Origin of the sequence: Vibrio floridensis (assembly GCF_021852965.1) — a bacterium.
GTDB classification, from domain to species: domain Bacteria; phylum Pseudomonadota; class Gammaproteobacteria; order Enterobacterales; family Vibrionaceae; genus Vibrio; species Vibrio floridensis.
This window is the reverse complement of record NZ_JAKGCY010000006.1, coordinates 57672-243412: the sequence shown is the minus strand read 5'-3', so window position 1 is coordinate 243412 and position 185741 is coordinate 57672. Positions and strand designations below refer to the sequence as shown.

The following is a 185741-nucleotide window of genomic DNA, read 5'->3' as shown; positions in this document are numbered from 1 at the left end:
GCGAAATTGGTAGACGCACCAGATTTAGGTTCTGGCGCCGCGAGGTGTGAGAGTTCGAGTCTCTCCTTCCGCACCATCATTGAACAAACCCAGCTTAGGCTGGGTTTTGTTTTATCTGACGTTCTTATCTTCATTGCATTGTTCATTGTTTGTGAAAACAAAAAAAAGCGAACTCGATGAGTCCGCTTTCCTTTCCTGATACAAACGCTCGTTTATGAGCCCTATCCCAATGCCGTCACATTCCTAGCGCATATTTCAACACTTGATGTTTGATAGGCCCAGAATGCTCAGCCAACTTGAGGGCAGCATTACGAACCAACTTTAATGGGGTGATATCGTTGCTAAAGCCTTTGTAGAACAGATCCATCCCCGTTTGCATTAGCAAGTTGTCCGCATAACGTGCTTTCTGATAGGCCGCTTGTTGAGCCACTGTCAGAGGGTGGTTTTCCGTTACCTTAAGTAACGCTTCAACGTCTTTAAAACCAAGATTGACCCCTTGACCCGCTAATGGATTTATCGTGTGGGCCGCATCGCCAACCAACAAACAATTTTGTTGATAATACGCTTGTGCATGTCGTCGGGTTAATGGGAAAGAATCCCAGTACAGCACGTCAAACTCTCCCAATTCATCAGGGAAATGACGAATAATTTCCTGTTTCAGCTTTTCAGCGCTCATGGCTGACAACTCACGAATACGCTTGGGTGAATCGTACCAAACCAAAGAACCTTGCTGGCCTTTCAATGGCAAAAAAGATCGTGGGCCAGTTGGGGTAAATTGCTGCCAAGTGATCGCCTGTTGCGCAGATTCCGTCGCAATATTGATCAACATACAATGTTGGCGATAATCCCATGCGGTAATGCCAATGCCAGCCAACTCACGCACCTGAGAGTTGGCACCATCTGCGCCAATGACCCAAGAGGCTTCAATTTCTAAACCACTCTCAAGCGTCAACGTGTTGATCTCATCGAACTCAAGACGCTTCAGTTTATCTGGGCATTGCAGAGTCAAATTCGGGTACTGAGCAAACTCTTGCCACAACCCCAATTGAATTAGACGGTTCTCCACAATGTAACCTAGCTGTTCCAAATTGAGTTCATCGCTGTGAAAACGTGTACGACATTCTGGGTGCTCCCAGGTTTCTAAGCGTTTGTAGGGACAAACTCGAGTTGCTTGAATATGTTGCCAGGCCCCTAGCGATTCCAGCAAACGCACGGAGTTATGGGAAATGGCGGACACTCGGATGTCCATCGGTTGGCTTGCTTCAAACGCTTTCGGCTCAAACCCTTCAACCACGATGACTTTTCTGCCTTGTTTGGCAAATCCGATGGCCACAGCCGCACCTACCATGCCGCCACCGACGACGGCAATGTCGTATTTATTCATCTTGTACTCTTGATCAACTTGATTCAAAGACGGTTTTGCATTGTACGTTTTACTGGCAAGTTTGCGAAACACTTTGTCCCTATCAAGCGGCTTAGGTCACTCAGTTTCCATCGACAAAAACCTTAAAAAACCAAGGCGAAATACCTGACAAGACCCTAGATAAAATCAGGCTTTGCGAAGAATTCACCAGATCACTAGTCAGTAGGTTTTTAAAGCAGTACAATACGCCGCTTACCGCCGTGATGGCGGCTATACTTTGAACAATTTGTTCAACGAATTTTTAGTATTAACACGAGCGAAAGTGAGATGAGTAAGAAACTGCTAATTAAAACCTGGGGTTGCCAGATGAACGAATACGATTCATCGAAAATGGCGGATCTGCTGAACGCAGCAAATGGCTACGAATTGACAGAAGAACCAGAAGAAGCAGATGTTCTATTACTTAACACCTGTTCGATCCGTGAAAAGGCGCAAGAAAAAGTGTTCCACCAGCTTGGCCGTTGGAAAACACTCAAAGATAAAAAGCCAGGCGTCGTGATCGGTGTTGGTGGTTGTGTAGCAACACAGGAAGGCGATCACATTCGTGAACGTGCACCTTTTGTTGACGTTATCTTTGGTCCTCAAACCTTGCACCGTCTTCCTGAAATGATCAAACAATCACAAAGTGAAGATGCACCAGTGATGGACATTTCATTCCCAGAAATCGAGAAGTTCGACAGTCTGCCAGAACCGCGTGCAGAAGGCGCAACCGCATTCGTTTCTATCATGGAAGGCTGTTCTAAGTACTGTACTTACTGCGTAGTGCCTTACACTCGTGGTGAAGAAGTCAGCCGTCCAATGGACGATGTGCTTTACGAAATCGCGCAACTTGCCGAGCAAGGCGTTCGTGAAGTGAATCTGCTAGGCCAAAACGTAAACGCATACCGTGGCCCAATGCACGATGGTGAAATCTGTTCTTTTGCAGAACTGCTTCGCCTTGTTGCGTCTATCGATGGTATCGACCGTATTCGCTTTACCACCAGCCACCCACTTGAGTTCACCGATGATATCATCGCTGTCTACGAAGATACGCCAGAGCTGGTGAGCTTCCTTCATCTACCAGTACAAAGTGGTAGCGATCGCATTCTGACGATGATGAAACGTCCTCACACTGGCATCGAATACAAGTCGATCATCCGTAAACTGCGTAAAGCGCGTCCTGATATCCAAATCAGTTCTGACTTTATTGTTGGCTTCCCAGGTGAAAGCGACAAAGATTTCCAAGACACCATGAAGCTGATCAAAGATGTCGACTTTGACATGAGCTTCAGCTTCATCTTCTCTCCTCGCCCAGGTACTCCTGCGGCAGATTACCCATGTGATCTTTCAGAAGAGACGAAGAAAGAGCGCTTGTACGAACTGCAACAACAAATCAACGCACAAGCCATGCGTTACTCTCGCCTCATGCTAGGCACAGAACAGCGTGTACTGGTTGAAGGCCCTTCTAAAAAGAACTTGATGGAGCTACGTGCTCGTACAGAAAACAACCGTGTAGTAAACTTTGAAGGTAGCGCAGATCTGATTGGTCAGTTCGTTGATGTGAAAATTACCGATGTATTTGCGAACTCACTGCGTGGTGAGATTGTACGTACTGAAAAAGACATGGACCTACGTAGCGTGATTTCGCCGACACAAATGATGGCCAAAACACGCCGCGAAGATGAGCTAGGTGTAGCGACATTTACGCCATAAGCTCGTATTAATCGCCATTGAGAGCCTGGTTGTTATCAGGCTCTCGTTAAGTGGCAGACAATGAGAGGCAACATTGAGCAATAAAATCGTCACTCTAGAGATTAACCTAGAACCCTCCGATAACCGCCGTCTTGCAAGCTTGTGCGGTCCTTTTGATGACAATATCAAACACTTAGAACGTCGACTCGGCGTTGAAATCAGTTACCGTGGCAACTTCTTTACCATCGTTGGTAAACCTCATACTTCCGCTGCCGCGCTCGATATCATTAAAACACTTTACGTTGAAACCGCGACGGTTCGTGGTCAAATTAAAGATGTTGAACCTGAAGATATCCACCTTGCGATCAAAGAATCTGGTGTGCTTGAACAGAACCAAGAGTCAGCCATCGCACATGGTAAAGAAGTGTTTGTCAAAACCAAGAAAGGGGTGATCAAACCTCGCACGCCGAATCAGGCGCAATACTTGGTCAATATGGTCACGCACGACATCACTTTCGGCATTGGTCCTGCTGGTACGGGTAAAACCTACCTTGCGGTTGCTGCAGCTGTCGATGCGCTAGAGCGTCAAGAGATCCGCCGCATTCTACTCACTCGTCCTGCGGTTGAAGCGGGTGAAAAGCTTGGTTTTCTACCGGGTGATTTGAGTCAGAAAGTCGATCCTTATTTACGCCCGCTTTACGATGCATTGTTTGAAATGCTCGGTTTTGAACGGGTTGAAAAGCTGATTGAGCGTAACGTCATCGAAGTGGCACCACTGGCATACATGCGTGGTCGCACACTCAACGATGCCTTCATCATTCTCGATGAGAGCCAAAACACCACCGTAGAACAGATGAAAATGTTCCTGACCCGTATCGGCTTTAACTCTCGCGCCGTGATCACGGGGGATGTCACGCAGATTGACTTACCTCGTGGTGCAAAATCTGGCCTTCGTCATGCCATCGAAGTGCTCAATGAAGTGGAAGAGATCAGCTTTAACTTCTTCCAATCCGATGACGTCGTTCGCCACCCAGTCGTCGCGCGCATCGTCAATGCCTACGAGAAGTGGGAAGCACAAGACCAAAAAGAGCGTAAAGAGTTTGAACAACGTCGCCGAGAAGAGCGCGATGCCAAACTGCTTGAAGCCGCCAAAGCCGAGCTTTCTGCACAAATCAGCGCGGATAAGGAAACCACACATGGCAATTGAACTGGATCTGCAACTTGCGGTCGAAGATCAAAGCGGCCTACCCAGTGTGCAAGATTTCCAAACCTGGCTGGACAAGACCATCACCTCTTTCCAGCCACAAGCTGAAGTGACCATTCGTATCGTGGATGCTAAAGAAAGCCACCAGCTAAATAATGAGTACCGTGGCAAAGATAAGCCCACTAACGTGCTTTCTTTTCCGTTTGAAGCGCCCCCTGGAATGGAAATGGATTTGTTGGGTGATTTGGTTATTTGTCGCCAAGTGGTTGAACAAGAAGCCATAGAGCAAGACAAACCCCTGATGGCACATTGGGCGCATATGGTTGTACATGGTAGCTTGCATCTGTTAGGTTATGACCATATTGAGGACGACGAAGCTGAAGAGATGGAGTCCCTCGAAACTGAAATCATGCAGGGTATGGGATTTACTGACCCATACTTAGCGGAGAAAGAGTGAGCATTCGATACGCACTAGCGCATTGAATGCCAAACGTGAGCTATCACACTTCTGATAGCGTTACTTATTAGAGAAACAATGAACGACGACAATTCTCAAAATTCCGACGGTCCGAGTAGAAAGTCCTTCTTCGGACGCCTAGGTCAATTATTTCAGGGTGAGCCTAAAGATCGCCAAGAGTTAGTGGATGTTATCCGAGATTCTGAAGTAAATGACCTGATTGACCATGACACTCGCGACATGCTCGAAGGTGTGATGGAAATTGCTGAAATGCGCGTTAGGGACATCATGATCCCTCGCTCGCAAATGGTCACCATCGAGAGAAAAGACAATCTCGATTCACTTATCGCACTGATCACCGATGCGCAGCACTCGCGCTACCCAGTTATCAGTGAAGATAAAGACCATGTAGAAGGCATCCTACTTGCGAAGGACTTACTCAAATACTTAGGCTCAGACAGTGCTCCATTTGATATCGAAGAGGTTATCCGCCCAGCGGTCGTGGTTCCTGAAAGTAAGCGAGTCGATCGCCTACTGAAAGAATTCCGCCAAGAACGTTATCACATGGCCATTGTTGTTGATGAATTTGGTGGCGTCTCCGGCCTTGTCACCATCGAAGATATTCTTGAAGAAATTGTTGGGGATATCGAAGATGAGTTCGACGAAGAGGAAGATGCCGATATTCGTAAACTCAGCAAGCATACTTATGCGGTCAAAGCATTGACCACCATTGAAGAGTTTAACGAAACCTTTGGCAGTCGTTTTAGCGATGAAGAAGTGGATACAGTGGGTGGTTTGGTGATGACAGCCTTTGGTCACTTACCAACTCGTGGCGAGATCGTAGAAATTGATGGTTTCAATTTCAAAGTGACCGCCGCCGATAACCGTCGTGTTATCCAGTTACAAGTCACCGTACCTGACTCGGTTTCTGTTGCAGAAACCACTCCAGAGTAACGATAACCGCCTCTGCAAAGAGGAATATCAGACGAACGATAGATGAAAAATACCCTATTTCATCGCCTCAAGCGGCCCATTGCGGCCGCTTTTGTTGGCGCTCTCACTACGCTTGCCTTTGCACCTTACCAAATTTGGTTAGTTGCGCTTATTACACCCGCCCTGTTACTGATCCTTATCCATGGTCAATCACGTCGCCAAGCCTTGTGGACGGGTTACGCATGGGGATTAGGGCAGTTTGCCTCCGGCATTAGCTGGGTCTACGTCAGTATCGCTGGCTTTGGTGGCATGCCTCTGGCAGCTAACCTCTTTTTGATGGGGGCACTCATCGCCTATCTGGCCATCTACCCTGCACTCTTCACTTGGAGCTATCAACGCTTTTTTGCCAAAGCTACCTTGCTCAACTTGTTGCTTGCGGCGCCAGCCCTTTGGTTGATAGCCGACTGGCTGCGTGGTTGGGTGATGACGGGCTTCCCTTGGCTGTGGCTCGGTTACAGTCAAATCGATTCACCTCTGGCGAGTTTCGCTCCGATTGGTGGTGTTGAGCTGCTTACGCTACTGCTTCTGGTCGGAGCCGGAGCGATCGCCTATGCGGTGATTCACAAACGTTGGTCGATGCTACTCATCCCCACGGTGTTACTCAGCACGGGTTATGGCTTATCACGCTGGGACTGGGTCACACCGCAACCGGACAAAGCCACCAAAGTGGCGCTTATCCAAGGCAATGTCGACCAAAACTTAAAATGGTTACCAAGCCAACGCTGGCCAACCATTATGAAGTACACCGATTTAAGCCGTGAAAACTGGGACGCCGATATTATTATTTGGCCAGAAGCCGCTATTCCAGCGTTTGAAGTCGAGTTGCCCTCCTATCTGAGTAATTTGGACAGTGCGGCAAAAATGAATCAAAGCGCGATCATCAGTGGCATTGTCAATCAAGCCGAAGATGGTCAGTTTTACAACAGCATTCTTGCTGTTGGCCTGACGCCTTATGGGGATTACTCTTTTGATCTCACTGAGCGTTATCATAAGCATCACCTGCTGCCGTTCGGTGAGTTTGTCCCGTTTGAGAGCATTTTACGTCCTTTAGCACCGTTTTTTAATTTGCCCATGTCATCATTTAGTCGTGGGGATTTTGTGCAGCCTAATATCGTGGCAAATGGCCATCCAATGGCGCCAGCGCTGTGTTACGAAATCATCTTTAACGAGCAAGTGAGACAAAACGTTACCGACGACACCGATTTCCTTTTGACCCTATCAAACGACGCTTGGTTTGGTCGTTCCATTGGTCCCTTGCAACACATGGAAATCGCGCGAATGCGTGCTCTAGAACTGGGCAAACCGCTGATTCGTTCCACCAATAATGGTTTAACGGCCGTTACTGACCATAGAGGTAAAATTATCGCCTCTATTCCACAGTTTGAAACGGCGGTACTGCGGGCAGAGCTTACGCCAACCCAAGGACAAACGCCCTATCATCAACTGGGCAGTTGGCCACTCTACATTTGGGTTGCCTTGTCACTTGCTCTCGCATGGTGGCGAAAACGCCGCACGAGTGCTTAGCGGCAAAAGCAATGGAGAAAACCCATTGCGAAAAGCGCAAGCACAGATGGGCAAAAAACAAAAGGTACGCAATGCGTACCTTTTCTGTTTCTCACGTGAGCAAAAAGAGCGTGATTACGGTTTCAACGCTTGGCGGCTAAAGCCCTTATGACCACATTTGATACAAGGAATGATCACGGTTGGATGATTGTAGGAGGTTTTATGGCCACATTCATCACACACCAACACACCAAGCCCTATCACCTCTCCCGCTTCGTAAAGGCCTTGATGTTCAAGATCTTCAAACAGTTCAACCCATTCCACTTTGGTTCTGTCAGTAATTTCGAGCAAACCTTGCCAAATAGAATCGGCAATGGTGAGGTAAAATGGTCCACTTTTGCTCTCCTCATAGTTGTCGGCAAACTCTTTTAAGTCCGCTTTTACGTACGCAGAGATCAACGCCAACTCATCTTTAGTCATATCATTCGCCGCTGATATCACCTTGCCAGACGTTTCTAGGACGTTGTTCACTTCATCTGGGCTATGTTTGAGTGTCTCGATGACATCTTCCAACATTTCTTCATAACCGGATTTACGTTTCGGCATGGCAGTCCTCCATCTGTAAAGATTGGCTATTGTTGTGCACGGTACCTTTAGGTATTCTATGACGATCTATTTCAATCTGTTCTAACCGAACTCACAAATTCCAAGATAACCGGATACCATCGATGCAAGAACAATATAATCCACAAGATATTGAACAGAAAGTTCAACAGCACTGGGACAACAACAAAACATTTGTTGTGACTGAAGATCCAACCAAAGAGAAGTTCTACTGCCTCTCTATGTTCCCATACCCAAGTGGTCGACTGCACATGGGTCACGTGCGTAACTACACCATCGGTGACGTAGTATCTCGTTTCCAACGCCTACAAGGCAAAAACGTCATGCAGCCAATCGGCTGGGACGCATTCGGTCTACCTGCAGAAAACGCAGCGGTGAAAAACAACACCGCGCCTGCGCCTTGGACTTACGAAAACATCGAATACATGAAGAACCAACTTAAGCTTCTTGGCTTTGGTTATGACTGGAACCGCGAATTCGCCACTTGTACGCCTGAGTACTACCGTTGGGAACAAGAGTTCTTCACTAAGCTTTACCAGAAAGGTCTGGTTTACAAGAAGACGTCTTCTGTTAACTGGTGTCCAAACGACCAAACGGTTCTTGCGAACGAGCAGGTTGAAGACGGCTGCTGCTGGCGTTGTGATACGCCTGTAGAGCAAAAAGAAATTCCTCAGTGGTTTATCAAGATCACCGAGTACGCTCAAGAACTGCTTGATGATCTAGACACACTTGAAGGCTGGCCAGAAATGGTGAAAACCATGCAACGCAACTGGATTGGTCGTTCTGAAGGTGTTGAGCTCAAGTTTGAAGTGAAAGGTCAACAAGACCTAGAAGTGTACACCACTCGTCCAGACACACTAATGGGTGTGACTTATGTCGGTATCGCAGCAGGTCACCCTCTAGCGAAAATTGCCGCTGAGAATAACCCAGAGCTTGCTGCGTTCATCGACGAATGTAAGAACACCAAAGTTGCTGAAGCTGAGCTTGCGACCATGGAGAAGAAAGGTATGGCGACGGGCCTTACTGCTATTCATCCATTAAACGGCCGTGAAGTGCCAGTGTACGTCGCTAACTTCGTATTGATGGACTACGGTACAGGCGCTGTTATGGCAGTACCGGCACACGACCAACGTGACTTCGAGTTCGCCACTAAGTACGGCCTAGACATCATTCCGGTAATCAAGCCAATTGATGGCAGCGAGCTAGACATCTCAGAAGCGGCCTACACAGAGAAAGGCGTGCTGTTCGATTCAGGTGAGTTCGATGGCCTAGAATTCCAAGCAGCGTTCGATGCCATCGCAGCGAAGCTAGAAGCAGAAGGCAAAGGCACTAAGACGGTTAACTTCCGTCTACGTGACTGGGGTGTATCTCGTCAACGTTACTGGGGTGCACCAATCCCAATGGTCACCACTGAAGATGGCCAAGTTCACCCAGTACCCGCAGACCAACTACCCGTGATTCTTCCTGAAGACGTGGTAATGGACGGCGTAACGAGCCCAATCAAAGCCGACAAAGAGTGGGCGAAGACAACCTTCAACGGTGAGCCAGCTCTGCGTGAGACAGATACGTTCGATACCTTTATGGAATCTTCTTGGTACTACGCACGTTACTGTTCACCACAAGCTGACGACATCCTAGATCCAGAAAAAGCCAACTACTGGCTGCCTGTAGACCAATACATCGGTGGTATCGAGCACGCGTGTATGCACCTACTGTACTCTCGCTTCTTCCACAAACTGCTGCGTGATGCGGGCTACGTGACGTCTGACGAGCCGTTCAAGCAACTACTGTGTCAAGGCATGGTACTGGCAGATGCTTTCTACTACACCAACGATAAAGGTGGCAAAGAGTGGGTATCACCAACAGAAGTGAAAGTTGAACGCGATGGCAAAGGTCGCATCACTTCGGCTGTCGACAACGAAGGTCGTAGCGTAGAACACTCAGGCATGATCAAAATGTCTAAGTCGAAAAACAACGGTATCGACCCACAAGAGATGGTCGACAAATACGGCGCAGACACAGTACGTCTATTCATGATGTTTGCTTCTCCAGCAGACATGACACTTGAGTGGCAAGAGTCTGGCGTAGAAGGGGCTAACCGCTTCCTGAAACGTGTTTGGAAACTCGTAAACGAGCACACATCAAAAGGCGCAGCAGAAGCAGTAGATGCAGCCGCACTGTCTGGTGATCAAAAAGCACTGCGTCGTGACGTTCACAAAACCATCGCCAAAGTAACCGATGACGTTGCGCGTCGTCAGACGTTCAACACCGCGATCGCGGCGGTCATGGAGTTGATGAACAAGCTGGCGAAAGCGCCACAAGAATCTGCACAAGATCGTGCGATCCTTGACGAAGCGCTAAAAGCGGTCGTTGCGATGCTGTACCCCATCACTCCGCATATCTGTTTCGAAATGTGGACGGCACTTGGCCAGCAAGACATCGACAACGCATCTTGGCCAACTTACGATGAGCAGGCTCTGGTTGAAGACGAAAAACTGATTGTTGTTCAGGTCAACGGCAAAGTCCGCGGTAAAATCACCGTTGCTGCAGACGCCACGAAAGAGCAAGTTGAACAAATCGGTCTTAACGAAGAAAACGTCTCTAAACACCTAGACGGCGTGACTATCCGTAAAGTGATTTACGTACCAGGCAAACTATTGAGCATCGTGGCGAACTGATCACGATATCAAGAGTGAAAAACCACCAAATGAGGCGAACCAACTCGCCTCATTTGGGTCCAAGTAGGGGTAAGCATTTTACCCTACTTATCTAAAATCATGGCTTGTCCGTGGTTTTAGATAAGTCTAATCATCGGGCCATTACTAACCGACTTTTGTAAATAAAGAAGAGCATCTCCATGCGTTTTACGTCTGTGTTTAAAATCTCGTTCATTCTCGCCTTCTCCACCATGCTATCGGCATGTGGTTTCCATCTCCGAGGTGAATACTCTGTTCCAGAAGAGCTGAGTACGCTCTCTTTTACCAGTTATGATGAATACAGCCCGTTAGCACGCGCAGTCCGCTCACAACTGCTTTTAAATAAAGTCAATCTCGTCGCTCCAGCCGAAACGGTTCCAAACCTATATTTGATTGGCGAGAGCATTGAAGAGCGTACGTTATCGCTCTATCAAAACAGCCGCGCAGCGGAAAAAGAGCTGACTTATGTGGTGAACTACCGCGTTACCGTGCCAGACTTGGGCAGCAAAGACTTTAAAACTCGCGTCAATCGCAACTACCTTGATAACCCACTTACCGCACTGGCTAAGTCGGTGGAACGTGAAGTGATCGAAGATGAAATGCGCAAACAAGCGGCCAGTCAAATGATGCGCCAGATGGGGCGTCTGCGCGCAGAATACGAGAATGAAGACCAACCATCGGCTAATCAGTAATTATGCGAATTTTTGCCGATAACCTTGCTCAGCAACTGACGAAAGACCTAAAACCCGTTTACTTAATCTTTGGCAACGAGCCCTTGTTAATACAAGAAAGCCGAACCGCGATCCAAAAAGCGGCCTTTCAACAAGGTTTCGAAGAGCGTCATCGCTTTGCCGTTGATACAAGCTTGAACTGGAATGAGGTTTACGACTGTTGCCAAGCTCTGAGTCTGTTTTCCAGCCGACAACTGATTGAACTTGAACTGCCAGAAAGCGGCGTCAATGCATCTATCGCCAATGAGCTGCTTTCTGTCGCTCAGATGCTGCATACCGATATTATGTTAGTTATCATTGGTAGCAAACTCACCAAAGCGCAAGAAAACGCAAAATGGTTCAAAACATTGAGCCAGCAAGGTCACTGGATCAGTTGTCTAACACCCGACAATCAACGCCTGCCACAGTTTGTATTAAATCGCTGCCGTCTACTGAATTTAAAACCAGACCAACAAGCGGTACAAATGCTCGCGCAATGGCATGAAGGAAATCTTTTTGCCCTTTCTCAAAGCCTGGAGAAATTGGCACTGCTCTATCCAGACGGCGAACTCAATTTGATTCGTTTGGAGGAATCCCTCAGTCGACATAATCACTTTACTGTTTTTCACTGGATTGACGCACTATTAGAAGGGAAAGCCAACCGCTGCCAAAAAATCTTGCGCCAACTTGAAGCAGAAGAGATTGAAGCAATTATTTTGTTGCGCTCATTGCAAAAAGAGCTGCTATTGCTATTACAAATGCAGCAACAACTGCAGCAAAGCTCTATGATGCAAGTGTTCGAAAAGCACCGAATTTGGCAAAACAAGAAACCGCTCTACACTGCGGCTTTAACTCGACTCAAGAGCACTAAGCTAAGACAACTACTCACATTGCTTGCGAAGGCAGAGATTCTGGCCAAAACGCAGTATGAGCAACCAGTATGGCCAATTCTGCAGCAACTAAGCATCGAGATGTCTCTCCCTGACGTAGAGTTAGCTTTTAAAAGTTAAAAGCGTGCTATATTGCGCGCGCATGTAAAACAGAGAACAACACCGAGGAAATATTCGTGCTTCGCGAAGAACTAAAAGACTTTTTGGCTGATAAAGCCGACGATATGAAAGCAGAAAATATTGTCATTCTTAACGTAGAAGGCAAATCCAGTGTCACTGATTACATGATTATCTGCACTGGCACATCGAAACGTCATGTTGCATCAATTGCTGATCACGTTGCTGATGAAGTAAAAAAAATAGGCCTTCAGCCACTGGGCATGGAAGGTGAAAACGAAGGTGAGTGGGTCGTACTGGATATGGGTGATGCGATGCTACATGTAATGCAAGACGAACACCGCCAGCTATACCAACTCGAAAAACTTTGGGGTTAATGGTTTGAAAATTCAGTTGATCGCCGTTGGCACAAAAATGCCAAAGTGGGTTGAAGAAGGTTTTCAAGAATATCGCCGTCGTTTCCCACACGATATGCCACTAGAGCTCATCGAAATCACGGCCGGTAAACGAGGCAAAAACGCAGATATCGCACGCATTTTGCAAAAAGAAGGCGAAGCGATGTTAGCCGCCATTCCCAAAGGCAATCGCATTGTCACACTCGATATCCCAGGAAAGAAATGGGATACCCCAGAGTTGGCGCAACAGCTTGAAGCGTGGAAACTGGATGGTCGAGATGTCTCGATCTTGATTGGTGGCCCAGAAGGATTAGCACCCGCATGCAAAGCCGCTGCGGAACAAAGTTGGTCTCTTTCAGCGCTCACCTTACCTCACCCGTTAGTGCGCATTGTGATGGCCGAGAGTTTATATCGTGCGTGGAGTATCACCACAAATCACCCTTATCACCGAGAATAAGTTCAGCCCAATGAGTGAGACGCTGCGTTAATGATGAGAAAACGCCGAACCACGATACGAGATTACCAAGCCGAAGCACGGTTGTTTGCCAATCGTGCTCTTGTGGCTTTTTTCGGTATCGTCGCCTTAATGGGCGTTCTGGTGACCAACTTATACAACATTCAGGTCAACCAGTATCAAGATTACAAAACCCGCTCGAATGACAACCGCATTAAAGTGGTGCCCATCGCACCAAATCGTGGCTTGATTTATGATCGCAACGGCGTGTTATTAGCGGAAAACAGACCGGTTTTTGACTTGGAAATCACACCGGAAAAAGTCAAAAACATGGATGCGACAATTGCTCAGTTGCAAACCCTGTTTGAAATCACGCCAGAACAAATCGAACGTTTCCATCGCGAGCGAAAACGCACGCGTCGCTTCAAATCGGTCCCGATTCTCAGTCAACTCACAGAAAAACAAGTCGCGGTATTCTCCGTGAACCAATACCGTTTTCCTGGCGTCGAAGTGTCTGGCACATTGAAACGCTACTACCCTTATGGCGAAATTCTCACTCATGTGATTGGCTACGTATCACGCATCAACGACCGAGACATGCAACGGCTGAGTGATGAAGGTAAAGAAGCCAACTATCAAGCAACACGCGACATCGGCAAGCTTGGCATTGAGAAGTTTTACGAAGACATGCTCCACGGAACGGCAGGCTACCAAGAAGTCGAGGTCAACAGCCGTGGGCGAGTCATCCGCACCCTCAAATTTGTTCCGCCAGTGCCTGGCAAAGATATTGTGTTGAACATTGATATCAAACTGCAAACCTATGTTCATCAACTGCTCGACGGTAGACGAGGCAGTGCGATCGTACTGGATCCGAAAGACAATGGCATTTTGGCCATGGTATCCAGCCCAAGTTATGACCCCAATGCGTTCGTCCACGGTATTTCAGGCAAAGGTTACAGCGATCTTCTTAACGACAAAAACCGCCCGTTGGTAAACCGTTCGACGCTGGGAATTTACCCCCCCGCTTCGACCGTCAAACCCTTTATCGCCGTCTCTGCATTGCAAGAAGGTGTGGTAACACCAAACACAACCAGAAACGATCCTGGTTATTGGCGCATCCCCAACTCCGATACACGTCCCTTCCGTGACTGGCTGCGTTGGGGACATGGTCGAGTGAACTTGGTGCAATCCATTGAAGAATCGGTTGATACCTTTTTCTACCAAATCGCTTACGACTTAGGCATTGATCGTCTTTCCAATTGGATGAGTATGTTTGGTTTTGGTGACTACACTGGCATCGATATCTTTGAAGAAAGCAAGGCCAATATGCCAACACGCGATTGGAAAATGTCTCGTCATAAAACACCTTGGTACAAAGGCGACACCATTCCCGTTGGTATTGGCCAAGGTTACTGGACAGCAACACCAATGCAACTTGCGAAAGCCACTTCTGTATTAGTTAACGAAGGAAACGTGACCGCACCGCACTTATTGCGTGCGACGATTGAAAACGGTGAAGCGTTTGACAGCCGAAAGCTCTCTGATTACGTCACTTATCCCCCCATTCAAAACGTACCAGACAAATACTGGAACCTCGCCAAAGAAGGGATGCGCTTGGTTAACCATGGCAAGAAAGGCACCGCGCGACGCTCATTTACCGGTATGCCTTACATGACCGCAGGTAAATCAGGCACAGCGCAGGTTTTTGGCTTAGCAGAAGACCAAGAATACAACGCCGATGAGCTGGCCGAGCACTTACGCGACCACGCTCTCTTTACTGGCTTCGCGCCATTTGACGATCCTAAAATCATCGTCACTATAGTGTTAGAAAACGCGGGCGGCGGCTCCTCCAATGGTGCTCCTGTCGCAAGACGTATTTTTGATAAAGTGTTACTCGATAAAGACAGTGACGAGGCCAAACACTGATGAAACTCGATCCAGCAACCGGAAAGAATCGCGCTCTGTTTGAGCGATTTCATATCGACCTGCCACTTCTTCTAGGCATTTTGGCCCTGATGGGGTTTGGCTTAGTTGTGATGTACAGTGCCAGCGGGCAAAGCTTGGCGATGATGGATCGCCAAGCAATGCGCATGGCACTCTCTATCGTGGTGATGCTCGTGTTAGCGCAAATTTCACCACGCACCTACGAATCGTTAGCCCCTTTAATGTTTGTTGGCGGCGTAATCCTTCTTCTTGGCGTACTCTTTTTCGGTGAAGCGTCAAAAGGAGCTCAACGCTGGTTGAATCTTGGTTTCGTCCGCTTTCAGCCCTCAGAGCTGCTTAAACTGGCGGTACCATTAATGGTGGCGCGCTTCATTGGTAAACGGCCGCTGCCTCCCACCTTCCAAACCTTGTGTATCGCATTGGTGATGGTGTTCATTCCGACCATTTTGATCGCCAAACAACCTGACCTCGGCACTTCGATTCTGATTGCGGCCTCGGGTATTTTCGTTATCTTCTTAGCGGGGATCAGCTGGCGCATTATTGGTGCGGCAGCGGTGGCGTTAGCCGCATTTATCCCAATTTTGTGGTTCTTCTTGATGCGCGAGTATCAGAAAGTGCGTGTCAGAACCCTTTTTAATCCTGAGTCAGATCCTCTTGGTGCGGGCTATCATATTATTCAGAGTAAAATCGCCATCGGTTCTGGCGGCATATCTGGTAAGGGCTGGCTGCAAGGGACACAGTCTCAACTCGAATTTCTTCCTGAGCGACATACCGACTTCATCTTTGCGGTGATCGCCGAAGAATGGGGCATGATTGGCTTCTTACTGCTGCTTTCGCTGTACCTATTCATCATCGGTCGTGGGCTTTACTTAGCGTCTCAAGCACAAACGGCGTTTGGCCGTATGATGGCAGGCAGTGTTGTGTTGAGCTTTTTCGTTTACATCTTTGTTAACATCGGCATGGTCAGCGGTATCTTGCCCGTTGTGGGGGTACCACTGCCACTCATCAGTTATGGCGGTACTTCCATGGTGACCTTGATGGCGGGCTTCGGTATTCTGATGTCTATCCATACTCACCGTAAAGCATTCTCAAAGGCAAATTAATGAATAAATCGATTGTTATCTTCAGTTTACTTTGCGGCGTGTCGCTTTTAGCGGGCTGTAGCTCTAAACCTGAGGGGCGCTATAGCCTAGAGTCAGATGTTGCTCCTGACCAACCGATTTCCGTCGAGCATATCGAAGATGCCCACCCACGTTATGAGCCATACAGCTTAGGTGGAAACAAAGATTACACTTTGCGCGGTCAAGACTACAAAATTGTGCGCGATGTAAAAGGGTTTAAAGAGTCTGGCATTGCCTCTTGGTACGGTAAAAAATTCCAAGGCCATCTCACCTCAAATGGTGAAATCTACGATATGTACTCGATGACCGCAGCACATAAAACCTTGCCATTGCCAAGTTACGTGAAGGTGACCAACAAAGACAATGGCAAAAGCACCATTGTGCGGGTGAACGATCGTGGTCCTTTCCACGAAGGACGTATCATTGACCTGAGCTACGCCGCCGCTTACAAGTTGGATGTACTAAAAACGGGCACCGCCAACGTGGAAATTGAAGTATTGAACTTTGAACCGCCAACCGATGCCAAAGCGCTGGAAAATCATCCCAAATATCTCATTCAAGTATTAAGTTCAAAATCTGCCGAACGAGCGAGAACTTTAGGACAAGATCTTGGTCAAAGCCTGAATGTAGACTCTTTCTTAGAAAGCACCGACGATACACATCGTCTCATGTTGGGGCCATTTACTGACTTTACGCTGACGCAACAGATCTTGGATCAGGTTAAGTTGGCGGGTCATGAAAGCGCCTTCATCAGAAAGCGCGCCATAACTCGTTGACAACTGACACGACACTTTCTAGTGTTAGACGCTCTGACTTACAGTGCGAATCTGTTAAGATATGGACAATTAACCAAAAAAATTGAATTACCATGAACAAAACAACAAAAATTGTGAAATCCACTCTCGTTTCTTCCCTTGCACTTTCTGCAACGCTGGCTTACTCAGTTTCTGCTGCTCCAGTTGTGGTGCCTGACGCGCCACAAATCGCAGCTAAAGGTTTTGTTCTAATGGACTACCATTCAGGCAAAGTATTGGCAGAGAAAGAGATGAACACTAAGCTCTCTCCAGCCAGCTTGACCAAAATGATGACCAGCTACGTGATTGGCCAAGAGTTAGAGCGCGGTAACATCGGCCTAGAAGATGACGTTGTTATTAGTAAGAATGCGTGGGCAAAAAATTTCCCAGACTCTTCAAAGATGTTTATCGAAGTGGGCACCACGGTAAAAGTGAAAGATCTTAACCGCGGTATTATCGTTCAGTCAGGTAACGACGCTTGTGTGGCCATGGCTGAACACATTGCGGGGTCAGAAGATGCGTTTGTTGATCTCATGAACGCATGGGCAAGTTCTATTGGCATGACCAACACGCATTTTGCCAACGTACATGGTTTGGATAACGCCAACCTATACTCAACGCCGTACGACATGGCGCTCCTTGGTCAAGCATTGATCCGTGATGTGCCGGATGAATACCGTATCTACTCAGAGCAAAAATTTACTTACAACGGCATTACTCAGTACAACCGTAACGGTCTACTGTGGGATAAAAGCATGAATGTGGATGGCATCAAAACGGGCCACACAAGCAATGCAGGTTACAGCCTAGTGAGCTCTGCTACTGAAGGTAAAATGCGTCTTATCGCTGTCGTCATGGGCACCAAAGACATGAACGCACGTAAGTCAGAAAGCAAGAAACTTCTGAGTTACGGCTTCCGCTTCTTCGAAACCGTTGCGCCGCACAAAGCCGGTGAAACTTTCGTCGAAGAAAAAATCTGGATGGGTAACAAAGACACCCTAGCACTGGGTGTTAACGAAGACACTTACGTCACACTACCTCGTGGTCAAGCGAAAAACCTCACCGCCAGCTTTGTACTTGAAAAAGAGCTTCAAGCACCAATTAAGAAAGGCGATGTGGTAGGCAAACTTTACTACCAAGTCGATGGTGAAGATGTAGCGCAATACCCATTACTGGCTCTTGAATCTGTTGATGAAGGCAGCCTATTCAGCCGTCTTTGGGATTACCTCGTACTGCTATTTAAGAGCCTGTTCTAATTTCAAAACAGACTGTTAGCCCAAAGCCGCCGATTCGGCGGCTTTGTTGTACTTGAGTTCGCATAAAACAGACGTTACTATTGCGCCCCGCATAACCGAATATCTAACTGGAGTTATCCTCAATGCTCAACATCAACTCTGATGCCAAACTGAAAGATCTTCTTGAGTTCCCTTGTTCATTTACATACAAGGTGATGGGTTACGCAAAACCTGAACTACCAGAGAAAGTGCTGGCAGTCATTCAGCGCCATGCTCCTGGAGACTACAGCCCAGCGGTCAAACCAAGTGCCAAAGGTAACTATCACTCGGTTTCTATCAACATCACTGCCACCTCTATCGAGCAGGTTGAAACGCTGTACAAAGAGCTCGGCGAAATTGACATTGTACGCATGGTTCTATGATTTTTTGATAAATTAAATTTTTTTTGAAAGCAGCTTATGGCTGCTTTCTTTATATTTATCAGATAGATAAAAACCTAAGCACGACCCAACGCGTTAAATAGTTGTGAAACAAATATAGTTCCCAACCGTGAACAGGTTTATAATGCAAAAACTTTACTAAGCGATAACAGGAAATATCATGCAAAACCAATTAGTTGTAAAACGACTTGGCCGTCGAGATTACCTGCCAGTATGGCAAGCAATGCATGAATTTACTGATACACGCAACGAGGAAACACCGGATGAAGTGTGGTTGGTTGAACACAACCCCGTTTTTACCCAAGGCCAAGCGGGTAAAGCAGAACACCTACTCAATACCGGTGATATTCCTGTTGTGCAAAGCGATCGTGGAGGGCAAGTGACTTATCATGGACCCGGTCAACTGGTAGCTTACTTCCTCATCAACCTACGTCGCAAAAAATTGGGTGTGCGAGATCTCGTCACGACGATAGAGAACCTCGTAATCAATACGCTTAAAGCATACAATATCGACTCCGCAGCCAGACCGGATGCACCCGGCGTTTACGTCGAGGGTAGCAAGATATGTTCGTTAGGTCTGCGCATCCGTAAAGGATGTTCTTTCCACGGGCTCGCACTCAACGTAAATATGGACCTTTCCCCTTTCTTGAGAATTAACCCATGTGGTTATCAAGGCATGGAGATGGTTCAGGTGAGTGAGCTTGGTGGCCCCACGGACATCGCTCTCGTAGAGCAACAATTAGTCAAAGAACTGGTAAATTTGCTTGGTTATGAGCAAGTTGAATTCAGCACAGAAGCAGAAGTAAGAGAAGCATGAGTAAACCAATCCAGATGGAAAAAGGCGTTAAATACCGTGACGCCGACAAAATGGCTCTGATTCCCGTCAAGAACATGCCGACAGAGCAAAAAGAGGTCCTACGCAAGCCTGATTGGATGAAGATCAAGTTGCCTGCAGATAGCCAACGCATTCAAGATATTAAATCCGCTATGCGTAAAAATAATCTGCACTCGGTTTGCGAAGAGGCTTCTTGTCCAAACTTGGCGGAGTGCTTTAACCACGGTACGGCAACCTTTATGATTCTAGGTGCTATCTGTACTCGCCGTTGCCCATTCTGTGATGTTGCCCATGGCCGACCACTTCCACCGGAAGCGGAAGAACCGACTAAGCTAGCAAAAACCATTGCCGACATGAAGCTCAAGTACGTGGTGATTACTTCTGTGGACCGTGACGATCTGCGTGATGGAGGGGCAAAACATTTTGCCGATTGTAACCGCGAAATTCGCGCTCAAAGCCCACATATTCGTATCGAAACATTGGTTCCTGACTTCCGTGGTCGTATGGATGTGGCGCTAGAAGCACTAAAAGATAACCCGCCAGACGTGTTCAACCACAACTTGGAAACGGCACCACGCCTGTACCGTAAGGTACGTCCAGGGGCAAACTACCAATGGTCATTGGATCTTCTGAAGAAATTCAAAGAGCAACATCCTGACGTCCCAACCAAATCGGGTCTTATGATGGGCTTAGGTGAAACCAAAGAAGAGATCGTTGAAGTGCTCAAAGATCTTCGTGCGCATGGTGTAACCATGCTGACACTCGGCCAATACCTTGCGCCAAGTCGCCACCATCTTCCAGTAGAGCGTTACGTTCCACCAGCAGAATTTGATGAGCTTAAAGAGATTGCGCTGGAACTTGGTTTCACTCATGCCGCATGTGGCCCATTTGTACGTTCGTCTTATCATGCCGATATGCAGGCGCAAGGCTTAGAAGTCAAATAAGCCAAAATCACAGTTCGCCTCGAAAAACAAAAGCTGGTGTTGATAACCAGCTTTTTATTTGTCTTAAATCTTTGTCGACCCTGCCTTCAGGACATGAATTGCTTGTCATCCATAGGTCAATTCTATAGGCTTGATGCAAACGTATATCCATCGCATTGCGTATGGCATTCTTAATTTTCAAAAAGTAGGATTGATTAGATGAACAAATTAGGTTTTATCGCCCTATTCGCATCGGCTCTTTTGGCAGGTTGTGCCCAACAAAACACTGCACAAGATAACTACCGCGAAGCATCCTTTGAACTCTGCAATACCGAAGTAAAACTTTACTCAGTTAGTAAAGACGGGCGTGTCCGCATCGTATGCGCTGATGGTGCGAAGTTTGCGCTAAACAGTGAAGAGACATTGAATGTGATGCGTGATATCAATATCGATTACTGTGATGGCGAAGGCTTAGGCAAGTTTAGCGAAACCAGCAGCTATTACTCATTTCAATGTAAATCAGGTTCGCTATTAAGCATTTCTAAAGACAAGTAATAGCTACCGCCACTCAAACACTCTTGGTTGAATGGTGACTTTTCTTATTCCATTTGCTGTTTCGACTAAGAAATATAAGAAATGAAAAGGCTTCCATCCGGAAGCCTTTTTGATGATCAAATAGCAAAAATCTTATGCGTAAACAGGTAGACGCTTACAAATTTCTAGGACTTTCTGTTTCGTCGCTTCGATAACCGCTTCATTGCCGATGTTGTCTAGTACGTCACACATCCAGTTTGCTAGCTCTTTCGCGTCCGCTTCAGTAAAGCCACGGCGAGTGATCGCAGGCGTACCAACACGAATACCCGAAGTGACAAATGGGCTACGAGGGTCGTTTGGTACTGAGTTCTTGTTTACCGTGATGTTTGCTGCGCCTAGTGCCGCATCCGCATCTTTACCCGTAATGTCTTTGTCGATAAGGTCAACAAGGAACAGGTGGTTTTCTGTACCGTTAGATACGATTTTGTAACCGCGCTCTTGGAACTGAGCCACCATCGCTTTTGCATTTTTCACTACGCGCGCTTGGTAAGCTTTAAACTCAGGTTCCATCGCTTCTTTGAACGCTACTGCTTTACCCGCGATAACGTGCATCAGAGGACCACCTTGACCGCCAGGGAAAACGGCTGAGTTCAGTTTCTTGTACATGTCTTCGCCAGCGTTTGACAGGATAAGACCACCACGTGGACCTGCTAGCGTTTTGTGCGTCGTTGTCGTTACTACGTGTGCGTGTGGCACAGGTGTTGGGTATTCACCTGCTGCGATAAGACCCGCAACGTGCGCCATATCGACAAATAGGTAAGCGTCAACTTTATCCGCGATTTCACGCATGCGCTTCCAATCAACGATTTGAGAGTAAGCTGAGAAACCACCGATGATCATCTTAGGCTTGTGCTCTAGCGCAAGTGCTTCCATCTCGTCGTAGTTAATTTGGCCAGCTTCATCGATACCGTAAGGGATAACGTTGTAGTGCTTACCAGAGAAGTTTACAGGAGAACCGTGAGTCAGGTGACCACCGTGCGCTAGGCTCATACCTAGAACTGTATCGCCTGGGTTAAGCAGTGCCATGTAAACCGCGCTGTTAGCTTGAGAGCCAGAGTGTGGCTGAACGTTCGCGTACTCACAACCAAACAGTTTACATGCACGATCAATCGCGAGCGATTCCGCTTTATCAACGTACTCACAACCACCGTAGTAACGCTTGCCTGGGTAGCCTTCAGCATACTTATTGGTTAGCTGAGAGCCTTGAGCTTCCATTACACGTGGACTTGTGTAGTTTTCTGAAGCGATCAGCTCGATGTGTTCTTCCTGGCGAAGAGTTTCTTCCTGGATAGCTGCGAATAGCTCCGCATCGTAATCAGCGATATTCATATCACGCTTAAGCATCTGTATCTCCTGACTCAGATTTGACTGAAAGTTGCAAAAAAACTGGTTAATGACCCAACGCAAACGTTTTCGTCACCATAATGGCGCGCATTCTACATAATTTGATCCAGGTCATAAAGAGAAAATTCACTTTTCTCTATGCAGTTTCTTCATGATGACATGTGAAAGATTTCATCTTGGCTTTATCCTTAAGCGAAAATGCAATCTAAAGTGTCAATTTTGCGTTTCACACCTGTAAAACAACAATTACATAGGTTTACCCTAATTTTAACCCGCTAGCTACCAAAAAGATCAGCTTTTTACTACTATGCACGCCCTTAATCGCAAATGAAATTTAACCACTGATGGAAAAACACTCACGTAGAGAAGACTGGATCGCCATATTGACCGGCACCTTCCTCGTCGCCCAAGGCGTCTTTTTTCTGCAATCAGCCAATCTACTGACGGGCGGGACAACTGGGCTTGCTCTATTAGTGACTCAGTTTACTCCATTCACTTTTGGAATGTTGTATTTTTTGGCAAATTGCCCTTTCTATTTATTGGCTTGGAAACGCTATGGCCGTCGCTTTGCTTTTAATAGTGCCATTTCTGGTGGTTTAGTCTCGATTTTTGCCGATAACCTATATTTAGTAATCTCTGTTGAGCATATCAATGAAGTTTACTGCGCGATTGCGGGTGGGCTGTTAATGGGTCTCGGAATGCTTATCCTATTTCGTCATCGTTCCAGCTTGGGGGGCTTTAACGTGCTTTGCCTCTACATCCAAGATAAGTTTGGTGTTTCAGTGGGCAAATCGCAGATGGCAATTGATGCAACCATCCTATTTGCTTCCTTTTTCTTTGTCAGCCCGACCACGATCGCACTGTCGATTCTTGGCGCTTTTGCGTTGAATCTAGTACTCGCGATGAATCATAAGCCGCATCGATACTCGGTTCGTTATCAGTAATCTGTTTTACCCCTGCAACAAAAAAAAAAGGCTTTGGATCCTCCAAAGCCTTTGAACGTATTAGGGGCGTGCCGTTAGCGTTCTTTATAACGAACAACAAACTTAACGTTCAATCAAGAGAATACGAGTCTCGTAAGGTTTGAGCACTTGGTGATGCGAAGCCATGGCACTCGGTTGATTTTGGTAGTTAGACAGCAAACATTTCGCTTTACGCATGTCGAGATCCAATGGCAATACACACTCCACATCTTCCCCGTAGTAGTTATTGATGCACACCAGTTGCTGAGCCGAACTGGTCCGCGTATAGGCAAACACACTCTGATGCTCGGGTAATAAGTCTTGATAATCACCTTGGGTGATCACTGGCACTTCTTTACGAAGTTCAATCAATCGCTTATAGAAATAGAACACCGAATTGAGATCCGCCACCGCCGCTTCCGCGTTGATCTTCGGGTAGTTACTCGCCACCGCTAACCACGGTTCTCCTTGCGTAAATCCTGCGTGTTTTTCTTCTGACCACTGCATTGGGGTGCGTGAATTATCACGAGACTTTTGTGCCAAAATCGCCATCATTTCGTCATGGTCAATTCCTTGCTGCTCAACCATGATCTGATACATGTTGGTGCTTTCAACATCACGATACTGTTCAATCGCTGTATACCCTGGGTTGGTCATGCCAATTTCTTCGCCTTGATAAACATAAGGCGTGCCTTGCATCATATGAACCGAGGCAGCCAACATTTTTGCCGATTCAACACGATACGCTTGATCGTTGCCCAAACGGCTCACGATACGTGGCTGATCATGGTTACACCAAAAGAGCGCTCCCCACCCTTTCCCATTCAGGCCAGTTTGCCAATGATTAAAAATCTGTTTGAGCTGGAGAAAGTCAAATGGTGCCTTAGTCCATTTTTCACCATTTGGATAATCCACTTTCAGGTGATGGAAATTGAACACCATGGAAAGCTCTTTACCATCAAGTGAGGAGTACTGCTGACAATGCTCTAAGGTTGTCGATGACATCTCACCCACTGTCACACTGCCATACTTTTGGAAAACGGCTTGACTGATCTCTTGGAGATAGTCGTGCACACGCGGTCCATCAGTATAGAAACGACGCCCATCGCCTATCTCATCGTCGCAAAAATCTTGTTGCTTCGAAATCAGATTGATGACGTCCAGGCGAAATCCGTCGACGCCTTTTTCCGCCCAAAAACGAATAACATTTTTCACTTCCTCACGAACCGTGGGATTTTCCCAATTGAGATCGGCCTGCTCTTTGGCGAAAAGGTGCAGATAATATTGGCCCGTTTGTTCATCCAGCGCCCAAGCGCTGCCACCAAACTTAGACTGCCAATTATTGGGCACCTTTCCTTCGACCGGGTCTTTCCAGATGTAGTAATCCCGATATGGACTGTTTTTGTTACCCAGTGCCGATTGAAACCAAGCGTGTTCGGTCGAGGTGTGGTTCACCACAATGTCCATGATAAGACGGATTCCGAGCTGATGCGCTTTCTCGAGCAATTCATCAAAATCCGCCATCGTGCCAAACTGAGGGTTAATTCGGTAGTAATCCGAAATGTCGTATCCATTATCGACCATCGGCGATTGGTAAACCGGCGTCAGCCAGATTGCATCAATACCGAGATGCTTCAAATATTCCAACTTAGAGATGATGCCTTGAATATCACCCGTCCCCTTTGCCCCGCTGTCGCAAAAACTTTTTGGGTAGATTTGATAGATAGTGGCGGTTTTCCACCAATAAGCATCTGTGTTACGTGTTGTCATGGAAAAGACTCACTTACCGAAGAGAAACAAAGCGGAGTGACCATTCGCCACTCCAAATCGATGAAATTATGCGTTTACCGGTTCGAGTTCGCCTTTGGCTTCTGCTCGCTTATAAAACACTAAAGTGAGGGCTGCTGGCAGCACAATGGCGGTTAACATCGCCAGTGCGTAAATTCCCCAAAATTGTGGTTGAATTGAGAGAATGCCAGGTAGGCCGCCCACCCCGATGCCATTTGCCATCACACCAGCACCACCACAAATTGCGGCCGCGACAGCACTACCAATCATCGCGCTCAGCATAGGGAACTTGTACTTGAGGTTGATGCCGTACATGGCAGGCTCAGTCACACCTAAATAGGCTGAAATCGCAGCGGGCACAGAGATGTCACGCTCGCCATGTTTTTTACTGATAATGATGATGCCAACAACGGCAGACGCCTGTGCAATATTTGACAACGCAATCAGCGGCCAAATTGGCGTACCACCCATCTCTTGCATCAACTGCAAATCCACAGCGTTGGTTGTATGGTGAATACCGGTGATCACAAGTGGTGCGTACAAGAAGCCAAAGATCATTGACCCTAACACTGCAAAGTCGCCCGTCATGGCCGCTTTTGCCGCAAATGCCACGCCATCACCCAGCACACGGCCAAACGGGCCAATCAAAGAATGAGCAAGAATAACGGATAGGATGATCGAGACAAACGGCACCACTACGAGGTAGAGGTAAGAAGGGACGATACGTTTTAGGTTAGTTTCAATGAAAGCCAACGCGACACCGGCCAACATAGCTGGGATCACCTGCGCTTGATAGCCGACCTTTTCAATCACAAACAGGCCAAAGTCCCACACTTCTGGGGCTTGTTTACCTATTAAGTAGGCGTTCATGAGCTGCGGTGAAACCAGTGTGACACCGAGTGTAATGCCCAAAATCGGTGTCCCGCCGAGTTTCTTCACGGTAGACCAGCACACCCCTACCGGTAGGAAGAAGAAAATCGCTTCGCCAATCAACCATAAAAAGGAGTGAACCGTTGCCCAAAACTGGCTAATCTCCGTCAATGTCTGGCCATCAAACATCTTGATGTCACCAATCACATTACGGAAACCAAGGATTAAACCACCAGTGATGATCGCAGGGAGCAGAGGGACAAAAATTTCAGCAAGATGGGAGATTCCGCGCTCAATGATGTTCATGTTTTGACGAGCCGCCAATTTCGCATCGTCTTTGCTCGCTTCCGATTTACCTGAAATCTCGAGCAACACTTTATAGACAGCATCAACTTCCGTGCCAATCACCACTTGAAATTGACCCGCGTTGGTAAAGCATCCTTTGACCATCGACAATGTTTCGATTTGCTTAACATCGGCGGCCGACGTGTCGTTCAACACAAAGCGAAGGCGTGTCAAACAGTGGCTGACACTGGCGATGTTGTCGCTTCCTCCGACTAGCTCGATGAGACGTTCAACGTCCTTGCGCGCTATCTTACTCATAACTCTGTCCACCCTATTCTGATCTACTCAATTATAGTTTTTAGACAATGGGAACATTCCCATTTCTTGATTTAATATTGCCAGTTTTTATAAATAAACAAAATGGGAACAGTCCCATTAATTGAAAGTGATCACAGTCTAGATCGGAAAAACAAGAAAAATGAAAGGGTTAGTTTTGGATCGGTGCCTGAGTGATATGCGAGATAGCTTCCTCACCATTCATCTGAGAAATCAGCATCTTAGCGGCCTTTTCTCCCGCTTGCTTGTAACCGGGATCGACACTGAACACCTTTGGAAAAAGAAAAGAGAGCAACTCATTGCCACCCACACCGGTGACACAAACCTCTTCGCGCCCCAGTTCTTGAAGTCGCTTGATGACGCCCAAAGCCAAGGTATCGCTCGCACAGACAATCGCTTGAGTGTTTTCCGCTAACACCTCATCAACTAAGTGATAAGCACTCTCATGGTTGAGTTTGCCAGTTTGATAACGAGCTTCAACATCGTGTTTTTGGCACCACGACAAGTAGGCATTTAAACGCGACCAGCCCGTGGTTTTATCTTCTTTATTCACACCGATATAAGCGATATGGCTCAGCGATAAAGATTGCAAGTGTTCTAACGCCAGCTCAATCACACGCTGATTATCGTAGTTAATCGAAGACACCTCTTCCGCAGGCGTGGCAATCACCACGGCTCGATCTTGCCAACTGGCTAAGGTTTGTAGATCGATATCGGTAAAGCCAAACACAATGACGCCATCGACATTGCGACGACGCAGCACTTCTAAGTGCTCGTTGGTTTTCTCGCGATCGAACTGACTCTCCATGATCACCGCATCGTATCCCGCTTGATACAGCACATTAAGCATACTACCGACAGCACGATTTTCTGAGGGAGAGTCGAGACGCGAGATAATTACCCCAACCACCTTCTGGCTACCGCCACGCATCGATTGAGCGGATTTAGAAGGCACATAACCGGAATCTTGTATCACCTGTTCTACCTTCGCTCGGGTTTCAGGTTTTACCTTGGGATCATTGGTCAGCACGCGCGAGACGGTCGATTTACCGACCCCAGACAAACGGGCAATATCGAGAATAGTCAGCTTTTTGCTCATAATAGGCCAAGAAAGACGTTCAATAATAAAAAGGCCGCTTAGCGACCTTTTACTTGTTCTTTTACATAAAGTGGCACATCACGGATGCTATCGAGCACCACGGTTGCCAGTTGCTCACCCTGCTGTGTAACAGGTTTGCCAGTGCGTACCAAAATCTTCGTTGCAACCCCTGCCGCTTCGGCAGCCATCATATCTTCGGCTTTGTCACCCACCATCACTGAGCGAGCCATATCGATTTTGAGGAAATCACGCGCTGAGATAAACATCCCAGGTTTTGGTTTGCGACAATCACAATCTTGTTTGTAATCCCCCACACCGTGTTCTGCATGGTGCGGACAGTAATAAATGCCGTCAAACTCAACGCCGTTGTCCGCAAAATTCCAATCCATCCATTGGGTCAGAGAAAGGAAGCGATCTTCGCTAAATTTGCCGCGGGCAATCCCCGACTGATTGGTGACCAACACCAAAAGATACCCCATATCCTTGAGGGCCTTCGTCGCCTCAAACACCCCTTCAATGTATTCAAAGTCGTGCTCGTCATGAACGTAACCATGATCAACGTTAATCACGCCATCACGATCCAAAAAAACAGCTGGTTTTGCCAAAGTATCTGTCTCTGTCACAAAGGAATATAAGCCGAGATTATACCTTAAAAGCGCTACATTGCGAGTTTCCAAGCCGTGAGGTACATCGTCAAAACACCCTCTATATACGAATATCAACTAACTCATAGCAAATCCGTTAGCCTCAAACGAACGTTTAGACGTCTAGACGTAAAAATATCTATTGACTTAAAAACACGAAAGCCATAGCATCATCTGAAAAGTGAGCTAGAGCTCAAAATATTATTCTGTTGTCCCTGCACAGGTTGAGAAATGATTGAAATTAACCAAGTAAATAAAGTGTTCTATCAAGGCAGTAAGGAAATCCATGCCTTGAAAGACATTAACTTACACATCGCAGAAGGCACCATTTTTGGTGTGATCGGGTCATCGGGTGCAGGGAAAAGCACGCTGATCCGCTGCGTGAATATGTTAGAAGCACCAACCAGTGGTTCCATTGTGGTGGATGGCGTTGATTTAACAAAACTGAGTAAAAAGCAACTCAGCGAAACTCGCCGCAATATCGGCATGATTTTCCAGCACTTCAACTTGCTCTCTTCTCGCACTGTGTTTGACAACGTTGCACTACCATTAGAGTTGGCTGGAAAAGACAAAGAGCAAATCCAAAGCAAAGTGACGGAACTTCTGAAGCTGGTTGGTTTGGCCGACAAGCACGAAAGCTATCCAGCCAACTTAAGTGGTGGTCAAAAGCAACGTGTGGCGATTGCACGAGCATTGGCCAGCGATCCCAAAGTACTGCTGTGTGATGAAGCCACCAGCGCGCTGGATCCTGCGACCACTCAATCCATTTTGGAGTTGCTCAAAGAGATCAACCGCAAGCTGAAAATCACCATTTTGCTCATCACTCATGAAATGGATGTCGTGAAAAGCATCTGTCACGAAGTAGCAATCATTGGTGGCGGTGAATTGGTTGAGAAAGGCACCGTCGGTGAAATTTTTGCCCATCCTAAAACGGAATTGGCGCATGATTTTATCCGCTCAACACTGGATCTTTCTATTCCTGAAGATTACCAAGCGCGTTTGCAAGCAACGCGTGTTGAAGGCAGCTATCCTCTAGTGCGTTTGGAATTTACCGGCGCGACGGTTGATGCGCCTTTGGTGTCGCAGATTTCTCGTAAATACAACATCGACATCAGCATTCTCAGTTCCGATCTCGACTACGCCGGCGGAGTGAAGTTTGGCATGATGGTCGCTGAACTGTTTGGTAACGAAGAAGACGATAACGCAGCGATTGAATACCTGCGCGAGCACAACGTAAAAGTGGAGGTTCTGGGTTATGTCCTTTAATGACCTATCTCAATGGCTCAGTTTGAACACTGACCTGCTGCTGGGCGCGACTTGGCAAACGCTTTACATGGTTGCGGTTGCCGGCGTCGTTGGTTTTGCGATTGGTATTCCTTTGGGCGTGATTCTGCACACCACCAAAAAAGGTGGCTTGCTTGAAAACACCAAACTGAACAGCGTACTTGGCGCCATTGTCAATATTGGCCGCTCGGTGCCATTTTTGGTTTTGATGGTGGCGATCATTCCCGTCACCAAACTGTTAGTGGGTACTTTCATCGGCACTACAGCAGCGATTGTTCCACTCACCATTGGGGCGATTCCATTTGTTGCGCGCCTGATTGAAGGAGCGTTACTTGAAGTTCCAACTGGCCTGATTGAAGCGGCACAGTCGATGGGTGCAACACCACTACAAATCATCACTAAGGTACTGCTTCCTGAAGCATTGCCGACCATTGTTAACTCCGTCACTATTACGTTGGTAACCTTGGTGAGCTACTCTGCCATGGCGGGCACCGTTGGTGGCGGCGGTCTCGGTGACGTAGCGATTCGCTACGGTTTTCATCGCTACGATGTCACTATCATGGCGGTCACTGTCGTGATGTTGATTGTGTTGGTACAAATTATTCAGTCTATCGGTGACACCATCGTGCGCCGTGTAGACCACAGATAAGCATTGAAAGATTCAAATTATAAGGAGATTTACTATGAAATTTAGCCTCAAAGGTTTACTGACCATTATCGCTGCTGCCTCAACATTGGTATTGGCAGGTTGTGGCGAAAAAGTGGCAGACGCGAGCAAAGTAAAAGTTGGCGTTATGGCGGGTGCCGAAGCACAAGTTGCCGAAGTAGCAGCAAAAATTGCAAAAGAAAAATACGGCCTTGACGTGGAATTGGTCACCTTCACTGACTACGTGACACCAAACGCGGCATTGGATGACGGTTCTATCGATATCAACGCGTTCCAACACAAACCATACCTAGATCGTCAAGTTGCTGACCGTGGCTATAAACTGACCATCGCTGGTAACACTTTTGTTTACCCAATCGCGGGTTACTCAAAACAAGTGAAATCGGTTGAAGAGTTGGCTGACGGCGTACGTATTGCGGTACCAAACGATCCAACCAACCTTGGCCGTTCTCTGCTGCTTCTTGAGCAACAAGGTTTGATCAAACTACGTCCAGAAGTGGGCCTACTTGCGACCGTTCGTGACATCGTTGAGAATCCAAAGAACATCACTATCGTCGAGCTCGATGCTGCTCAGCTTCCACGCTCACTTGACGACGTGGCTCTGTCTATCATCAACACCACTTACGCGAGCTCTATCAACCTAACTCCGGAAAAAGACGGCGTATTTGTTGAAGACAAAGAGTCTCCATACGTGAACCTGATTGTGGCTCGCCAAGACAACGTTCAAAACGAAAACGTACAGAACTTTGTTAAAGCTTACCAAACTGAAGAAGTCTACACTGCTGCAAAAGAAATCTTCAAAGGCGGCGTTGTAAAAGGCTGGTAATTTCGATAGCAAAAGTCGAAGTTCATCAAAACAAAAAAGGGTTGGCGTGAGAGCGCCAACCCTTTTTGCATGTTGAGATGCCACTTGTTACTTCAAATGATCCCAAGAGATGTTTGAGACGATACGGCAGTCGTCGCATTTGAAATGGAAGATATCGTGCAGCGGCTCATCGAGTAGCCATTCACCACCACATTTCGGGCACTTGCGCGCTTGCTCTTCGGCTAGAGAATGGCCGCCAACACGGTATTGGTAATAGTAGGTCGGTACTTTCGTGATGTATTCAATACGACCACGAAGATCCCAACCTCGCTTGAACAAGACACTGTCTACGTCGCACATCTCATGCAGTGCGGCATGCTCGGCGCGACACGCCCCGGCCATCTGCAGTTCATCACACGCTTGCCATTCGGTTTGCCACTTAATCACCGCTTTGTGATCGCCATTTAACGTCGGGCCATTGCGATACAAAGGGATTGGCAGCAAAGTTTCACCACTTCTCAACGGCGAGCAGGTGTGCACATAAGTGGTGTATAACACTTGCCAACTTGGTGTCTCTTCTTCGGCCGCTTCTTCAGAGTTGATGTCTCGTCCCAGCAAGCGCATTTTGGGTGCCAGCAACGCCGCATCAGAAAGACGATTGAGACATACGCGCACATAATCCGAATGATGGCGTGGATGCAAACTCTCTTTTTCCGGGCAAACCGCACGAACAAAAAACTCCCCATCGCCCATCACAATCGGAAACTCACGCCCCAGCACTTGGCCGTTATAACGCAACGCATCCATTAAGCCATTAATCGCTTTATCGACCGCGCTGATGGTGGTGTTGTCGAAACACTCAAACTGCAATTCAACGACGTACATCGACTACACCATAGGTTGGAGTTTAGTGAGAAACTCGGTGACGTTTTCCGCCAAGACATCTCGCTGAGAAGTACCCAATCGCTCAAGCACAACATTCCCCGTGATATTGCAAATCGACAGAACATCTAACTCAGCATCGGTTGCGGCAATAAACACCGTTGGTTTGAGTTTTAGACGTCGTTGCGTCACTAAATGACCCAAAATGTTCTCCTGCAGGCGAGTAAAATCATCGTCATTCCACACTTGCAACAGCGTAAGCTCATTACCCTCCCACGTGGCTGTCATATCGGCACTCAATTGACTGCCATAAAAGGCTTTGATGTCGTCATGCAGTGTTAACTCAATCGCCTTCTCAACATTGGCGAAGTCCGCAGGCGCAGACAAGCTCACTGAGCGCCAGAGCACTTCATCTCCTTTTGACTCCACCACGCAAGGAGAAGGCAAATCCGCCAACTCTTCACTGCTAGGCAATGCGTTGTGCTGTGCTTGCCACGCTGCTTGAAAACGTTGACTAAAGTCAGCAAGTGCCAGTGAAACTGGAGATGACATGAATAACTCCTTCTATACCTTGTGAGCCAACAAGATGGCTTTTAAACGATGGATTCAGTAAAATTCCCGCCATTCTAATCGAAAATGACCGCAAAGTATGAGCAAATATTCTGACGCGAAAGAGCTTGCTGGCCTAACGCTGGGTAAGAAAACCGACTACGCCAACCAATACGATCCTAGCTTGCTACAGCCTGTACCACGTAGCCTCAACCGTGACGATCTTCAGTTGGGTGACGAGCTGCCATTTATCGGCCACGACATCTGGACGTTATATGAGCTCTCTTGGCTCAACAGCAAAGGGCTGCCTCAGGTTGCGGTCGGTGAAGTCTACATCCCTGCCACCAGCGCCAACCTGATTGAATCGAAGTCATTCAAACTCTACCTCAACAGCTACAACCAAACCCGTTTTGATAGCTGGGAAGAGGTTCGTCAACGTTTGATTACCGATCTTTCTCATTGCGCAGGCGAAGCGGTGGAAGTGGAGGTGAATTCGGTCACTCACTACACCCAGCAACCTATCGTGACGATGAAAGGGGAATGCATCGACGAACAAGACATCGACATATCCAGTTACGATTTTGATGACCGCTTGCTCGAAGGCGCTGCGGGCGAAGAGTGGGTGACAGAAACGCTGCACAGCCATCTGCTCAAATCGAACTGTTTGATCACCAATCAACCGGACTGGGGCAGCGTCGAAATTCGCTACCAAGGCCACAAGATTGATCGCGAAAAACTGTTGCGCTACCTTGTGTCATTCCGCGAACACAATGAGTTCCATGAACAGTGCGTAGAGCGCATCTTCACCGATCTCATGAAATATTGTCAGCCAGAAAAACTGACGGTGTTTGCTCGTTATACTCGTCGCGGTGGATTAGACATCAATCCATACCGTTCAACCGAGCAAGCGAAGCCAGATCATAATCATCGAATGGCTCGTCAGTAACACGTCTGTCAAAAAGGAATTCACTATGCGTTGGCAACGGTTTTTCGCTGTTTTATTTTTGCTGGTATGTTGGCAAGTGTCTGCCAGCCCACTCTCTTCCGTTTTGCTCACAGAAGCAGAACAACTGATCGAGATTGAGCCAGAGCAAGCGAAAAGAATTGTCCAAAACTACCTAACCCAACGCGAGTTGACCGACAATCAAGAAAAAAGTCCGTCGGCGATTTCTCGTGAAGACGCCGACCGCACTTTGCGCACCCCAAGTGGCAGCGTTGAAGCCTACAAAATCTTAGCTCAAGCAGAATTTGCTTTAGGCAATCAACGCTCCGCTTTAATGCAATTGGAAACCGCATCTCAGCTCAGCCAGACTTTTCACCTCCCCTATTTAGAGATGGAAATCAAGCTGATGCAAACTAAGTTGCAATGGCAATACAGCAAAGATTACGCAAAAGCCGAAGCCGAACTGGCTCAGATTAGTGAGCAACTCAAACAATCGAGTAATTCGCTGCACATGAGCGATAGCGTACAATATCGTCTACTGATGCAACAGGCCTTACTTGCATCACAACAAAATCAGCTCACGGAAGCTGAGCAGTATTACGCACAAGCTAAGGAGCTGATCAAAAACACCCGCTCTGAAAACACCATTATTGACTATCACATTGCCGTAGGGGAATTTTACCTTAACCACCAAAAGTACAATTTGGCGCTGTCTGAATTGCTGTTTGGTTATTGGCAAGCAGTGGAAGGCAACAAGAGCGCTCGGTTGGCCAAAGTGAACCGCCTTTTGGCGCAACTGTTTGAAGAACGACGTGTACTTGATAAAGCCCTTGAATACTTATCGCAAGCTGCGGATTTTTACGACAGCTACCCCAACTCCCCTATCCTTGCGCAAGTAATGGAGCAAATGGGCGATATCTACTTCCGCCAAGGTAAGTACAACTTAGCGTTAGTGCACTATTTCAATGTACTTGATCATGACAGCTCGGCACGCAACATCAAACAGGTGATAGGCATTCGTCTCAACCTCGCGGCCACCTATCTTCAGCTCTATAACTACCCACTGGCAGAGCAATACTTGGAACGCGCCCAAGATGTATTGGAATTTGCTGACATCCCTAAACTCAAAGCAGAAGCGGCACTGATGAAAGCAGGGTTGGCTTTTTATCAAAACGACAGTCAAGCGGTGATCGACAATGCCAACAAAGCACTTGAGATCGTCACTGGACTTGCCGAAGAGCACTTAAATATTAAGCAACACGCTTATCAACTCCTTTCGCTTGGGTATGAACAGTCGGCACAATACGCGTTATCGTTACAAAATCTGCGCCGCTACAATAATTTGGTCAGTATTGAGCAAAAAGAACTGAATCAAATCAGTGAAGATGCTTTCCGCCAACAAAAAGAATTTGCCGAACAAACCATTCACTACATTGGCCAAGCACAACAACTGGAAAAAATTACCCTAGAGCATTCTAAGTTCCAAAAAATCGCCTTTGCACTGTTTGTGCTTTCCTTGGCGCTCTTTTTGTTGCTGATGAGACGCGGAGTTCTGCTGCAAAGGCAGTCAGCTCAGTTGGAGCGGCTCACCAGCGATCTCTATACGCATTCGCGCTCGAAACTACGCAACCTACGTATGCTCAACGTCAAGCTTTCCAACTCACTGCGCAAAGCGAATGAAACTTTTGAACAGTGGCAGTTAGGGGAGTTAATTAATGAACCACTTAATGATCGTTTGCGTTTTGTCATGCTCGATCTCCCCTTTTTACGCAGCATGTACGTGCAACATGGTTACAAAGCGGGTTTGGAACTAGAACGTGCCTTTGGAGCCTTTATGAGTGAGAAAGTCCAAAAGCCCGCGCGTCTCTACCATTTTTCGGATGCCAATTTGCTCTACATCGAGCCCAATGCCGATCGTAATTACTCCGCTGAAGAAGTCTTTAGCAAAATGCAAGCTTGGGTTGACGAGTTTGCTGCAGAACATGCGATCAACCGGACCGTTCGAATGGGTATGGCCGATTACCCATTTTTGCCTCGAGCTTACACCGCGATTAATGACCAAGAACTACTGGACTTGTTGCTATTGGCGACTCACTTAGCACGCGAAGTCAGCCTAACCGACAAGTGCAGCCATTATGTCTACTTGAAGGCCATAGATAATGCACCGGCTGCCAGCCTTGCAACCGGTAACATAAGGGTCGCATGCCAACAAGCGATACATCAGGGGCTAATTAAAATACACTCTTCGCATCATAATGAGGACAACCTCAAAAAATTATTAAAAAGTGAATAATTCTCAAGCATTCAAACCCGAAGAGAGGTGACGCTATAATGTTTTTTGTTATTATCAGCTAATTCGTTAGTCGTACATGGACAGTGTTGTAGTTCTTAATGGGCATTCTGGAATCCGATATTCAATCGCAGCTGCATCAGTTAAGTTGTCAGTTAGACCAACTTCGATTGACACATCGCGACTCGTCACTCAAATTCAAGCGTGAGCAGCAAGTTCTCAAACGCATCGTTACGTCTTTGAGCGCCGCTTGTCAGGGTGGAGATCCGACATTGACGCAAAGCCTCAAGGCGATTCAACAAGAACTTGAACAACCGAAAGACGTAAGTAATCTCATCCCGCGCCTCGCCGTGTTGGAGAGACGGCTAAGGCAGCAAACAGTGACTATGGATAAAAAGAACGGATTTCTTGATCAACAGGTCAAACACAGTGGCGAAACGCTACAGCGATTAGCAGGCTTACCTCCGCAACTCAAACGAGAGTTGCGTTGTTTAATGACCTCTAGTGAAGTTAACCAATCGGATAATGTCGATAAAGCTGTTCGTTTATTGAACATCTACGAGCGTTCTCTCAAGATCATCACCTCCAATTCTCGTTTGAACTTCAGTGACCTGAAAGATTCCACTGACCGATCGCTACTAGACACTCTGTCTATAGAATTACAGCATGTGATTACTGAACTGGATTTTGAAGGAGAGTCAGGTGACTTACTGCTCGATATCCGTACCAAGTTGCTGCTAGGTGTTTCCACCGAATCTCTACTCGAACTGACACTCCAAGTACTCAAACTGGTCATTGACGGAACCAAGTTCGAACGTAAATCTTCAGAGCAATTTCTCGACCAGCTTAATCGTTCTCTAGCCACGAACCTGAAAACTTCACATATCAATGTCGATCAAAGCCAAACTTACTTTGAACACCGACAAGAATTGAACAAAGAGTTTGGGGAACTCATCTCAAAGAGCCAAACGACTTTGACCAACGCTAATGAGCTAGAACAACTGAAAAGCGCCATCTCCCCGCTCTTAGCGCAAATGGCATCGCTGTCTCAACGTCTTGTTTTGGCAGAAGAGAAAGAGCAGACACTGCAAGAAAGGTTGCAGTACAACAAAAACCAGTTGGAAGCGGTGTTTGAAATTACCCAAGACTATCGTAAACGCTTGGAAGATCAGGCACAGCGCATGCTGCTAGACCCACTGACAAAAGTGTACAACCGCACCGCCTTTAATGATCGTCTGGAGCTTGAATATCGTCGCTGGATCCGCGCACAACACAATCTTCGTGTCGTGTTGCTCGACATTGATGGTTTTAAAGCGATCAACGACAGCTATGGCTACACTGCCGGTGACAAAGCACTAAAGATCATCGCACGAACCATTCGCAAAGCAGCAGCCGATACCGATACCGTGGCGCGCTTTAGCGGTGAAGAGTTTATCTTGCTCATTCCAGAGCAAAGTGAAGAGTACACGCTAGAGCTGATTAAGCACATTCAAGCAGAAGTCAGCAAGCTGCCATTTAAATTCCGCGAGCAGCAAATCACCATAACGTTAAGCGCGGCTTCAGCGGCGTTTAAAGAGTCCGACAACCCTGAATACGTGATTGATCGTTTGGGCATGATGCTCGCAGAGTGCAAACGACGCGGGAAAAGACAGCTAGAGTGGCGCTAATTTCAGGTCACTTAACGAACGATTGAGTAAAAAAACATCACTCCATATAGCATTTTCAATTAGTTATCACATTTCTTTTGGTTCATACTTTGCTAAGCTAACAACACTTATAACGTGTTTAGCCTAGATTCACGCTAGGCAACAAACAGAATCTGCTTCTCCTAATCTGGTTCTATAACAATAATCATTTTTCCCAGCAGATTTCTGACCTTTAATAACAATGCTAAGCAAGGAGGCCATATGATTACTCATATCAGCCCAGCAGGAAGTATGGATCTGCTCTCTCAACTTGAAGTTGAGCGTCTGAAAAAAACCGCCTCTAGTGAGCTTTACCAACTCTACCGCAACTGTACGTTAGCGGTGTTAAACTCAGGTAGCCACACGGATAACTCCAAAGAGCTGCTCGACAAATATCAATCTTTTGATGTCAACGTAGTGCGCCGTGAGCGTGGCATTAAGTTAGAGCTCACCAATCCACCTGAGCACGCTTTTGTCGATGGCGAGATCATCAAAGGTATCCAAGAACATTTGTTTTCTGTGCTGCGTGATATTGTTTACGTCAACATGCATCTTGCGGATAACCAACGCCTTAACCTCACGAATGCCACCCACATTACTAACCTTGTTTTTGGTATTTTGCGTAATGCTGGCGCTTTGATTCCCGGTATTGAGCCAAATCTGGTGGTGTGTTGGGGCGGTCACTCCATCAACCCTGTTGAGTACCAATACACACGCGAAGTGGGGAACGAGCTCGGTCTGCGTGAATTGAACATTTGTACTGGCTGTGGGCCGGGCGCAATGGAAGGGCCAATGAAAGGCGCCGCAATTGGTCATGCCAAACAGCGCTACAGTACGCAACGTTACTTGGGCTTAACCGAGCCTTCAATTATAGCCGCTGAGCCGCCAAACCCGATCGTCAATGAATTGGTGATCATGCCTGATATCGAGAAACGCTTAGAAGCATTTGTCCGCATGGGGCATGGCATCATCATTTTCCCAGGTGGTGCAGGTACTGCTGAAGAGCTGCTTTACATACTGGGCATTATGATGCATCCAGAAAACGCCGATCAGCCGATGCCCATCGTCTTGACCGGCCCTAAAGAGAGCGAGGCTTACTTCCGCTCACTGGACGCGTTTATTGGTGCCACTTTGGGGGAAGAAGGTCAGAAGCACTACCAAATCATCATTGATGACCCAGCTCAGGTTGCCCGTGTGATGAAACAAGCGATGCCACTAGTACGTCAGCACCGTAAAGACAAAGGCGATGCTTACAGCTACAACTGGTCTTTAAAGATTGAGCCAGAGTTCCAGTTGCCGTTTGAACCCACACACGACTCAATGGCAAGTTTGGATCTGCATCTCAATCAGAAACCTCAAGTACTGGCCGCTAACTTACGCCGTGCCTTCTCAGGTATTGTGGCGGGTAACGTAAAAGCCGAAGGCATTCGCGAGATCGAACGCAAAGGGCCATTCATTATTGATGGGGACCCTGCACTGATGAAGAAAATGGACAAACTGCTGCGCGATTTCGTCGCCCAGCACCGTATGAAACTGCCCGGTGGCAGTGCATATGAACCTTGCTATAAGATCGCATCAGCGGAAAATGGCGGTCGATAGTCCATACGATTTACGTTACACTCAGGGGCCTTAGGCCCCTTTTCAATACTGTAATTTTCTATGGCTATTCATCTTGTTATCATCGATGCACTCAATCTGATCCGCCGTGTCCACTCGGCTCAACCGGATCCGACGGACATAGCCAACACCATCCAAAACACCTGTCGTACCTTACAGCGAATCATTAGTGAGAGTCATCCTACGCATATCGTCGCGGTGTTTGATCACCTTGGTAGCGACCGAGGATGGCGCGCTGAAATCCTTCCAGAATACAAACAAGGGCGAAAGCCGATGCCAGAACCTTTGCTCAATGGTTTGGAGAAGATCCAAGAGGCATGGTGGCAGTTGGGTATTGATTCGCTGCTTTCTGAAGGTGATGAAGCCGATGACTTAGTGGCCACCCTAGCGTGCAAAGTCGCGCAACACGGTGAGAAGGTCACCATCATTTCAACCGATAAAGGCTACTGCCAACTCCTTTCTCCCACTCTGCAGATTCGCGATTACTTCCAACACCGTTGGTTAGATCAGCCGTTTATTGAACAAGAGTTTGGCGTAAAACCTCAACAGCTTTCTGACTATTGGGGCCTGACGGGCATCAGTTCCAGTCAAGTGACCGGCATTCCCGGCATTGGCCCAAAAGCAGCCAAAGAGATCCTCAGCCAATTTGACGATATCGAACAGGCTTTTCTCTCGCCGGATCTACCAAAGAAATATCGCACTAAGTTCGATCAACATATCGAGTTAGCTCGCCGTTGCAAACGAGTCTCGGCACTAAAAACCGATATTGAACTCGGTTTTAACCTGCAAGATCTGCGTTTTACCGCTAATGAGACCCATTAATTTCCATGAACAACGCCTTGCCAGTCAGAACACATTGACCGTGCAAATCCCACCAAGTGCATAACAAAACACCATCAATAAATGTTAAACGTTATTGTTGTGTAATGGGTTACATTCACAACAATAACAACAAATTAATCAATACCTTACTGAGTATTGATTAATTTATTATCAACATCACAGCATTGATGAGCATTTACTCTATTTTCACCACTCTCTAACAAGGAGTAATGAAAATGAAAAACCTCATCCTACTATCACTATTATTTGCTTTACCTGCAGCTGCTGAAATTTGTGGCCAACACCTCGACAAAGGCATGCCCTCCACACAACCGGATCAAGTGCTTTGCCGCGATGGCTACGCGGTAGGTTACAACTACAACACCAAAAACGCCGATTGGGTGGCCTACCATATTACGGCAGAGAGTGTGAATGCTTCCTATAAGCGCAGCAACAGCTTTAAAGAAGATGCCGAGCTGCCCGACTATGCTCGCTCCACCTTGGCGGATTACAGCAACTCAGGTTACGACAGAGGCCATCTTGCCCCGTCAGCGGCGATGGATTTCAGTCAGCAATCAATGCAACAAAGCTTCCTGATGAGCAACATGTCACCGCAGTTACCGGGCTTTAATCGCGTGGGTTGGCGTTTGCTGGAAGAGCATGTTCGTGATCTTGCCAATGAATATAACGAGCTTTACGTCGTCACTGGGCCCATTTACCAAGGTGGCGAAAACGCGATTGGTAACGGAGTGGTCATTCCTAGCGCCTTTTTCAAAGTCATTCTTGACCCTGCCTTTAATGACGCGATTGCGTTTATCGTTCCACACCGAGATGTCTCTGGCAGTGAGCTAGCGAATTTCATCACCACGATTGACGAGGTGGAAAGATTGACCCAACTTGACTTCTTCTCCACCGTCGATGACAGCACAGAAGCGAGCATGGAAGCACAAGTGTGGGAAATGTGGCCAACGTCGAACTAACACAAACAAAAACGCTCCTCATGTCGAGGAGCGTTTTTTAGCGAACCGTTTCTTCAACTCATCTTAGTGCGGAGAAATGTTCGATAGCACCTGAATGTGTACGGTGATCTCTTCGCGATCGTGATAAAGGTGTTTCGCTTGCAGCTTAAACTTCACCTTGTTCTCAATCAGGAAGGTCTTAAGATTTTCAATGTCTTGTAAAACCTCGTCATAACGACCTTTCATCGGCAACTTGAGGTTAAAGATGGTTTCTTTCGCCCACCCTTTAATGAGCCATTCGCCCATCAGATGCGCCACGCGAGCTGGCTTTTCCACCATGTCACACACTAACCAAGTCACGTTCTTACGGTCTGGCTCAAATTTAAAGCCATCCACCATGTGATGCTTGATCTGGCCTGTTTCCATCAAGCTGTCTGCCATCATGCCGTTGTCCACACAGTGAACGAACATAGAGCGCTGCACTAGCTGATAGGTCCATCCACCAGGACACGCGCCTAAATCCACCGCCCACATGCCCGAAGACAAACGCGTATCCCACTCTTCACGCGGAATAAACACATGAAAAGCCTCTTCCAACTTCAACGTTGAGCGGCTTGGCGCATCGGCCGGGAATTTTAAACGTGGAATGCCCATAAAGAAGCGCGAGTTATTGTGCGAATATGAGTAACCGGCAAAACAGTGCCCTGGCGCGACAAAACACAAGTGGAACACAGGCTTCTTGGCATGTTCTTTCGCCAGCAATAAACCTTTACCACGCAATGCTTGGCGCATTGGGACGGTAAACTTACGGCAGAACTTCAACAGCTCTTTTGCTTCGTTGGTGTCGGGTGTTTCAATACGTAGCTCACCACACATTGGAAAGGCATCCATCTCACCCAGCTCCGAAAGGATTGGGCTAATGCGATCTTCACTCGGCAGTTCGGTGAACTCTGCTGCAACCGCAAACATTTGACGCGCAAAAATCAGCGCGTTGAAGTCCAGTTCGCGTGCCAGTTTATCGGCATCCCCATCTTGGTAACATTCGAACAGAACATACCCTGCGTTTTTGAACACACGTGGAAAACCATAAACCTCTAACTGAGTCGCTTTGTCCTGAATTTCACCAGCACACTCTTTTTCAAAGCCCTGACGACAATAGAGCATTAATTGTTTCACTGAGATACCTCGTTCGTTTTTAAAGCTGCCAACATCAACATTATCCAACCAATAATAAACAGCAAGCCTCCCATAGGAGTTATGGGGCCAAACCATTTTATGCCAGTTAATGCGAGGGCGTATAAGCTGCCGCTAAAGCAAAAGATGCCGATGATAAAACAAATTGCCGCGCGGAAAAAATATTTTTGCGCTTTCTCTCCAGTCGGCAAAGACAGCAGAACGGCGCACAGGGCAATGGCGAGAGTATGCCAGAACTGGTACATCACGCCCGTTTCAAACACACCTAACAAATATGGCGACAATTGGCCTTTGAGTCCGTGAGCAGCAAACGCGCCAAGTGCGACCGCCGATGCGCCTGAGAAACCAACAAAAGTGAGTAGCCACTTACTTTTCATCGTCAACCCCTTTAATAAAAGCGCACAGCTGCTCAATCGCCAACTGCACATTGCCGGCTTCTGTATAGCCAGAACTTTTTCTCGGTTTAAAACTATGATCGCCGTCAGGCAAAAACGCCAAACGCACCATTGAGGAAAACTCAAATTGCTGACAGTCAGTTTGAGTGCCAAACGTGTCTCGCTCACCTTGCAAAATCAACGTCGGTTTACTCAATGTTTGTAAGTGCTCACCTTTGAACTTTTCAGGCTTACCGGGGGGATGAAAAGGAAAACCTAAACAGGCAATCCCTTTCACGAGGGGGTGCTCCGACAACAAAGTCGCCATGCGTCCGCCCATCGACTTCCCCCCAATGATCACGGGGTCATCGGTCACGGATGCTATCACTTCGGAGAAGGCTTCCAGCAATTTCGGCGCGCGATCCGGTGGGCGTTTTTTGCCATCTTCAGCTCGTTTGGCCATATAAGGGAAATTGAAACGCACCACGCGAATCCCTTCCTTTGCCAATCCTTGAGCCACTGCGGTCATAAAAGCATGCTCCATCGGAGCCCCAGCGCCGTGAGCAAAAATAAACAGCGGTCCGTTGTCTGGTCCATCAATAATGCATGGCAGATTCATCTAACACCTCTTCTTGTTCTTTGCGCGCCGTAACCAGCATCCAATCTCTGAAGCGTGCAATACGCCCCATATCGGCTTGTTGTTCATGGCAGACGACGTAAAACGAATTCTTCGACAACAATATTTCATCAAAGGGTGCTATCAGACGGCCCGCTTCCATTTCTGGTTTAGCCAACACATTGTTGCCCAAGGCCACCCCTTGCCCGTGGGCCGCCGCTTGCAGAACCATGGTCGAGTGGCTAAAAATCGGGCCTTGGTTGACATTGACCTCATCCAGACCGTTTTCCTTAGCAAATTGTTTCCAATCTTTTCTGGATGTGTCATGAAGTAACGTATGTCGTTTTAAATCCTGCAAAGATTCTAATGGTTTGTTACCTAAAAGTAATGAAGGTGAACAAAGTGGGATCAAATATTCTTGGTACAATTTATCGGCACGTAACCCCGGCCAATTGCCACGACCGTAATAAATCGCCACATCTACATCGTCCGTCAAAGAACCTTCGTCCATGTCCACCGCTTTGATTCGCACATCAATATCCGGCTCTTTAGCATTGAAATCCGCCAATCTTGGTACCAACCATTGAATCGCAAAACTCGGCGGCAAGCTGATGGTCAATGCCCCTTTTTCACTACGTTCCAATACCTTATCGGTCGCTTCGGCAAGTGCTGAGAAGATATCTTTGATGTCTAAAAAGTAACTTTGCCCCTCTTCAGTGAGGAGTAAAGAGCGGTTACGACGGCGGAACAATTTCAATGAAAGAAACTCTTCCAGCGCTTTGATCTGATGACTCACTGCCGCTTGAGTAACAAAGAGCTCTTCTGCGGCTCGGGTGAAGCTAAGGTGTCGGGCGGCGGCTTCGAATACACGAAGGGAATTCAATGGGGGCAATCTTCGGGACATACGGCTCTCTAACCATTAGTTTTTTTTATCTGAAACATTATAATTTGTCCGTTGTAGAACAGCCAGATAAATTCTATATTTCACCCCGCAACGCTAGCCTGAACGGCTTGATTTCTTTGTAAATCAATTGGCTTAGTTGTTGCGATGTTGTGTTTGCAAACTCGTATTTCGAGTTAGGTAGATTTCTACCGTAGTGTTTTGTCCAACTCCCTGTGACAAAACCTATACTTCCTGTATTTATTTTTGACCTGTCTGTCAAATTTGTTACACCGCCTATATAGGCGGTGTTTTTTTATCTTTGAACACTGCCTTTCTGACCGTTATCGCCTCCGATCGTCTCTTTTCCCTTGCACAATCTCATTCCTTTTTTGAGCGAAAATGAAACAAAAAACGCAACCCCATTGCTGAGATTGCGCTTGTCATTTTCCTCATGCGGCACTGTTATTCAGAGAGCAACACGAGTTTGTGATTACGGGCGGTAAACCTTAACGTTCTTAAACCCTTGCTCTTGTAGGTAGAGAGCTTGCAAACGGCTCATCACACCGCGAGCACAGTAAAGCAGATACGTTTTCGACTGGTCTAAGTCACCAAACTGAGTACTGAGCTTGTAAAACGGAATGTGTTTTACCTCAACACCATCGATCTCTAGCGGACTGTCGTCTTCTTCATCTGGGCTACGAATATCCAGCACCACAGCGTGCTCTTCAATCGCTTGAACTTGCTCCACTTCTGGCGCGGCTTGCGCCGACTCTTTCGCGATATCACGAATGTCCATTTGACGAGCATTGCGTACCACTTGTTCCAAGATGTCGAAATTGAAGTTGGCTTCTTCCGCTTCTAGCTTCTCTTTGACTGCTTTCACGGTTGGCTTCTTCGAAATCACGCCACAGTATTCTGGCATGGTTTTGGCGAAATCTTCGGTGCCGATGTCACGTGCAACTTTAATGATCTCGTCTTTATCCCAGTTGATTAGGGGACGGAGAATCAAACGATCGGTCACCACATCGATGTGGCGTAAGTTAGTCAAGGTTTGGCTTGATACTTGGCCGAGGGCTTCACCGGTTACCAAAGCTTGAATATCAAACTTCTCCGCAACCATGCCGGCAGCGCGCATAAACATGCGTTTTAGCACAACGCCCATTTGACCGTCTTCTACCTTCTCTAAGATCTCCGCAACCACAGGTTCAAAGTCAACAGAGATGAAGCGCACTTTGGCCGATGAGCCATATTTATTCCACAAGAAGTGAGCCACTTGTTTAACGCCAATTTCATGCGCAGGGCCACCCAGATTGAAGAAACAGTAATGCACTTTAGAGCCACGCTTGATGTGCAGATAGCTCGAAACACCCGAATCAAAACCACCAGAGATCAGGCTCAGCAGATCTTCTTGCGTGCCCAGTGGGAAACCGCCAAGACCTTTGTGATGGGCCAAAATCTGGTTCAGTTTGTCATCCACCACTTCAATTTTGATGGTAATGTCTGGGTTGTGCAGTTTGACCGAGGCGCTCTCGACCGATTGATTTAAGCCACCACCGACGTAACGCTCCAGCTCAATTGAGGTAAAGTCATGCTTACCACGGCGCTTAGCACGCACCACAAAGGTTTTGTTTTCGATGCGCTCGCGGCTGAGCTCCAACACTTGCTCATAGATGTCGTGCAGATCTTTAAAGCCAGATTGCTTCACTTCCAACACTTGCTGAATGCCTGGTGTCGTCGTCAAGATTTCGAGCACTTGTTGGTAATATTGATGGCTGTTCGCCGACACTTCGATGTGATCGCGACGGTTAAAGACAGCCACAGATTCAGTGCGATTCTGAATAATGATGCGGATGTTGCTCTCAAGAATCTTGGTAAAGCGCTTACGTACCGACTCACTCTTTACAAAAATTTCTGGATGGGGCTTTACAATAAATTTCATAGTTCAATTCGCAGTCTGTTGGCTATCAATTCACACCGGAGCTTGCACTAAGGTGTGGGACTTAGGGCGCAAGATTATACACGAATTATAACCATAAAAAAGACGAGCATTTCTGCTCGTCTTCTATGCGACTCACTCAGCCATTACTGGTTTTGAGGAATGGCTGGAATTTCATCACTATAGAGCGGTTCGCCTTGCATAATGCTGATTTCCACCCGACGGTTTCTCGCACGATTTTCATCAGTATCATTCTCTGCTAACGGATCCGTATCGGCCATGCCTCGCACCCGTAAGCGTTGATGAGAAAATCCGCGCACTTTCTCCATCTCTTGCGCCACCGAAACGGCACGCTGCGCAGAGAGATCCCAGTTAGAACGATAAAGCTCCGAATCAAGACGCTGATTGTCCGTATGACCAGAAATTCGCACAATACCGGGGACATCTTTTACCAACTCGGCAATTTGTCGCACTAGCGGGCGGAATTTAGGCTGCAAGAACGCAGAGCCTTCTGGGAAGGCGCCCTTCTCTCGCATGCGAATCACAATTTGCTGGCCTAGGTTTTCCACTTCAATCGCCCCTTGCTCTATTTCACGCTCAAGGGCCTTCTTGATGCTTTCCATCAGCGTTTCCATCTCTTTCGACATGGCTTCCGATTGCTGCTGTTGCTGTTGTTGTTCGGTATTTTGGTTGGTCTGGGTCGAGGTTTCAGGCGACTGCCCGCCCGTCATTTTGCCTTGGTCACGCTGGGTACCACCCGCGCGATCCGACTCTCCCTCATGAAACTCTAAGGTTTGCTGGGTGATATCAATGGTTTGCTGCATGATCACGTCAATCGGTGTCGGCTCTGGACGCCCCGGACGAAATTCTTGAGCGATGATGCTGGTGCCTTTGGGGATGTCTTTCACCTCAAGGCGGTTTTGCACACCAAAGGCAAATTTCATTGAGCCTGCGATCTGTTTGAACTTCAGTACATCCATTTCCGAAAACGAAAGCAGCAGTACGAAGAAACACATCAACAGTGACATCAAGTCAGCGAAGGTACCCATCCACAGAGGTAATCCGGGAGGGGGACAATCACATTTGCTATCGTCATCCATCACATACTCCCGTGATTAATCGTTGATATCGAGGGCACGCTTGCTCTCGTTGAGGTAGTTTTTCAAGTAGCTGTCGATAACACGTGGGTTCTGACCATCTTGGATCGCCAACACGCCGTCCATGATCAGACGACGATTGAGGGTCTCTTGGTCGCGACGAAGCGCCAATTTATCCGCTATCGGGAAGAACACCATGTTCGACAAAATCGCGCCGTAGAGCGTAGTCAAAAGCGCGACCGCCATCGCAGGGCCGATGGATTTCGGGTCATCCATGTTGGACAACATCGCCACCAGACCGACAAGGGTACCGATCATCCCCATCGCAGGCGCAACGTCACCAAAGGCGCGAAACACGCCCGTTCCTTGCGTGTGACGTTCATCGGTCAAAGCAATGTCTTTCTGTAGTGCTGCGCGCACCACATCGGCATCGTGGCCATCGACCAACAAATCAATGCCTTTTTGCATGAAGCTGTTGGAGATCTCCATCTCTTCCAAGGCCAAGAAACCGCCTTTACGTGCCGCGTCCGCCATTTCGACGATCTTTGCGATCAAATCTTCTGGTTCATCGGCTTTAAACATGAAGGCTTTGCCCGCGATTTTCGCTGCGCCAAAAAACTGCCCCATGGTAAATTTCATCAATACAACAAAGATAGAGCCACCGACCACGATAAGCACAGAGGTGACATCGACGAACATCATGATACTACCACCAAGAATCATCGCCATCACTACGAAAGCCAGGCCACCTATCAAACCTAAAAGGGTTGCTAAATCCACAAAGCACTCCTCATGCTATTTTCCGATTTACCACTATACAAAGAGATTAATTTCTTTATCGACAAAGAGTAGCGATCTTTTAGCAAAAACTTGGCCAACAAGTCACAAAATTGCCGCAAAGTGCCAAAAGTAAAGCGCCATTGCCCCGTCACACTGAATATCGCGGCAAAAAATGAAGTCACTTTTTAAGGGTATGAACACGTTATAGCAAGTTTACTGCCATTTTAGCGCTTGTGGGCAACCTTTTTATTACTAGGTCGTCTATCTCTTCTTGGTTAACCTCATTTTCAGACAAATTTGCCTGCTTAAATTTGACCAAGCCAGCGTGCTAAGGTAACTTGCGAGCATTCTTTTAGAGGCAGAATAGATATGGCAACCAAGAAACCAGAAAACATGTCCTTCGAAGCAACCATCGAAGAATTGGACAATTTGGTGGATCAACTGGAAAACGGTGATTTGGCTTTAGATGACGCACTGAAAAAATTTGAGCGTGGGATCGCACTAGCCAGAGCCAGCCAAGCTAAACTAACAGAAGCAGAACAAAGAGTTAGCATTCTTCTTAGTAACAGTGATGATGCACCTCTCAGCGATTTCTCCACAGTGGCAGAGTAAAGTGATAAATGGGTAACTCTATGATTGGCGTACTTACGTCTTTTCAGCAGCGCAATAATCAGCAACTCAATCTATGGTTAGACAGACTACCGCATCAAAGTCATTCCTTGGTTCAAGCGATGCGATACGGTTTGGTATTGGGTGGAAAACGTGCTCGTCCATTTCTTGTCTATGCAACCGGTGAGATGCTTGGTTGCCCCTTAGAGCAACTTGATACACCCGCTTCTGCCATTGAATGCATCCACGCTTATTCGTTGATTCATGATGATCTTCCTGCGATGGATGACGATGAACTGCGTCGTGGTCAGCCAACTTGCCATATCCAGTTTGATGAAGCCACTGCGATTCTCACTGGTGATGCCCTGCAAACCTTAGCATTTACGATACTTGCAGAAGGCCCCCTTTCTGCTGAAGGAGAAACACAACGCGTTGCCATGATCCAAGCATTGGCGCAAGCCTCTGGAGCACAAGGCATGTGTATTGGTCAGGCATTGGATTTGGCCGCGGAAAACCGCGCAGTCACGCTGGAAGAGTTAGAAGAGATTCACCGTAACAAAACCGGCGCTTTGATCCGTTGTGCGGTACGCTTAGGTGCCTTAGCAGCAGGCGAAAAAGGTTTGGCTATTTTGCCTCAGTTGGAGAAGTACTCCACTGCGATTGGGTTAGCATTTCAGGTGCAAGATGACATTTTGGATATCATTAGCGATACCGAAACGCTCGGGAAGCCACAAGGTTCTGACCAAGAACTCAACAAGAGTACTTACCCATCGCTGCTGGGTTTAGAAGGCGCAATGGAGAAAGCTCACACTCTGTTACATGAAGCACTTCAAGCTTTGGAAGCAATCCCATACAATACCCAACACTTAGAAGAGTTCGCCCGATACGTTGTCGAGCGCAAGAACTAACACAATAAGCGCGCATACCTATGACTCTTGATATTTCAAAGTACCCGACACTGGCACTAGCAGATACACCCGATGAGCTGCGTCTCCTACCAAAAGAGACGTTGCCAGCACTGTGCGATGAATTACGCACTTACTTACTGAACTCCGTCAGTCAATCAAGCGGTCACCTAGCCTCTGGTCTTGGCACCGTTGAGCTTACGGTTGCCCTTCACTACGTTTACAACACGCCTTTTGATCAACTAATTTGGGATGTCGGCCACCAAGCCTACCCACACAAAATCTTGACTGGCCGTCGTGAACAAATGCCGACTATCCGTCAAAAAGGCGGTTTACACCCTTTTCCATGGCGTGAAGAAAGTGAGTACGACACCCTGTCTGTTGGCCACTCTTCGACCTCGATCAGTGCAGCACTTGGTATGGCCATTTGCGCAGAAAAAGAAGGCCAAAACCGCAAAGTCGTCAGTGTGATTGGTGATGGCGCGATCACGGCAGGCATGGCGTTTGAAGCGATGAACCATGCTGGCGATGTACACAGCGATATGCTCGTGATCCTCAATGACAACGAAATGTCGATCTCTGAAAACGTGGGGGCGCTTAACAATCATCTCGCTCGTGTACTTTCTGGCAATCTTTATACTTCGATTCGCGAAGGTGGCAAGAAAGTCCTCTCAGGCGTACCGCCGATTAAAGAGCTGGTTCGTCGTACCGAAGAGCATCTTAAAGGCATGGTGGTCCCTGGCACCCTTTTCGAAGAACTGGGTTTTAACTATATTGGCCCAGTTGATGGCCATGATGTGGTGGAGCTGGTCAAAACCCTGAAGAACATGCGTGAGCTAAAAGGTCCGCAGTTCCTGCACATCATGACCAAAAAAGGCAAAGGTTATGAGCCTGCCGAAAAAGATCCGATCGGTTATCACGGCGTACCTAAGTTCGATCCAGCGCACAATAGCCTGCCGAAAAGCAGTGGTGGCAAGCCAAGTTTTTCCAATATTTTTGGCGATTTCCTTTGTGACATGGCGGCGCAAGATCCGAAACTGATGGCGATCACCCCAGCCATGCGTGAGGGTTCCGGCATGGTGCGTTTCTCTAAAGAATACCCAGCGCAATATTTCGATGTAGCGATTGCAGAGCAGCATGCAGTGACACTGGCGACCGGGATGGCCATTGGCGGATACAACCCGATTGTGGCGATTTACTCGACGTTCTTGCAACGCGGCTATGACCAACTGATCCACGATGTGGCGATCATGAACCTCCCAGTGATGTTCGCGATTGACCGTGCTGGTTTGGTGGGCGCAGATGGTCAAACTCACCAAGGTGCGTTCGATTTAAGCTACATGCGCTGTATTCCAAACATGGTGATCATGGCACCAAGCGATGAGAACGAATGCCGCCAAATGCTCTATACCGGCCACAAACATCAAGGACCGAGCGCGGTTCGTTATCCTCGTGGCAATGGCATGGGCACACCTATCGATTCTGAATTTACCGCGCTTGAGATTGGTAAAGGCCGCTTGGTTCGCCAAGGCGAAAAGGTGGCCATTCTGAGTTTCGGCACCTTCTTAGCCAATGCACTTGAAGCGGCAGAGGCATTGAATGCGACTGTTGCAGACATGCGTTTTGTTAAACCTCTTGATGAAGCACTTATTCGTCAATTGACCAACGAGCATGATGTGCTTATCACGATTGAAGAAAACGCCATTGCCGGTGGTGCTGGTGCGGGGGTGATCGAGTTTATGATGCAAGAAAAGATCATGAAACCAGTCTTGAACCTTGGTCTGCCGGATAAGTTCATCCATCAAGGTACTCAAGAAGAATTGCATGAAGAACTCGGCTTAGATGCCAAAGGCATTGAACAAGCAATTCGTCACTATTTATCGAAGTAACATTGATCAAAGTGACAGAACAAACAAAGGGCGCGAAAATCGCGCCCTTTGTGTATACATGATAGCTAAGTAAGATTAAGCGCGATTTTGCGCGTAAGCCGCTAGCTCATCCATCGACGTTTGTGCAACCACTTCACCATCAATGTAGTAAGTCACGAACTCACCTTCACGAATACCTGTCAGCGTCGCTTTTTCACCGTTGTTGTAAGTGATATCCATCTGTACCGTATTTTCATCGATTTGCTGCATCGTGCCTTGCTCAATCGTACGGTTATTTGTTAATGGAGCGATTGGCGCTGTTTTTAGCGATTCATCCAATTGGCTGTTGACATCGATGTAGGTGTCCATCTTTGTATCAAAGATATGTGGTTTGCCATTTAGAGGGTTTTTGCCCGTCCAAAATTCCAGTGAGTTAAACACAATGTAGTCTGCTGCAATCGCCACACCGTATACTGGCGCCAACAACATGTTCAGACCACCACGAGCGTAACGGTTGTCAACGGCTTTCAAGTTAAAGCCCATAACATAGCCCGTTACTGCATTGCTACCTACACAACCAGACAATGCCATTGCTGCGACTGATAACGCTACGACTTTAGTGATCGTCTTTTTCATATTTACCTCGAATGTAATTTGGAGAACAGGAATTGGGGGCGCATATTAGCGCAGATAAAAACCTTCTTCAAAGTAAGAACATTCCATCTTGCCAGCGCAGTCTCAAAAACAAGAATCATTACATAACAATGAGATATGACATTAATAAAAACATTTATTGATTAAATCTAAACCAGTACAAGTTAACCTTAACTCAACAAAAGTCAGGAGAAAGTAAATGAACGATTAGCGATTTTTATCGTAATATTAATAAGGTTGAATGGCTTGATATCCGTTGCATTGCTAGAGTGGGCGGAACAGCAAATACAGGAAGTAGTATGGTTCGCATTAAAAAAAACAAAGTGTTCGAGATCTTGGGACACAAAATTCAGCCAGCGCAACGACTAGAGATCGAGCTTGACGCCGCACAGCTTTATACTCACTCGCCTCTTTCCATTCCCATAGAAATTATTAATGGTCGCAATGCAGGGCCAGTTCTAATGGTCAATGCCGCAATACACGGTGATGAACTCAACGGGGTTGAAATTGTCAGGCAGCTAATTAACGGCCTCGATCCTAACCAAGTCAAAGGTACGGTCATTGCCGTTCCAATTGTCAATGTCTTCGGTTTCATCCACAAATCTCGCTACCTGCCTGATCGTCGTGACCTCAACCGTTGTTTTCCAGGCAGTGAAAAAGGGGCATTAGCCTCTCGCATGGCACACACCTTTTTCAATAATGTCGCATTGAAGGCAGATTATATCCTCGATCTTCATACTGGCGCGATTCATCGCACTAACTTACCGCAGATCCGAGCTAATCTGAGTAATCCAGAAACGCTGCGTATCGCCAAAGCCTTTGGTGCCCCCGTCATTATCGATTCAGCACTAAGGGATGGCTCTATCCGCTCCGAGGCAGAAAAATGCGATATACCCGTGCTCACTTATGAAGCGGGTGAAGCACTTCGTTTTGATCCTCTCTCGATCAGCGCTGGGGTATTGGGGATTAAACGCGTGATGCAATCCATCGGCATGCTGCGCGCCAGTCGAAAAAAATTGCCTCAGCCAGTCATTGCAAAATCGACCAGTTGGGTAAGAGCATCGGGAAATGGCATTCTCCGCACCGTTGTCAACCTTGGTGCCAAAGTGGAAAAAGGAGAAACCTTAGCCTATATCAGCTCACCTTTGGGGCATGATGAAGTAGAGCTCAAAGCTCCGAAAGGGGGGATTGTGATTGGTCAACAAACCTTGCCGTTAGTCAATGAAGGCGATGCCATTTTCAATGTCGCCTACTTCCGCCAAGACGATGAAGTTGTCGAACAAGTCGTAGAAAGCTACATCGAAGAACTGGTTGAAAGTGATATTGATTTGATCACCACAGGACAAATTCCACTGTAACCGAACATGGGCAGGCTGTGCTGAAATGAAAACTAAAAAGCCCCGACGACTCACTCATCGGGGCTTTTCTAAATGGAATTGAGTTGTAAATTACTCGTCTTCGTCCACTTCATCGTCTGCTTGTGCATCACGAGCGCGACGTTGTTCCGCTTTACGTAGTTTTGCGCTCAACGCTTCAGCATCGCGCTCTTTGCGTTGCTGAGCTTTACGCTCGTTGCGCTCGGCTTGGTTTTTAACAAAACCAGCGAGTTCAGCTTCTGCCCACGCTTGAGCAGCCGCTTCAGAGTCAAAACCCATTTGACGCTTTGAAACAACAGTTTTACGAGAGGTTACTTGACGAGTAATCTCAGCCGCCCAACCTTCACGTTTCTCAGTCACGCGGATGGCAAATTTTTGGTTTTTAGACATGTCAGATGTTCCTAAGGGATTGTAAAGGGATTCAAGCCATCCCTTGGCAAGCGGCGTATTAGACCACAATTATTTGCGATTGGCTATTGGCTCACTGAGAAAAAAACCGCCAGAGAAACTCTCTAGCGGTTTATTCAGTATCACATTATTTCAATCGGATTAGCCTAGATTTTTGCGTGCGTTTTGGAACATACGCATCCACGCGCCATTTTCACCCCAACCTTCTGGTGCCCATGAGTTTGCTACGGTGCGGAATACACGCTCTGGGTGCGGCATCATGATGGTTACGCGACCATCTTTTGTCGTCAAACCGGTAATCGCATTTGGTGAACCGTTCGGGTTGTTCGGGTATTGTTGTGTTGGATTTCCTAGGTTATCAACAAAGCGGACCGCAACGGTGCCCGATGCTTCAATCGCAGCGAGATGTTGAGCATCGCGTACTTCCACACGACCTTCGCCGTGCGAAACAGCGATAGGCATACGAGAGCCTGCCATGCCATCAAAGAAGACGGAATCCGATTTCTGTACTTCGACTAGGCTAAAGCGTGCTTCAAAACGCTCTGATTCGTTGCGAACGAAACGTGGCCACAAGTCGGCACCTGGGATCAATTCTTTCAAGTTTGAAAGCATCTGACAGCCGTTACATACACCCAGTGAGAAGGTGTTTTCACGATTAAAGAAGGCTTGGAACTGCTCACGTGCTTGCGCATTAAAGAGCACAGATTTCGCCCAACCTTCACCCGCGCCTAATACATCACCGTACGAGAACCCCCCACAAGCCACTAGACCATGGTACTCATCCAGCACCGCTTGACCCGTTAGAATGTCACTCATGTGAATGTCAGTCGCTTCAAAGCCAGCACGGTCAAACGCTGCTGCCATTTCAACGTGAGAGTTAACCCCCTGCTCACGCAGAATCGCCATCTTAGGTTTCGCGCCTTTTGCAATGTAAGGTGCTGCAATGTCTTCGTTAACATCATAGCTGAGCGATACATTCAGACCTGGATCAGCGTTGTCTTTCTTCGCTTCAAACTCTTGGTCTGCACACGCAGGGTTGTCACGCAGTGCCTGCATCTTATGCGTCGTTTCCGCCCAGATAACACGCAAATCTGTGCGTGAACGTTCCAGTATCACAGCATCACCAGAGCGAATCACAAAGTTGTCTGAAGCATCAATTGCACCAATTACGTGTGAACACGCTTCTAGACCATTTGCCGCCAACGTCGACAGCACGGAATCCAATTCGTCGTTCTTAACTTGAACAACCGCACCGAGCTCTTCGTTAAATAACGCCGCCAGAACATCATCACCCAGCGCAGCGATATTCGCGTTGACACCACAGTGACCAGCAAAGGCCATCTCTGCAAGTGTCACCAATAGGCCGCCATCACCTTTATCGTGGTACGCAAGCAATTTGTCTTGACGAACCAGAGCTTGCATCGCATCGAAGAAGCCTTTCAACTGTTCTGCGTTGTCGACGTCAGCCGGTTTATCACCCAATTGCTTGTAAACCTGAGCCAGCGCCGTAGCACCTAGGCGGTTCTTACCGTTGCCAAGGTCAACAAGAACCAGTGAAGTCTCGCCTTTGTCGGTACGCAGCTGAGGAGTAATGGTTTTACGTACATCTTCAACACGAGCAAACGCGGTGATGATCAGAGACAGTGGAGATGTCACTTCTTTCTCTTCACCGTTCTCATTCCACTTGGTCTTCATTGACATTGAGTCTTTACCAACAGGGATAGTAAGACCTAATGCTGGGCACAGTTCTTCACCCACCGCTTTCACCGCTTCGTAAAGACCCGCGTCTTCACCTGGGTGACCTGCTGGTGACATCCAGTTTGCCGACAGCTTAATGCGCTTGATATCGCCGATGTCAGTCGCTGCGATGTTAGTGAGAGACTCACCAACGGCTAGACGTGCTGACGCGCCAAAGTCAAGGAGCGCAACAGGCGTACGTTCACCCATAGACATCGCTTCACCGTGGTACGTATCGTAGCTGGCAGCGGTTACCGCACAGTTTGCAACTGGCACCTGCCACGGACCGACCATTTGGTCACGCGCCACTAGGCCTGTAACGGTACGGTCACCAATGGTGATCAAGAAGGTTTTTTCAGCCACGGTTGGAAGACGAAGTACGCGATCCACCGCTTCGTTAAGTTCGATACCATCACGCGTCATCGCTGGGCTGTCTACTTTGAGTGTGGTTGCTTCACGGTGCATCTTTGGTGGCTTGCCAAGCAGAATGTCCATTGGCATATCAATCGGCGTATTGTCGAAGTGCGCATCTTCCAGCGTTAGGTGACGCTCTTCCGTTGCCACACCGACCACTGCGTATGGCGCACGCTCACGTTTACAGATTGCATCAAATGCCGCCATGTTTTCTGGTGCGACCGCGAGCACATAACGCTCTTGAGATTCGTTACACCAGATTTCCAATGGGCTCATTCCCGGTTCATCGTTTGGTACATCACGCAGTTGGAACTTACCGCCACGCTCACCATCATTGACCAATTCTGGTAACGCATTTGAAATACCACCTGCGCCAACGTCGTGAATAAACGCGATTGGGTTGTTGTCGCCAAGCTGCCAACAGCGATCGATCACTTCCTGACAACGGCGTTCCATCTCTGGGTTTTCACGTTGTACCGAAGCGAAATCCAGATCTTCGGCCGACTGACCTGACGCCATAGACGACGCAGCGCCACCACCCAGACCAATGTTCATCGCAGGGCCGCCAAGAACAATCAAACTTGCACCGACAGGGATCTCTTTCTTCTGTACGTGCTCGTCACGAATGTTACCCATACCACCAGCAATCATGATTGGCTTGTGGTAGCCACGCACTTCTTCACCTGCGTGTGACGTCACTTTCTCTTCGTAAGTACGGAAGTAACCAAGGAGGTTTGGACGACCAAATTCATTGTTGAATGCCGCGCCACCAAGCGGGCCTTCAAGCATGATGTCAAGGGCGTTGACGATACGACCTGGCTTACCGAAGTCCGTTTCCCATGGCTGTTCAAAGCCAGGAATACGCAAATTCGAGGTGGTAAAGCCAACCAGACCCGCTTTTGGCTTACCGCCAATACCGGTTGCGCCTTCGTCACGAATTTCACCACCAGAACCGGTTGACGCACCTGGCCATGGTGAGATTGCGGTTGGGTGGTTGTGCGTCTCTACCTTCATCAAGATGTGCGCATCTTCGTGATGGTAGTTGTATTGACGCGTTTCAGGATCAGGGAAGAAACGACCCACTTTTGAACCCGTCATTACCGCGGCGTTATCTTTGTAGGCAGACAGCACGTGATCTGGCGTTGTTTCAAAGGTATTTTTGATCATCTTAAACAGCGATTTTGGCTGTTCCACACCGTCGATCGTCCAATCGGCGTTAAAGATCTTGTGACGACAGTGCTCAGAGTTGGCCTGAGCAAACATCATCAGTTCGATGTCATTTGGATTACGGCCAAGCTTCGTAAAGTTCTCCACCAAGTAATCAATTTCATCTTCTGCCAGTGCGAGGCCAAGTGAAACGTTTGCTTCCTCAAGCGCAAGACGACCTCCAAAAAGGATGTCAACTTGCGTCATCGGGGCTGGTTGCGCCACGCTAAACAGTGCAGAGGCAGCGTCCAAATCAGTAAACACCACTTCCATCATGCGATCATGAATAATGCTTTTTACGATGTTGATTTGCTCGCTAGAAAGCTCTGAAGACGACTCAACATAGTACGCTGTGCCGCGCTCTAAGCGCTTCACTGCGTTAAGGCCGCAGTTTTGTGCAATGTCTGTCGCTTTTGATGACCAAGGAGAGATGGTGCCAGGACGAGGCGTGACCAGCAATAAGAGACCTTGAGGCTCATGCTCTTCGATAGTTGGGCCGTAAGTTAGAAGTTTCTCAAGCTTTTCCAACGCTTCTGCGTCTAACTCAGAGGTCAGATCCGCAAAGTGCATGAACTCGGCATAAATGCCAGTGACAGGCAGATCTTGTTCACGACAAAGTTCCAAAAGTTTATTAACTCGAAACTCAGAAAGAGCTGGGGAGCCACGCAAAATTCTCATGTGCTTAGGTCTCTTATGCAATTGATTAAGGTGATATTGGAATAAATTCAGTGGGTTATACTGTTTTACTTCGAACTTATGCCGATTGCACCTCTCTGTTGCGGGCGCATTATATAGCAATTGTTTTTGTGATGTAACACCAAAAGCAACCGTTTGCGTCACTTTTTTTGTCAAATTTGAAATACAACCAAAATGTGGAAGCAATAAAAACATGTACAATTCTGCTGTTCGCTTTTTCTTTGCCTACCCTGCGCGCTTTGATATAAAGAGACCAACAGATTTTTGAGAGCAGACTGAATGCCAATACTTAATCTTCACCAACTACGTAACGCTCTGTTTATTCTTGCGACTTCTCTCTTTCTCGCAGGATGCCAAATTGAATCTAAACCCGCCAGCGAGTTGGATCAGATCAAACAACGAGGCGTTCTGCGTGTTGGCACTCTCAATAATCAACTCTCTTACTACATTGGCCCAGATGGTCAAGCCGGTTTGGATTATGAGCTGGCAAGACAATTTGCCGACGAGCTTGGCGTAAGGCTAGAGATCAAAACGGCATTTCGCCAATCAGAACTCTTTCCGATGCTAAAACGTGGTGATATTGACCTCGTCGCGACGGGATTAAGCCAAACCCCACGCGTGATTAAGCAATTTCGTCCAGGCCCCAGTTATTACTATGTAAGCCAAGTGGTGGTGTACAAGAATGGTGCTCTGAGGCCAAGAAACCTAAAGCAGCTGATTGAATATCAAAACGCTAAAACCACACCGGATGGCGAGGAGTCGAATGAGCTTGCCGCTGCGCAAACTCTACAGGTCGTTAAACAATCGCAAAATGTCACTTTGCTCAAGTCGTTGCAAAATGAGTACCCTGAGCTAAAGTACACCACTGTATCGGATGCCGACAACTACGATTTGTTGCGCCGAGTTTCAGCAGGCGAACTGCGCTTTGCGATTAGCGATTCCATTGAGCTCTCACTTGCGCAGCGTTTGTATCCCGATCTCGCGACTGCGTTTGAGGTCACCGAAGACCAACCTGCATCTTGGTTCGTTCGTCGCTCTCCTGACGAATCGCTTTATGCTTTGATGATTGAATTCTTCGGGGACATCAGCCAATCTGGTGAGCTTGCTCGATTAGAAGAGAAGTACATTGGTCACATTGGTACCTTCGATTATGTCGATACGCGCGCGTTTATTCGAGCGCTAGACAGTAAGTTGCCTCAATGGGCACCGCTGTTTGAACAATATTCTGCCGAGTTTGACTGGCGCTTGATTGCTGCGTTGGCTTATCAAGAATCGCATTGGAACCCGTTAGCGAAATCGCCAACGGGGGTTCGTGGCATGATGATGCTTACCCTGCCAACCGCACAAAGTGTCGGCGTCAAAAACCGTTTAGATCCAGAACAATCGATTCGAGGGGGTGTAGAGTATTTGCGCCGTATTGTCGCGCGAGTACCAGAATCCATCCCCCAACATGAGAAAATCTGGTTTGCCCTCGCATCGTATAACGTTGGCTTTGGCCATATGATGGACGCTCGCCGTTTGACAAAAAAACAAGGAGCCAATCCGGATTCTTGGGCTGATGTGAAAGAAAGGCTGCCTCTGCTAAGACAGAAAAAGTACTTCAGCCAAACTCGCTACGGTTATGCCCGTGGAGACGAGGCGAAAAATTACGTTGAGAATATTCGCCGCTACTACCAAAGCATCATTGGCCATGTAGGACAAAACTCTCTAATTGCCAGCGATCAAGAGGGCGAAATTCAAGTGATTCCGCCACTCGAAAATGAAGAGTTGGCCGCGGTTAATGATGTTAGTGAATCCGCAACCGGCTCGTTAGCACAAGATACGGTTGTCAGCCAAGCAGAAGGCAACGTACCGACCAACCAATAACCACCACATAGGAAGCGATTTTTGTAAAAGTCGATTGCTTTTTAGCAACGACTTTATCTAAAATCGCTCTCCTGAATTAGGCCAAACTGACCGTTTCGTCAATTATGCTGGCCCTCTTTATAACGCTTCTTTGTAACAAAATAAGCTAACTGAAGAACATTCAAATTGAACGCCCCAAACGCTTTTTATTTTTCTCAACATCAACAATACCTGGTGACGTTGAGCATCGTGGTGGGGATTTTTTTATCGTCAGTAGGAGGTCGTTGTGTTAAGACGTCGCGTCCAATCCAAGCGCCTAAATAAAACGGTAGCGGCTAACCGCCGTAAACGTAAGTTAACGAATACAAAACGAAAAATATGCGCTCGCAACCGTATTTACGTACATCTAGTAAATCACGCGTAACCTGTCAGCAAGCATCTGCTTTCAATGCAGATGTTTGTTTTACCTTCTCACGCTACTGATCTTCGCTTTCGTTTTCGCTCACGTGCAGCTCCCTCTTCAACGCCTTGATCTCTTTACGACGACGCTTAAAAAAGGCCTGTAACTGCTCACGGCATTCCGACTCTAACAATCCTTTTTCGATGGTTGCGTAATGATACGCCGCTTGACTAGAAAACAGATCGAGTACCGTCCCAGCCGCCCCTGCTTTCAAATCAGGAGCCCCAAAGACAATGCGTTTCACACGGCTATGCAGCAGTGCGCCAGCACACATTGGGCATGGCTCTAAGGTGACGTACAACGTGGTGTCGAGCAGACGATAGTTACCCAGACTCTGCCCAGCCTGACGTAAGGTCTGTATTTCTGCATGGGCCGTCGCATCATGTTGGCCAATCGATTGATTCCATCCTTCAGCAATCACTTCGCCATCTTTGACCAGTACCGCACCAACAGGCACTTCCCCTTCATTTTCAGCAATCGCGGCAAGCTCAATGGCTCTGCGCATAAAACGTTGATCATCGAGACTAAAATGACTATCAGACAAAGAAACTCCTAAATCGAACTGACAACAATTTTGAACAGATTATAGGGAAAACATTTCGCAGAGCCCATAAAAAAACGCAGGCGAACCTGCGTTTTTCATTTCATGCACAATGATTACATTGTGTAGGTGTATGGCGCTTGAACACCCAGCGGAATACCCACAGCCCAGTAAGCGAGCAAGAAGATAGTCCAACCAATCAGCATCGCAATAGAGAATGGCATCATCAGTGATGCAAGCGTACCGATACCGGTTGATTTCACGTAACGTTGACAGTAAACAACAACAAGTGGGAAGAACACCATCAACGGTGAAATGATGTTGGATACAGAGTCACCCACACGGTAAGCCGCTTGAGAAAGCTCAGGAGAAATACCCACAGCCATAAGCATTGGAACTAGGATAGGACCAATCAATGCCCACTTAGCCGATGCTGAACCGATAAGTAGGTTCACTGACGCCGTCAGCAGAATCATACCAACAATCGTCGCCTCACCTGGCAGGTTCATCGCTTTCAGACCTTCAGCGCCGTAAAGTGCCAACATGGTACCGATGTTTGACTGAGCAAATGCCGACAAGAACTGTGCACAGAAGAACGACATCACAATGTATGCGCCCATCGTCGACATTGTTGTTGCCATCGCTTTGATAATGTCGTTACTGGATTTGAACGTGCCAGACACACGACCGTAAACATAACCAGGGATGATAAACAGGATGAAGATCAATGGAACAATTGACTTCATGATCGGAGCTGAGAACGCCGTAATTTCACCATTTGGTGAACGCAGTGCTGAGTTCTCAGGCCAGATAGCCGCGATAAGCAGCGCAATACCTGCCATCATTGCCCAACCAGCGTAACGGAACGCTTTTGATTCTAATTCAGTGAATGAACCAAGATCTGGTGCTTTTTCTGCATCGTCATCAATTGGAGTATTCGCAAGACGAGGCTCGATGATTTTCTCTGTCACATACCAGCCAATCGCAATGATGATCACCGAAGAAAGACCAGTGAAGAAAATGTTCGCCAGCGGGTTAACCACGTATGCAGGATCTAGAACCTGAGCTGCCGTTTGTGTAAAGCCAGCCAATAGAGGGTCGATACCTGAAGGGATAAAGTTGGCCGAGAAACCACCCGATACACCCGCAAACGCAGCCGCGATACCCGCAAGAGGGTGACGACCTGCTGCATGGAAAATGATACCACCTAGAGGAATAACCAGTACGTAGCCTGCATCCGCTGCGGTGTGCGAAACGATCGCAACCAAAATCAGCATTGGAGTCAGAAGCTTAGCTGGCGTGAAATTCAGCATCTTCTTGAGGCCTGTGGTAATAAAGCCAGAAGAGTCTGCAACGCCGACACCAAGCATCGCCACTAACACGATCCCTAGAGGTGCAAAACCAGTAAATGTGGTCACCATGTTTGCAAGAAAACTGGCTAATGATTCACCGGTTAGAAGGTTTTTGATTGCAAGAGCGTCGCCAGTTCGAGGATTGATAAGATCAAACGAAACGTTTGACAAAAGTGCAGACGCAGCCCAAGTAATCACTAGTGCCCAGAAGAACAAAATCGCAGGATCTGGGATCTTGTTCCCTACCCTTTCGATGAAGTTCAAAAAACGATCCATGCCGCTCGGCTTCGGCGATGGCGCTTGATTTACCGCTTGGTTACTCATGGTAACTCCATAATCAATGATGTTGGTGCCAATGGCTTCTTAAAATTATTGTTTCAGCCAATTTTTCAACGTTTGATTCTATTAAATCCGTTTAAGAAAAGCACAAGGTTCTGAAAGTTTTTCCATATTTGGAGACATATTTTGCAAAAACACAATTAATGTGCAACAAATTAAACACAAACAAACGACAACTTGCGAAACAAAAAAGAAACCTTCCCGAAACACATCATCTTAACCGTAGCTAACCATCTGTACTCATCAGCACTACTAACCAACTAATCACATAGTAAATTCACTGTGTTTGGAAATCATGGTTTTGAGTTCTACCGAATGGTTATTGCCAAAGCGATCTTGCCAGGTAGTTTGAACATGGACTGTTTTCAGCTCACCAGATAACGCTGTGTTTGGAACGCTCCATGTAACGGTATATGGGGGGTGTGCGCTGGAGCCTGCGCCGATATCAGAATCAAAATTGGCCACGGCAATCGCAGAGGAAGCAGTCGCACCACGAGTGCGAAACCATTCCAATTTTTGCTCCGCCAAATTAAGTGCTTCAATACTATGAATGGCATAGTCGGCCTTTTGCTCGATGTAAACCTGTAGCTTAACTAACCCCAGCGCACCAAAGCCAATCAGTACAAATGAAATCAATACTTCCAACAAACTAAAACCACGTTGCTTACTTTGCATTCCAGCTCCCCTTTTGCCATCTAGGAGGAAGAGTACTATTCACAAACTCTTTCATGATATCTGAACTAAATTTAAGATTGATTGAGTTTTTAAATAATGCATTTTGATTTTTAGTATCTAAAATCATTCCCCCCGTAAAATTAAATGAACCTTCCATATACATGGTAGCTAATGTTGCATCGCCTTGGGAATATGTACCATTAATCGCTTCGAGACCCGCTTTGAAATCATTGGGGTCATGTTTTAGTGTGGCAATTAATGTCGCATCAAACTTTTTATTATCCCACTGCTCTTTTATTGGCGTATAAGTACTATTTACATGAACAAAAACACCATTAACATTCACAGCACTTCTCCCCCCCACAATTCCATCATGCACGACAAGAAGAACCTTCATATTGGGGTAAGTATCTTTATTCAGTAAGGCAGCAAGCTCCGTATTAAATTCACAAGGTCCATCTACCCAAATTGCGTTCTTACCATTGGTTTTCAAAACCAGTTTATTTATCTCTGTATAACAATCGCTACCTTTAGTGGTGGATACTTTTTTAAAATTATTTTTCGGATCATCTCTTACTTGCTTCCAATCCGAAACTTTTTTACCAAAAAAGTCTTTAAATGGAGACAAGTCCGTTTGTCGTTTTACGTCAAGTTCCAATCCATTTCTTTGAACCAATCCATCTTTAAAATAATATCCTATTTTATCACTGGATGACGTAATGAAACTCGATCCACATTTAACGCCAGATTTATATCCATTTCCTGGATGAACACCTGCAGAATAGTTCAAATCGCTATTAATAAAACCTGAACCAAAGTAAGCTTTATCTCTGATGACCATGGAAACACATTCATAATATTCTTGTTCATCATATTTTTTAAGTTCTCCTGGATCAGGTGAAATAGTTACAGCTGCATTAACAACTAAATTTGATGAACTACGTATCGATCCCGTACCACCTCCTGAGGCAGAACTAACTATATTTTTAGTTAAGCCTGCATAACCAATTTTGCTGGTAACCTTAGTTGGGTTGTTCACTGCGGTGACAGCTTCATAGGTAAAAGTCACTGAATGACTCCCTATGTTGCATTCGGGTATCGAGGATGCGGTAGGAATAACACCATCCTGCACTGTTTTTGTGTAAACACACTCCAATCCACCTTCTGCCAACCAGTGCTCTTGCCTTGACTTGACTTCATTTTGAGCAATTTTTATCTGATAAAGTAATCCTCTGGCAGAGGCTAAGGAAATAACCAAAGAAAACAACAATAAAAACGCAGTAAATAACAATGTCACATAGCCAGTTTTTAATTTCATTGCCAGTTCCTTTGTTTAATTATGACGGTTGATGTATCACTCAATGATCCATCATTAGTACTTAACCCAAGAACTATTGTGGTCATCCTACTTGATGATTGAGTACTTTTGACTTCCTCAGAGACCACTGAAAAATGATTAACTTTTAGTACGCCGTCATCAATTAATGGTTTGCAAGATCCAATTTCAGAAAAGCTTTTTATACCTGATGACGAAATAACGCCTTCTTCACAAATATATAGCTGATCTCGCTCCTGCTTATATTTGATATTGCGATATTTTTTGTTTTCATTCGCGTCACTTTTGAAATAGACAAAGCCTATTGCGTTAGCGCCACTGACCACTAATGTCCCCGTTGCACCTGAAAGCGTTAAGGAATGCCCAAAGCCACCATCATAGCCTGCAAGTTGAACATCCTCTTTCATAACCGATAACGTGCTATCCAAACTTTGCATCAAGTTAAGATGTAAACTATTCTCTCTCACTGATTTTTGTAAGTTTAAGAACAAAGAACCAATAGTCCCGATCAGTATTACCCCCAACATCGCACTGATCATCAACTCAATCAAAGAGCTTCCTCTTTGTTGCGTCCTACTAACACGTTGGATAGTCATATAGTTTAGCTCCCGACAGACTGCATACCCGAACTCGTCCTGGCGGATTGGAAATGACAACAGATAATTTTTTGGTTTCATCTGATGTAGGATAAAAGACTATGCTTCCGCCTTGAGGCCTACCTCTGACTGGATCAAATGAAATATACTTATGTTCATAGTTATGGACGATCGAAAGACCTGAGTAAGATGACCCCGATAAGTAGAGCAATACATTGCTGGCGCTGCTTGAAGATGCACTTAGTTTTAAGGACCATTGGCCTTTGTTAGCCACTTCAGCTTTTGCTTTAGTAAAATGAACATACAACTTGGTGTTTCTCAGCACCGCTTCTGACTTACTTTGATTAAAAAAGCCATTCAGTTCAGAGGCCAATCTTTGCATCTCGACCGTTTGAGAAACACGAGTAAAACTGGGTGCCGCCGAAGCTAAAACAACAGCCAAAACAGCGACTGTGATTAAAAGCTCCAAGAGTGTGAAGCCGCGAGTCATTTCCCAAATTCCTATGTAATGTACTGCTGAACGAGAATTCAGCTTGCACCTATGCTAGCACCATAGAAAAATAGGCGGATAATCAACAAGGAAGTGTTCGTGATGATTCGAAATTTTCCCTGCAAACGCTACAAACTATACTCATCAGGCATGACATTGATCGAATTAATGATCGCTGTTGTCATCATTGGGGTATTGGCAAGCATCAGCTATCCGAGCTACAAAAATTATGTAATCGAATCGCATAGAACCGTTGCTAAAGCGGATATGGCGAAAATTCAATTGGCGTTGGAGCACGGTTATAACGGAGCTTACCAATGGTCGCAGATTGTTTCTGGCGGCTCTTGCACGATTTGTGATTCTTCGTCAGACAGATATGAATTTGAGGTCGCCAGTTCTGCAACTATTTCATACACCATTACAGCGAAGGCGCAGACCGATAAAGGTCAAAACAACGACCCTTGTTTAGCCAATGAAACAGTAAAAAAAATGACGCTCGATTCCACCAACCAGGCGAAACCAACGGCTTGTTGGTAACAAAAAGCCCGTTTGGCATCACCAAACGGGCTTTGTCGTACTGAACTTTTTATCACATGACTAGCTGGTCAAATCGTCAAAGAACTTCTTCACACCATTAAAAAAGCCTTCTGATTTTGGTTTGTGCTTGGTGGCCGCTTCACCACAGCAAGACTCTTCAAACTCTTTCAGCAATTCTTTTTGACGTGAACTTAAGTTAACTGGCGTCTCAACCACGAGCTTCACAATCAAATCACCAATTGCGCCGCCGCGAACGCCTTTAACGCCTTTGCCACGCATACGGAACATGCGGCCAGTTTGGGTCTCAGATGGCACTTTTAAGTTCACACGGCCATCGAGCGTCGGTACTTCCACTTCGCCACCCAGTGCCGCCATAGCAAAACTTACTGGCACTTCACAGTAAAGGTTATTGCCTTCACGTTCAAAGATGTGGTGCTCTCTCACGTGCACTTGTACATACAAGTCTCCCGCTGGCGCGCCGCGTTCGCCCGCTTCCCCTTCACCAGAGAGGCGAATGCGATCGCCTGTGTCAACACCTGCTGGAATCTTAACATTGAGCGTTTTGGTTTTCTGCTTGCGGCCTTGACCATGACACACATTACATGGGTCTTTGATGATCTTGCCTTTGCCGTGACAGGTTGGACAGGTTTGCTGTACAGCGAAGAAACCTTGGCGCATCTGAACTTGACCATGGCCATGACAGGTACCACAGGTTTCAGCTGAAGTGCCTTTCTTCGCCCCAGAGCCTTCACAAGTGTCACAATGAACCAATGTCGGAACTTCAATTTCCTTCGAAACGCCACGAACGGCCTCTTCTAGCGACAGTTCCATGTTGTAGCGCAGATCGGCACCACGCTGCGGACGAGCGTGACCACCACCGCGGCGACCACCGCCAAAAATATCGCCAAAAACATCACCGAAGATGTCACCAAAATCAGCGCCACTGCCACCACCGAAACCACCGCCGAAGCCGCCACCGCCTTGTTCAAATGCAGCGTGACCATATTGATCGTAAGCCGCTTTTTTCTGCGGATCGGTCAGAATTTCGTACGCTTCTTTTACTTCTTTAAACTTATCCGCAGCAGACTCGTCACCCTGATTGCGATCTGGGTGAAATTTCATCGCCAAGCGCTTATATGCTTTTTTGATGTCTCGCTCTGAGGCATCGCGACTAACGCCTAATACTTCGTAAAAATCACGTTTTGACATGTTATTCGTCACCAATTAATTACTACAAACGGTTGATTCCGCTTGGTGTTTGTATCGATATAGATAAAGGTGCGACGTTATAAAACAATGCTGTCCTTTATCTATAAGCACACTGGTATTTACAAACTTACGGGCGTCAGAGTTTCCCCAAACGCCCGCAAACAGGAAGTTAAGTACCAGATGGCTCAACACCATCTGGTCAAACAAGATTATTTCTTGTCGTCTTTCACTTCTTCAAACTCTGCATCAACTACGTCGTCATCTTGAGACTGAGCACCAGCGTCTGCTGAGCCTTGTTGCGCTTGAGCTTTTTGCTGAGCGATTTCCATTAACTTCTGAGCTGCTGCCATTAGCGCTTGGATTTTCGCTTCGATCGCTTCTTTGTCTTCGCCTTTACGAGCTTCTTCAAGTTCGCTGATTGCGGTTTCGATCTTCGCCTTCTCATCGGCTGGTAGCGCTTCGCCCGCTTCTTCTACTTGCTTGCGTGTACCGTGGATGATTTGGTCAGCTTGGTTACGTGCAGTTGCTAACTCTTCGAACTTTTTGTCCGCTTCTTTGTTTGCTTCTGCTTCTTGTACCATTTTCTCGATCTCAGCGTCGCTTAGACCGCCAGAAGCTTGGATAGTGATCTTCTGCTCTTTACCCGTCTGCTTATCTTTCGCAGATACGTGTAGGATACCGTCCGCATCAAGGTCGAAAATGACTTCGATCTGTGGCATGCCACGTGGTGCAGGGTTAATACCTTCAAGGTTGAACTGACCTAGCGACTTGTTGTACATCGCTTGTTTACGCTCACCTTGTAGCACGTGAATCGTTACCGCACTCTGGTTGTCTTCCGCCGTTGAGAACACTTGGTTCGCTTTGGTTGGGATAGTGGTGTTCTTCTCAACCAATTTCGTCATTACACCACCCATAGTCTCGATACCTAGAGACAGCGGCGTTACGTCTAGTAGCAGAACGTCTTTCACATCACCCGCAAGTACACCACCTTGAACAGCTGCGCCTACCGCTACTGCTTCATCTGGGTTTACGTCACGACGAGGCTCTTTACCAAAGAACTCTGTTACTTTCGCTTGAACCATAGGCATACGAGTCTGACCACCTACTAGGATAACGTCAGTGATGTCACCTACAGAAAGATCTGCATCCGCAAGCGCAACTTTTAGTGGCTCAAGTGAACGTTGAACTAGGTCTTCAACCAGTGATTCTAGCTTCGCACGTGTCACTTTGATGTTCATGTGCTTAGGACCGGTTGCATCTGCCGTGATGTATGGCAGGTTTACGTCAGTCTGGTTAGTAGAAGACAGTTCGATCTTCGCTTTTTCTGCTGCTTCTTTAACGCGCTGCATCGCTAGAGGATCTTTCTTCAGATCCAGACCTTGGTCTTTCTTGAATTCTGCTACTAGGTAGTTGATTAGACGGTTGTCAAAATCTTCACCACCAAGGTGAGTATCACCGTTAGTTGCTAGTACTTCGAAGGTTTTCTCGCCTTCAACTTCATCGATTTCGATGATAGAGATATCGAATGTACCGCCACCTAGGTCGTATACTGCGATAGTGCGATCACCGCCTTGCTTGTCTAGGCCGTAAGCTAGCGCTGCCGCAGTTGGCTCGTTGATAATACGCTTAACTTCTAGGCCCGCGATACGGCCAGCATCTTTTGTTGCTTGGCGCTGAGCATCGTTAAAGTATGCAGGAACGGTAATTACTGCACCTGTTACTGCTTCACCTAGGAAGTCTTCTGCTGTTTTCTTCATTTTCTTAAGAACTTCAGCAGAAACCTGAGGTGCAGCCATTTTCTGGCCTTTCGCTTCAACCCAAGCATCACCGTTATCCGCCTTCACAATTTTGTATGGCATGATTTCGATGTCGCGTTGAACTTCTTCATCTTCAAAACGACGACCAATCAAACGCTTGATTGCAAATAGCGTGTTTTCTGGGTTTGTTACCGCTTGACGTTTTGCAGGTTGACCAACAAGAGTCTCACCATCGGTATAAGCGATAACTGAAGGAGTTGTGCGCTCACCCTCCGCATTTTCGATTACACGTGGTTTGTCGCCGTCTAGTACAGCAACACAAGAGTTAGTAGTACCTAAGTCAATACCAATGATTTTACCCATCTGGCTATCTCCAAATAAATTCTATTTTCTTTTGCTTTATCCCCTATATGGGGATCGACAATGGGGATTCAACCCTTACTCACAAAACCAAAATAAGTTGTGTGTTTCACTTATGCCTCATAAATAGGGGCGTCAAAAACCTTTTCAAGGGGCAACAAGAAAAAAAGTGATATTTTTTTATTGGATTCGAGTCATCAGATGGCGGAGTCAATATCCGCTCCGCACAATTGAAAGGATAATTTAAGACGAGAGAGGACGAGACTCTGCGCGTTGAAAATATAAACTCGCTAGCTTAACCATCACGCCAACGGCGCCGACACCTGCCATGGTCAGCACAATACTGGGCCCGACCGGATAATCTCCCCACAATGACATCAAAAAGCCGGCGCTCCCACCAACAATACCCAAGCTTATCGCTGCCCACCAATAGAGCGAAGTTCGGAAGAGCAAGGCAAACAAAGCGGGCAAAATGAGTGCCGCAAATTCAAGATACACCCCTAGGTTGATCACCAAAGGCGGAACCGCCAAAGCGAACAGCAGATAGAATTTTGCGCCCTCCAACCAATGACAACGCAGCCATTGCACCCAAATTAAACTGAGCGTCACCATCAAAACCAAACCAACATCAGTGATGCCTGTCCAAAGCAGACGCCCACCCAACAGTGAATCAATCAACTCTTTACCATGTGCTTGAACGCTCACCACATTGATGGAAACACTCGCAGCAATGACATACAGCATACCAATCATGGCTTCCAAATACGGCGTCGCTCGATGCTCTAAATAGCTGAGTAACCCAGCCACTGGTAAAGTCAATAAATACGAAGCCAGTACTTTACTCAGCAAACTGGCTTCAAACCCCGCATAGAGCTCTACGATGATCATCGCCAGTGCCGAGATTTGTGCCATGGCCAAATCAATAAAGACCACCCCACGGCGTAACACTTGCCTTCCTAAAATGATGTTACTCACCAAAGCCAGCAACCCAATGGCCGCTGGCATCATCAACCACATGTGCGCACTCATGGCACACTTCTCAACTGAAGCAGTTGCGCAATGCTGTCATCAATCAGCGCAATCAAATCACTGGCCTGCTCTCTTCCTCCAACACTTTGAGCCAACTGCACAATCGGCAACTGGCTTCGCTGGGCCAGCCAGTTGGCCGCATCCACAGGTTGATGGCTGGAGTAGACGATACCACTCACTTGGCTCAAATCGAGCTGATTCAACTTTTGCAGATGCGCCATCGTCGGTGGCAGTCCGGGCTTTGGTTCAAGATCCGCCACTTGTTCTATTCCCAACCAAGCATAAAGGTAGCGATAGGTCTGGTGGTAACCCACCACTTGCATACCTCGTAATGATCTTGCTTGCTCACGCCAAACGGATAAACGTTTTTGCCACGCATGACGAAACTTTACCCCCATCCCTTTATATAGGGACTGATTGTCTGGATCGATAAGCGTAAGCCTATCCGCTAACGCGCGAGACACCGCTGGCATATCGGCCAGTGCAAATTGGACGTGAGGATTACCGTGTGCGTGGACATCGCCCATAGAACGATCAAGCAGCTCATGTTTATCCAACATTTGCACATAGTCACTGACCCAAAACAACCCCGTTTGCCCGTTTTGTACTTTCGGGTTGCGGCTTTGTCTTTGCAGTTCAGGTAGCCAACCGATCTCCAGCTCAGCACCAGAGCAGACGACCAGATCTGCACGGCGCATTTGTGCAATCAGTGATGGCCTAGCTTGAACATAGTGCGGATCTTGCATCGCCGTGGTTGCAGAGTAAATCCGTGCATCAGGCGCGTGCTGGCGAACTAAATCGGCCCAATCCGGCTGGCAGACAAAGACATTCAGCCCAGCGATGCTCGGCATGCTCAAAAGTAACAGCGACAAACAAACACTAAAACGCATGAGCATGGTGCGCTCCAAATGACATCACGTATTGCAGGCTAAATAAGGTCTCATCACCATCAACGTTTTCTTCATAGGTCACCTGACCACGAATGCGACCAAAATGGGAAGCATGCCAATCCAGCGCGACATCCCACTCTTTCAGATCGCCACGAGAAAACTCGCCATGCAAGTGATCACCATGAGCATGCACATCTCCTTCCACAGTTCGCACTTCCCCATAACGTGTACTCATGGTCCAACTCGGACGGAATTGATAAGCAAGCTCCGCATACCAACCTTGTGCAGCTTGTTCCGCTCCAGGCACACTCGCCATTGACGGATCAAATCGATTGTCTAAATACCAAAATTCACTGCTGGCTCTCACATTGGTTTGACGATAGTTACCTTCCGGTGCCCATTTCCAAGTGAAATCCGTACCGTATAAATTACGCCCGGTTATCGCGGGCCCATGCGAATGGCCAGCGTGATCATGATGATGGTCATGCGCACTGTGATCCGATGACTCGGAATGAATAAACTGACGACCATTGGTATTGTAAAGTGCACTCACTCCCCAGCGCCAACTGTGCTCCACACCTAAATCTGCGCCAATTTGCACGTTCGCGGTATACACACCAACATTCACCGGATCGCTATACCCTGCATCCAAAGGTTTTCCACTTAATGCTTCGATGCTCGTCTGTAGATAAAAATCGGTCGGCGCTAGCCAACTCATTTGAACGCCATCATCAAAATAGTGACCCCCAAGAAATGCACGATAAACAGCAGGACGTTCGATAAACGCGTCTTCATGCATGTGTTTATTGTTTAGATAACCAATGTGAGAGAGCAATCTCCCTGCTTTCACTTTGGCCCCCAGCGGTAAACTGAGCGTTTCTATCCAGGCCTCTTCGAGTTCAAGCTCAGTTTCTCCCCCATGGCTCGCCAGTACCGTAACGAGCTGACCTTTGAAGTGATGATCAATGTTACTGCTTAGTACAAGCTCAGAATGACCAAGCGAAAATCCCTTGTCACGGCTTCCCCAATGGCGAGATTCATTTTGATAACTGCCATCCAGAACGACGCCAATATCAATATTTGCGTTTACCGCTGAACTACTGATGAGCATGGCACCACACAAAAACAACCTACTCTTCTTTACTGCTGGGACTCTCACGACATCCATCTCCGATTAATTAATGATAATACGTCTCAAAACTATTGAATGAAACAAATGTTATGTTATAACATTTCAAAAATCAATCAGACCTACCTCAATTAATCTCGTAGGTTTATTCCATCGCTCAAATGAAAGGACATCTTTAAATGCAACCCCTGTTGACCACCAAAGGCAAATACACCGCACTCTCTCTGGCTGTCATACTGACACTCAGTGGCTGTAGTGAAGGCGAGAACAAAGCAGACCATCACAATCATCAAGATTCAGAACATTCGCCATCCGCCATGAGCCGTTTGGTCGTCACAGAGCAAGGCAGCACGAACCTCTACGTTCTTGAAGGCAAAAATTGGGCACCCTTGGAACAGTTTAATTTACAAAATACGCCATCAGGCCTGAAAACCAGCCCAGATGGGCGTTACGCGTTGGCCTTGCAACGCAATCAAAACCTCGTGGAAATTCTCGATTCTGGTATTGAAGCAGAAGCGCATGGCGATCATTTCCATTTACACGTAGAGCGTCCGCAATTACTCACGACCCAGTATCAGGGCATCAAACCAACGCATTACGACCTTAGTGACGACGCTGCGGCGCTCTTTTTTGATGGCGACAGCAACAGCGGAGAAAACGCAGAGTTCCGAGTACTGAATGATGCCAGCATCGCTAATGGCACAGCCCTAGCTCATTACACCTTTAGTTATGCCGTGCACGGCACCGCGCAACTGCTTGGGGAACATGCTTTTACCGGCATTGTCGACAATGCGGCCAATCCCGCTTTGCCAAACAAAGTCGTGGCTCTTGAGCGGCACGGTGACCATTTTCACGAATTAAGCACCTCACCCGATGCGTGCCCAGCGCTTCACGGCAGTGCGCAATCCAAAACACAAGTGGCTTTTGCGTGTAGTGATGGCGTGATCGTTGTTGAGACACCAAGTACCACCCCGCAATTCACCAAACTCACCAATCCGGCAGGTTTAGACACAGGATCTCGATTTGGCACTGTGGTGGGTTTTGATGCTGCGGATAAACTGTTGTTTCTCACTCGTCAGGCTCAAGCCTTTTATCTCGCCCAAGGGGAGCTGAAAGAGGTCAATTGGAAATCTTCTCCGGAGGAAGGCGCACTAGCTCATTATGCCGCTAACGATGCCTTGATTGTGGTGAGCTCCAACGGCACATTGAAAGTGTTTAATGCCGCGGCGAATTTCATTCAAAGCCACAATATAACTTTATGGGAAACGCCACCAGCATTAGCGGAAGGACAAAAAATTCAGTTAACGGAAGACAAACGTACAGGTCATCTTATTGTGAGCGATCCTGCCAATAACCAACTGCTAGAAATCGACCTTGTCAAAGAAGAGGTCCGTCAACATCCGCTTGGTTTTGTTCCTCACTTACTCACTTGGGTAGGGACCGTAGAACAAGAACACCAGCATTGACGCTTGATGTACTCAATGAGCAAAAGAGGGGGCATCATTTCAAAGTACAAAAAAGCGAAGCCGCTAGGCTTCGCTTTTGTTTCGCAGAAAAAGTGTGCTTACGCATTCGCTGTGGTTGAAGGCGCTGTTTGCGCTTCGCCCGCTTCCACACCAATTTCCCCTTCAGATTTCGCAACGATGGTATTCACCGCGGTATCGCCTACTACGTTAGACGAAGTACAGAACATATCATTGATACGGTCTACCGCGGCAATAATAGCAAGGCCTTCAGGTGGCAAACCAAGTTGATGAAGCAATACACCCACCATCACTACGCCGCCGCCAGGTACACCACCGGCACCAATCGAAAGTAGAAGAATCGTCAAACCCAGTGTAAAGATGTCTGCCGTGTTAATTGGCTGGCCAAATGCGTTTGCCACAAACATGGTCGCCAACGCAATGTAAATAGACACGCCTGACATGTTCATGGTCGCGCCCAGTGGCACACCAAAACCAGCCACAGACTTAGATACATTAAGCTTCTCAGTCAGGGTTCTCATGGTCACGGGGATGGTTGCATTCGAGCTCGCGGTCGATAACGAGAACAAGATCTGCTCACGAGTTGCACGCAAAAATGCCTTGGGTGTGATCCCAGTAGTAATGCCCACCACCATTGGGTAGAAGAAGAAGATCCAAAACACCAGCATGGCCACAACTAACGCGACATAGCCCGCAACCGACATCAGCGTGTTGGCATCCAAAGTCGCTCCAAGTTGAATCATCAGAGCAAACACACCGTAAGGCGCAAGGCTCATCACAAGGCCAACCAGTTTCATCATGATCTCATTGGCCATTTTGAAAGTACGGATAGCAGGACCACCACGAGAATCCAGCGCTTGGATTGCCAAACCGGTCAAAATCGCCATAAAGATGATTTGCAGCATGTCACCATTGGCGAAAGCTTGCACTGGGTTGCTTGGCACAATGTTCACTACCAACGAAAAGATATCCGGTGTTTCCGTTGTGGTTAGTTTTACCGTTTCTGAAATGGTACCCGCAAGATGTGCATCCGCCCCTGGTTGGAAGATAAGACCAACCGTCAGCGCTGCCGCAATCGCAATAATGGTATTGATAATGTAAAGCGCAAAAGTTTTACCACCAAGGCGACCAAACGCAGTAATGTCTTTTAGGTCAACAATGCCACACACAATCGAAACATAAACAAGTGGCACAACCAGCAGCTTGATTAGCGATACAAACATACCACCAGCGCCCTCTGCGGCACCCAGCAAATAAGTATCAAAGATAGCAACGCCACTAAAGAGATACTGAATAGCAGTACCGATAAGTAGACCAGCAAACAAGCCTACAAAAATCTTACTTGAAAGTGATTTATCCATCCTTCACTCCAGAATGTTGTGTTTGTAATTTATGGTTTTGTAGTTAAAACCGCCTATATTTCAGACGGAGTTCGCACATAATACACACCTGAGTTACAAAATGAAGCTTTTGTTTACAATAATGATACAAATTTCCAATCAGAAATTAATTTTCAGTTAAAGGAAAAGCAAAGAATAATCGACTAAATCAAAGGGTTGGTTTGCTAGGTGCGGGGGCTTAGGAGACATAAAAAGAGCGGCAAAAGCCGCTCTGTGTGTTTGAATCGGTCTATCAGTTCGCTTATTTCGCAACCATAACCATCGCAGGACGAATCACTCGACCATTCAATTCGTAGCCTTTTTGCATCACGAACATCACGGTGTTTGACTCGTGATCTGGGCTTTCCTGAATCGACATCGCCTGATGCCATTCTGGGTTAAATGGCTGACCTTCAGGATTGATTTCTTTCAAACCAAACTTACTGACCACATCAACGAACGTTTTATGAGTCAATTCAACGCCTTCAAGCAGCGGTTTTACCGCTTCGCTTTCAGCGTCAGCCGCTTGAATCGCACGCTCTAGATTATCAATCACTGGCAGCAGTTCTTCAGCAAAGCGATTCAACGCATATTTACGCGCTTTATCAATTTCTTGCTCAGTACGGCGACGCATGTTTTCCACTTCTGCTTTCGCACGTAGCACTGAATCTTGCTGCTCTTTCACACGCGCTTCGCTGGCCAATAAAGCGGCTTCCAGTTCAGCGATTTTCGCCGCTGATTCATCGGCCTCTTCGTTCCATTCGATATCAGCATCAGTGCCAACAGCTTCTACTTCTACTTCCGCAGCGTCTTGCTGTGTAAGCACTTCTTCGTTGATCTTGTTCTCTTCGTTGCTCATGATATCTCCAGAATTCAACTATTTGTCCTTAAAGCCCTTCACGTTTTATGGGCTTTATCTTCACAAAAATTCGCAAAGTTAGATAACTTGCCATTATTATGGGGATGATGAATCCCGATTCAAGCCTCTTTAGTGCGGAAAAGCTATGAAAAAACCATTTAACGTGATCGCTATTATCGGTAAGCCAAGAGATCAACAAGCAATTCAGACGCATCGCGACCTATATCATTGGTTGAGTTCACTCGGCTATCAGGTATTTATTGACGATCGACTTTCCGCCATTCTCAATGATGTTCCCGAAGAACACTTTTCTGGTTTGGTCGAGTTAGGTGAAAAAGCCGATTTGGCCATTGTGGTTGGTGGTGATGGCAATATGCTCGGTGCAGCCCGTATTCTCTCTCGCTTTAACACCCGTGTTATCGGGGTAAACAGAGGCAATCTTGGATTCTTGACCGACTTAAACCCTGAAGATTTCCAGCACTCTCTGAAAGCAGTTTTGGACGGAGCCTACATCGAGGAAGAACGATTTTTGCTTGAAGCAGAAATCCACCGGCATGGGCAAGTAAAAAGCCACAACGCCGCACTCAATGAAGCCGTGCTCCATCCGGGGCAAGTCGCGCATATGATTGAGTTTGAGGTTTACATCGATGAGAGCTTTGCGTTTTCCCTACGTGCAGACGGTTTAATTATCTCTACACCAACAGGTTCAACCGCTTACTCGCTCTCAGGCGGAGGCCCCATTTTATCACCGAGCCTGAACGCCATTTCTTTGGTGCCAATGTTCCCTCATACACTTTCAAGTCGACCATTAGTCGTGGATGGCAATCGCAGGATTAAACTACTGGTATCGCCAGACAACCGAGGAACGCAAGAAGTCAGCTGTGATGGCCAAGTCTCTCTTCCCGTATCTCCCGGCGATGAGATTCACATCTACCAGAGCCCAAATCGACTTCGTCTGATCCATCCAAAAGACTACAGCTACTATCACGTATTACGTAACAAGCTTGGTTGGTCGAGCAAGTTGTTCTAAATCTCCTTCCTTAAAAGGGTTAAGGCGTACCTTAACCCTCTGTACGATCATCAAAAAACACTCTTCCGACAAAGGAAATTCAACTTATCACCTTAGCCATCACCTTAGCTTTACCTTTACGTTTTCTTCTTTGGCAACAGCACTCTATTGATGAATAAAACCGCCTTCACATTTTTTCTCTTGGAGATCTTTACTGTATAAAGAAACAGTATATACTGCATTTATATACAGTATTGTTCAGCTATACAGGTAAACCAAAATGCTGGCTCATTTAAGTGTTAATAATTTTGCTATTGTTAAGTCTTTACAACTCGAGCTGTCAAAAGGCATGACAACCATTACCGGTGAAACCGGAGCAGGTAAATCCATTGCCATTGACGCACTGGGGCTATGCCTTGGTGGACGCGCAGAAGCCAGCATGGTGAGGCAAGGCGAGGACAAAACCGAAGTCAGTGCCGCCTTTCTACTCGACAACAATCTTCACGCCACACGCTGGCTAGAAGACAACGAACTTTTAGACGGCAGTGAATGTATTTTACGCCGCATTATTACCAGTGAAGGGCGCTCTAGAGCCTTCATCAACGGCAGTCCGGTTCCCCTTTCTCAGCTAAAAGCATTAGGACAACTGCTGATCAACATTCACGGCCAGCACGCCCATCATCAATTGATGAAGAGCGAACATCAAATGGCCATGGTGGATCAATACGCTGGCCACCTCAACTTGCTGAAAAACACACGTGTCGCTTACCAAAATTGGCGCCAAGCAGATAATCATCTAAAACAGTTGCAAGAGAACAGCCTTCAAAACCAAGCTCAAAAACAGTTATTGGAATACCAAATAAAAGAACTCAATGAACTTGCGATTGGTGAAGAAGAATTTACTGAGCTCGAACAAGAACATAAGTTGCTATCCAATAGCGGAGAGCTCGCCAGTACTTGCCAGCATGCAATAGAACTGATCTACGAAGGCGAAGAAGTCAACGCACTCGGTATTTTACAAAGCGCCAGCAATGCTTTGATTGAATTGGCGGAGCTAGACCCGAAACTCAGTGCACTTCCTGATATGGTCGCCGAAGCGATCATTCAGCTTGAAGAAGCCAACAGTGAGCTCAGAAATTACCTCGATCGTATCGATGTCGATCCAGCTCGTATGGCCTATGTAGAGCAGCGTTTTTCCAAGGTAATGTCCGTGGCTCGTAAACACCACGTTCAACCTGAAGAGCTTTATCAACATCATCAAGATCTGCTGCAACAAATAGAAGCGTTAGATTGCTCCGATGAAAAAATGGATGAGTTAGCCGCCAATGTGCAGGTTAAATACCAAGACTATCTTGAACAAGCGGAGAAACTGCATAAATCCCGCTGTCGCTATGCCAAAGAACTCAACAAGCTGATTACCCAAAGTATGCATGAACTGAGCATGGAAAAGGCGGTCTTTAACATTGAAGTCAACAATGAAGGCACACATCCCTCGCCATTAGGCTTAGACACCGTGTGCTTCTTGGTTTCAACCAACCCAGGTCAACCACTGCAACCTATTGCTAAAGTCGCTTCTGGTGGTGAGTTGTCGCGCATTTCTCTTGCCATTCAAGTCATCACGGCGCAAAAAGTCGACACACCTAGCCTCATTTTTGATGAAGTAGACGTGGGTATCAGTGGGCCAACAGCGGCGGTCGTTGGAAAAATGCTGCGTAAACTGGGAGAATCAACTCAGGTGCTATGTGTGACTCACTTACCGCAAGTTGCAGGGTGTGGTCATCAGCAAATGTTCGTGGCTAAGAACACCAAAAATGGCACCACAGAAACACAAATGCGCTTGTTAGACCAAAATCAGCGCGTGTCGGAGTTAGCACGCCTACTTGGTGGAAGCCAAATTACTGAATCCACACTCGCCAATGCAAAAGAGTTGCTGATCGCAGCGTAGTTTAAGCCTTCTTCAACAATCAGCCAGGTTCCTTGAGCCTGGCTTTTTTCTTCATAAATGCAACTCATCTCAAAATTCGTTGTCTGATTCCTCAATACTCTCCACAGAGCTTTTTACATCTGAGCCGAGCTTGTTTATTATCGGTCGCAGTATTTTTGAGGTTACTAAGAATTTAGCTATGCAATTAAAGAAGTGGTTGGTTGCCTTACCATTGGCAATGACAATGCTGACAGGCTGCTCGGTGTTAGAAAAACTGGTCTATCGTATTGATATCAACCAAGGTAACTACGTTGAACAACAAGCAGTTGATAAATTGAAATTTGGCATGACCAAAGCCCAGGTCCGTTTTGTCATGGGTTCACCGATGCTGATCGAAAATGGCTATCCAAATACTTGGTACTATATCTACCATCACACCGAAGGTCATAAGGCATCAATTCAGAAAAACCTCATTGTTAACTTTAATGATGACGGTACCTTAGTTGAGGTTGCGGGAGATTTTCCAGCCAGCGATAGCTTCTTTGAAGGTATTCGCTAACCTCCCAGCTTTTACGCGGACATCAAAAGGCTCAGCCCAAATAACAACAAACCCCGATGAATTCGGGGTTTGTTTTATCCAGTATTGAAGCTGAAGTTAGTCCGCTTTGCGCAGTGGGCTTGGCTTGCCTCCTGTGACAGGATCCGCCGCACCACTCTCTTTTGCTTGCTCTGCACGTTTACGACGAATCTCTTTTGGATCGGCCAGTAAAGGACGATAAATTTCAATACGATCTTTATCGCGCACCGTTGCATCTAATTTCACCAAGCGACTAAACACGCCAACCTTATTTTTGCCAAGGTCAATCTCAGGGTAGATCTCTAACACGCCAGATTGACGAATGATCTCTTCCACTGTCGCTTGTTGGTTCACCACTACGGTTAATACACGTTGCTCCTGAGGTAAAGCATAAACCACCTCAACGTGGATCATCTCAGATTCAATACTCATAAATACACCTGCTTCGCACGCTGAGTAAATGCATTGACCATATTATTGGTCAGCTCATTAAAGATTTTGCCAAAGGCGAGCTCAATCATCTTGCTTGAAAACTCAAACTCCAGCTTTAACTCAACTTTGCACGCTTGCTCATCTAGGGCAGTAAAAAACCACCCTCCTTTGAGGGTTTTAAACGGGCCATCGACCAACGTCATCATGATTGCTTCACCTGGAACAAGATGATTGGCAGTGGTGAACGTTTTGCTGATACCAGCCTTTGCCACATCTACCGATGCGACCATATTGGAATCCGACGCCTCGATCACTCGGCTCCCAGAACAACCTGGCAAAAATTCAGGGTACTTTGCCACATCATTCACTAGGGCATACATCTGTTCTGCACTAAACGATACCAGTGCAGACCGGGTGACTTGCTTCATAGACTCTCCTCTCAATGGCTTTCATTTCAAAGCGCTGAACAATTTTACTTTTATTCTGAGCCAGCGCAAATAAAAGCATTTCCTATAAAAGTTGCACACCGTATAATGAGCTCACTATGGCAAAGAAAAATTCAAAACCAAAAGCGGGTAGTAACACTATCGCGCTGAACAAAAAAGCTCGCCACGAATATTTCATAGAAGATGAGATTGAAGCAGGCATGGAGCTACAAGGGTGGGAAGTGAAAGCTCTTCGCCAAGGCAAAGCCAATATTGCTGAAAGTTACGTATTTATGCGTGACGGAGAAGCCTTTGTTAGTGGCATGACTATCACTCCTTTGAATCAAGCATCAACGCACGTTGTAGCTAACCCTACCCGTGTGCGTAAACTGCTGATGAGCCGCCGTGAACTTGATAATTTGCTTGGGCGTATCAACCGCGAAGGCATGACGTTAGCAGCACTTTCACTCTATTGGGCTCGCTCATGGGTGAAGATTAAAATTGGTGTGGCAAAAGGTAAGAAGCTACACGACAAACGTGACGACATTAAAGATCGCGATTGGCAGCGCCAAAAAGCTCGCGTGATGAAAAGCTCGCTGCGTTAAACTTAACCACTTAGACGCATACTACTGGACAGGCTAGGCTTTTCTGGTAGTATGCCCAAATTACCTTGGGGCTGATTTAGGATTCGACGGGAATTTTGCAGTCTGAGGTGCATGCCGAGGTGCGGTAGGCCTCGTTAACAAACCGCAAAAAAATAGTCGCAAACGACGAAAACTACGCACTAGCAGCTTAATAAACTGCTCAGAGCCCTCTCGCCCTAGCTTCCGCTTGTAAGACGGGGAATCACGAGGGGTCAAACCAAATCAAGCTGGCGTGGATTCCCCCACCTGAGGGATGAAGCGTGAGATATAATTCAGGTTAGCTATTCATTCGCGTGTCGGTTCGCAGGTGGTGGTGAAATTAAAGATCGACTAAGCATGTAGTACCAATGATGAATGGTTTTCGGACGGGGGTTCAACTCCCCCCAGCTCCACCAAACGTTTGGAAAGGGCGATAACTCTTTGAGTTATCGCCCTTTTTGTATTCTGTCCCTCAATAACTGGATATGTGTACTAAAACAAGGTACTAAACGATGCACTATCTGAGCCTTTCAACATCTGGTAACTGGTACTTTCACGACCAAAATATCGTCACCTCTTTGTTCACCATACTGAAGTCAAACAGTCGCTACGTACCTAATCAAACATACCCTACGTAAGAGAAAGGAGACCGGCCTTGGAATCATTGGCGATTTCAAGACCTACGTCAAAAATTAATAAATAGTTCCATCCATTCTGTTCATCAACAATTTGGGCTTACAGATTACGAGTAATTATTTACTCACAAAGAGTCTCGCCACATACTTATGAGTAAATCGTTACTCATAAGTTGAAAGATAGGAACTTTAAGAGTAAAGTTTTACTCATTGATAAGTAGAGGTGTTGTTGATGGAAGAACTAACCGTACAAGCTTTTATCAGAAGTGAATGGATAGATATTGGTATCATCTCATTCCCTAAAAGTAGCCAACATAATTTCCGAGTGACTGAACTCAACTACCTCAGCGACTATGCGCTAGAACATCACGATAAAGATGACTTTCACGCTGTTTCACTAAACCACCCTGTCTCATTCTTTTTTGATGACATGGGTAAACCTGGATGGTTAAAGTTTCTAGACGATATTATGCCTAGTGGCGCTAGTAGACGATACTGGGTCAAACACCTAGATATTGAAGACCTTAGTTCTGATGAACAAGACTATGTTTTGCTCAAGTTTGGCACAATGTCGCCTATTGGTAACTTAAGAATAAAAGACTCTCTTCCTGAGCGCTACGAAGTAGCAGACAACCTCTACTTCTCTGTTGATGATGTTAAAAATCGAGCAGGTGATTTCCTCGACTATGCACAGCAAAGAGGGGCAGCCGCAGGTGGTGCAACAGGGGCTGGAGGTGAGGCGCCAAAGCTGATCCTCCGATGTGGTTTCGATCATGGATCTGGCAGCGAAAAAATATGGATTGATCCATACCAAGATGACAATAGTAACCACGACTTGCATTACTTAGTAAAGTACCCTAGAGGATCAAGAAGCACCATCGACTGTAATATTCTAAGAGCTGAGTTCTACTTCTACCACGAGCTAACTGAAATGGGAGTTGAAACGATCTCCACCGACGGTATGCGCTTGGAGGAAGGATTAAACTACCCTTCCTTGTGGCTTCCTCGATTTGATGTTCAAATTAATGAGCAACAAATAGAGAGATTCGGCATGGAATCTGTGTATTCCATTTTGAACAAAGGCGCTGGGGTCACTCTTGATCACGAAACAACAATCCGAACTCTCATAGAAAAAATTACTGAAAGCAATATGGTTAAACACCAAGGGTATAGGTTTGATACCCAAGCTTTCGTCATTGAATGGGTGAAGAGAGATCTACTCAACATCTTGTTTGGTAATAGTGATAACCATGGCAGAAACACTTCATTCTTAAAAGGTGATGGAGTCATAAAGCTTGCTCCCGTTTACGACTTCGCACCAATGAAAGCTGATCCTGAAGGCATTCCAAGAACAACAAAATGGAAAGCCCCACTAGAGGTTGGCGGAACTTACGACTTCGTAGGAATAGCGGACACCTTATCTGATCTCGTGCCAAAAGAAGTGTTATTACAAGAGCTAGAGGTTACTGCAAGTAAATGCATTGATTTAAAGCAGAGACTAGCATTACGAGGAGTACCAGAACAAATCTTAGAGATGCCAGCCGTTGGACTTAATCATATATCAGAAAAGCTCACTAAATGGGGGCTACTATGAATAAGCCAAGCAATAAAGAATCCGTACAAGATACAGTTGCTCGTCTAAGAGCAAACCGAAATCAACATCAGCCCAAGACTGGGACGGATGCAACTCATTCGACCAAAGAACGATCGCAACTTAATACTCCGACTAGATCGAAAACCTCAAAAAACGCCAAAGCAGTAAGTGCAACAGAACGCAAAACAGAGGCAAACAAAATCATCAAACACTTATTGCTTGGAGAGCTAACACAAGGCCAAGCGTTGAAAAGTTTACGCATTGATATACTGGGATTCAAACAGGATGTGTTCGCAAGACTTGTCGATGTCTCAAGAAAAACACTCTCAGATATAGAGAATGATCGGGGCAGCTACAATACAGAGATTCTCAACAAGGTATTCAAACCATTTGGCTTAAAAGTCGGAATGCTACCGTCTTCTCCCGATGTGTTAAAATCGCTACTAATAGATGGTGAGGCTGGGTAAAATACTCAGTATCAGCGCTATTGCTTTAGATTAAATTGCTATAACAAGCTAGCATTTTTAAATGATTTAGTAATACATGGACGCGGGTTCAGTTCCTTTTGAAGCAGGAAATTGATGTAACATTTGATGCAACACCAAATTGGTAACATCGTTATAAGTTACTGAATTTATGAAAAGTGAGAAACCATTTCAACTCCCCCCAGCCCACCAAATCATAGTTTAAAGACGTCTCAGGACGTCTTTTTTCTTATCTGAAATACATTAAAATCAATCACTTAGCATTCATAGCCATTCCATAGCAGCTTTGACTTTTAGGAACCGATGTAGGAACCTTAGTTTTGTGTTCCTAATTTATGGTTCCTAAACAGGCTTTGTTGTACTGTTTCCAGTTAGTTGTTTTGTAACGAGGTTTAGGCATGACGCTACGATGATTAATAGATGTGGCCGATCAGATCGTAGCTTCTTGATTTAGTTCCATCGATTTAAGCAACAAAGCCGTGCCAAACTGATGGCTCACCCCGTAACCTGTATATCAATCGAATCTCATCTACAGCACCACAACTGCTTACAATAAACTGCGGTGAACATAACTCTGAGACTTGAGTCATTCTGCCACATTCGTATACTTTGCTCTCTGGACGTAGGAACTCTTCAATATGAAATCAAACAAAAGTTTACTCAGCAACGTACTGCTCAATATCGTTATCCCCGTTGTTATTCTCAGTAAGATGAGCGGCGAAGATAGCCTAGGACCAACTTGGGCTCTCATCATAGCGCTAGCTTTTCCGCTTCTGTTTGGAATTCATAGCTTCACTCAAGAACGTAAAGTGAACTTTTATTCCGCCTTAGGCTTAATTAGCGTATTGCTGACTGGCGGTATAGGGTTATTGCAGTTAGATCCCGCTTACGTCGCTATTAAAGAAGCCGCAATTCCTGGGCTCATTTTTGTCGTGATCATTATTAGCAATCTTATTGGTTATCCTTTGGTGCGTAAGATGCTGTTAAATGAAGATATTGTCGATTTAGAAAAGTTGCAGAGCGCGCTCACTACCGATGAGAAGAAACATCAGTTTGAACAAAAAGTAAACACAAGTTCTTACTTAGTTGCCTTATCATTTCTTATCTCATCGGTATTGAATTACGTACTGGCGAAATGGATTGTCACGAGTCCTGCAGGAACTGCGGCTTTCAATGAAGAGATAGGGAAAATGACCGCATTGAGCTTTCCCGTCATCTCGATTCCTGTCACGATCATCATGATGGGGGCGCTGTTCTATCTATTTAGAAGCTTATCTCAGATAACTGGTTATAAAATTGAAGAGTTTATGCGTCACTGAGTTTTAGTAACAGCATTCCCTTTCCGAGCGAACGAATCTAAGCACCTCTTTATGCGGTGCTTTTTGTTGGCATAAGCATCCAGAGACTCATGTCAGTTAAATGTCTTTTCACTACGATACTCGCATCTTCACAACAGTTGAGTATAATGTCGCCTCCGTTTTTCTCCGCAGTCAGAAATGGCTTGCTTTTCGGAGAACGCAGATAATCGGCCTTATCAGCCAACCCTGAGGAAGTAACATTGAACACGCTTTATCTTTCTGCCCTAGAGCAAAAAGACATCGATCAAGCCAAAGAGATTCTCGCCAGCGGTGAGCTCGTGGCGATCCCAACTGAAACGGTTTACGGCTTAGCCGCAGATGCCACCAATCCAGACGCTGTAAAAAAGATCTTTGCTGCGAAAGGAAGACCTGCCGATCACCCTTTGATTGTGCATATTGGCCGTGTGGAGCAATTGACCGATTGGGCGATCGACATTCCTCAAGAAGCGTATACTTTGGCGCAAGCCTACTGGCCAGGCCCAGTTACCTTGCTGTTGAAAAAATCGCCTCATGTTACTCCCGTGGTTACTGGTGGCTTAGAGACCATCGGCATTCGAATGCCTGCGCATGACGTATTTGCAACCCTATTGCAATCTTCCGGTATGGCGGTTGCAGCGCCTTCAGCGAACCCTTACAAAAAACTGAGCCCCACTTCAGCCAAACACGTCATGAATTCACTCGGTGGCAAAATTTCGGCCGTATTAGATGGAGGCGACTGCGCTCACGGGCTTGAGTCGACGATTGTCGATCTAACCGAAAAACCTTTCCGTATTTTACGTACCGGCCCAGTGACCGCCGCCCAACTCTCTGCCACGTTGGGCGAGGAAGTGAGTTCTCCGGTTAGCCATAATGTTGCGGTACCCGGTAATGTCACCAGCCACTACCAACCCAATACCCGCGTTCGTTTGGTTCAAGCTAGCGATTTGGCACTGATTGGGGATAAGAAGATCGCCTACCTTCACTACACACCGTTCACTGCGCAAGAGAATGTCGAAGCCAGACAGATGCCTTCTTCCGTCGCCGAATACTCGCATGACTTATATCGCACACTCGATGAAGCGGACAAATGGGGCTGTGAGGAAATTTGGGTAGAAAGACCACCGGTGACCGAAAGCTGGTTTGCCGTTCATGACCGGCTCAATCGAGCACAATCAAAACTTTGATTTAAAAGAGAATAACCAGAAAACCCAGCTGCTATCGCTGGGTTTTCTTTATGTATTTTTCCCACTTTTTCCGTCGCTGGTTCTGCTTTTTGAGCATTAGGATCATCATGTTCCAAATGCTTTAGGTACATGATGATCTAAATGCTTCTTAAGCTGTACACATCACCATTGCTGAGTCACCGCTCGACAACTGAACGGTTTTGTAAAATCCACGCAAGAACCCATCAGCACACTTGATTCGCGCCATAGACAGGCGTATTAACATCTCTTTATCGCATACCCCTTCTGGACAGTGACCGTGCAACATCTCAACCAACTGCTGATTTCTATGCAACCTTTGTTGGAACAATATGGCTACCTAGCGTTGATCGTCAGCATAGTGCTTGAGGGCGTTGGCGTACCGATGCCAGGGCAATCGCTAATGATCGCGGCATCCATCCTCTCTTCTGATGGTGTGATGAATTTTTATTGGGTGATGCTCGTCTCTTGGTTGAGCTGTTTTATCGGCAACAGCTGTGGTTACTTGTTGGGTTACCACTTTGAGTCTTGGTTGGATAAAAAAGGCTACATTTCAGGTGCTAAGTTTCACAAGCTGCAACAGGCCATTCAAAAATATGGCCCAGCTTGCCTAGTCATCAGCCGCTTTGTCGAAGGGATGAAACAATTTATGCCACTGGCGTGTGGGATTGCCAAAATGCCCCTCAAAGAATTTCTCTTAGGCAACCTTCTCGCCACCAGCATTTGGGTTGCGGTATTTGGCTTACTGACTCACTTTGCCTTCGAACATTTGCATCAAATCGCCACCGTCTATGATCAGCATCGTTGCCTTATTTGGTCTTTTGGCGCACTTATCTTTGCAGCTATGCTCTACGCAGTGATGAAACATAAGTGGCAACGTAAAATGTAGCAGTTAGGGTTATCGCGTCATTTTCTTTACAAACACCACCACAAACAAAGCCATTGTAAAGCTGCCAAGAAAGGCCTCTAGTGCCGCAACAAAACGCGCCACTCCAACCGGTGAGATATCTCCGTAACCAAGCGTGGTAAAGGTGACGACACTAAAATAGACCGCGTTGAGAAACTCGAGTAGATAGAATTTCCAGCCTGTAACGTCGGCATAAATGGGGTTGGCTGAAGTGGTGTCTAAGAAAAAGTAGGCACCAGCGCTGGTGAAAATCAAAAAGAGTGAAAAAAGCACCACTCTCAATGGGTCTTCACCATAACCACAAAAGAGATCGACGACCTTAGACAAAATACGCTGCAAGCTAAACTTTGCCATTTGATAGCGTCGAAAACGCATTTCTTTTTTAAAAAACAGTCCAGCGGTTTCAAACAACCCTTGTTTTTCACACTGCTTGCGCACCCCTCGGCAGACTTCTTCAGCCTCTTGCCATAATGAACGCGCTTTTTTTCTGTCGCCTTTTTTCATCGCAGCTCGCGCTTCTTGCTCTTGTTTGAGATCCTCCCCCCACTCAATATTTTCGAGACGGGCACGCGCCAAATCCGCTCCGAGTAAATTGCACCCTTCAAGTTTTGCGCAGTGCAAATTGGCACACACCAATTTGCTCTTCATCAGTGAAGAACCGCGTAAATCTAAGCCAAAAAAATGCGCATCAGTCAGGTCCGCGCGATAGAAATCGGCACCTCGACACTGAAACCCAACCTTGCTACCACGGTTAACCAAGTTGAGATCAACCAAGTTTGTTTTTGCCAACTGAAATCCGTCTAAAGGTTTACCTTCTGCTGCCCATTGCTCAACCTGCGACTTTACGTCGTCATTACTTTTATCGACTTTGGGATCGTGCCAGTAACAGAGACCAGACTCCCCACACGGTTGATCGCAGCACCAGCCATCAGGATTTTGATAGCTGCATCGGCCTTTTTCTGACTTCATTTGCTGCCCCTCTGTCATACCGATTTGGATTTATTTGTTATGACCACGGTATAAAACTAAGTGTAGGAGCTAGTTATTGAGTTGCCACTCAATTTGAAATTTGTTGCTTAAGCCAAGTGGTAAACGCTGCGGTACTGTCGTTTTTGCTGTTGTGGATCAAATAGTAACCAGCCTCTGCTCGGATGGGCTGAAAAGGAGAGACTAAGCGGCCGGTTTGTAACTCATCATCAATCAGCGCCATGCGTGCCATGGCAATCCCCACGCCTGCCTCAGCAGCCGACATCGCCATATCGGTCCGGTTAAAGAAGTGTCCTCTTTCGGTTGGCAAATCGAGTCGTCTCTGCGCGACCCAACTAAGCCATTCATAATCCCTTGGCGCGTTTTCCCACGGCATAGCGTCGTGCAAAAGCACCACTTGACTCCACTCATCTAGCGCATACACGGCATTGTGCAACCACGGGTGTGTTTGCAAGTATCTGGGATTCATCACAGGCAGCAAATATTCATCCAATAGCAACTCGGTATTGGCTTGACGAAATGGGTGTGGGCGGTAATCAATCGCGAGGTCAAAATCTCGCGTATCACTGTTCACCAAAGCCCCTTCGGCAAAAATTTGGATTTGAATATCGGGATACTGCTGGTGAAAGCTTTCCAACTTGGGTACTAGCCATTTGAAGGCAAAAGAAGGGGTCAGTTTAAGACGCACTTCCTGTGGGCGACTCTGCTCCTGCTTTAAACGTTGGATTTCCGCTGCCATTTCTCCAAAGTGCAACGCGGCACATTGATGAAGTTGACGACCTTTCTCCGTAAAGCGAATACCGCGAGAGTGCCGTTCAAACAAACTAAAACCAAGTTGCTGTTCTAGCTGTAATAGCTGCTGGCTCACCGCACCAGTGGTTAAACAAAGTTGCCTTGCTGCCTCGGTTAAACTGGGGTACTTACCTACTTCCACAAAAGTATGCAGTGCCGATACATAAGTGCTTTTGATCATTTTTGCCCACTTGCGTTTAGTTTTTCTATAAGCAGCAATTAATTTATATCGATTGTTACCAAGTTGTAAACCTAAGAAACTCACGCTGTTTCTAATCAGGAGAAAATCGATGAAAGCAGTGGTATTGGGCAGTGGTGTGGTTGGCTTGATGAGCGCGTGGTATCTACAAAAATCGGGCTATCAGGTGACCGTTGTCGACCGCCAAGCGCGCAGCGCGGAAGAAACCAGTTTTGCCAATGCAGGACAGATCTCTTACGGCTACTCTTCGCCTTGGGCTGCACCGGGCATTCCCCAAAAAGCGCTTCGCTGGCTGATGGAAGAGCACGCACCACTGAAAATCAAACCCTCTCTTGATCCTCAACTGCTGAAATGGGCGACACAAATGTTGGCCAATTGCCAACTCAGTCGTTATCAAGTGAACAAAGCAAGGATGTTGGCAATTGCCAATCACAGCCGTGAATGCCTTAGCCAACTTCGCCTAGAGCACGATATTGAATACCAAGGCCGCCAACAAGGTACGTTACAGGTTTTTCGTACTCAAAAGCAATTGATCGCCATTGAAAAAGACATCGCACTGCTTGAGCAAAGCGGTACGCGCTATCAACGTATGAGTGTCGATGAGTGCATTAAGCAAGAGCCGGGGTTGGCAGCCGTGAGCCATAAGCTGACGGGCGGTCTTTACCTGCCTGACGATGAAACGGGCGATTGCTATTTGTTTTGCCAACAGATGACGGAACTGGCACAACAGCAAGGCGTGACTTTTTTGTTCAATACGAACGTGAAGAAAGTCAATACTCAAGGTAACCAAGTAGTGAGTGTGTCTACTGATGCTGGCGAATTGCAAGCGGATGTATACGTGGTGGCCATGGGCAGTTATTCCACCGCAATACTGGCACAACTAGGGATCACGATACCTGTTTATCCGGTCAAAGGTTATTCACTGACCGTTCCGATCACCGATGAAAGCCAAGCTCCGGTTTCTACGGTCATGGATGAAACCTATAAAGTGGCGCTGACACGATTTGATGACCGTATCCGCGTGGCAGGCACGGCAGAGCTCGCGGGGTTCGATCCTGCAATTCCTGAGAAACGCAAAGCAACCATTTCTATGGTCGTGAACGATCTTTTCCCTCATAGCGGTGATTTTGCTAAGGCGGAATTCTGGACAGGTTTTCGCCCTATGACACCAGACGGCACACCACTCATCGGCAAAACCCCGCTCAAGAATCTTTACACCAATACCGGACATGGCACCTTAGGTTGGACCATGGCGTGTGGCTCAGGTCACTTGCTAAGCCAAATCATCACCGGCGAGCAAACGGAGAGTCAGGCAGGGTTGGATCTCTTCCGCTACGCCAGCTAACCCAACCCGCAATAAAGTGGCCAGATAAGCCATTAGAGGATTTATCTAAAATTTCCCAACATCGCAGAACCCATCTTATACAAAAGATGAATGGTTCTGCGATGCATTATTCTGCAATAAAAGTAAATAGCCACCGATATCCCGCATCTTGTTCTATACAGCGTTTTTCCCACTTTCCATTTAACAATTTATTAGCATTTTGTGTTCACAGTCACGAAGGTGATATGTTTTGGATATTTTAATTAACAATTGCATTACAAAAAGATTAATATACCGAACAGAAAACAAACAACACAAACATCTAACAGGGAAAAATACTCATGCAGTCTTTAGTTGATTTTCTGAATGGAATTATCTGGAGCCCGGTGCTGATTTATCTGTGCTTGGGCGCTGGTCTGTTCTACTCCATCGTGACTCGCTTCGTTCAAGTGCGTCACTTCTTCGAAATGTGGCGCCTACTCCTTTCTGGCAAAAGCTCTTCAAAAGGGATCTCCTCTTTCCAAGCATTAGCCGTTTCACTTTCTGGTCGCGTCGGTACAGGTAACATCGCAGGTGTCGCAGCAGCGATCGGTTTTGGTGGTCCGGGTGCGGTATTCTGGATGTGGGTCGTAGCCTTCTTTGGTGCTGCAACCGCCTATGCAGAATCCACACTGGCGCAAATCTACAAAGAAGAAGACAACGGTGAATTCCGTGGTGGCCCAGCTTATTACATTGAAAAGGCCATGGGTCAGAAGTGGTACGCATGGATCTTTGCTATCTCTACTATCTTTGCGTGTGGCTTCCTACTACCAGGCGTGCAGTCGAACAGCATTGGTAATGCGGTTGAAGCGGCATTTGGTCCTGGAGAGATGATTGAGACCGCCATCGGCACCTTCAGTTTTGCGAAAATTTTCACTGGTACAGTCATCTCTGTCATCCTAGCGTTCATCATTTTTGGTGGCGTAAAACGTATCGCAAACTTCACCCAAGTGGTGGTGCCATTCATGGCTCTTGCTTATGTGATCACGGCGTTCGTGATCATCCTGCTCAACATTGGTGAAGTACCACGTATCATCGCAATGATCGTAGGTGATGCCTTCACTCCGATGGCAGGGATTGGTGCAGCTATAGGCTGGGGTGTTAAGCGCGGTGTTTACTCCAACGAAGCAGGTCAGGGTACTGGTCCTCACGCAGCGGCGGCAGCCAGTGTTGAGCACCCTGCTCAGCAAGGTTTGGTGCAGTCGTTCTCAATCTACATCGATACACTGCTCGTCTGTTCAGCGACCGCCTTCATGATTCTGATCACTGGTGCGTATAACGTTCATGGGGCAGAAGGTTTCCTCGTACAGAACATATCGGCTGAAATCGCAGCCAATGGCCCTGTGTTTACACAAATGGCGATTGAAAGTGCATTGCCAGGCGTAGGTAAACCATTCATTGCGGTTGCACTGTTCTTCTTCGCCTTTACCACCATTCTTGCTTACTACTACATTGCAGAAACGAACATCGCTTACATTCGCCGCAGCGTGAAAGTGGAAGGCCTAATGTTCCTGCTCAAAGTGGCACTGATCGCGGTCGTGTTCTATGGCACAGTGAAAACGGCAAACTTGGCATGGGCTATGGGTGACGTTGGCGTTGGCTTAATGGCATGGCTCAATATCGTCGGCATCTTGATCATTTTCTTCATGTCAAAACCGGCAATCAAAGCGCTGCAAGATTATGAAGAGCAGCAGAAACAAGGCGTGACAGAATATACCTTCAACCCTGTAAAACTGGGTATCTCAGGTGCAACTTACTGGGAAGAGAAATACAAACGTAAAACTGGTCAAGATCCACAAACGGAAGAAAAACAAACCACCGTCGTGGAGCAGCCTTCACTCTAACTTCTCAGGAAGTAAACACAACATCGTACAATAAGAAAAAGGCAGTGTTGCCCTCACGGGCAAATAAGAAAAGGGGTTAGCCATTGGCTAACCCCTTTCATTTCTGTTCCCAAAACGATGTGGCTTATGCAGCAAGCTCTTGCGCGTTCACTGCTGGTGCTTTCTTTTCACCAATAGGCAAAATAGTGCGGCCATATTCGTTGTTTAGCACTTGGGCCATAGCGAAGTAGATTGCGCTCGCACCACAGAAGATGCCTTCAAAGCCCGCGATCGTGCCGATAAGTTCGCTGCCCGTAAAATCACGTGCTGCTAGCAGTGCAAACAGAATGGTCAATGAACCAAATACCACTTGTTTTGCTATTGGGTAGCAAAGCGAGCCAATGAACATGAAACCAGTGAAAATACCCCACAGAGCAAGGTACCAACCCATGAAATTCGCAGGGCTTGCTGGTAGGCCCATGTATGGCATCACGATCAACGCAACCAGCGTCAACCAGAATAGGCCGTAAGACGTAAACGCTGTGGTACCAAAGGTATCACCACGCTTAAAGCACATGATGCCTACGATCACTTGGCTTAGACCACCGTAAAAGATGCCCATTGCCAAGATCATAGAGTCAATCGGGAAGAAACCTGCATTGTGAATGTTGAGCAGGATAGTAGTCATACCGAAACCCATTAGACCAAGTGGCGCTGGGTTAGCCAGTTTAGTAGACATAAACGCGTACCTTTTCAAAAATGTTTATAAAAATTACGCGCGGATTTTAATGAAGCGTTGGATAAAAGATAGCTAGCTAAAGTGCAAACTAAGATTTCATATTAAACTGGCTGAATAAACAAACTCTGGCATAGCCAGAGTTTGCTTGAGGTTGGAAAGGTTACTGACAAGAAATCTCATCCCAGAACCAGTTTGATTGCGTTGGCGTCTCCCAAACTCCTGGGCCATTTTTAGCGATAAAGCACTTACCGTTGTAAGTCACTTTTTCACCATTAGCAACCTGCGTTACACCCGGTTCCCACTGAATAAAGGTACCTGGGACAGGGGTTGGATCGGGCGTCGGTTCAGGAGTTGGATCCGGTGTTGGCTCTGGGTCCGGAGTCGGTTCTGGGGTTGGCACAGGATCCGGTGTTGGCTCTGTTGGTGTTCCCGCCACCAATTCCCAAGGCCCACCTAGGCTTGGATCGTTGCCTTGTGTCCACCACTTCGCCTTGTATGTCGCACCTTTGTAGATAACTTGGTCGCCAGCAACGTAAACTTTACTTGCGCTCCATTCATTGCCACCCGGTTGGGTTCCTGGGTCAACAGGGTCTAGTTTGTCAACCACACGCACTTCTGGCCAACTTGCGTGCGAGCCATAGAAGTTAGTCACACATTTTTCGTAGTCACCTGGTACTAACGCCGAATAGGCCGTTTGGAAGCCCACCAATTCACACTCAAAGGAATAGCCTCCTGGACGATCGGCGTAATATTTCCAGTTGCCGTCCCAGTTGGTGTAGAGCACGTCGGTTGCACCATTGAGGTTCAAACTGCCATAAGGGGTTTGCTGCCAACAGGTGTTCTTTTCATCCGCTTCCACAGGGATTTGATAGTGCGATGCTAACCCTTCCCAGTAACGAATACGGTTAACTGGCTGGCCTTTGTCTTTATTCTGCTCACCACACTCAATGCCACCATTGATGACGTTAATCGTGGTACCAAAGCCGTAGCCAATGCCCGCGTCCACTTCACGTTGGGATGGTACCCAAGTACGGTCGATCACATGCAGCATGGCTGGTTTCGGCGCTTGAGGCGTTAAGAAAAACCAAATGGCTGAAGCGAGGTTTAACCAAGAGTCCGCCACCAAAGCTGGGTTCTTAAGCAGCACAGTAGCATCACCATCGTACATCACTTCCGAAAACGCACCGTAGTTGAAGTGGTAAGAAAGCTGTTTTGCCCCACGGCCAAAATAGCCCTGCCCCGCTTCACACGGCCAACGTTTGTTTTGCCAATCGTTCTGACCACAACCCGTGGTGTAACCTGCTTGACCTTCCGACCACCCCATTTCACGCACATGAACCAACGCTTGTTGCCACTCTTCCAGGCCTAGTGGGTTGTCAGAGACGTTATCAATTGCAATGTGGCCACCGGTTTCTTGCGAGAAATGAGCAAAGGCCGTCACGATGGATTTTTTACAGATCGCATCCGAATCCCGCCCATCAGTGTATTCACCACAGAAAGCGGGGAACTTACCTATCGCCTTTAAAAAACGCGTATAAGTGTATTCGGGCGCAGCCATATGAGTGAGAAAATCCCATTCACTTTGTGGGAAAACACGTTCAGTACGCTTTACGTTATCAGGGTTACTCGCCGCACCGGGAGCAATGGCTTCGACGATGGTATTCGAGCGTGTTTCTAACGCCTTCGACCAAATTGCGTACATGGGATCTGCCGTTTGCGCCTGCTCAGCGGTTTGCAGATCCGCGCGTGAAACAACATATCCATTTGGGTTTTGAGGGTCTGGTTGGATATTCATTGCCGCTTGCGCTCCAGCGGCCAACGTACATCCGATCAGAACCGACAGATGGGAAATCTTCATTTATCCTTTTCCTTTTTCTCTACACAAATTGTTACCTTTTTGGCAGAGTAGTCCTTAATTGATAGGAAAGTCAGAGAGATTTCCAATTGCGAAACAAAACTGCGAGTCATTTCCGTCACATGCAAACAGCATAACATTCCAAGACAAAATGAATGTTCACCTTGTTCCAAAACCAACACCCCCAGTAAACAGCAGTGAATGGCTGCCGTTTTATTTGGTGGTTTAGTGAAGGTAATAAAAAACCCCGAGTAAAACTCGGGGTTCTGTCTGGGGTTCATGCGTTGCTATGGACGCAAGATTATTCCCATTCGATGGTTGCTGGTGGCTTACCAGAGATATCGTAAACCACGCGTGAGATACCGTTTACTTCGTTGATAATACGGTTAGAAACCTTACCTAGGAAATCGTACGGTAGGTGTGCCCAATGCGCCGTCATGAAGTCGATGGTCTCTACAGCACGTAGTGATACCACCCAGTCATACTTACGACCGTCGCCCATTACGCCTACGGAACGTACTGGTAGGAATACCGTAAACGCTTGAGATACCTTGTTGTAAAGATCCGCTGCGTGGAGCTCTTCAATAAAGATAGCGTCCGCACGACGTAGCAAATCACAGTACTCTTTCTTGATTTCACCAAGAACACGAACACCTAGACCCGGACCAGGGAATGGGTGGCGGTAGAGCATTTCGTAAGGTAGGCCAAGTTCTAGACCAATCTTACGCACTTCATCTTTGAACAGCTCACGTAGTGGCTCAACAAGACCCATAGCCATGTCGTCTGGCAGACCGCCCACGTTATGGTGAGATTTGATTACGTGCGCTTTACCTGTCTTAGAGGCAGCTGACTCGATTACGTCTGGGTAGATGGTACCTTGAGCGAGCCATTTCGCATTTTTCAGCTTCTTCGATTCTTCATCAAATACATCGACGAATACGTGACCGATGGTCTTACGCTTCTCTTCAGGATCAGATTTGCCTTCAAGTGCTTTTAGGAAACGCTCTTCAGCATCAACTTTGATGATGTTTAGGCCAAACTTGTCGCCAAACATGTCCATCACTTGCTGACCTTCGTTTAAACGAAGTAGACCGTTATCAACGAAGACACACGTTAGCTTGTCACCGATTGCACGGTGAACCAGCATTGCTACGACTGATGAATCCACACCACCAGATAAACCGAGGATCACTTCATCGTCACCCACTTGCTCTTTAATACGAGCAACGGCATCTTCGATGATGGATTCTGAAGTCCATAGACGCTCACAACCACAAACACCAAGAACAAAGTTCTCTAGCATTTGTAGGCCATTTTTAGTGTGCGTTACTTCTGGGTGGAACTGAACGCCGTAGTATTTTTTCTCTTCGTTCGCCATTGCTGCGTAAGGACAAGTGTCTGTTTCACCTACTTTGGTGAAACCTGCTGGAATCTCAACCACTTTGTCACCGTGGCTCATCCACACATCTTGAGTGGCTTCAAGATCTTTGAAAATAGCTGACTCACCAGACACTTTAACTGCTGCATAGCCAAATTCGCGCTCGTCAGAAGTCGATACTTTGCCACCTAGCTGTTCAGCCATGGTTTGCATGCCGTAACACACCCCCAGTACTGGCACGCCTGAATCGAATACATATTGAGGTGCGCGAGGAGAGTTATCTTCTGTCACGCTCTCTGGGCCACCAGAAAGAATAATACCGTCTGGGTTGAATTCACGAATATCCGCTTCTTCAACATCCCAGCTCCAAAGCTCACAGTAAACGCCGATTTCACGTACGCGGCGCGCAACAAGTTGAGTGTACTGCGAACCGAAATCTAGGATCAGAATACGTTGGTCATGAATATTTTTAGTCATTGAGGTTAATCTCGATATCAAATTTGGTGGATGGGGAGCAAATCTCGCTCCCCATAAGCTTTAAATTTCAACTCAGGGTCAATTAACCCAAGCGATAGTTAGGTGCTTCTTTGGTGATTTGTACATCGTGCACGTGAGACTCTTGCATACCCGCGCCCGTGATGCGTACGAATTCCGCTTTGGTGCGCATTTCTTCAATCGTTGCACTGCCTGTTAGGCCCATACTTGAACGTAGACCACCCATTTGCTGGTGAACGATCTCTTTTAGGCGGCCTTTGTACGCGATACGGCCTTCGATACCTTCTGGTACCAGCTTGTCTGCTGCGTTGTCTGACTGGAAGTAACGATCTGAAGAACCTTGAGACATTGCGCCCAAAGAACCCATACCACGGTAAGCTTTGTAAGAACGGCCGTTGTAAAGAATCACTTCACCCGGTGCTTCTTCAGTACCCGCAAACATAGAACCAACCATCACACAAGATGCGCCCGCCGCAATCGCTTTACAGATATCACCAGAGAAACGGATACCACCATCAGCAATCACTGGCACGCCATATTGGTTCGCCACTTCCGCTGCGTCTGCAATCGCGGTAATTTGTGGAACGCCTACGCCAGTTACGATACGAGTCGTACAGATAGAGCCTGGGCCAATCCCCACTTTTACTGCGCTAACGCCCGCTTCAATCAGGGCTTTGGCACCCGCTGCTGTTGCAACGTTGCCGCCAATGATATCAAGATTCGGGAATGCCGCTCGTGTATCACGAATACGTTGTAAAACACCTTCTGAGTGACCATGTGAAGAGTCAATCAACAGTACATCAACACCGGCTTCAACCAGTGCAGCAACGCGTTCTTCGTTACCCGCACCCGCACCAACCGCTGCGCCTACGCGTAGACGACCTTGCGCATCTTTACATGCGTTTGGTTTACGTTCTGCTTTGTGGAAGTCTTTTGCCGTGATCATACCGGTCAATTGGAAATCATCATTCACAACCAGTACTTTCTCAACGCGGGCTTCATGCATTTTTTCTTGCACTTCAGCGCGAGTTGCACCTTCTTTTACGGCAGCCAAGTTTTCTTTTGGCGTCATGACAGAAGAGACTTTCTTAGAAAGGTCTGTCACAAAACGTACGTCACGACCAGTGATGATACCCACTAGCTCATTGCTTTCAGTAACCACAGGGAAACCAGCAAAACCGTGCTTGTCGGTCAGCGCAACCACATCCGCGATGGTCGCATCAGGGCTTACAGTGACAGGATCCGTTACCACACCCGCTTCAAACTTCTTCACTTTACGAACTTCAGCAGCTTGCTGTTCGATAGACATATTCTTGTGAATAAAGCCAATGCCACCTTCCTGCGCAAGTGCAATAGCGAGACGAGCTTCCGTCACGGTATCCATCGAGGCAGAGATCATAGGAATGTTCAGTGTGATGTTTTTCGTCAACTGAGTGCGAAGATCAGCTGTGTTTGGGAGAACGGTGGAGTGAGCTGGCACGAGTAGTACGTCATCGAATGTCAGCGCTTCTTTGGCAATTCTTAGCATTTGCAATATCTCACAATATGTAGAGGTAAAAAGAACAATCCAATCTCATCGTTTCGCATAATGAGGGCAGCAGACGTTGAGTAACGTGCCACATTTGGATTAGATATTGCGGACGGATTATACGGCCAACGCAATCGCTTGGCCACAAATTTTTTAATTTTTTTCTTGCATTTACCCTCTTGATATGTATTATATTGCGGCTAACCTCCATACCCACGTCTACGGGATTAGTTTTGTCTTCTCTGACCAATCCAAACATCTTCACCGTCTCACGTTTAAATTCTGAAGTTCGTTTATTGCTTGAAAACCAATTAGGCATTGTTTGGTTAGTGGGAGAGATTTCTAACTTCTCTGCGCCGGTTTCTGGTCACTGGTATTTCACCCTCAAAGACTCAATGGCTCAAGTTAAATGTGCCATGTTTAAAGGGAATAACCGCCTCGTTTCTTTTAAGCCAACCAATGGTAATCAAGTGTTAGTCAAAGCACGTCTTTCGTTGTACGAGCCACGTGGTGATTATCAGTTGATCATCGAAAGCATGCAGCCAGAGGGCGATGGTCGTCTGCAACAGCAATTTGATGCATTAAAAATGAAACTGGCCAGCGAAGGGCTTTTCGCTCAATCCACGAAATTGACGATCCCAGAACACCCTAAATGCGTCGGTATTATTACCTCTAAAACTGGCGCCGCGCTTTACGACATTCTCGATGTACTGAAACGCCGAGATCCTTCTCTTCCTGTGGTCATTTATCCGACTCTGGTACAAGGAGAAGAGGCCGCCATTCAAATTGCTCAAGCAATTGGACGTGCAAACAGCCGTAACGAATGTGACGTATTGATTGTCGGCCGTGGAGGCGGTTCACTGGAAGATCTTTGGTGCTTTAACAACGAGATTGTTGCTCGAACCATTGCCGCCAGCCAAATCCCGATCATCTCTGCGGTTGGTCACGAGATTGATGTGACAATTGCGGACTTTGTTGCAGATTTGCGTGCGCCAACACCATCCGCAGCTGCAGAACTGGTTAGTCGTGATAACAGCCACAAAGATCAAGCCTTAATCAGCCGCGAGCAAAAACTGCATTCTGCCTGGCGTCATTACCTCACCGAGCAAAATCGCACCATCGTCTCGCTGAGCCATCGACTAGAGAAACAGCATCCTCGCTATCGCTTGATGCGTCAGACTCAACAAGCTGATGAGTTGCAGATCCGCTTACAACGAGCGATGGAAAAGTATCTGGCACAACGAGAACAAAAGGTCTCTCGTGTTCAGCACAAACTGCAATTACTCTCGCCTGTTCGTCAAATCAGTGAACAAAAAAATGCACTTGCACGAGTGGAACAGAAGATGATGGATGCTATGGACCGCAAGCTGCTAAGGTTGCGCCACCAGATCGCGATCGCCGCGGAGAAGCTCGACACTGTAAGCCCTTTGGCAACACTGAAACGAGGCTACTCTATTACTCAAAGTGAATCAGGCGAAGTGATTACGCGTCAATCACAAATCAAAACGGGCGACACTTTGGTCACCCGCCTATCCGATGGTGAAGTACGCTCTACTGTGAACTAAGCCATGGCTTAATCTGTGGTTTTCTCTTTGAACTGAAAGCGGATTCTTGATTTCGATTTAAGCTCGTTGCAGTGATTACAGAAGTAATTGGCCGCACCGCACGCTTGCAGCTTCTCTAGCTCAGCTTCGCATTCTGGACAATAACCAATCTTACTAAAGTCTTTATGACAAGGCTCACAGTGATAGTGATCATTCCACTCTAATGCTTGTGCACAAACAGGACACTTATTCTCATTCATTACCTAATACTCTTGTCTGTTGTTCTGTTACTCAGTTCAGCCTTGCGCTAATTTTCTGGTGGACACGCTTTATCTGATACATACGAATATCAGCACTGCGAATTAACTTATCCAATTTCGCTAAACGTTCACCTTGAGCATAGTCAGCGCCAATACTAACGGAAACAGAATAATCTTCTAGCAGCAAAAACATTTTGATCTCGCCTTGCAATTGCTGATAAAACCGGTCGAAATCTTCTTGCTCTTCAAACTGGCACACCGCGACAAACTCATCGCCACCATATCGAGCAATCACCGCCTGTTTCGGAAAGTGTTGCATCAGCCATTGCGCCAAACTCACCAAAACCTTGTCACCCACATCGTGACCAAATCGATCATTAATGTATTTAAACTCATCAACATCGACGAAAAAACACCCTACCCCACGTGCGCTTTGCCGAGCACCAACGAGTAAAGGCTCTGACTCCGAATAGAGAATTCTTCGGTTGTAGCATTGAGTAAGCGGATCTCGATTCACATGGTAATGCAGTTGATCCTCAAGATGGTACTTTTCTAACGCAACTGAGTAGAGAGCAGCTAGCAGATGCAAAATCTCAAGTTCTTCTTTAGCGGGACTTGATGGCATTTCACTGTAAATAGCAAAAGTCCCTAGCACTTTCTTTTGTCGCGATAGGATTGGCACAGACCAACATGCAGCAAGGTTGGCCGCTTCCGCTAACGCGAGATAAGGCTGCCAATTCGGGTGTTGGTAGATATCACTGACGACGACAGATTTGCCACTATAGGCAGCAGCGCCGCAAGAACCTACATTTTTACCGATAACAACCCCTTCAATCGTTTGATTGTAGAAATCTGGAAGATTCGGGGCGTATTCTACGTGAAGGGTGTTTTTGTCAGGATCTAACTTGAGAATCGAGGCCTTTCGAGATCCAAAAAGAACCTCTGAAAGTTCGACGATCTCGCCGTTTAACTGATCTTTGTCCAATCCCAAGGCCAGTTTGCCTAATAGCTGGTTGATCGACTTATGAGCTTCCAATAGTCTGACGGTATCCATAGCAGCGCTCTAGTGTACTAACTTTACTCAATATTATTATGATTTATCCTAGCATTGTTGATTCACTCAGCAATGCTACGGTATGGTTATCGACAGTTTAACAGAACGATAACATCATTAATACGACCTCAGGCACGCTTATCGGATCCTATCTTGATCGTCTGGTTATTACATTTTGATCAGCGATCTACTCAAAAAAGAATATTTATATAACCACACCCCGAAAGCATAAGTTACATATGCTGCATATCAATTTCAAACAGACAAAAATACCAATCTGATAGCTAATAAACGACAAAAACAGAATTTAACGCAAAGATCATTTTCCATTCAGGTTTGCTTTTTTCTGACAGCGACTAATCGCCTCTTGTTTTTGCAATCTAAGAGATCTCAACGACTCAATGGTCATCAGTTTGATGAGCTTGAGATTTCCTGTTGCTGGATACAGATATAAAAAAGCCCAAGTCGATGCTTGGGCATTAGGTGTAAAAAACAGCTTATTTCTTGCGGTTTTTCACCGCGCTCATCATACGCTTACGCGCACGCTCTTGAGACAAAGTCATTTTGCTTGAGCGATTTTCAAATGGGTTATCACTGTTTTGGAACTGGATGCGAATCGGTGTACCCATGATATCTAGTGACTTACGGAAGTAATTCATTAGATAACGCTTGTAAGAATCCGGCAGATCACGAACTTGGTTACCGTGAATCACAATGATGGGTGGGTTGTATCCACCAGCGTGCGCGTATTTCAGCTTCACACGACGGCCACGAACCATTGGCGGTTGATGATCTTCTGTTGCCATCTTCATGATACGTGTCAGTACCGATGTCCCTACACGAGTGGTTGCAGAGCGGTAAGCTTCTTGCACTGATTCAAACAAATGACCAACACCCGTACCATGCAACGCAGAGATGAAGTGAATGCGAGCAAAATCGACGAAACCAAGACGGCGATCGAGCTCTTTCTTCACATTCTCTTTCACTTCGTTATCCAAGCCATCCCACTTGTTCACAGCAAGAACAATGGAGCGACCAGCATTCAGAGCAAATCCAAGCAAGCTTAAATCTTGGTCTGAAATGTTCTCACGCGCATCGATAATCAATAGCACAACGTTGGCGTCTTCAACCGCTTTCAGGGTTTTAACAACAGAGAATTTTTCAACCGTTTCATGTACTTTACCGCGACGACGAACACCTGCTGTGTCGATCAACACGTATTCGCGACCATCACGTTCCATTGGAATGTAAATAGAGTCACGCGTGGTTCCCGGCATGTCATACACAACAACGCGTTCTTCACCTAGAATACGGTTTGTCAGTGTCGATTTACCTACGTTTGGACGACCGATAATCGCCAACTTGATCGGCTGGTCTTGAAGACGTTTTAATGATGCTTCCGCATCTTCTTCAGAAAAATCTTGCTGTTCTGCGTCTTCATCTTCAAATTCGGTCAGATCTTCTAGTTCACCTTCCGCATGAGAGCTCAGCAGATCGTCGAAAAAAGGATTCAGCGCACGTTCAATTAGCGCTGTCACACCGCGACCGTGAGCAGCGGCAATTTGGTACATTTCACCCACACCAAGTTGCCAAAAGTCCGCGCTGGCGGCATCCGCATCGATACCGTCCACTTTGTTCACCACCAACATAGTGGCTTTTTCAATTTTACGTAAGTGGGCAGCTATCGCCTCATCGGATGGCGTCAATCCTGCACGGCCATCCACCATGAACAGCACAACGTCAGCTTCGCGGATCGCAGCAAGTGACTGTTCTGCCATTTTGGTCTCAACGCCTTCTTCAGAACCATCGATACCACCGGTATCAATCACAATAAAGTCGTGCTCACCCACTTTGGCTTGGCCATACTTACGGTCTCGCGTGAGGCCAGGAAAGTCTGCAACCAACGCATCACGTGAGCGAGTTAGTCGGTTAAATAACGTAGATTTTCCTACGTTAGGACGTCCAACCAAAGCAACAACAGGTATCATAACAACCTCTACATTCATCTTCGTTCTGTAGTTATAGGTAACCACTTGCTCGACCACTAGGAACCAGCTTTTTACCTATAACCACAATCTATTTATTAGTCATCAACATCGCTAAATAAAAATCTAGCAACAAAACGGCTCCTAACTGTCACCAGCCAGGAGCCGAATGTGAATTATATCACGATTATTCGTTAATCGTCAGTTTCTTTACATTGCCGTCACGCGTGGTAATGACATAGCCATCTGGCAATACCGTAGGTCCAACCGAAAAACCGCTGTCATTGATCATCTGCTGAGCCACGAACTCACCAGAAGTGCGATCAAGCCAATGTAAATAGCCTTGGCTGTCACCGACTACAACATAGTTATTCACGATAACTGGTGCGGTCAACAAACGATGCTCTAGCTGTTCATTTTGCCACAACTCGGTGCCACTGCGTGCATCGACCGCCACGAGGTGATCTTTGTCAGTCACAACAAACAAACGGCTGCCATCGGTCGCCATATCGATTGCCGATGAGTAATTGCGCTTCCAAACAGCATTGCCTGAACGTAAATCAAGTGCGATTAACTGTCCGTTGTAGCCCACGACATACAGCGTGCCACCCAAAACGATTGGTGACGAATCCACATCCACTAAACGATCGATTTCAGTCGCGCCTTTTGGTGTACCAACAGGCTGTTGCCAGATCAACTGACCACGCTCAACAATAGCCGCCGCTAAACGGCCATTCGCCGTTCCCCAAAACACACCACCTGATACCGCCGTCGGTGTACTATCGCCGCGCAGAGTCAAGTTAGGTACTTCAGTGCTGATGGTCCACTTTTGTTCGCCATTATCTTGATCGAAGGCCATCAATACGCCATTGCTGGTATTCACAATCACTAGACCATTTTCAGCAACGGGCTTTGCTAAGATCTCGCCGACCACAGAGATGCGCCAAGAGACCTCACCAGTCGCTTCGTCCAAAGCGATCAGCTCACCATTTTCACTGCCAATGTAGACGCGGCCGTAAGCGGCGGTTAAGCCACCAGACAATCTCGCTGTGTCGCCTTGCTTGACGTTTTGGCTCCACAGTTGCTTACCTGATGTTGGATCCAGAGCTCTCACTACACCATCACGACTGGCGATAAATAGCTTGTCGTAAGCATATTCAGGAGAGAGTTTAGAGAAATAATGGCCTACACCATTACCGACACTGGTACTCCAAGCTGATTGCGGAGTGAACTGGCTATTCACCTGTGGCAATGGCGCCATTACAATGGTGTCTTCTTCACTGGCACAACCCGCCAACACACCCACTGTAATCATGCCTAATAAGGCTTTCCTGACCATTTTCTTCATGCCATGAAGTCCTTATTTTGCCAGATCATCCAATTTCATTTGCAGAGTTTGACCTGCATCAGCGGCTTGTTGCGCTTCAGAGTAAGCGGCATAAGCGGCTTCTTTGTCACCCTGACGCAAAGCAATATCACCACGCAATTCTGCTACTCGGCCAGCCCAGCTAGCGTCTGTCACTTTTGCTAGCTCAGCTTTCGCTGCATCAAAATTGCCTAACTCTGCTTCTACTCGCGCAATACGGTAAGTCGTTAACGGAATAAGAGCCGCATCTTTGCTGTTGCTCTGAGCCCATTTTAGCTGGGTTAGCGCAGCATTAAGATCACCAGCGGTTACTTGTGCTTTAGCCAGTTGTAACGCCGCCAGTACCGAATACTCTTTGACGTCATTAGAGGCAATGAAAGCTTCAACATCCGCAGCCGCTTCAGCGCCTTTCGCCTGTAATGCATTAATTGCGGAAGTATAATTTTGTGAAGCAGCTTCACGCGCTTGCGTTACGCTATCTTGGTAGTAACGCCAGCCAAATAGACCACCGAGACCAACAACGGCACCGATGATCACGGCTTTGCCGTTCTCTTTCCACCAATCTTTTATCGCTTCAACTTGTTCTTCTTCAGTATTGTAAACTTCCACTTCCTGTCCTCTTTAAAACTGATTCAATGGCAGCGAAACCGCTGCTATTGTTGTGACTGCTGCCAGAGCTTAAATCAGCTCAGCAATTTTGCTGGCAATCTCTTGCTGTGAATACGTAACTTGCTCACCACCAGCGAGATCTTTCAATACAACGGTGTTGTCTGCAACTTCATTCTCACCCAGTACTAGGGCTACAACCGCGCCCACTTTGTCAGCACGTTTAAATTGTTTCTTAAAGTTACCACCACCAAAGTGGTTCATCACGCGAACCCCAGGAATGGCTTCACGAACTTGTTCCGCCAACTTCATGCCAGCCATCATAGTGCCTTCACCCGCAGTGACGACGTAAACGTCCACACTACGACGAACATCCGTCAGCTCTAACGTTTCCAACATTAGCACTAAACGCTCTAAGCCCATCGCAAAACCCACCGCAGGTGTCGCTTTGCCACCAAGTTGCTCTACTAGGCCATCGTAACGGCCACCACCACAAACGGTACCTTGAGAGCCTAGACTTTCCGTGATCCATTCAAAAACCGTGCGGTTGTAGTAATCCAGACCACGAACCAAGCGTTCGTTGACTGTGTATTCGATACCCGCCGCGTCAAGAAGTTCACACAAACCCGCAAAATGTTGCGTTGACTCTGGATCTAAGTAGTCAGACAAACGTGGCGCATCACCCAAAATCGCTTGTACATCTGGATTCTTGGTATCCAATACACGTAGTGGGTTAGTATGCATACGACGTTTGCAATCTTCATCCAGCACATCGATATGTTGCTCAAGAAATGCGATCAGTGCAGTGCGATAGTTTGCGCGCGCTTCCAACGAACCAATCGAGTTCAGCTCTAGACGCACATGTTTATCAATGCCAAGTTCACGCCAAAGACGCGCAGTCATCATGATCAGCTCTGCATCGACGTCAGGGCCATTGAGACCAAAAACTTCTACACCACACTGGTGGAATTGACGGTAACGACCTTTTTGTGGACGCTCGTGGCGGAACATAGGACCCATGTACCAAACGCGCTGTTCTTGGTTGTACAGCAAACCGTTTTCAATCCCGGCACGCACACAACCCGCGGTGCCTTCTGGACGTAATGTTAAGCTGTCACCATTGCGGTCTTCAAAGGTGTACATCTCTTTTTCAACCACATCAGTCACTTCGCCAATAGCACGGCTAAATAGATGCGTCATCTCAACGATTGGCATGCGCATTTCATTGTAACCGTATGCGCTAATTACGTTCTTCACTGCGCCTTCTAGCTTCTGCCACAGTGGTGATTGAGTTGGGAGACAATCATTCATGCCTCGAATTGCTTGGATTGTTTTTGCCACAATAATTACCGTAATTTGAATGACTTCGTTGAGATTTAGTTTTGCACTTTAATGTCGATGCGGTTGCTTTCATCCATGCGTGCCGCTTTGGCACGGATCTTCGCTTCTAGTTGATTCACCAGATCTTCATTGTCGAAGCGCTCTTTTTGACGTTTACCATCTTCGTAAAAAGCGCTCTTCTTGTTGCTGCCAGCCAGACCGAGATGCGATACCTCAGCTTCACCCGGACCATTCACAACGCAACCAATGATGGAGACATCCATCGGAGTAATGATGTCTTCAAGTCGCTCTTCCAGTGCATTGACCGTGCTGATGACATCAAATTCCTGACGTGAACACGATGGACACGCGATAAAGTTGATGCCTCGCGAACGAATTCGCAATGACTTAAGAATATCAAAACCCACTTTGATCTCTTCAACAGGGTTCGCCGCCAAAGAGATACGTAGCGTATCGCCAATACCTTCCGCTAAAAGCATGCCTAAGCCAACCGCCGATTTCACTGCACCAGCACGAGCACCACCCGCTTCTGTAATGCCGAGATGCAGAGGTTGATCGATTTTCTTCGCCAACAGTCGGTAAGAATCCACCGCGAGGAAAACGTCTGACGCTTTCACACTGACTTTAAATTGATCAAAGTTGAGGCGATCAAGAATATCAACATGGCGCATGGCAGACTCGACCAAAGCTTCTGGTGTCGGCTCGCCATACTTCATTTGCAGATCTTTCTCTAGCGACCCACCGTTGACACCGATGCGAATTGGAATGTTTTTGTCACGCGCGCAATCAACGACTGAGCGAATGCGCTCTTCATTACCAATGTTGCCCGGGTTGATGCGTAAACAATCCACCCCGTATTCGGCCACTTTCAGTGCGATACGATAATCAAAATGAATATCGGCGACTAATGGAATCGATACTTGCTGTTTGATCAGCTTGAAAGCTTCAGCCGCATCCATCGTCGGAACAGAAACACGAACAATGTCGGCGCCGACATTTTCCAATGCTTTAATTTGAGCAACGGTGGCTGCTACGTCCGTAGTGCGAGTATTGGTCATGGATTGCACCGCGATTGGCGCACCATCACCGATTGGAACATCGCCCACATAAATTCGCGTCGATTTACGACGGATAATTGGAGATTCGTTGTGCATAATCTTTACAAAGGTAAGGTGAATCGAGCTACTTTGCCTGCAGTATACCGAGAAAGGTCGACAGGTTCACTTGCAAATGTCATGGTCACGCCTTCTGGCGCGCCCAAAATAACGTTAAAAGGGGCCTGACCAGAGAGGTTTAAATCTTGACCCGATTTGCGGATGCCAGAAATCAATGTCTTACCACTGGCGTCTTTAACTTGAACCCAGCAGTCCGAACGAAAAGCCATGGTTAAGGCGGTTTCACCATTGGCTTTGGGTGCTTCTAACGGGAGTGATTCTTCTGCCACTGGCGGTGTCAGTTGTGCTTGGGCATCACTTTCCACCGCTTCCTCAACGGGAGTGCTTTCCGTTGTCTCAACCTGAGCAGGCTCAACCTCCACTTCTGTCGCGATCTCTGGCTGAGCATCCCCTTCGGCCATACTCATTTCTTGCATCACAACATCGTCAAGCACAGGTGGCTCATTCTCTTCAATCACTGCATTATCAAGTTGAGCGGCTTGATTGACCGACTGAGCTAAACTGTTCTCTTGCTGATTTTGCCACCACCAAAGTGAAGAAATGCCCGTGATGATGATGAAAATACCCCAAGTGATCAGCATGATGCGGCTATTGTGTTTCTCCGTATTGGTTTTACGTGAGAAGCTCTGCATCTCCTGTTCTTGGTGCTGCGCGTCACCAGTATTGTCTAGCGCATCAAGAATGATTTTTTCATCAAGACCAACCAATCTGGCGTAAGAGCGCAAATAACCGCGAGTAAAGGTCGCCACTTGGCCACTTTCAAGCTGGTTGTCGTCGATCTGTTCAATCACGTTAACGCGTAAACGTAATCGATCTGCGACTTGTTTTTGCGTGTAACCCATTGATTCGCGTTGGCGTTTGAGTAAGGTACCGACTTGTTCAATGGCGAGAGATTCTGTGGCACTGTCTTGTGAAAAATCGTTATCTGTAGTCATAACTGTCTAAAATCTTCAAATAATGAAAGTTAAGTGCGCTTATTATTCATCGTTCTTGGTTTGCACTGAACTTTGGAAAAAGTTTGCTGCGGTGCTTTGGACGCAGCCCTAATTATTTTATTAGCCAACCTACACTGCCAAAACAGAGCTGTAGCTTTAAACATGATAAGCCAAACTGCGTTATTGACAAAAACTCTATGCTGAGAAATTTACCTTTAGCTCAAGCTTTTGTCCAAAGTTTGACACAAGAAATTCGATATATCGTCCAATTCAGCATAGAAAGTCCACCAAACAAGCAAAAAATGACGATTAGAAAGCAAAACAGCCAGAGCATAGCTCTGGCTGTTTAATAAGAAAATGATGGCTTACAGCGCTTTAACCTCGATGGTCTCACCTTTGGCCGCTTTCAGCATGGCGGTACGCTTGGTTCGGTCGATCACGTCCCCCACTAACTGACCACATGCGGCATCAATATCATCACCGCGCGTCTTACGAATCGTCACCGTATGCTCATATTGCATCAATGTCTTTTGGAAACGATCAATACGTGAGTTGCTTGGTTTCTTGTATGGTGAGCCTGGGTATGGGTTAAATGGAATCAAGTTGATTTTACAAGGTGTATCCTTCATCAACTGCGCAAGCTCATGTGCATGTTCAGTGCCATCGTTAACATGATCAAGTAGCACGTATTCCACCGTCACTTTACCGCGGTTGGCATTGGAAGAAGCAATGTAGCGACGCACTGATGCTAAGAAATCCTGAATATCCCAACGATCGTTGATCGGCATAATTTCACTTCGCAGTTTGTCATTAGGTGCATGCAAAGAAATCGCCAGTGCAACGTCAATTTTGCCCGTCATCTGATCTAAGCCAGAAACCACACCCGAAGTCGACACAGTAACGCGGCGTTTAGAGAGGCCAAAGCCCAGATCATCCAGCATAATTTCCAAAGCAGGAATGAGGTTTTTCATGTTCAGCAACGGTTCACCCATGCCCATCATCACCACGTTGGTGATCGGACGACGCCCAGTTTCTTTCTCAAGCCCTACTTCACGTGCCGCACGCCACACCTGACCGATGATTTCTGACACTTTTAAGTTACGGTTGAAACCTTGCTGCGCCGTTGAACAGAATTTACATTCCAGTGCACAACCCACTTGAGATGAAACACAAAGTGTTGCGCGGTCTTCTTCTGGGATATAAACCGTTTCAACATCTTGATCACCAACACGCATGGCCCACTTGATGGTGCCATCTGATGAGTGTTGAGCTTCTGAAACAACAGGTGCGACGATCTCGCATTTCTGCTTAAGCTTCTCTCTCAACTGCTTGTTGATGTTGGTCATGTTATCGAAATCATCCACACCGAAATGGTAGATCCACTTCATAACCTGATCAGCACGAAACGCTTTTTCGCCTAACTCTTGGGCGAACAGTTCACGCAGGCCTTTGCGATCAAAGTCGAGTAGATTAATTTTTTCAGTGCTCATGTTGCCTCTCAATGACTGAACAAGATTAAGGGCGCGAATTGTACAGGCTTTATGCAGTGACAACAAGGGCTGTAAAACCCCGAAGATGCTAAGGCGATAAAACCAAACGATTAAAATATCACCACACTTTTCCTTAATCAGAAAAAAGCCCAGCTTGTGTGCTGGGCTTGGGAATTGGTCTACTTATTCAAACCGCTTAACGAGGGCAGATTTCCGACTCCGGGAAGAAAAAAGCAATTTCACGCGCTGCTGATGCTGGGCTGTCACTGCCGTGCACGGAGTTGTGACGCATACTCAGTGCATAGTCGGCGCGAATGGTGCCACAAGCCGCTTCTTCTGGGTTGGTTTTACCCATCAATTCACGGTAACGTGCAATGGCATTTTCGCCTTCTAGAACCTGAACCATGATGGGTCCTGAAGTCATGAACTCTTTCAATGCTGGAAAAAATTCTTTTCCTTCGTGCTCAGCGTAAAAGCCACTTGCTTGTTCATCATTAAGATGCACCATTTTTGCCGCGATGATGTGTAATCCTGCCTTCTCGATACGGTGGTAAATTTCACCGATTAAGTTGCGTTCTACAGCGTCAGGCTTAATGATCGAAAATGTTCTTTCTAGAGCCATAAGGTGTCCCTTTATTTCATGTCGTTGTTATAGTCCAGCAGCCCAATTGGGCTGCTGTGAAGTATTACTTATTCGCTTGTGTCACTAACAGGTTGGCCAGAGTACAAACCCCCATTCCTGTCGCACCCGCAGACCATTTGTCGCTGGCTGACTTACGGTAAGTTCCCGAGCAGTCAAAATGCAACCAACCTTTTTGGTAATCTTGTACAAAGTAAGAAAGAAATGCCGCTGCCGTGCTGGCACCAGGAGAGTAGTCACCGCCGCTGATATTAGACATATCAGCAAAGTTTGATGGCAGCATTTCACGATGGAATTCTGCTAGTGGCAGCGGCCACAAACCTTCTTTTTCTTCTGCTGCTGACTTTAGTGCTTCTTGCGCAAGAGCTTGGTCAAACGTCAGTAGCGCGTGGTAATCGTTGCCTAGCGCATTTTTCGCCGCGCCCGTTAAGGTCGCGCAATCAATGATCAACTCTGGGTTTTGTTCCGAGGCGTAAATCAGGCCATCTGCAAGCACTAGGCGACCTTCCGCATCGGTGTTCATGATTTCAACCGTCTTACCGTTTTTGTAGGTAATGACATCACCCAGTTTCAACGCTCGGCCAGAAATCATATTTTCCGCACAGCATAGGATCAGTTTTACGCGCTTGTTCAGTCCGCGCATGATCGCGAGGCCTAGACCACCGGTAATCGTACCCGAACCGCCCATGTCCGCTTTCATTGAATCCATGAAATTGGACGCCTTGATACTGTAACCGCCAGAATCAAAGGTAATACCTTTACCGACTAGACATGCCCAAACAGGCGCATTCTCATCACCCGTTGGGTTAAAGTCGAGTTGAAGCATTGCTGAAGTGCGATCTGAACCACGGCCTACGGCGTAAATGCCTTCCCAGCCTTCAGCAAGCAGATCTTTATCTTTGACGATACGCGCTGTCACTGTGCCTTCTGGAGCCACAGAACGAATGAACTCCGCCGCCATCGTCGCAAGTTGGCGAGGGGCGACTTCTTCAGCCGGTTTGTTAATGATATCGCGAGTAAACTCAGTGGCTTTAATGCGCGCTTCCAGTTCTGCTTGTGCTTTCTCTTCTAGCGCAACCCACTCAAGTTGGCTGTATTTTTTCGGATTACGATAACCTTGGTGGAAAGCCCAAATCGCTTCCACATCCCAACCTTCACCTGTAAGAAATACACTCTTAATGCCTTGAACATCAAACTTGCGCGCTGCGCGTTGGATTTTAGTTAAATCCGTACTTTCGCCTGTATGGATAAGAGCGCCCTGCTCATTGAATGATACCAGTGCTTTCTCGCCCCACTGTGGAGCGGCGACTTCGTGACTTAAAAATACAGACATCTGTGTAGACATGGTTTCTCCTTGCCTTATAACGGCGCTACCTACGCCTTTCTATTGGAATAACTCACGGATGTTAGCATTATGTAGGGTAGAAATGTCAAATTGATAAAAAAACGGACCATAAGGTCCGTGTTTTTTAATGAATTTTGTTAACTGGGCTGGATTTATTCCCATTCATCCAACCAGCAAAGAATCACCGCTTCGAGGATCTTTTCATTGGAATGATTGGGCTCATCATCAAAACCATCAATTTCTAGGATCCATTGATGAAGATCGGTAAAACGCACCGTTTTGGGGTCCATCTCAGGAAAGCGCTCACAAAGCTCAATGGCGATATCACGCGAATCTGTCCATTTCATACTCATCTTCCTTTGAAAAATTAGTCACTTGGGTATGTGTTCGCTAGGTCAATAGACCCAACGAACTGCGATACCGATCGATTAATGGTCTTCAGACGCGTGATTGAGAGTATATTTAGGAATCTCAACCACTAGGTCTTCATCCGCCACTTTCGCTTGGCAGCCTAAACGCGATTCAGGCTCTAGCCCCCATGCTTTGTCAAGCATGTCATCTTCTAACTCATCGCTTTCTTCAAGTGAGTCAAAGCCCTCACGAATGATGACGTGACACGTAGTACAAGCGCAAGACTTCTCACACGCGTGCTCAATAGCAATCCCATTTTTCAGTGCCACATCTAATACTGTGTCACCACTGTTTGCTTCTAGCACTGCACCTTCTGGGCACAAATCTTCATGAGGCAATACAATAATCTTAGGCATAGTTATTACTCTTAAATAGTGTCAATTGACTGGCCAGCCAGTGCTGCACGAATGGATTTATCCATTCGACGAGAGGCAAAATCTTGGCTCGCTTTGTCAGTGTCTTTAATACCTTGCTCAATCGCATTCGCTTCGTTGCCATTGCGCAGTTCAATCAAGGATTCAATCGCTTGCAGTAAGGTGGCTTTTTCAGCTTCGCTGAGCAGCTCATCCCCGTCAGCTTGCATCGCGGCAATAAGACCTTCAATCACTCGATCCGCTTCTACACGTTGCTCAGCTAAAGCGCGAGCTTGCATGTCTTCTTTGGCATACGTCATGGAATCGCGAAGCATGTTCGCCACTTCGTCATCACTCAGACCATAAGATGGCTTCACTTGGATTTCGGATTGAATACCCGTGCTTTTCTCCATCGCTGTCACTGACAGCAGGCCATCGGCATCCACTTGGTAGGTAACGCGAATATGAGCAGCACCCGCCGCCATTGGCGGAATGCCTTTGAGTGAAAAGCGAGCGAGCGAGCGACAGTCATCCACCATCTCACGTTCACCTTGAACAATATGAACGCTCATCGCAGTTTGGCCATCTTTAAACGTAGTGAACTCTTGAGCGCGTGCGACCGGAATGGTGGTATTGCGAGGAATGATTTTCTCAACCAAGCCACCCATGGTTTCAATCCCCAACGAAAGAGGGATCACATCCAGCAATAGCATTTCAGAATCAGGCTTATTGCCCGCCAGAATATCCGCTTGAATACCGGCACCAATGGCAACCACTTCATCAGGGTTGATGTTGGTTAATGGTGTGCGACCAAAGAACTCACCCACCATTTCGCGAACCAATAAAGTGCGAGTAGATCCACCGACCATGACCACTTCAAGTACTTCGTCAGTGTCCACATCTGCGTCTTTTAACGCTCGACGGCAGGACATCAGCGTTTTTTTCACTAGCGGACGAATCAGCTCTTCAAATTGCTCACGCGTGACTACGCCTTTCCAACCAAAGACATCTACTTCAACAGAGTCTTGCTCCGAGAAGGTAATCTTAGTGGCCGTCGCAATGTTCAATAGGGTACGGTTTTTTTCTGCGCTCAAAGGCATCTCTAAGCCCGCTTGCTTGGCAAGAAAGTCGGCCAACAGGTGGTCAAAATCATCACCACCTAATGCAGAATCACCGCCGGTGGCCAATACCTCAAAAACTCCTTTTGAGAGGCGCAAAATTGAGATATCAAATGTACCACCACCCAAATCGTAGACCGCAATGACCCCTTCTTGGCCAGAGTCTAAACCATAGGCAATGGCGGCAGCTGTCGGTTCATTCAGTAAGCGAAGCACATGCAGGCCAGCAAGTTTCGCCGCATCTTTAGTGCCAGCTCGCTGCGCATCATCAAAGTAGGCAGGAACGGTAATGACCACACCAGAAAGCTCACCACCGAGACTCTCTTCTGCGCGTTTCGCTAGTATCTTTAGAATATCGGCAGAAACCTCAATTGGGTTTTTGTCCCCTTGAGTCGTCTGGAGAACAGGCAAACCATTCTCACTGGCTTTAAAACGATAAGGCAAAGAAGGATAACGAGTCTGGATGTCCGTTAACGAGCGACCCAATAAGCGTTTTACCGAGATGATGGTATCTTGTGGCTGAGATTCAGACAGCGCTTTCGCCGCGTAGCCGACAATCGCCTCTTCATTGGCATAATTAACAATCGATGGAAGAAGGCTACGACCTTGAGCATCTTTCAAAGTGTCTGCGGTGCCGCTTCTGACCGAAGCGACCAAAGAGTTAGTGGTACCAAGATCGATACCGGCTGCTCTTTTGTGCTCATGAGGTGCCGAGCTTTGGCCCGGTTCTGCAATTTGAAGTAATGCCATGATGGATCCTTGTTTTTCAAACTAGCCGAAGAGTTTCTCTTCCACTAGCTCTATTTCATTCTTTAGTTTGGCAATAAATTTCAGCTTACGTACGCGATCGGCGGCTTGTGGCCACTGCGCGTCATTCAGCTCTTGCTCAATTGATGCGAGATGTTGTTTATACATTTTGCTCACTCTGGCATCAAACGCCGCCAAAGCACTCTCAGCATCTGAGCTATGAGAGATCTCTTCCAACTCTTCACGCAATTCCATCTGTTCCATCAGAAACATGGGATCTTGCATGGTTTGCTGCTCACCTCGGATTTCTAAACCGTTTTGCGCCAAAAGGTATTCCGCACGAGAAATGGGATTCTTAAGCACCTGGTAAGCATCATTAATTTGTGCCGCTTTTTGCACTGCTAACAAACGATCGCGTTCAGAAGCGGTCGCAAAATTGTCCGGATGGAAGCGTTTTTGCAATTCTCGGAACTGAGAAGAAAGAAGGCTACCATCCAGCGAAAACTGAGGTGGTAGCCCAAACAATTCAAAGTGATTCATTGATCTATGGTCCTTGAATAAATCTTCTGAGCCGACGATAACGGCTCAGAATTTCAGTCATTAGACGTTGAAGCTTTCACCGCAACCACATTCACTTTTCGCATTTGGGTTGTTGAATTCAAAGCCTTCATTCAACCCTTCTTTTACGTAGTCTAGTTGCGTGCCGTCGAGGTACACCAAACTCTTTTTATCGATAATCACTTTAACACCTGAATGCTCAAACACTTCGTCTTCTTCATTCAGTTCGTCAACAAACTCAAGGACATAGGCCATACCCGAACAACCGGTCGTCTTCACACCTAAACGTAAACCAATGCCTTTGCCTCGGTTATCTAGGAATGCTCTCACTCGACTTGCTGCGGATTCTGTTAATGTAACGGCCATACTGCACCTTAGTTAAATAGTTTACCAATGGAATGGGAGCGTAAGGCCCCCATTATAACCTCAAAAAACGCCTTAAAGTTGGTGTTTTTTCTTGTAGTCAGCGACTGCGGCTTTAATTGCATCTTCTGCAAGAATTGAACAGTGCACTTTCACTGGTGGCAATTCGAGCTCTTCTGCAATTTCCGAGTTTTTGATCGAAGCCGCTTCTTCGATGCTCTTGCCTTTTACCCATTCAGTAACCAATGAGCTTGATGCAATCGCACTACCACAACCGTAGGTCTTGAACTTTGCGTCTTCAATGATGCCTTCTGGCGTCACTTTGATTTGCAGTTTCATTACGTCACCACATGCAGGCGCACCAACCATGCCGCTACCTACCGATGGATCTTCTTTGTCAAACGAACCAACGTTACGTGGGTTCTCATAGTGATCAATTACTTTTTCGCTGTATGCCATGATATTTACCTCGAATCCTCTATAACTTGTCGATGAATTGATCTTAGTGGTGAGCCCACTCAACCGTGTTGAGATCAATTCCTTCCTTGTACATATCCCATAGAGGAGACATGTCGCGCAGCTTTTCAACCGCTACACGGATTTGTTCAATTGCGTAGTCGATCTCTTCTTCCGTGGTAAAACGACCAAAGGAGAAACGAATCGAGCTATGTGCTAACTCATCATTGAGACCGAGAGCACGCAGTACATAAGAAGGCTCTAGACTCGCTGAAGTACAAGCACTGCCTGACGATACCGCAAGATCTTTTAGAGACATCAGTAGTGATTCACCTTCGACAAAAGCAAAGCTGATGTTTAGGTTGTGTGGAACGCGCTGGTTCAGATCACCGTTGATGGTCACTGCTTCCATGTCTTTCACGCCTTCTAGCAGACGATTACGCAGCGCTAACGCATGTTGGTAGTCTTTTTCCATATCAAGTTTGGCGATGCGGAAAGCTTCACCCATACCAACGATTTGGTGAGTCGCTAACGTCCCTGAACGGAAACCGCGCTCATGACCCCCACCGTGCATTTGAGACTCAAGACGAATACGTGGCTTGCGGCGTACATAAAGCGCGCCGATACCTTTCGGACCGTAAATCTTATGTGCAGAAAGCGAGATCAAGTCTACCTTCAGTTGCTGAACATCAATCGCCACTTTACCTGCTGACTGTGCTGCATCGACGTGGAAAATGATTTTACGTGAACGGCAAAGTTCGCCAATGGCTTCGAGATCTTGAATCACACCAATTTCATTGTTCACGTGCATAATAGACACAAGAACGGTGTCGTCACGCATTGCGGCTTCAAGCTTGCTTAGGCTAATTAAACCATTTGATTCTGGCTCAAGGTAAGTCACTTCAAAACCTTCACGCTCAAGCTGACGGCAAGTATCCAGTACTGCTTTATGCTCTGTTTTGCTGGTAATGATGTGCTTACCTTGTTTTGAGTAGAAGTGAGCCGCACCCTTGATCGCTAAGTTATCCGATTCGGTCGCGCCTGAAGTAAACACGATTTCACGAGGATCGGCATTCAACAATTCTGCAATTTGCTCACGAGCAGTATCTACTGCTTCTTCTGCCTGCCAACCGTAACGATGAGAACGTGACGCTGGGTTACCAAAGTTACCATCCATCGTCATGCACTGAACCATTTTCTCAGCGACACGTGGATCTACAGGGCAAGTCGCCGAATAGTCTAGATAAATAGGCAGTTTCATTCTTCACTCCAATGTAAACTTTTTGGCCGCTTAAGAGCGGAAATTTACACCGATGGGCGCGGTGTTAATAGTTTTGTTAGCCAACCCATGATTCACCGCTAGGTTAATGTCCTGACGGTCAGAAATTTCGATGACTTCATTATCACTCATGAGCTCGCCAAGCGTGATGTTGTTTAGGAAGTCTGTAATGCGTGAACTCAGGTCACGCCAAAGTGTATGAGTAAGGCAGCGAGTGCCGCCTTGGCAATCTCCTTTGCCCTGACACTTAGTTGCGTCAACCGATTCGTCAACGGCCGCGATCACCGTCCCGATTGAAATGGTAAATGCGTCTGCGCCGAGACGGTAACCACCGCCAGGACCACGAACACTCGCGACCAAGCCCGCTTTACGCAGTTTGGAAAAAAGTTGCTCTAGGTAAGAGAGCGAAATCCCCTGACGCTCGGAAATATCAGCCAGAGGTACAGGACTTTTTTGCGAATGCAGTGCCACATCCAGCATTGCCGTTACCGCATATCTTCCTTTAGATGTCAGTTTCATATCACACCGTATCCACACTGTTTGTAATGATACGGATTTTTCCATACCCGACTAAAATGGTCAAGTATTTATTTGACTAAATTAGTCAGGTATTCATCCCTATGAATATAGGGGGTACTCGTATTACTTAAGGTTCTTCTCAACCGAGGTCAAAATGCCACGCAAAATATTGAGTTCTTGCGCTTCGGGACGGGCACGGCTAAATAGCCGACGCATTTTATTCATCACTTGGTTAGGCTGATCTGCTCGCACAAATTCGGTTTTCAATAACACTTTCTCTAAGTGCTGATAAAAGAGTTCTAGCTCATTGTGACGAGGATACTCAGCGACTTCTTGTGGCTCAAATTGACTTTGCTGGTGACGCAGATAAGCCATACGCACTTCATAACTGAGTGTTTGTACTGCCATCGCTAGGTTCAATGAGCTGTATTCTGGGTTGGCTGGAATACATACGTGATAATGGCAGCGTTGCAGCTCATCGTTGGTGAGACCAGTACGTTCGCGGCCAAACACCAAGGCAACATGACTCGTTTGCCCCTCTTGGACAAACTTTTCTGCGCATTCAAACGGTTCTAGCATCGGCCACTCAAGCGTACGGGAACGGGCACTTGAACCAACAACCAGCGCACAATCGGCCACCGCTTCTTCCAACGAGTTCACCACTAACGCATTCAATGCGATGTCCGCGGCTCCCGATGCCAAAGCGATGGCTTGAGCGTCAACCTCACATTCAGGCTGAACCAGCACAAGCTGAGATAAGCCCATCACCTTCATGGCACGAGCTGCAGACCCAATATTTCCAGAGTGTGAGGTACCAACAAGGACGACTTTTACTTTATCTAACATGCAAACTTTCAATGGCTGATTTCAAACCGCGGGATTTTATCATAGTTTTTTCCCACACCCTAGATTGGATATGAGGAGAACCGTTGTTATGCTCCCTGCACACTTTTTCATGTAAACGATTTCTTGAGCTTTGTCACATCTCGTCTAACCAAAGGTACAAAAATTAACCACTTCCTTTTTGAGTTTTCTCTGGTATACTCGCCGCCGCTTTAATTTGTTCTTTAACATCCGTTGGGAAATTCGTATGCATCCAATGCTAAACATTGCTATTCGCGCAGCGCGAAAAGCAGGTAACCATATTGCTAAATCACTAGAAAACGTTGAGAAGATTGAATCTACTCTAAAAGGCACAAACGACTTTGTGACTAACGTAGATAAAGAAGCTGAAACCATCATCATCGATACCATCAAAAACTCTTACCCAGAGCACTGCATCGTGGCTGAAGAAAACGGCCTGATCAATGGTAAAGATAAAGATGTGCAATGGATCATCGACCCACTGGATGGCACGACAAACTTTGTAAAAGGTTTGCCTCACTTCGCTGTTTCTATCGCCGTACGCATCAAAGGCAAAACAGAAGTTGCTTGTGTATACGATCCAATGTTAAACGAGCTATTTACCGCTCAACGTGGCTCTGGCGCACAACTGAACAACGCACGTATCCGCGTTAAGCAACCAAAAGACCTTCAAGGCGCAATCATCGCAACAGGTTTCCCATTTAAGCAAAAGCAACACTCTGAATCTTACTTCAAGATCATGTCTGCGATGTTTGTTGAAGTAGCGGATTTCCGCCGCGCTGGCTCTGCTGCACTTGATCTCTGTTACGTGGCAGCTGGCCGTGTTGATGGTTACTTTGAGCTAGGCCTAAAACCTTGGGATATCGCAGCAGGCGAACTGATTGCTCGCGAAGCAGGTGCGATTATCACTGACTTTGCTGGTGGCACTGAGTATGTCAAGTCAGGTAACGTTGTTGCATCAAGTGCTCGTGGTGTTAAATCACTACTGAAACACATCCGTGAAAACGGCAACGAAGCGATTCTGAAGTAATCTCTAGCCCGTCACGCTGATTACTTTTGAATGAGCCCTCGCATTATGCGGGGGCTTTTTTATACCGCCAAGAAAGTAACAAAAAAGCCACTGCAATTGCAGTGGCTTCAATCGATGATTCAAACAGAGCGTTAAGGCATCTCTTCGAATTCTGCACCTTCTTTCTCGACTTGCGGAGGCATTAAGTGCTCTTTCTGGATACCCAGTTTGAGCGCCAAAGCGGATGCCACATAGATAGAAGAGTAAGTACCAACGGTAATACCAAGTAGCAATGCGGTCGCGAAACCGTGAATCATCGCCCCACCTTGAACAAACAGTGCAATCACCACAAATAAGGTAGTACCTGAGGTAATCAACGTACGGCTTAGTGTTTGTGTGATCGAGCTGTCCATGATCTCCGCAGGTTCACCCTTACGCATTTTGCGGAAGTTTTCACGAATACGGTCAAAGACAACAATGGTATCGTTGAGTGAGTACCCCACCACCGTCAGCAATGCCGCCACAATGGTAAGATCGACTTCGATTTGCATCAAAGAGAATACACCCAATGTGATGATAACGTCATGCGCCAGTGCCATTACCGCACCTGCCGCCAAACGCCATTCAAAACGCATCGAGACGTAGATCAAGATACAGATCAACGACACCAAGATCGCCAGACCACCCGCTTCTGTCAGCTCATCACCTACATTTGGACCAACGAATTCAATACGGCGCATCTCGACTGATTTGCCCGTACCTTCTTTGATCGCGCTTAGGATTTGGTTACCTAAGGTTTCACCCGCCATATCTTCACGAGGGCGAAGGCGAACCATGACATCACGAGCAGAACCAAAGTTCTGTACCGTTGCGTCACCAAAACCTTTGGCTTCAAGTGCACTGCGGATCTCTTCAAGGTTTGCCGGCTGCTCAAAGCCCACTTCAATCAGAGTACCGCCTGTAAAGTCCAGGCCCCAGTTCAACCATTTGGTTGAGAGAGTAAAAATCGACGCACCGATCATCAACAAAGAGAAGACAAATGCGAACTTCGACCAACGCATAAAGTCGATCGTTTTCTCTGCTTTTAGAATTTGAAACATAACAATTCCCAGCCTTAGATCGACAGTTTATTAATGCGTTTACCACCATAAAGCAGGTTCACGATACAACGTGTACCAATAATGGCCGTAAACATTGAGGTCAAAATACCGATAGAGAGCGTCACAGCAAAGCCTTTGATTGCACCCGTACCGACGGCAAATAGAATAATCGCGGTAATCAAGGTTGTGATGTTCGCATCCGCAATGGTGCTAAATGCATTGGCATAACCTTGGTGAATCGCTTGCTGAGGATTGCGTCCTTCACGCAGTTCTTCACGAATACGTTCAAAGATCAGTACGTTTGCATCGACCGCCATACCGACCGTTAAAACAATACCGGCAATACCTGGTAGCGTCATGGTCGCACCTGGAATCATAGACATCACGCCGATGATCAGGACAAGGTTTGCCATCAAGGCGACGTTCGCAATCAGACCAAACTTGCGGTAGTAAAGCAGTGTGAACAACATCACCGCAACCATGCCCCAAATACACGCTTGGATACCCATATCGATGTTTTGCTGACCCATTGATGGGCCAATGGTACGCTCTTCAACGATTGAGATAGGTGCGATCAAAGCACCAGCACGCAGTAGCAGCGCAAGGTTATGTGCTTCAGCAGCAGAATCGATACCCGTAATGCGGAAGTTACGACCAAGAGCCGACTGGATCGTGGCTTGGTTAATGACTTCCTCATGCTTGGTCAAAATGACTTTGCCTTCTGGAGATCTGCGACCGCTGTCTTTGTACTCAGCAAACACGGTAGCCATTAGCTTGCCAATGTTTTTCTTCGAAAACGCCGCCATCTTGTTACCACCTTCGCTGTCTAGCGAGATGTTTACTTGAGGACGACCATATTCATCAACACTTGAACTTGCATCGGTAATGCTTGCCCCACTGAGAATAACGCGTTTCTTCAACACCACAGGACGACCATTACGATCTTGCTTGATCTCGCTGCCCGCAGGCGCTCGACCACTTGCGGCAGCGGCAAGATCCGCTTTGTCATCCACTTCACGGAATTCTAGCGTTGCTGTCGCACCTAAAATCTCTTTGGCACGGGCAGTATCTTGAACGCCTGGCAGTTCAACCACGATGCGGCTAGCACCCTGACGTTGAACCAAAGGTTCAGCAACACCTAGCTCGTTCACACGGTTACGTAGAATGGTGATGTTCTGTTCAACAGCGTAGTTACGAATTTCTTGCAGACGGGTTTCAGTAAAGGTAGCAATTAAGGCGTAACGACCATCTTTGTCTGACTCAACAAACGCCATGTCTGGATGTAGTTTTTCCAGTTCACGCTTCGCTTGAGCCAACTCTTCTGAATCGCGCAGCAACACTTCAACAGCGTCAGTGCCAAGTGGACGAATAGAACGGTAGCGAATTTTGGCATCACGAAGTTCGCTACGGAAGGCGTCCTCTTGCTGCCCAACCAGTTTTTCCATCGCGGCATCCATATCCACTTCCATCAAGAAGTGAACACCACCACGTAGGTCAAGACCCAGTTTCATAGGAGCAGCACCAATCGATTCAAGCCAATCTGGCGTTGCAGGTGCGAGGTTAAGTGCAACAATTTTGTCTTTGCCCAACGCTTCACTGATGATATCGCGAGCACTAATTTGCGTATCGGTGTCGTTGAAACGAACAAGAATGGATCCATTCTCTAAAGCAATGGATTTATGGGAAAGATTCTCTTTATTAAGAGCGTTAGTGACAGCATCCAGCGTTGACATATCTACAGAGGCGCCACGCGCCCCTGTAACTTGAATAGCCGGATCTTCACCGTAGATATTTGGAAGTGCGTACAAGGCAGAGATGGCAATGGCAAACATAACCATCAAGTACTTCCATAAAGGATAACGGTTCAGCACAGCGAGGATCCTCTAGCTGTTTTATAGAGATTTAAGCGTACCTTTTGGTAGCACAGCGGTAACGAAATCTTTTTTGATCACAACTTCGTTGTTTGGGTTAAGTTCAATTGTCAAGAAGTCATTGTCTTCTGCAATCTTAGTGATTTTACCCACAAGACCGCCATTGGTCAGAACTTCATCACCTTTACCCATGGATGCCATTAGGCTCTTGTGCTCTTTAACACGTTTTGCTTGTGGACGGTAAATCATGAAATAGAAAATCACACCGAACATACCCAACATGATGAGCATTTCGAACATGCCGCCTTGTTGTGCGCCTTCTGCTGCTGCGTGAGCTTGAGAGATAAACATTAAAACATCCTCATTAACTTTTATTAATAATCCAATAAATTGGGTAACGCCACCTCATTTTCAAGCGAGTTCACTCACAAAAACAAGATGGCGTAACACTTTTTTACTATTGCGAACTTATGCCTGTTTACCGAGTGGTGGCACTTCGCGATTGCGTCGAGCGTAGAACTCTTCCACAAACTGCTCGAAGCGATCTTCATCAATCGCTTTACGAATGCTTTCCATGAGACGTTGGTAATAACGCAGGTTATGGATAGTGTTTAAGCGAGCACCAAGGATTTCATTACAACGGTCCAAGTGGTGCAGATACGACTTAGAGTAATTTTTGCAAGTGTAACAGTCACAGTGCGGATCGAGAGGGGTTGTATCCGTTTTATGTGTCGCATTACGGATCTTGATCACACCACCAGTCACAAATAGGTGTCCATTACGCGCATTTCGCGTTGGCATTACACAGTCAAACATGTCGATACCGCGACGAACCCCTTCAACCAAGTCTTCTGGTTTGCCCACGCCCATCAGGTAACGCGGTTTATCTTCTGGTAACTGAGGACAGGTGTGCTCAAGTACGCGATGCATGTCTTCTTTAGGTTCGCCAACCGCAAGACCACCGACCGCATAGCCATCAAAACCAATCTCTGTTAGGCCTTTAACTGACACATCACGAAGATCTTCGTAGACACCGCCTTGAACAATACCAAACAGGTTGTTCGGGTTTTCGAGCTTATCGAAATGGTCACGCGAGCGTTGTGCCCAACGCAGAGACATTTCCATCGACTTTTTCGCTTCAGCGTGAGTCGCAGGGTAAGGCGTACACTCATCGAAAATCATTACGATGTCAGAACCGAGGTCTTTTTGAATTTCCATCGATTTCTCAGCATCCATGAAAATCTTGTCACCGTTCACTGGGTTGCGGAAATGCACGCCTTCTTCGGTAATTTTACGAATATCACCAAGGCTGAACACTTGGAAACCGCCTGAGTCAGTCAAGATAGGACCTTGCCAGTTCATGAAATCGTGCAGATCGCCGTGCATTTTCATCACTTCTTGGCCAGGACGTAACCATAAATGGAATGTGTTGCCTAGTAGAATTTCTGCACCCGTCTCTTTTACTTCTTCTGGTGTCATACCTTTAACGGTACCGTAAGTACCTACAGGCATAAACGCCGGGGTTTGCACTGTTCCACGTTCAAATGTCAATTGACCACGACGGGCATTGCCATTTTTCTTTTTAAGATCAAATTTTAATTTCACGAAGCCTCCAACGTCAGAGAAACAGTCTGACGGTATTGTCACGGACGTTTCCGTCCCACCAGAGCGGTCGCGTTTTCCTTGCGAAAAAATGGAGTGAATCCATCCCTCTAGCCTGCTGCTAGCACTCGTTTTGCATGCAGCCAAGATTATCCCGATCTGCACCACTAAAATGAAACTTACTTCACTTTAGATAACATTTGTTGCGCTTTTTATTGCTTATTGCGTTTTCTTCTCAATGAACATCGCATCCCCGTAAGAGAAAAAGCGATATTGATTGGCCACGGCATGCTGATACGCATTCATGGTATGGTCATAACCGGCAAATGCACTCACCAGCATAATCAGCGTCGATTCTGGCAAATGGAAATTGGTGATCAAACAGTCCACCAACTGATATTGATAGCCAGGGAAAATGAAGATTTCCGTATCGCCAAAGAAAGGCATCAACTCTGTGCCGTTTTTCAACGACTCTTGCGCCGCGCTCTCTAGAGAGCGTACTGACGTGGTACCAACCGCAATGACGCGGCCACCACGTGCTTTCGTGGCTTTAATCGCATCCACCACCTCTTGTGGTACTTCTGCATACTCAGAGTGCATGTGATGCTCAAGAATATTGTCCACTTTCACTGGCTGAAATGTGCCAGCACCGACATGCAACGTCACGTACGCAAACTCAGCGCCTTTGGCTTTGATCTGCTCAAGCAGTTGATTGTCAAAATGCAATCCCGCCGTCGGTGCAGCAACCGCACCCGGTTTTTGGTTATAAACCGTTTGGTAACGCTCTTTATCCGCATCCTCATCTGGGCGGTCAATGTAAGGTGGAAGAGGCATATGGCCAATTTCTTCCAACACTTCGAGAATGGTTTTGTCTGCCTTTAAATGGAGCTCAAACAACGCATCTTGGCGTGCTACCATCTCTGCTGAGTATTGGTCTTCTTCCCCAAGAAAGACTAACGTCCCCGGTTTCGGAGACTTAGAACTGCGTACATGCGCGAGGAAGCGCTTCTCATCAAGCATACGCTCGACCAAGACTTCCAACTTGCCGCCCGATTCTTTACGGCCAAACATGCGTGCAGGAATCACTCGTGTGTTGTTAAACACCACAAGATCCCCTGCTTGAACCAGCTCCAACACATCTTTGAACGAGCCATCTTTTACAGCGCCGGTGTTGCCATTTAGCTGAAGTAGACGACTGGCGGTACGCTCCGATTGAGGATAACGAGCGATCAGTTCATCAGGTAAGTCAAAGTGAAAATCTGAAACTTGCATGCTACTGCTCTTGGTAAATTTGTCGAAATAAAGGAATTCTGTTGCGAGTAAAATTTTCGCAGTGGGCTAGTATAGAGCGAGACCAATCAATAGCAAGAAAAGTTCAGACTGAGAATGTAACAACTCGCCGCGCTCCTGACTTTGAGCTTGGAATGAAAAACGCACCACTCAATATGAGTGGTGCGTTTTCTTAGAAAAGACCGCGTGCGGCTAAGTTAAGCAATTTTTCGACGATACCTACCCAGCACAAACAGGGCGAAAAGCGTCAACGCACCAAGGCTTCCACCTTCTGCAGTGCCAGTAAAACTGCAACTGTTGGTTGAAATCCCGCCATGGCAATTGTCGCCATTTCCATCCGTCCCATCGCCATTGTCGCCTGAGTCACTGTCACCGCCTGAACCTGCATTCAAAATGAAGTCTGGTTTTAGAATGTGGCTGCTTGGAGGGTTAGTAGCCGTTATATAGCTTTGAATCCAGTCGTAATAATTGCTCACTCTGGTATAGAAACTCGGCTGCGTGACCGAGGCACAAATCGGCGTAATGAGCGGAATGCCGCTGACAATACCAATTTGTTTGCCAGTGACATCGTCAATCAAAGGACCACCACTGTCGCCTTTGCACACGTTATTGCCATATTGGGTGCGCTCATCAGGCTTCCAAGGCAACACTTCATTGGGCATGGTGCAGATTTTGGTCACGTTGGTTGGAGCTTCAATGATACCCGGTAGATCATTACCCAATTCCAATCGTTGATAGCAAGAGGTGATGGGCAAATAGGTTAGCTGTGTTTTTTGTAAGGTTTTAGCTGGCGTTGAAGCATCAGCAACTGTCGCTCCCCAACCGGAAGCAGTAACATTTTTGACACGGAGATTGGTGACAAACTCATCGTTCCAATCGCCATTGAGTCGACTTTCTATCTGGCTCATTTCTGCAACCGTTGGCAAATCAGAGAGAGGAATGCCCGTAACGGGACGATCAAGATAGAGCAATGCGATGTCACTATCTAAACTGGTGCTAACCAAGGTATAGCTACCATTACTATTGCTTTTGTATTTCGTTAAACGTGTGTATTTCGGGTGCACCACCACATGAGAAACGGCAAAGTAATTGTTTGTTGTCGAGCTATTAAGTGCAGGTGTTCTCGCTGTCACCGAAATATCGCTGGGCTTTGTCACATAATAACTCGCAACATTTTTACCTTCGCCCATGACAACACAATGTGCAGCAGTAAGTACCCACCGTTCGGCCACCATGGTCCCACCACAAATGGGGAATTCCGCCATATTACTGGCTCGGATTGTCACCCTGTAGGTTGCATCGGGGTCTTCTTCCCCCATAATGATAGCTTGAGAGTTCACACTTACGGCTAGCATCCCAATCAATAGAAACGTTTTTTTCCACATAATTTAAAGCCATTAATCGCTCAACTGCACTCATATTCGTGCAGTCCAAGCCATTGTGAAATCCTTGCCCCAAGAATATGCGAGGAATGTCCTTTCGTCCCTTATTCCCTGCGCAACTGTTGCTTGGATAATGCAAAGTGACTCGCATCAAATTTGTTGCGGAAAAATGGTCTAGCTCCCAGATATTTATGCCATTTGTTTCTATAGTAAAAAGAGAACGGAACTCTAGGAGGACACCATGATAAAAGTCGAAGATATGATGACTCGCCACCCTCATACTTTGTTGCGTTCACATACTCTTGCGGATGCAAAAAACATGATGGCAGCGCTCGATATCCGCCATATTCCCATTGTCGATGGGAACAAACAGCTTCTTGGCATCGTCACCCAGCGAGACATATTGGCCGCTCAAGAGTCAAGCCTCAACCGGACATCACAAGAGTCATCTTTTACCTTAGCAACTCCACTCTACGAGATGATGCACACCAGCATTATGACGGTGGAACCCAAAGCGGGATTAAAAGAAAGTGCCATCTACATGCAGAAACACAAAGTGGGTTGTTTACCGGTGGTTGAAAAAGGCCATTTAGTCGGAATCATTACCGACACCGATTTCGTCACGATTGCGATCAATCTGCTGGAGCTGCAAGAAGAAGCCGAACCAGAAGAGTTAGAAGTCGAAGACGATTTGTAATTCCCGCGACACTCTTAGTAGCGAGCACCTTGTTTGTCCTGATAGGAAAAGAAAAAGAGCGGCTTTCGCCGCTCATGCAGTGGTTAATACCTAAAGATGGAAAGGTATTAATGGAACTGGTCTTCTTCGGTAGAGCCCGTCAGTGCCGTGACTGAAGAGTTACCACCTTGGATGGTGTTGGTCATCTTATCAAAGTAACCCGTACCCACTTCTTGTTGGTGTGCAACGAAGGTGTAGCCTTTTTCCGCCGCTTCAAATTCAGGACGCTGAACTTTCTCGACGTAGTGGCGCATACCTTCACCTTGAGCATATGCGTGTGCCAGTTCAAACATGTTGAACCACATGTTGTGAATACCAGCTAGGGTGATGAACTGATACTTGTAGCCCATATCTGCGAGTTCTTGTTGGAACTTAGCAATGGTCTCAGCATCCAAGTTTTTCTCCCAGTTAAATGATGGCGAGCAGTTGTATGCCAACAGTTGGTCTGGGTATTCCGCATGAATAGCCTCAGCAAACTTACGCGCTTCTTCAAGACACGGAGTTGCCGTTTCACACCAAATAAGATCCGCATATGGCGCATAAGCAAGGCCACGTGAGATCGCTTGGTCAATACCAGCACGTACACGATAGAAGCCTTCCTGAGTGCGTTCGCCAACAATAAAGTCCGCATCGTATGGATCGCAGTCAGAAGTAAGAAGATCTGCTGCGTTAGCATCGGTGCGTGCGATAACGAGAGTCGTTGTACCTGCCACATCAGCCGCCAAGCGAGCCGCAACCAGTTTTTGCACCGCTTCTTGCGTTGGAACCAATACTTTACCGCCCATATGGCCACACTTCTTCACCGAAGCCAATTGGTCTTCAAAGTGTACACCCGCAGCCCCCGCTTCAATCATCGACTTCATTAGCTCATACGCATTCAGCACACCACCAAAACCCGCTTCTGCATCAGCAACGATAGGTAGGAAGTAGTCAATACCACCGTCTTCTGGTGATTTACCGTTAGACCATTGAATTTGGTCTGCGCGGCGGAATGAGTTGTTAATGCGTTTGACTACTGAAGGAACCGAATCCACAGGGTAAAGAGATTGGTCTGGATACATGGTTGAAGCCGTATTGTTATCCGCCGCAACCTGCCAACCCGATAAATAAATCGCTTCAATCCCTGCTTTGGCTTGCTGTACCGCTTGGCCACCCGTTAGAGCACCCAGACAGTTCACATAGCCTTTTTTCGAGCTACCGTTTACCAGAGACCAAAGCTTATCTGCACCGCGCTGTGCGATGGTATTTGCTGGCACCATAGAGCCACGCAATGCAACCACTTCTTCTGCTGTGTAGGTACGTTTAACATGTTTCCAGCGAGGATTGGTTGCCCAATCTTTTTCTAGAGCTTCGATTTGTTGGCGGCGAGTTAAATTAGTCATCGGTCTTTCCCTCTGTTGATGAGCGCTGATTATTAAAATTGAGTGCGCTATTTTTTCCATTTCGTTAGCGGTACATCCTGCTCCGCCAATGAAGGTTCACGTTATTGGTTGTTGATTGGTTTACTCATTAATCTAGGTAGTCATAACCCGGTACGGTTAAGAAATTGGTCAGTTCATCACTGGTTGTTAGCTTGGCCATCAGCTCAGCAGCTTCAGCAAAACGCCCGGCTTCAAAACGTGCACTACCCACTTCTTGTTTCACGACTTGTATTTCTTCATCGAGATACTGCTGAAACAGCGCTTTGGTGACCATTTGACCGTTATCCAGTGATTTTCCATGCTGAATCCATTGCCAGATAGAAGCGCGAGAAATCTCTGCCGTTGCCGCATCTTCCATCAAGCCATAAATCGGCACACAACCATTCCCAGAGATCCATGCTTCAATATATTGCAATGCAACTCGGATATTGTGTCTCATACCTTGTTCTGTTCTTGCTCCATCACAAGGCTCGAGTAACTGTTTAGCAGTAATCGGCGCATCGTCTTGGCGAGTGACATCAAGCTGGTTTTTACGCTCACCTAGAGCACGATTAAACACGTCCATGGCGGTATCAGCTAAACCAGGATGCGCCACCCAGGTGCCATCATGACCATTGTTGGCTTCGAGTGACTTATCGTTTTGGATCTTATCCAATACCTTTTGATTCTCTTGTGGGTCTTTGGCTGGGATAAAAGCGGCCATCCCTCCCATCGCAAACGCACCGCGTTTATGACAGGTGCGGACAAGTAAACGCGAGTAAGCATTGAGGAACGGCTTGTCCATGGTAACCACCTGACGATCCGGCAACACACGGTCTGGGTGCTTTTTCAGTGTTTTGATATAGCTAAAAATGTAATCCCAACGGCCACAGTTGAGGCCAACAATATGCTCTTTTAACGAGAAGAGAATTTCATCCATTTCAAAGACGGCAGGCAGCGTCTCAATCAGTACCGTTGCTTTGATCGTGCCTGTATCCAAACCGAAATACTCTTCGGTGAAATGAAACACTTCGCTCCACCATTTCGCCTCATGATGCGACTGCAATTTGGGGAGATAGAAGTAAGGACCACTGCCTTTTTGCAACAACGCTTTGTGGTTGTTAAAGAAATAAAGTGCAAAATCAAATAAGGAACCTGGAATGATCTGACCGTGCCACGTTACATGCTTTTCTTTTAAATGAAGGCCGCGAACACGGCAGATCAACACCGCTGGATTTTCCGCCAGCTGATAATGCTTGCCATTGTCAGGGTTGGTGTAGGAGATGGTGCCATTGACCGCATCACGCAAGTTGATCTGGCCATCTAACACCTTATCCCACGCGGGAGACATCGAGTCTTCGAAATCCGCCATAAAGACTTTTACATTGGCGTTTAGAGCATTGATCACCATTTTGCGGTCGGTTGGCCCGGTAATTTCGACTCGACGATCTTGCAGATCGTTGGGAATCCCCAAAACTTTCCAGCTCCCTTCTCGAATATCCTGAGTCTCTGCCAGAAAGTCAGGCAACTCTCCTTGATCGATCTTGTTCTGTCTCTCTTCTCGGGCAGTTAACAATTGATCGACGCGCGATGAGAATCGCTCACACAGCTGAGATAAAAAGGTTTGGGCTTCAACAGGGAAAATAGCTTGATGTTCAGGAGACAGCACTCCCGTGACTTCAAGCGTGCCTTGGGTCTGTTGTTCAGTCTGTGTGTTTTCTTTGTCGGGCGTTTGAGCAAGCATCATTATTCTTCCTTTCATTTTGCTAATAGTGAACAACAAACAACATTTGTAAGTTTAAAACCACACTTAAAAACCTACGGGCTTGCGTGTTATTTCACTTAGCATCTCGTCTTTACGCTTATAACATCCATGATGCGCAGTTGATTTACAATCTAGACATAAGTCTTACAAGCCTTTAAATAACTTACACCAACAAGCATTAGAGTAAAAGTTCAAAAGTAAACAAAAAGTTAAATTCAAAGTTTTATTCCGTTTCAAACAAGTGATTGATTTTTTACTGATATTTGTAATTTATTACGTAATTTAATTACACAGCAACTTTGCTGATGAACAAGTTTTAAACGGCCGTATGAATTTTAAAAAAGGTGCGGTAACCCTTTATCATAGAGGCTCTACGCCAACGAATGGGACAATAATTAAACAGAGAAACTGGTTGAGTATGTAAAATTAACAATGTGAAATTTCACAATTTTATGAAAGGTTCATCAAAGATGGTGTGTAAAATTTTACAAGCCAAGCGTGTTGAATAGAATAAAATGCTAAAAAGCACACCATTACCAGTGTGCCTTTTGATGTTTGAAGGAAAAATCAGGCTACTACTATTTGCTAAAGCAGTTCAGAAACCACTTCAGCCAGTTGATTAAATGTTTTCGTGCGCGAAGAACTCGGTCGCCAAACCAAGCCGATATTACGATAAGCCTGCTGACCGGGTGGTTCAACGACAACCAAATTCTGGTTGTCCAACAAACCGTGATCGATAGCCATTTGAGGAATGAAAGTGGTGCCTAAACCGTTGGCCACCATTTGCACTAAGGTATGCAAACTGGTCGCACTAAATGGGTTAATTTTCTCTTTGTCAGTCAGTTTGCAGGCCGACACAGCGTGCTCGGTCAGACAATGTTCTTTTTCCAATAAAAACACCGACTCATCAGGCAAGTCGTCATATTTTATTGGCACTTTAATCGCCCCGACCTGGTTCCGGCTGATCACCATTTTGAATGGATCTTGCCCGACAACGCGACTTTCCATCCCATCGATCTCAACGGGTAAAGCAAGGATCAATACGTCCAATTCACCATGACGTAAAGCCGTCAATAGGTTGGTTGTTGTATCTTCACGCAATAGAAGATTCAGTTGAGGAAAACGTTGGTTGATTTCTTGTACTAAATCGCACAATAAAAATGGTGCGATGGTAGGAATGCAGCCCAGTTTCAATTGCCCTTGCATGCTATCACCCTGACACAAGTTCCCCAACTCAACGAGATCTTGCCCCTTTGCCAATAGCTCTCTGCCATGCATGACTACCAGTTCACCTGCCTGAGTAAAAACCAATGGGCTTTTTTTGTCTTTCTTCTCATAGAGAGGACAGCCGATCAACTCTTCTAAATTTTGGATACCTTTACTTAACGTCGATTGACTGACAAAACAACGTTCAGCCGCATCACTAAAATGTCGCGTTTCATGCAAAGTAATAAGATAGTGCAACTGCTTCAGACTGGGCCATTTATTCATAAAATTATTAATACTTACCGTCGTTTGTATGATTAACTCGATAGAATTGCTCTTATCGCTTTTTTCGATGAAGTTAATCTATTTAATTCGCTTTTTTCAATACTACAATCTGTACTATAGTTTGTCGCGTACAAACACGGACTAAACCCGAAACTTAGATTGTGGTTTAGAAACAATACATTTTTAGGAGCAAAAAAATGGTACTAGTAGGTCGTCAAGCCCCTGATTTTACTGCTGCTGCTGTTCTAGGTAACGGTGAGATCGTTGATAACTTCAATTTTGCAGAGTTTACTAAAGGTAAGAAAGCGGTTGTTTTCTTCTACCCACTAGACTTCACTTTCGTTTGCCCATCTGAGCTGATCGCATTCGACAACCGCTACGAAGATTTCCAAGCGAAAGGTGTTGAAGTTATCGGTGTATCTATCGACTCACAGTTCTCTCACAACGCATGGCGCAACACGCCAGTTGAGAACGGTGGTATCGGTCAAGTTAAATACCCTCTAATTGCTGACGTTAAGCACGAAATCTGTAAAGCGTACGATGTTGAGCACCCAGAAGCAGGCGTTGCTTTCCGTGGTTCTTTCCTAATCGACGAAGATGGTCTTGTACGTCACCAAGTAGTAAACGATCTGCCTCTAGGTCGTAACATCGACGAAATGCTACGCATGGTTGATGCTCTGAACTTCCACCAGAAGCACGGCGAAGTATGTCCTGCTCAATGGGAAGAAGGTAAAGCAGGTATGGACGCATCACCTCAAGGTGTTGCAGCGTTCCTATCTGAGCACGCAGCTGACCTTAAAAAATAAGGTTCTTTAACACCCGAGCTCAAACGGGTGAATGGTTGGAAGTTCTCAAAGAGAGACAATAAAACAATAGATTGCGGAAACCGCAACGCGCCAATCAGTATAAAGTAGAGTCCTTCCAAAGCCCGATGCATTGCGTCGGGCTTTTCTTTTTCGCGCAAAACATCCTTCTAAACCCGGTAATTGAAGCGAAAAAGTTTACCCCTATTCTTCACCATGCTCCTGCTATGATGAACTTCTGTTCTCTCTATTCAAACGAAAAAACATGAGTTACCAAGTCGAAGTTTGTATCGATAATATCGAATCTCTACACAATGCTCTTGAAGGTGGCGCGACTCGGATTGAGCTTTGCTCATCCCTCGCGTTAGGTGGGTTAACCCCTAGCTATGGGTTTATGGCCCTCGCGGCAAAATTGTCGACGGTTCCGGTTTACGCCATGATCAGGCCAAGACAAGGAGACTTCTTATACAGCGATGATGAATTTGCAATCATGCAGCAAGATATTTTGTCTGCTCAGCAAGCAGGCCTACAAGGCGTGGTATTTGGCCTGCTGACAGCAGATGGCGATATTGATGTTGCAAGAACCCGTGTATTAGTCAAACTCGCCCACTCGCTAGAGCTTGGCGTGACTTTTCACCGTGCTTTTGATCAATGCCGAGTGCCCTTTACCGCTTTAGAGCAGATCATTGACCTTGGATGCGAGCGAATCTTGACCTCTGGGCTTGCCGCCAGTGCCCCGCTAGGTAAAGAAACGCTGACTCAGCTCGTGGCTCTCAGCCAATCACGCCTCGCTATCATGGCAGGCGCAGGAGTCTCCCCCGATAACGTTGCCGAACTGACACAGACAACGGGGGTTAAAGAGCTGCATCTTTCAGGCAAGAGCACTCGCCCAAGCAAAATGACCTTTATTGCTTCTGACAGCAAGATGGGCGCAACTGATCAAGATGATTTTATTATCCCAATTACCCATGCAGCCACCATTCGCAATACCGTATTAGCTCTCAAATCAATCAGCTAACTGCCCGAATTTCCTCCTTCAATGCTATGATTTAACAAAGCAAAGGAGGGCGTATGGGAAAGTTGAAAAAGAAGTTCTATGAACATGAACTCGAGAGTTTGCAAATCGAGCTAGTCAAACTGCAAGAATGGGTTAAGTTCAAAAAACTCAAAGTGGTTGTGATATTTGAAGGTAGAGATGCCGCTGGGAAAGGCGGAGTGATCAAGCGCATCACCGAGAAACTTAACCCTCGTGTTTGTCGAATCGCCGCACTGCCAGCGCCAACTGAGAAAGAAAAAACGCAGTGGTATTTTCAACGCTATGTCGCGCATTTACCTGCCGGCGGTGAAATCGTGCTGTTTGATCGCAGCTGGTATAACCGCGCTGGCGTAGAAAAAGTGATGGGGTTTTGCACCGATGATGAATACGAAGAGTTTCTACGTTCTTGCCCAGAATTTGAACGCATGCTACAGCGTTCAGGTATTGTGCTCCTAAAATACTGGTTCTCGGTTTCCGATGAAGAACAGGAGAAACGCTTTATCGAACGCATCAACACCCCAATAAAGCGCTGGAAATTCAGCCCGATGGACTTAGAATCACGTAACCGCTGGGCTGAATATTCAAAAGCTAAAGATGAAATGTTTGCTTATACCGACACCAAACATTGCCCATGGTGGGTGGTTCCCTCGGATGATAAACGCCGAGCACGACTCAACTGCATCAGCCATCTATTGAGCAGTATTGATTACCAAGAAGTGGTTCATCCACCCGTTACGCTTCCTGAACTCAACAAAGAAGGGTATGTTCGTTCTCCAGCAGAAGAGCAAACCTTTGTTCCTTTTAAATACTAATTGACACAATATGGCTAAAGATCTTTTTTACTCTCTCGATTTGAACTTATTGCGCACTTTCATGGTGCTCTACCAAGAAAAAAACATGCGTAAAGCATCAAAGCGATTGTTCGTTTCGCAGCCAGCAATTAGCCAAGCACTACAGAAGCTGCGACATCATTTTGGTGATGAGCTGTTTGTCAAAGTCCCCACCGGTTTAGAAGCCACTCCATTTACTGAAACCGTGTTGACGGCCATTACGCCGCATCTCGACGGACTGGCTTCAGCGCTCAATCAAACCCATGAGTTCAATCCCATCGAGCTTTCTGGTCGGATTAAAATTGCGCTTTCACCTATTGTTATGGCCTCTTTAACTGGCGCTTTGTTTACTCGCTTTATCACCCAAGCACCGAATTGTACGATTGAACTGGTCGGTTGGAATAGAGACACCTTCACTGACCTCCAACAAGGAACTATCGATTTCGGTGTGAACTTAGAACAAAATGTTCCGCAAAATATTTCTTGTAAAAAGCTGGTCGAACTGACCGGAAAACTGATTGTGAGACGTGGTCATCCGATTGATAAACAAACAGTGACAGCAAAAGATCTCGAGCCTTACCCGATCGCTTCCATTATCACCCCAGGATGGAATGACAACTTTACCCATGCGGCGCAGCTTATGGAAAAAGAAGGCGCCACTCCAACCGTTGGTTTTCGCTCAGAAATCATGCTTGCCGTGATCGATATTGTTCAACATACCGACTACTTTATGCCTCACTCCAATTTGTTTCCCCTCGCGCAATACCCCACCCTAAGAGCGCTTAATATTTTGGTTGCTGGCCAGCCGTTTACGCATGGTGTATTTAGCTACTACCACAGCAGAAATCGTAATAATCCATTGATGCATTGGATACATCACGAAATCAAAACTGTCCTTGAAAATCAGCTTAGCGATAACTTAAGCTTATCGCCAAAATAACCAACCAATATTAGATAACCAAACACTTATCAATCATTATTGCCATCAGAAATTGTCATGTGAAACAAGGAATCGATTTCTGAGGCAAATTGATGGTTACAAGCAACCCTACCATATCAATACTTGCCTCTTGCTGAAGGATTAGACGAATCCCGTTTGCTCATTAGCCGTGAGCCCAACTTCAAGATTGTAGGTATTGATATGAAAAAATCACTGATGTCGCTGGTCATTACTAGCTCACTTGTTTTAGCTGGTTGTTCCTCTAGCGCCAACAACGCTGGCCATTCAGGTACAGAAGCGACACCTGATCGACTTCCACCAGTATGGCACTCACCAGAAGACGCAGTAAACACTCCGGATCGCCAGCCGCCATTATGGGGAGGCCCAACTGACGATGGTAATACCCCAGATCGCCAGCCACCACTATGGGGAGGCCCAACTGACGATACTAATACGCCCGATCGTTTGCCACCAACTTGGAATGACCCTGAGCAACCCCCGATGTGGAACTCACCGCTTTACTCTTACGTGATCGACGGCGATAAAATTACCGACGCCAATGGTAATGAGTACACAATTTCACGTGAACATTGGATTAGCAATGAATTTACTGTTCAAGATAAAGATGGCAACGTCTATTGGGTTCGAAGAGTGACGTCCGGTGAACACATTGGCAGTTTCGCGATCTTCCATAACGGCGATGTTATTTATGTCGGTGGTGACACCGTTAAGGGTGGTATCGCTCCAGCACTTGAAGCAGCAAAACCTAAGTTGGACCGTCAAGCAGTAAGAGATACGATTCGCGCGCGAATCAACCAATAACGTCTTCTCCTTTTCTTTGGCTCCCATTGTGGGAGCCTCTCTCTGAACAGGTATTTTCATGAGCAAAAAAGCAATGGCCTTTTGCTGCTTAATTATTAGTGAAGCAGTTCAAGCGGGCTTTAATGTTTCAATTGAAAAGGACTTAATTGAACTCAGTGTATCTGCCGCCATCACCGAACAAAGCTATTTGTACATTGGCACAGATAGTAATGAATGGTTAGGCGTTGGCGTTGGTTATCAACATCGCTTGTCATCAAAATGGACCACTAATGCCTACTACGAGTTTGGCTTGGAAAATGATTGGCTGATGAATGACATGCTAGAAGTTGATGGGGTGAAAACCAAAAGCCATTTTTTAGATTTTTCAACCACACGTCGCTTTGATGACTATTCAATTAAAATGGGCATCACTGGGGAGTTTACGCGCAACGGCTTCACTTGGATTACCGTAGATGATTCTGACAAATATTCGATATATGCCTCAGCGGCTCACTACTTTCAGCATATCTACCTTACTGGCCGATACGAACATCATTACGCCATTGATCGCTCAGACATGATCGACTTTAATCAGGGGCACGCCAATGAATGGGAGTTCTCAATCGGCACCATGCGCTCAATATGGACAATTTACCCTTATCTTAAGGCCACTATTTTAAGTCCTAATGGTACCTATTACGGAAGCCAAAACACCAGTGTGAACTGGACGGTGGGCGGAAGTATTTCGTTTTAGTCGTCATGATAAGCATAGGTTATTAAATAGATAATGATTACGACTTATGCATGGACAAACTTAATCACTAATATAGCCGCATACAGGAATGGAACTCCATCTTCATACAATCAACTTTTGGGTAATATCATGAAAAAGATGGCGATAATTCTCTCTTCACTTATTTGTTCGACTGCATTTGCAGGAATCACGATTTCTCCAGATCTCAAGTTAGGCCCCTATAAAGGTGCAGGTATTCAATTGGGTATGAGTGATGTACTTGGCTTTGATGCTGTCTTTGCGGAAGTGGCAAAAACTCGTTATGAAAGCAGAGCTTACGATGAAGAGATTTACTCGTATCGTGCTGGAATACAACAAATGTTGGGTGAGTCCAAGCAGCAAGGTTTCCAAGCAAGCCTTGGATTAGCCAAATATGATGGGAGTTTCTTCAATGAGCACAAAAACACACACGGTGTCAGTATTAGCGCCAATTACGTGTTCCAAGCGAACCAACATTTGTTTTTACGCGCCGGTTTCGAAGTTGACGTGTTTGATATAAACACCACATTCATTCCTGCCGACACGTCACCCAACTTTAATCTCGGTTTTGGTTTACGCTTCTAAACACTACTTAAGTGCGTCATTGATGCCTTGATCGCCCAGATGACGCACATCTTTGCCTTTGACAAAGTAGATAATGTATTCGCAGATATTTTGACAACGATCCCCCACTCGCTCAATCGCACGAGCCGACCACATCACCTGAAGGATGTTGGGAATGTTCTTCGGATTTTCCATCATATAGGTCATGAGCTGACGAATTACCGCCTCATATTCCGCATCAATTTTGTCATCCATCTTGTGCACTTCAGCTGCGGCATCAACATCCATTCGAGCAAACGCATCTAGCACTAAATGGAGCATTTGAATCGCTTGACGAGCGAGTGGCTCTAGCGAAACATTAAACTGACGTTCTTTCGAGGAAGGACTCTCGATTGCCACGTAGGCCATTTTGGTTGCTACATCACCAATGCGTTCTAGATCCGTAATGGTCTTAATAATCGCCATAATCAAACGCAAATCTTTGGCCGTTGGCTGACGTTTCGCAATGATGCGGGTACACGCGTCGTCAATCGACACTTCCATCGCATTGACTTTATGATCATCGCGCACCACGCGCTTCGCCAAATCGAGATCATCATTGTGCAGCGCCTGCATAGCAAAAGAGAGTTGCTGTTCAACCAGTCCACCCATGGTCAATACGTGGGTGCGGATAGATTCAAGCTCAACGTTAAACTGCCCAGAAATATGACGCCCGAAATGCATAATGATCCTTATTGTTTGTGTTTGACTAACCGTAACGGCCAGTGATGTAGTCTTCCGTTTGCTTTTTCATCGGTGAGGTAAAGATGGTATCTGCATCGGAATATTCTATGAGTTTCCCCATATGAATGAACGCGGTGTAATCGCTCACTCGTGCGGCTTGCTGCATGTTATGAGTAACAATCACGACAGTATATTGAGTCTTGAGGTCGTTGATAAGCTCTTCAATTGTTAAAGTTGATATAGGATCCAAAGCAGAGGTCGGTTCATCTAAAAGCAGCACTTCTGGCTCTATGGCTATGGCACGGGCAATCACCAATCGCTGCTGTTGCCCACCAGAGAGACCAAAGGCATTTTCATGTAGACGATCCTTCACCTCGTCCCACAGCGCCGCAGAACGAAGTGAACGCTCAACGGCGTCATCCAATGTGCGACTATTTTTTACTCCTTGCAGTCGCAACCCATACACGACGTTCTCATAAATGGACTTTGGAAATGGGTTGGGCCTCTGAAATACCATGCCGACTCGACGCCTTAACGTCGCCACATCAACACTAGGATCATAAACATTGCTGCCATACAGTTTTACGCTGCCTGTCACTTTGCAACCTTCGACCAGATCGTTCATGCGATTAATACAACGCAGCAACGTTGACTTACCACAACCTGACGGACCGATAAATGCCGTCACTCTCCCTTTGGGAATGCGCATCGAAATGTCGTACAGTGCCTGACTTTGACCATAGTGCAGATCCAAGTTCTCAATCGTAATGGCCGTTTTATCGTCAGGCAGATTATTCACATCTAAAGGGGCGTGATAGCCCAATGTGTCATTGAAAGAATACATCTTAGTCTTGCCCCAATGTTCGATATTTTTCGCGTAAATTATTGCGGATACTGATGGCCGTTAAGTTCAAGCCGACAATGACCGTCACCAACAAAAAGGACGTGGCATACACCAGTGGTCGCGCTGCTTCGATGTTCGACGTTTGGAAGCCCACATCGTAAATATGAAAGCCAAGGTGCATAAACTTACGTTCAAGATGAATGTACGGAAACTGTCCATCCACAGGCAAACTGGACGCAAGCTTAACCACACCCACCAGCATTAATGGTGCTACTTCCCCAGCTGCACGGGCGATGGCCAGAATCAACCCAGTAATGATGGCAGGGGTCGCCATCGGCAACACCACTCGCCACAATGTCTCAAATTGCGTCGCTCCGAGCGCAAGTGAACCGTGACGAACCGAGCTGGGAATACGTGTTAGGCCCTCTTCTGTGGTCACAATGACCACGGGCAGCGTCAATACGGCTAAGGTCAGTGCAGACCACAACAGCCCAGGTGTACCAAAGGTTGGAGCAGGAAGGCGCTCTGCATAAAACAGGTTATCAATTGAACTACCGATGGTGTAAACAAAAAAGCCTAAGCCAAAAACGCCGTACACAATGGAAGGCACACCGGCAAGATTAATGACCGCGATACGGATGACTCGTGTAAAAGCGTTATTTTTGGCGTACTCATGCAGATAGATGGCAGCAATAACCCCCAGCGGCATCACAATAATCGACATGATCAACACAAGGAACACAGTACCAAATATGGCAGGAAAAACACCACCTGCCGAGTTGGAATCTCGCGGATTTTCTGAGAGGAATTTCCAAATTTCTCTCCCCCAGTGCACAATTTTATCGCCAACCTTCATTTTGTTTGGCTGCCAAAAATCCAAAATTTCACTGAGAGGAATAGAAACCACATTGCCACCCATTTCTTCCACCAGTAGCGTGTAACCCGTGAGTTGCAAACGTAATCCGTCAAGCTGCTGGTCGTAGTTGGCTAACTCCTGTTCATAGTGTTCACGTTCCGCTTGATATTGCTGCAAATACTCGGCACTCAACGTGCCATTGAGCTCTTTGCGTCGCTTATCAAGACGGAGCTGTTCCAATTTCCAACTTAACGGTTTGATGTTTTGCTCAACCACCAGCGCAATTTCTTCACGTAAACGTTCAGCGTATTCGAGCTTGTCTCGCAACAATGGGAAGATATTCTCGTCGGTCTGTATATCGCCATCACGAAACGCTAAGTATCGGCCATAGAAATCGCCGCCACTGCTGCGTTCAAACACAACAATCTCTTCCGGAGTTGTGGGTTCACTGAGTTGCGACTCCAACACCGAAATAAATTCGGAGGGATACAAACCTCGATTCGCCACTTTGATTTTCAAACGCACCGCTTCTTGCTCGTCTTGCACAATAGCCTGTAAAGATGGCGGCAGTTGCGAATAGTCCACTTGGTTTCGCTGATAAACCTGGCCAATCACACGGCTTCCAACCGATGTTTGTGGCGACAACTGAGGTGAGGTTTTTACTATCGTCCACTGATAGACAGGCGCAGGCCAGAAGTAATTAAGCCCCTTCCAACCAATCAAAAGCAGCAGTGCCAACACCGAAAGCAAGCTGATGCTGACCGCTCCCCCTGTCAGCCAAATCCACGGTGCTCCTGAACGAATCCATTTCAGCACGCTAGCTCTCCCAACATTCGACTATGATCACAGCGCACGATATTTATCTCTTAATCTTTGGCGTACCCACTCGGCCAGCGAGTTGACGGCGAAGGTGAAAACAAACAGCAATAGGGCGGCTAAAAACAATAATCGGAAGTGCGAACTGCCTACTTCTGATTCCGGCAACTCAACCGCAATGGTCGCAGATAAGGTGCGCATCCCTTCCAAAATATTCCAATCCATTAGCGGCGTGTTTCCAGTCGCCATTAAAACGATCATGGTTTCGCCAACAGCACGCCCAAGCCCCATCATGATGGCAGAAAAAATTCCCGGGCTCGCGGTGAGAATCACCACATGAGTGAGCGTTTGCCACGCTGTCGCGCCCAGCGCCAAAGAACCATCAGAGAGATGCTTAGGCACGGAGAAAATCGCATCTTCTGCGATGGTAAAAATCGTCGGGATCACCGCAAAGCCCATCGCTAATCCCACCACCATGGCATTCCTTTGATCGAAACCGATCCCATGCTGCGACAGAAACAGACGAATATCACCCTCAAACAACAATGACTCTAGTCCGGGAGCAAATTCTACTCCCATCATCACCACTAGCACCATGCTTGGCATTAAGATCACGGCATGCCAACCATTAGGAACTTTATGCCGCCAAGCAGAAGGAAGGAGCATCCAGCCCGCACCAACTACCACGGTACTTAACGGCAATACCACCATCAAAGTCACAACATTGATCAAATGCTGCTCAACAATCGGCGCAAACCACAAGCCGGCAAGAAAACCAATGATCACCGTTGGCATAGCCTCCATCAATTCGATGGAAGGTTTAACGATACGGCGCATTTTCGGTGCCATAAAATAACCGGTGTAAATAGCCCCTAATACCGCGATCGGTACCGAGAACAGCATGGCAAACAAAGCCGCCTTGATGGTGCCAAATGCAATAGGAACAAGGCTGAACTTCGCTTCAAAGTCATCGTTCGCTGACGTTGATTGCCAAACAAACTCAGGTTCAGGGTAACCTTCGTACCATACTTTTTGCCACAACGAAGAAAGAGAGATCTCCGGATAAGGGTTGTCCACCGTCGCTAAACTTAATCGCCCGGGAAAGTAAGTCAGCAAGAATTGTTCATTATTCGACATGGCTGCCAATTGTGGCGCTTGGCTATACGCTCTCAAAAAGAGCGCCAGCTTTTCACTGGTCGTATAATGACTTTGTAATGTGCCATTGGTGTAAAAACTGTAAAAGCCTTTACGGTGTGTATCGGGGAGCAAAAATTGTACTTCTGAGGCCAATTTAAAATCACGTATGTGAGTGAGTTGTCGCTTCTTCTCTTGCCGGGTATCAAACCATTGCGAAACTCGGCCATCATCGTGCGTCACAAGCAGTGAGTAAGCACCTGCCAGTAAAACCATATTGCGGACCGAGTGCTTTTTGTCCCCCAATGTTAAATCCACCACTTCTCGAACATAAAACGTGCGGTCACGTTTCTTCGCGACCATCAGTTCGGAAGCAGTACGTAGATATATCGTTTCCCCATCCGGCGTAATCAGCAACTGATCCACATGTGGGATTTGTGATGGAAACTGAAAATCGATTTGTGTCGATTCGCCATTCACATTCTGTGTCCAACGCGTCTTTAAGGTACCATCTCGCATCAACCACACTAACGTCGGTGAGGATTGTGTACTGCTAAAAGCAAATCGCTCAACATCAGCACCTTGCGCTGCGATTTGAAAATCATAGGTCGGGCGGTAAAACTCAACTTCTGGCGGCTGAACATTCTGTGCCAGTGAGCTGTTAAAACGCGGTTTAAAGAGCGTCACTTGACCTTGCTGAGTCACAAAACCATACGTATCCAATGCTGCTATACTTTGTGCAAACGCAACTGGCTGTTCTGTGATGGATACGTCCAAAATAGGTTTCGCATTGTCTAACTGCCAAAACGTTAAACGGCCTTGTTGCGTAATAGTTAAGGCTCGGAGGCCATAGTCATCAACAGCCAACGCCAAAGGCTTTTCCACAGCGATAGGCATGGAGAGCTTGTTAGGCTCCAACTTGGCGTCAGAAAAAAGCGGCAAAACCACCATAGCAAGGTAGACAAAAATCAGCACCAACGCTGCCAATACGCCAACACCACCACAGGTTACCGCCATGCGAACCAAGCGATCTTTTAACAATCTCGACTTGTCTCTGGTCTGCAATGTGAATTCGGCTCTGGCCATCGAATTTTTCTACCCTTTTTGACGTGCTGACATAATATTTCGTTAAGATGACAATTATATTACAGATCACATTAACCATATGAAAATAATACAACTATTATGATAGTCATGGTATGAAATAAATCTGTAACAAAAAACACATACTGTGCCTCCTTATTGAGTCCATTTTTAATTACATGATCAACGTCAGGCCAATTTATGAGTGCGGATAAATTCTATATAGAAAAAGAGCTTAGCTGGCTGTCATTCAATGAACGGGTATTACAAGAAGCCGCCGATAAAACCGTGCCGCTCATTGAGCGCATTCGCTTTCTTGGTATCTTCTCCAATAACTTGGATGAGTTTTACAAAGTGCGATTTTCGGATGTAAAACGCCGGATTTTGATTAATCGAGAGCAAGGTGGCAACGACATTTCAAAGCACTTGTTGTCAAAGATGCAGAGCAAAGCCTTAAAACTCAACGAACGCTTTGATGAACTTTACAATGAACTGATCCGAGATATGGCAAGACGGCATATTTTTCTCGTCAACGAAAGCCAACTCGATGAGGCTCAACAAAAATGGATCGTCAAATATTTCCAGAAAGAAGTATTGCCTCACATCACTCCGCTGATGTTGACCGATGAAATTGACGTCCTGCAGTTTTTGAAAGACGAGTATGCGTACATCGCTGTGGAGTTGAAACAACAAGAACAGGCCAAATATGCCTTGCTGGAAATCCCCACCGATCACCTTCCTCGCTTCATTATGGTGCCAGAGCAAAAAGGCAAACGTAAGAAAACCATTATCTTGCTCGACAACATCATTCGCTTTTGCCTTAACGATATCTTCCGTGGTTTTTTTGACTACGACGAACTCAATGGCTATGCAATGAAAATGACCCGAGATGCCGAGTACGACTTGCGTCATGAAGTTGAATACAGCTTGCTAGAGCAGATGTCTGAAGGCCTAAGCCAACGACTCACTGCGTTGCCCGTGCGTTTTGTTTACGAGCGAGAAATGCCTGAAGAGATGCTGAAGTACCTTTGCTTTAAGCTCAAAATCTCTCACTACGACAGTTTGATTCCTGGCGGTCGTTATCACAATTTCAAAGACTTTATCGCCTTTCCAAACGTTGGACGCGACTACTTGGAGAACAAACCGCTGCCACCATTGGCCTGCGCTGATTTTGAAGGCTACGCCAACGCATTTGATGCCATTCGCAATCAAGATATTCTCCTGCACTACCCTTATCACAGCTTTGAGCATATTACGGAGCTGGTGCGTCAAGCCTCATTCGACCCCAAGGTGGTCAGCATCAAAATCAACGTTTATCGCGTTGCGAAGAATTCACGCTTAATGAACTCATTGATCGATGCGGTGCATAACGGCAAGCGAGTCACCGTGGTCGTTGAGCTACAAGCACGCTTTGATGAAGAGGCCAATATTGAATGGTCAAAACGCCTAACCGATGCGGGCGTGCACGTTATTTTTGGTGTACCAGGAATGAAGATCCACGCCAAATTATTATTGATAACGCGACGTGAAGAAGACGATTTCGTGCGCTACGCGCATATTGGTACCGGTAATTTCCACGAGCGAACAGCCCGTATCTACACCGACTTCTCTCTGCTCACCGCCGATCAAGAACTCGCGGCGGAAGTACGCGGCGTATTTGCCTACATAATGAATCCTTTCCGCCCAATAAAGTTTCGCCACTTGATCGTCTCACCACGGAACTCTCGCTCACAACTTTATCGGCTATTGGACAACGAAATCCACAACGCCCAAGCTGGGAAAAAAGCCACCATTACCCTCAAGGTGAATAATCTGGTTGATAAAGGACTGATCAGTAAACTTTATGCGGCCAGCAGCGCTGGGGTGAAAATTCGCATGATCATTCGCGGTATGTGTTCATTGGTTCCAGGGTTAGAAGGAATCAGTGAAAACATTGAAATCATCAGTATCATTGATCGATTCTTAGAACACCCACGCGTGTTGGTTGTCCATAACGATGGAGAACCGTTAGTCTATATCTCTTCTGCCGACTGGATGGAGCGTAACATCGATAACCGTATTGAAGTCATGTCTCCAGTGCGTGATACACGCATCAAACAGCGCATTATCGATATTCTCAACATCCAATTTACTGATACAGTGAAGGCACGCCGCATCGACAAAGAGATGAGCAATAATTATGTTGAACGCGGCAATCGCAAAAAAATACGTTCTCAGATAGCCATCTACGACTATCTTAAAAATGTTGAGAAACATACGCGCAAGCAAAAGGGGCAAGTAGAACCGAATGACAACAACCAATAGTCGAGATATTGCCGCTATCGACCTAGGCTCCAACAGTTTTCATATGGTGGTTGCCAAAGTCGTCGATGAAGATCTGCAATTAATTAGCCGCCATAAGCAACGTGTGTACCTTGCTGATGGATTAGATAGCGAAATGAATCTGAGCCATTCGGCAATGGAACGAGGGCTCGAATGCTTAGCGATGTTTGCCGAACGACTGCAAGGGTTTGAACCAGAGAATGTTCGCATTGCGGCCACGCATACTCTACGCCAAGCACACAATGCCCATCTGTTCTTACAACGCGCTAAACAAGTCCTCCCCTTCCCCATCGAAATTATTCCGGGAGAAGAAGAAGCGCGTTTGATCTATCTGGGTGTTGCACACACACAACTAGAAGTCTCCTCTAAGTTGGTGGTTGACATTGGCGGTGGCAGCACCGAACTGATCATCGGTCGCGATTTTGAACCGGAGCTACTCAACAGTAAGCAAATGGGCTGTGTCAGCTTCACCAGTCGTTACTTTTCCAACGGGAAAATTACCAAAAAGAACATCAACAAAGCGATCACTGCGGGTGAACAGAAACTGGAATCCATCGCCAGTCAGTATCGTAAGAAAGGTTGGGAAATAGCCTATGGTTCGTCAGGCTCTATTAAAGCGATTCATGAAGTCCTCGTTGGTCTGGGTTTTGAAGATGGCATTATTACCCAAAATCGGCTCGGCACTTTGATCGAAATGCTGTGTAACTTTGACACCATCGATGACATTCAACTAACAGGCCTCACCGATGAGCGAAAACCCGTGTTTGCAGCTGGCGTCGCCATTCTGATGGCGGTTTTCCAGACGCTAAAATTGTCAGAAATGCACTATTCTGACGGTGCGCTTCGTGAAGGTTTACTCTATGAAATGGAAACGGGCTTTGCACGTTCAGATCTGCGTATGAGAACAACCGAGAACTTAGCTAAGAAGCACTTGGTGGATTTGGAACATGCTGCACGTGTAAAAGGCTTGGCCGGTGAACTGCTTGAACAAGCACATAAAAAGTTGGGCATAATCCGTGAGAGTGAGTTGGCCCACTTACTGGAATGGGCAGCTCTCCTTCATGAGGTCGGATTGAGCATCAGTCTGCGTGGTTTTCATCGCCATTCAGCCTACATCTTACAACACACCAACATGCCGGGCTTTAACAGCGAGCAACAACTGTTGCTTGCTTCACTCACACGCTATCAGCGTAAATCGCTCAAACTTACCGAATTGCCCGAGTTCCATCTCTACACTAGAGAACAAGTGATCAATCTGATTCGCCTTTTGCGCCTTGCCATTCTCATCAATGGTCAGCGCAACGATGATCCACTGCCAGAATTTACTTTGGACGTGAACGATGATCATTGGTTACTCAGTGGCAAAGACAAAGATTGGTTAGAGAACAACAAATTGCTTTCTGCCGACTTACAAAGTGAGCAAGAACGTTGGTCACAAGTGAATTGGAAACTGGAGCTTAAATAATCCCCAAAATCGCTTCGATAAATGAAAGAACCCCACGTGTTAAGTGGGGTTTCTGGTGATTAGTCACAGGAGCAAAGCCTTTCTCTTGGGAGAATGCTCAGCTACTGATGAGCAACAATCTGATCGTTACTCACGATAAGCTGTATTTTCTTATCCGGTAGCACCGAGCCCGCCAAAATAGATTTCGCCAGTGGGTTCTCGATACTTTGCTGAATCGCTCGTTTCAATGGTCTTGCTCCGTAAACCGGGTCAAAACCAACTTGTGCGATCAATTCGAGCGCTTTATCAGACACTTCCAACTGATAGCCATGCTCTTCCATGCGATTCGCCAAGCGGTTAAGTTGAATCGCTGCGATCGACTTAATATGATCTTGACCAAGTGGGTGGAAGACCACTGTCTCATCAACACGGTTCAAAAACTCCGGCCTGAAGTGCTTGGTCACCACTTCCATCACTTGTTCTTTGATGCCTTGGTAATCCAACATAGCGAAGTTTTCTTGGATGCGGCTGGAGCCTAGGTTTGATGTCATGATGACCACGGTATTGCGGAAATCCACTGTTCTACCTTGTCCATCCGTCAATCGACCATCATCCAAGACTTGCAGCAGGATGTTGAACACATCAGGATGCGCCTTTTCCACCTCGTCGAGCAAAATTACTGAATAAGGCTTACGTCGAACGGCTTCCGTTAAGTAACCACCTTCTTCATAACCCACATAGCCAGGAGGTGCACCGACTAAGCGTGCCACTGAGTGTTTCTCCATAAACTCGGACATGTCGATACGCACCATGGCATCTTCACTGTCGAACATGAAATTCGCCAACGTTTTGCACAGTTCCGTTTTCCCCACACCGGTTGGACCTAAGAATAAGAACGAACCAATCGGTTTATTGGGATCGGACAAGCCAGCGCGGCTGCGACGTATTGCATTCGCAACAACTTCCACCGCCTCTTTCTGCCCAATAACGCGTTTATGCAGCACCTCTTCCATGCGAAGTAGTTTTTCTTTTTCTGCTTCAAGCATTTTGGAGACAGGGATACCCGTTTGCTTAGAAAGCACTTCCGCAATTTCATTATCGGTGACTTTGTTTTTCAACAAGGTCATTTCCTGCATTTCTGCTTGCGTTGCTAGGTCAAGTTGCTTCTCAAGCTCTGGAATACGGCCATATTGAAGCTCAGACATGCGGCTAAGATCCCCCGCTCGTCTTGCAAACTCCATATCCATGCGTGCTTGCTCTAACGCCGCTTTAATATGCTGAGTGCCAGACAGCGCGGCTTTTTCCGCGTTCCAAATTTCCTCTAACTCAGCAAACTCACGCTCTTTCTCATTCAACTCTTCGTTAAGTGAGCGCAGACGTTTTTCACTCGCTTCATCGTGTTCATTACTCAGCGCCTGTTGCTCTATCTTGAGTTGGATGATTTTGCGCTCCAACTTATCCAGAGCTTCGGGTTTAGAATCGATCTGCATGCGAATACTGGATGCGGCTTCGTCGATGAGGTCGATCGCTTTGTCCGGTAATTGACGATCAGAAACATAGCGATGCGACAAACTGGCCGCAGCAACGATCGCAGGATCGGTAATTTCAACGTGATGGTGCAGCTCATAGCGCTCTTTTAAACCACGCAAAATCGCAATGGTGTCTTCCACTGTTGGCTCATCCACCAGCACTTTTTGGAAGCGGCGCTCAAGTGCTGGATCTTTCTCGATATACTGACGATACTCATCGAGTGTCGTGGCACCCACACAATGTAACTCACCACGTGCCAATGCGGGTTTGAGCATATTGCCTGCATCCATCGAACCTTCGCCTTTACCTGCACCAACCATGGTATGCAACTCATCAATAAAGAGGATGATATTGCCTTCTTCTTTAGACAACTCATTCAATACCGATTTAAGTCGCTCCTCAAACTCACCACGGTACTTCGCTCCAGCCACCAACGCGCCCATATCGAGTGACAACACTCGGCGACCACGCAGACCTTCAGGCACCTCGTTGTTGATGATGCGTTGTGCTAAACCTTCAACAATGGCGGTTTTACCGACACCTGGTTCACCAATGATCACGGGGTTGTTTTTGGTTCGACGCTGCAATACTTGGATGGTGCGACGAATTTCATCGTCACGACCAATCACAGGGTCTAGTTTGCCCTGCTCTGCACGTTCCGTCAGATCAATGGTAAATTTCTCTAACGCTTGGCGAAGTTCTTCCGCATTTTGATCATTCACTTTTTGACCACCGCGAATTTGCTCGATAGCTTGACTCACTTTCTGTTCAGTTAAGCCAAGTTCTTTGAAGAGCTGACCAAGTGGTCCTCTATCTTCGATTGCTGCGAGCAAAAAGATTTCAGATGAGATGTAAGCATCTTGGCGTTTTTGCGCAATCTTATCGCACAGGTTAAACATCGCGCCCATGGCTGAGGAGAGCTGTACATCACCACCAATACCGCTCACTTTGGGTAAGCGATCCAGCATTTCGCTGAGTTTTGAACGTAGGTGAGTGACATCCACATTTAAGATGGTCAGCAGTGGACGAATAGGGCTGCCGTTTTGATCAAGCAGCGCCACCATTAAGTGAACAGGTTCAATGTATTGATGATCGCGCCCTAACGCCAATGATTGTGCATCAGAGATAGCGATTTGAAATTTGCTGGTAAATCGATCAAGACGCATAGCTACCTTCCTAACCTCAACTGAAGTAAATTCTTTAATCAGTATGAAAGATGGCTACGCAAAAATCGTTTTTCAAGGGGGAATTAAAAACTAACGCTCGGTAAAATAAAACTGACGTTAGTCAAACCAGATAAAGCTCGCTTGACGCCCAGTGACACCTTCGCGACGGTAAGAATAGAAGCGTGAATCTTGATAGGTACACAAATTAGAAGAGTAAATCGCCTCAACCCCAATTGAAGAGAGACGAATACGCGCTAACTGATCCATATCTGCCAACCACTTGTTTGGTGTGGTATGAGCAGAAAACGCATTCACTGCTTGAGGGTGTTGTTGACAAAAGGCCTCCACCACATCGTCTCCGACTTCAAAAGCCTGAGGACCGATCGCAGGACCAAGCCAAATCAGCACATCTTGTGAAAATTGACGAAGTGCTTCCTCAACGATTCCACCCGCTAAACCACGCCAGCCAGCATGCACGGCTGCAACTTGTGTCCCTGAGGTATTGGTGATTAAAACGGGTAAACAATCGGCAGTCATCGCACTGCAAACGACACCAGAAGAATGGGTAAAAACCCCATCAGCATCAAGGATTACTTCGGTTGGAACTGTGGCTTCCATCACCGTCGTGGAATGAGTTTGATTGAGCCAAATCGGTGCACTCGGCATCTGAGCCTGTTCGGCTAACCATTGACGATTTCTCATTACTATTGAAAAATCATCCCCAACATGTGTGCCTAAGTTCAAACCAGCGTAAACGTCCGTCGAATAGCCACCTTGGCGAGTCGTCGATAATGCTTTGACATTCTTAGGCGCTGGCCAGTTGGGGATAATCATCAATCAATACTCGTCTGGTAAACCATGCTCTTGTGCATCACGACGTAAAGTTTCAGTCAACTCAACCATATCGTCTGGCACCGGCGCATGGAACTCCATCTCTTCACCCGAGATCGGATGCTCAAAGCGCAGCATCACTGCATGAAGCGCTTGGCGATCAAAGTTTCGGATCATTGCCGTAACCTCTTCAGAAGCGCCCGCTGGAATTCGCGCACGCCCACCGTAAGCCGCATCACCTAATAATGGATGTTGTAGGTAAGACATATGCACACGAATCTGGTGAGTACGGCCAGTTTCAAGACGCAAACGGATACGCGTGTGCTCTCGGAAATGCTCCGCCACTCGGAAATGCGTCACAGCAGGCTTACCCATGGGGCTCACCGCCATTAAGGTACGTTTTGTTGCATGGCGGCCAATCGGTTTATCGACTTTGCCCCCCGCCGTCATTCGACCAATGGCAATGGCTTCGTATTCACGCGTAATATTGCGTTTTTGAAGAGCACGCACCAAACGTGTTTGTGCCGGTACGGTTTTCGCCACAACCATCAGACCCGTGGTGTCTTTGTCCAAACGGTGAACAATGCCTGCACGCGGCACTTCCGCCACTTCAGGACAATGGAACAACAATGCGTTTAACACTGTACCGTCTGGCGTACCAGCCCCTGGGTGGACGACAAAATCACGAGGCTTATTGATCACTAAGATATCGTCATCTTCATAGACAATATCCAGTGGAATATCTTGCGCTTCCCAGCGCACTTCATCTTCCAGCTCACCCAAAACAGTAATCACTTCCCCGCCCATTACTTTCGTTCTAGGTTTGGTGACTACGCTCCCGTCCACGGTAACTTTTCCTTCAAGCAACCATTCTTTCAGGCGCGAGCGAGAAAAGTCAGCGAACAACTCTGCGATAGCTTGATCTAGGCGTTGGCCTAATTGACTATCTTTTACGGTATTTGTTAATTCAATCTGCTGAGCCATATGGAACTTTTTTAAAAACTGTGAGACTAATGCTCACTACTGTGGAAAAATAGTGTATTGCAACATTGTATCTGTTACTGACAAGAAAGTAACGGAAGCTTAAGAAATATTTAGAATCAAGGAATCGACTCCTGACATGAAACACCATACTTTAGCAGGCCTGCTCGCGGTATCAGTGTTGTTTGGCTGTTCAAGCAGTGAACAAATTGTGCCGGATGTGCCACCAGCAGAGCTGTATGCAGAAGCACAAACCTCTCTTCAAGGAGGAAACTGGCTCACAGCGATTGAGAAACTAGAAGCGCTAGATTCCCGCTACCCTTTTGGTGCTTACTCAGAACAAGTACAACTTGATTTGATTTACGCCTACTACAAGAACGATGATTTGGCCTTGGGTTTGGCGACCATTTCGCGTTTTACGCGTTTAAATCCCACACACGAAAAAATGGACTGGGTATTGTACATGCGTGGCCTCACCCACATGGCACAAGATCGCAACTTCATGCATGATTTGTTTAACGTTGATCGTAGTGATCGCGATCCTGAGCCAGTCAAACAAGCTTTTGATGATTTCAAAAAGCTGCTTGAGCGCTATCCAAACAGCCCATACGCGGAAGATTCGCAAAAACGCATGTTTGCTCTAAAAAACCGCTTAGCAGAATATGACTTAGCAACCGCCGATTACTATTTACGTCGCGAAGCATGGATTGCAGCCATCAACCGTTGCCAGGAGTTGCAGAAAACTTACCCAGATACCATTGCTGCTAGAAAATCACTCAAAATTCAGCTAGCAGCGTATAAAGAACTGGGCTTACAAGATGCCATCGCACGCACCGAAGAGCTAATACGTCTGAATCCACTCTAAAGACACGATGACAAGAAAAACTAAAACGCCGCTGACAATACAGCGGCGTTTTCATATAAACTGGAGTGACAAAGATCACAAAACGATATTGGTTACTTTTTGATACAACTCGTTATTTAAGCTGAACAACTCCCCTGAAAAGCAGTTGAATTTCAGCCATCTACTCTACCCAATTTACTGTTTTCCTATCGAAGCACAAGCTTTTTTCAAAGAAAAAACAACAAGGCTTGCGAAAGATCACATTCCTCTTGAACAATAAAAAATGCCCATAAGAATGTGATCCGCATCACATTCTTTTATCCTTAAAATCGTAATCTGGAGTCAACCCATGAGGGATGCAACAGAGGAAACGCATTTATGAAACTAAACATCACTGGTAAAAACATCGAAATCACCTCTGCTATCCGCAATCACATTGAGAGCAAATTTAAAAAGCTAGAAAAATGGCAAACCGATATTATTAGTTGTCAAACGACCTTTAGTGAAGAACCTGGAAAACAGATGAAGTTCGAGGCCGTGATTAAGGTTCCTAAAGGACAGCTAATTGCTTCCGCGATTCATGAAGATCTATACGCAGCCATCAACGAGGTGGAACAAAAACTAGAACGACAATTGAACAAACTGCAACATAAGCCTGATGCACGTCGAGCTGAAAAACCAGAAGTCGTAGAAGAAGAGTAATCATCAACCAGATTGAGGGAATGGCGCCAAAAGGCGCCATTTTTTTGCTTGACGCTCAATGCTGGCTTGCTTATTGTGTTCCCACATTCACAAAAGTTTACTATTTATGCAAATCCACTCTCTGTTTATTTTTGACTTCTTTTTTCTTCGATAATGGAGAGGCCGACTCGTTTGTGAAAGAAAAGTCAAAAACAAACAGAAAGCCTCCCACATCGGGGGGCTTTTTTATTAAGGAACTGAGCGATGACAGAACAGCCACTTTCTCTCGATGAGATTCGTTTGCGATTAAATAACCTAGATGACCAATTGCTTAGCCTGCTTTCAGAGCGCCGTAAGCTCAGCATTGAAGTGGCTAAAAGCAAAGTCGAAACTTCAAAACCAGTTAGAGACGCTTCACGTGAGCAACAATTGCTAGTGAAACTGATCACCAATGGCCGTGAGAAGTATCAGCTCGACGCTCAGTACATTACCAAGCTGTTCCATACCATTATTGAAGATTCGGTGCTGCTGCAGCAATCATACCTGCAAAACCTGCTCAACCCAGAGCAGAGCCGAAAGCCTCTCGCTCGAGTCGCATTTCTTGGCTCTAAGGGCTCCTACTCGCATCTTGCCAGTCGCGAATACTTCAGTCGTAAGAATACAGAGCTTATCGAACTCAACTGCGAGCACTTTAAAGAAGTCACCCAAACCGTGGAATCGGGCCATGCCGATTTTGGCGTTTTGCCGATTGAAAACACCAGCTCAGGCTCGATCAACGAAGTTTACGACTTACTGCAACACACCACGCTCTACATTGTTGGTGAGCTGACACAACCCATTGAGCATTGCTTGGTGGCCACCAAAGATGTGCGTCTCGAAGAAATAAAAGTGCTCTACTCTCACCCTCAACCGCATCAGCAATGCAGCGAGTTTTTAAGTCGCTTAAAAGGGGTAACCCTGAAATCGTGCGCGAGCACCGCTGATGCAATGAAGAAAGTGCAAGAACTCAATCGTGATGATGTGGCGGCAATTGGCAACGCATCCAGTGGCAAACTTTACGGGCTGCAACCAATTCAGGGCAACATAGCCAACCAAACAGAGAACCACACTCGTTTTATTGTCGTGGCACGTAAGCCAGTTGAAGTGTCCACTCAGATCCCGGCCAAAACAACGCTGATCATGTCGACCTCACAAAAAGCGGGCTCATTAGTGGAAACCTTACTGGTACTGCAGCGTTATGGCATCAATATGACCAAGCTAGAATCGCGTCCTATCATGGGCAATCCTTGGGAAGAAATGTTCTATGTCGATCTCGAAGCGCACCTCGACTCTGAAGAGATGCAGTTGGCACTTGGCGAGCTCACAAAGATCACTAAGCATTTAAAAGTATTAGGATGCTACCCAAGCGAGAACGTGAAAGCGACACAAGTTAAACTGAGCTAAAAGATCATGACAACGCAAAAAGTCATTATTGCTTCGCTGAACCCAGCCAAAATCACCGCAGTGGAAAGCGCGTTCACAAGTACCTTTCCCGATAGCGCCTTTGAATTTGTGGGGGTGAATGTCCCTAGCGAAGTGGCCGATCAGCCAATGAGCGACAGCGAGACTCACCTTGGTGCTCTTAATCGAGTCAGAAATGCTAAGGCTTGCCGATCAGACGGTGCATTTTATGTTGGTTTGGAAGCAGGCATTGATGGTAACGTCACCTTCGCTTGGATGGTGATTGAATCTCACACTCATCGTGGCGAATCTCGTTCAGCCAGTTTGATGTTGCCACCGAATGTCATTGCCAAATTGGCCAATGCAAACGAGCTGGGGGATGTGATGGATGAGGTGTTTGGCACCGAGAATATTAAACAAAAAGGTGGAGCGATCAGTTTATTGACGCAAAACCAGCTCACTCGTAGCTCGGTCTACCATCAAGCGTTAATCTTAGCCTTAATTCCTTTTACCAATCCTGAGCATTTCCCTGCCAACTTAAGCTAGGATAAGAACTCAAGAGTAAAAAGGCGGTATCAACCGCCTTTTTTCGTCCCTTCCAATAACTGATTCAAGCGCGCTTTATCTTCATCTGACTTTAACTTCAGCTCATTGGAACCTCGAGTAATGGTCGCAATACCAACGCCCAACATTTGGCTGATTTGTCGCTGGGAAAGCTCACCTTTTAACAACTCACGTACAATATTAACTCTGGAGATGAGCGCTTCTCGCTCGTCAGGCGTCATTAACATCGTCAGCAACATATCATGCTGTTCTTGCTCTACGCTGATTTTCACCAAATCGACGATTTGTTGCCAGTCGTTATATTCCGGTTGTTGCGACATTACTTTTTACCTATCTCAGTATTTGGCCTCGAGTTCATGCTGGTTTAGAAACGCCCCATCAACACCAAGAATATCTCGGTAATAGGTTTCAAACATCAGGATATTTTGTACATATCCACGCGTTTCTCTAAACGGAATGGCTTCAATAAAGGCATACGCATCTAACTTACCAGCCGTTCTTTCTCGCCAGCTTTTCACTCGATGTGGGCCTGCATTATAAGCGGCAAACGCAAAAATTCGATTATTATCGTACTGTTCCAATAAACCATTGAGATAGTGGCTGCCAATTTCGATGTTCTTACCGACTTGGTACAAGTCATCAGAGCCTTCATAGCTCAATTGATACTTTTGGGCTGTGTACTTGGCGGTTGCGGGCATTATTTGCATGATGCCGCGCGCACCGACTGGAGAGGTAGCTTCGGCATCCATACCACTCTCCTGACGGGCAAGTGACATCAACATAATAGGATCAATATCGTGCTTCTCAGCATAGAAATTGAACCACCAGCGATGCGCCACCGGAAAACGAATCTCCATGTTGTCCCACATTTGCGCCGCAATACTGGCCGTCACGGTGAGATGATACCAGCGCTTTGAGGCCGCATAGACCGCAAGCATACCTTGCATTTGTTCGTCACTGCGTGACAGCAGGTATTGCCACTCACTTTTCGCTGCTGCGATTTTGTCTAAAGTAATCAGTTCTTCAATTCGAGCAAGAGATTCGTAGTAAGGCTCAATACTCTGACTATCGAGTTTCAACGTCGACGTTGGATAATTAATCGACTGCCCGATCTCTTTAGCAGCCGCGACACTATAGAAATTGCGTTGCCCAATTAATTGGCTAAGGCGCTTTTTACCTTGTGTTTGGTTACCCAATGCAATTTCACTGCGTCCCAACCAGTACTGCCAACGCAGTGAGTTCTGCTGCTCGCCATCCAGCTTACTAATCCAAGATTGTACACCTTTCCAATCCGCTTCTTGTAAGGCAAGCCTGATACGTCGTTCAAGCAAATTCTGCTTGTGGGATTTTTTTAAAACCGCATCTCGCCATGCGGCTAATGATGGAGAGTCGGTATTTATCAGCCGAAATGCCAAATACTCGGCCAACTCTTGCGCTTGTATTGTAGAAAAACGTTGAGATTTAATCACTTGGTCATAAACAGCTTGGGCCTGATGGATGTCCTTTCTCGCCAGCTTCTCCAACGCAAGTTGGCTCTGTTTGCGGTAGAAATCACTGGCTTTGTGCTTTTTGGCAAACTCCGCAACTGACTCTGGTCTATTGAACAACGCCTTCATTTCTTTGACCTGTTGCTTAGCGAGATTGCCTTTAGGCAACTTCATCAGGTAGGTCATCAATTTGCTGTTTTTTTGCTCAAACGCCAACAGCATGCGCTGTACAATAAGCTCATCACTACGGGCACCAGCCTGCTCCCAAACGGTAAACAGATGATCACACTGTTCGGCAACGTCAAGCCCACTCAACCATAGCTGCTTTGCACCTTTGAAAGCGAATTCCTTTTGGCCTTGCTGGTACTGAGCATAATAGTAAATGCACTGATAGCTTTCTCCCTTCGGCTCTTGGCGTTGAAAGTCAATGACATCCGACCAAGCTTGCTGACGATATAAGCTGTCTAAGTAAGGCGCGCGAATGCGTTGCGAGAAAGGATAGTCACGGCTACTTTCAATAAAATGCTCAACCTCTTCAGGTGTTTTGGAAGACAACTGCGCAAGAAAAAATCGGTAATCCAAATACGGCGTGAGCGCGTAATCGTCCAACTGAGAACGAATCTCCAAATACCGCTCACTATTGTTTTCATCTAAAAACTGCTGTGCTTGTTCATATAACACGCGTTGTTTCTTTAAAGTGACCACTCCTGCGGCTGTTGCGGGTAAGCTAACGGCGCATCCCAATGTGAATACTAGTAACGATTTCGTTACCCCTCTCCCCAAACTCATTAATGTCATTTTCGCCACATCCCCGGACGTTTTTGTATAGCGTTCATTGCTCTTAAAAAGTGCCACAAAGCAAAATGATATGCACCCAATTACATCGTTCTGTTATCGTATTGTAAAGATAACAGATGTAAATAATCGTGATAGCATTTTAATGAAACACAGTTACACACTAATGCGGTCATCATGTTGTCAATTTTATTCATTTTCAGGCCAATCTCTGTGAGCAGAATAGTGTGGAATGGCCACTGAAATTCACCTTGGACAGTAACAAATCTGCTGCAGTTGATATAAAATATTGCCTCTATGTGGATTTAAATTTAGGAACGATCGGCAATGGCTGAATACGTATATACCATGTCGCGGGTGAGCAAAATCGTGCCACCTAAGCGTCAAATTCTCAAAGACATCTCTCTAAGCTTCTTCCCTGGTGCCAAAATTGGTGTTTTGGGCCTAAACGGTTCTGGTAAATCGACCCTATTGCGCATCATGGCTGGTCTGGATACCGATATTGATGGCGAAGCGCGTCCACAACCTGGTTTGAAAGTGGGCTACCTTCCACAGGAACCGGTTCTCGACGAAAGCAAAACCGTACGTGAAGTGGTCGAAGAAGCCGTTGCCGATGTGGCGGGTGCATTGAAACGTCTTGACGAAGTGTACGCCGCTTATGCCGATCCGGATGCGGATTTCGATGCGCTTGCAAAAGAACAAGGCGAGCTTGAAGCTCTGATTCAAGCCAAAGATGGCCATAACTTAGATAACGCGCTTGAGCGTGCTGCGGATGCACTGCGTCTTCCAGAGTGGGATCAAAAAGTGGCGCACCTGTCCGGTGGTGAACGTCGCCGTGTGGCTATTTGTCGTCTACTGCTTGAAAAACCAGATATGCTGCTGCTTGACGAACCAACCAACCACTTAGATGCAGAATCGGTCGCTTGGTTGGAACGTTTCCTCGTGGATTACTCAGGCACTGTTGTGGCCATTACCCACGACCGCTACTTCCTAGACAACGCTGCGGGCTGGATTTTGGAACTGGACCGTGGTGAAGGTATTCCATGGCAAGGCAACTACACCTCATGGCTAGAGCAAAAAGATGCGCGTCTACAACAAGAAGCGTCTCAAGAAAAAGCTCGCCAGAAAACCATTGAGAAAGAACTGGAATGGGTTCGTCAAAACCCTAAAGGTCGCCAAGCCAAATCGAAAGCGCGTATGGCACGCTTTGAAGAGCTACAGAATACCGATCACCAGAAACGTAACGAAACCAACGAGTTGTTCATCCCACCTGGTGAGCGCTTAGGTGATAAAGTCATCGAAGTGAAGAATTTGACTAAGTCATTCGACGGCCGTGTTCTGATCGACGATCTTTCATTCAGCATGCCTAAAGGGGCTATCGTCGGCATCATCGGTGCCAACGGTGCGGGTAAATCAACTCTATTCAAGATGCTGAGTGGTGTTGAACAGCCTGATTCCGGTACTATCGAGATGGGCGAAACGGTAAAACTGGCGTCGGTTGATCAATTCCGTGATTCAATGAACGACAAAAACACTGTGTTCAAAGAGATCTCTGAAGGTGCGGACATCATCAAGATCAACAACTTCGAGCTGCCAGCACGAGCATACTGCTCTCGCTTTAACTTCAAAGGCGTGGATCAACAGAAAGTGATCGGCGAGCTGTCAGGTGGTGAACGTAACCGCGTTCACTTAGCGAAACTGCTCAAAGCCGGTGGCAACGTACTCTTACTAGACGAACCAACCAACGACCTTGACGTTGAAACCTTACGTGCACTAGAAGAAGCGCTGCTTGAGTTCCCAGGCTGTGCCATGGTGATCTCGCACGACCGTTGGTTCCTCGACCGTATTGCGACTCACATCATTGATTACCGTGATGAAGGTCAGGTTAACTTCTACGAAGGCAACTATACTGAGTACATGGAGTGGCTGAAAAAGACTCTTGGTCCTGCGGCAGCAGAACCGCACCGTATCAAATACAAGCGTATGACTAAATAGAAGATTATTGCTTGAATTTTGTACAAAGGCCGCTAATATAGCGGCCTTTATTTTCATTACGGTTTAGTGTCCCAATTACTATCCAGCCCGAAAACGGAAACTTTGAGAGAGTAAATATGACTGAACGACGTCGATTTTCACGCATCATCTACCAAGTCTCTGCGATCGTAAAGCAAGGGCAATATGTGCTGCATACTACGATTCAGGATCTCTCACTGCATGGACTGTTGTTACGTACTGATTCCATTCATACGTTAAAAAACAACGACAAAGTGCTGGTGGACTTCACACTTTCTGATAGTGATATTGATATCAGTCTCGAAGCCGATGTTGTGGGCTTTGATCAACAGACAATCCGACTTAAGATTAACCACATTGATATTGATAGTATCAGTCATCTGAAACGCTTGGTTGAACTTAATGTGGGCGATGATGAGTTACTGCACCGAGAGATCGAGCATTTGTCGGATCTTGGTGACGAAACCAGTTGAATTGCCTAGCCAATAAAAATATTTAACTATGTCGAAAAAAATCACCGTGCAGATCCCCACTCACAATGGGGATCAGCTTTTTTATTTGGGTAAAGGCACAATCGCAGCCTTACTGATCTCTATCACCGCTTTACCACTGACTTTAGGCGGTGGCTGGTATCTATACCAGCAGCAAAGCTTACAGTCACAAGAATTACATGCGCAAATTAATGTACTCAATTCTGAAAAGCAGCGGCTACTTGCTGACTATCAAGAGCAGCTAGACACCAATCACTCTCTGTCGCAGACGTTGACCGAAAAAAGTAACCAAATTCAGTTACTGGGTAAACGTGTTTTCGATGTGGAGTCCGTTTTGGGCATTGCCGATGAAGAAATCATTGACGATGAAGCGACGTTGGAAGAGCGCATCGATACTGCAGCTATTGACTCCGCAGTACGAGCCACCATGTTCCGCTTGATCCCAAATGATTCACCAATGTCTTACTTGCGTGTCTCTTCTTCGTTTGGACGCCGAACCAATCCTATCTCTGGTAAACGCCATACCCATACCGGTATTGATCTCACCTGTAAGCGCGGGGAAGAAATCGTGGCACCTGCCGATGGGGTGATTGAAACGGTGCGGCCAAGTAAGAAAGGCTTTGGCAACTTCATCACCATGCGTCATTCTTTTGGTTTCATGAGCTCTTATGCCCATTTGCAGAGCTTTAATGTCAAAAGCGGCCAATTTGTCAGTAAAGGCGATGTGATTGCCACTTGTGGTAACTCAGGGAACTCAACCGGCCCTCACTTGCATTACGAAGTGCGTTTTTTAGGCCGAGCCCTCAATCCACAGTACACCATGGATTGGAACCAAGAGAACTTCAACTATCTGTTTGAAAAAGAGAAAACGGTTAAATGGAGTCCTTTGGTTAAGATGATTGATAATGTGGTTCGCTTACAAGTCAATCTCACCAAATCCCCCTATCGTGATACCAGTATTGACACGGTTTCCAGCGAAGAGAATAGCCTCGACCCAAGCTTGCAAACCAACTAACGCAATGGGTAAGCCGAAAATAGAAAGAGCAGCATCAGGCTGCTCTTTTTCTATTTCTAATACGCTTAAATGTTAATCACGATGCAAGTTGTCATTCGCTTGTTTGAGTAAATTTTGGCTTTCCGCCATAAACTGCTGCGAATAACCCCCAAACCAATCACTCACTTGCGTGAAACGTTCAACAAAACGCGCTTTATCGTGCTGATCTAACATCTCTAGTGCCTCGCCAAAGCGGCGATGGAAACGCTTGATCATGTCGATGTTCTCTTGCGACGAAAGAATAATGTCACCATACAAATTTGGATCTTGGGCAAACAGACGACCCACCATCGCTAACTCAAGACGATAAATGGGCGAGCTCAGTTTCAGCAGTTTATCGAGACTTGGATTTTCCTGACTCAAATGCATGCCGTACGCAAAGGAGGTAAAGTGCCTTAACGCTTGAATTAACGTCATGCCATGGTCATGTTCGCTGGCCTCAATTTGGCACAAGCTTGCACCCCAAATCTTAAACTGCTGCAGTAACCACTGATATTGCTCAGCACCTCGACCATCACAGTAGACAATCACTTGCTTGGCTAAACTCGGCACATCGGGACCAAACATAGGGTGCAAACCAACAACCGGCCCCAAGTGCACATCGAGCATGGTTTTCAGCGGCTTCGACTTGATCGAAGTGAGGTCACACAAGATGCAATCCGATGGCAGTTGGGTCAGCTTTTCAATCACCCCTTGGGTTAAATGAATCGGCACGGTAACCACCACCAATCCTGCCCCATCCAATATCTCATCAGCGCGGTGCCAATCCTTACTGCCTAAGATTTTGACCTGGTAACCCGAGAGGGTAAACATGCGAGCAAACAGCCCCCCCAACTGGCCATGACCACCAATGATCACCACAGAGCGTAAATCCGGATTGAGACATTTAAACCCAGAATCTTTCTCACTGGCATAAGATTCACGCATGGTTCGGCGCAAAATGTCCTCAATGAGTTGTGGAGGTACACCGATTTTTTCGGCTTCTGCACGACGAGAGGCCAGCATCGCCGCTTCTCTATCGGGTGCATAAATCGGTAAGCCATGTTGGCTTTTCACATGGCCAACTTGCTCTACCAATGCCAAGCGCTGAGCCAATAGCGCCAACATCTGTTTGTCTACTGCATCAATCTGTTCACGCAATGCGTTCAGTTCAACTGCCATGATTTACCTTGCTCTATCCTTATTTGAGACGGTTTTCTAAATGCGGCACTAACTCTCTGTGTGCTTTACGCAATAGTGCCTCAGTTGCCTGCCAATTGATACAGGCGTCGGTAATAGAAACACCGTACTGCATCTCAGAAAGCGGTAAATCTGAGGATTGATTACCTTCATTAATGTGGCTTTCAATCATCAAACCAATGATCGATTTGTTGCCTTCGCGAATTTGATGAATCACATCTTCGGCGACTAAAGGCTGACGACGGTAATCTTTGCGTGAATTGGCATGGCTACAATCCACCATCAATGACGCATCCAAACCCACTTTGGCCATGTCTTGCTCACACTCCGCCACCGACACAGAATCGTAGTTGGTCTGCTTACCACCACGCAGAATCACATGACCATTCGGGTTGCCTTGAGTCGTCAATAATGCCACTTGGCCTTCCGCATTGATCCCCATAAAACGGTGGCTTGAAGAGGCCGCTTGCATCGCGTTAATCGCCGTTGACAAGCTGCCATCCGTGCCATTTTTAAAACCAATCGGCATAGACAAACCACTGGCCATTTCACGGTGAGTTTGTGATTCTGTCGTGCGCGCACCAATCGCAGCCCAACTGAATGTATCAGCCAAGTATTGCGGGCTAATTGGGTCGAGCGCTTCTGTCGCCAGCGGGATCTCCATTTCAGCCAGCTCCACCAACAATTGACGGCCAACATGCAGACCATGCTCAATATCGAAGCTACCATCCAGATGAGGGTCGTTGATGAGCCCTTTCCAACCCACTGTAGTACGAGGTTTTTCAAAGTAAACACGCATCACAATATACAGTTGATCGCTTAACTCGGCAGAGAGCGCTTTTAGGCGACGCGCGTAATCCTTTGCCGCGTCCAGATCGTGAATAGAACAAGGACCACAAACCACCAGCAAACGATGATCTTGCTTATGAATAATATTGGCGACGGTATTACGCGACTCTTGAATGAAGCGGCGGGCGTTGTCGCTCAGTGGCAGTTTCTGTTTTAGCTGTTCTGGCGTAATCAGCACTTGTTCATCGCTGATATTAATATTGCTTAGTTCACTTTTCTGCATGACACTCAACCTGTATATTATTTTTTACACCCTCATATCCCTGAGAGTCAAAACCTGTTTGAACACAAGTTAGCAGGGTTGAATTAAAAATCAACCGTAAACAATAAAAAACATTAAGTGTAAAAAATAAATTACACACAATAAAAAAACCAAAGCACCTCGCTTTGGTTTTCAAGTTCGTCTTTTGTTAAGTTTTAGTGGCCCAGTATGCGTAGCATGTTCTCTCTTGCTTCTTTCCATTGCGGCGCCAATTTCAGTTCAGAAAGGCTGAAGCTGCGTTTCTTCAACAAGGATAATGCCAAGGGAACCTCGACGATAGGCAGTGCGTCCAAGGCTGCCACTTGTGCATCGCGTTTATTGCACATCAAAAGCATGTCACAGCCCGCATTCAATGCTTGTAAAGCCCGATCTGCAGGGCCTCCCATCACGGCGGCCCCTTCCATGGTGAGATCATCAGAAAAAATTAAGCCCTTGAAACCCAATTGCTGGCGTAATACCTGTTTTAACCAATATTCTGAACCACTCGCTGGCTGAGGATCGTAATGCGGGTAAATCACATGCGCAGGCATCATCGCGTCTAATAGACCTGCCTCAATTTGCGTTTTAAAGATTGCCATATCCTGCTCAACAATATCGCTTCGTTGGTCAAACGGGGTTTCAAGATGCGAATCTGCCACCACGCCGCCATGACCTGGGAAGTGTTTGCCCGTTGTTGCCATCCCCACCGCTTTCATGCCCTGCATGTAGGCACTGCTATGGCACAAAATAGTCTGCGTGTCTTCACCAAATGCTCGGTTGCCAATCGCTTTACATCCAAAGCCTTGGTCTAACACGGGGGCAAAACTCAGGTCGATATCATGAGCAATCAGTTCGGCCGCCATCAGCCAACCGCCCATTTGTGCCATCGCTTCCCCATTGGCCTGTTTGGCATATTCTGCCGCGGCAGGAATCAGAGAAAAACCATCACGGAAACGCTGAACTCGCCCTCCCTCTTGGTCGACGCCAATCAGAAAAGGACGTTTGACCACTTGGCGAATGGCCGCAGTGAGCGCCAACAGCTGTTCACTGTCGTGATAGTTGCGGGTAAATAAGATCAATCCGCCAACGGATGGATGCTGTAAAATTTCTTTGTCTTCTGCATTCAGTTCATAACCTGCGACATCAACCCAAAGTGGCCCCATTTTTCTCTCCAAAATAGACGGAATATCTCAAACTCATCGAGGTTATTCCGAATGAATTTGCATTACAATGGTTTGCATGATGAAAACACAATGGAATTGAGTGTGAGCACAAAAGAGTTATATATCGGTGTCATGTCCGGCACGAGTATGGATGGGGTAGATTGTGCCCTCGTGGAGTTCGACCAAGAGCAAGTCCGCTTAATTGCCCACAGTGACTACCCGATGCCAGCAGACTTACGCCAGCAACTGCTCTCCGTTTGCACTGGGCAAGCCACCAACTTAAAGCAGATTGGCGAACTTGATCACCGCCTCGGCCATCTTTTTGCCGATGCCGTGATGGATTTGCTCAGCCAAGCAGGCGTCGACGCGAGCCAGATTCGCGCTATCGGTAATCATGGCCAAACGGTATTTCATCAACCGAATGGCGAGTTTCCTTTTACCACCCAATTGGGCGACGCCAACATTATTGCCACCCGCACCAACATTGACACCGTGGCAGATTTTCGTCGCAAAGACATGGCATTGGGCGGCCAAGGCGCCCCTTTGGTTCCGGCTTTTCATCAAAGTGTATTTGCGCTGCAAGATTCCACTACCGTGGTGTTGAACATCGGCGGAATTGCCAATATCTCAGTGCTCCACCCAACTCGCCCTGTTCTTGGTTACGACACTGGACCAGGGAATATGTTGATGGATGCTTGGTGTGAAACACACACACAACAGAATTACGACAAAGACGCGCGGTTTGCTCTCCAAGGGGAGGTGAATGAGGCGTTACTAAATACGCTGTTGCAAGAGCCTTATTTGTATCAAGACGCCCCAAAGAGCACAGGGCGCGAGCTTTTCAATATGGAGTGGTTGAGAGCAAAACTACAAGGGCAGAACTATCGAAGCGAAGATGTACAGCGCACCTTGTGTGAGTACACCGCCTTAACCATTAGTAAAGAAGTTGAGCGCTTTCGCTATGGTCCAACACCGCAGTTGCTGGTTTGTGGTGGCGGGGCTCGTAACCCTCTGCTGATGCAACGATTGCAGCAACAGCTGCCTCAGTGGCAGGTCTCAACGACCGATGCAAAAGGGGTCAGTGGGGACTACATGGAAGCCATGGCGTTTGCTTGGTTGGCCTATCGCCACCTGCACCGCTTACCAAGCAATTTACCCGAAGTGACTGGCGCGAGCCGCTTGGCGAGCCTCGGTGTACTCTACCCCAAAGCCTAGATAAAACGCGGTGACGGGTAGATGCCTGTCACCGCGTGAAATTTTAGGCTTCTTGCACCTTGATCAAAGAGACTATCGTCTCTCCTTCTTTTGGCGAGAAGTTCGCACTGTTGTGGCAAATTTGCACACGCCCATTGGTATCCACTACAAACAGCGGCAATACGTAATTATTCGCGTGCGTCTCACGATAATCTGCGTACGTGTAGTTTTCACTGATCTTGGTGTGACGCACTTCCGCCCCTTGATTGATCAGACTGGCTAACTTTTTATAACTGATCGCTTCATCTAAGAATGGCAGCCCTTTGTAGCCATCAGACACCGAATGTTTGTCACCCGAACCATTGCCATTGGACTTATCGTATAAACAGAAAATCCGCTTATCACTGAAGTCGTTGAGAAAGTGCATGCACGCCATAATGTTGAAGTAGCGATCAGGGCTCAGTGCCACCACATGCCCGATGCCAATTAAGTTGAGGTACTCATCAGCGTGGCTCGATACCGGGTTGCCAAAATAGTTATCCAGCCCAGCCATACGCGCTTGACGAATGTAATCCCAGTTCGAATCCGTTAACACCACGCGGCAATCGTACTTGTTGATTGCCTGAGCTAATGTACGCGCGACATCGTTCGCTCCGATGATCAAGAAACCTTTTGGAGCGGGTTCTGACACCCCTAGTGCCACCGCCATTGGCCGAGCCGTTGCACTTTGCAGCACCACAGTGCCAATAATCACCATAAAGGTAAGTGGCACTAACAACGCAGCCTCAGACATGCCGAGTGATTCTAACTTGATCGCAAATAACGACGAAATGGACGCGGCGACAATGCCACGTGGCGCCACCCAAGCCAGAAAGGCCTTTTCTTTACCATTAAGCGAGCTGCGCAGCGTCGCAAGATAGATAGAGACCGGACGAGAGACAAACTGAATAAACGCGAATAAGACCAAGGCGCTGATGCCGAGTGTGTAAAAGTCTTCCGGCTGGATACGCGCCGCCAACAAAATGAACAAGCCAGTAATAAAGAGAATGGTGAGATGCTCTTTAAAGTGAAGAATATGCTTGATATCCACCCCTTTGGAGTTGGCTAACCACATCCCCATCACTGTGACCGTTAATAGACCCGATTCATGCTCCAGATGATTCGAGAGCGCAAACACGCCCAGCACTAAGCTTAAAACGGCAAACGGTTGTAGGTATTCAGGCAACCAGCCACGGCGCAGTACCACCGCGAGAAACTGACCAAACAGAACGCCTAATCCTAGGCCAATGGCCAGAATCCACGCCAATACCACCAAACTGTGCGCTTCACTGCTGGAGACAATGAACTCATACACCATCACCACAAACAGTGCGCCGAGCGGATCGATTAAAATCCCTTCCCAACGTAAAATATTGGAGAGGCGCGTCGATGGCCTAACGGTGCGCAGCAGCGGCACAATCACCGTTGGCCCAGTGACCACGGTCAAACTACCAAACAACAACGCAAGCGGCCAATCAAACCCTAGCAGATAGTGAGTTGCGGTACTGGTTAATCCCCATGAAACCACCGCACCGAGCGTCACTATGCTCCAAACGGTGTTACTGACACCGCGTATTTCGCGAAAGTTCAGCGTTAAGCTGCCTTCAAACAGAATCACAGCGACCGCTAATGACACCATAGGAAAAAGCAAATCGCCCAAAAGCAGCTCTGGCTGAAGCCAGCCACTCACCGGCCCAACCAATAAGCCCGCCACCAATAAAAATAGAATTGCAGGCAATTTTAACCGCCAAGCAAACCACTGACAGGCAAGCCCTATTACCCCTATACCAGCAAGCCATAATGCGGTTGTTTCGGTTTGCATATCCGTTGCCTCATCCGTTGGGTTAATTAGTTTTGGTATTCATTCCAACCACGCTGCCATTCCATGCGGAATTTTTGTGCTTGCTCTGTCCCTTCACAAACACCTTCATAGTATTGACCAGAGAGTCCCATCTGATAAGCAAAATCGGGGTTACAATATTCCGCTACCCCTTCAAGGTAACCTTGTTCATAGTCACTTTTGTTAACTTCACCTAACTCCGCCAACGCTTTATAGCTACGCTGAGTGTGTCCTGCGATACCATCTTGATAACCAATTTGCTGCCAATCGCCTTGCTGAGCGAGTTGCTCTGTTGAAGCGACGCAACCCGCCAGCAGAAACACGGCCAATCCTAGCGCACTTGTTTTCATTCCATTTCCTTAACTGATTGTTTGTGCAAATACATTATCATTAAAAACAGCGAATATGCCGCTCGTGCACAAAAAATAGTTTTGTTCCGACCATTGAGCAAACGTTAAAACCACTTAATTGGCCCATCGACCACTCAACTCGATATTCGACCACTGACTTCATCACCGAATGCATCTCGCCAAACCAAGCTTTACTATCCATCCTGAGCTTAATTAATTATCCAAGGACAAATTGCTATGATGTGGTTTCTTACCTGTGTCGCAGCCCTGATTGGCGGATACTTCATCTACGGTGCTTTCGTTGAGAAAGTATTTGGTATCAATGAAAATCGCCGTACCCCTGCCCATACAAAAACCGACGGCGTTGACTATGTGCCAATGTCGACCAAAAAAGTCTACTTAGTACAACTACTGAATATTGCTGGCGTTGGCCCTATCTTTGGTCCAATCATGGGTGCCCTATACGGCCCTGCGGCGATGCTTTGGATTGTTGTCGGCTGTATCTTCGCTGGTGCAGTACACGATTACTTCTCTGGCATGCTTTCTGTGCGTAACGGTGGTGCTTCTGTACCGACCATCACAGGTCGCTACCTTGGTAATGGCGCGAAACACTTTATGAACATTTTTGCCATTGTCTTGCTGCTGCTTGTTGGTGTGGTCTTCGTTTCCGCGCCTGCTGGCATGATCACCAATCTGATCAATGACCAAACCAGCTTCTCTGTGAGCATGACCACCATGGTTGTGGTGATTTTTGCTTACTACATCATCGCAACCATCGTACCGGTTGATAAAATCATCGGTCGCTTCTACCCACTGTTTGGTGCGTTGCTGATTTTCATGTCTGTTGGTCTGATGACGGCGATTGCATTCTCTTCTGAGCACACCGTGATGGGTGATTTCCAAGTCAGCGACATGTTCACTAACTTGAACCCGAATGATATGCCTCTATGGCCAGCTCTGTTCATCACTATTGCTTGTGGTGCGATCTCTGGCTTCCACGCAACGCAATCACCTTTGATGGCTCGTTGTATGGAAAATGAGAAAAACGGCCGCTTTGTCTTCTACGGCGCGATGATTGGTGAAGGTGTGATCGCATTGATCTGGTGTGCTATCGCACTCTCGTTCTTCGGCACACTTGAAGGACTAGCAGAAGCGGTGAAAAACGGTGGCCCTGGCAACGTGGTTTACAGCGCATCATTTGGTCTGCTTGGCGTATTTGGCGGCGTAATTGCCTTCCTAGGTGTGGTCATTCTTCCTATTACTTCGGGTGACACAGCGTTCCGCTCTAGCCGTTTGATCCTTGCTGAATACTTCAACATGGAACAGAAAACCCTACGTAACCGCCTGTTGATGGCCGTACCACTGTTCGTACTTGGTGGCATTCTGACTCAAGTCGATTTCGGCATCATCTGGCGCTACTTCGGTTTTGCCAACCAAACCACCGCAGTCATGATGTTGTGGACAGCATCAGCTTACCTACTGCGTCACAACAAGCTACATTGGATCACCACAGTACCTGCTTTCTTCATGACAACGGTTTGTGTGACCTTTATCCTCAACAACAGCGCGCTGGGCTTTGGTTTGCCAATGCAACTCTCCACCATTGCTGGCGTACTCTTCGCGGCAGCGGTAACCGGTTACGTGATTAAAACATCAAAAGGCAAAGGCGAAACGGACCTTGCCGATGAGGAAAAACCTCAAGGCGTCACTGAAACTGCTTAATCAATCCACCTTTGCTTGCTAAACCCAACAGAGCCTGCCAAGTGTAGGCTCTGTTTTTATCCGCTAAACTCAGGAAGACTAACGTTTTCTTACTTTCGGTGTTGTCAATAATCGTGACTCACAAACGCTGATGCCACCGACAACAAACAGTAGCCACGAAGAGGCAATATGGAACTGGTGATTTCACTGCTACAACAGATGTGTGTCTATCTTGTTTTAGCCTATATGCTCAGCAAGACCCCCATCATCTTACCACTACTGAACATCTCATCGCGTTTGAGCCACCGCGTTCTGTGCTACTTATTGTTTTCCGCCTTCTGTATCTTGGGCACCTACTTTGGTTTACACATCAATGACGCCATAGCCAATACTCGTGCAATTGGGGCAGTCATGGGCGGCTTGTTTGGCGGGCCGATTGTGGGCTTTGCGGTGGGATTAACCGGTGGTTTACATCGCTACACCTTAGGAGGATTCACCGATTTAGCCTGCGCGATTTCGACCACAGCGGAAGGCTTGATTGGTGGCTTGCTGCATATCTATCTGATTAAGAGAAACAAAGGCGCACAGCTGTTTAATCCCTCTGTGGTGTTTAGCATCACCTTCGTCGCCGAAATCATGCAAATGATCATTTTGTTGGTAGTCGCTAAGCCCTTTGATCAAGCCTATAACCTCGTCTCCACCATCGCTGCACCGATGATCATTGCCAATTCGGTCGGTGCCGCGTTGTTTATGAGCATTTTGCAAGACAGAAAAACCATCTTTGAAAAGTACTCCGCCACCTTTTCGCGTCGGGCATTGACCATTGCGGATCGCTCTGTGGGTATCTTGCACACGGGCTTTAACAGTGCCAACGCAGAAAAAATCGCCCGCATTATTTATGAAGAAACCAATGTGGGCGCGGTTGCGATCACCGATCAAGAGAAGATTCTCGCGTTTGTCGGCATTGGCGATGATCACCACAAGCCTAATACGCCCATTTCGTCGCAAAGCACCCTTGATTCGATGAGCCAAAACGCCATCATTTACCTCGATGGTAGCGAGCGTCCATATCAATGCTCTCTCGCTGCCGACTGTAAATTGGGCTCGGCACTGATCATTCCACTGCGGGCAGGTAAAGAGGTGGTGGGAACCATTAAGCTGTACGAGCCGAAGCGCAAGTTGTTTTCAACCATTAATATGTCGATGGCCGAAGGCATTGCCCAACTGCTTTCCAGCCAAATTCTCTATGGCGATTATCAGCAACAACAAACGCTGCTGACGCAATCGGAGATTAAGCTGCTGCATGCTCAAGTGAATCCGCATTTCTTATTCAACGCGCTAAACACGATTAGCGCGGTGATTCGTCGCGATCCTGATAAAGCACGCGAACTGATTCAAAATTTGTCGCACTTCTTTCGCAGCAACTTAAAACAGAACATCAACACCGTCACACTGAAAGAAGAGCTGGCGCATGTGAATGCCTACCTCAGCATTGAAAAAGCACGTTTTGCTGACCGCCTAGAGATAGAGATTGATATCACACCAGAGCTGTTCGACATCAAACTGCCCAGCTTTACCTTGCAGCCTTTGGTGGAAAACGCCATTAAGCATGGTATTTCAAATATGCTGGAGGGAGGACGGGTATGCATTTACAGCCAATCTTGTGAGCAAGGTGATGTCATCGTGGTCGAAGATAATGCAGGTAGCTATCAGCCCCCAGCAGAAAATCATTCAGGACTGGGAATGGAAATAGTCGATAAACGGCTGACGCACCATTTTGGGCGTGACTCAGCACTAAAAATCGAGGCGAAAGAGCATCAATTTACTAAAATGAGCTTTATCATTCCCCGCAGCCATCACACTGCAATTTAGCCAACAAGGTAGTAAACGGATGTTGACCGCACTGGTAATCGACGATGAACCTTTTGCTCGCGAAGAGCTTACAGACCTGCTTAGCGAAACAGGTGACATTGATGTGATTGGCGACGCCGCCAACGCGATTGTCGGCTTAAAGAAAATTAATGAGTTAAAACCGGATGTGGTGTTTCTCGATATTCAGATGCCGCAAGTCACGGGCATTGAACTGCTGGGCATGATGGATCCAGACACCATGCCTTACGTGGTGTTTGTCACCGCCTACGATCAATACGCCATCCAAGCCTTTGAAGATAATGCGTTTGATTACCTACTCAAGCCCGTTGATCCGGAACGCTTACGTAAAACGGTTAAACGTCTAAGTAAAGCCGCCAGTCATTCCGCCTTGAGCCAGCACATCGCCAGTTTAGCCCCTGAGACCCTCGATCAAATTCCCTGCATTGGCCACAACCGCATTGTGATCATGGCGACAGAGAGCGTCGAATGCGCCTACAGCGACATCAGTGGTGTGCATGTGCGCTCAGCCAGTCAAACCGCCAGTACTCAGCTCACCTTAAAAGTGCTGGAAGAAAAAACCTCATTGGTGCGCTGCCACCGCCAATACCTGATCAGTATTAAAGCCATCAGCGAGATCAAACTGCTGGAAAATGGTTTAGCGGAAATCATCACTAAAACTGGATTTGAAGTGCCCGTCAGTCGCCGCTACCTGAAATTGCTCAAAGAGATGCTGGGACTCAGCCATTAAAAATGGCGATACTGAGATCGCCATTAGTAGGGTCTATTGACCTTAGGTATTCAAATCAGGGTGACTCGTTAGTCAATCTGCTTAATTTGCAGCTCTTTAGGCACTTCAAAGAACATGTTCTCTTCACGGCCTAGCACTTCTTCAACCGATTGAGCACCCAACTCTTTAATGCGAGTTAGGATTTGATTGACCAGTTCTTCTGGTGCAGAGGCCCCTGCCGTTACGCCCACTTTGACTTTGCCATCAAACCATTGTGGCTCAATGTCTTGCGGACAATCTGTTAAGTAAGCAGGTGTGCCTAATTTTTCCGCCAACTCTTTTAGACGGGTCGAGTTTGAGGAGTTCTTTGAACCCACCACCACTACCACATCGACATCTTTCGCCAATTCACGCACCGCATCTTGGCGGTTTTGTGTCGCATAGCAGATATCGTCTTTGCGTGGGCCTTGGATCTCTGGGAAAACTCGACGCAACTCATCAATCACGTCCGCGGTTTCATCCACCGATAAGGTCGTTTGGCTTACGTAGTGCAAGTTGCTCGGATCTTTAACTATCGCTTTCAAGCCAAGTACATCTTCCGGTTTTTCGACGAGGTACATACCGCCCTGCAAGCTGGCATATTGACCCATGGTACCTTCTACCTCTGGGTGGCCCGCATGACCGATCAGCACCACTTCCATATGCTTACGGCTGGCTCTCGCCACTTCCATATGCACTTTCGTCACCAATGGGCATGTCGCATCAAACACAGTTAGCGCACGCTCTTTGGCTTCCTGACGCACCGCTTGAGACACGCCATGAGCAGAGAAAATAACAATATTGTCGTCTGGCACTTCATGCAGCTCTTCGACAAAGATCGCGCCGCGCTGCTTTAAGCCTTCCACCACAAAACGGTTGTGCACCACTTCATGGCGTACGTAGATAGGCGGTTGATACAGTTCCAGTGCACGCTCAACAATACTGATGGCACGGTCGACACCCGCACAGAATCCACGTGGGTTCGCTAACAAGATTTTCATTTCATTGCTCATGGTAGTTTTCTTTTCGCTGGCTATTCTACTGACAAAATTTCAACTTCAAAAGTCACATCTTGGCCTGCAAGTGGATGATTGAAATCCACCGTCACTGAATCACCGGCTATTTCAGTAATAATGCCAGGGATCTCCATGCCATCCGGCCCACTGAACGCCATGATGGTGCCGACTTCCACTTGCGCTTCGCCAACAAATTTTGTGCGGTCCATATGGTGAATATGGTCTGGGTTAGGCATGCCAAAAGCGTCCGCCGCTTTTAGCTCAATCGCTTTGTTTTCCCCAACGGTGAGGCCGAGCAAACACTGCTCAAAATTCTCACTTAAACTGCCATCACCCATAACAAACTTCGCGGGTTTGCCCATATTGTGCGTGCTATCTGCGACAGAACCGTCATTCATTTTGATCGTAAAATGCAGTGTGACTGCGGAATTATTATTGATTGTACTCACGTTACTGCTTCCTTGAGGTCATTATTGTTTTTCTTGGTGTATACCCTAAATAGTGGGAGTTGCGGCTAGGCGACAAGATAATTCATCCCTATGAGCATAATGCGCTATGTGATTAGGGCGGCCGGCGTACCGGGAAATTATCGCAGTCAACAACGCTGCAGCTTCAAATATGACGGGTATACTAAAAAGCGTCGCCAGAATCAACCGACGACGCTTAGGGTTATTCGCGATCTCGCAAAGATTACTTCCCTTCTTCCTTTTTCCGGAAGCCATCGAGAATGATCATCGCCGCGCCAAGACAAATTGCCGTGTCGGCTAAGTTGAATGCAGGCCAATGGTAAGTTCCCCAATAAAAGTCGAGGTAATCCACCACAAAGCCATGCACCATGCGATCAAACACGTTGCCAATCGCACCACCAATGATCATGGCATAAGCGACATTATTCCATTTTTCTGCCGCTGGTAGCTTGCTCATCCAGTAGGTCAATAGACCCGTGACCACAAACGCAATACCAGTAAATAACCAGCGTTGCCAACCGGCTTGATCGCTCAAAAAGCTAAACGCGGCACCGTAGTTATGCACATAGAGCAGATTAAAGAAAGGCAAAACCTCAATGCGATTTGCCCAGCCATACCCCATGTTTTCCATCACAATGAATTTAATACCGATATCGGCTAAAAACACCACCAGTGCCAGCCATAACCAACGTACACCCGTTTGTTTGAATATCTGCGCTTTACCGCTCATCTTTCTTCCTAAAAATAACCCCAGTCGATACTGGGGCTATAAAATTTAAAAAAAGTTCAATCGTATTGAAGGGACCGATTAAGCGAACTTACGCGCTTCGCCTTCACCATCCACGTTTGACACACAACGGCCACAAATCTTCTCATGACCTTCAATGGTGCCTACGTCTGGAGTGTGGTGCCAACAACGGTCACACTTCTCAGCTTCCGTTGCACGAACTTCGACGAACAGACCTTCGATGTCGGTGGCTTGCGCAGCATCTGACTTCTCGCTCAATGGTTTCACTGTTGCTGCAGACGTGAGCAGAACAAAACGCAATTCATCTTCCAGCTTGTTGATTTTCGCAGCTAGTGCATCGTCAGCAAATAGAGTCAATTCTGCTTGTAGAGAACCACCAATGGTTTTATCACTACGTGCCGCTTCCAGCAGTTTGTTCACCGCACCACGCACTTTCTGCATTTCAGACCAGAATGCGTTATTCAGTTCTTCGCCTTCAGCAAGACCAAACAGACCATCGAACCACTCACCAGTGAAGACGAACTTGTCACGGTTTTGTCCATTAGGAAGAGAAGTTGGCATTTCGTTCCAAATTTCATCGGCAGTGAACGACATAATCGGTGCCATCCAACGAACCAAGGCTTCTACGATGTAGTACAGCGCAGTTTGACAGCTACGTTGCGCGTGACCACCCAGTTTGGCGGTGTACTGACGGTCTTTGATCACATCAAGATAGAATGAACCCATCTCGATAGAACAGAAGTGCATCAAGCGCTGTGTGACTGCGTGCGTGTTGTACTCATCGTACGCTTTAACAATTTCATTTTGCGCCGCCAGTGCACGACCTACTGCCCAACGGTCAAGCGCAACCATCTCTTCAACTGGCACGATATCCGTTTCAGGATTGAAGCCGTTCAAGTTGGCAAGGAAGAAGCGCGCTGTGTTACGAATACGGCGGTAAGCGTCGGCTGAACGTTTTAAGATTTCGTCAGAAACCGCAACTTCACCCGTGTAGTCTGTAGAAGCAACCCATAGACGCAAGATATCTGCACCCAGTTTGTTGGTGACATCTTTTGGTGCAACCACGTTACCGATCGATTTCGACATTTTACGACCATGGCCGTCAACCACGAAACCGTGCGTCAACACTTGCTTGTAAGGCGCTTTGCCTTTCATCGCAATCGAAGAGATCAATGAAGATTGGAACCAACCACGGTGTTGGTCTGAACCTTCAAGGTACATGTCTGCTTCCGCACCGTTGAACTCTTCACGTTTATCGACCACTGCGTAGTGTGTCACGCCAGAGTCAAACCAAACGTCTAGAGTATCCAGGACTTTCTCATATTGAGCTGCGTCATCACCCAGCAATTCCGCTGCATCGATATCCCACCATGCTTGAATGCCTTTTTGCTCCACCACTTGAGCGACTTTTTCAATCAGCTCAGACGTGTTTGGATGCAACTCTGCGGTTTCTTTGTGCACGAAAAGGGCAATTGGCACACCCCAAGTACGTTGACGTGAGATACACCATTCAGGACGACCTTCGATCATCCCTTCGATACGGCTTTGACCCCATTCAGGCATCCACTGAACACCTTTGATAGACTCAAGCGCTTTAGCACGTAGGCCTGCTTGGTCCATAGAAACGAACCATTGAGGAGTTGCACGGAAGATGATCGGCGTTTTATGGCGCCAGCAATGTGGGTAGCTGTGCTCGTAGGCGTGGTGATGCAGTAGCGCGCCTTTTTCTTTTAGCGTTTCTACTACAGCGTCATTCGCTTTAAATACGTGCTGACCAGCAAATAGCTCTGTGTCTGGTAGGTAAACACCGTTTGAACCCACTGGGTTTGCCACTTCTAGGTTGTACTTTTGGCCAACCGCAAAGTCTTCCTGACCGTGGCCAGGCGCAGTGTGAACCACACCAGTACCTGAATCAGTCGTCACGTGATCACCAAGGATCGCCGGAACAGTGAAATCGTAGAATGGGTGTTGGAACTGAGTAAGCTCAAGATCTGCACCTTTGGCAAAACCAAGGTTATGGAAGTGCTCGATACCCGCACGATCCATCACGTCTTTCGCCAATTCCGCCGCAACGATAATACGCTCAGGGTTGTCACCCTCAACTTGGACAAGCACGTACTCAAGATCATCACGTAGACACACTGCGCGGTTTGCAGGGAGTGTCCAAGGTGTGGTTGTCCAGATGACGATGGAAACGTCACCTTGACCTTGATGGCCTTCATTCAAAGAGAATTTCGCTAATAGTGCCGCTTCGTCAGCAGCCTTAAAGCGAACATCAATAGAAGGAGACACTTTGTTCTTGTACTCAACTTCTGCTTCTGCCAATGCAGAACCACAATCGGTACACCAGTGAACAGGTTTGAAACCTTTCAATAAGTGACCGTTATCAGCGATCTGGCCAAGCGCGCGGATGATGTTGGCTTCCGTCGTGAAGTCCATGGTGCGGTAAGGTTTATCCCACTCACCCATGATACCAAGACGTTTAAAGCTCTCTTTTTGACCTTCTACTTGGCCCGCTGCGTATTCACGACATTTTTCACGGAACTCAGCAGCAGTCACTTTTTGACCTGGCTTACCCACTTTTTTCTCTACCATCAATTCAATTGGCAGACCGTGGCAGTCCCAACCTGGAACGTAAGGTGCGTCAAAACCTGAAAGTGTTTTGGATTTAATAATAATGTCTTTAAGAATCTTGTTTAGTGCGTGACCAATGTGAATATCACCGTTTGCATATGGAGGGCCATCATGCAACACAAATGATTTCTTGCCTTTTTTCGCTTTACGGATTTCACCGTAAAGGTCTTCTTGATACCAACGCTTTAGCATTTCTGGCTCACGTTTAGCCAGATCGCCGCGCATCGGAAACCCTGTTTCAGGTAAGTTCAGGGTATCTTTATACTCACTCATCGATTCTTAATTCCGTTATATTGGGCGAAAGTTAGACATTATGTTGTTCGGTGGAATAAACCGTTCAACGCTTTAGCTGACGCAGCCACACCCTTGCTGCCTCAGCATCCAATTCAATTTGCTGTTTGAGTGCGTCAAAAGACTCAAACTTCTTTTCATCACGCAGTTTATGCAAAAGTACCACTTCTAACTGCTTGCCATACAAGTTGGCTTGAAAGTCGAATAAATGTACCTCTAACTGCTGACGAACGCCGTTAACCGTCGGTCTTTGGCCAATGTTGGCCACGCCACCAATCGGTTTGTTATCCAAGCCTAACGCTTGAACGACATACACGCCAGAGACGGGAGAAACACAGCGTTTTAGCGGAATATTGGCGGTAGGGAAACCTATCGTCCTGCCTAATTTACGGCCATGTGAAACACGCCCGCTAATGCTGTAATCCCGCCCTAACATTTGAGCGGCAACCGCTAGCTGATCGTGAGCAAGCGCGTCACGAATGGCGGTACTACTGACTCTTAACTGCGCTAAACAGAAGCTTTGGGTATTCACTACGGTGAAACCGTATTTTTTACCCGCTTCTTGCAGCATGGCAAAATTGCCTTGTCTTGCTTTACCAAAACAAAAATCATCGCCAACAACGAGAAACTTAACACCCAAACGCTCAACCAACAAGTCGCGAATAAAGGCATCCGCATCTAAGGAAGCGAAATGACGATTAAAGTTGACGCACAACAATCGATCGATCTCAAGCTTACCTAATTGGACAAACTTATCGCGTAAACGCGTTAAGCGCGCAGGGGCTTTCTCTTTGGCAAACAGCTCTAAAGGCTGAGGTTCAAATGTCATCACGACAGAAGGTAACGACATTTCCCTAGCTCGCAGAGAGACTTGACGCAACACTTCTTGGTGCCCTAAATGCACACCATCAAAGTTACCTATGGTCAATACACAGCCGCGATGCTGTGGTTTTATATTGTGTATACCTCGTATCAGTTCCATTTGGATACAGCGAAATGCCTCTGTTTTCGTTTTATGCAGTGTCAAACTGGCGGATTATATACCAATCCACCTTACTCTGTCCCAGCTTTTAGGTCTTTTACCCGAATCCCGAGCAAAAAGGCACAAGCAACGTACGCCAATGCGCCAAAGCCGATCAACATCGTCAGCATTGCGGCACGATGGGCGGTGGTCCACTCAAGCCAAACACTCATCTCATCAAGTTGCCACAAAATCGCCGCCACCATCACCGCACCAGAAACCACTAAACGGCTGATAAATAAAAACGTACGTCGAGAGATTTTATAAACACCAGCGATATGCAAACCTCGGTACAACAGTGCCATGTTAACAAAGGCAGACAAAGCAGTCGCGATAGCCAAACCAACATAACCATAGAACCAAGCAAAAATAGCGTTAAACACCATGTTGGTCACCATAGCAACAATGCCATATTTCACTGGCGTTTTAGTGTCTTGACGAGAATAGTAGCCAGGCGCGAGTACCTTAATCAGCATAAAGTTCAACAACCCAGAAGCGTACGCCAAAAGAGACAGAGAGGCTTGATGCACATCTTGTGGGGTAAACTCACCACGCATAAACAGCACCATCAGCATTGGCTTGGCCAATACCATCAAACCGAGCATTGCTGGAATGCCTAGTAAGGTGACCATGCGAACCCCCCAATCCATGGTATGGGCAAACCCCTCGCTGTGTGCATCCACATGTTTGCGAGAAAGCGCAGGAAGGATCACCGTCGCAATGGCAATACCAAATAGACCCAGAGGGAACTCGAGCAAGCGATCAGAATAGTAAAGCCATGAAATCGAACCGGTTTGCAGGAAGCTGGCGATAAAGGTATCAAACAATAAGTTAATTTGACTGACCGATACCCCAAATAAAGCGGGGATCATCAAGGTACGGATTTTGACCACGCCCGGATCGCGCCAACCCCACTTCGGTTTGACTAAAACCCCCGCTTTAATAAGGAAGGGCATTTGAAAAAGAAACTGCACTAAACCACCCAGAAACACCCCTATCGCCAAACCCACTTCAGGTTGAGCCATGATCGGTGATATGTACCATGCACAGAGAATGATCATCACGTTGAGAAAAACGGGTGTAAATGAGGACACCGCGAATTTGCCCATGGTATTGAGAATCGCACCAGACAAGGCAACAAAGGTAATAAACCAAAGATAGGGAAAGGTGATTTTGAGCATAAAGCTGGCAAGCTCAAATTTTTCCGCAGCTGGCCCACCATGTAACCAGTCAATAAACCATCCCGCGCCAAATAATGCCGTGACAACGCCAGAGCCAAGGACACCTATAACGGTAACAATGGACACAATTACCCCCAAGGTACCTGATGCTTTAGCGATGAGATCCCGTGTTTTGTTTAGATCGCCACTGGCGTGGTATTCCGTCAGTACTGGTACAAAGGCTTGAGAGAACGCCCCCTCTGCGAAAAGCCTTCTTAAAAAATTCGGAATTTTGTTGGCAAAGAAAAATACGTCAGCACTGGCGCCTGCGCCCATTAAATTGGCGACAACCACATCGCGCACTAAGCCTAAAACACGAGAAACCAACGTCATAGCGCTGACGATCATGCCGGACTTGAGTAGTCGTTTACTCACTGTAACCTCGAAATAACACCATAGCTTAACTTTTATCCGCCTTTTGTTATCAATGAAGCGGATATTTATTAGCATTGGTCTAAAAATGCTGTTAGAATCCCGCCATCTTAACCGCGATGACCTTTCTTACCAAAACATGTTTTGGCTACGTTTGGTTTTTGCACAAATCATTTGACAATCGGGCATAAATGAGGGATATTCCTCGCCCTTAAATTGTCACCGAACTAAAGTTTTTGGGAGTTAGACCCTTGGCAAATAACAAATCTGCTAAGAAGCGCGCTATCCAAGCTGAGAAACGTCGTCAGCACAATGCTAGCCGTCGTTCAATGATGCGCACTTACATGAAGAAAACTGTTGCTGCAATCGCTGCTGGCGATAAAGAAGCTGCAACTGCTGCATTCGCTGTAGCTACACCGATCCTAGACCGCATGGCGACTAAAGGCCTTATTCACAAGAATAAAGCAGCTCGTCACAAGTCTCGTTTCGCTGCACAAATCAAAGCTCTTTAATAGAGTCTTGATTCAGTGAAAAAAAGCCGGCTCTATGCCGGTTTTTTTATTGCAATTAAATCACTGATATAAAAAAGCTGGCTTGTAAGCCAGCTTTTCTTTTCTACATGTAACACAAAGGCATTATGCTTCGCAATAAAGGCTATGCAGCAGTTTAATCATTGCTTTTACTTCTTCACTTTTCAGAGTGTAGTAAACCGTTTGTGCTTCTTTACGTGTGGTCACCAAACCATCACGACGCAACCACGCCAAGTGTTGCGAAAGTGCCGATTGACTCAACTGCAGTTTGGCACACAGCTCCCCCACCGAGAGTTCTTGATTGTGTAGCATACATAAGATTTGCAGACGTCTTTCATTGGCCATGGCTTTAAGCAATACGACAGCTTGAGCAGAATTTTGCTCCATATCTTTTAAGTTCATGTGTTGGTCCTCTAGCTACAACTCACATGTCTCAACGGTTGTTGCAGATAGTTGTGTTAAACAATTTTATAATTTAGATTTATATTTTTGTAGATAGTAATCTATTTAGGGTATTAAAGGGAACGGTTTCATTCAAACAATTGGCTAAAATCTGCATCACAGACGTTCTTAACCGCTGGATGCTGGATCATACGTTCCGCGAATATGACGTAATATTCTTCCTTGAGATCGTCCACATGACCGATCAACTGAAGTGTTCTGTCTTCTTCTACTTCTAGCATGTATACCGTGGGCGCAAGAAAAATCACATCATCGTTGTAACGAGCGAAGGCTTTCATCAATGCAACATCATCAAACTCTCCCAGCACATCCGGTTGGATGCCTTGACGATCAAACCATTGTAAAACCTTACGTCCCATCGCCGTTCGGCTTCCAGGAATCAACAGTTTTTTCTGCTCCAAAATTGCGGGAAATTCAGCATTATCTATTTTAGTGGAAGAGAAGAAACTCATGCTCGATTCTCCCAGTTTCTTACTATATAGGCCGGGGCTTTGTGTCGAATCGACAGGGCAATCAGACAGAATCATGTCGAGCTTATGTTGTGCCAAACGCTCCAACAACAATTCGTGTGTCGATTCGTAACAACATAAATGGATTTTTTTGTCTTTAGGTACGGTGATCTTCAGCACCTTACTTACTAACCGTTTTGACAACGCATCGGCAACACCGACCTCAAATAGAATATTGGCATGCTGGCTGTAGTTGACGATATCCAACATCTCATAACTCAAGCCAAACATACGGTCAGCGTATTTGAATACCAATTGCCCAAGCTCCGTTGGCTCAACGGTACGGCCGTTTCGTTTTGTCAACTTGCCTTTCATTCGATCTTCAAGTGCTTTGATTTGCCCGGTAACCGTTTGAGGGGTAAGAAACAGCGCATCGGCCGCCTTAGTAACGGAACCTTGCTTACAAACCATCCAGAAATAATAGAGGTGATTATAATTGAGATGTGACATAACCCTTCCTTAAAAGAAACCACTGTCGCTCCTGAGAACAGAACAAATATGACAGACGTCGCCAATTATATCGGGAAAACCGAACTTAAATCGCTACAACATTAAAAAAAACAGAACCAATCAATTTCATATTGTCATATTTTGTGACATAAGCCTCATCAATCGAACAAAAAACAACCTCTAAGAAAATCATAAAAAACAAATTAAAATCAAAAACTTAAACTGATTCATTTTTTGATTCAGAAAATTAATCTGTGATCTTTGATGAAAAAATCTGGATGACACCGAACTGTCATATTACTGAAATATTTCATCTCTACTATCAGCCTCAGTTTCAACAACAGACCAAACTGAGATTTAGAAGGTCAATGGAGAAAATTATGATGAACCAAGCTACTACGGCAGCAACGCCAATTTCGAGCACAACTCGTTGGCTTCGCTGGGCTAACTTGGCATTCATGTTATATCTACTGCTACTTGCAGTATCTATGGTTGGCAGTGGCTTTAAACTAGCAACTGGCGATCAAGCCAAAATTCTTTTTGAGTTTGCCTCTCACCCAGTCGCTGGCCTAATGATAGGTCTTGTTGCCACCGCATTAATTCAATCATCCAGTACAGTGACCTCAATAATCGTAGGTCTTGTTGCGGGTGGTTTACCGGTAGAAACCGCTATTCCTATGGTTATGGGTGCAAACATTGGCACCACAGTAACAAACACCTTGGTTTCTCTTGGCCATGTACGTTGTAAAGAAGAATTTAAACGCGCTTTCGCAAGTGCGACGATTCACGATTTCTTTAACCTGCTCGCTGTTGCTATCTTCCTACCATTAGAGATGATGTTTGGAATTTTGCAGAAAATCTCTCACTGGTTAGTGTCGCCACTACTGAATACTGGTGATATGAGTATGAAAGGGTTTGACTTCATCAAACCAATTACCAAACCAGTCGTAAGCGCAGTGAAAGGTCCATTAAGCACTTTTGGTGATACTTTTGCGGGTGTTGCTCTGATTGTACTAGGCATTGCGACCATCTTCGTTGCTATCACGGTGATGGGTAAATTGATGAAAAGCCTGATGGTTGGCCGCGCTCGTGACATCCTGAAGAATGCAATTGGTCGTGGTCCTATCCACGGTATCGTATCAGGTTCTATTGTAACGGTATTGGTTCAGTCGTCATCAACGACGACAAGCCTAATGGTTCCACTGGTTGGTACTGGTGTACTAAAAGTACGTGATGTTTACCCATTTACTCTGGGTGCGAACATTGGTACTTGTATTACCGCACTGCTTGCAGCGACGGCAGTTTCTGGTGAGTTTGCTGTGTTTGCTCTGCAAATCGCGTTGGTTCACTTAACCTTTAACGTATTAGCGACACTGTTTATCTTTGGTATTCCGTTCCTGCGTGAACTGCCAATCAAAGGCGCCGAGTTTATCTCAGAGATGGCGATCAAGAACAAAGCAGTGGTAGCTGGTTACCTACTCGCTGTCTTTATCTTCATCCCAGGCACGATTTTGGCGCTGACCGCATAATTGTTTGTTACGCAAATGACCTAAGGAGAGCTTTTCACGCTCTCCTTTTTTATTTCCAATAACCATCACTTTTCATTGGCAAAAGTCTTTGTCTGATACAAACTGAAGAAAAAACAGCAGTGATGTAATGATGGAACATTCAGACAAACAACAACTCCTAGCCGCAACCGGGAAAATCGATGAACAACTTTCGCTGTTAGTCGACAATATTGATATTTTGAGTAGTGTCACTCCACAAAACTACAAAGAAGAGCGTCAACGTTTTTTCGATAATCGTTTCTCGGTCGAACCTGAGTTTACTTATAAAAATCAAACCTTCGATGTCCATCAGGCCAAACGAAACCTCTACTCTCTGCCGATTGAGTTGATAGAGCACCCTCAACTGCGTCAGCTTTATGCCGAAGTCATTCAATCGTACGCAGATAAACTGGATCAACTGTGCAGCATTGGCCAACCTGAGTTTCTCTACAACTCCCTGCGCTATTATGGTGAACCAAGCAGCAAAGACATCCGCAATGCCAATTTCTTACTGCATCTTCCCATTGAAGAAGAGGCGTCACAGCGTCATGATTGCAACGAGATTGCCACGTTTATGCAGCAGTTTTGTCTAGATCATGGTTACACCGGTGAGATTGAAATCAACAACAGTATGATTGCCAATGCATTGGTCTCAGGCACCAAAGTCAAAATCAACGCCTCTGCAAGCATCACCACCAAAGAGCTTCATGCCCTCGCTCATCATGAGTTAGGCGTTCACCTACTAACCACTCTCAATGGCCGAGCACAACCGCTGAAATTACTCAGCTTGGGCTGTCCTGTGAATACCACCACACAAGAAGGTTTGGCTATCTTGTGCGAGTTTCTCTCTGGGCACTTTAGCCTTAAACGTCTTAGAACTTTAGCGCTGCGTGTGATCGCGGTAGAGTCGATGATCAAAGATCGTGATTTTAGAAACACATTTTTGCTGTTGAAAGAGCAGTACAAAGTGGACGACATGACAGCATTCACTATCACGGCTCGAGTTTATCGTGGAGGTGGCTACACCAAAGACTACCTCTACTTGCGAGGCTTCAGAGAGATACTCAACGCCTACGATCAATTAGGTGATGACTTTAATGTACTGTTGGCAGGAAAAACCGAAATACGCTACTTCTCAGCGATTAAATCGCTGATAAAAGATGACATTATTCTTCCACCAAAATTTATTAGCCCAGCTATCGCCAAACCTGCACCCGCAGATCCTATCTATAAGTTTGTCGCCAATGCGCTCAAATAGCACTGACCTAACAGGTAGCAAAAAGGGCTCTAAGAGCCCTTTTCAACCATCGTAATGTTATACCGAGAATGGGTACTGGATTGGGTCATGATGTTCATACCCCTCAACCCAGAAATCATCCAAAGTGACCCAAGTTTCCAGATCTTCCAAAGATTTGATCTCAGGATTGATGTGGAACGTTGGCGCTTGTAACGGTTCTCGCTTGAGTTGTACATCACGCATCAGCGCTAACTGATCTTCATAGATATGTGCATTAACAATCTTATGGAACGCTTGGCCTGGTTTCTTGCCCGTAATCTGCGCCATGATCGCCAAGAACACATACACCTGGACCATGTTGAAATTCAGCCCTAGCGGTACGTCACACGAACGTTGTGTGCTGTTGAGGTATAACGTATCTCCCAGCAGTGAGAAGTGATGGCTGTACATACAAGGGCGTAAACAGCCCATATGAAACTCACCAGGGTTGTAGAAATTGAGGATCTCACCGCGATCGTCTACTCCGCGCGTCAGGTCATCGACAATTTTACGCAATTGGTCGATATGACCACCATCCGGCTTTGCCCAAGCTCGCCCTTGCACGCCGTAGACACGGCCCATGTCATCTTCGCCTTTGCGATATGGGTTATTCAACCAAGCGTCATTGAGATTGGCGTTCGCATCCCAGGTTTTCGTGCCTAACTTGCGAAAATCTTCCGCATTGTCATAGCCTCGAATATAGCCAAGCAATTCTGCAACCGCCGCCTTCCAGAAACTCTTACGCGTGGTAACCAAAGGAAATTGATTGTTGGCAACATCGTAGGTTAAATCCGCGTTAATCACAGTAAGGCAGCGCTTACCGGTGCGTTCATTTTCAACCCAGTGCCCTTCATCCACGATGCGACGGCACAATTCTAAATATTGTTTCACTTCAATTCCTTACTTCACGGTTACTTTGTC

General features: G+C 46.7%; 165 protein-coding genes, 1 other RNA gene and 1 other annotated feature (1 of these 167 only partly in view). Of the genes, 73 read left to right on the top strand and 93 right to left on the bottom strand.

Features of this window, described 5'->3' with window-relative positions; genetic code table 11:
• Positions 1-235: 235 nt before the first annotated feature.
• Complete coding sequence (locus tag LZU85_RS12145; protein WP_237287178.1) at positions 236-1384, bottom strand: 2-octaprenyl-3-methyl-6-methoxy-1,4-benzoquinol hydroxylase; 1149 nt, start codon at positions 1382-1384, stop codon at positions 236-238.
• Positions 1385-1690: 306 nt separating this feature from the next.
• Between LZU85_RS12145 and miaB the strand changes: the two genes are divergently transcribed.
• The 5 genes from miaB to lnt all read left to right on the top strand — a co-directional run bounded on the left by miaB (position 1691) and on the right by lnt (position 7272).
• A complete protein-coding gene (gene miaB, locus LZU85_RS12140) occupies positions 1691-3115 on the top strand; it encodes a tRNA (N6-isopentenyl adenosine(37)-C2)-methylthiotransferase MiaB (protein WP_044023926.1) in 1425 nt (474 codons plus the stop codon).
• 73 nt (positions 3116-3188) lie between these two features.
• A complete protein-coding gene (locus LZU85_RS12135; RefSeq protein ID WP_011149715.1) occupies positions 3189-4301 on the top strand; it encodes a PhoH family protein in 1113 nt (370 codons plus the stop codon).
• Positions 4291-4755 carry an rRNA maturation RNase YbeY gene (gene ybeY / locus LZU85_RS12130; protein WP_237287177.1) on the top strand — a complete coding sequence of 155 codons (465 nt, stop codon included), beginning with the start codon at positions 4291-4293 and terminating at the stop codon, positions 4753-4755. The genes LZU85_RS12135 and ybeY overlap by 11 nt, the downstream gene beginning before the upstream one ends.
• Positions 4756-4833: 78 nt before the next feature.
• Positions 4834-5709, top strand: a complete 876-nt coding sequence (corC, locus tag LZU85_RS12125) for a CNNM family magnesium/cobalt transport protein CorC (RefSeq protein ID WP_017420893.1) — start codon at positions 4834-4836, stop codon at positions 5707-5709.
• Positions 5710-5751: 42 nt separating this feature from the next.
• The gene (lnt, locus tag LZU85_RS12120) at positions 5752-7272 is read left to right on the top strand and encodes an apolipoprotein N-acyltransferase (RefSeq protein WP_237287176.1); all 1521 of its coding nucleotides are present in this window, start codon (positions 5752-5754) and stop codon (positions 7270-7272) included.
• A gap of 114 nt (positions 7273-7386) precedes the next feature.
• Here lnt and LZU85_RS12115 read toward each other — a convergent pair whose 3' ends face one another.
• The gene (locus LZU85_RS12115) at positions 7387-7857 is read right to left on the bottom strand and encodes a zinc ribbon-containing protein (protein WP_011078380.1); all 471 of its coding nucleotides are present in this window, start codon (positions 7855-7857) and stop codon (positions 7387-7389) included.
• A 122-nt stretch (positions 7858-7979) separates the two neighbouring features.
• Between LZU85_RS12115 and leuS the strand changes: the two genes are divergently transcribed.
• The 13 genes from leuS to LZU85_RS12050 all read left to right on the top strand — a co-directional run bounded on the left by leuS (position 7980) and on the right by LZU85_RS12050 (position 20984).
• Entirely contained in the window at positions 7980-10553 is a 2574-nt protein-coding gene (gene leuS / locus LZU85_RS12110; protein ID WP_237287175.1) for a leucine--tRNA ligase, read from the top strand.
• A 179-nt stretch (positions 10554-10732) separates the two neighbouring features.
• Complete coding sequence (locus tag LZU85_RS12105) at positions 10733-11263, top strand: LPS-assembly lipoprotein LptE (RefSeq protein WP_237287174.1); 531 nt, start codon at positions 10733-10735, stop codon at positions 11261-11263.
• A 2-nt stretch (positions 11264-11265) separates the two neighbouring features.
• Positions 11266-12291 carry a DNA polymerase III subunit delta gene (gene holA / locus LZU85_RS12100; RefSeq protein ID WP_237287173.1) on the top strand — a complete coding sequence of 342 codons (1026 nt, stop codon included), beginning with the start codon at positions 11266-11268 and terminating at the stop codon, positions 12289-12291.
• A gap of 56 nt (positions 12292-12347) precedes the next feature.
• Positions 12348-12665, top strand: a complete 318-nt coding sequence (gene rsfS / locus LZU85_RS12095) for a ribosome silencing factor (protein WP_237287172.1) — start codon at positions 12348-12350, stop codon at positions 12663-12665.
• Positions 12666-12669: 4 nt separating this feature from the next.
• Complete coding sequence (gene rlmH / locus LZU85_RS12090; RefSeq protein WP_011078385.1) at positions 12670-13140, top strand: 23S rRNA (pseudouridine(1915)-N(3))-methyltransferase RlmH; 471 nt, start codon at positions 12670-12672, stop codon at positions 13138-13140.
• Between the two features lie 30 nt (positions 13141-13170).
• Entirely contained in the window at positions 13171-15063 is a 1893-nt protein-coding gene (gene mrdA / locus LZU85_RS12085) for a penicillin-binding protein 2 (RefSeq protein ID WP_237287171.1), read from the top strand.
• Complete coding sequence (gene rodA / locus LZU85_RS12080) at positions 15063-16184, top strand: rod shape-determining protein RodA (protein WP_011078387.1); 1122 nt, start codon at positions 15063-15065, stop codon at positions 16182-16184. The genes mrdA and rodA overlap by 1 nt, the downstream gene beginning before the upstream one ends.
• On the top strand, positions 16184-16978 hold the full coding sequence (locus LZU85_RS12075; RefSeq protein ID WP_237287170.1) for a septal ring lytic transglycosylase RlpA family protein: 795 nt from the start codon (positions 16184-16186) through the stop codon (positions 16976-16978). Before rodA ends, LZU85_RS12075 begins: the two co-directional genes overlap by 1 nt.
• A 92-nt stretch (positions 16979-17070) precedes the next feature.
• Positions 17071-18252 (top strand): serine hydrolase, encoded by a 1182-nt coding sequence (locus LZU85_RS12070; protein WP_206636048.1) that lies wholly within the window; start codon positions 17071-17073, stop codon positions 18250-18252.
• A gap of 122 nt (positions 18253-18374) precedes the next feature.
• Positions 18375-18653 carry a DUF493 family protein YbeD gene (gene ybeD / locus LZU85_RS12065; RefSeq protein ID WP_176297979.1) on the top strand — a complete coding sequence of 93 codons (279 nt, stop codon included), beginning with the start codon at positions 18375-18377 and terminating at the stop codon, positions 18651-18653.
• Between the two features lie 178 nt (positions 18654-18831).
• Entirely contained in the window at positions 18832-19488 is a 657-nt protein-coding gene (lipB, locus tag LZU85_RS12060; protein ID WP_176297980.1) for a lipoyl(octanoyl) transferase LipB, read from the top strand.
• Complete coding sequence (lipA, locus tag LZU85_RS12055; RefSeq protein ID WP_011078392.1) at positions 19485-20450, top strand: lipoyl synthase; 966 nt, start codon at positions 19485-19487, stop codon at positions 20448-20450. The genes lipB and lipA overlap by 4 nt, the downstream gene beginning before the upstream one ends.
• A 198-nt stretch (positions 20451-20648) precedes the next feature.
• Positions 20649-20984 carry a hypothetical protein gene (locus LZU85_RS12050; protein ID WP_176297981.1) on the top strand — a complete coding sequence of 112 codons (336 nt, stop codon included), beginning with the start codon at positions 20649-20651 and terminating at the stop codon, positions 20982-20984.
• 132 nt (positions 20985-21116) lie between these two features.
• Here the strand turns inward: LZU85_RS12050 and glyA are convergent, their stop codons facing one another.
• Complete coding sequence (glyA, locus tag LZU85_RS12045; protein WP_176297982.1) at positions 21117-22367, bottom strand: serine hydroxymethyltransferase; 1251 nt, start codon at positions 22365-22367, stop codon at positions 21117-21119.
• Between the two features lie 344 nt (positions 22368-22711).
• On the opposite strand from glyA, the gene LZU85_RS12040 reads away from it, so the two are divergent.
• Complete coding sequence (locus LZU85_RS12040) at positions 22712-23311, top strand: YitT family protein (RefSeq protein ID WP_011078395.1); 600 nt, start codon at positions 22712-22714, stop codon at positions 23309-23311.
• Positions 23312-23413: 102 nt separating this feature from the next.
• Here LZU85_RS12040 and treC read toward each other — a convergent pair whose 3' ends face one another.
• The 4 genes from treC to gmhB form a co-directional block, all read right to left on the bottom strand.
• Entirely contained in the window at positions 23414-25099 is a 1686-nt protein-coding gene (gene treC / locus LZU85_RS12035) for an alpha,alpha-phosphotrehalase (protein WP_237287169.1), read from the bottom strand.
• Positions 25100-25165: 66 nt separating this feature from the next.
• Positions 25166-26590 (bottom strand): PTS trehalose transporter subunit IIBC, encoded by a 1425-nt coding sequence (gene treB, locus LZU85_RS12030; protein ID WP_043920904.1) that lies wholly within the window; start codon positions 26588-26590, stop codon positions 25166-25168.
• Between the two features lie 169 nt (positions 26591-26759).
• Entirely contained in the window at positions 26760-27707 is a 948-nt protein-coding gene (gene treR, locus LZU85_RS12025; RefSeq protein WP_011078398.1) for a trehalose operon repressor TreR, read from the bottom strand.
• 38 nt (positions 27708-27745) lie between these two features.
• Positions 27746-28384, bottom strand: coding sequence for a D-glycero-beta-D-manno-heptose 1,7-bisphosphate 7-phosphatase (gene gmhB / locus LZU85_RS12020; protein WP_324167031.1), 639 nt, complete (start codon positions 28382-28384; stop codon positions 27746-27748).
• 198 nt (positions 28385-28582) lie between these two features.
• Between gmhB and metN the strand changes: the two genes are divergently transcribed.
• Genes metN through ilpA form a run of 3 tightly spaced genes read left to right on the top strand, consistent with a single transcriptional unit; the run spans position 28583 to position 31128 of the window.
• The gene (gene metN, locus LZU85_RS12015; RefSeq protein ID WP_237287168.1) at positions 28583-29617 is read left to right on the top strand and encodes a methionine ABC transporter ATP-binding protein MetN; all 1035 of its coding nucleotides are present in this window, start codon (positions 28583-28585) and stop codon (positions 29615-29617) included.
• On the top strand, positions 29607-30284 hold the full coding sequence (locus tag LZU85_RS12010) for a methionine ABC transporter permease (RefSeq protein WP_176297985.1): 678 nt from the start codon (positions 29607-29609) through the stop codon (positions 30282-30284). Before metN ends, LZU85_RS12010 begins: the two co-directional genes overlap by 11 nt.
• 34 nt (positions 30285-30318) lie before the next feature.
• Positions 30319-31128 (top strand): MetQ/NlpA family lipoprotein adhesin IlpA, encoded by an 810-nt coding sequence (gene ilpA, locus LZU85_RS12005; RefSeq protein WP_237287167.1) that lies wholly within the window; start codon positions 30319-30321, stop codon positions 31126-31128.
• Between the two features lie 87 nt (positions 31129-31215).
• Here ilpA and LZU85_RS12000 read toward each other — a convergent pair whose 3' ends face one another.
• On the bottom strand, positions 31216-31992 hold the full coding sequence (locus LZU85_RS12000) for a Zn-ribbon-containing protein (RefSeq protein WP_206625717.1): 777 nt from the start codon (positions 31990-31992) through the stop codon (positions 31216-31218).
• Between the two features lie 3 nt (positions 31993-31995).
• Positions 31996-32541, bottom strand: a complete 546-nt coding sequence (syd, locus tag LZU85_RS11995) for a SecY-interacting protein (RefSeq protein WP_206625719.1) — start codon at positions 32539-32541, stop codon at positions 31996-31998.
• A gap of 97 nt (positions 32542-32638) precedes the next feature.
• On the opposite strand from syd, the gene queF reads away from it, so the two are divergent.
• The 6 genes from queF (at position 32639) to LZU85_RS11965 (ending at position 40875) form a co-directional block, all read left to right on the top strand.
• Positions 32639-33484 (top strand): NADPH-dependent 7-cyano-7-deazaguanine reductase QueF, encoded by an 846-nt coding sequence (queF, locus tag LZU85_RS11990; RefSeq protein WP_206625721.1) that lies wholly within the window; start codon positions 32639-32641, stop codon positions 33482-33484.
• A 25-nt stretch (positions 33485-33509) separates the two neighbouring features.
• The gene (locus LZU85_RS11985; protein WP_237287166.1) at positions 33510-35774 is read left to right on the top strand and encodes a tetratricopeptide repeat protein; all 2265 of its coding nucleotides are present in this window, start codon (positions 33510-33512) and stop codon (positions 35772-35774) included.
• A gap of 98 nt (positions 35775-35872) precedes the next feature.
• Positions 35873-37438 (top strand): GGDEF domain-containing protein, encoded by a 1566-nt coding sequence (locus LZU85_RS11980; protein ID WP_176297989.1) that lies wholly within the window; start codon positions 35873-35875, stop codon positions 37436-37438.
• Between the two features lie 240 nt (positions 37439-37678).
• Positions 37679-39055, top strand: coding sequence for a nucleotide 5'-monophosphate nucleosidase PpnN (gene ppnN / locus LZU85_RS11975; protein WP_045621437.1), 1377 nt, complete (start codon positions 37679-37681; stop codon positions 39053-39055).
• A gap of 60 nt (positions 39056-39115) precedes the next feature.
• On the top strand, positions 39116-39895 hold the full coding sequence (xni, locus tag LZU85_RS11970; protein WP_237287165.1) for a flap endonuclease Xni: 780 nt from the start codon (positions 39116-39118) through the stop codon (positions 39893-39895).
• Between the two features lie 236 nt (positions 39896-40131).
• Positions 40132-40875 (top strand): DNA/RNA non-specific endonuclease, encoded by a 744-nt coding sequence (locus tag LZU85_RS11965; RefSeq protein ID WP_237287164.1) that lies wholly within the window; start codon positions 40132-40134, stop codon positions 40873-40875.
• Positions 40876-40938: 63 nt separating this feature from the next.
• Here the strand turns inward: LZU85_RS11965 and rlmM are convergent, their stop codons facing one another.
• The 7 genes from rlmM to pomA form a co-directional block, all read right to left on the bottom strand.
• Positions 40939-42030, bottom strand: a complete 1092-nt coding sequence (gene rlmM, locus LZU85_RS11960; RefSeq protein ID WP_130190985.1) for a 23S rRNA (cytidine(2498)-2'-O)-methyltransferase RlmM — start codon at positions 42028-42030, stop codon at positions 40939-40941.
• Positions 42027-42425, bottom strand: a complete 399-nt coding sequence (locus tag LZU85_RS11955) for a DUF423 domain-containing protein (RefSeq protein WP_101956746.1) — start codon at positions 42423-42425, stop codon at positions 42027-42029. The genes rlmM and LZU85_RS11955 overlap by 4 nt, the downstream gene beginning before the upstream one ends.
• A complete protein-coding gene (locus LZU85_RS11950) occupies positions 42415-43041 on the bottom strand; it encodes an alpha/beta fold hydrolase (protein WP_237287163.1) in 627 nt (208 codons plus the stop codon). Before LZU85_RS11950 ends, LZU85_RS11955 begins: the two co-directional genes overlap by 11 nt.
• A complete protein-coding gene (locus LZU85_RS11945; RefSeq protein WP_011078414.1) occupies positions 43019-43942 on the bottom strand; it encodes a transcriptional regulator GcvA in 924 nt (307 codons plus the stop codon). Before LZU85_RS11945 ends, LZU85_RS11950 begins: the two co-directional genes overlap by 23 nt.
• Positions 43943-44411: 469 nt before the next feature.
• Positions 44412-45860 (bottom strand): tRNA uracil 4-sulfurtransferase ThiI, encoded by a 1449-nt coding sequence (gene thiI, locus LZU85_RS11940; protein ID WP_017789318.1) that lies wholly within the window; start codon positions 45858-45860, stop codon positions 44412-44414.
• A gap of 143 nt (positions 45861-46003) precedes the next feature.
• Positions 46004-46957, bottom strand: coding sequence for a flagellar motor protein MotB (locus LZU85_RS11935; protein ID WP_176297995.1), 954 nt, complete (start codon positions 46955-46957; stop codon positions 46004-46006).
• A gap of 15 nt (positions 46958-46972) precedes the next feature.
• A complete protein-coding gene (gene pomA, locus LZU85_RS11930; RefSeq protein WP_103156611.1) occupies positions 46973-47734 on the bottom strand; it encodes a flagellar motor protein PomA in 762 nt (253 codons plus the stop codon).
• Positions 47735-48103: 369 nt separating this feature from the next.
• Here pomA and xseB point away from each other — a divergent pair, with 369 nt between their 5' ends.
• From xseB to dxs, 3 genes are read left to right on the top strand one after another with little or no spacing between them, the layout of a single operon-like run.
• Positions 48104-48346, top strand: coding sequence for an exodeoxyribonuclease VII small subunit (gene xseB / locus LZU85_RS11925; RefSeq protein ID WP_176297996.1), 243 nt, complete (start codon positions 48104-48106; stop codon positions 48344-48346).
• A 20-nt stretch (positions 48347-48366) separates the two neighbouring features.
• Positions 48367-49251, top strand: a complete 885-nt coding sequence (gene ispA, locus LZU85_RS11920) for a (2E,6E)-farnesyl diphosphate synthase (RefSeq protein ID WP_176297997.1) — start codon at positions 48367-48369, stop codon at positions 49249-49251.
• 20 nt (positions 49252-49271) lie between these two features.
• Entirely contained in the window at positions 49272-51137 is a 1866-nt protein-coding gene (dxs, locus tag LZU85_RS11915) for a 1-deoxy-D-xylulose-5-phosphate synthase (RefSeq protein ID WP_237287162.1), read from the top strand.
• A 75-nt stretch (positions 51138-51212) separates the two neighbouring features.
• Here the strand turns inward: dxs and LZU85_RS11910 are convergent, their stop codons facing one another.
• Complete coding sequence (locus LZU85_RS11910; RefSeq protein WP_176297999.1) at positions 51213-51752, bottom strand: DUF3332 domain-containing protein; 540 nt, start codon at positions 51750-51752, stop codon at positions 51213-51215.
• Positions 51753-52069: 317 nt separating this feature from the next.
• Between LZU85_RS11910 and LZU85_RS11905 the strand changes: the two genes are divergently transcribed.
• Positions 52070-53128: a succinylglutamate desuccinylase/aspartoacylase family protein gene (locus tag LZU85_RS11905; protein ID WP_176298000.1), complete on the top strand. Its 1059-nt coding sequence runs from the start codon at positions 52070-52072 to the stop codon at positions 53126-53128.
• 90 nt (positions 53129-53218) lie between these two features.
• On the opposite strand, the gene LZU85_RS11900 is transcribed toward LZU85_RS11905, so the two are convergent.
• Positions 53219-53536: a DUF3622 domain-containing protein gene (locus tag LZU85_RS11900; RefSeq protein WP_176298001.1), complete on the bottom strand. Its 318-nt coding sequence runs from the start codon at positions 53534-53536 to the stop codon at positions 53219-53221.
• 159 nt (positions 53537-53695) lie between these two features.
• On the bottom strand, positions 53696-57589 hold the full coding sequence (purL, locus tag LZU85_RS11895) for a phosphoribosylformylglycinamidine synthase (RefSeq protein WP_237287161.1): 3894 nt from the start codon (positions 57587-57589) through the stop codon (positions 53696-53698).
• 297 nt (positions 57590-57886) lie between these two features.
• Between purL and mltF the strand changes: the two genes are divergently transcribed.
• A complete protein-coding gene (gene mltF, locus LZU85_RS11890; protein WP_176298003.1) occupies positions 57887-59473 on the top strand; it encodes a membrane-bound lytic murein transglycosylase MltF in 1587 nt (528 codons plus the stop codon).
• A gap of 455 nt (positions 59474-59928) precedes the next feature.
• Here the strand turns inward: mltF and tadA are convergent, their stop codons facing one another.
• From tadA to LZU85_RS11860, 6 genes are all read right to left on the bottom strand, one after another.
• Entirely contained in the window at positions 59929-60456 is a 528-nt protein-coding gene (gene tadA / locus LZU85_RS11885; protein ID WP_176298004.1) for a tRNA adenosine(34) deaminase TadA, read from the bottom strand.
• Positions 60457-60569: 113 nt separating this feature from the next.
• Positions 60570-62129 (bottom strand): AbgT family transporter, encoded by a 1560-nt coding sequence (locus LZU85_RS11880; protein ID WP_176298005.1) that lies wholly within the window; start codon positions 62127-62129, stop codon positions 60570-60572.
• Positions 62130-62408: 279 nt separating this feature from the next.
• Positions 62409-62819, bottom strand: a complete 411-nt coding sequence (locus LZU85_RS11875; protein ID WP_237287160.1) for a type IV pilus modification PilV family protein — start codon at positions 62817-62819, stop codon at positions 62409-62411.
• Complete coding sequence (locus tag LZU85_RS11870) at positions 62809-64137, bottom strand: hypothetical protein (RefSeq protein ID WP_237287159.1); 1329 nt, start codon at positions 64135-64137, stop codon at positions 62809-62811. Before LZU85_RS11870 ends, LZU85_RS11875 begins: the two co-directional genes overlap by 11 nt.
• On the bottom strand, positions 64134-64751 hold the full coding sequence (locus tag LZU85_RS11865; RefSeq protein ID WP_237287158.1) for a PilW family protein: 618 nt from the start codon (positions 64749-64751) through the stop codon (positions 64134-64136). Before LZU85_RS11865 ends, LZU85_RS11870 begins: the two co-directional genes overlap by 4 nt.
• A complete protein-coding gene (locus LZU85_RS11860; RefSeq protein ID WP_176298009.1) occupies positions 64732-65241 on the bottom strand; it encodes a GspH/FimT family pseudopilin in 510 nt (169 codons plus the stop codon). The genes LZU85_RS11865 and LZU85_RS11860 overlap by 20 nt, the downstream gene beginning before the upstream one ends.
• A 102-nt stretch (positions 65242-65343) precedes the next feature.
• Here LZU85_RS11860 and LZU85_RS11855 point away from each other — a divergent pair, with 102 nt between their 5' ends.
• Entirely contained in the window at positions 65344-65778 is a 435-nt protein-coding gene (locus LZU85_RS11855; protein ID WP_176298010.1) for a type IV pilin protein, read from the top strand.
• Between the two features lie 60 nt (positions 65779-65838).
• Here the strand turns inward: LZU85_RS11855 and dnaJ are convergent, their stop codons facing one another.
• The 5 genes from dnaJ to LZU85_RS11830 form a co-directional block, all read right to left on the bottom strand.
• Entirely contained in the window at positions 65839-66987 is a 1149-nt protein-coding gene (gene dnaJ, locus LZU85_RS11850) for a molecular chaperone DnaJ (protein WP_237287157.1), read from the bottom strand.
• A gap of 209 nt (positions 66988-67196) precedes the next feature.
• Positions 67197-69107 carry a molecular chaperone DnaK gene (dnaK, locus tag LZU85_RS11845; protein ID WP_237287156.1) on the bottom strand — a complete coding sequence of 637 codons (1911 nt, stop codon included), beginning with the start codon at positions 69105-69107 and terminating at the stop codon, positions 67197-67199.
• Between the two features lie 240 nt (positions 69108-69347).
• Positions 69348-70133 carry a metal ABC transporter permease gene (locus LZU85_RS11840; protein WP_045620314.1) on the bottom strand — a complete coding sequence of 262 codons (786 nt, stop codon included), beginning with the start codon at positions 70131-70133 and terminating at the stop codon, positions 69348-69350.
• The gene (locus tag LZU85_RS11835) at positions 70130-71029 is read right to left on the bottom strand and encodes a metal ABC transporter solute-binding protein, Zn/Mn family (RefSeq protein WP_176298013.1); all 900 of its coding nucleotides are present in this window, start codon (positions 71027-71029) and stop codon (positions 70130-70132) included. Before LZU85_RS11835 ends, LZU85_RS11840 begins: the two co-directional genes overlap by 4 nt.
• A complete protein-coding gene (locus tag LZU85_RS11830) occupies positions 71013-72191 on the bottom strand; it encodes a TonB-dependent receptor (protein ID WP_176298014.1) in 1179 nt (392 codons plus the stop codon). The genes LZU85_RS11835 and LZU85_RS11830 overlap by 17 nt, the downstream gene beginning before the upstream one ends.
• Positions 72192-72331: 140 nt before the next feature.
• Here LZU85_RS11830 and LZU85_RS11825 point away from each other — a divergent pair, with 140 nt between their 5' ends.
• Entirely contained in the window at positions 72332-73618 is a 1287-nt protein-coding gene (locus tag LZU85_RS11825; RefSeq protein ID WP_176298015.1) for a DEAD/DEAH box helicase family protein, read from the top strand.
• 98 nt (positions 73619-73716) lie between these two features.
• Here LZU85_RS11825 and LZU85_RS11820 read toward each other — a convergent pair whose 3' ends face one another.
• Positions 73717-74997 carry a dicarboxylate/amino acid:cation symporter gene (locus LZU85_RS11820; protein WP_176298016.1) on the bottom strand — a complete coding sequence of 427 codons (1281 nt, stop codon included), beginning with the start codon at positions 74995-74997 and terminating at the stop codon, positions 73717-73719.
• A gap of 280 nt (positions 74998-75277) precedes the next feature.
• The gene (grpE, locus tag LZU85_RS11815; RefSeq protein ID WP_176298017.1) at positions 75278-75874 is read right to left on the bottom strand and encodes a nucleotide exchange factor GrpE; all 597 of its coding nucleotides are present in this window, start codon (positions 75872-75874) and stop codon (positions 75278-75280) included.
• 145 nt (positions 75875-76019) lie between these two features.
• Between grpE and nadK the strand changes: the two genes are divergently transcribed.
• The 3 genes from nadK (at position 76020) to bamE (ending at position 79366) form a co-directional block, all read left to right on the top strand.
• Positions 76020-76904, top strand: coding sequence for an NAD(+) kinase (nadK, locus tag LZU85_RS11810; RefSeq protein WP_176298018.1), 885 nt, complete (start codon positions 76020-76022; stop codon positions 76902-76904).
• A 259-nt stretch (positions 76905-77163) separates the two neighbouring features.
• Positions 77164-78828 (top strand): DNA repair protein RecN, encoded by a 1665-nt coding sequence (recN, locus tag LZU85_RS11805; RefSeq protein WP_061058294.1) that lies wholly within the window; start codon positions 77164-77166, stop codon positions 78826-78828.
• A 178-nt stretch (positions 78829-79006) separates the two neighbouring features.
• On the top strand, positions 79007-79366 hold the full coding sequence (gene bamE / locus LZU85_RS11800; protein ID WP_237287154.1) for an outer membrane protein assembly factor BamE: 360 nt from the start codon (positions 79007-79009) through the stop codon (positions 79364-79366).
• A gap of 96 nt (positions 79367-79462) precedes the next feature.
• Here bamE and LZU85_RS11795 read toward each other — a convergent pair whose 3' ends face one another.
• On the bottom strand, positions 79463-79816 hold the full coding sequence (locus LZU85_RS11795) for an RnfH family protein (protein ID WP_237287153.1): 354 nt from the start codon (positions 79814-79816) through the stop codon (positions 79463-79465).
• The gene (locus LZU85_RS11790; RefSeq protein ID WP_026050324.1) at positions 79813-80244 is read right to left on the bottom strand and encodes an SRPBCC family protein; all 432 of its coding nucleotides are present in this window, start codon (positions 80242-80244) and stop codon (positions 79813-79815) included. The genes LZU85_RS11795 and LZU85_RS11790 overlap by 4 nt, the downstream gene beginning before the upstream one ends.
• A 116-nt stretch (positions 80245-80360) precedes the next feature.
• Between LZU85_RS11790 and smpB the strand changes: the two genes are divergently transcribed.
• The 7 genes from smpB to LZU85_RS11755 all read left to right on the top strand — a co-directional run bounded on the left by smpB (position 80361) and on the right by LZU85_RS11755 (position 87006).
• Positions 80361-80846 (top strand): SsrA-binding protein SmpB, encoded by a 486-nt coding sequence (smpB, locus tag LZU85_RS11785; RefSeq protein ID WP_017420008.1) that lies wholly within the window; start codon positions 80361-80363, stop codon positions 80844-80846.
• A 67-nt stretch (positions 80847-80913) separates the two neighbouring features.
• Positions 80914-81280: a transfer-messenger RNA gene (gene ssrA / locus LZU85_RS11780) on the top strand.
• A gap of 451 nt (positions 81281-81731) precedes the next feature.
• Complete coding sequence (locus LZU85_RS11775; RefSeq protein ID WP_237287152.1) at positions 81732-83093, top strand: type II toxin-antitoxin system HipA family toxin; 1362 nt, start codon at positions 81732-81734, stop codon at positions 83091-83093.
• Positions 83078-83560: a helix-turn-helix transcriptional regulator gene (locus tag LZU85_RS11770; protein ID WP_237287151.1), complete on the top strand. Its 483-nt coding sequence runs from the start codon at positions 83078-83080 to the stop codon at positions 83558-83560. The genes LZU85_RS11775 and LZU85_RS11770 overlap by 16 nt, the downstream gene beginning before the upstream one ends.
• A gap of 656 nt (positions 83561-84216) precedes the next feature.
• On the top strand, positions 84217-84897 hold the full coding sequence (locus LZU85_RS11765) for a VC0807 family protein (RefSeq protein WP_176298022.1): 681 nt from the start codon (positions 84217-84219) through the stop codon (positions 84895-84897).
• 239 nt (positions 84898-85136) lie between these two features.
• On the top strand, positions 85137-86099 hold the full coding sequence (locus LZU85_RS11760) for an L-threonylcarbamoyladenylate synthase (protein WP_237287150.1): 963 nt from the start codon (positions 85137-85139) through the stop codon (positions 86097-86099).
• A 298-nt stretch (positions 86100-86397) separates the two neighbouring features.
• A complete protein-coding gene (locus LZU85_RS11755) occupies positions 86398-87006 on the top strand; it encodes a DedA family protein (protein WP_237287149.1) in 609 nt (202 codons plus the stop codon).
• A 9-nt stretch (positions 87007-87015) separates the two neighbouring features.
• On the opposite strand, the gene LZU85_RS11750 is transcribed toward LZU85_RS11755, so the two are convergent.
• Positions 87016-87993, bottom strand: coding sequence for an ion channel (locus LZU85_RS11750; RefSeq protein ID WP_237287148.1), 978 nt, complete (start codon positions 87991-87993; stop codon positions 87016-87018).
• An 88-nt stretch (positions 87994-88081) separates the two neighbouring features.
• Complete coding sequence (locus LZU85_RS11745; protein WP_237287147.1) at positions 88082-89068, bottom strand: LysR substrate-binding domain-containing protein; 987 nt, start codon at positions 89066-89068, stop codon at positions 88082-88084.
• A 25-nt stretch (positions 89069-89093) separates the two neighbouring features.
• Here LZU85_RS11745 and LZU85_RS11740 point away from each other — a divergent pair, with 25 nt between their 5' ends.
• Together LZU85_RS11740 and LZU85_RS11735 are read left to right on the top strand one after the other, a co-directional pair.
• The gene (locus LZU85_RS11740; protein WP_237287146.1) at positions 89094-90347 is read left to right on the top strand and encodes a D-amino acid dehydrogenase; all 1254 of its coding nucleotides are present in this window, start codon (positions 89094-89096) and stop codon (positions 90345-90347) included.
• Between the two features lie 320 nt (positions 90348-90667).
• Positions 90668-92209 (top strand): alanine/glycine:cation symporter family protein, encoded by a 1542-nt coding sequence (locus tag LZU85_RS11735; RefSeq protein WP_237287145.1) that lies wholly within the window; start codon positions 90668-90670, stop codon positions 92207-92209.
• Positions 92210-92333: 124 nt separating this feature from the next.
• Here LZU85_RS11735 and LZU85_RS11730 read toward each other — a convergent pair whose 3' ends face one another.
• The 4 genes from LZU85_RS11730 to guaB all read right to left on the bottom strand — a co-directional run bounded on the left by LZU85_RS11730 (position 92334) and on the right by guaB (position 98183).
• The gene (locus LZU85_RS11730; protein WP_237287144.1) at positions 92334-92927 is read right to left on the bottom strand and encodes an acetate uptake transporter; all 594 of its coding nucleotides are present in this window, start codon (positions 92925-92927) and stop codon (positions 92334-92336) included.
• Between the two features lie 160 nt (positions 92928-93087).
• Positions 93088-94785, bottom strand: coding sequence for a chitinase (locus tag LZU85_RS11725; protein ID WP_237287143.1), 1698 nt, complete (start codon positions 94783-94785; stop codon positions 93088-93090).
• A gap of 298 nt (positions 94786-95083) precedes the next feature.
• Positions 95084-96637, bottom strand: a complete 1554-nt coding sequence (guaA, locus tag LZU85_RS11720) for a glutamine-hydrolyzing GMP synthase (RefSeq protein WP_017419991.1) — start codon at positions 96635-96637, stop codon at positions 95084-95086.
• A gap of 82 nt (positions 96638-96719) precedes the next feature.
• Entirely contained in the window at positions 96720-98183 is a 1464-nt protein-coding gene (gene guaB / locus LZU85_RS11715) for an IMP dehydrogenase (RefSeq protein WP_013572343.1), read from the bottom strand.
• A gap of 233 nt (positions 98184-98416) precedes the next feature.
• Between guaB and xseA the strand changes: the two genes are divergently transcribed.
• Positions 98417-99748 (top strand): exodeoxyribonuclease VII large subunit, encoded by a 1332-nt coding sequence (gene xseA, locus LZU85_RS11710; protein ID WP_176298030.1) that lies wholly within the window; start codon positions 98417-98419, stop codon positions 99746-99748.
• Between the two features lie 8 nt (positions 99749-99756).
• On the opposite strand, the gene LZU85_RS11705 is transcribed toward xseA, so the two are convergent.
• From LZU85_RS11705 to trmJ, 20 genes are all read right to left on the bottom strand, one after another.
• On the bottom strand, positions 99757-99987 hold the full coding sequence (locus tag LZU85_RS11705) for a zinc ribbon domain-containing protein (protein WP_237287142.1): 231 nt from the start codon (positions 99985-99987) through the stop codon (positions 99757-99759).
• Positions 99988-100018: 31 nt separating this feature from the next.
• Positions 100019-101041, bottom strand: a complete 1023-nt coding sequence (locus LZU85_RS11700; RefSeq protein WP_237287141.1) for a sensor domain-containing diguanylate cyclase — start codon at positions 101039-101041, stop codon at positions 100019-100021.
• Positions 101042-101538: 497 nt separating this feature from the next.
• The gene (gene der / locus LZU85_RS11695; RefSeq protein WP_176298033.1) at positions 101539-103029 is read right to left on the bottom strand and encodes a ribosome biogenesis GTPase Der; all 1491 of its coding nucleotides are present in this window, start codon (positions 103027-103029) and stop codon (positions 101539-101541) included.
• A gap of 184 nt (positions 103030-103213) precedes the next feature.
• Complete coding sequence (gene bamB, locus LZU85_RS11690; protein ID WP_176298034.1) at positions 103214-104374, bottom strand: outer membrane protein assembly factor BamB; 1161 nt, start codon at positions 104372-104374, stop codon at positions 103214-103216.
• Between the two features lie 12 nt (positions 104375-104386).
• A complete protein-coding gene (locus LZU85_RS11685; protein WP_045627619.1) occupies positions 104387-105001 on the bottom strand; it encodes a YfgM family protein in 615 nt (204 codons plus the stop codon).
• Between the two features lie 69 nt (positions 105002-105070).
• The gene (hisS, locus tag LZU85_RS11680; RefSeq protein WP_011078525.1) at positions 105071-106339 is read right to left on the bottom strand and encodes a histidine--tRNA ligase; all 1269 of its coding nucleotides are present in this window, start codon (positions 106337-106339) and stop codon (positions 105071-105073) included.
• Between the two features lie 35 nt (positions 106340-106374).
• Positions 106375-107493, bottom strand: a complete 1119-nt coding sequence (gene ispG / locus LZU85_RS11675) for a flavodoxin-dependent (E)-4-hydroxy-3-methylbut-2-enyl-diphosphate synthase (RefSeq protein ID WP_011078526.1) — start codon at positions 107491-107493, stop codon at positions 106375-106377.
• 5 nt (positions 107494-107498) lie between these two features.
• Positions 107499-108449 carry a cytoskeleton protein RodZ gene (gene rodZ / locus LZU85_RS11670; RefSeq protein WP_108653624.1) on the bottom strand — a complete coding sequence of 317 codons (951 nt, stop codon included), beginning with the start codon at positions 108447-108449 and terminating at the stop codon, positions 107499-107501.
• 365 nt (positions 108450-108814) lie between these two features.
• A complete protein-coding gene (gene rlmN / locus LZU85_RS11665) occupies positions 108815-109939 on the bottom strand; it encodes a dual-specificity RNA methyltransferase RlmN (RefSeq protein WP_011149605.1) in 1125 nt (374 codons plus the stop codon).
• A 196-nt stretch (positions 109940-110135) separates the two neighbouring features.
• The gene (gene ndk, locus LZU85_RS11660; RefSeq protein ID WP_108653625.1) at positions 110136-110561 is read right to left on the bottom strand and encodes a nucleoside-diphosphate kinase; all 426 of its coding nucleotides are present in this window, start codon (positions 110559-110561) and stop codon (positions 110136-110138) included.
• Between the two features lie 64 nt (positions 110562-110625).
• Complete coding sequence (gene pepB / locus LZU85_RS11655; RefSeq protein WP_237287140.1) at positions 110626-111924, bottom strand: aminopeptidase PepB; 1299 nt, start codon at positions 111922-111924, stop codon at positions 110626-110628.
• Positions 111925-112076: 152 nt separating this feature from the next.
• Positions 112077-112271 (bottom strand): Fe-S cluster assembly protein IscX, encoded by a 195-nt coding sequence (gene iscX / locus LZU85_RS11650; protein WP_130250849.1) that lies wholly within the window; start codon positions 112269-112271, stop codon positions 112077-112079.
• A gap of 81 nt (positions 112272-112352) precedes the next feature.
• Positions 112353-112691: an ISC system 2Fe-2S type ferredoxin gene (gene fdx / locus LZU85_RS11645; RefSeq protein ID WP_011078532.1), complete on the bottom strand. Its 339-nt coding sequence runs from the start codon at positions 112689-112691 to the stop codon at positions 112353-112355.
• An 11-nt stretch (positions 112692-112702) separates the two neighbouring features.
• Positions 112703-114556 (bottom strand): Fe-S protein assembly chaperone HscA, encoded by a 1854-nt coding sequence (gene hscA / locus LZU85_RS11640; protein WP_237287139.1) that lies wholly within the window; start codon positions 114554-114556, stop codon positions 112703-112705.
• A 21-nt stretch (positions 114557-114577) separates the two neighbouring features.
• Complete coding sequence (gene hscB, locus LZU85_RS11635) at positions 114578-115093, bottom strand: co-chaperone HscB (RefSeq protein WP_237287138.1); 516 nt, start codon at positions 115091-115093, stop codon at positions 114578-114580.
• 60 nt (positions 115094-115153) lie between these two features.
• On the bottom strand, positions 115154-115477 hold the full coding sequence (iscA, locus tag LZU85_RS11630; RefSeq protein ID WP_039424285.1) for an iron-sulfur cluster assembly protein IscA: 324 nt from the start codon (positions 115475-115477) through the stop codon (positions 115154-115156).
• A 72-nt stretch (positions 115478-115549) separates the two neighbouring features.
• Positions 115550-115933, bottom strand: a complete 384-nt coding sequence (gene iscU, locus LZU85_RS11625) for a Fe-S cluster assembly scaffold IscU (RefSeq protein ID WP_011078536.1) — start codon at positions 115931-115933, stop codon at positions 115550-115552.
• A gap of 43 nt (positions 115934-115976) precedes the next feature.
• Positions 115977-117191, bottom strand: a complete 1215-nt coding sequence (locus tag LZU85_RS11620) for an IscS subfamily cysteine desulfurase (protein WP_237287137.1) — start codon at positions 117189-117191, stop codon at positions 115977-115979.
• A gap of 30 nt (positions 117192-117221) precedes the next feature.
• Positions 117222-117728 carry a Fe-S cluster assembly transcriptional regulator IscR gene (iscR, locus tag LZU85_RS11615; RefSeq protein WP_103155548.1) on the bottom strand — a complete coding sequence of 169 codons (507 nt, stop codon included), beginning with the start codon at positions 117726-117728 and terminating at the stop codon, positions 117222-117224.
• Positions 117729-117851: 123 nt separating this feature from the next.
• Complete coding sequence (gene trmJ, locus LZU85_RS11610) at positions 117852-118574, bottom strand: tRNA (cytosine(32)/uridine(32)-2'-O)-methyltransferase TrmJ (protein ID WP_045621496.1); 723 nt, start codon at positions 118572-118574, stop codon at positions 117852-117854.
• 244 nt (positions 118575-118818) lie between these two features.
• On the opposite strand from trmJ, the gene suhB reads away from it, so the two are divergent.
• Positions 118819-119622 (top strand): inositol-1-monophosphatase, encoded by an 804-nt coding sequence (gene suhB, locus LZU85_RS11605; protein WP_045621498.1) that lies wholly within the window; start codon positions 118819-118821, stop codon positions 119620-119622.
• A gap of 131 nt (positions 119623-119753) precedes the next feature.
• Here the strand turns inward: suhB and secF are convergent, their stop codons facing one another.
• The 6 genes from secF to LZU85_RS11575 form a co-directional block, all read right to left on the bottom strand.
• Complete coding sequence (gene secF, locus LZU85_RS11600) at positions 119754-120701, bottom strand: protein translocase subunit SecF (protein ID WP_045621500.1); 948 nt, start codon at positions 120699-120701, stop codon at positions 119754-119756.
• Positions 120702-120715: 14 nt separating this feature from the next.
• Positions 120716-122572, bottom strand: a complete 1857-nt coding sequence (secD, locus tag LZU85_RS11595) for a protein translocase subunit SecD (protein ID WP_176298039.1) — start codon at positions 122570-122572, stop codon at positions 120716-120718.
• A 21-nt stretch (positions 122573-122593) separates the two neighbouring features.
• Positions 122594-122923, bottom strand: coding sequence for a preprotein translocase subunit YajC (gene yajC, locus LZU85_RS11590; protein ID WP_045621504.1), 330 nt, complete (start codon positions 122921-122923; stop codon positions 122594-122596).
• A 117-nt stretch (positions 122924-123040) separates the two neighbouring features.
• Entirely contained in the window at positions 123041-124177 is a 1137-nt protein-coding gene (gene tgt, locus LZU85_RS11585) for a tRNA guanosine(34) transglycosylase Tgt (protein ID WP_013572355.1), read from the bottom strand.
• 216 nt (positions 124178-124393) lie between these two features.
• A complete protein-coding gene (gene queA / locus LZU85_RS11580; protein WP_011149594.1) occupies positions 124394-125446 on the bottom strand; it encodes a tRNA preQ1(34) S-adenosylmethionine ribosyltransferase-isomerase QueA in 1053 nt (350 codons plus the stop codon).
• A gap of 215 nt (positions 125447-125661) precedes the next feature.
• Entirely contained in the window at positions 125662-126849 is a 1188-nt protein-coding gene (locus LZU85_RS11575; RefSeq protein WP_237287136.1) for a trypsin-like serine protease, read from the bottom strand.
• A 238-nt stretch (positions 126850-127087) separates the two neighbouring features.
• On the opposite strand from LZU85_RS11575, the gene LZU85_RS11570 reads away from it, so the two are divergent.
• Positions 127088-127543, top strand: a complete 456-nt coding sequence (locus tag LZU85_RS11570; RefSeq protein WP_176298041.1) for a CBS domain-containing protein — start codon at positions 127088-127090, stop codon at positions 127541-127543.
• A 107-nt stretch (positions 127544-127650) separates the two neighbouring features.
• Here LZU85_RS11570 and aceA read toward each other — a convergent pair whose 3' ends face one another.
• The 3 genes from aceA to LZU85_RS11555 all read right to left on the bottom strand — a co-directional run bounded on the left by aceA (position 127651) and on the right by LZU85_RS11555 (position 132238).
• Complete coding sequence (aceA, locus tag LZU85_RS11565; protein ID WP_039469899.1) at positions 127651-128964, bottom strand: isocitrate lyase; 1314 nt, start codon at positions 128962-128964, stop codon at positions 127651-127653.
• Between the two features lie 127 nt (positions 128965-129091).
• A complete protein-coding gene (gene aceB, locus LZU85_RS11560; protein ID WP_237287179.1) occupies positions 129092-130726 on the bottom strand; it encodes a malate synthase A in 1635 nt (544 codons plus the stop codon).
• A gap of 606 nt (positions 130727-131332) precedes the next feature.
• A complete protein-coding gene (locus tag LZU85_RS11555) occupies positions 131333-132238 on the bottom strand; it encodes a hydrogen peroxide-inducible genes activator (RefSeq protein ID WP_176298042.1) in 906 nt (301 codons plus the stop codon).
• 197 nt (positions 132239-132435) lie between these two features.
• Between LZU85_RS11555 and LZU85_RS11550 the strand changes: the two genes are divergently transcribed.
• The 7 genes from LZU85_RS11550 (at position 132436) to LZU85_RS11520 (ending at position 138005) form a co-directional block, all read left to right on the top strand.
• Positions 132436-133044 (top strand): peroxiredoxin C, encoded by a 609-nt coding sequence (locus LZU85_RS11550; RefSeq protein WP_176298043.1) that lies wholly within the window; start codon positions 132436-132438, stop codon positions 133042-133044.
• A gap of 262 nt (positions 133045-133306) precedes the next feature.
• The gene (locus LZU85_RS11545; RefSeq protein WP_176298044.1) at positions 133307-134059 is read left to right on the top strand and encodes a copper homeostasis protein CutC; all 753 of its coding nucleotides are present in this window, start codon (positions 133307-133309) and stop codon (positions 134057-134059) included.
• Positions 134060-134112: 53 nt separating this feature from the next.
• Entirely contained in the window at positions 134113-134889 is a 777-nt protein-coding gene (gene ppk2, locus LZU85_RS11540; RefSeq protein WP_176298045.1) for a polyphosphate kinase 2, read from the top strand.
• 10 nt (positions 134890-134899) lie between these two features.
• Positions 134900-135847: a LysR family transcriptional regulator gene (locus LZU85_RS11535; protein WP_237287135.1), complete on the top strand. Its 948-nt coding sequence runs from the start codon at positions 134900-134902 to the stop codon at positions 135845-135847.
• Positions 135848-136048: 201 nt separating this feature from the next.
• Positions 136049-136669: a hypothetical protein gene (locus LZU85_RS11530; RefSeq protein ID WP_237287134.1), complete on the top strand. Its 621-nt coding sequence runs from the start codon at positions 136049-136051 to the stop codon at positions 136667-136669.
• A gap of 58 nt (positions 136670-136727) precedes the next feature.
• Positions 136728-137402, top strand: coding sequence for a hypothetical protein (locus LZU85_RS11525; protein ID WP_237287133.1), 675 nt, complete (start codon positions 136728-136730; stop codon positions 137400-137402).
• A gap of 129 nt (positions 137403-137531) precedes the next feature.
• Positions 137532-138005 carry a hypothetical protein gene (locus LZU85_RS11520; protein WP_176298049.1) on the top strand — a complete coding sequence of 158 codons (474 nt, stop codon included), beginning with the start codon at positions 137532-137534 and terminating at the stop codon, positions 138003-138005.
• 3 nt (positions 138006-138008) lie between these two features.
• On the opposite strand, the gene phoU is transcribed toward LZU85_RS11520, so the two are convergent.
• The 4 genes from phoU to LZU85_RS11500 are packed head-to-tail and all read right to left on the bottom strand — an operon-like array spanning position 138009 to position 143443.
• Positions 138009-138707, bottom strand: a complete 699-nt coding sequence (phoU, locus tag LZU85_RS11515) for a phosphate signaling complex protein PhoU (RefSeq protein WP_176298050.1) — start codon at positions 138705-138707, stop codon at positions 138009-138011.
• Positions 138708-138732: 25 nt separating this feature from the next.
• Positions 138733-139551: a phosphate ABC transporter ATP-binding protein PstB gene (pstB, locus tag LZU85_RS11510; RefSeq protein ID WP_176298051.1), complete on the bottom strand. Its 819-nt coding sequence runs from the start codon at positions 139549-139551 to the stop codon at positions 138733-138735.
• 1 nt (position 139552) lies between these two features.
• Positions 139553-141223, bottom strand: a complete 1671-nt coding sequence (gene pstA / locus LZU85_RS11505) for a phosphate ABC transporter permease PstA (protein WP_237287132.1) — start codon at positions 141221-141223, stop codon at positions 139553-139555.
• A gap of 27 nt (positions 141224-141250) precedes the next feature.
• Positions 141251-143443: an ABC transporter permease subunit gene (locus LZU85_RS11500; RefSeq protein WP_237287131.1), complete on the bottom strand. Its 2193-nt coding sequence runs from the start codon at positions 143441-143443 to the stop codon at positions 141251-141253.
• Between the two features lie 198 nt (positions 143444-143641).
• Here LZU85_RS11500 and ppk1 point away from each other — a divergent pair, with 198 nt between their 5' ends.
• Both ppk1 and ppx read left to right on the top strand, forming a co-directional pair.
• Positions 143642-145744, top strand: coding sequence for a polyphosphate kinase 1 (ppk1, locus tag LZU85_RS11495; RefSeq protein WP_176298054.1), 2103 nt, complete (start codon positions 143642-143644; stop codon positions 145742-145744).
• The gene (ppx, locus tag LZU85_RS11490) at positions 145728-147227 is read left to right on the top strand and encodes an exopolyphosphatase (RefSeq protein WP_237287130.1); all 1500 of its coding nucleotides are present in this window, start codon (positions 145728-145730) and stop codon (positions 147225-147227) included. Before ppk1 ends, ppx begins: the two co-directional genes overlap by 17 nt.
• Before the next feature lie 101 nt (positions 147228-147328).
• Here the strand turns inward: ppx and clpB are convergent, their stop codons facing one another.
• From clpB to rluD, 3 genes are all read right to left on the bottom strand, one after another.
• Positions 147329-149902, bottom strand: coding sequence for an ATP-dependent chaperone ClpB (gene clpB, locus LZU85_RS11485; RefSeq protein WP_176298056.1), 2574 nt, complete (start codon positions 149900-149902; stop codon positions 147329-147331).
• A 117-nt stretch (positions 149903-150019) separates the two neighbouring features.
• Complete coding sequence (gene pgeF / locus LZU85_RS11480) at positions 150020-150736, bottom strand: peptidoglycan editing factor PgeF (RefSeq protein ID WP_176298057.1); 717 nt, start codon at positions 150734-150736, stop codon at positions 150020-150022.
• Positions 150737-150739: 3 nt separating this feature from the next.
• Entirely contained in the window at positions 150740-151717 is a 978-nt protein-coding gene (gene rluD / locus LZU85_RS11475) for a 23S rRNA pseudouridine(1911/1915/1917) synthase RluD (protein WP_176298058.1), read from the bottom strand.
• A gap of 136 nt (positions 151718-151853) precedes the next feature.
• On the opposite strand from rluD, the gene LZU85_RS11470 reads away from it, so the two are divergent.
• From LZU85_RS11470 to yjjX, 4 genes are all read left to right on the top strand, one after another.
• Positions 151854-152579: an outer membrane protein assembly factor BamD gene (locus LZU85_RS11470; RefSeq protein ID WP_176298059.1), complete on the top strand. Its 726-nt coding sequence runs from the start codon at positions 151854-151856 to the stop codon at positions 152577-152579.
• 357 nt (positions 152580-152936) lie between these two features.
• Positions 152937-153260 carry a ribosome hibernation-promoting factor, HPF/YfiA family gene (hpf, locus tag LZU85_RS11465; RefSeq protein WP_011078575.1) on the top strand — a complete coding sequence of 108 codons (324 nt, stop codon included), beginning with the start codon at positions 152937-152939 and terminating at the stop codon, positions 153258-153260.
• A gap of 108 nt (positions 153261-153368) precedes the next feature.
• Positions 153369-153490 (top strand) — a sequence feature (Phe leader region).
• A gap of 13 nt (positions 153491-153503) precedes the next feature.
• Positions 153504-154682 carry a prephenate dehydratase gene (gene pheA, locus LZU85_RS11460; protein ID WP_176298060.1) on the top strand — a complete coding sequence of 393 codons (1179 nt, stop codon included), beginning with the start codon at positions 153504-153506 and terminating at the stop codon, positions 154680-154682.
• Positions 154683-154688: 6 nt separating this feature from the next.
• Positions 154689-155225 (top strand): inosine/xanthosine triphosphatase, encoded by a 537-nt coding sequence (gene yjjX / locus LZU85_RS11455; protein ID WP_176298061.1) that lies wholly within the window; start codon positions 154689-154691, stop codon positions 155223-155225.
• A 29-nt stretch (positions 155226-155254) separates the two neighbouring features.
• On the opposite strand, the gene trpR is transcribed toward yjjX, so the two are convergent.
• Positions 155255-155563, bottom strand: coding sequence for a trp operon repressor (gene trpR / locus LZU85_RS11450; protein ID WP_176298062.1), 309 nt, complete (start codon positions 155561-155563; stop codon positions 155255-155257).
• A gap of 15 nt (positions 155564-155578) precedes the next feature.
• Positions 155579-157519, bottom strand: a complete 1941-nt coding sequence (gene sltY, locus LZU85_RS11445) for a murein transglycosylase (RefSeq protein ID WP_419795969.1) — start codon at positions 157517-157519, stop codon at positions 155579-155581.
• Positions 157520-157852: 333 nt separating this feature from the next.
• On the opposite strand from sltY, the gene ettA reads away from it, so the two are divergent.
• From ettA to LZU85_RS11430, 3 genes are all read left to right on the top strand, one after another.
• Positions 157853-159520, top strand: a complete 1668-nt coding sequence (gene ettA / locus LZU85_RS11440) for an energy-dependent translational throttle protein EttA (RefSeq protein WP_130249056.1) — start codon at positions 157853-157855, stop codon at positions 159518-159520.
• Between the two features lie 116 nt (positions 159521-159636).
• Positions 159637-160011, top strand: coding sequence for a PilZ domain-containing protein (locus LZU85_RS11435; RefSeq protein WP_176298064.1), 375 nt, complete (start codon positions 159637-159639; stop codon positions 160009-160011).
• 28 nt (positions 160012-160039) lie between these two features.
• Positions 160040-161044: a M23 family metallopeptidase gene (locus LZU85_RS11430; RefSeq protein ID WP_237287128.1), complete on the top strand. Its 1005-nt coding sequence runs from the start codon at positions 160040-160042 to the stop codon at positions 161042-161044.
• A 72-nt stretch (positions 161045-161116) separates the two neighbouring features.
• Here the strand turns inward: LZU85_RS11430 and tyrA are convergent, their stop codons facing one another.
• The 3 genes from tyrA to nagZ all read right to left on the bottom strand — a co-directional run bounded on the left by tyrA (position 161117) and on the right by nagZ (position 164515).
• On the bottom strand, positions 161117-162244 hold the full coding sequence (gene tyrA, locus LZU85_RS11425; RefSeq protein WP_237287127.1) for a bifunctional chorismate mutase/prephenate dehydrogenase: 1128 nt from the start codon (positions 162242-162244) through the stop codon (positions 161117-161119).
• 19 nt (positions 162245-162263) lie between these two features.
• Positions 162264-163334: a 3-deoxy-7-phosphoheptulonate synthase gene (locus tag LZU85_RS11420; RefSeq protein WP_237287126.1), complete on the bottom strand. Its 1071-nt coding sequence runs from the start codon at positions 163332-163334 to the stop codon at positions 162264-162266.
• A gap of 194 nt (positions 163335-163528) precedes the next feature.
• The gene (gene nagZ / locus LZU85_RS11415) at positions 163529-164515 is read right to left on the bottom strand and encodes a beta-N-acetylhexosaminidase (RefSeq protein WP_237287125.1); all 987 of its coding nucleotides are present in this window, start codon (positions 164513-164515) and stop codon (positions 163529-163531) included.
• Positions 164516-164566: 51 nt separating this feature from the next.
• Between nagZ and LZU85_RS11410 the strand changes: the two genes are divergently transcribed.
• Positions 164567-165730 (top strand): anhydro-N-acetylmuramic acid kinase, encoded by a 1164-nt coding sequence (locus LZU85_RS11410; RefSeq protein ID WP_237287124.1) that lies wholly within the window; start codon positions 164567-164569, stop codon positions 165728-165730.
• A 43-nt stretch (positions 165731-165773) separates the two neighbouring features.
• Here the strand turns inward: LZU85_RS11410 and LZU85_RS11405 are convergent, their stop codons facing one another.
• Together LZU85_RS11405 and LZU85_RS11400 are read right to left on the bottom strand one after the other, a co-directional pair.
• A complete protein-coding gene (locus tag LZU85_RS11405) occupies positions 165774-167570 on the bottom strand; it encodes a cation:proton antiporter (protein WP_237287123.1) in 1797 nt (598 codons plus the stop codon).
• Positions 167571-167596: 26 nt separating this feature from the next.
• Positions 167597-167938, bottom strand: a complete 342-nt coding sequence (locus LZU85_RS11400; protein ID WP_011149558.1) for a DUF2799 domain-containing protein — start codon at positions 167936-167938, stop codon at positions 167597-167599.
• Positions 167939-168175: 237 nt separating this feature from the next.
• Between LZU85_RS11400 and LZU85_RS11395 the strand changes: the two genes are divergently transcribed.
• The 3 genes from LZU85_RS11395 to btsR all read left to right on the top strand — a co-directional run bounded on the left by LZU85_RS11395 (position 168176) and on the right by btsR (position 172259).
• Positions 168176-169660, top strand: a complete 1485-nt coding sequence (locus LZU85_RS11395) for a carbon starvation CstA family protein (RefSeq protein ID WP_011149556.1) — start codon at positions 168176-168178, stop codon at positions 169658-169660.
• Between the two features lie 168 nt (positions 169661-169828).
• Positions 169829-171511, top strand: a complete 1683-nt coding sequence (locus LZU85_RS11390; RefSeq protein ID WP_237287122.1) for a sensor histidine kinase — start codon at positions 169829-169831, stop codon at positions 171509-171511.
• Between the two features lie 19 nt (positions 171512-171530).
• Positions 171531-172259: a two-component system response regulator BtsR gene (gene btsR / locus LZU85_RS11385; RefSeq protein ID WP_011078592.1), complete on the top strand. Its 729-nt coding sequence runs from the start codon at positions 171531-171533 to the stop codon at positions 172257-172259.
• Between the two features lie 68 nt (positions 172260-172327).
• Here the strand turns inward: btsR and ispH are convergent, their stop codons facing one another.
• The 6 genes from ispH to murJ form a co-directional block, all read right to left on the bottom strand.
• Positions 172328-173290 carry a 4-hydroxy-3-methylbut-2-enyl diphosphate reductase gene (gene ispH / locus LZU85_RS11380; protein ID WP_011078593.1) on the bottom strand — a complete coding sequence of 321 codons (963 nt, stop codon included), beginning with the start codon at positions 173288-173290 and terminating at the stop codon, positions 172328-172330.
• Positions 173291-173310: 20 nt separating this feature from the next.
• A complete protein-coding gene (gene fkpB / locus LZU85_RS11375; RefSeq protein WP_060532465.1) occupies positions 173311-173742 on the bottom strand; it encodes an FKBP-type peptidyl-prolyl cis-trans isomerase in 432 nt (143 codons plus the stop codon).
• Positions 173743-173983: 241 nt separating this feature from the next.
• Positions 173984-174490 (bottom strand): signal peptidase II, encoded by a 507-nt coding sequence (lspA, locus tag LZU85_RS11370; protein ID WP_237287121.1) that lies wholly within the window; start codon positions 174488-174490, stop codon positions 173984-173986.
• 78 nt (positions 174491-174568) lie between these two features.
• Complete coding sequence (gene ileS, locus LZU85_RS11365; protein WP_237287120.1) at positions 174569-177415, bottom strand: isoleucine--tRNA ligase; 2847 nt, start codon at positions 177413-177415, stop codon at positions 174569-174571.
• Positions 177416-177479: 64 nt separating this feature from the next.
• The gene (gene ribF, locus LZU85_RS11360) at positions 177480-178415 is read right to left on the bottom strand and encodes a bifunctional riboflavin kinase/FAD synthetase (protein WP_225463541.1); all 936 of its coding nucleotides are present in this window, start codon (positions 178413-178415) and stop codon (positions 177480-177482) included.
• 71 nt (positions 178416-178486) lie between these two features.
• Entirely contained in the window at positions 178487-180049 is a 1563-nt protein-coding gene (gene murJ, locus LZU85_RS11355; protein WP_237287119.1) for a murein biosynthesis integral membrane protein MurJ, read from the bottom strand.
• Between the two features lie 248 nt (positions 180050-180297).
• On the opposite strand from murJ, the gene rpsT reads away from it, so the two are divergent.
• Positions 180298-180558 (top strand): 30S ribosomal protein S20, encoded by a 261-nt coding sequence (gene rpsT, locus LZU85_RS11350; RefSeq protein ID WP_176298073.1) that lies wholly within the window; start codon positions 180298-180300, stop codon positions 180556-180558.
• 123 nt (positions 180559-180681) lie between these two features.
• On the opposite strand, the gene LZU85_RS11345 is transcribed toward rpsT, so the two are convergent.
• Complete coding sequence (locus LZU85_RS11345; protein WP_176298074.1) at positions 180682-180978, bottom strand: ArsR/SmtB family transcription factor; 297 nt, start codon at positions 180976-180978, stop codon at positions 180682-180684.
• 128 nt (positions 180979-181106) lie between these two features.
• Positions 181107-181997 carry a transcriptional activator NhaR gene (gene nhaR, locus LZU85_RS11340; RefSeq protein ID WP_176298075.1) on the bottom strand — a complete coding sequence of 297 codons (891 nt, stop codon included), beginning with the start codon at positions 181995-181997 and terminating at the stop codon, positions 181107-181109.
• A gap of 380 nt (positions 181998-182377) precedes the next feature.
• On the opposite strand from nhaR, the gene LZU85_RS11335 reads away from it, so the two are divergent.
• Entirely contained in the window at positions 182378-183526 is a 1149-nt protein-coding gene (locus tag LZU85_RS11335; protein WP_176298076.1) for a Na/Pi symporter, read from the top strand.
• Between the two features lie 127 nt (positions 183527-183653).
• Entirely contained in the window at positions 183654-184802 is a 1149-nt protein-coding gene (locus tag LZU85_RS11330; protein ID WP_176298077.1) for a flavohemoglobin expression-modulating QEGLA motif protein, read from the top strand.
• Between the two features lie 57 nt (positions 184803-184859).
• On the opposite strand, the gene LZU85_RS11325 is transcribed toward LZU85_RS11330, so the two are convergent.
• Complete coding sequence (locus tag LZU85_RS11325) at positions 184860-185711, bottom strand: thymidylate synthase (protein WP_011078604.1); 852 nt, start codon at positions 185709-185711, stop codon at positions 184860-184862.
• 9 nt (positions 185712-185720) lie between these two features.
• Positions 185721-185741 carry the end of a prolipoprotein diacylglyceryl transferase gene (gene lgt / locus LZU85_RS11320; RefSeq protein WP_237287118.1) on the bottom strand. Its footprint extends 795 nt past the window's final position, so 21 of the gene's 816 nt are visible here — the last part of the coding sequence; its start codon lies beyond the right edge, outside the window; it ends in the stop codon at positions 185721-185723.

Coding starts and splice junctions, on each gene's coding strand:
- ispH (WP_011078593.1), bottom strand. CDS start 173,290: ATGAGCAATGAAATGAAAATCTTGTTAGCGAACCCACGTGGATTCTGT.
- LZU85_RS11905 (WP_176298000.1), top strand. CDS start 52,070: ATGGTTCGCATTAAAAAAAACAAAGTGTTCGAGATCTTGGGACACAAA.
- LZU85_RS11880 (WP_176298005.1), bottom strand. CDS start 62,129: ATGAGTAACCAAGCGGTAAATCAAGCGCCATCGCCGAAGCCGAGCGGC.
- LZU85_RS12075 (WP_237287170.1), top strand. CDS start 16,184: ATGAATAAATCGATTGTTATCTTCAGTTTACTTTGCGGCGTGTCGCTT.
- btsR (WP_011078592.1), top strand. CDS start 171,531: ATGTTGACCGCACTGGTAATCGACGATGAACCTTTTGCTCGCGAAGAG.
- LZU85_RS11555 (WP_176298042.1), bottom strand. CDS start 132,238: ATGAATAAATGGCCCAGTCTGAAGCAGTTGCACTATCTTATTACTTTG.
- metN (WP_237287168.1), top strand. CDS start 28,583: ATGATTGAAATTAACCAAGTAAATAAAGTGTTCTATCAAGGCAGTAAG.
- lipA (WP_011078392.1), top strand. CDS start 19,485: ATGAGTAAACCAATCCAGATGGAAAAAGGCGTTAAATACCGTGACGCC.
- LZU85_RS12115 (WP_011078380.1), bottom strand. CDS start 7,857: ATGCCGAAACGTAAATCCGGTTATGAAGAAATGTTGGAAGATGTCATC.
- LZU85_RS11825 (WP_176298015.1), top strand. CDS start 72,332: ATGCAACCCCTGTTGACCACCAAAGGCAAATACACCGCACTCTCTCTG.
- nhaR (WP_176298075.1), bottom strand. CDS start 181,997: ATGTCACATCTCAATTATAATCACCTCTATTATTTCTGGATGGTTTGT.
- lspA (WP_237287121.1), bottom strand. CDS start 174,490: ATGAGCGGTAAAGCGCAGATATTCAAACAAACGGGTGTACGTTGGTTA.
- LZU85_RS11875 (WP_237287160.1), bottom strand. CDS start 62,819: ATGCAAAGTAAGCAACGTGGTTTTAGTTTGTTGGAAGTATTGATTTCA.
- LZU85_RS11775 (WP_237287152.1), top strand. CDS start 81,732: ATGGAAGAACTAACCGTACAAGCTTTTATCAGAAGTGAATGGATAGAT.
- mltF (WP_176298003.1), top strand. CDS start 57,887: ATGCCAATACTTAATCTTCACCAACTACGTAACGCTCTGTTTATTCTT.
- ispA (WP_176297997.1), top strand. CDS start 48,367: ATGATTGGCGTACTTACGTCTTTTCAGCAGCGCAATAATCAGCAACTC.
- LZU85_RS11980 (WP_176297989.1), top strand. CDS start 35,873: ATGGGCATTCTGGAATCCGATATTCAATCGCAGCTGCATCAGTTAAGT.
- LZU85_RS11935 (WP_176297995.1), bottom strand. CDS start 46,957: ATGGATGACGATAGCAAATGTGATTGTCCCCCTCCCGGATTACCTCTG.
- dxs (WP_237287162.1), top strand. CDS start 49,272: ATGACTCTTGATATTTCAAAGTACCCGACACTGGCACTAGCAGATACA.
- LZU85_RS12070 (WP_206636048.1), top strand. CDS start 17,071: ATGAACAAAACAACAAAAATTGTGAAATCCACTCTCGTTTCTTCCCTT.
- LZU85_RS11770 (WP_237287151.1), top strand. CDS start 83,078: ATGGGGGCTACTATGAATAAGCCAAGCAATAAAGAATCCGTACAAGAT.
- xseB (WP_176297996.1), top strand. CDS start 48,104: ATGGCAACCAAGAAACCAGAAAACATGTCCTTCGAAGCAACCATCGAA.
- smpB (WP_017420008.1), top strand. CDS start 80,361: ATGGCAAAGAAAAATTCAAAACCAAAAGCGGGTAGTAACACTATCGCG.
- LZU85_RS11530 (WP_237287134.1), top strand. CDS start 136,049: ATGAAAAAATCACTGATGTCGCTGGTCATTACTAGCTCACTTGTTTTA.
- pepB (WP_237287140.1), bottom strand. CDS start 111,924: ATGTCTACACAGATGTCTGTATTTTTAAGTCACGAAGTCGCCGCTCCA.
- LZU85_RS11950 (WP_237287163.1), bottom strand. CDS start 43,041: ATGAATCTGCCATGCATTATTGATGGACCAGACAACGGACCGCTGTTT.
- treR (WP_011078398.1), bottom strand. CDS start 27,707: ATGAGCAAAAAGCTGACTATTCTCGATATTGCCCGTTTGTCTGGGGTC.
- ispG (WP_011078526.1), bottom strand. CDS start 107,493: ATGCACAACGAATCTCCAATTATCCGTCGTAAATCGACGCGAATTTAT.
- mrdA (WP_237287171.1), top strand. CDS start 13,171: ATGATGAGAAAACGCCGAACCACGATACGAGATTACCAAGCCGAAGCA.
- LZU85_RS11740 (WP_237287146.1), top strand. CDS start 89,094: ATGAAAGCAGTGGTATTGGGCAGTGGTGTGGTTGGCTTGATGAGCGCG.
- hscA (WP_237287139.1), bottom strand. CDS start 114,556: ATGGCATTACTTCAAATTGCAGAACCGGGCCAAAGCTCGGCACCTCAT.
- dnaK (WP_237287156.1), bottom strand. CDS start 69,107: ATGGGTAAAATCATTGGTATTGACTTAGGTACTACTAACTCTTGTGTT.
- bamB (WP_176298034.1), bottom strand. CDS start 104,374: ATGAAGAAAATGGTCAGGAAAGCCTTATTAGGCATGATTACAGTGGGT.
- LZU85_RS11855 (WP_176298010.1), top strand. CDS start 65,344: ATGATTCGAAATTTTCCCTGCAAACGCTACAAACTATACTCATCAGGC.
- LZU85_RS11985 (WP_237287166.1), top strand. CDS start 33,510: ATGCGTTGGCAACGGTTTTTCGCTGTTTTATTTTTGCTGGTATGTTGG.
- iscA (WP_039424285.1), bottom strand. CDS start 115,477: ATGGCCGTTACATTAACAGAATCCGCAGCAAGTCGAGTGAGAGCATTC.
- LZU85_RS11725 (WP_237287143.1), bottom strand. CDS start 94,785: ATGAAGATTTCCCATCTGTCGGTTCTGATCGGATGTACGTTGGCCGCT.
- corC (WP_017420893.1), top strand. CDS start 4,834: ATGAACGACGACAATTCTCAAAATTCCGACGGTCCGAGTAGAAAGTCC.
- ppk2 (WP_176298045.1), top strand. CDS start 134,113: ATGGGAAAGTTGAAAAAGAAGTTCTATGAACATGAACTCGAGAGTTTG.
- rlmN (WP_011149605.1), bottom strand. CDS start 109,939: ATGAGCACTGAAAAAATTAATCTACTCGACTTTGATCGCAAAGGCCTG.
- LZU85_RS11795 (WP_237287153.1), bottom strand. CDS start 79,816: ATGAGTATTGAATCTGAGATGATCCACGTTGAGGTGGTTTATGCTTTA.
- ettA (WP_130249056.1), top strand. CDS start 157,853: ATGGCTGAATACGTATATACCATGTCGCGGGTGAGCAAAATCGTGCCA.
- syd (WP_206625719.1), bottom strand. CDS start 32,541: ATGTCATCTCCAGTTTCACTGGCACTTGCTGACTTTAGTCAACGTTTT.
- rluD (WP_176298058.1), bottom strand. CDS start 151,717: ATGGCTCAGCAGATTGAATTAACAAATACCGTAAAAGATAGTCAATTA.
- LZU85_RS11705 (WP_237287142.1), bottom strand. CDS start 99,987: ATGAATGAGAATAAGTGTCCTGTTTGTGCACAAGCATTAGAGTGGAAT.
- recN (WP_061058294.1), top strand. CDS start 77,164: ATGCTGGCTCATTTAAGTGTTAATAATTTTGCTATTGTTAAGTCTTTA.
- sltY (WP_419795969.1), bottom strand. CDS start 157,519: ATGAGTTTGGGGAGAGGGGTAACGAAATCGTTACTAGTATTCACATTG.
- LZU85_RS11430 (WP_237287128.1), top strand. CDS start 160,040: ATGTCGAAAAAAATCACCGTGCAGATCCCCACTCACAATGGGGATCAG.
- LZU85_RS11790 (WP_026050324.1), bottom strand. CDS start 80,244: ATGAAGCAAGTCACCCGGTCTGCACTGGTATCGTTTAGTGCAGAACAG.
- leuS (WP_237287175.1), top strand. CDS start 7,980: ATGCAAGAACAATATAATCCACAAGATATTGAACAGAAAGTTCAACAG.
- LZU85_RS11405 (WP_237287123.1), bottom strand. CDS start 167,570: ATGCAAACCGAAACAACCGCATTATGGCTTGCTGGTATAGGGGTAATA.
- der (WP_176298033.1), bottom strand. CDS start 103,029: ATGATACCTGTTGTTGCTTTGGTTGGACGTCCTAACGTAGGAAAATCT.
- bamE (WP_237287154.1), top strand. CDS start 79,007: ATGCAATTAAAGAAGTGGTTGGTTGCCTTACCATTGGCAATGACAATG.
- LZU85_RS11700 (WP_237287141.1), bottom strand. CDS start 101,041: ATGGATACCGTCAGACTATTGGAAGCTCATAAGTCGATCAACCAGCTA.
- ppk1 (WP_176298054.1), top strand. CDS start 143,642: ATGAGTGCGGATAAATTCTATATAGAAAAAGAGCTTAGCTGGCTGTCA.
- LZU85_RS12050 (WP_176297981.1), top strand. CDS start 20,649: ATGAACAAATTAGGTTTTATCGCCCTATTCGCATCGGCTCTTTTGGCA.
- ppx (WP_237287130.1), top strand. CDS start 145,728: ATGACAACAACCAATAGTCGAGATATTGCCGCTATCGACCTAGGCTCC.
- ileS (WP_237287120.1), bottom strand. CDS start 177,415: ATGAGTGAGTATAAAGATACCCTGAACTTACCTGAAACAGGGTTTCCG.
- LZU85_RS11840 (WP_045620314.1), bottom strand. CDS start 70,133: ATGAGTGCGCACATGTGGTTGATGATGCCAGCGGCCATTGGGTTGCTG.
- LZU85_RS11520 (WP_176298049.1), top strand. CDS start 137,532: ATGAAAAAGATGGCGATAATTCTCTCTTCACTTATTTGTTCGACTGCA.
- guaA (WP_017419991.1), bottom strand. CDS start 96,637: ATGACTAAAAATATTCATGACCAACGTATTCTGATCCTAGATTTCGGT.
- yajC (WP_045621504.1), bottom strand. CDS start 122,923: ATGTTTATCTCTCAAGCTCACGCAGCAGCAGAAGGCGCACAACAAGGC.
- queF (WP_206625721.1), top strand. CDS start 32,639: ATGAGCAAATATTCTGACGCGAAAGAGCTTGCTGGCCTAACGCTGGGT.
- glyA (WP_176297982.1), bottom strand. CDS start 22,367: ATGCTTAAGCGTGATATGAATATCGCTGATTACGATGCGGAGCTATTC.
- LZU85_RS11470 (WP_176298059.1), top strand. CDS start 151,854: ATGAAACACCATACTTTAGCAGGCCTGCTCGCGGTATCAGTGTTGTTT.
- xni (WP_237287165.1), top strand. CDS start 39,116: ATGGCTATTCATCTTGTTATCATCGATGCACTCAATCTGATCCGCCGT.
- LZU85_RS11830 (WP_176298014.1), bottom strand. CDS start 72,191: ATGGATGTCGTGAGAGTCCCAGCAGTAAAGAAGAGTAGGTTGTTTTTG.
- lnt (WP_237287176.1), top strand. CDS start 5,752: ATGAAAAATACCCTATTTCATCGCCTCAAGCGGCCCATTGCGGCCGCT.
- LZU85_RS11750 (WP_237287148.1), bottom strand. CDS start 87,993: ATGAAGTCAGAAAAAGGCCGATGCAGCTATCAAAATCCTGATGGCTGG.
- holA (WP_237287173.1), top strand. CDS start 11,266: ATGCGAATTTTTGCCGATAACCTTGCTCAGCAACTGACGAAAGACCTA.
- LZU85_RS12000 (WP_206625717.1), bottom strand. CDS start 31,992: ATGTACGTCGTTGAATTGCAGTTTGAGTGTTTCGACAACACCACCATC.
- fdx (WP_011078532.1), bottom strand. CDS start 112,691: ATGCCTAAGATTATTGTATTGCCTCATGAAGATTTGTGCCCAGAAGGT.
- ribF (WP_225463541.1), bottom strand. CDS start 178,415: ATGGAACTGATACGAGGTATACACAATATAAAACCACAGCATCGCGGC.
- treB (WP_043920904.1), bottom strand. CDS start 26,590: ATGAGTAAGATAGCGCGCAAGGACGTTGAACGTCTCATCGAGCTAGTC.
- LZU85_RS11955 (WP_101956746.1), bottom strand. CDS start 42,425: ATGAAAAGTAAGTGGCTACTCACTTTTGTTGGTTTCTCAGGCGCATCG.
- LZU85_RS11900 (WP_176298001.1), bottom strand. CDS start 53,536: ATGTCTAAAAACCAAAAATTTGCCATCCGCGTGACTGAGAAACGTGAA.
- LZU85_RS11525 (WP_237287133.1), top strand. CDS start 136,728: ATGAGCAAAAAAGCAATGGCCTTTTGCTGCTTAATTATTAGTGAAGCA.
- LZU85_RS11435 (WP_176298064.1), top strand. CDS start 159,637: ATGACTGAACGACGTCGATTTTCACGCATCATCTACCAAGTCTCTGCG.
- ilpA (WP_237287167.1), top strand. CDS start 30,319: ATGAAATTTAGCCTCAAAGGTTTACTGACCATTATCGCTGCTGCCTCA.
- trpR (WP_176298062.1), bottom strand. CDS start 155,563: ATGTCGCAACAACCGGAATATAACGACTGGCAACAAATCGTCGATTTG.
- pgeF (WP_176298057.1), bottom strand. CDS start 150,736: ATGATTATCCCCAACTGGCCAGCGCCTAAGAATGTCAAAGCATTATCG.
- LZU85_RS12040 (WP_011078395.1), top strand. CDS start 22,712: ATGGAAAAACACTCACGTAGAGAAGACTGGATCGCCATATTGACCGGC.
- pstB (WP_176298051.1), bottom strand. CDS start 139,551: ATGTATTCTTTCAATGACACATTGGGCTATCACGCCCCTTTAGATGTG.
- LZU85_RS11910 (WP_176297999.1), bottom strand. CDS start 51,752: ATGAAAAAGACGATCACTAAAGTCGTAGCGTTATCAGTCGCAGCAATG.
- LZU85_RS11765 (WP_176298022.1), top strand. CDS start 84,217: ATGAAATCAAACAAAAGTTTACTCAGCAACGTACTGCTCAATATCGTT.
- secF (WP_045621500.1), bottom strand. CDS start 120,701: ATGTTTCAAATTCTAAAAGCAGAGAAAACGATCGACTTTATGCGTTGG.
- LZU85_RS11400 (WP_011149558.1), bottom strand. CDS start 167,938: ATGAAAACAAGTGCGCTAGGATTGGCCGTGTTTCTGCTGGCGGGTTGC.
- LZU85_RS11395 (WP_011149556.1), top strand. CDS start 168,176: ATGATGTGGTTTCTTACCTGTGTCGCAGCCCTGATTGGCGGATACTTC.
- hscB (WP_237287138.1), bottom strand. CDS start 115,093: ATGAATCACTTTGAATTGTTTGGGCTACCACCTCAGTTTTCGCTGGAT.
- miaB (WP_044023926.1), top strand. CDS start 1,691: ATGAGTAAGAAACTGCTAATTAAAACCTGGGGTTGCCAGATGAACGAA.
- LZU85_RS12010 (WP_176297985.1), top strand. CDS start 29,607: ATGTCCTTTAATGACCTATCTCAATGGCTCAGTTTGAACACTGACCTG.
- tyrA (WP_237287127.1), bottom strand. CDS start 162,244: ATGGCAGTTGAACTGAACGCATTGCGTGAACAGATTGATGCAGTAGAC.
- LZU85_RS12145 (WP_237287178.1), bottom strand. CDS start 1,384: ATGAATAAATACGACATTGCCGTCGTCGGTGGCGGCATGGTAGGTGCG.
- LZU85_RS11535 (WP_237287135.1), top strand. CDS start 134,900: ATGGCTAAAGATCTTTTTTACTCTCTCGATTTGAACTTATTGCGCACT.
- LZU85_RS11620 (WP_237287137.1), bottom strand. CDS start 117,191: ATGAAACTGCCTATTTATCTAGACTATTCGGCGACTTGCCCTGTAGAT.
- LZU85_RS11945 (WP_011078414.1), bottom strand. CDS start 43,942: ATGTCCCGAAGATTGCCCCCATTGAATTCCCTTCGTGTATTCGAAGCC.
- LZU85_RS11410 (WP_237287124.1), top strand. CDS start 164,567: ATGAATTTGCATTACAATGGTTTGCATGATGAAAACACAATGGAATTG.
- pheA (WP_176298060.1), top strand. CDS start 153,504: ATGACAGAACAGCCACTTTCTCTCGATGAGATTCGTTTGCGATTAAAT.
- iscU (WP_011078536.1), bottom strand. CDS start 115,933: ATGGCATACAGCGAAAAAGTAATTGATCACTATGAGAACCCACGTAAC.
- lipB (WP_176297980.1), top strand. CDS start 18,832: ATGCAAAACCAATTAGTTGTAAAACGACTTGGCCGTCGAGATTACCTG.
- ndk (WP_108653625.1), bottom strand. CDS start 110,561: ATGGCTCTAGAAAGAACATTTTCGATCATTAAGCCTGACGCTGTAGAA.
- hpf (WP_011078575.1), top strand. CDS start 152,937: ATGAAACTAAACATCACTGGTAAAAACATCGAAATCACCTCTGCTATC.
- LZU85_RS11545 (WP_176298044.1), top strand. CDS start 133,307: ATGAGTTACCAAGTCGAAGTTTGTATCGATAATATCGAATCTCTACAC.
- LZU85_RS11860 (WP_176298009.1), bottom strand. CDS start 65,241: ATGACTCGCGGCTTCACACTCTTGGAGCTTTTAATCACAGTCGCTGTT.
- LZU85_RS11335 (WP_176298076.1), top strand. CDS start 182,378: ATGATGAACCAAGCTACTACGGCAGCAACGCCAATTTCGAGCACAACT.
- LZU85_RS11500 (WP_237287131.1), bottom strand. CDS start 143,443: ATGGCCAGAGCCGAATTCACATTGCAGACCAGAGACAAGTCGAGATTG.
- clpB (WP_176298056.1), bottom strand. CDS start 149,902: ATGCGTCTTGATCGATTTACCAGCAAATTTCAAATCGCTATCTCTGAT.
- guaB (WP_013572343.1), bottom strand. CDS start 98,183: ATGCTAAGAATTGCCAAAGAAGCGCTGACATTCGATGACGTACTACTC.
- rodZ (WP_108653624.1), bottom strand. CDS start 108,449: ATGACTACAGATAACGATTTTTCACAAGACAGTGCCACAGAATCTCTC.
- aceA (WP_039469899.1), bottom strand. CDS start 128,964: ATGACTAATTTAACTCGCCGCCAACAAATCGAAGCTCTAGAAAAAGAT.
- LZU85_RS11420 (WP_237287126.1), bottom strand. CDS start 163,334: ATGCAGAAAAGTGAACTAAGCAATATTAATATCAGCGATGAACAAGTG.
- iscR (WP_103155548.1), bottom strand. CDS start 117,728: ATGAAACTGACATCTAAAGGAAGATATGCGGTAACGGCAATGCTGGAT.
- LZU85_RS11330 (WP_176298077.1), top strand. CDS start 183,654: ATGATGGAACATTCAGACAAACAACAACTCCTAGCCGCAACCGGGAAA.
- rodA (WP_011078387.1), top strand. CDS start 15,063: ATGAAACTCGATCCAGCAACCGGAAAGAATCGCGCTCTGTTTGAGCGA.
- ppnN (WP_045621437.1), top strand. CDS start 37,679: ATGATTACTCATATCAGCCCAGCAGGAAGTATGGATCTGCTCTCTCAA.
- LZU85_RS11965 (WP_237287164.1), top strand. CDS start 40,132: ATGAAAAACCTCATCCTACTATCACTATTATTTGCTTTACCTGCAGCT.
- LZU85_RS11570 (WP_176298041.1), top strand. CDS start 127,088: ATGATAAAAGTCGAAGATATGATGACTCGCCACCCTCATACTTTGTTG.
- LZU85_RS11820 (WP_176298016.1), bottom strand. CDS start 74,997: ATGGATAAATCACTTTCAAGTAAGATTTTTGTAGGCTTGTTTGCTGGT.
- iscX (WP_130250849.1), bottom strand. CDS start 112,271: ATGAAATGGACAGATTCGCGTGATATCGCCATTGAGCTTTGTGAGCGC.
- aceB (WP_237287179.1), bottom strand. CDS start 130,726: ATGCTTGCTCAAACGCCCGACAAAGAAAACACACAGACTGAACAACAG.
- grpE (WP_176298017.1), bottom strand. CDS start 75,874: ATGAGCAACGAAGAGAACAAGATCAACGAAGAAGTGCTTACACAGCAA.
- LZU85_RS11550 (WP_176298043.1), top strand. CDS start 132,436: ATGGTACTAGTAGGTCGTCAAGCCCCTGATTTTACTGCTGCTGCTGTT.
- LZU85_RS11870 (WP_237287159.1), bottom strand. CDS start 64,137: ATGAAATTAAAAACTGGCTATGTGACATTGTTATTTACTGCGTTTTTA.
- nagZ (WP_237287125.1), bottom strand. CDS start 164,515: ATGGGGCCACTTTGGGTTGATGTCGCAGGTTATGAACTGAATGCAGAA.
- queA (WP_011149594.1), bottom strand. CDS start 125,446: ATGCAAGTTTCAGATTTTCACTTTGACTTACCTGATGAACTGATCGCT.
- LZU85_RS11730 (WP_237287144.1), bottom strand. CDS start 92,927: ATGTCTACTAAACTGGCTAACCCAGCGCCACTTGGTCTAATGGGTTTC.
- yjjX (WP_176298061.1), top strand. CDS start 154,689: ATGACAACGCAAAAAGTCATTATTGCTTCGCTGAACCCAGCCAAAATC.
- nadK (WP_176298018.1), top strand. CDS start 76,020: ATGAAAAAACCATTTAACGTGATCGCTATTATCGGTAAGCCAAGAGAT.
- LZU85_RS11865 (WP_237287158.1), bottom strand. CDS start 64,751: ATGACTATCCAACGTGTTAGTAGGACGCAACAAAGAGGAAGCTCTTTG.
- purL (WP_237287161.1), bottom strand. CDS start 57,589: ATGAGAATTTTGCGTGGCTCCCCAGCTCTTTCTGAGTTTCGAGTTAAT.
- LZU85_RS11835 (WP_176298013.1), bottom strand. CDS start 71,029: ATGCTCATGCGTTTTAGTGTTTGTTTGTCGCTGTTACTTTTGAGCATG.
- suhB (WP_045621498.1), top strand. CDS start 118,819: ATGCATCCAATGCTAAACATTGCTATTCGCGCAGCGCGAAAAGCAGGT.
- LZU85_RS11390 (WP_237287122.1), top strand. CDS start 169,829: ATGGAACTGGTGATTTCACTGCTACAACAGATGTGTGTCTATCTTGTT.
- ybeD (WP_176297979.1), top strand. CDS start 18,375: ATGCTCAACATCAACTCTGATGCCAAACTGAAAGATCTTCTTGAGTTC.
- phoU (WP_176298050.1), bottom strand. CDS start 138,707: ATGCATTTCGGGCGTCATATTTCTGGGCAGTTTAACGTTGAGCTTGAA.
- ybeY (WP_237287177.1), top strand. CDS start 4,291: ATGGCAATTGAACTGGATCTGCAACTTGCGGTCGAAGATCAAAGCGGC.
- LZU85_RS11345 (WP_176298074.1), bottom strand. CDS start 180,978: ATGAACTTAAAAGATATGGAGCAAAATTCTGCTCAAGCTGTCGTATTG.
- treC (WP_237287169.1), bottom strand. CDS start 25,099: ATGACAACACGTAACACAGATGCTTATTGGTGGAAAACCGCCACTATC.
- LZU85_RS12105 (WP_237287174.1), top strand. CDS start 10,733: ATGCGTTTTACGTCTGTGTTTAAAATCTCGTTCATTCTCGCCTTCTCC.
- LZU85_RS11735 (WP_237287145.1), top strand. CDS start 90,668: ATGCAGTCTTTAGTTGATTTTCTGAATGGAATTATCTGGAGCCCGGTG.
- dnaJ (WP_237287157.1), bottom strand. CDS start 66,987: ATGTCAAAACGTGATTTTTACGAAGTATTAGGCGTTAGTCGCGATGCC.
- LZU85_RS11575 (WP_237287136.1), bottom strand. CDS start 126,849: ATGTGGAAAAAAACGTTTCTATTGATTGGGATGCTAGCCGTAAGTGTG.
- thiI (WP_017789318.1), bottom strand. CDS start 45,860: ATGAAATTTATTGTAAAGCCCCATCCAGAAATTTTTGTAAAGAGTGAG.
- trmJ (WP_045621496.1), bottom strand. CDS start 118,574: ATGTTAGATAAAGTAAAAGTCGTCCTTGTTGGTACCTCACACTCTGGA.